192 protein-coding genes, 1 tRNA gene, 1 rRNA gene, 1 pseudogene and 5 riboswitches (1 of these 200 running past the window's edge) are annotated in these 191366 nt (G+C 72.5%); of the genes and pseudogenes, 126 read left to right on the top strand and 69 right to left on the bottom strand.

All coding sequences use genetic code 11. The features are described 5' to 3' along the window. Positions 1–224: 224 nt before the first annotated feature. The 28 genes from rrf (at position 225) to ABD671_RS18845 (ending at position 24699) form a co-directional block, all read left to right on the top strand. A 5S ribosomal RNA gene (gene rrf / locus ABD671_RS18980) occupies positions 225–341 on the top strand. A gap of 178 nt (positions 342–519) precedes the next feature. Next, positions 520–876, top strand: a complete 357-nt coding sequence (locus tag ABD671_RS18975) for a single-stranded DNA-binding protein (RefSeq protein WP_344735017.1) — start codon at positions 520–522, stop codon at positions 874–876. 9 nt (positions 877–885) lie between these two features. Next, positions 886–1896 (top strand): HAD-IIA family hydrolase, encoded by a 1011-nt coding sequence (locus tag ABD671_RS18970; protein WP_344735016.1) that lies wholly within the window; start codon positions 886–888, stop codon positions 1894–1896. 29 nt (positions 1897–1925) lie between these two features. Continuing rightward, positions 1926–2174 carry a hypothetical protein gene (locus ABD671_RS18965; protein WP_344735015.1) on the top strand — a complete coding sequence of 83 codons (249 nt, stop codon included), beginning with the start codon at positions 1926–1928 and terminating at the stop codon, positions 2172–2174. A 4-nt stretch (positions 2175–2178) separates the two neighbouring features. Next, on the top strand, positions 2179–3018 hold the full coding sequence (locus tag ABD671_RS18960) for a TlyA family RNA methyltransferase (RefSeq protein ID WP_344735014.1): 840 nt from the start codon (positions 2179–2181) through the stop codon (positions 3016–3018). Beyond that, complete coding sequence (locus tag ABD671_RS18955) at positions 3015–4001, top strand: NAD kinase (RefSeq protein ID WP_344735013.1); 987 nt, start codon at positions 3015–3017, stop codon at positions 3999–4001. The genes ABD671_RS18960 and ABD671_RS18955 overlap by 4 nt, the downstream gene beginning before the upstream one ends. After that, complete coding sequence (gene recN / locus ABD671_RS18950) at positions 4001–5761, top strand: DNA repair protein RecN (protein ID WP_344735012.1); 1761 nt, start codon at positions 4001–4003, stop codon at positions 5759–5761. Before ABD671_RS18955 ends, recN begins: the two co-directional genes overlap by 1 nt. Before the next feature lie 32 nt (positions 5762–5793). Then, positions 5794–7491 (top strand): CTP synthase, encoded by a 1698-nt coding sequence (gene pyrG, locus ABD671_RS18945; RefSeq protein ID WP_344735011.1) that lies wholly within the window; start codon positions 5794–5796, stop codon positions 7489–7491. Between the two features lie 3 nt (positions 7492–7494). Further along, on the top strand, positions 7495–8127 hold the full coding sequence (locus ABD671_RS18940) for an NUDIX domain-containing protein (RefSeq protein ID WP_344735010.1): 633 nt from the start codon (positions 7495–7497) through the stop codon (positions 8125–8127). 10 nt (positions 8128–8137) lie between these two features. Beyond that, complete coding sequence (locus ABD671_RS18935; RefSeq protein ID WP_344735009.1) at positions 8138–8320, top strand: DUF2256 domain-containing protein; 183 nt, start codon at positions 8138–8140, stop codon at positions 8318–8320. Positions 8321–8425: 105 nt separating this feature from the next. Next, complete coding sequence (ald, locus tag ABD671_RS18930; RefSeq protein ID WP_344735008.1) at positions 8426–9541, top strand: alanine dehydrogenase; 1116 nt, start codon at positions 8426–8428, stop codon at positions 9539–9541. 4 nt (positions 9542–9545) lie between these two features. After that, on the top strand, positions 9546–10514 hold the full coding sequence (gene xerD / locus ABD671_RS18925) for a site-specific tyrosine recombinase XerD (protein ID WP_344735007.1): 969 nt from the start codon (positions 9546–9548) through the stop codon (positions 10512–10514). Further along, positions 10514–13129 (top strand): DEAD/DEAH box helicase, encoded by a 2616-nt coding sequence (locus tag ABD671_RS18920; RefSeq protein ID WP_344735006.1) that lies wholly within the window; start codon positions 10514–10516, stop codon positions 13127–13129. Before xerD ends, ABD671_RS18920 begins: the two co-directional genes overlap by 1 nt. Next, positions 13126–13425 carry a GNAT family N-acetyltransferase gene (locus tag ABD671_RS18915; protein ID WP_344735005.1) on the top strand — a complete coding sequence of 100 codons (300 nt, stop codon included), beginning with the start codon at positions 13126–13128 and terminating at the stop codon, positions 13423–13425. The genes ABD671_RS18920 and ABD671_RS18915 overlap by 4 nt, the downstream gene beginning before the upstream one ends. A 341-nt stretch (positions 13426–13766) precedes the next feature. Next, the gene (locus ABD671_RS18910; RefSeq protein ID WP_425574935.1) at positions 13767–14660 is read left to right on the top strand and encodes a ParA family protein; all 894 of its coding nucleotides are present in this window, start codon (positions 13767–13769) and stop codon (positions 14658–14660) included. After that, positions 14642–15040, top strand: coding sequence for a hypothetical protein (locus ABD671_RS18905; protein WP_344735004.1), 399 nt, complete (start codon positions 14642–14644; stop codon positions 15038–15040). Before ABD671_RS18910 ends, ABD671_RS18905 begins: the two co-directional genes overlap by 19 nt. Then, entirely contained in the window at positions 15037–15939 is a 903-nt protein-coding gene (locus ABD671_RS18900) for a segregation and condensation protein A (RefSeq protein WP_344735003.1), read from the top strand. The genes ABD671_RS18905 and ABD671_RS18900 overlap by 4 nt, the downstream gene beginning before the upstream one ends. After that, positions 15932–16618 (top strand): SMC-Scp complex subunit ScpB, encoded by a 687-nt coding sequence (gene scpB, locus ABD671_RS18895; protein WP_344735002.1) that lies wholly within the window; start codon positions 15932–15934, stop codon positions 16616–16618. Before ABD671_RS18900 ends, scpB begins: the two co-directional genes overlap by 8 nt. Continuing rightward, on the top strand, positions 16615–17397 hold the full coding sequence (locus ABD671_RS18890; RefSeq protein ID WP_344735001.1) for a pseudouridine synthase: 783 nt from the start codon (positions 16615–16617) through the stop codon (positions 17395–17397). Before scpB ends, ABD671_RS18890 begins: the two co-directional genes overlap by 4 nt. Before the next feature lie 42 nt (positions 17398–17439). Then, the gene (locus ABD671_RS18885; protein WP_344735000.1) at positions 17440–17700 is read left to right on the top strand and encodes a hypothetical protein; all 261 of its coding nucleotides are present in this window, start codon (positions 17440–17442) and stop codon (positions 17698–17700) included. A gap of 85 nt (positions 17701–17785) precedes the next feature. Next, positions 17786–18175, top strand: coding sequence for a chorismate mutase (gene aroH / locus ABD671_RS18880; RefSeq protein ID WP_344734999.1), 390 nt, complete (start codon positions 17786–17788; stop codon positions 18173–18175). Then, positions 18168–19241 (top strand): prephenate dehydrogenase, encoded by a 1074-nt coding sequence (locus ABD671_RS18875; protein WP_344734998.1) that lies wholly within the window; start codon positions 18168–18170, stop codon positions 19239–19241. Before aroH ends, ABD671_RS18875 begins: the two co-directional genes overlap by 8 nt. A gap of 11 nt (positions 19242–19252) precedes the next feature. Continuing rightward, positions 19253–19993 (top strand): (d)CMP kinase, encoded by a 741-nt coding sequence (gene cmk / locus ABD671_RS18870; RefSeq protein ID WP_344734997.1) that lies wholly within the window; start codon positions 19253–19255, stop codon positions 19991–19993. 10 nt (positions 19994–20003) lie between these two features. Continuing rightward, complete coding sequence (locus ABD671_RS18865) at positions 20004–20765, top strand: lysophospholipid acyltransferase family protein (RefSeq protein WP_344734996.1); 762 nt, start codon at positions 20004–20006, stop codon at positions 20763–20765. After that, complete coding sequence (gene der, locus ABD671_RS18860) at positions 20762–22132, top strand: ribosome biogenesis GTPase Der (RefSeq protein ID WP_344734995.1); 1371 nt, start codon at positions 20762–20764, stop codon at positions 22130–22132. Before ABD671_RS18865 ends, der begins: the two co-directional genes overlap by 4 nt. 105 nt (positions 22133–22237) lie before the next feature. Then, the gene (locus ABD671_RS18855) at positions 22238–23236 is read left to right on the top strand and encodes a hypothetical protein (RefSeq protein WP_344734994.1); all 999 of its coding nucleotides are present in this window, start codon (positions 22238–22240) and stop codon (positions 23234–23236) included. 66 nt (positions 23237–23302) lie between these two features. Continuing rightward, the gene (locus ABD671_RS18850) at positions 23303–23854 is read left to right on the top strand and encodes a SigE family RNA polymerase sigma factor (RefSeq protein ID WP_344734993.1); all 552 of its coding nucleotides are present in this window, start codon (positions 23303–23305) and stop codon (positions 23852–23854) included. Next, complete coding sequence (locus tag ABD671_RS18845) at positions 23854–24699, top strand: hypothetical protein (protein WP_344734992.1); 846 nt, start codon at positions 23854–23856, stop codon at positions 24697–24699. The genes ABD671_RS18850 and ABD671_RS18845 overlap by 1 nt, the downstream gene beginning before the upstream one ends. Positions 24700–24719: 20 nt before the next feature. On the opposite strand, the gene ABD671_RS18840 is transcribed toward ABD671_RS18845, so the two are convergent. Then, positions 24720–26102, bottom strand: coding sequence for an FAD-dependent oxidoreductase (locus tag ABD671_RS18840; RefSeq protein WP_344734991.1), 1383 nt, complete (start codon positions 26100–26102; stop codon positions 24720–24722). A gap of 111 nt (positions 26103–26213) precedes the next feature. Between ABD671_RS18840 and ABD671_RS18835 the strand changes: the two genes are divergently transcribed. After that, entirely contained in the window at positions 26214–27068 is an 855-nt protein-coding gene (locus tag ABD671_RS18835) for a helix-turn-helix domain-containing GNAT family N-acetyltransferase (protein ID WP_344734990.1), read from the top strand. 153 nt (positions 27069–27221) lie between these two features. Next, complete coding sequence (locus ABD671_RS18830) at positions 27222–27689, top strand: hypothetical protein (protein ID WP_344734989.1); 468 nt, start codon at positions 27222–27224, stop codon at positions 27687–27689. A 112-nt stretch (positions 27690–27801) separates the two neighbouring features. Here ABD671_RS18830 and ABD671_RS18825 read toward each other — a convergent pair whose 3' ends face one another. Next, positions 27802–28923: an alpha/beta hydrolase gene (locus tag ABD671_RS18825; protein WP_344734988.1), complete on the bottom strand. Its 1122-nt coding sequence runs from the start codon at positions 28921–28923 to the stop codon at positions 27802–27804. A 173-nt stretch (positions 28924–29096) separates the two neighbouring features. Between ABD671_RS18825 and ABD671_RS18820 the strand changes: the two genes are divergently transcribed. Genes ABD671_RS18820 through ABD671_RS18810 form a run of 3 tightly spaced genes read left to right on the top strand, consistent with a single transcriptional unit; the run spans position 29097 to position 30977 of the window. Further along, complete coding sequence (locus ABD671_RS18820; RefSeq protein WP_344734987.1) at positions 29097–29903, top strand: hypothetical protein; 807 nt, start codon at positions 29097–29099, stop codon at positions 29901–29903. A 43-nt stretch (positions 29904–29946) separates the two neighbouring features. Then, positions 29947–30135 carry a hypothetical protein gene (locus tag ABD671_RS18815; RefSeq protein ID WP_344734986.1) on the top strand — a complete coding sequence of 63 codons (189 nt, stop codon included), beginning with the start codon at positions 29947–29949 and terminating at the stop codon, positions 30133–30135. Between the two features lie 11 nt (positions 30136–30146). After that, positions 30147–30977, top strand: coding sequence for an HAD family hydrolase (locus ABD671_RS18810; RefSeq protein WP_344734985.1), 831 nt, complete (start codon positions 30147–30149; stop codon positions 30975–30977). Positions 30978–30983: 6 nt separating this feature from the next. Here the strand turns inward: ABD671_RS18810 and ABD671_RS18805 are convergent, their stop codons facing one another. After that, a complete protein-coding gene (locus tag ABD671_RS18805; protein WP_344734984.1) occupies positions 30984–31757 on the bottom strand; it encodes a hypothetical protein in 774 nt (257 codons plus the stop codon). Between ABD671_RS18805 and ABD671_RS18800 the strand changes: the two genes are divergently transcribed. Next, on the top strand, positions 31750–32022 hold the full coding sequence (locus ABD671_RS18800) for a hypothetical protein (RefSeq protein ID WP_344734983.1): 273 nt from the start codon (positions 31750–31752) through the stop codon (positions 32020–32022). The two genes, ABD671_RS18805 and ABD671_RS18800, sit on opposite strands and share 8 nt — an antisense overlap. A gap of 146 nt (positions 32023–32168) precedes the next feature. Here ABD671_RS18800 and ABD671_RS18795 read toward each other — a convergent pair. Then, a tRNA-Pro gene (locus tag ABD671_RS18795) sits at positions 32169–32242 on the bottom strand. A gap of 82 nt (positions 32243–32324) precedes the next feature. Further along, complete coding sequence (locus ABD671_RS18790; protein ID WP_344734982.1) at positions 32325–32993, bottom strand: sulfotransferase family protein; 669 nt, start codon at positions 32991–32993, stop codon at positions 32325–32327. A gap of 48 nt (positions 32994–33041) precedes the next feature. On the opposite strand from ABD671_RS18790, the gene ABD671_RS18785 reads away from it, so the two are divergent. The 3 genes from ABD671_RS18785 to ABD671_RS18775 all read left to right on the top strand — a co-directional run bounded on the left by ABD671_RS18785 (position 33042) and on the right by ABD671_RS18775 (position 35952). Next, positions 33042–33791 (top strand): SDR family oxidoreductase, encoded by a 750-nt coding sequence (locus ABD671_RS18785; RefSeq protein WP_344734980.1) that lies wholly within the window; start codon positions 33042–33044, stop codon positions 33789–33791. A gap of 38 nt (positions 33792–33829) precedes the next feature. Next, complete coding sequence (locus ABD671_RS18780; protein WP_344734979.1) at positions 33830–34018, top strand: hypothetical protein; 189 nt, start codon at positions 33830–33832, stop codon at positions 34016–34018. A 620-nt stretch (positions 34019–34638) separates the two neighbouring features. Next, a complete protein-coding gene (locus ABD671_RS18775; RefSeq protein ID WP_344734978.1) occupies positions 34639–35952 on the top strand; it encodes an HNH endonuclease signature motif containing protein in 1314 nt (437 codons plus the stop codon). A 46-nt stretch (positions 35953–35998) separates the two neighbouring features. Here ABD671_RS18775 and ABD671_RS18770 read toward each other — a convergent pair whose 3' ends face one another. From ABD671_RS18770 to ABD671_RS18755, 4 genes are read right to left on the bottom strand one after another with little or no spacing between them, the layout of a single operon-like run. Continuing rightward, on the bottom strand, positions 35999–36589 hold the full coding sequence (locus ABD671_RS18770; protein WP_344734977.1) for a transglutaminase-like domain-containing protein: 591 nt from the start codon (positions 36587–36589) through the stop codon (positions 35999–36001). A gap of 28 nt (positions 36590–36617) precedes the next feature. After that, positions 36618–37490, bottom strand: a complete 873-nt coding sequence (locus ABD671_RS18765) for an alpha/beta fold hydrolase (RefSeq protein WP_344734976.1) — start codon at positions 37488–37490, stop codon at positions 36618–36620. Further along, positions 37487–37975: a DoxX family protein gene (locus ABD671_RS18760; RefSeq protein ID WP_344734975.1), complete on the bottom strand. Its 489-nt coding sequence runs from the start codon at positions 37973–37975 to the stop codon at positions 37487–37489. Before ABD671_RS18760 ends, ABD671_RS18765 begins: the two co-directional genes overlap by 4 nt. 9 nt (positions 37976–37984) lie before the next feature. Continuing rightward, positions 37985–38341 (bottom strand): SdpI family protein, encoded by a 357-nt coding sequence (locus ABD671_RS18755; RefSeq protein ID WP_344734974.1) that lies wholly within the window; start codon positions 38339–38341, stop codon positions 37985–37987. Between the two features lie 30 nt (positions 38342–38371). Here ABD671_RS18755 and ABD671_RS18750 point away from each other — a divergent pair, with 30 nt between their 5' ends. Both ABD671_RS18750 and ABD671_RS18745 read left to right on the top strand, forming a co-directional pair. Then, positions 38372–39610, top strand: a complete 1239-nt coding sequence (locus ABD671_RS18750) for an NADH:flavin oxidoreductase/NADH oxidase family protein (protein ID WP_344734973.1) — start codon at positions 38372–38374, stop codon at positions 39608–39610. Beyond that, the gene (locus ABD671_RS18745; protein ID WP_344734972.1) at positions 39607–40002 is read left to right on the top strand and encodes a RidA family protein; all 396 of its coding nucleotides are present in this window, start codon (positions 39607–39609) and stop codon (positions 40000–40002) included. Before ABD671_RS18750 ends, ABD671_RS18745 begins: the two co-directional genes overlap by 4 nt. 30 nt (positions 40003–40032) lie before the next feature. Here ABD671_RS18745 and ABD671_RS18740 read toward each other — a convergent pair whose 3' ends face one another. Continuing rightward, positions 40033–40440, bottom strand: a complete 408-nt coding sequence (locus ABD671_RS18740) for a DUF4440 domain-containing protein (protein WP_344734971.1) — start codon at positions 40438–40440, stop codon at positions 40033–40035. Positions 40441–40470: 30 nt separating this feature from the next. Further along, a riboswitch (cobalamin riboswitch) is annotated at positions 40471–40665 on the top strand. 54 nt (positions 40666–40719) lie between these two features. On the opposite strand from ABD671_RS18740, the pseudogene ABD671_RS18735 reads away from it, so the two are divergent. The 4 genes and pseudogenes from ABD671_RS18735 to ABD671_RS18720 all read left to right on the top strand — a co-directional run. Then, positions 40720–40926, top strand: a pseudogene (locus tag ABD671_RS18735) (hypothetical protein); the annotation flags it as partial. Positions 40927–41613: 687 nt separating this feature from the next. After that, complete coding sequence (locus ABD671_RS18730; protein WP_425574937.1) at positions 41614–42240, top strand: precorrin-8X methylmutase; 627 nt, start codon at positions 41614–41616, stop codon at positions 42238–42240. Further along, positions 42237–43748: a precorrin-2 C(20)-methyltransferase gene (locus ABD671_RS18725; protein WP_344734970.1), complete on the top strand. Its 1512-nt coding sequence runs from the start codon at positions 42237–42239 to the stop codon at positions 43746–43748. The genes ABD671_RS18730 and ABD671_RS18725 overlap by 4 nt, the downstream gene beginning before the upstream one ends. Then, entirely contained in the window at positions 43745–44521 is a 777-nt protein-coding gene (locus ABD671_RS18720) for a cobalt-precorrin-4/precorrin-4 C(11)-methyltransferase (RefSeq protein WP_344734969.1), read from the top strand. The genes ABD671_RS18725 and ABD671_RS18720 overlap by 4 nt, the downstream gene beginning before the upstream one ends. On the opposite strand, the gene cbiE is transcribed toward ABD671_RS18720, so the two are convergent. Next, entirely contained in the window at positions 44490–45689 is a 1200-nt protein-coding gene (cbiE, locus tag ABD671_RS18715; RefSeq protein WP_344734968.1) for a precorrin-6y C5,15-methyltransferase (decarboxylating) subunit CbiE, read from the bottom strand. The two genes, ABD671_RS18720 and cbiE, sit on opposite strands and share 32 nt — an antisense overlap. 52 nt (positions 45690–45741) lie before the next feature. Further along, positions 45742–45885: riboswitch (cobalamin riboswitch) on the top strand. Between the two features lie 25 nt (positions 45886–45910). Between cbiE and ABD671_RS18710 the strand changes: the two genes are divergently transcribed. The 11 genes from ABD671_RS18710 (at position 45911) to ABD671_RS18660 (ending at position 57164) form a co-directional block, all read left to right on the top strand. Then, positions 45911–47926, top strand: a complete 2016-nt coding sequence (locus ABD671_RS18710) for a VWA domain-containing protein (RefSeq protein ID WP_344734967.1) — start codon at positions 45911–45913, stop codon at positions 47924–47926. Between the two features lies 1 nt (position 47927). After that, complete coding sequence (cobO, locus tag ABD671_RS18705) at positions 47928–48542, top strand: cob(I)yrinic acid a,c-diamide adenosyltransferase (RefSeq protein ID WP_344734965.1); 615 nt, start codon at positions 47928–47930, stop codon at positions 48540–48542. Continuing rightward, positions 48536–50953, top strand: coding sequence for a bifunctional hydrogenobyrinic acid a,c-diamide synthase/histidinol phosphate aminotransferase CobBC (gene cobBC, locus ABD671_RS18700; RefSeq protein ID WP_344734964.1), 2418 nt, complete (start codon positions 48536–48538; stop codon positions 50951–50953). The genes cobO and cobBC overlap by 7 nt, the downstream gene beginning before the upstream one ends. Continuing rightward, positions 50953–52002 (top strand): nicotinate-nucleotide--dimethylbenzimidazole phosphoribosyltransferase, encoded by a 1050-nt coding sequence (gene cobT, locus ABD671_RS18695; protein WP_344734963.1) that lies wholly within the window; start codon positions 50953–50955, stop codon positions 52000–52002. The genes cobBC and cobT overlap by 1 nt, the downstream gene beginning before the upstream one ends. A 7-nt stretch (positions 52003–52009) precedes the next feature. After that, positions 52010–52810 (top strand): adenosylcobinamide-GDP ribazoletransferase, encoded by an 801-nt coding sequence (locus ABD671_RS18690; RefSeq protein ID WP_344734962.1) that lies wholly within the window; start codon positions 52010–52012, stop codon positions 52808–52810. A 10-nt stretch (positions 52811–52820) separates the two neighbouring features. Further along, positions 52821–53747 carry a cobalamin biosynthesis protein gene (locus tag ABD671_RS18685; RefSeq protein ID WP_344734961.1) on the top strand — a complete coding sequence of 309 codons (927 nt, stop codon included), beginning with the start codon at positions 52821–52823 and terminating at the stop codon, positions 53745–53747. Then, a riboswitch (cobalamin riboswitch) is annotated at positions 53725–53838 on the top strand. (Overlaps the previous gene by 23 nt.) A 28-nt stretch (positions 53839–53866) precedes the next feature. Further along, positions 53867–54598, top strand: a complete 732-nt coding sequence (locus tag ABD671_RS18680) for an energy-coupling factor ABC transporter permease (protein ID WP_344734960.1) — start codon at positions 53867–53869, stop codon at positions 54596–54598. After that, positions 54591–54896, top strand: coding sequence for an energy-coupling factor ABC transporter substrate-binding protein (locus ABD671_RS18675; RefSeq protein WP_344734959.1), 306 nt, complete (start codon positions 54591–54593; stop codon positions 54894–54896). The genes ABD671_RS18680 and ABD671_RS18675 overlap by 8 nt, the downstream gene beginning before the upstream one ends. A gap of 1 nt (position 54897) precedes the next feature. Beyond that, positions 54898–55677, top strand: a complete 780-nt coding sequence (locus ABD671_RS18670; RefSeq protein ID WP_344734958.1) for a CbiQ family ECF transporter T component — start codon at positions 54898–54900, stop codon at positions 55675–55677. Continuing rightward, positions 55674–56507, top strand: a complete 834-nt coding sequence (locus tag ABD671_RS18665; protein WP_344734957.1) for an energy-coupling factor ABC transporter ATP-binding protein — start codon at positions 55674–55676, stop codon at positions 56505–56507. The genes ABD671_RS18670 and ABD671_RS18665 overlap by 4 nt, the downstream gene beginning before the upstream one ends. A 360-nt stretch (positions 56508–56867) precedes the next feature. Beyond that, the gene (locus ABD671_RS18660; RefSeq protein WP_344734956.1) at positions 56868–57164 is read left to right on the top strand and encodes a hypothetical protein; all 297 of its coding nucleotides are present in this window, start codon (positions 56868–56870) and stop codon (positions 57162–57164) included. Positions 57165–57243: 79 nt separating this feature from the next. On the opposite strand, the gene ABD671_RS18655 is transcribed toward ABD671_RS18660, so the two are convergent. Further along, a complete protein-coding gene (locus ABD671_RS18655) occupies positions 57244–57402 on the bottom strand; it encodes a hypothetical protein (protein WP_344734955.1) in 159 nt (52 codons plus the stop codon). Positions 57403–57461: 59 nt separating this feature from the next. Here ABD671_RS18655 and ABD671_RS18650 point away from each other — a divergent pair, with 59 nt between their 5' ends. Then, entirely contained in the window at positions 57462–58862 is a 1401-nt protein-coding gene (locus tag ABD671_RS18650; RefSeq protein ID WP_344734954.1) for a recombinase family protein, read from the top strand. 315 nt (positions 58863–59177) lie between these two features. On the opposite strand, the gene ABD671_RS18645 is transcribed toward ABD671_RS18650, so the two are convergent. From ABD671_RS18645 to ABD671_RS18570, 16 genes are all read right to left on the bottom strand, one after another. After that, positions 59178–59393: a hypothetical protein gene (locus tag ABD671_RS18645; protein WP_344734953.1), complete on the bottom strand. Its 216-nt coding sequence runs from the start codon at positions 59391–59393 to the stop codon at positions 59178–59180. Positions 59394–59724: 331 nt separating this feature from the next. After that, a complete protein-coding gene (locus tag ABD671_RS18640) occupies positions 59725–60276 on the bottom strand; it encodes a rolling circle replication-associated protein (protein ID WP_344734952.1) in 552 nt (183 codons plus the stop codon). Between the two features lie 627 nt (positions 60277–60903). Further along, complete coding sequence (locus ABD671_RS18635) at positions 60904–61365, bottom strand: DUF4276 family protein (protein ID WP_425574934.1); 462 nt, start codon at positions 61363–61365, stop codon at positions 60904–60906. Between the two features lie 161 nt (positions 61366–61526). Beyond that, entirely contained in the window at positions 61527–62858 is a 1332-nt protein-coding gene (locus ABD671_RS18630; RefSeq protein ID WP_344734951.1) for an AAA family ATPase, read from the bottom strand. A 49-nt stretch (positions 62859–62907) separates the two neighbouring features. Continuing rightward, complete coding sequence (locus tag ABD671_RS18625) at positions 62908–64074, bottom strand: HNH endonuclease signature motif containing protein (RefSeq protein ID WP_344734950.1); 1167 nt, start codon at positions 64072–64074, stop codon at positions 62908–62910. Between the two features lie 519 nt (positions 64075–64593). Beyond that, positions 64594–65130 (bottom strand): bifunctional adenosylcobinamide kinase/adenosylcobinamide-phosphate guanylyltransferase, encoded by a 537-nt coding sequence (locus ABD671_RS18620; RefSeq protein WP_344734949.1) that lies wholly within the window; start codon positions 65128–65130, stop codon positions 64594–64596. Further along, positions 65127–65846, bottom strand: coding sequence for a cobalt-precorrin-6A reductase (locus ABD671_RS18615; protein WP_344734948.1), 720 nt, complete (start codon positions 65844–65846; stop codon positions 65127–65129). Before ABD671_RS18615 ends, ABD671_RS18620 begins: the two co-directional genes overlap by 4 nt. Next, entirely contained in the window at positions 65843–67339 is a 1497-nt protein-coding gene (locus ABD671_RS18610; RefSeq protein WP_344734947.1) for a cobyric acid synthase, read from the bottom strand. Before ABD671_RS18610 ends, ABD671_RS18615 begins: the two co-directional genes overlap by 4 nt. Further along, complete coding sequence (locus ABD671_RS18605; RefSeq protein ID WP_344734946.1) at positions 67336–67881, bottom strand: 2'-5' RNA ligase family protein; 546 nt, start codon at positions 67879–67881, stop codon at positions 67336–67338. The genes ABD671_RS18610 and ABD671_RS18605 overlap by 4 nt, the downstream gene beginning before the upstream one ends. Next, positions 67878–68606 carry an SAM-dependent methyltransferase gene (locus tag ABD671_RS18600; RefSeq protein ID WP_344734945.1) on the bottom strand — a complete coding sequence of 243 codons (729 nt, stop codon included), beginning with the start codon at positions 68604–68606 and terminating at the stop codon, positions 67878–67880. Before ABD671_RS18600 ends, ABD671_RS18605 begins: the two co-directional genes overlap by 4 nt. Continuing rightward, a complete protein-coding gene (cobN, locus tag ABD671_RS18595) occupies positions 68603–72265 on the bottom strand; it encodes a cobaltochelatase subunit CobN (RefSeq protein ID WP_344734944.1) in 3663 nt (1220 codons plus the stop codon). Before cobN ends, ABD671_RS18600 begins: the two co-directional genes overlap by 4 nt. 59 nt (positions 72266–72324) lie before the next feature. Beyond that, a riboswitch (cobalamin riboswitch) is annotated at positions 72325–72399 on the bottom strand. A gap of 61 nt (positions 72400–72460) precedes the next feature. Beyond that, positions 72461–73357 (bottom strand): amidohydrolase family protein, encoded by an 897-nt coding sequence (locus tag ABD671_RS18590; protein WP_344734943.1) that lies wholly within the window; start codon positions 73355–73357, stop codon positions 72461–72463. After that, entirely contained in the window at positions 73354–74994 is a 1641-nt protein-coding gene (locus ABD671_RS18585) for an acyl-CoA synthetase (RefSeq protein ID WP_344734942.1), read from the bottom strand. Before ABD671_RS18585 ends, ABD671_RS18590 begins: the two co-directional genes overlap by 4 nt. Next, positions 74991–75932 (bottom strand): 3-hydroxyacyl-CoA dehydrogenase family protein, encoded by a 942-nt coding sequence (locus ABD671_RS18580; protein ID WP_344734941.1) that lies wholly within the window; start codon positions 75930–75932, stop codon positions 74991–74993. The genes ABD671_RS18585 and ABD671_RS18580 overlap by 4 nt, the downstream gene beginning before the upstream one ends. Continuing rightward, positions 75929–78016 (bottom strand): acetoacetate--CoA ligase, encoded by a 2088-nt coding sequence (locus ABD671_RS18575; RefSeq protein WP_344734940.1) that lies wholly within the window; start codon positions 78014–78016, stop codon positions 75929–75931. The genes ABD671_RS18580 and ABD671_RS18575 overlap by 4 nt, the downstream gene beginning before the upstream one ends. Continuing rightward, complete coding sequence (locus tag ABD671_RS18570; RefSeq protein WP_344734939.1) at positions 78013–78786, bottom strand: crotonase/enoyl-CoA hydratase family protein; 774 nt, start codon at positions 78784–78786, stop codon at positions 78013–78015. Before ABD671_RS18570 ends, ABD671_RS18575 begins: the two co-directional genes overlap by 4 nt. A 77-nt stretch (positions 78787–78863) precedes the next feature. Here ABD671_RS18570 and ABD671_RS18565 point away from each other — a divergent pair, with 77 nt between their 5' ends. The 4 genes from ABD671_RS18565 (at position 78864) to ABD671_RS18550 (ending at position 83096) form a co-directional block, all read left to right on the top strand. After that, the gene (locus tag ABD671_RS18565; RefSeq protein WP_344734938.1) at positions 78864–79328 is read left to right on the top strand and encodes a MarR family winged helix-turn-helix transcriptional regulator; all 465 of its coding nucleotides are present in this window, start codon (positions 78864–78866) and stop codon (positions 79326–79328) included. A 126-nt stretch (positions 79329–79454) separates the two neighbouring features. Then, entirely contained in the window at positions 79455–81155 is a 1701-nt protein-coding gene (locus tag ABD671_RS18560) for an MFS transporter (RefSeq protein ID WP_344734937.1), read from the top strand. A gap of 11 nt (positions 81156–81166) precedes the next feature. Beyond that, complete coding sequence (locus tag ABD671_RS18555) at positions 81167–82120, top strand: MBL fold metallo-hydrolase (protein WP_344734936.1); 954 nt, start codon at positions 81167–81169, stop codon at positions 82118–82120. Position 82121: 1 nt separating this feature from the next. Next, the gene (locus tag ABD671_RS18550) at positions 82122–83096 is read left to right on the top strand and encodes a fumarylacetoacetate hydrolase family protein (protein ID WP_344734935.1); all 975 of its coding nucleotides are present in this window, start codon (positions 82122–82124) and stop codon (positions 83094–83096) included. Between the two features lie 31 nt (positions 83097–83127). On the opposite strand, the gene ABD671_RS18545 is transcribed toward ABD671_RS18550, so the two are convergent. Continuing rightward, the gene (locus tag ABD671_RS18545) at positions 83128–83367 is read right to left on the bottom strand and encodes a DUF6458 family protein (RefSeq protein WP_344734934.1); all 240 of its coding nucleotides are present in this window, start codon (positions 83365–83367) and stop codon (positions 83128–83130) included. A 177-nt stretch (positions 83368–83544) separates the two neighbouring features. On the opposite strand from ABD671_RS18545, the gene ABD671_RS18540 reads away from it, so the two are divergent. From ABD671_RS18540 to ABD671_RS18505, 8 genes are all read left to right on the top strand, one after another. Next, complete coding sequence (locus ABD671_RS18540; protein ID WP_344734933.1) at positions 83545–84921, top strand: substrate-binding domain-containing protein; 1377 nt, start codon at positions 83545–83547, stop codon at positions 84919–84921. Further along, positions 84918–86195 (top strand): PKD domain-containing protein, encoded by a 1278-nt coding sequence (locus ABD671_RS18535; RefSeq protein WP_344734932.1) that lies wholly within the window; start codon positions 84918–84920, stop codon positions 86193–86195. Before ABD671_RS18540 ends, ABD671_RS18535 begins: the two co-directional genes overlap by 4 nt. 3 nt (positions 86196–86198) lie before the next feature. Then, the gene (locus tag ABD671_RS18530) at positions 86199–86849 is read left to right on the top strand and encodes a MotA/TolQ/ExbB proton channel family protein (protein ID WP_344734931.1); all 651 of its coding nucleotides are present in this window, start codon (positions 86199–86201) and stop codon (positions 86847–86849) included. Beyond that, positions 86846–87169, top strand: a complete 324-nt coding sequence (locus ABD671_RS18525) for a DUF2149 domain-containing protein (RefSeq protein WP_344734930.1) — start codon at positions 86846–86848, stop codon at positions 87167–87169. Before ABD671_RS18530 ends, ABD671_RS18525 begins: the two co-directional genes overlap by 4 nt. Positions 87170–87188: 19 nt before the next feature. After that, a complete protein-coding gene (locus ABD671_RS18520; RefSeq protein ID WP_344734929.1) occupies positions 87189–87905 on the top strand; it encodes an ABC transporter permease in 717 nt (238 codons plus the stop codon). Next, positions 87902–88867, top strand: coding sequence for an ATP-binding cassette domain-containing protein (locus ABD671_RS18515; protein WP_344734928.1), 966 nt, complete (start codon positions 87902–87904; stop codon positions 88865–88867). Before ABD671_RS18520 ends, ABD671_RS18515 begins: the two co-directional genes overlap by 4 nt. After that, positions 88864–89247 (top strand): TOBE domain-containing protein, encoded by a 384-nt coding sequence (locus tag ABD671_RS18510; RefSeq protein WP_344734927.1) that lies wholly within the window; start codon positions 88864–88866, stop codon positions 89245–89247. Before ABD671_RS18515 ends, ABD671_RS18510 begins: the two co-directional genes overlap by 4 nt. 126 nt (positions 89248–89373) lie before the next feature. Continuing rightward, on the top strand, positions 89374–90828 hold the full coding sequence (locus tag ABD671_RS18505) for an aldehyde dehydrogenase family protein (protein WP_344734926.1): 1455 nt from the start codon (positions 89374–89376) through the stop codon (positions 90826–90828). A 42-nt stretch (positions 90829–90870) separates the two neighbouring features. Here ABD671_RS18505 and ABD671_RS18500 read toward each other — a convergent pair whose 3' ends face one another. From ABD671_RS18500 to ABD671_RS18485, 4 genes are all read right to left on the bottom strand, one after another. Further along, positions 90871–92622, bottom strand: coding sequence for a phospholipase C (locus ABD671_RS18500; protein ID WP_344734925.1), 1752 nt, complete (start codon positions 92620–92622; stop codon positions 90871–90873). A gap of 58 nt (positions 92623–92680) precedes the next feature. Beyond that, entirely contained in the window at positions 92681–93895 is a 1215-nt protein-coding gene (efeB, locus tag ABD671_RS18495) for an iron uptake transporter deferrochelatase/peroxidase subunit (RefSeq protein ID WP_344734924.1), read from the bottom strand. Between the two features lie 44 nt (positions 93896–93939). Then, positions 93940–95181 (bottom strand): EfeM/EfeO family lipoprotein, encoded by a 1242-nt coding sequence (locus tag ABD671_RS18490; RefSeq protein ID WP_344734923.1) that lies wholly within the window; start codon positions 95179–95181, stop codon positions 93940–93942. Positions 95182–95304: 123 nt separating this feature from the next. Beyond that, entirely contained in the window at positions 95305–96075 is a 771-nt protein-coding gene (locus ABD671_RS18485; RefSeq protein WP_344734922.1) for a nitroreductase family protein, read from the bottom strand. 135 nt (positions 96076–96210) lie between these two features. Between ABD671_RS18485 and ABD671_RS18480 the strand changes: the two genes are divergently transcribed. After that, the gene (locus tag ABD671_RS18480) at positions 96211–96918 is read left to right on the top strand and encodes a dienelactone hydrolase family protein (protein WP_344734921.1); all 708 of its coding nucleotides are present in this window, start codon (positions 96211–96213) and stop codon (positions 96916–96918) included. A 43-nt stretch (positions 96919–96961) separates the two neighbouring features. On the opposite strand, the gene ABD671_RS18475 is transcribed toward ABD671_RS18480, so the two are convergent. Next, positions 96962–98467, bottom strand: coding sequence for an alpha/beta hydrolase family protein (locus ABD671_RS18475; RefSeq protein ID WP_344734920.1), 1506 nt, complete (start codon positions 98465–98467; stop codon positions 96962–96964). A gap of 94 nt (positions 98468–98561) precedes the next feature. Here ABD671_RS18475 and ABD671_RS18470 point away from each other — a divergent pair, with 94 nt between their 5' ends. Continuing rightward, entirely contained in the window at positions 98562–98729 is a 168-nt protein-coding gene (locus tag ABD671_RS18470; protein WP_344734919.1) for a hypothetical protein, read from the top strand. Between the two features lie 241 nt (positions 98730–98970). Then, on the top strand, positions 98971–99174 hold the full coding sequence (locus ABD671_RS18465) for a cold-shock protein (RefSeq protein ID WP_344734918.1): 204 nt from the start codon (positions 98971–98973) through the stop codon (positions 99172–99174). A 99-nt stretch (positions 99175–99273) separates the two neighbouring features. Here the strand turns inward: ABD671_RS18465 and ABD671_RS18460 are convergent, their stop codons facing one another. Continuing rightward, on the bottom strand, positions 99274–99732 hold the full coding sequence (locus tag ABD671_RS18460) for a limonene-1,2-epoxide hydrolase family protein (protein ID WP_344734917.1): 459 nt from the start codon (positions 99730–99732) through the stop codon (positions 99274–99276). A 153-nt stretch (positions 99733–99885) separates the two neighbouring features. Between ABD671_RS18460 and ABD671_RS18455 the strand changes: the two genes are divergently transcribed. From ABD671_RS18455 to gcvP, 17 genes are all read left to right on the top strand, one after another. Next, positions 99886–100044 carry a hypothetical protein gene (locus ABD671_RS18455; RefSeq protein ID WP_344734916.1) on the top strand — a complete coding sequence of 53 codons (159 nt, stop codon included), beginning with the start codon at positions 99886–99888 and terminating at the stop codon, positions 100042–100044. A 115-nt stretch (positions 100045–100159) separates the two neighbouring features. Beyond that, positions 100160–100429 (top strand): hypothetical protein, encoded by a 270-nt coding sequence (locus ABD671_RS18450; protein WP_344734915.1) that lies wholly within the window; start codon positions 100160–100162, stop codon positions 100427–100429. Between the two features lie 73 nt (positions 100430–100502). Continuing rightward, positions 100503–101228 carry an enoyl-CoA hydratase gene (locus ABD671_RS18445; protein ID WP_344734914.1) on the top strand — a complete coding sequence of 242 codons (726 nt, stop codon included), beginning with the start codon at positions 100503–100505 and terminating at the stop codon, positions 101226–101228. A gap of 197 nt (positions 101229–101425) precedes the next feature. Then, on the top strand, positions 101426–102298 hold the full coding sequence (locus ABD671_RS18440) for a cutinase family protein (RefSeq protein ID WP_344734913.1): 873 nt from the start codon (positions 101426–101428) through the stop codon (positions 102296–102298). Positions 102299–102440: 142 nt separating this feature from the next. Next, the gene (locus ABD671_RS18435; RefSeq protein WP_344734912.1) at positions 102441–102911 is read left to right on the top strand and encodes a hypothetical protein; all 471 of its coding nucleotides are present in this window, start codon (positions 102441–102443) and stop codon (positions 102909–102911) included. A gap of 223 nt (positions 102912–103134) precedes the next feature. Further along, positions 103135–104487 (top strand): hemolysin family protein, encoded by a 1353-nt coding sequence (locus ABD671_RS18430; protein WP_344734911.1) that lies wholly within the window; start codon positions 103135–103137, stop codon positions 104485–104487. Beyond that, entirely contained in the window at positions 104484–105554 is a 1071-nt protein-coding gene (locus ABD671_RS18425) for a hemolysin family protein (RefSeq protein WP_344734910.1), read from the top strand. The genes ABD671_RS18430 and ABD671_RS18425 overlap by 4 nt, the downstream gene beginning before the upstream one ends. 145 nt (positions 105555–105699) lie before the next feature. After that, positions 105700–106281 carry a cardiolipin synthase ClsA gene (gene clsA, locus ABD671_RS18420; RefSeq protein WP_344735032.1) on the top strand — a complete coding sequence of 194 codons (582 nt, stop codon included), beginning with the start codon at positions 105700–105702 and terminating at the stop codon, positions 106279–106281. Continuing rightward, on the top strand, positions 106274–107152 hold the full coding sequence (locus ABD671_RS18415; RefSeq protein ID WP_344734909.1) for a DUF881 domain-containing protein: 879 nt from the start codon (positions 106274–106276) through the stop codon (positions 107150–107152). The genes clsA and ABD671_RS18415 overlap by 8 nt, the downstream gene beginning before the upstream one ends. Then, complete coding sequence (locus ABD671_RS18410) at positions 107149–107481, top strand: small basic family protein (protein ID WP_344734908.1); 333 nt, start codon at positions 107149–107151, stop codon at positions 107479–107481. Before ABD671_RS18415 ends, ABD671_RS18410 begins: the two co-directional genes overlap by 4 nt. Then, positions 107474–108313, top strand: a complete 840-nt coding sequence (locus ABD671_RS18405; RefSeq protein ID WP_344734907.1) for a DUF881 domain-containing protein — start codon at positions 107474–107476, stop codon at positions 108311–108313. Before ABD671_RS18410 ends, ABD671_RS18405 begins: the two co-directional genes overlap by 8 nt. 61 nt (positions 108314–108374) lie before the next feature. Beyond that, positions 108375–108761 carry a glycine cleavage system protein GcvH gene (gene gcvH / locus ABD671_RS18400; RefSeq protein WP_344734906.1) on the top strand — a complete coding sequence of 129 codons (387 nt, stop codon included), beginning with the start codon at positions 108375–108377 and terminating at the stop codon, positions 108759–108761. 136 nt (positions 108762–108897) lie between these two features. Beyond that, the gene (locus ABD671_RS18395; RefSeq protein ID WP_344734904.1) at positions 108898–109425 is read left to right on the top strand and encodes an FHA domain-containing protein; all 528 of its coding nucleotides are present in this window, start codon (positions 108898–108900) and stop codon (positions 109423–109425) included. After that, positions 109425–110174, top strand: coding sequence for a transcriptional regulator FtsR (ftsR, locus tag ABD671_RS18390; protein ID WP_344734903.1), 750 nt, complete (start codon positions 109425–109427; stop codon positions 110172–110174). The genes ABD671_RS18395 and ftsR overlap by 1 nt, the downstream gene beginning before the upstream one ends. Positions 110175–110254: 80 nt before the next feature. After that, positions 110255–110722 carry a bifunctional nuclease family protein gene (locus ABD671_RS18385; protein WP_344734902.1) on the top strand — a complete coding sequence of 156 codons (468 nt, stop codon included), beginning with the start codon at positions 110255–110257 and terminating at the stop codon, positions 110720–110722. 201 nt (positions 110723–110923) lie between these two features. Further along, on the top strand, positions 110924–111526 hold the full coding sequence (locus ABD671_RS18380; RefSeq protein ID WP_425574933.1) for a MerR family transcriptional regulator: 603 nt from the start codon (positions 110924–110926) through the stop codon (positions 111524–111526). 107 nt (positions 111527–111633) lie between these two features. Then, positions 111634–111723, top strand: a riboswitch (glycine riboswitch). Between the two features lie 76 nt (positions 111724–111799). Beyond that, positions 111800–114637, top strand: coding sequence for an aminomethyl-transferring glycine dehydrogenase (gcvP, locus tag ABD671_RS18375; RefSeq protein ID WP_344734901.1), 2838 nt, complete (start codon positions 111800–111802; stop codon positions 114635–114637). A 34-nt stretch (positions 114638–114671) separates the two neighbouring features. On the opposite strand, the gene ABD671_RS18370 is transcribed toward gcvP, so the two are convergent. From ABD671_RS18370 to ABD671_RS18360, 3 genes are read right to left on the bottom strand one after another with little or no spacing between them, the layout of a single operon-like run. Beyond that, entirely contained in the window at positions 114672–117122 is a 2451-nt protein-coding gene (locus tag ABD671_RS18370) for a GcvT family protein (protein ID WP_344734900.1), read from the bottom strand. Further along, complete coding sequence (locus ABD671_RS18365) at positions 117115–118026, bottom strand: LPS biosynthesis choline kinase (RefSeq protein WP_344734899.1); 912 nt, start codon at positions 118024–118026, stop codon at positions 117115–117117. The genes ABD671_RS18370 and ABD671_RS18365 overlap by 8 nt, the downstream gene beginning before the upstream one ends. A gap of 3 nt (positions 118027–118029) precedes the next feature. After that, positions 118030–119586, bottom strand: a complete 1557-nt coding sequence (locus ABD671_RS18360) for an amino acid permease (RefSeq protein WP_344734898.1) — start codon at positions 119584–119586, stop codon at positions 118030–118032. Positions 119587–119745: 159 nt separating this feature from the next. Here ABD671_RS18360 and ABD671_RS18355 point away from each other — a divergent pair, with 159 nt between their 5' ends. Genes ABD671_RS18355 through ABD671_RS18335 form a run of 5 tightly spaced genes read left to right on the top strand, consistent with a single transcriptional unit; the run spans position 119746 to position 124821 of the window. Then, positions 119746–120480 carry a FadR/GntR family transcriptional regulator gene (locus tag ABD671_RS18355; protein ID WP_344734897.1) on the top strand — a complete coding sequence of 245 codons (735 nt, stop codon included), beginning with the start codon at positions 119746–119748 and terminating at the stop codon, positions 120478–120480. Positions 120481–120535: 55 nt separating this feature from the next. Beyond that, the gene (locus tag ABD671_RS18350) at positions 120536–121900 is read left to right on the top strand and encodes a glutamine synthetase family protein (RefSeq protein ID WP_344734896.1); all 1365 of its coding nucleotides are present in this window, start codon (positions 120536–120538) and stop codon (positions 121898–121900) included. 16 nt (positions 121901–121916) lie between these two features. After that, positions 121917–123287 carry an aldehyde dehydrogenase family protein gene (locus ABD671_RS18345; protein WP_344734895.1) on the top strand — a complete coding sequence of 457 codons (1371 nt, stop codon included), beginning with the start codon at positions 121917–121919 and terminating at the stop codon, positions 123285–123287. 41 nt (positions 123288–123328) lie between these two features. After that, positions 123329–124096: a 3-oxoacyl-ACP reductase gene (locus tag ABD671_RS18340; protein ID WP_344734894.1), complete on the top strand. Its 768-nt coding sequence runs from the start codon at positions 123329–123331 to the stop codon at positions 124094–124096. After that, positions 124093–124821 (top strand): gamma-glutamyl-gamma-aminobutyrate hydrolase family protein, encoded by a 729-nt coding sequence (locus ABD671_RS18335; RefSeq protein WP_344734893.1) that lies wholly within the window; start codon positions 124093–124095, stop codon positions 124819–124821. The genes ABD671_RS18340 and ABD671_RS18335 overlap by 4 nt, the downstream gene beginning before the upstream one ends. Before the next feature lie 180 nt (positions 124822–125001). Here the strand turns inward: ABD671_RS18335 and ABD671_RS18330 are convergent, their stop codons facing one another. From ABD671_RS18330 to pepN, 6 genes are read right to left on the bottom strand one after another with little or no spacing between them, the layout of a single operon-like run. Next, a complete protein-coding gene (locus ABD671_RS18330) occupies positions 125002–126402 on the bottom strand; it encodes a metallopeptidase TldD-related protein (RefSeq protein WP_344734892.1) in 1401 nt (466 codons plus the stop codon). Next, positions 126399–127919: a TldD/PmbA family protein gene (locus tag ABD671_RS18325; protein WP_344734891.1), complete on the bottom strand. Its 1521-nt coding sequence runs from the start codon at positions 127917–127919 to the stop codon at positions 126399–126401. The genes ABD671_RS18330 and ABD671_RS18325 overlap by 4 nt, the downstream gene beginning before the upstream one ends. Positions 127920–127928: 9 nt before the next feature. Next, positions 127929–131030, bottom strand: coding sequence for an AAA family ATPase (locus ABD671_RS18320; protein ID WP_344734890.1), 3102 nt, complete (start codon positions 131028–131030; stop codon positions 127929–127931). Next, positions 131030–132211, bottom strand: coding sequence for an exonuclease SbcCD subunit D (locus tag ABD671_RS18315; RefSeq protein WP_344734889.1), 1182 nt, complete (start codon positions 132209–132211; stop codon positions 131030–131032). The genes ABD671_RS18320 and ABD671_RS18315 overlap by 1 nt, the downstream gene beginning before the upstream one ends. Before the next feature lie 57 nt (positions 132212–132268). After that, positions 132269–133144, bottom strand: coding sequence for a formate dehydrogenase accessory sulfurtransferase FdhD (locus ABD671_RS18310; protein WP_344734888.1), 876 nt, complete (start codon positions 133142–133144; stop codon positions 132269–132271). Beyond that, positions 133141–135597: an aminopeptidase N gene (pepN, locus tag ABD671_RS18305; protein WP_344734887.1), complete on the bottom strand. Its 2457-nt coding sequence runs from the start codon at positions 135595–135597 to the stop codon at positions 133141–133143. Before pepN ends, ABD671_RS18310 begins: the two co-directional genes overlap by 4 nt. 162 nt (positions 135598–135759) lie before the next feature. Here pepN and ABD671_RS18300 point away from each other — a divergent pair, with 162 nt between their 5' ends. From ABD671_RS18300 to ABD671_RS18290, 3 genes are all read left to right on the top strand, one after another. Next, complete coding sequence (locus tag ABD671_RS18300) at positions 135760–137547, top strand: SpoIVB peptidase S55 domain-containing protein (RefSeq protein WP_344734886.1); 1788 nt, start codon at positions 135760–135762, stop codon at positions 137545–137547. A gap of 95 nt (positions 137548–137642) precedes the next feature. Next, on the top strand, positions 137643–138074 hold the full coding sequence (locus ABD671_RS18295; RefSeq protein WP_344734885.1) for an OsmC family protein: 432 nt from the start codon (positions 137643–137645) through the stop codon (positions 138072–138074). Then, complete coding sequence (locus ABD671_RS18290) at positions 138011–138979, top strand: oxidoreductase (protein WP_344734884.1); 969 nt, start codon at positions 138011–138013, stop codon at positions 138977–138979. Before ABD671_RS18295 ends, ABD671_RS18290 begins: the two co-directional genes overlap by 64 nt. 108 nt (positions 138980–139087) lie before the next feature. On the opposite strand, the gene ABD671_RS18285 is transcribed toward ABD671_RS18290, so the two are convergent. Together ABD671_RS18285 and ABD671_RS18280 are read right to left on the bottom strand one after the other, a co-directional pair. Beyond that, positions 139088–139834, bottom strand: a complete 747-nt coding sequence (locus tag ABD671_RS18285) for a peptidylprolyl isomerase (protein WP_344734883.1) — start codon at positions 139832–139834, stop codon at positions 139088–139090. Between the two features lie 95 nt (positions 139835–139929). Then, the gene (locus ABD671_RS18280; protein ID WP_344734882.1) at positions 139930–141003 is read right to left on the bottom strand and encodes an alanine racemase; all 1074 of its coding nucleotides are present in this window, start codon (positions 141001–141003) and stop codon (positions 139930–139932) included. A 49-nt stretch (positions 141004–141052) separates the two neighbouring features. Here ABD671_RS18280 and ABD671_RS18275 point away from each other — a divergent pair, with 49 nt between their 5' ends. Beyond that, positions 141053–141610, top strand: coding sequence for a cysteine hydrolase family protein (locus ABD671_RS18275; protein WP_344734881.1), 558 nt, complete (start codon positions 141053–141055; stop codon positions 141608–141610). Here ABD671_RS18275 and ABD671_RS18270 read toward each other — a convergent pair. The 3 genes from ABD671_RS18270 to ABD671_RS18260 all read right to left on the bottom strand — a co-directional run bounded on the left by ABD671_RS18270 (position 141600) and on the right by ABD671_RS18260 (position 144521). Next, complete coding sequence (locus ABD671_RS18270) at positions 141600–142184, bottom strand: hypothetical protein (protein ID WP_344734880.1); 585 nt, start codon at positions 142182–142184, stop codon at positions 141600–141602. The genes ABD671_RS18275 and ABD671_RS18270 overlap by 11 nt on opposite strands. 67 nt (positions 142185–142251) lie before the next feature. Next, positions 142252–143769 (bottom strand): glycerol kinase GlpK, encoded by a 1518-nt coding sequence (glpK, locus tag ABD671_RS18265; RefSeq protein ID WP_344734879.1) that lies wholly within the window; start codon positions 143767–143769, stop codon positions 142252–142254. Further along, a complete protein-coding gene (locus tag ABD671_RS18260; protein WP_344734878.1) occupies positions 143766–144521 on the bottom strand; it encodes an IclR family transcriptional regulator in 756 nt (251 codons plus the stop codon). The genes glpK (ABD671_RS18265) and ABD671_RS18260 overlap by 4 nt, the downstream gene beginning before the upstream one ends. A gap of 123 nt (positions 144522–144644) precedes the next feature. On the opposite strand from ABD671_RS18260, the gene ABD671_RS18255 reads away from it, so the two are divergent. The 4 genes from ABD671_RS18255 to ABD671_RS18240 all read left to right on the top strand — a co-directional run bounded on the left by ABD671_RS18255 (position 144645) and on the right by ABD671_RS18240 (position 149731). Then, positions 144645–145517, top strand: coding sequence for an MIP/aquaporin family protein (locus ABD671_RS18255; protein WP_344734877.1), 873 nt, complete (start codon positions 144645–144647; stop codon positions 145515–145517). Between the two features lie 45 nt (positions 145518–145562). Then, a complete protein-coding gene (glpK, locus tag ABD671_RS18250; protein WP_344734876.1) occupies positions 145563–147074 on the top strand; it encodes a glycerol kinase GlpK in 1512 nt (503 codons plus the stop codon). 90 nt (positions 147075–147164) lie between these two features. Further along, complete coding sequence (locus tag ABD671_RS18245) at positions 147165–148904, top strand: glycerol-3-phosphate dehydrogenase/oxidase (RefSeq protein ID WP_344734875.1); 1740 nt, start codon at positions 147165–147167, stop codon at positions 148902–148904. Positions 148905–148912: 8 nt separating this feature from the next. Continuing rightward, complete coding sequence (locus ABD671_RS18240; protein ID WP_344734874.1) at positions 148913–149731, top strand: acyl-CoA thioester hydrolase/BAAT C-terminal domain-containing protein; 819 nt, start codon at positions 148913–148915, stop codon at positions 149729–149731. A gap of 161 nt (positions 149732–149892) precedes the next feature. On the opposite strand, the gene ABD671_RS18235 is transcribed toward ABD671_RS18240, so the two are convergent. The 3 genes from ABD671_RS18235 to ABD671_RS18225 all read right to left on the bottom strand — a co-directional run bounded on the left by ABD671_RS18235 (position 149893) and on the right by ABD671_RS18225 (position 151812). Further along, positions 149893–151023, bottom strand: coding sequence for a Glu/Leu/Phe/Val dehydrogenase dimerization domain-containing protein (locus tag ABD671_RS18235; protein ID WP_344734872.1), 1131 nt, complete (start codon positions 151021–151023; stop codon positions 149893–149895). 125 nt (positions 151024–151148) lie between these two features. Next, positions 151149–151508: a VOC family protein gene (locus tag ABD671_RS18230; protein WP_344734871.1), complete on the bottom strand. Its 360-nt coding sequence runs from the start codon at positions 151506–151508 to the stop codon at positions 151149–151151. Between the two features lie 13 nt (positions 151509–151521). Continuing rightward, the gene (locus tag ABD671_RS18225; RefSeq protein WP_344734870.1) at positions 151522–151812 is read right to left on the bottom strand and encodes a putative quinol monooxygenase; all 291 of its coding nucleotides are present in this window, start codon (positions 151810–151812) and stop codon (positions 151522–151524) included. A 39-nt stretch (positions 151813–151851) separates the two neighbouring features. Here ABD671_RS18225 and ABD671_RS18220 point away from each other — a divergent pair, with 39 nt between their 5' ends. Genes ABD671_RS18220 through ABD671_RS18210 form a run of 3 tightly spaced genes read left to right on the top strand, consistent with a single transcriptional unit; the run spans position 151852 to position 154239 of the window. After that, positions 151852–152358 (top strand): maltokinase N-terminal cap-like domain-containing protein, encoded by a 507-nt coding sequence (locus ABD671_RS18220; protein WP_344734869.1) that lies wholly within the window; start codon positions 151852–151854, stop codon positions 152356–152358. A 58-nt stretch (positions 152359–152416) separates the two neighbouring features. Beyond that, positions 152417–153598, top strand: a complete 1182-nt coding sequence (macS, locus tag ABD671_RS18215; RefSeq protein WP_344734867.1) for a MacS family sensor histidine kinase — start codon at positions 152417–152419, stop codon at positions 153596–153598. Then, positions 153598–154239 carry a response regulator gene (locus tag ABD671_RS18210; RefSeq protein ID WP_344734866.1) on the top strand — a complete coding sequence of 214 codons (642 nt, stop codon included), beginning with the start codon at positions 153598–153600 and terminating at the stop codon, positions 154237–154239. The genes macS and ABD671_RS18210 overlap by 1 nt, the downstream gene beginning before the upstream one ends. On the opposite strand, the gene ABD671_RS18205 is transcribed toward ABD671_RS18210, so the two are convergent. The 4 genes from ABD671_RS18205 to ABD671_RS18190 all read right to left on the bottom strand — a co-directional run bounded on the left by ABD671_RS18205 (position 154209) and on the right by ABD671_RS18190 (position 157017). Continuing rightward, positions 154209–155150, bottom strand: coding sequence for a hypothetical protein (locus tag ABD671_RS18205; RefSeq protein ID WP_344734865.1), 942 nt, complete (start codon positions 155148–155150; stop codon positions 154209–154211). The genes ABD671_RS18210 and ABD671_RS18205 overlap by 31 nt on opposite strands. Further along, the gene (locus ABD671_RS18200) at positions 155150–155452 is read right to left on the bottom strand and encodes a YiaA/YiaB family inner membrane protein (protein ID WP_344734864.1); all 303 of its coding nucleotides are present in this window, start codon (positions 155450–155452) and stop codon (positions 155150–155152) included. The genes ABD671_RS18205 and ABD671_RS18200 overlap by 1 nt, the downstream gene beginning before the upstream one ends. A gap of 123 nt (positions 155453–155575) precedes the next feature. Then, positions 155576–156481, bottom strand: a complete 906-nt coding sequence (locus ABD671_RS18195; protein WP_344734863.1) for a hypothetical protein — start codon at positions 156479–156481, stop codon at positions 155576–155578. After that, positions 156478–157017: a SigE family RNA polymerase sigma factor gene (locus ABD671_RS18190; protein WP_344734862.1), complete on the bottom strand. Its 540-nt coding sequence runs from the start codon at positions 157015–157017 to the stop codon at positions 156478–156480. Before ABD671_RS18190 ends, ABD671_RS18195 begins: the two co-directional genes overlap by 4 nt. 1300 nt (positions 157018–158317) lie before the next feature. Between ABD671_RS18190 and ABD671_RS18185 the strand changes: the two genes are divergently transcribed. Continuing rightward, complete coding sequence (locus ABD671_RS18185; RefSeq protein WP_344734861.1) at positions 158318–158644, top strand: hypothetical protein; 327 nt, start codon at positions 158318–158320, stop codon at positions 158642–158644. A gap of 25 nt (positions 158645–158669) precedes the next feature. On the opposite strand, the gene ABD671_RS18180 is transcribed toward ABD671_RS18185, so the two are convergent. The 4 genes from ABD671_RS18180 to ABD671_RS18165 are packed head-to-tail and all read right to left on the bottom strand — an operon-like array spanning position 158670 to position 162135. Next, entirely contained in the window at positions 158670–158843 is a 174-nt protein-coding gene (locus tag ABD671_RS18180; RefSeq protein WP_344734860.1) for a hypothetical protein, read from the bottom strand. A gap of 23 nt (positions 158844–158866) precedes the next feature. After that, on the bottom strand, positions 158867–159130 hold the full coding sequence (locus ABD671_RS18175; RefSeq protein ID WP_344734859.1) for a hypothetical protein: 264 nt from the start codon (positions 159128–159130) through the stop codon (positions 158867–158869). Positions 159131–159166: 36 nt separating this feature from the next. Then, positions 159167–159724, bottom strand: a complete 558-nt coding sequence (locus ABD671_RS18170) for a TOPRIM nucleotidyl transferase/hydrolase domain-containing protein (RefSeq protein ID WP_344734858.1) — start codon at positions 159722–159724, stop codon at positions 159167–159169. 38 nt (positions 159725–159762) lie between these two features. Continuing rightward, positions 159763–162135, bottom strand: coding sequence for an ATP-binding cassette domain-containing protein (locus ABD671_RS18165; RefSeq protein ID WP_344734857.1), 2373 nt, complete (start codon positions 162133–162135; stop codon positions 159763–159765). Positions 162136–162194: 59 nt separating this feature from the next. Between ABD671_RS18165 and ABD671_RS18160 the strand changes: the two genes are divergently transcribed. Then, a complete protein-coding gene (locus tag ABD671_RS18160; RefSeq protein WP_344734856.1) occupies positions 162195–162791 on the top strand; it encodes a DUF6198 family protein in 597 nt (198 codons plus the stop codon). Here ABD671_RS18160 and ABD671_RS18155 read toward each other — a convergent pair. After that, entirely contained in the window at positions 162760–163638 is an 879-nt protein-coding gene (locus tag ABD671_RS18155) for an aldo/keto reductase (RefSeq protein ID WP_344734855.1), read from the bottom strand. The two genes, ABD671_RS18160 and ABD671_RS18155, sit on opposite strands and share 32 nt — an antisense overlap. 56 nt (positions 163639–163694) lie before the next feature. After that, positions 163695–165119, bottom strand: coding sequence for a zinc metalloprotease (locus ABD671_RS18150; RefSeq protein ID WP_344734854.1), 1425 nt, complete (start codon positions 165117–165119; stop codon positions 163695–163697). A gap of 155 nt (positions 165120–165274) precedes the next feature. Here ABD671_RS18150 and ABD671_RS18145 point away from each other — a divergent pair, with 155 nt between their 5' ends. Continuing rightward, positions 165275–166066, top strand: coding sequence for an Fpg/Nei family DNA glycosylase (locus ABD671_RS18145; RefSeq protein WP_344734853.1), 792 nt, complete (start codon positions 165275–165277; stop codon positions 166064–166066). 187 nt (positions 166067–166253) lie between these two features. Here the strand turns inward: ABD671_RS18145 and ABD671_RS18140 are convergent, their stop codons facing one another. Continuing rightward, complete coding sequence (locus tag ABD671_RS18140; protein WP_344734852.1) at positions 166254–166862, bottom strand: GrpB family protein; 609 nt, start codon at positions 166860–166862, stop codon at positions 166254–166256. Positions 166863–167039: 177 nt separating this feature from the next. Between ABD671_RS18140 and ABD671_RS18135 the strand changes: the two genes are divergently transcribed. Next, positions 167040–167198 carry a hypothetical protein gene (locus tag ABD671_RS18135; RefSeq protein WP_344734851.1) on the top strand — a complete coding sequence of 53 codons (159 nt, stop codon included), beginning with the start codon at positions 167040–167042 and terminating at the stop codon, positions 167196–167198. Between the two features lie 47 nt (positions 167199–167245). Here the strand turns inward: ABD671_RS18135 and ABD671_RS18130 are convergent, their stop codons facing one another. Then, positions 167246–168262: a zinc-dependent alcohol dehydrogenase family protein gene (locus ABD671_RS18130; protein ID WP_344734850.1), complete on the bottom strand. Its 1017-nt coding sequence runs from the start codon at positions 168260–168262 to the stop codon at positions 167246–167248. A gap of 139 nt (positions 168263–168401) precedes the next feature. Here ABD671_RS18130 and ABD671_RS18125 point away from each other — a divergent pair, with 139 nt between their 5' ends. From ABD671_RS18125 to ABD671_RS18110, 4 genes are all read left to right on the top strand, one after another. After that, on the top strand, positions 168402–169928 hold the full coding sequence (locus ABD671_RS18125; protein WP_344735030.1) for a helix-turn-helix domain-containing protein: 1527 nt from the start codon (positions 168402–168404) through the stop codon (positions 169926–169928). A gap of 26 nt (positions 169929–169954) precedes the next feature. Then, positions 169955–170779 (top strand): glycerophosphodiester phosphodiesterase family protein, encoded by an 825-nt coding sequence (locus tag ABD671_RS18120; protein WP_344734849.1) that lies wholly within the window; start codon positions 169955–169957, stop codon positions 170777–170779. Next, positions 170776–172188 carry an MFS transporter gene (locus ABD671_RS18115; RefSeq protein WP_344734848.1) on the top strand — a complete coding sequence of 471 codons (1413 nt, stop codon included), beginning with the start codon at positions 170776–170778 and terminating at the stop codon, positions 172186–172188. The genes ABD671_RS18120 and ABD671_RS18115 overlap by 4 nt, the downstream gene beginning before the upstream one ends. A gap of 164 nt (positions 172189–172352) precedes the next feature. Further along, positions 172353–172736, top strand: a complete 384-nt coding sequence (locus tag ABD671_RS18110) for an RNA polymerase-binding protein RbpA (RefSeq protein ID WP_344734846.1) — start codon at positions 172353–172355, stop codon at positions 172734–172736. Between the two features lie 29 nt (positions 172737–172765). Here the strand turns inward: ABD671_RS18110 and ABD671_RS18105 are convergent, their stop codons facing one another. The 4 genes from ABD671_RS18105 to ABD671_RS18090 form a co-directional block, all read right to left on the bottom strand. Beyond that, positions 172766–173224 carry an FxsA family protein gene (locus tag ABD671_RS18105; protein ID WP_344734845.1) on the bottom strand — a complete coding sequence of 153 codons (459 nt, stop codon included), beginning with the start codon at positions 173222–173224 and terminating at the stop codon, positions 172766–172768. A 1-nt stretch (position 173225) separates the two neighbouring features. Continuing rightward, positions 173226–173978, bottom strand: a complete 753-nt coding sequence (locus tag ABD671_RS18100; protein WP_344735029.1) for a polyprenol monophosphomannose synthase — start codon at positions 173976–173978, stop codon at positions 173226–173228. Positions 173979–174004: 26 nt separating this feature from the next. After that, on the bottom strand, positions 174005–175525 hold the full coding sequence (lnt, locus tag ABD671_RS18095; protein WP_344734844.1) for an apolipoprotein N-acyltransferase: 1521 nt from the start codon (positions 175523–175525) through the stop codon (positions 174005–174007). Positions 175526–175953: 428 nt separating this feature from the next. Next, positions 175954–176571 carry a TetR/AcrR family transcriptional regulator gene (locus ABD671_RS18090; RefSeq protein ID WP_344734842.1) on the bottom strand — a complete coding sequence of 206 codons (618 nt, stop codon included), beginning with the start codon at positions 176569–176571 and terminating at the stop codon, positions 175954–175956. 70 nt (positions 176572–176641) lie between these two features. Here ABD671_RS18090 and ABD671_RS18085 point away from each other — a divergent pair, with 70 nt between their 5' ends. From ABD671_RS18085 to ABD671_RS18065, 5 genes are read left to right on the top strand one after another with little or no spacing between them, the layout of a single operon-like run. After that, positions 176642–177388, top strand: coding sequence for an enoyl-CoA hydratase/isomerase family protein (locus tag ABD671_RS18085; protein WP_344734841.1), 747 nt, complete (start codon positions 176642–176644; stop codon positions 177386–177388). Then, positions 177381–178823, top strand: coding sequence for an AMP-binding protein (locus tag ABD671_RS18080; protein WP_344734840.1), 1443 nt, complete (start codon positions 177381–177383; stop codon positions 178821–178823). Before ABD671_RS18085 ends, ABD671_RS18080 begins: the two co-directional genes overlap by 8 nt. Continuing rightward, positions 178820–180439 (top strand): amidohydrolase, encoded by a 1620-nt coding sequence (locus ABD671_RS18075; protein ID WP_344734839.1) that lies wholly within the window; start codon positions 178820–178822, stop codon positions 180437–180439. Before ABD671_RS18080 ends, ABD671_RS18075 begins: the two co-directional genes overlap by 4 nt. After that, a complete protein-coding gene (locus tag ABD671_RS18070; protein WP_344734838.1) occupies positions 180436–181053 on the top strand; it encodes a hypothetical protein in 618 nt (205 codons plus the stop codon). The genes ABD671_RS18075 and ABD671_RS18070 overlap by 4 nt, the downstream gene beginning before the upstream one ends. Positions 181054–181113: 60 nt before the next feature. After that, the gene (locus ABD671_RS18065; RefSeq protein WP_344734837.1) at positions 181114–182592 is read left to right on the top strand and encodes a KamA family radical SAM protein; all 1479 of its coding nucleotides are present in this window, start codon (positions 181114–181116) and stop codon (positions 182590–182592) included. 203 nt (positions 182593–182795) lie between these two features. On the opposite strand, the gene ABD671_RS18060 is transcribed toward ABD671_RS18065, so the two are convergent. Further along, the gene (locus ABD671_RS18060) at positions 182796–183248 is read right to left on the bottom strand and encodes an Lrp/AsnC family transcriptional regulator (RefSeq protein ID WP_425574932.1); all 453 of its coding nucleotides are present in this window, start codon (positions 183246–183248) and stop codon (positions 182796–182798) included. 85 nt (positions 183249–183333) lie between these two features. Here ABD671_RS18060 and ABD671_RS18055 point away from each other — a divergent pair, with 85 nt between their 5' ends. From ABD671_RS18055 to ABD671_RS18010, 10 genes are all read left to right on the top strand, one after another. Next, positions 183334–184272 (top strand): 5'-3' exonuclease, encoded by a 939-nt coding sequence (locus ABD671_RS18055; RefSeq protein ID WP_344734836.1) that lies wholly within the window; start codon positions 183334–183336, stop codon positions 184270–184272. A 34-nt stretch (positions 184273–184306) separates the two neighbouring features. After that, positions 184307–184966, top strand: coding sequence for an SDR family oxidoreductase (locus ABD671_RS18050; protein ID WP_344734835.1), 660 nt, complete (start codon positions 184307–184309; stop codon positions 184964–184966). Positions 184967–185104: 138 nt separating this feature from the next. Continuing rightward, on the top strand, positions 185105–186385 hold the full coding sequence (urtA, locus tag ABD671_RS18045) for an urea ABC transporter substrate-binding protein (protein ID WP_344734834.1): 1281 nt from the start codon (positions 185105–185107) through the stop codon (positions 186383–186385). A gap of 105 nt (positions 186386–186490) precedes the next feature. Next, entirely contained in the window at positions 186491–187372 is an 882-nt protein-coding gene (gene urtB, locus ABD671_RS18040; protein WP_344734833.1) for an urea ABC transporter permease subunit UrtB, read from the top strand. After that, on the top strand, positions 187369–188490 hold the full coding sequence (gene urtC / locus ABD671_RS18035) for an urea ABC transporter permease subunit UrtC (RefSeq protein WP_344734832.1): 1122 nt from the start codon (positions 187369–187371) through the stop codon (positions 188488–188490). The genes urtB and urtC overlap by 4 nt, the downstream gene beginning before the upstream one ends. Next, entirely contained in the window at positions 188487–189242 is a 756-nt protein-coding gene (gene urtD, locus ABD671_RS18030) for an urea ABC transporter ATP-binding protein UrtD (protein ID WP_344734831.1), read from the top strand. The genes urtC and urtD overlap by 4 nt, the downstream gene beginning before the upstream one ends. Next, a complete protein-coding gene (locus ABD671_RS18025) occupies positions 189235–189927 on the top strand; it encodes an ATP-binding cassette domain-containing protein (protein WP_344734830.1) in 693 nt (230 codons plus the stop codon). The genes urtD and ABD671_RS18025 overlap by 8 nt, the downstream gene beginning before the upstream one ends. Positions 189928–189939: 12 nt before the next feature. Further along, the gene (locus tag ABD671_RS18020) at positions 189940–190242 is read left to right on the top strand and encodes an urease subunit gamma (protein WP_344734829.1); all 303 of its coding nucleotides are present in this window, start codon (positions 189940–189942) and stop codon (positions 190240–190242) included. 18 nt (positions 190243–190260) lie between these two features. Beyond that, positions 190261–190575 (top strand): urease subunit beta, encoded by a 315-nt coding sequence (gene ureB / locus ABD671_RS18015; RefSeq protein WP_344734828.1) that lies wholly within the window; start codon positions 190261–190263, stop codon positions 190573–190575. Beyond that, positions 190576–191366: the 5' portion of an urease subunit alpha gene (locus ABD671_RS18010; RefSeq protein ID WP_344734827.1), read on the top strand. It continues 913 nt past the right edge of the window; the window shows 791 of its 1704 coding nt (coding positions 1–791); it begins with the start codon at positions 190576–190578; its stop codon lies off the right edge, out of view.

Genomic DNA, 191366 nt, shown 5'->3' with positions numbered 1-191366 from the left:
GCAGTGATGCCCAGCCGACCGGTACTAATAGGCCGAGGGCTTGTCACACAAACCCTCAACAAAACCCACAAGGGTGTTGCGTATACGAGAGTGTCTCGCGTCCACTAACTTCACATGCGACTCATATGTTGATGAGCATGATCGAGAAGTGAATATAGGGTCTCAACACCCCATCCCGTGCCCAGTAGTGGGTGTGTGTGGGTGGGATGAATGTTGAATAGAGTTACGGCGGCCATAGCGTTAGGGAAACACCCGGTCCCATCCCGAACCCGGAAGTTAAGCCTTTCAGCGCCGATGGTACTGCGATCGCGAGGTCGTGGGAGAGTAGGACGCCGCCGGACAAACATTGGCTCAGGGGCACCGCGCAAGCGGTGCCCCTGAGTGCATTTCGGGGTGTTTCGCGGTCCGCCGATCCTCCACAGGGTGCTCCCGCGCAGCCGTCCTCCCCAGATCCTCGCCGTCCCTCCTCGACAGCCGGTGTAGCGGGGAAGGCTGGTGCTCGAACCCGAGGAGGATGACATGGCATCGGAGACCGTCGACGACGTTGACACCGAGAACACCGTGCGGCTGGTGGGCCGCCTGAGCCGGCTCGAGGACGAGCGGGAGCTCCCATCAGGATCGGTGGTGGTGGGTTTCGCCGTCGTGGTGCCGCGGGCCTCGGCGTCGCCGTCAGGCCGGAACACCGTCGACTCCCTGGACTGCGCCGCCTGGAGCGCGGGCACGCGGCGGTCTGTGCGGTCTTGGCAGGTCGGAGACGTCGTCGAGGTGGAGGGCCATCTGCGGCGACGCTTCTACCGGGCCGGTGCCGGCGTCGCCTCGCGGTACGAGGTCGAGGCCGTGAGGGTCAAGCGTCGGCGTCGCGGCCCGGCCGCGTAGCCTCCTGCCGTGAGTGGACATCGCTGGTTGGTCGGGTCGGAGGGACCCCTGTCGGACGTGTACGACCTCGCGATGCTCGATCTCGACGGAGTCGTCTACGTCGGGCCTGACGTCGTGCCGGGTGCAGCCGAGGCGATCACCGCCTGGCGTTCCCGGTCGCGCGCGGTCGCGTTCGTGACCAACAACGCCTCGCGGACTCCCGATCGCGTGTCCGACCATCTGTGCGAGCTTGGGGTCGCGGCATCGGTCGACGACGTCGTGACCTCCGCCCAGGCGGTGGCATCGCTGATCCGTCAGCGCCACGGCGCGGGCGCCGCGGTGGCGGCGCTGGGTGGTGAGGGCCTGTACGCGGCACTCGCGGCGGAGGAGTTGACGGTCGTCGGGGTCGGCGAGGAGGCCGTCGCGGTCGTCACCGGCTACGGACCGCAGGTGGTGTGGTCCGACATCATGCAGGCCGCGGTGCGCATCCGCGACGGCCTGCCGTGGTTCGCCAGCAACACCGACATGACGATCCCGACCGCGTTCGGCACCGCGCCGGGGCACGGCGTCCTGGTCGAGACGATCACGCGGTTCTCCGGCGTCACACCGGAGGTCGCCGGCAAGCCCGAACCGCCGCTGCTGGAGCAGACGATGCGGCGACGGGGGAGCGATGCCGCGCTCATGGTGGGCGATCGACTCGACACCGACATCGCTGGTGGCGCCCGGGTCGGCGTCGACACGCTGCTCGTCCTCACCGGTGTCACCGGGCTGGCCGAACTGGTCGCAGCAGCGGCGGAGGAACGTCCGACCTATCTGTCCGCCGATCTCGGTGGCCTGCTCGTGGCACATCCCCCGGTGGTGACCGAGGGCGCCCGGTCGACGTGCGGCGGATGGTCGGCCACCGTCGTCGACGGCGCGCTGCGGGTCGAGGGTCACGGGGAGCGCGACGACTGGTGGCGGGCTGCCTCGGCAGCATCGTGGGACCACCTCGACCGGACCGGACACACGGCCTCGGTCACCGAGGTGGAGCCGCCCCGATGACGTCCGTCGCACCCGGTAGCCTCAGCCCCATGGACGAGGACGTGGCCGCACCGGGCGCACCCGAGCCCACCGACACGGTGGCGACCGGGGTGGCGTCGGTGGATGCCGTGATCGACGCCGTGGCTGCGGTCGACGACCAGCCGCTCGCCGAGCATGCGGCGGTCTTCACGGCCGCCCACGAGACGCTGCGCCGCGCCCTGGACGACCTCGACGGTCTCGATGATCCGGCCGGGTCCGCGGACGCTTCCTCGACCGACCCGTCGACCGACCCCGTCTGAGGCGATGGGCCCTCGTCGTCTCCGTCTCGACGCGGAGCTCGTCCGGCGCGGCCTGGCCCGCTCGCGTGAGCATGCGAGCGACCTCATCGCCGCCGGCCGGGTGACGGTCTCGGGGGTCCGGGCGACCAAGCCTGCGACCGGCGTGACCACCGACGTCGCGCTCGTCGTCGCCGAGGACCTCGACGATCCCGGGTACGTCTCGCGTGGTGCGCACAAGCTCGTCGGGGCGCTCGAGGCCTTCGGGCCGCACGGCCTGTCGGTCGAAGGCCGCCGCTGCCTGGACGCCGGAGCGTCGACCGGGGGCTTCACCGACGTCCTGCTGCGTCGGGGCGCGGCGCAGGTGGTGGCGGTCGACGTCGGCTACGGGCAGCTGGCTTGGCAGCTCCAGTCCGACGATCGCGTGCAGGTCCACGACCGCACCAACATCCGCGATCTCACCCTCGACCTCATCGGGGGCCCCGTCGACCTCGTCGTCGGAGACCTCTCCTTCATCTCCCTCACCCTGGTGCTCGACGCCCTGACCGGGGTGACCGCGCCCGACGGTGACCTCGCGCTCATGGTCAAGCCGCAGTTCGAGGTCGGCAAGGACCGCGTCGGCAAGGGCGGCGTCGTCCGCGACGTCGAGCTGCGGGCCGAGGCGGTACTCGGTGTCGCGGCCGCCGCTGCGGCGCGCGGGTGGCACGCCCGCATGGTCGCCACCAGCCCGCTGCCGGGTCCGTCGGGCAACGTCGAGTTCTTCTTGTGGTTGCGGCGCGACAGCGCGGGCCTGCCCGAGGCGGATATCCACGATGCGGTGGTGCACGCCGGTGTCTCGTCGGTGGCGGATGAGAGGGTGGGGCCATGACCGAGGCCCCGGGCACCAGCGCGACCGACGCACCGCGTCGGGTGCTCGTGCTCACCCACACCGGCCGGGACGACGCCCGCGAGGTGGCCCTCGCCGTCGTGCGCGCCCTGACCGGCCACGGCATCGTCGTGCGCCTGCTCGAACCGGAGACCGCCGACCTGGGCATCGACCCTGCCGGCTTCGAGGGCACGATCGAGGTGCACCCGCCGGTCGAGTCCGGCACCGACGCCAGTGCCGGCTGCGAGCTCGCGATCGTCATCGGCGGCGACGGCACCATCCTGCGTGCCGCCGAGATCACCCACACCAGCGGCACGCCGATCCTCGGGGTCAACCTCGGCCATGTCGGGTTCCTCGCGGAGGCCGAGTACGAGGACGTCGACACCGTCATCGACTCCGTGGTGCACCGTCGCTACACCTCCGAGGACCGCATGACCCTCGACGTCGTGGTCTACCGCGACGGCGAGATCGTCAACCGCACCTTCGCCGTCAACGAGGCCAGCGTCGAGAAGGCGGCCCGCGAGCGCATGCTCGAGGTGGTCGTCGAGGTCGACGGCCGTCCGCTCTCGCGGTGGGGCTGCGACGGCATCGTCTGTGCGACCCCGACCGGCTCGACCGCCTACAACTTCAGCGCCGGAGGCCCGGTCGTGTGGCCGCAGGTCGAGGCGCTGCTCATGGTCCCGATCAGCGCGCACGCGCTCTTCGCCCGTCCGCTCGTCGTCGCGCCGACCTCGGTGCTGGCCGTCGAGGTGCTCGCCCGCACCGAAGGGGCCGGCGTGCTGTGGTGCGACGGACGACGCGCCGTCGACCTGCCGCCCGGCGCACGGATCGAGGTCCGCCGCGGCCACACCCCGATGCGCATCGCGCGGCTGCACGAGGCCCCGTTCACCGACCGGCTCGTCGCCAAGTTCGGCCTCTCGGTCGAAGGTTGGCGCGGGTCGGCCGAACGCCGTCGCCGCACCGCACCCGACCCGAAGGAGGCGTGATGTTCGAGGAGATCCGGATCAGCTCCCTGGGGGTCATCGACTCCTCGACCCTCGAACTCGGCCCGGGCCTGACCGTGATCACCGGTGAGACCGGCGCCGGCAAGACGATGATCGTCACCGCGCTCGGTCTGCTGCTCGGCGGGCGGGCCGACTCCGGGTCGGTGCGCACCGGTTCCACCAGCGCCCGCGTCGAGGGCATCGTGGCCGCCGACGGACTGCCGGAGTTCGTGGCGGCTGTCGACGAGGCCGGCGGCAGCGTCGACGACGGCCGGGTCGTGCTGGCCCGCAACGTCTCGGCGGAGGGCCGCTCGCGCGCCTATGTCGGTGGTGCGAGCGTGCCGGTCGCGACCCTCGCCGAGGTGAGCGAGCCGCTGGTCGCCGTCCACGGTCAGTCCGACCAGCACCGCCTGCTCCAGCCGCGCGCCCAGCGGGCCGCGCTCGACCGCTTCGGCGGTGCCCGCGTCGCCGATCTCTCCCAGCGCTATCGCGAGCTCTTCGACGCGCTGCGCGAGACCGAGCGGGAGCTCGACGAGGTCGTCACCACCGCCCGCGACCGGGCCCGCGAGGCCGATCTGCTGCGCTTCGGGCTCGGTGAGATCGAGGCCGTCGACCCGCGTCCGGGGGAGGATGCCGAGCTGGCTGCCGAGGAGACCCGTCTGGGGTTCTCCGACACCCTGCGCACGGCCGCCGAGACCGCCCGGGAGGCGCTGTCGGCCGAGAACGGCGGCCCCGACGCCCTCGGTGCGGTCTCCGCCGCTCGTCGGGCGCTGGACTCCGTGCGCGAGCACGACCCCGAGGCGGCCGCCCTCGCCGACCGTCTGGCCGAGGTCTCCTACCTCCTGGCCGACCTCGCCGCCGACGTCGCCTCCTACGCCACCGCCATCGACACCGATCCCGCCCGGCTCGCGACCGTCTCCGAGCGGCGCGCCGCCCTGATCGGGCTGACCCGCAAGTACGGCGAGAGCGTCGAGGAGGTGCTCGCCTGGGCCGAGACCTCGGCGCGCCGGCTCCTCGAGCTCGACGGCACCGACGAGCGCATCGAGGAACTGCGCGGCGAACGCCGTCGCCTGCGGGCCGAGCTCGCCGCGGCGGCCGGCGAGCTGAGCGCGGCTCGCACCGAGGCGGCTGAGCGGCTCGCAGCGCTGGTCACCGAGGAGCTCCATCAGCTCGCGATGCCTCATGCCCGGCTCGAGATCGAGGTGCGTCAGCAGGAGGTCGCGGCCGGCGATCCCGAGCAGAGCGGCGCACCCCTCGAGGTCGGCGGACGATGGCTGCGGTACGCGCCGTCCGGCATCGACGAGGTCGAGCTGCTGCTCGCCGCCAACACCGGCTCGGCGCCGCGACCGCTCCACAAGGGCGCCTCGGGCGGTGAGCTCTCCCGCGTGATGCTCGGTCTCGAGGTCGCGCTGGCCGCATCGGGGGAGTCGAAGGTGCCGACCTTCGTCTTCGACGAGGTCGACGCCGGCGTCGGTGGCGCCGCAGCTGTCGAGATCGGACGCCGCCTGGCGATGCTCGCCCGCAGCGCCCAAGTGCTCGTCGTGACCCACCTGCCCCAGGTCGCCGCCTACGCCGACCGGCACGTGGTGGTCGCCAAGTCCAGCGACGGCACCGTGACCAGCTCCGGCCTGACCGTGCTCGACGACGCCGCCCGCGAACGGGAGCTCTCCCGCATGCTCGCCGGCCTCAGCGACTCCGACACCGCGCTGGCCCACGCGCGTGAACTGCTCGAGGTGGCGCAGAGCGCGCGCGCCGTGTCCTGAGCACCCCCTCCGATGCCATAGGATGGAGTTCCATGAGGATTCCGTCCCAGGCCAAGCATGTGTTCGTGACCGGGGGCGTCGCCTCCTCGCTCGGGAAGGGGCTCACGGCCTCGAGCCTGGGCCGTCTGCTCCGGTCGCGGGGCCTGCGGGTCACGATGCAGAAGCTCGACCCGTACCTCAACGTCGACCCCGGGACGATGAACCCGTTCCAGCACGGCGAGGTCTTCGTGACCAACGACGGCGCCGAGACCGACCTCGACATCGGCCACTACGAGCGCTTCCTCGACACCGACCTCTCGGCGATCGCGAACGTGACGACCGGTCAGGTGTACTCGCACGTCATCGCCAAGGAGCGCCGCGGCGACTACCTCGGCGACACCGTCCAGGTGATCCCGCACATCACCAACGAGATCAAGGACCGCATCCTCGCGATGGGGGCCGGCACCGGCGACGACGCGGTCGACGTCGTCATCACCGAGATCGGCGGCACGGTCGGCGACATCGAGTCGCTGCCCTTCCTCGAGGCTGCCCGTCAGGTGCGCCACGACATCGGCCGCGGCAACGTGTTCTTCCTCCACGTCTCCCTCGTGCCCTACATCGGCCCCTCCGGTGAGCTGAAGACCAAGCCCACCCAGCACTCGGTGGCCGCTCTGCGCCAGGTCGGCATCCAGCCCGACGCCGTGGTCTGCCGCGCCGACCGGGAACTGCCCGAGGGCATCAAGCGCAAGATCTCGCTCATGTGCGACGTCGACGTCGAGGCGGTCGTCACCGCGGCCGACGCGCCGTCCATCTACGACATCCCCAAGGTGCTGCACCGCGAGGGCCTCGACGCCTACGTCGTGCGCCGCCTCGACCTGCCCTTCCGCGACGTCGACTGGACGCTGTGGGACGACCTGCTGCGTCGGGTCCACCACCCCAAGGAGGAGGTGACGATCGCGCTCGTCGGCAAGTACATCGACCTGCCCGACGCCTACCTCTCCGTCGCCGAGGCCCTGCGCGCCGGCGGCTTCGCCCACGAGGCCAAGGTGCACCTGCGCTGGATCCCCTCCGACGAGTGCGCGACGCCGTCCGGTGCCGCCAAGCAGCTGCACGACGTCGACGGCATCTGCGTGCCCGGCGGATTCGGCGTCCGCGGCCTGGAGGGCAAGCTCGGGGCGCTGACCTACGCCCGCACCCACGGCATCCCGACCCTCGGCCTGTGCCTGGGGCTGCAGAGCATGGTCATCGAGTACGCCCGCAACGTGCTCGGGCTGGAGAAGGCCGACTCGACCGAGTTCGACCCCGAGACCCCCGAGCCGGTCATCGCCACCATGGCCGAGCAGAAGGCGTTCGTCGACGGCGCCGGCGACCTCGGCGGCACCATGCGCCTGGGCCTCTACCCGGCCGCCCTCAAGGAGGGCAGCATCGCCCGGCAGGTGTACGGCGCCGCGGAGATCCAGGAGCGCCACCGCCACCGCTACGAGGTCAACAACGCCTACCGCGACCAGCTCGAGGAGGCCGGCCTGGTGTTCTCCGGCACCTCCCCGGACAACAACCTCGTGGAGTTCGTCGAGCTGCCCCGCGAGGTGCACCCCTACTACATCTCCACCCAGGCGCACCCCGAGCTGCGCTCGCGGCCGACCCGCCCGCACCCGCTGTTCGCGGGCCTCGTCGGTGCGGCGATCGCGCGGCAGCGGGAGCTGCGGTTCCCGATCGACGAGTCGGGGCTGCACGCCGAGCCGCAGGACTGACGGGTGGTTGCGGGCACCGACGGCGGCACCGACGGCGGGGGAGTCCGGCCGCTGGCTGACGAGCCGGCGTCCTGGCCCGTCGTGGAGTCCACCGACCTGCACCGCGACGGGTGGGTGATGGCCTACCGCGCCGACCGGCTGCATCGGCCCGACGACCCCGAGGTCTTCCGCCGCTTCGTCCTCGAGCACCCCGGTGCGGTGGTGGTGCTGGCGATCGACGCCGACGACCGGGTGCTGGTGCTGCGGCAGTACCGCCACCCGGTGCGCCGTCGGTTGCTGGAGCTCCCGGCCGGTCTCCTCGACGGGGTCGACGAGGATCCGATCGACGTCGCCCGGCGCGAGCTGCGCGAGGAGGCCGGCTTCGAGGCCGACACCTGGAGCCCGCTGCTGCGCGCCTACTCCTCGCCCGGCATCAGCGAGGAGCTCATCCACTACTTCCTCGCTCGCGACCTGCGCGAGGTCGGGGTGGGCGACTTCGAGCAGCGCCACGAGGAGGCCGATCTCGTGCTCGAGCGGGTGCCCTTCGACGACCTGCTCGACGCCGTCCTCGACGGACGCACCGAGGACGGGCCGCTGGCGATCGCCGTCCTCGCCCATGCCGTGCAGCGCACACGTGCCGCTGGGGGAGCCCCGTAACCTCGACGGGGTGGGACGAGCACGCGGCGGTACGCCGGGCGGACGCGCAGGGACGCCTCCGGACAAGATCTGCCTGACCTGCGGTCGCCCCTTCAGCTGGCGCAAGAAGTGGGAGCGCGACTGGGACTCGGTGAAGTACTGCTCGCAGGCCTGCCGTGCAGGCCGTGGCAACCCGGACTTCCGACCCCGGTGATTCCCGACTGAGGGGGGGACCCCCGCCTCGGACGCCGGCGGGCGCGCCGGGCATAGACTCAGGCGCCGCCCGCGATCCGGGCCATCACACCCACAGGAGGGTCCCTTGAAGATCGGTGTCCCGAAGGAAGTCAAGAACCACGAGTACCGCGTCGCCATCACCCCGATCGGGGTTCATGAGCTGACGGCGAACGGGCACGAGGTCTACATCCAGGCCGGCGCGGGGCTCGGGTCCTCGATCACCGACGAGGAGTACGTCGAGGAGGGCGCCACGATCGTCGCCGACGCCGACGAGACGTGGGGCGTCGCCGACATGGTGCTCAAGGTCAAGGAGCCCATCGCCGAGGAGTACCACCGGCTGCGCGACGGGCTGACCCTCTTCACCTACCTCCACCTCGCGGCCGACAAGCCGCTCACCGAGGAGCTGCTGGCCCGCAAGGTCACCGGCATCGCCTACGAGACGGTGCAGCTGCCCTCCGGCGGCCTGCCGCTGCTCTACCCGATGTCGGAGGTCGCCGGCTGTCTGGCGCCCCAGGTCGGCGCGTACTCGATGATGAAGGCCCAGGGCGGCCGCGGCGTCCTCATGGGCGGCGTCGGCGGCGTCGCCAACGCCAAGGTCGTCATCCTCGGTGCCGGCGTCTCGGGTCAGAACGCGGCCAACATCGCGCTCGGCATGGGCGCCGATGTCACTCTGCTCGACACCGACCTCGACAAGCTGCGCATGTCGTTCTGGCGCTACAACAACCGGGTGCACGGCCTGGCGTCCTCGCGCCTGGCGATCGAGCAGCAGGTGCTCGAGGCCGACCTGGTCATCGGCGCCGTGCTGATCCCCGGTGCCGCAGCGCCCAAGCTGGTCACCAACGAACTGGTCGCGGCCATGAAGCCCGGCTCGGTGCTCGTCGACATCGCGGTCGACCAGGGCGGCTGCTTCGAGGACACCCGGGCCACCACGCACGCCGACCCGACCTACCAGGTGCACGAGTCGATCTTCTACTGCGTGGCGAACATGCCCGGTGCGGTGCCGAACACCTCCACCTACGCGCTCACCAACGCGACCCTGCCCTACGTGGTGGCGCTGGCGAACAAGGGCTGGCAGCAGGCGTTGCGCGACGACGCCAGCCTCGCGCTCGGCCTCAACACCCACGCCGGCCACCTGACCAACGCGCCCGTCGGCGAGGCCGTCGGCATCCCCGCCGTCGCCCTGGCCGACGCCCTTGCCTGACGTCATGGCCTCGGACCGCCCGACCGCCGCCCCCGGGCGTGCGGAGCGGGCGGTCCGGACCTACCTCGACCACCTCAGCGTCGAACGCGGGCTCGCGGCGAACACCCTCTCCAGCTACCGGCGCGACCTGCGCCGCTACCTCGAGCACCTCGGCACTCTCGGCATCGACGACCTCGACGCCGTGACCCCCGAGCACGTCGCCGGCTTCCTCGTCGCGCTGCGCGAGGGGGACGCCGACCACCCGCCGCTCTCGGCCACCTCCGCGGCCCGCACCGTGGTGGCCGTGCGCGGGTTCCACAAGTTCGCCCTGGCCGACGGCCTGGCCCAGCACGACCCGGCCGGCGGCGTCCGTCCACCCACTCCGGCGCGACGACTGCCCAAGGCGCTGCCCCTGGCCGACGTCGAGGCCATCCTCGACGCCGCCGGGGCACCGGGCACCGCGCTGGCCCTGCGCGACCGGGCGCTGCTCGAACTTCTCTATGGCACCGGTGCCCGCATCTCGGAGGCGGTCGGGCTCGACGTCGACGACATCGACCGCGGTGACGGCGTCCACCAGGCGCTGACCGCGACCGTGCTGCTGCGCGGCAAGGGTGGCAAGCAGCGCATCGTGCCGGTCGGCTCCTACGCCCGCGACGCGCTGGAGGCCTACCTGGTGCGCGGGCGCCCGGCACTCGTGGGTGAGCGCAGCGGGCCGGCCCTCTTCCTCAACGCCCGCGGTGGCCGGCTCTCCCGGCAGTCGGCGTGGACCGTGCTGGTGCGCGCCGCCGAGCGGGCCGGTGTCACCCGCGAGGTCTCGCCCCACACCCTGCGGCACTCCTTCGCCACCCACTTGCTCGAGGGCGGCGCCGACGTCCGCGTGGTGCAGGAGCTGCTCGGACACGCCTCGGTGACCACCACCCAGATCTACACGCTCGTGACGGTCGACAACCTGCGCGAGGTCTTCGCCGCCGCGCACCCGCGAGCCCGCGACTGATGCCGCCCGAGCCCACTGCCCTCGCGGGCTGGCCGCCGCGCGTCGGCGCGTCGCCCGACGCCGTCTACGAGGCCGTCTCCGCCTTCGCCGCCTCCCGCGGTCTGGAGCTCTACCCGCACCAGGACGAGGCGGTGATGGAGCTGGTCAGCGGCAGCAACGTCGTGCTGGCCACCCCGACCGGGTCGGGCAAGTCGCTCGTGGCCCTCGCCGCGCACGCTGCCGCCTTGGCCACCGACCGGGTCTCCTTCTACACCGCGCCGATCAAGGCGCTGGTGAGCGAGAAGTTCTTCGAGCTCTGCGCGGTCTTCGGCCCCGAGAACGTCGGCATGCTCACCGGCGACGCCTCGGTCAACGCCGACGCTCCGATCATCTGCTGCACCGCCGAGATCCTCGCCAACCTCGCCCTGCGCGAGGGCCGCACCGCCGACGTCGGCCTGGTCGTGATGGACGAGTTCCACTACTACGCCGAACCCGACCGCGGCTGGGCGTGGCAGGTGCCGTTGCTGGAGCTGCCCGACGTGCAGTTCCTGCTGATGTCGGCCACGTTGGGCGACACCGCCGATCTGCGCGAGGACCTCACCCGGCGTACCGGTCGCGAGACCACGCTGATCGACGACGCCGTCCGCCCGGTGCCGCTGGACTTCTCCTGGTCGCTGGACCCGATGGCCGAGAAGCTCGAGGAGATCCTCACCACCGGCCAGGCGCCGGTCTACGTCGTCCACTTCACCCAGGCGGCGGCGGTCGAGCACGCGACGTCCCTGCTGACCGCAGGTTGGCTGGCGCAGAGCCCGATGACGGCCGAGGCCCAGGCGGCGGTGCGCGAACGGCTCGAGGGGTTCCGGTTCGGTGCCGGCTTCGGCAAGACGCTGGCCAAGCTGCTCAAGCGCGGCATCGGCGTGCACCACGCCGGCATGCTGCCGCGCTACCGGCGGCTGGTCGAGCAGCTCGCCCAGTCGGGCGCGCTGCGCATCATCTGCGGCACCGACACCCTCGGCGTCGGCATCAACGTGCCGATCCGCACGGTGCTCTTCACCGGCCTGGTGAAGTTCGACGGCAACCGGCAGCGGGTGCTGCGGGTGCGCGAGTTCCGCCAGATCGCCGGCCGGGCGGGCCGGGCCGGGTTCGACACGGTGGGCTACGTCGTCGTCCAGGCACCCGAGCACGTGATCGAGAACGAGCGCGCGAAGGCCAAGGCCGACGCCAAGAACGCCGCGAACCCGAAGAAGAAGTCGAAGGCGCAGCTGCGCAAGCCGCCCGAGGGATCGGTCGTGTGGACCGAGCAGACCTTCACCAAGCTGGTCGAGGGCGACCCCGAACGGCTGGTCTCGCGGATGCGCATCGACAACGCGATGCTGCTCAGCGTGCTGGCGCGCGAGGAGGACGCCTTCCCGGTGCTGCGCCGGCTGCTGACCGACAACCACGAGGAGCGCCGCCAGCAGCTGCGGCTGGCCCGGCGGGCACTGCGGCTGACCCGCTCGCTGGTGCGCTCGGGGGTGGTGACCCGGCTCGACGAGCTCGACGCCTTCGGACGCCGCTACGTGCTCACCGTCGACCTGCCCCCGGACTTCGCGCTCAACCAGCCGCTCTCGCACTTCGCGCTGGCGGCCCTCGACCTCATCGACGCCGAGGCACCCGATGCGCTCGTCGAGACCGTCTCGACCATCGAGGCCGTCGTCGAGGCGCCGCGCCAGATCCTGCTCGCCCAGCAGTGGGCCGCACGGGGTGAGGCGATCGCGGCGATGAAGGCCGACGGCGTCGAGTACGAGGAACGCATGGAGCTGGTCGAGGAGGTCACCTGGCCGCGGCCGCTGGCCGAGCGGCTCGAGGCCGCCTACGAGCTCTACCGCACCGGACACCCGTGGCTGCCGACGGACGCCGCGGCGGCGTCCCTGGAGCCCAAGTCGATCGTGCGCGAGATGTACGAGCAGGGGATGGGGTTCACCGACGTCGTGGCCCGCTACCAGCTCGCGCGCTCGGAGGGGTTGGTGCTGCGCTACCTCACCGACGCCTACAAGGCGCTGCGCCAGACCGTGCCCGAGCGGCTGCGCAGCGAGGAGTTCGAGGCGCTGCTCGACTGGCTGGGCGAGACGGTGCGGCAGACCGACTCCTCGCTGCTCGACGAGTGGGAGGCCCTCACCGATCCGGCGCATGCGCCGCGGGATGTCACCGACCGGGTGCCGCCGTCCTCGCCGCGGCCGCTCTCGCGCCAGGAGCGCGCCTTCGGCGTCATGGTGCGCAACGCGATGTTCCGTCGGGTCGAACTCCTCGCGCGCGACGACGTCGACGGCCTGGCTGCCCTCGAGGTCGCGGCCGCCGAACGCACCGACCCGCCGGCCGAGGTCGTCATGACCGCCGAGGCCTGGGACGCCGCCCTGGAGGAGTACTACGCCGAGCACGACCGGGTCGAGCTCGGACCCGACGCCCGCGGACCACGGCTGCTGGTCACCGAGGAGACTCATCAGGACGGCGTGCGGCTGCTGCAGGTGCGCCAGACCGTGCTCGACCCCGAGGACCATCGTGACTGGATCCTCGAGGCCGTTGCCGACCTCGACGCCACCGACGAGCTCGGCGAGCTGGTGCTGCGCGCGACCGCGCTGCGTAGGCTCGGAGGATGAGCGAGACCACCGCCGCACCACAGGTCGTCCACGAGCCCGAGGCCCACCGGTACGCCGCCTACCTCGACGGGGCGTTGGCCGGCTTCACCGTGTACGAGCTGGCCGAGGACCCCGCCCGCATCGTCTTCGTGCACACCGAGGTCGACGACGCGTTCGAGGGCCGCGGTGTCGGCTCGGCGATCGCGCGGGCCGCCCTCGACGACGTCCGTGCGACGGGGGAGCGCCGGGTCGTGCCGCAGTGCCCCTTCATCCGCGGCTGGATCGAGAAGCACCCCGAGTACGCCGATCTGCTCTGATCCGGGCCGGCCCGGGCCGCTGAAGGACCGGCACGCCGTCCACAGATTGCTCCACATGGACAGGACGGCATGTGCATCCACGGTGCGTGTCGTGCACAACTCCTCAACAGATACCGGCACAGCATGGGGATGACCGATCCGCCGGTTGTGGGCCCCGGGGCGGCCTCCTAGGCTCCCGCGCAACACCCGACAAGTCGCATTGTCGACTTATCCCGACCCGGGGCGAGGAGCGCACGATGACCGATGGTGGAATGGTGCTCGGGACCGGGGGCTCGACAGCACCCACGCAGCCGCCGTCGGTCCACCGCCCACCCACGCACCCCGTCGGAGAAGAGTCGCCCGTGACCGAGCCGTTGCCCTTCGAGCGCCCCGCCGCACCGGACGCGAAGGCGACGCTCGGACCCACTGGCCGGCCGATGCCCGTGCTGCCCGAGCCGCAGCCGGTCAGCTCGCACGGGAACGCCCGCGTGGTGTCGATGTGCAACCAGAAGGGCGGCGTCGGCAAGACGACCACCACCATCAACCTCGGCGCCGCTCTCGCGGAGTACGGCCGCAAGGTGCTGCTCGTCGACTTCGACCCGCAGGGATCGCTCTCGGTCGGGCTGGGGCTCAACCCCCACGAGATGGATCTGACGATCTACAACCTGCTGATGGAGAAGGACGTCGAGCTCGACGAGGTCGTCGTGCCCACCGGCGTCCCCGGCATGGACCTCCTGCCCTCCAACATCGACCTGTCGGCCGCCGAGGTGCAGCTGGTGCACGAGGTCGCCCGCGAGCAGACCCTCCAGCGGGTGCTCGCCCCGGCGCTCGAGCGCTACGACGTCGTCCTCATCGACTGCCAGCCCTCGCTGGGCCTGCTCACCGTCAACGCCCTGACCGCCTCCGACGGCGTCATCGTGCCGCTGGAGTGCGAGTACTTCGCGCTGCGCGGCGTCGCGCTGCTCAAGACGACCATCGACAAGGTGCGCGAGCGGCTCAACCCGCGCCTGCAGATCGACGGCGTCCTCGGCACCATGTACGACGGCCGCACCCTGCACAGCCGCGAGGTCATGGAGCGCCTGGTGCAGGCATGGGGCGACACGGTGTTCCACACCGTCATCCGCCGCACCGTGAAGTTCTCCGACTCCACGGTCGCCGGCGAGCCGATCACCACCTACGCGTCCAGCTCCACGGGCGCCGACTCCTACCGCCAGCTCGCCAAGGAGGTGCTCGCCCGGTGGCCGCACGACGCGTGAGCCTCCCCGCTGCCGACGACCTCTTCCGCCCGACGGCGCCCGCCGAGTCCGACGACGCCGAGCCCGCGGCCGGGGCCGCGCAGCCGACCTCGCGCCCGCGCGCCGTCCCGGACGCCGCCGCCGAACCCGAGGCGCCGACGACCCGCCGCGGGCGGGCCGCCCAGCCCAGCGGTCGGGTGCGTCACGACGAGAAGATGACGGTCTACATCACCTCCGAGGAGCTGCTGGCCATCGAGCACGCCCGGCTGGCCCTGCGCGGCACCCACGGCCTGGCCGTCGACCGCGGTCGCCTGGTGCGCGAGGCCCTCGCCCTCGTGCTCGCCGAGTTCGAGGCCGAGGGCGAGGACAGCGCCCTCGTGCGGCGGCTGAGCGAGGGATGACCGTCCTCGACCCGACCCCCGAGGCCGAGGCCGCCGGCGGCTTCGCCGTCCGACTCGACAACTTCGAGGGCCCCTTCGACCTGCTGCTCGGCCTGATCTCCAAGCACAAGCTCGACATCACCGAGGTCGCGCTCAGCCAGGTCACCGACGAGTTCATCGCGCACGTGAAGGCCGGCGGACCGGTCTGGGACCTCGAGCAGACGACGTCCTTCCTGCTCGTCGCCGCCACCCTGCTCGACCTCAAGGCCGCCCGGCTCCTGCCCCAGGGCGACGTCGAGGACGAGGAGGACCTCGCCCTGCTGGAGGCGCGCGACCTGCTGTTCGCGCGGCTGCTGCAGTACAAGGCGTTCAAGCACATCGCGGCCGTGCTCGATCAGCGGCTGGCCGGCGAGGCGAAGCGCCACGCGCGCGCCGTCGGCCTGGAGGAGCGCTACGCCGGGCTGCTGCCCGAGGTGCTCATCGGCATCGGCCTGGAGCAGTTCGCGCGGCTCGCGGCCAAGGCGCTGACGCCCAAGCCCGAGCTCGAGCTGACCCTGCACCACATCCACGCCCCGGCCGTCAGCGTGCGCGAGCAGGCGGCGGTGGTCGCCGAGCGGCTGCGTCGCGGCGGCACGCTGACCTTCCGTGCGCTGTGCGGCGACTCGCCCGACACGCTCACCACCGTGGCGAGGTTCCTCTCGCTGCTCGAGCTCTACCGTGAGGGCGCGGTCGCCTTCGACCAGGTCTCGCCGCTCGGGGAGCTGACCGTGCGGTGGACCGGCGACGACGACGTCGACGTGGAATCGCTGGCCGCCCGCACCGACGAGTTCGACGGCACGCCGCTGCCGATCCCCGAGGACGACGCGCCGGCCGACCCGGACAGCCCCGCACCGACCAGTGAGGACCCCACCCGTGAGTGAGCAGCAGACCGCCGAGGACACCCGTCCCGACGAGGTCGAGGAGGAGACGCTCGCCGTCCCCCTCGCCGCCCTGCAGCCGTCGCTGGAGGCCGTGCTGATGGTCGCCGACCAGCCGCTGGACGCCGTCACCCTGGCCACGGCGGTCGGCTACCCGGTCGAGGAGGTCGTGGCGACGCTGCAGACCCTCGCCGAGGAGTACACCGAGCAGGGGCGCGGCTTCGAGCTGCGCCAGGTCGCCGGTGGCTGGCGCTACTACACCCGTGACGAGTACGCGGTCGTCGTCGAGAAGTTCGTGCTCGACGGCCAGCAGGCGCGGCTGACCCAGGCGGCGCTGGAGACCCTCGCGGTCGTGGCCTACAAGCAGCCGGTCTCGCGTGCGCGGGTCTCGGCGATCCGCGGCGTCAACGTCGACGGCGTCATGCGCACGCTGCTGACCCGCGGCCTCGTGGAGGAGGCCGGCCAGGACGCCGAGACGGGTGCGAACCTCTACCGCACGACGTCCTACTTCCTCGAGCGCATCGGCGTGGTCTCCCTCGACGAGCTGCCCGAGCTGGCGCCGTACCTGCCCGAGATGGAGGACATCGCCGAGGAGCTCGCCGAGGCGGCTGCGCCGGCGGTGGGCACCGAAGCCCCGGCGTCGGCGGCGGACGGGCAGACCGAGAGCGAGGACGCCCCGTGAGCGAGGAGGTCGCGCCGCCCGGCGGCCACCCGGACGCCGACGGGCTGGTGCGTCTGCAGAAGCTGCTCGCCCAGTCGGGCGTCGCCTCGCGTCGCCGGTGCGAGGAGCTCATGCTCGACGGTCTCGTGGAGGTCGACGGCGAGGTCGTCACGAGGCTGGGCACGAAGGTCGACCCGTCGACCGCCGTCATCCGGGTCGAGGGACGTCGCCTCCCGCCGATCTCGCCCCACGTCTATCTCGTGCTCAACAAGCCGCGCGGCGTGGTCTCGGCGATGTCGGACCCGCAGGGTCGGCGCACGCTGACCGACTTCGTCGCCGACCGGCCGGAACGGCTCTTCCACGTCGGCCGCCTCGACACCGACACCTCGGGCCTGATCCTGCTCACCAACGACGGCGACTTCGCCCACCGCATGGCGCATCCCTCCTACGAGGTCGACAAGACCTATGTCGCCGAGGTGACCGGTGCCGTCTATCCGCGCACGGTGAAGGAGATGCTCGACGGGGTGACCCTCGACGACGGGCCGGTGCAGGTCACCGCGGCCCGCATCCGGATGAGCCCGCGCTCGCCGCGCGACCCCGACCGCAGCATCGTCGAGCTGACGATCCACGAGGGCCGCAACCGCATCGTGCGCCGGCTGATGGACCACCTCGGGCATCCGGTCGAGCGCCTGACCCGTACCTCGATCGGCCCGGTCGAGCTCGGGTCGCTGCGCACCGGCGAGATCCGCGAGCTCACCAACGACGAACTGGGCGCCCTGCTCGACCTGGCGCAGCTGTGAATCCGGTGGCACCCCGGCGTCCACGTGCCTAGCGTCGCCCCCATGGACGACGAGCCGACCACCATGCATGCACCCGGCCGAACGGGTGGCGCCGGTGTCGAGATGCAGGTGGACGACGAGACCTTCCGCGTCGGCCCCGGCCAGTACGGCGGAACGCACTACGACTGGGTGTCCGGGCCCAACCCGGGCTACGGATTCTCCTCGAGCGGTGCCTTCGCCGACGCCGATGCGGCCGAGCATGAGGAGTCCATCCGCCTGTTCCTCTCCGCGATCGATCCGGAGACCGGCTACATCGGCGACTGAGTGCCCGCGTGGAGGATGCCGTCCACACGCACCCGCCGGTGAGATCGACGTCGGGGGACGGCGTCCGGCTCGTTAGGGTGGCGCCGTGGCAGTCAGGGCAGTGCGAGGAGCGACTCAGCTCGAGGTCGACACCCGGGAGCAGATGCTCGACCGGGTGACCGAGATGGTCACCGACGTGATGACCTCCAACGGGCTGGACGTCGAGGACTTCATCTCCGTCATCTTCACCGCGACCTCCGACCTCGTCGCCGAGTTCCCGGCCTATGCCGCCCGTCAGCTCGGTTTCGGCGAGGTGCCGTTGATCTGCGCGCGCGAGCTGGAGATCGAGGGCTCGATGCCGCGGGTGGTGCGGATGATGGCGCACGTCGAGACCGACCTGCCGCGATCGGAGATCACCCACGTCTACCTGCACGGCGCCGCCGCGCTGCGCAGCGACCTCACCCGGGTGCGGGCGGTCCCCGACGCCGGTGAGTGAGGTGCTGACCGGTCCGGTCGAGGTGGTCGGCACCGGCCTGCTGGGCACCTCCGTCGGGCTCGCCCTCGCCCGTGCGGGTGTCGAGGTGCTGCTCACCGACGTCTCCTCCGAGCACGTGCGGACGGCGTCCGGGCTCGGCGCGGGTCGTCCGCGCACCGCCGAGGACCGCCCGCAACTCGTCGTCGTCGCCGTCCCGCCCGACCTGCTCGGCGCGGTGATCAGCGACGCGCTCGAGGCCACCGCAGGCACCGATGCGGTCGTCACCGACGTCGGGTCGGTCAAGACCCGCCCGCTCGTCGAGCTCACCGGGCATCCCGAGGTCGACCGCTACGTCGGCGGGCACCCGATGGCCGGCTCGGAGCGCTCCGGGCCGCTCGCCGCCTCCGCGGCCCTCTTCGATGGCCGCCCCTGGGCGATCTCACCCCACACCGACGCACGCCCGGACGCCGTCGCGCTGGTCACGGCTCTGGCCGAGCGGTGCGGCGCCGTCCCGGTCGTGCTGGAGCCCGGGGAGCACGACCGCGCCGTCGCGCGCATCTCACACGTGCCGCACCTGATGGCCGCGCTGGTGGCCGGGCGCCTGGCCGACGCGCCGGGCGACCACCTGGCGCTGTCGGGGCAGGGCGTGCGCGACGTGACCCGGGTCGCCGGGGGAGACCCGACGCTCTACGGGCAGATCGTCAGCGCCAACGCCGGCGCCGTCCTCGACCTGCTGGCCGAGGTGCGGGCACGGCTGGAGGAGGTCATCGGCGCGTTGGCCGTCGGCGACCGCGAGGTGCTCGAGGCGCTGCTCGCCGAGGGCGTGGCCGGCACCCGGGCGATCCCCGGCAAGCACGGCGGACCGGTGCGCCCCACCCGCACGGTGTTCGTCTCGGTGCCCGACCATCCGGGCGAGCTGGCGAGGCTCTTCGCCGACGCCGGCGAGGCCGGGGTCAACATCGAGGACGTCCGCATCGACCACGATCCGGGCCGTCCGGTGGGTCTGGTCGAGTTGGTCGTGGCCGAGACCTCGGCCGACCACCTGCTCGGTTCGCTGGAATCCCGCGGGTGGGTGACTCACCGGTAGGCTGCGGGCCCGTGAGTACCGCCGCCCCCGTCCCGTCCGGCTCCGGCCACCCCGGCCACCACGGCCACTCCGGCCTCGTGATCGCCGTCGACGGCACCTCGGGCTCCGGCAAGTCCAGCACCTGCCGCGGTGCGGCGTCCCGCCTGGGTCTCGCCTACCTCGACACGGGCGCGATGTTCCGGGCGATGACCTGGTTCATGCTCGAGCACGGCGTCGACGTGCACGACGCGGACGCCGTCGCCGCCCGCGCCACCGAGCCCGCCATCGTCTCGGGCACCGACCCGCTCGCGCCCACCATCCACGTCGACGGCGTCGACGTCGGCGAGGCGATCCGCACCCAGCGGGTGACCGACGCGGTCTCCCCGGTCAGCACCGTGCCCGCCGTCCGCAGCCGGCTGCTGGAGCTGCAGCGGGCGATCATCGCCGAGGCCGTGCAGGGCCCGGGCATCGTCGTCGAGGGTCGCGACATCGGCTCGGTGGTGGCCCCCGAGGCACCGGTGAAGCTCTACCTGACCGCCGATCCCGCCGCCCGTGCCGCCCGTCGCGCCGCCGAGCAGGGCGAGCAGGACGCCGCAGCGGTCGCGGCCACCCAGGCCTCGCTGCTCGACCGCGACCGCATCGACTCCGGTCGCGCCACCGCGCCGCTGACGATGGCCGAGGGCGCGGTGCACATCGACACCACTCCGTACACGCTCGAGCAGGTCATCGACCGTGTCGTGGCGCTCGCGGAGGCGGTGGAGGCCACGGCATGACGGCGGGCGCATGAGCGCGGGCGCGGTCCACCGCGAGCCGCCTCGCAGCGACAACGTCCCTCACCCGTACCGCCACCTGCTGCACCCGCTGCGGCCGATCAGTCGCTGGCTGATCCGCCGTCGCTGGCACGTCGTCGTGCACGGCGCCGAGCACCTGCCGCGCACCGGCGGGGCGATCCTGGCCAGCAACCACATCGGTGTCATCGACGGCCCGCTGCTCGCGATCTTCGCCCCGCGGCCGGTGCATGCGCTCACCAAGGCCGAGATGTTCGAGGGCCGGGCCGGCCGCTTCCTCACCCACGCCGGACAGATCCGTCTCGACCGTTCGCAGACCGACCCGCGGGCGGTCAAGGAGTGCCTGCGGGTGCTGCGCGACGGCGGGGTCGTGGGCATCTTCCCCGAGGGCACCCGCGGGGACGGCGAGCTGCGGCGGTTCCACCGCGGGGCGGCGTACCTGGCCCTGGTGAGCGGCGCCCCCGTCGTCCCGGTGGCGATGTTCGGCACCCGCCTGCCGGGCGGGGCGAAGTCGTCGTTGCCACCGAAACGCGCTCGCCTCGATATCGTGCTCGGAGCACCGATCGCGGTGACGCCCCAGCCCTGGCCCCGCACCCGGGAACAGGTGGCCGTCACCACGGCGTTGCTGCGAGACCACCTACGGGGCCATCTCGACGCCTCGATCGCGGCTCTGGGCCGCGACCTGCCCGGCCCCCTGCCGCCGGGCGACACCGATCCAGACCCCACGCCCGGGGTCGCCGAGCAAGGAGCATCATGACCGACTTCCCCGAGTACGACCTCGACGCCGACGGCGAGGGGACGACGGGACCGGTGCCGGTGCTCGCGGTCGTCGGTCGCCCCAACGTCGGCAAGTCCACGCTGGTCAACCGCATCATCGGACGCCGTGAGGCGGTCGTGCAGGACATCCCCGGCGTCACCCGCGACCGCGTCTCCTACGACGCCACCTGGAACGGCCGCGCCTTCACCGTGGTCGACACCGGCGGCTGGGACCCCGACGCCCGCGGTCTCGCGCACGCGATCGCGGCCCAGGCCGAGGTGGCCGTCACCCTCGCCGACGCCGTCCTGTTCGTCGTCGACGCCACGGTCGGCATCACCGACGCCGACGAGGCCGTCGTCCGCATCCTGCGCAAGTCGGGCAAGCCCGTGGTGCTCGCGGCCAACAAGGTCGACGACGCCCGCACCGAGGCCGAGGCGTACGGCCTGTGGAACCTCGGTCTCGGCGAGCCGTGGCCGGTCTCGGCGCTGCACGGTCGCGGCTCGGGCGACATGCTCGACGCCATCCTCGCCGCGCTGCCCGAGCCGCCGCCGGAGCGGTTGGGCGAGGAGGTCGGCGGCCCGCGTCGCATCGCGATCGTCGGGCGCCCGAACGTCGGCAAGTCCTCGCTGCTCAACAAGCTGGCCGGCTCCGAGCGGGTCGTCGTCGACAACGTCGCCGGCACCACCGTCGACCCCGTCGACGAGCTCGTCGAGCTCGGCGGCAAGGTGTGGCGCTTCATCGACACCGCCGGCATCCGCAAGCGGGTCAAGGAGGCCTCGGGCCACGAGTACTACGCGTCGCTGCGCACGAGCACCGCGATCGACCGCGCCGAGGTGGCCGTGCTGGTCGTCGACGGCGGCCAGTCGATCAGCGAGCAGGACCAGCGCATCATCCAGATGGTGCGCGAGTCGGGCCGTGCGCTGGTGATCGCCTTCAACAAGTGGGACCTCGTCGACGAGGAGCGCCGCTACTACCTCGAGCGCGAGATCGAGCGCGACCTCGTGCAGGTGCAGTGGGCGCCGCGCATCAACATCACCGCGCGCACCGGGTGGCACATCGACCGTCTCGTGCCGGCCATCGAGCGGGCGCTGGAGGGCTGGGAGACCCGCATCTCCACCGGTGCCCTCAACGGCTTCCTCGGCCGCCTGGTCGCCGAGCACCCGCATCCCGTGCGGTCGGGCAAGCAGCCGAAGATCCTCTTCGGCACCCAGGCCTCCACCGCGCCGCCGGTGTTCATCCTCTTCACCTCCGGCAAGCTCGACGCCGGCTACGAGCGCTTCATCGAGCGGCGCCTGCGCGAGGAGTTCGGCTTCGTCGGCACCCCGATCGTGCTCCAGCAGCGGCCGCGGGAGAAGCGCAAGCGCTGAGGTCTCACCCCGGTCTCTCCCCGCCCCGAATCCCCGCCGGTCGGCGTCCGGTCGTGCTACACCGGTCGGACGGAGCGGAGGGAGCAGGGCATGAGGGTGCAGGGCATGAGGGCCCACGGTGTCGCGGCCGGCGTGGTGGCGGGCGTGGTGATGACGCTCGCCGCGTCGGCGGCGACCGGCGTGCCCCGGGCTTCTGACGGGAGCGTCGGAAGCGGGACGGCGTCGTCCCGTGCGCCGCTCGCCTCCTGTCCGGTGTTCCCGGCCGACGACTGGTGGCATGCCGATGTGAGCGGTCTGCCGGTGCATCCGCGCAGCGCCGACTGGCTCTCGCACATGTCGACCGACCGCGATCTGCACCCGGACTTCGGGTCGTCCTACGGCGACGGTCCGGACTACGGCATCCCGATCACCGTGGTCACCTCCTCCCATCCGCGGGTGCGGGTGCATTTCGACTACGCCGAGGAGAGCGACCGCGTGCGCTACCCGCTGGGTCGCGATACCCGGATCGAGGGCGGTCGCGCCTCCAACGGCGACCGGCACGCCATCGTCGTCGACCGGACGGCGTGCCGGCTCTACGAGACCTACGCGACCCGCAGGACCGGCGGAGGTTGGCGGGCCGGCTCGGGGGCGGTGTGGGATCTGCGCTCGAGCGACCTGCGACCGGACGGCTGGACCTCCGCGGACGCCGCCGGCCTGCCGATCCTGCCCGGGCTGCTGCGCTGGTCGGAGGTGCGCGACGACACCATCGACCACGCGATCCGCTTCACCACCGACGTCACGAGTCGCCGCCACCTCTGGCCTGCGCGCCATGACGCCGGCTCCCAGGACTCGCTGGCCTATCCGCCGATGGGGGCGCGGTTCCGGCTCCGCGCGTCCTTCGACGCCTCGGGGCTCGGGGTGGAGGCGCAGCGGGTCGTCGCGGCGATGCAGACCTACGGACTGGTGCTGGCCGACAACGGATCGCCGTGGTTCTTCCAGGGCGAGCGCAACGCCCACTGGCCCGAGCAGTTGATCGCCGACCTCAAGACGATCCCGGCGTCGGCCTTCGTCGCCGTCGACACCTCCTCGTTGCAGGTCGCACCCGACTCCGGCGCTGTGCGGTGACCTCGCCGACCCTCGCCGACCCTCGCGCGTGTGTCACGCGAGCGCCGGTGGGGGAGTCAGGAGGGTGTGAGCACCGATGACCGCACCAGCGCCATCTCGGGGACGACGGAGGAGTTCGTCGCGTTCGTGCATGCCACGGCGCCGCAGCTCCACCGGTCGGCACTGCTGCTGACCGGCGACCACCATCTCGCCGAGGACCTCACCCAGGCCACCTATGCCCGGGTCTTCGCCTCCTGGCGTCGGGTGCAGCGGGCCGGCAACCCGGTCGCCTACACCCGCACCATCCTCACCAACACCTTCCTCTCCCAGAAGCGGCTGCGCCGGTCGGGGGAGACGACCGGTCGGATCGCCGACATCGGCGAGACCCTCACCGAGCGTGCCGCCGGCCCGGGCACGGGGGCGCACGACGACCCCAGCGTGCGGATGACGCTGTTCGACGCGCTCGCGCAGCTCTCGCCGACCGATCGTGCCGTGCTCGTCGCCCGCTACTGGGAGGACCGCAGCACCGAACAGACCGCCCGCGATCTCGGGATCACCGAGACCGCCGTCCGTACCCGCGCCAAGCGGGCCCTCGAGCGGCTCCGACCGCTCGTCTCCGACCTCGAAGGGATCGTGTGATGAACGATCAGACGCAACTGCAGGAGCTCATGCGCCGCTCGGTCGGCGACGCCGGGCCCGACCTCGACCGTCTGGTGGGCGGTGCCCTGCGCGACGGCACCCGCATCCGCCGCCGCCGCCGGATGGCCGGCGCCGGAGCGGGCCTCGCGGTCGCCGCCGTCACCGCCGTGGCCGTGGGGGTGCTCGGCAGCGGCTCGGGCCCCCGGGCCGTCGACCCGGCGTCTGAGACGGCGTCCGACGCTGCGAGCACGTCGCCGACCCCGCAGCGACAGGGCTACTACGAGGGGCGCACCTACGACTTCGGCGGGGGCATCACCGGCACCGTCGTCCGCTGCGGCGAGGGGCCGATCGACCCCGATCTCGGGCGACCGACCTGCGCCCTGCCCAGCGAGTACGCGATCCAGCAGCGGAACACGCTCGAGGGTTCCGGCGAGGGATGGGCCGTCGTGCTCACCGGTCCGGCCGATGCGATCAACGACTTCTGGGGCGCTGGGTTCGACGATCCGCGGCTTCAGCGGGGTGGTCTCACCATCGCGATCCGCGCCGACTCCCCGCTGATCGCCCCGGTCAATCAGGGACAGCGTGTGAGCATCGACGTCCCCGGCTGGACGCTGTCGCCGGAGATCGTCGACGACAAGCAGGAGCTGAGCGGCCCCGACGGAGCCGTGGCCGACATCGTCTGGCGACGAGCGTCGGACTACGCCGGCTGGACCGCCGGCGACGACAAGGCCGACGGCGCGTTCGTCAGCGACGTCCACGACGGTGTCTTCGTCACCATCCAGGGCGGGCAGGGCACGACCCAGGCCGATCTGGACGCACTGGGCGCCTCGCTGCGCTGGGAGTAGTCGGTGCGGCTGCCGGGTCGTCAGGCGCCCGGCGCGGTGCCGATGTGAAGCAGCTCCGGCGCGGGGGCGGTGCCGCAGCAGCCGCCGGCGGCAGGGGCGCCGTCGAAGAGGCCGGAACCGCCGCACACGCCGGTGTCGGGGAGGGTGAGCTCGACGCGGGCCGCGGCCTCGTGGTCGCCGGCGATCTCCGCAACGATGCTGCGCACCTGCTCGAAGCCGGTGAGGGCGAGGAACGACGGCGCGCGGCCGTAGGACTTCATGCCGGCGAGGTAGAGCCCGCCCTCCGGCTGGCGCAGCAGGTCGGCCCCATGCGGGCTCACCGATCCGCAGGAGTGGTGGGCGGGGTGGATCTCCGGCGCGAGCGAGCGCGGCGCGTCGAGCTCTCCGTCGAGGTCGAGGTGGACCTGGCGCAACCAGCTGTGGTCGGGAGCGAACCCGGTGACGGCGACGATGCGGTCGACGCCGTCGATGACGCGGCCGGGGGCGTCCAACTGCTCGTGAGCTTCGGGGAAGGAGCGGAGCCGGAGCCGTCCGTGGCCGTCGTCCTCGATCGCTCGGGTGCGGAAGGAGGTCACGACCTCGGTCGTCCCGCCGGTGACCGCACGCTCGGCGCGGCGTCCGAGTGCACCCCGCTCGGCGAGTTCGTCGGCGTCGCCGCCACCGAAGGCGCCGTCGACGCTCGGACGCCGTACGAGCCAGGTGACGCGGGTGGCGGGTTCCTCGGCAGCTAGCCCGGCGAGGGCCACGAGCACGTTCTGGGCCGAGGCACCGCTGCCGGCGACGGCGACGTGACGGCCGGCGTAGCGGGCACGCACGGCCGGATCCCCGAGATCGGGGATGCCGTAGGCGATGCGGTCGGTGTGCGCGAGTTCGCCGAGCGCGGGGTAGCCGTCGCCTCCCAGCGGCTGCGGTGAGTCGTAGGTGCCCGAGGCGTCGATCACGGCGCCGGCGAGCAGTCGCTCCGCGCCCGTCGGCCCGTCGAGATGCACGACGAACGGCAGAGTCGCGCGGTCGAGCGCCACGAGCCGGTCGCGTCCGTGCCGGGCGAGGCCGACGACGCGGTGACCGAGGCGGAGGGTCACACCGGCGTCGGCGAGGGCCGCCGCGAGGGGCATGAGGTAGCGCTCCACCCACTCGCCCCCGGTCGGGTAGGTCGTCGGGTCGGGTGCCGTCCAGCGGTGCGACGCGAGGAGGCGCGCGGCGGCGGGATCGACGAGCTCGGACCAGGCCGAGAACAGGCGCACGTGGCCCCATGCGGCGACGGCCGCACCTGGGGTCGGGCCGGCTTCGACGACGACGGTCGGCACGCCGCGCTCGACGGCGTGGGCCGCGGCTGCGAGCCCGATAGGCCCTGCGCCGACGATCACGAGCGGGTGGTCCGAGGTGGGGCGGGTGGCGGTCACCAGGCAACTCCTGAGGATAGATCGATGGAAATCGATGAAGCGGTGGGGACTCTATCGATCCACGCCGATGAAATCAATCGATCGCTATCGATGGATTGCTAGAGTGATCGCATGACGTCCGTCCCGACCGCCGTCGCCCCCCTCGATCCGGAAGCGGCTGCCACCTACGCCGAGTGGTTCGCCACCCTCGCCGATGCCACCCGCGTCCGGCTGCTGCACGCGGTCTCCACGGCCCCCGCCGGCCACCTGCGGGTCGGCGATCTCGCCGAGAGCCTCGGCATCAGCCAATCGACGGCGTCCCATCACGTGCGCCGCCTGGCCGAGGTGGGCTTCGTCGAGGTCGACAAGGTCGGCACGTCCTCGGTCGTCAGCATCAACGCGGCATGCTGCACCGGCCTGCCGCACGCCGCCGACGTCGTCATGGGCACCTTGACGACCGCGCCGTGCTGTCCCTCCGACCTTCCCGCCGATGTGCGCACCCGCCCCATGGAGGCGGGCGACCTCGAACGGGTGCGGGAGATCTATGCCCAGGGCATCGCCACCCGCAACGCCACCTTCGAGACCGAGGTGCCCGATGCCGACAGGATCGCCGAGCGCTGGCTGCCCGACCACCGCTGGGTCGCCGAGACCGACGGTCCCGACGGCGTCCGCGTGCTCGGCTGGGCGGCGATCGCGCCGGTCTCGGCGCGGGCCTGTTACGCCGGGGTGGGGGAGACCAGCGTGTACGTCGCGGAGGAGGCGCGCGGTCGCGGAGTCGGGCGCGCGCTGCTGCACCGCCAGGTCACCGAGGCCGATCAGCGCGGGCTGTGGACGCTGCAGACCTCGATCTTCCCCGAGAACAGGGCCTCGCTCGCGCTGCACCACGCGGCGGGATTCCGCACGCTCGCGGTGCGCCCGCGGATCGCTCGCCTCGATGGAGTCTGGCGCGACACCGTGCTGCTCGAACGGCGTCGTGCCGAGGACTGATGCCGTTTCGGGCGCCTGACGGCCCGCTCGCGAAACGGCGGGTGAATCTTCGCTGAGGACTGGCTGAGGGCCCGTCGCCTCCCGTCACCGACCTCGTTGATCGCGCGGACGTCCATCCGACCAGTCATCGATCAACGGAATGTGGGTCACCTCATGCGTTCTCTCATCAAGCTCCTCGTGGCGGCCACCCTGGTCGCGCTCCTCGGCGCCGGCCTGGTCGGCGTCCCCTCCTCGGCGACGGCGTCCACCGCGTCGGCGTCCCCCGCCGCCTCGGCGAAGGCCGGCACCTGCTCGGCCGAGAAGCAGAAGTACCAGGACGCCAAGGCGAAGGTCGCGGCCGACAAGAAGCAGTTGAAGAAGGACAAGGCCGCTGCGAAGAAGGCCACCGGCTCGGCGAAGAAGTCGGCGAAGGCCAAGGTCGCCTCGGACAAGAAGAAGCTGAAGAAGGACAAGGCCGCTGCGAAGACGGCGAAGTCCGACCTGAAGACCTGCCAGGCCGACGCCGGTTCGGGCGACGGCTCGGGCAGCGGCGGCACGACCGACCCGGGCAGCTCGAGCGTGCTCCAGCCGCTGTGCGACGCCGGGGTGCCGCAGGCCGTCTGCGACGCCCTGCCGGCCTGACCGGGAGTACCGGTGCCACCGGATGCGGTGGACGGCGATGCCGTCGTCCACCGCATCCGCGCCCGGGTTCCCTGCGTCCGCCGGGCCGGGTCAGCCCCGGGTCAGCCCTGGGTCAGAAGGGGTACGGCGGGGTGGCTCCGGCCTTGGCGTAGAGCGCGTTGACCAGCTTCGGCAGGCCCCAGCGCAGTTGCGCGGCGAAGTAGTTCCAGTAGTGCGTGCCGCCCTGGCGGATGCGCGCCTCGTAGGAGACCCCGGCCTGCACCAGGGCCTGGAGGAAGGTGCGGTGGGAGGTCCACAGCAGCATCTCCTGGAACGGCGTGTGGATCGGGTCGCCGGTCGGCGTCTCGTTGCTGGCGTAGCCGGTGCCGCAGGCGATGAACAGGGCGACGTCCTTCAGCGCAGCAGCGTTCTTCGCGGGGTTGTGGGCGTCCCAGTTCGCGGCGTCGAGCACCCGGTTGCCCCAGACCCGGGTGAGGTCGGGCGGGCTGATGCCGATGAGCGGGGTGATCTGCTCAGGCAGCGCGTTGCTGGTGAGGATCGCGGTGTCGGCCACACCGGAGATCGAGAGCACGCCCTGGAGGAATCCGGGGTGCCGCGCCGCGTAGTTGAGCGCCCCCAGGCCACCGGCCGAGGCGCCGACGCCACCGGTCGCCCCGGGGAGCGAGCGGGTGTGGGCCGCGATCCACGGCGCGAGGTAGTCGACGTGGTAGGTCTCGTACTGCCAGGTGCCGTCGACCCAGTCGCTGAACATGCCGGCGTCCTTGCCGACACCGCCCTCGGGCATCACGAAGATCGCCGGGATCCGCCGGGTGATGCCGCGTAGGTCGAGGATGGTGCTCCACCGCGTGTACGGCGACCGAGCCCCCGGGTAGAGGTAGACGACCGGGTAGCGCTTGGTGCGGTTGGCGGGCTTGCGGTAGCCGGTGGGGTAGTAGATGCGCACCGTCGGGTTGCTGATGCGCACCGTCTCCGGCACCGGGATCACGACGTCCTTACAGCGGGACGCCGGGCAGGCCAGCTCGTCGGGGGTCTCCTCCATCGGCGGGCGGTAGCCGGTGTCGGTCGAGGGGATCGCCATGAGGCGTCGGTAGTCGCTCTGGCGCAGGCTGATCGGATCGCTGGCGGGGGAGTCGACGATGGTGAACGACTCACCGTCGAGGCCGCGGAAGTCCTGCCATTGAGCGGACGCCGGGGCGCCGCTCCAGGCGATCGTCCCGACCAGTCCGGCGGTCACCAGCCCCGTCATCCATCTGCGCATGCCGGGTCAACGAGCGGGAGTGGAGCCGGTCACATCGGCGTCCCGCATGCTGGGCGTGGTTCGGCGCGCATGCTAGACCGGTCGATCCCTCGGCGGCCTTCGGGTGCTTTCGGCCCCCTCGAAGCGGCGCTCTCCGGCACACTCCCGCCATGACGTGTCCCAGATGCGGCGGTGCGCGACGTCGTCCGATCGGTCCGAACTGGTTCGCCTGCGAATCCGACGTGGTGCAGGGCCTCGAACCGCTCGACCCGCGCTTCCCGAACGGGCCGGCACGCCCGGTCACCGGGCTCTGCGGACACCGCTACCAGGACGACGCCGCGGTGACCGGGCTGCCGCTGTGCGCCTGCCACATCTTCGCGGTCGGCGTGTGCTCGGAGTGCGCGAGCCCCCTCTGCGGCGACCATCTGCGTCGCGACGACGACGGCATCGCGATCTGCGAGGCGTGCGAGGCCGCCCGCGAGGCCCGGCGGCTGGAGGAGGAGCGTCAGGCCCGCCTGGCCGAGCTGGCCGAGGCCCCGCCGCTCACCTTCGACCTGCTCCAGCAGCTCGTGCACGGCCGCGCTGCGGCGACCCGCGTGGTGCTCCAGGAGCTCCGGGTCACCGGCGAGCAGGCCGTGGGCCTGTTCCGGTACCGGCAGACCCATGCGGTGCCGCTCGGCGGCAAGGAGCATGTGCGCGTGACGATGTGGCGTACCGAGACCCGCGAGGTGATCGCCGACGGATGGGTGCTCGCCGAGGACCCGCACGGGCCGACGTACCCGCGGCGCAACCTCTACCACCTGCTCACCGACGGCCGCATCGTCATCGAGAGCGACTGGGTGGCCTCCAGCAGCGGCTGGAGTTCGACCAAGCGCGTGCTGCCGCCGACCAGCGTCGTCCCGTGGGCCGTGCTGCACGCCGCGTTGGAGCGCGAGCTGAGCGCCGTCGAGTTCGTGCTGCCGCCCCGCCTCGTCTGAGCCTCGGGCGGGCGTTCGCGTCCTGCCCGTTAGGGTCGCGGTCATGACACGCGGATCGGTCCTGGGCTACGCCCTCGCGACCCTCATGGTCATCGTCGGCGCCTACGTCGCCCTGGCCGGCATGGGCCACGTCGGGGAGTCGGGCGACACCAGCCGGGGCTGGTCGTTCGTCGGGTCGTTGCTGGCCGGGTTCGGCGTCGCGCTCGGCCTGACCGTCGCCTCGCGGCGTTGAGTCCGTCGTCCATGACCCCCGATGCCGCGGCCGGCGGCGTCGTGCGGCTCATCGCGAGCGACCTGGACGGCACCCTGCTGGACGCCGACGGCGGCGTCCCGGCGGAGCTGGGCGAGCTCGCGGCCCGGTTGCACGCGGACGGCGTCCTGTTCGTGCCGGCGAGCGGTCGCTCCGCACCATCGGTGGCGCGGCTCTTCGACGGCGTCCTGCCGTGGCAGGAGGGCGGCCCGACGCTCATCGCCGACAACGGCGCGTGCGTGGTGCATCGTGGTGAGCAGATCCTGGTGGCACAGGTGCCGCAGGACGTGGTCGCCGACGTCGTCGACGGCGTGCGGCGGTACGCCGATCGTGACGCGCGGTCGACCGCGATCGTGCTGTGCACCCCCGAGATGGCCTACACCGACTGCCCCGACGGGCCGCTGCTCGACCAGGTGCAGCACTACTACTCGGCGCTCACCCGGGTCGAGGACCTGCGATCGGTCGACGACCGCGTCATCAAGGTGGCCGTCGCCGATCTCGGCGGGGTCGTGGCGCTGGCCGAGGAGGCGTTGGCCCCGGTGACCGGACGCGCGGACGTCGTCCGGTCGGGTGCCGTGTGGGTCGACGTCATGGCCACGGGCGTCAACAAGGGCGCAGCGCTGCGGCGGCTCCAGGACGTGCTCGGGGTCGCGCCGCGGCAGACGATGGCCTTCGGCGACCACCTCAACGACCTCGAGATGCTCCGGGTCGCCGACCTCTCCTACGCCGTCGAGGGTGCGCAGCCGGAGGTCGTCGCGGCGGCTCGGCTGCGCGCTGGCGGGCCGGGTGTCGGCGTCCTCGAGGTGCTGCGGGGGCTGGTGTAGCGCGCCTCACGGCGCCGTGTAGGCCCAGCCGAGATCGGCGTACCCCTGGATCTTCGATCGGGAGTAGCCGATCACCTGGAAGTGGCGCCGCTGGTCGTTCCCGCCGTCGGCGTAGAGCGGCGAGACGTCGAGGAAGCTGAACTGGTGGGGCGGGGCCTCGATGTAGACGCAGACCTTCCCGGCGGGCGCGGTCGGGCGCGCGGCCGATCCGGTGCAGGTGCGGTCGGCGTCGGAGCTGTCGGCCGCGGTCGTCGGCGCGAGGTTGACCATGGAGGAGGTCAGGGCCACCGGAGCGAGGCCGGGGAGGTCGAACCCCCACAGTTGGGTGGCGCCGTCCGGATCGTTGACAAAGTTGAGGATCGTGCCGCCGGTGACGGTCATCCCCGACGGGATGGTGTCCCACGTGCTCAGGCCCCGCGGACCGACGGGTCCGGCCGGACCTTCCGGGCCCTGCGCGCCCGCTGCTCCCTCGGGGCCGGCGGGTCCTTCGGGTCCGGCCGGACCGCTCACGACCACATCGGGGGAGAGATCGGCACTCGTGATCGAGCGGTCCTTGACGTCCTTGCCGGTCAGCGATCCGTCCTTGACGTCGGCACCGGTGAGGAGCCGGGAGGCTGCGGCCGCGACCGGATCGGCGCTCAGGACGGCGCACAGGCTGGCCGTGATCGCGGCGACGGTGATCGGGTGGGACAGCGCACGACGGCCTCGGCTGTCGGGGCGGCCCACCGGCCGGCTGGGGGAGTCGGGGAGCGGCTGGGTGGGGGGTTCGGGAGTGGGCACCGTCGAAGTCTGGAGGCGGCCGGGAGGGCCCGGCATCAGGGACGGCACTGAATCGTGGGGGTCCGGAGCCAGACCGCTCGATGAGGTCGTCGAGGTGTTGGCCGTAGTGCGGGCCGACGACCCGGCCGATCCTGCGGCTCACCCGTGGGCCGAACTCGCCGAGGCGGCGCGCCGACGAGGGATCGAGGTGGGTGCTGCCAGCTTGAGCGCGCTTCCGTACCGGGTGGTGTTCACCGCCGAAGCCGTCGCGGTGTTCGTGGGCTGACGCGCGGTGGTGGTCGTGGTGCCCCACGTCGACCCCATATCCGCCCCACGATCGGTGGTCGGTGGCGTGAAGCCAGGCTCGGAGCGAGGCACAGAAAACCGGGCCTGACCTGCGGTTATCCGCTGATCAGACCCGGTTCGGTTCGGTCGGGCTGACAGGATTTGAACCTGCGACCCCTTGACCCCCAGTCAAGTGCGCTACCAAGCTGCGCCACAGCCCGAAGCTGCCGGTGAGGGCAGCGCGTGAACACTACAACAGACGGGCCGAGGGGTCGGAATCGGGCTCGGTGCGTGACGTTCCGGTCAGGGCGGTGGGTCCGCCTCCGCCCGGCGCGCAGCGTCCCGGACCTCCCGATCCCGGTGTCGAGCTCGATGGTCGGCGGTGGAGTTGAGGTGCGGGAACGGGACGTCGGGCACCGGGAGGTCGAGGGCCCGGCACAGCGGCTCCCACCCGTCGGTCGGCTGCCAGACCAGAAGCCGGTCGCTGGGGGCCTCGGCCATGACGGTGTCGTTCCATCGTCGGTAGGCGGCGGCCGCCCTGGCGGGGTCGTCGAGATCGTCGAGGTCGGGGACCAGGCCGTGGAACATCCGCTCGAAGACGGGCGTCACCGGATCGTCCGGGCGCGCCAGCATCTCGCGCGTCCGCGGGAGGACGGTCGCGGCCATGCTGCGGTGCCAGGTCGCGGCGTCCTCGCGGTGTGAGAGGACGATGAGGGCATCGGGGTAGGCGGCGGCCAGCTCGCGCCAACACATGGCGGCGGGTACGTCGACGGCGCCGACGTAGCCGCCGAGGAGGGTCTCCCACGGCGGCGGCTCGCCGTCGAGGGCGCGGGCCCAGCCGCCGGCGAGCTCGGGGTGTGCGAACACCTCGCTCATGTGGTGGACCGGCCCACCGAGCAGGAGGGGGAGCCCCTCGCGCAGGGACGTCGTCCCGGTACGCGGCAGCCCGGCCCCGATCACGCGCAGCCTCATCGGGCCACCCTCGCACGGTCCGGGGCCGGGGCGACTAGCGTCGCGTGCATGACGCGCGATCTGGCCCTGGTCACCGGCGGCTCCCGCGGTGTCGGGGCCGCGACGGCCCGCCGACTCGCTCGCGAGGGGTGGGACGTCGTCCTCACCTACCGGGAGGACGCCGAGGCAGCGGCGGCGGTGGTCGCCGACTGCCGCGCCGCCGGCGCGCTGGCCGAGGCGCGGCAGCTCGATCTCGGCGACGACGACGCGATCGTCGACCTCTTCGCGACCCTGCCGTCGGGCGCAGGACCCCTGCGAGGGCTGGTCAACAACGCCGGCATCGTCGCGCCCACGGGTCCGGTGGTCGATCTGGAGACGGCCCGGATCCGTCGCGTGTTCGACGTCAACGTCGTGGGCTTGCTGGTGTGCTGTCGCGAGGCGGTGCGGCTCATGGCCACCGATCGCGGCGGCCCGGGCGGTTCGATCGTCAACGTGTCGTCGAAGGCCGCGGTGCTCGGATCGCCGGGGGAGTACGTCGACTACGCGGCGTCCAAGGCGGCCGTCGACACGATCACGACCGGTCTCGCGAAGGAGACCGCGCATCTCGGCGTGCGGGTCAACAGCGTGCGATTGGGGCTCATCGACACCGAGATCCACGACCGCAACGGGCAGGTCGGTCGGGTCGAGCGGATGGCGTCGGCGATCCCGATGCAGCGGGCCGCGCAGCCCGAGGAGGTGGCGGCCGCGATCGCCTGGCTGCTCGGGCCCGAGGCGTCCTACACGACCGGCGCGCACCTGGACGTGTCGGGCGGCCGGTGATCCGGCGCGGGGAGCCGCGCGATCACTAGGGTGCGGTCATGACCGAACTGCTGCTGCTCGTGGTCTCCTTCGCCGTGCTCTACCTGGTGATCCGCACCGGCGTCGCCCACGGCGTCGCGGACGCGGTCGAGGAGATGGATCTGCCGCGGCGCGCGGAACTGCTGCGGAGTCTCGCGGCGAAGGTGCAAGCGGACGACGCAGCGTCGAGCGAGGGTGAGACGGAGTAGTCGGGTCGCTCCGGTGAGGTGGGGGCGTCGGTGGGGGCGTCGTCGTTGCTCGGTGTCTGCTCCCGGCTGCCGCATTCGTTTCGTGTGAAAGGCGCTGGCTAGGGCGGTGCCGGGTTGCGCTCGGTGTTCGGGTCGCCGGCTGCGTTGGGTTGAGAGGCGCTGGCTATGCGGGCGGGTGGGCGCTGTCGCCTGTCGGGTCGCCGTCGGCGTCGCGTTGAGAGGCGCTGGCTACTCGGGTGGGTGGGCGCTGTCGCCTGTCGGGTCGCCGTTCGCTTCGGTGGAAAGGCGCTGGCTACGCGGGTGGGGGTTCCGGCTGCCTCTCGGGTGCGGGGGTCTCGCGGCTCGCATGCGCTCGCACCTCGACCACCGATCGCTTCCGGTGGTCGAGGTGCGAGGCGCCCTCCGGTGGTCGAGGTGCGAGGCGCCCCGGCGCCGAGCCGCGAGACCCCGCAAGACGACCGCCCACAGCAGGGACGATCTACGGCTCCCGTCCGGTGGCTGAGGTGCCCGAGCCCCTAGGCGAGGGCCTCGAAGCCCAGCAAGCCGGACAGCAGCCGAAACCCGCGACATTCAGTCGCTCAGGACCTTGCTTTCGAACACCAGTTCGAGTAGGCTGAGGCATGGCCTCCACCACCCCGCACCAGGAAGAACTGGACCCGCGTGACCCGCGGTCCCTCCTGGTGCACGCACGCGATGCGCGTGCCGCTGAGGAGGCCCACGGTCGCGAGGTCTTCATCGCCGCCGCACGCTGGGCACTCGCCCACCCCGCGGCTGATGAGTGGGACAGCGCCTGCGTTCCGGGCACCGAACGCGAGTTGGCGATCGCCGGCCAGGGTGCGCCCCTGGTGGCGGAGTTCTGCATCGATGAGTTCGCTGCCGCGATCGGGCTGTCCACCGATGCCGGGCATTACTACATCGGCGACGCATTGGAACTCGCTGCCCGTCTGCCGCGGTGCTGGAAGCGTGTCGAGGCCGGTGAGGTTCCGGTGTGGCGTGCCCGGAAGATCGCCCAAGCCACCCGGCTGCTCTCACCCGAGGCCGTCGAGCTGGTCGACCAGCGGTTGGCGTCGTTCGCGCACTCCATCGGCGGACGCGGCATCGAGCAGACCGTCAAAGCCGCTGAAGCAGAAGCCGACCCCGAGCTCCTCAAGGCCAGGCGGGAAGCGGCCGACGACAAGCGGCACATCACCATCTACTCCCGCCACGTCGACTTCCACGGACGTGTCGACATCGAAGGCGCCCTCGACCTCGCCGACGCGCTCGACCTCGAAGACGCCCTCGCCGCCGTCGCCGCCCAACTCAAAGACCTCGGCTGTACCGAATCCCTCGACGCACGCCGGGCCATGGCCCTCGGCGAACTCGCACGCCGCGAAGCCTCGTTGACCTTCGACGCGGCTGGCGAGGTGGAGCCGCCGGCGCGGTCCAAGCGGACCCTCCAGCTCTACGTCCACATCAGCCACGCACCCGGCCAGAACCCGTTCGGGTCGGTGGCTCGGGTCGAGAACACCCGCACCGCGATCGACCTCGACACCCTCCGGTCCTGGTGCACCGACCCCGACACCCAACTCGTCGTGCGACCGGTGCTCGACATGGCTGAGCACCGCAGCGGCGAGTCCTACGAGATCCCCACCCTGCTCCGGGAACAGGTGATCTTGCGAGACGTCACCTGCGTCTTCCCCCACTGCACCAGGCCCGCCCGCAGCGCCGACATCGACCACATCGTCCCGTGGGACGAAGGCGGAAGCACCAGCACAGACAACCTCGCCGCGCTCTGCAGGCATCACCACCGTGTGAAGACCCACCACGGCTGGACCTATACGAGTACGAGCGGACCGCCGGGCAGCTACCGGTGGACCAGCCCCCACGGCCAGCAGTACCTCCGCACCCCCACCGGCACCACCACCATCAGCAGACCCCTCACCACGACAGCCTGAATCCCACCCGGGGCTCAGGCCCGTCGTGCTGCCCGAAGCACAGGCATCACTCGAGGGAGTCCGGGAGCACGCAGCTCAGGATGTCGGTGCAGTGGGCGAGGGCGGAGACGATCTCTCTGGGCACGGTGGCATGGAGGTCGGGGTAGTCCGCCTCCCCGGCATCCGGATCGACCTCGAACGCGAGCACTTCCCGCTCGAGGCTGAAGGCTGCCGCGACGCCCGGCTTGTTGCCCCGCGGGTCCTGCCGATGCCACGCGCCGTCCAGATGCACGGCGACCAGCCCGTGGACGGCGTATCCCCCTGCGCCGTCGGCGAGACGTTGAAAGCACAAAGCCGTGGCGATGCCTTGGCCCCGCAGGATCGCAGCCAGCAGCACCGACTTGGCGTAGCAGAGTCCCACCCGTTCGCGAAGCACGTCGGTAGCGCGCAGCGTCACCCTCGGGTCCTGGACGTCGAGGGAATGTGCGACTTCGTCTCGGACCCAGGCGAAGGCAGCGGCCGCGAAGTCACGGTCATCGGAGTGCTCGCCTCGGAGTCGTGCGCCGACGGTCAGGATCTCGGGATGGTCGACCTCGATGAGGTCATCGCCCGTGAGGTAGGCCTCGAGTGGATGGGCCTGTCGCAGGTGGACCGCCATGAGCTCAGCGTAGATGCACGCAGGGGCCTCAGAGCCGCGCCCGGATCTCCGCAGCCACCCGCTCGGGTGCCTCGATCGGGGGCCAGTGGCCGACGCCGTCCAGTTCGACGATCTCGGTGGCGGGGCGCAGGTAGCGCAGGTGGCGCGGCATCGTGGGGACGGCGATCGGGTCGAGCAGTCCCCAGATGGCGGTGAGGGGTCCGGGGAAGTCGACGAGGCCGGCGGTGAAGCGCGGCTGGTGGGCGCGGCGCTCCAGGAGGTAGGTGAGCTGCTGGACGATGACGCGGGCGCCGCCGCCCAGTTGGATGAGTGCGACGAGGTCGTCGAGGGCGGCGGGGGAGACGGCGGTGCCGGGGGCGATCGACTCGCGCAGGCTGCGGCGCAGCATCGGGGTGGGCATCGGGAACGGCAGCACCCGGGGGCCGATCCGGAGCCCGAGGCGCTGGCCGCGGGAGAGCTGCGCAAGATCGATGAAGATCGAGCCGTTGGTGAGGAACACCTGCTCGACGACGAACCCGAGGCGTCCCTCCGACTGCCGGGCCAGCAGCTCGGAGGCGACCGTGGTGCCCATGTCGTGCGCGAGCAGGACGACGCGGTCGACACCCGTCTGCGCCACCACCTGCTCGACGAGGTCGGCCTGCTCGAACAGCGAGTACGAGGCGTCGAGCGGCTTGTCGGAGAACCCGTAGCCGAGGAGATCGGGCGCGAGCCAGGGGCGGCCCAGGTGCGGCAGCACGCCCGCGAGATCGAAGGAGGATCCCGGGTAGCCGTGCAGCGCGAGCACGGGCGTGCCGGTGCCGGCGTCGATGCTGGAGGCCACGAAGACTTCATGCGGGCCGACCTGCAGGCGGCGTCCGGCATCGCGCCAGGCGAGCGCGGCCGGGCTGGGTCGCGCGCTCATCGCCACAGCGGCGCCAGGAGGGCGGCACCCAGCAGCAGGACGACGACGCCGCCGACGACGGCGCGCGGATGCTTCTCCCACGGCCACCGAGGGACGCCGTCCGCGGGGCGCAGCGACTCCCCGCCCCAGAGCGCGAGCAGCACCAGCACCGGCTGGAAGAACAGCCGCTGGTAGCGGGCCGCGTCGGTGTCGAGACCGAAGGCGCTGACGCCCTCGACGTATTGGCCGATGTTGCCCGGGAAGATGACGACATAGAAGACGGCGAGCATCAGCCCGACCTCGCGTCGGCGGGCGTGCCACAGCGCGAACGCGGCGCCCAGCGCGATCTCGACGACGCCGGAGGCGACGACAGTGAACGTCTCCGGCAACGGGAACCAGGAGGGCACCTGGGCGTCGAAGTCCGAGCGCAGGAACGTCAGGTGCGCGACCCCCGCGAACACCATGGCCGAGCCGAGAAGGACGCGGACGATCGTGCGCGGTGACATGGCGTGCCCCTAGGGCACGCGTCGCGCAGCGCCCACCGCCTTCAGCGTGGCGACGAGGAGACCGCAGAGGCCCACGAGCGCGGCCGCCCCGACGAGCGCGACCCCGGGGCCGACCGGCCCGGCGACGCGGACGACGATGCCGAGCGCGGTGAGCACCAGAGCGGCGGCTCCGCTCTGACGCAACGTGGCTGCGGCCGCGCGGTGCCCCGCGAGCCAGGCGGCGTCCGAACGCAGGGTGTCTCGCGTGCGGATGCCGACGAGCCGGTTGCGAGGCAGCCGGTCAGCCTCGATCGCGCGGGCCAGGAGCACCGACACGGTGCCCAGCACCAGGGCGACGGACAACAGACCAGGGAGGGCGGCGTCCATGCGTTCCACCGTACGGCTAGGTTTCGCATCGTGGCCGAGCTGACCTCACCCCTCACCCTGCCCAGCGGGCTCGTGCTCCCGCACCGCATCGCCAAGGCGCCGATGACCGAGAACCTCGCCGACGCCGACAACCAGCCCACCGTGGCCCACGAGCGCCTCTACCGGCGCTGGGCCGCGGGCGCGTCGGGCGGCCTGCTGATCACCGGCAACCTTCTGCTCGACCGCCGCTACCTCGAGCGCAGCCGCAACATCGTCGCCGACCGCCACCTCGACATCGACGCCCTGCGCCGCATGCGCGACGCCGCCGCCGAGTGCGCCATGATCGCCCAGCTCAACCATGCGGGCCGCCAGACCAACCGCTTCGTCGCCTCCCGCCCGGTCGCCCCGAGCGCGGACGCCGGCGCCGTGCGGATGATGGGCCTCTTCGGCGCGCCCCGCGAGCTGCGCAGCGAGGAGATCGAGGACATCGTCGCCGGCTTCGGCCGCGCCGCCGCGCAGTGCGAGCAGGCCGGCCTGGACGGCGTCCAGGTGCACGCGGCGCACGGCTACCTGCTCGCCCAGTTCCTCTCCCCGCACGTGAACCGGCGCACCGACCGGTGGGGCGGCGACGTCCGCGGTCGCTCACGCGCGCTCATCGAGGCCGTGCGCGCCGCGCGTGCCGCCACCGGCCCGGGCTTCACCGTCGCGGTGAAGCTCAACTCCTCCGACTTCCGCCACGGCGGCTTCACCGAGGACGACGCCGAGCAGGTCGTCGGCTTCCTCGTCGAGGAGGGCGTCGACCTCATCGAGATCTCCGGCGGCACCTACGAGAACCCCGCGCTCTTCGGTGAGGTCGGCGAGCTGCGCGAGGGCGGCTCGGTCAAGGAGGCCTACTTCGCCGGCTTCGCGCGCCGCGTGCGGTCGCGGGCGGCGAACGTGCCGCTCATGCTGACCGGCGGCATCCGCAGCCGCGCGGCGATGGTCGACCTGTTGGCCGACGGCGGCGTCGACGTGATCGGCCTCGGCCGCCCGCTGGCCCTCGACCCCGACCTCACCCGTCGCCTGCTGGCCGGCGAGGACGGCATCACCCTGCCGCGCTACGCCCTGCCGACCGTGGCCGGCGTGGCGGGGGAGTCGGAGTGGTACGAGACCCAGATCGGCCGCATGGGTGCCGGGCGCGAGCCCAAGCCCGGGCTGCACCCGGTGACAGCGGCGTCCCGCTTCGTCGGCGGGGAGCTGGTGCGCGGCCTGGCCTCGCGTCGCCGCCGTGAGCGGATGGCGTCGGCATGAGCGCGGAGACCCGGCAGCACGCCTCCAGTGGCTCGCCCTACGAGCAGACCATCGGCTTCAGCCGCGCGGTGCGGCTCGGCCGCCACGTCGCGGTCAGCGGGACGGCGCCGGTCTGGCCCGACGGCGAGGTCGACCCCGACCCTGCCGCGCAGGCCCGCCGCTGCTGGGAGATCGCGCTCGTCGCGCTCGCCCACCTCGGCGGCACCCCGGACGACGTCGTCCGCACCCGCCAGTACATCGTCGATGCCGCCGAGGGCGAGGTCATCGGCGCGGTGCACGGGGAGTTCTTCGCCGACATCCGGCCCGCCTCGACCATGGTCGTCGTCGCCGGGCTGCTCGACCCGCGGTGGCGCGTGGAGATCGAGCTCGACGCGATCCTCCCCGAGGGCTGAACGGAGCCCCAGGAGCCCGAGCGGGTCAGCTCACCGCTCGTCGTCCCAGGCCACGGCGCTGATCCGCCACCCGGCGCCCGTGCGTACCGCCTGCACCGACTTCGCGCCGGTGCCGGCGTGCTCGATCTCGCCCTCCCGCCACGACTTCGCGTAGGCGACCCAGGCCTGGGCGACGTCTCCGAAGACCTCGACCGCAACCTCCGTGGGCCACTCCCGGAAGTCGCTGAGGCGTCCCGAGGAGAGGAGGTCGGCCCGCGGGGCCACGAAGGAGTCGACGTCGAGCACCTGCGGCTCCTCCCCGCAGGTGCGTACGACCACGGCCTGCGGCAGAAGCAGGTCGTGGAGGGTCGCGGCCCGCGCGACGGCGTCGGGGCCGCTGACGAAGGCGGCGAGGAAGTCCTCCACGAGGCGGGTGACGGCTGCGTGATCGGCACTCACGGGTCGATGATGCCCGCGTCGGTCAACCCGTTGTACGCTCACCGCGCCAGTCGCACTCCCTTGTGGAGTCAGGGAACCCGGTGCGAATCCGGGACTGACGCGCAGCGGTATGGGTGACGGGCGGGGCACGCCGCACGGCAGCCACTGGGGTCCTCGCGACCCTGGGAAGGCGCTCCGACCCGATGGATCCCGAGTCCGAAGACCTGCTGGTGCTGGCGGCGATCGCCGTCAGGTCAGCCAGGACCCCGCGCCCAGGGTCCTCGACCGCAAGGGACCCTCGTGCCGTCTCCCTCCGTCCGCACCCGCCGTGACCGCTGCCCGGGCGTCGATCGCCCCTGGCCCGCCGACGACGGCCTCCTCGTGCGCCTGCGAGTACCGGGCGGCGTCGTCCGCGCCGAGGCGCTGCGCGCCCTGCTGACCGTCGCCGAGCGTCACGGCGACGGACGCCTGCACCTCACCTCGCGCGCCAACCTCCAGGTGCGCGGCCTGCCGGACGACGGCGCCGGGCGGCTCGACCCGCAGGTGCGCGCCGATCTCGCCGCCACCGGGCTGCTGCCGGCCCCGCGCCACGAGCTCGTGCGCAACGTGCTGGCGTCCCCCGCCACCGGCCGCGCCGGTGGACGCCTCGATCTGCGACCCGTCGTCGAGGACCTCGATCGCCGGTTGTGCGAGGACGATCTGCTCGCCGCCCTCCCCGGCCGGTTCCTCTTCGTGCTGGACGACGGCCGCGGCGATCTGATCGACCGCGAGTGCGACCTCGGGCTGGTGGCGTTGGACGCCGCGACCGTGCAGCTGCGGGTCGGCACGCACTGGGGTGCGGTCGTGCCGGTGGCCGAGGCGGCGGTGCGGCTCGTCGTGCTGGCCCGCGCGTTCCTGGAGGCTCGCGGCACGGGCCCCGAGGCGCCGTGGCACATCGAGGAGCTGGGCTTCCCGCTCGTCGTCCCGTCGGCCCCCGACCCGCGTCTGCCGGCGCCGTCCGGGCCGCTGCCCTACGGCGCGGGCCCGGCCGGGCGACACCACGAGGTGCCGCAGGAGGGCTGGAGCCGGGCCGAACTCGACACGGCCGTCGGCAGCGCCGAGGAGGTGGTCGTGACGCCGTGGCGCGGGGTGCTCGTGCCGCGGCACCATGGCGAGGAGGGGCCGCCGCGGCGCCCGGCGCGCCGGTTCGCCTACATCGAGCAGGGGGCCGACATCTACCTCGACTCCTTCGCCACCATCCGCCGCGAGGCCGATCTGTCCGGCGTCCCGGACGACGCCGAGAAGCTGGCCGTGCGGATGATCCACGGCAGCGGCCAGGTCGACCTCGCCCGCGACCTCGTCGTCCACCCGCGACTGGTGAGCGCAGCGCGGGCGGCACTCGAGGCGGGCGCGCCGATCCTCTGCGACGCCACCATGGTCGCCACCGGCGTCACCCGCAGCCGCCTGCCCCGCGACAACGACGTGCGCTGCCTGCTCAACGACCCGCGCGTGCCCGAGCTGGCCCGCAGCTGGGGCACCACCCGCAGCGCGGCGGCGGTCTCCCTGTGGGAGCCGTGGTTGGAGGGCGCCGTCGTCGCCATCGGCAACGCCCCGACCGCCTTGTTCCACCTGCTCGAGATGCTCCTGGACGGCGCCCCGCGGCCGGCGGCCATCGTCGGCTGTCCGGTCGGCTTCATCGGGGCGGCGGAGTCGAAGGAGGAGCTGGAGCTCTTCGCCGAACGGCACGGCATTGACATCCCCTTCGTCACCGTGCGCGGGCGCCGCGGCGGCTCGGCGATGACCTCCTCGGCCCTCAACGCCCTCGCCCAGGAGCAGGAGTGACGGGCCGGTTCGCGGGCGTCGGGGTGGGCCCCGGCGACCCCGAGCTGATCACCCGCAAGGCCGCCCGGCTCATCGCCGAGGCCGACGTGATCGCCTACCACGCAGGCGTCGGCAAGGCCTCCAACGCCCGGCGCATCGCGGCCGACCTCATCCCGGCCGGGGTCGTGGAGGAGCAGCTCACCTACCCCGTCACCACCGGCACCAGCGACCATCCCGGCGGCTACACCGGCGCGATGGCGGCCTTCTACGAGGAGTCCGCCGCCCGGCTCGCCGCGCACCTGGACGCCGGCCGCGACGTCGTCCTGCTCGCCGAGGGCGACCCGCTGTTCTACGGCTCGTTCATGTACATGCACGACCGGTTGGCCGCCACCTACGAGACCGAGATCGTGCCCGGGGTGCCGGCGTTCCTGGCGGCCACCGCCACGACCGCGAGCCCGCTCGTGCGGCAGACCGACGTGCTCACCGTGCTGCCGGGCACGCTGCCCGAACCCGAGCTCGCGCGCCGGCTCGCCGACACCGACGGCGCGGTCATCATGAAGCTCGGGCGCACCTTCCCCGCCGTCCGCCGGGCCCTGGAGGCCGCCGGACGCCTCGACCACGCCCTCTACGTCGAGCGCGCCTCGATGCCCGAGGAGCACTGGGTGCGGGTCACCGAGGTCGACGCCGAGCGGGTGCCGTACTTCTCGCTCATCGTCGTCACCGGCGACTCCCTGCATGGACGCCGCAGCCGCGACGAGGTCGTGCCCGTGCTCGCCGCCGAACCCGAGCGCGCACCTGCCGAACTGCTGGTCGTGGGCGTCGGTCCCGGCCCCGAGGCCTGGACGACGCCCGAGGTCGCCGCCGCGCTCGCCGAGGTCGACCACGTCGTCGGCTACGGCCCCTACCTCGACCGGGTGCCGCAACGGCCCGGCCTGCGCCGGCACGCCTCCGGCAACACCGTCGAGGTCGATCGCGCCCGAGCCGCCCTCATGCTCGCCCTGCGGGGCGAACGGGTCGCGGTGGTCTCCGGCGGCGACGCCGGGGTGTTCGGGATGGCGGCCGCGGTCTTCGAGGCCGCGGAGGACCCGGTCTTCGCCGACGTCGCGATCCGGGTGCTGCCCGGCGTCAGCGCGATCCAGGCCGTCGCCGCCCGCGCCGGTGCGCCGATCGGCGCCGACTTCGCGGTCATGTCGCTCTCCGACCGGCTCAAGCCGTGGCCGGTGATCGAGCACCGGTTGCGCGCGGTCAGCGAGGCCGACCTCGTGCTCGGCCTCTACAACCCGGCGTCCCGCTCGCGCACCGAGCAGATCAGGCGGGCCGTCGACGTGCTGCGCGAGCACCGCAAGCCCGACACGGTCGTGGTCGTCGGTCGCGACATCGGCCGCGCTGAGGAGTCGCTCACCGTCACCACGCTCGCCGACCTCGACCCCGCCGGCATAGACATGAAGTGCCTGCTCATCATCGGCGCCTCCTCCACGCGGGTCGGTGCCGCCGGGGTCTGGACGCCGCGGTTCGTGGAGGGGCCATGACGATCCACTTCGTCGGAGCAGGCCCCGGTGCGGCCGATCTGCTGACCGTGCGCGCGACCCGGCTGCTCGCCGCGGCCGATCTCGTGCTCTACCCGGGCACCTATCTCGACCCCGAGGTGCTCGCCCACGTGGGGCCCGATGCCGAGCTCGTCGACACCCAGCATCTCGACCTCGACGCCATCACCGACCATCTCGTGCGCGCGCACGCCGCCGGCCGCGACGTCGTCCGGCTCGCCTCGGGCGACCTGTCGGTCTACTCCGCGCTCAGCGAGCAGACGCGTCGCCTCGACGCCGCCGGCGTGCCCTGGGACGTCGTCCCCGGGGTGCCGGCCTATGCCGCCGCCGCGGCCCGCATCGGCCGCGAGCTGACGGTGCCGCTGGTCGCCCAGTCGGTGGTGCTGACCCGCACCCGTGCGCGGTCGACAGCGATGCCGCAGACCGAGGAGCTGGAGGCCTTCGCGCGCACCGGCGCGACGCTCGTGCTGCACCTGGCGATCACCCGCACCCGGGCCCTCATGGAACGGCTGGCGCCGATCAGCGGGCCCGACTGCCCGGTCGTCGTGGTGCACCGCGCCAGCCAGCCCGAGGAGCTCGTGCTGCGCGGCACCGTGGCCGACATCGCGGACGCCGTCGAGGCGGCCGGTCTGCGCCAGGCCGCGGTGATCCTGGTCGGCCGCGCGGTGGGCGAGGACCCCCACGGTGCGGGGGAGTCGCACCTGTACTGCGCCGAGCGGGAGCGGGTCAGCCCTGCTTCCGCCACGCCCACTGCGTGACCGCGCGGGCCGGCGTCCACCCGGTGAAGGTGCCCACCGGGGCCGCGGTCTCGACCGCGAGGCGCGTCAGTTCGCCGCCGTGCTCGGCGTAGCTGCGCGCGAGCACCTGCTCGGTCTCCAGGGTGACCCCGTGGACGACGAGGCGGCCGCCGGGGCGCAGCGCCGCACGACAGGCGGCCAGGACGCCGGGCACGGTGGCGCCGCCGCCGACGAAGACGGCGTCGGGTGCCGTCAACCCGGTCAGGGCCTCGGGCGCGCGGCCCTCGACGACCCGCAGCCCGGGGACGCCGAGAGCAGCGGCGTTGCGGGCGATCCGCGCGGCCCGCTCGGGGTTCCCCTCGATCGCGATCGTGCGACAGGTGGGGTGCGCACGCATCCACTCGATGCCCACCGACCCCGCCCCGGCGCCGACGTCCCACAGCAGCCCGCCGGGGGACGGCGCCAGCCGCGCCAGCGCCGAGGCACGCACATCGCGCTTGGAGAGCTGCCCGTCGTGCTCGTAGAGGTCGTCGGGCAGACCGCTGCTCCAGCCGGCCAGCGGCGGCCCGACCAGGTCGAGGGCGAGCACGTGCAGACGCGGCGCCGGCCCCTGCCAGGCCTGGGCGGTCGTCGTGCGGTGCGACTGCTCGGGCGCCCCGAGATCGCCGAGCACGTGCAGAACGCTGGCGCCGTACCCGCGCTCGACGAGCAGCGCCGCGACGGCGTCGGGGGTGTGCTCGTCGGAGGACAGCACGAGCACCCGATGGCCCGGGGCGAGTTCGCGGGCGAGCAGGGCGACCTCGCGCCCCACGACGCTGACGACCGTGGTGGTCTCGGCCGGCCAGCCGAGCACGCCGCGTGCGAGGGCGACCGAGGAGACCGCCGGATGGATGCGCACCCGGTCGGGGCCCAGCAGGCCGAGCAGGGTGGTGCCGATGCCGGAGACCAACGGGTCGCCGGAGGCCAAGGCCACCACGCGGCGTCCGTGCAGGGTCTCGATCAGGCCGGGCAGCGCCTCGCGCAGGGGCCGCGGCCAGGGCAGGCGCTCCTGCGCGTCGATCGGCGGCACCAGGGCCAGATGCCGTTCCCCGCCTAGGAGGACGTCGGCGCCGGTCACCAGATCGCGCAGCCGCAGCGGGACGCCGTCCCACCCGTCGGCGCCGATTCCCACCACGTCGATCAGCTCCACGTGCGGGGACGCTATCGTGAGCGCCGCACGAGGTGCCCTCGAGGCCACGACGTCGGAAACGGCGGCGCTGGGTGAGAGGGAGAATCTGGGAAGCCGGTGAGATTCCGGCACAGGCCCGCTGCGGTGAACCGGGCCCCTGCGCATCTGCGAGGGGGACTCGGCAAGTCCGAAGACCGGCCTCGCGCCGTCCTGATGATCCGGCAACGCGAGCGGGAGCCTCCATGCCTGTGCACTATCCCTTTTCCGCTGTCCTCGGCTGCGACCCGACAGCCCCCGACGGCCTCGACGACATGGGCCTCGCGCTCGTGCTCACCGCCGTCAGCCCCGCGATCGGCGGCGTGCTGATCCGCGGCGAGAAGGGCACCGCGAAGTCCACCACCGTGCGCGCCCTGGCCGCGGTGCTGCCGCCGGTGGAGGTCGTCGTCGGCGACCGGTTCTCCGTCGACCCGGCCGTGCCCGCCGAGCTCGCCTCCTCACCCGACGCCCCCTTCGCCGATGACGCCGCGCGGGTGCACCGCCCGGCCCGCGTCGTCGAGCTGCCGATCGGCGCCAGCGAGGACCGCGTCGTCGGCGCGCTCGACCTGGAGGCGGCGCTGAGCCGCGGCGGGGTCGAGTTCGAGCCCGGTCTGCTGGCCCGCGCCCACCGCGGCGTCCTCTACGTCGACGAGGTCAACCTGCTGCACGACCACCTCGTCGACCTGCTGCTCGACGCGGCCGCCACCGGCCGGGTGAGCATCGAACGCGACGGCGTCTCGGTCGAGCACGCCGCCCGGTTCGTGCTCATCGGCACGATGAACCCCGAGGAGGGGGAGCTGCGCCCGCAGCTGCTCGACCGCTTCGGTCTCACCGTCGAGGTGGCCGCGCCCCGCGACCCGGCACTGCGGGCCGAGGTCGTGCGCCGCCGGATGGCCTTCGACGCCGACCCGTCGGGGTTCACCGCCCGCTTCGCCGACGCCGATGCCGACGTCGCCGCGCGGATCCTCGCGGCCCGCGCCGCCCTCGACCGGGTCGAGCTGTCGACGGCGGCGCTGCTGAAGATCGCCGAGATCTGCGCGGCCTTCGAGGTCGAGGGGCTGCGCGCCGACCTTGTGCTCGCCCGCACCGCGATCGCCCACGCCGCCTGGCACGAGCGCACGGCCGTCACCCGTGAGGACCTGCGCCGCGCCGCCCTGCTGGCGCTGCCGCACCGGCGACGCCGGCTGCCGTTCGAGGAGCCCGGGCTCGACGAGCAGCTGCTCGACGCGCTGCTGGGCGACGATGACCCGCCGCCGGACGAGCCGCCCCCGGGTGAGGGTGGCGAGCCGGAGGGTGCCGAGCCGGGCGAGCCGGGTGCCGAGCCGGCCGAGCCGGGCGAGCCGGGCCCGGCGGACGGCGACCCGGCCGAGGCCGAGGTGCCCGCCGGTGCACCGGTGCCCACGACGACCCAGCGCGCGCAGGCGCCCTACGCCTCGCGGCTGCTGCGGGTCGAGGGCCTCGGCACGGGCACGCCGGGACGCCGCAGCCGTGCGCGCGGCGAGCGCGGACGCCGTGTGGGCGCCCGGCCGGTCACCGGCACGGTCACGGCGCTCGACCTGCCCGCGACGATCCGGGCCGCGGCGAGCGCCCAGCCGGGCCGCGGCCGCGGCATCGGAGATCCGCTGCGCCTGGCCCGCCCTGATGTGCGCAGCGCCGTGCGGGAGGGCCGTGAGGCCAACCTCGTGCTGCTGTGCGTCGACGCCTCGGGTTCGATGGCGGCTCGGCGCCGCATGGAGCAGGTGAAGACGGCGGTGCTCTCGCTGCTGCTCGACGCCTACCGTCGCCGCGACCGCATCGGCCTGGTCACCTTCCGCGGCACCGGTGCCGAGGAGACCCTGCCGCCCACCGGCTCGGTCGACGTCGCCGCCGCCCGCCTCGACGACCTGCCCGCGGGCGGGCGCACCCCGCTCGCCGAGGGGCTGCACGAGGCGGCGCGTGTCGTCGTCCGCGAGCGTCGCCGCGACGCTGGGCAGCGGCCGCTGCTCGTCGTCGTCACCGACGGTCGGGCCACCGCCGGTGCCGACGCCGTCGCCCGCAGCCGGATGGCTGCCGATCACCTGCGGGCACTGGGCGTGGCGACCGTGGTCGTCGACAGCGAGAGCGGCCCGATGCGTCTGGGATTGGCTCGCGACCTCGCGGCCCGTCTCGGTGCCCAGCACCTGCCGCTCGCCGAGGTGTCGGCCGCCGCACTGGCCGGCGTCGTCCGGGCGCGGGTGGCCTGAGATGCCGCAGGGACGCACCGAGGTCGTGCCCGACGACGGCCTCACGACCGCCCAACGGCGACACCTGCCGCTGATCATGGTCAACACCGGTGACGGCAAGGGGAAGTCGACGGCCGCCTTCGGCATGGCGATGCGCGCCTGGAACCAGGGCTGGCGCGTGGGGGTGTTCCAGTTCGTGAAGTCGGCGAAGTGGCGCATCGGCGAGCAGACGGTCTTCGAGCAGCTCGCCGTGCTGCACGAGCGGGACGGCGTCGGCGGGCCGGTCGAGTGGCACAAGATGGGCGCCGGCTGGTCGTGGTCGCGGCGCCCCGGCACCGAGGACGACCATGCGCGGGACGCCGCCGAGGGATGGGCGGAGGTCAAGCGCCGCTTGGCGCAGGAGCGCCACGACCTCTACGTGCTCGACGAGTTCACCTATCCCATGGAGTGGGGGTGGGTCGACGTCGACGACGTGGTGACGACGCTGCGCGAGCGGCCCGGCCGTCAGTACGTGATGGTGACCGGACGCCGGGCGCACCCGGCGCTCGTCGAGGCCGCCGACCTCGTGACCGAGATGGTGAAGGTCAAGCACCAGATGGATCGCGGCCAGAAGGGGCAGCGGGGCATCGAATGGTGAGCCTGCCGCGGCTGCTGATCGCCGCCCCCTCGACCGGCCAAGGCAAGACGACGGTGGCCACCGGGCTCATGGCCGCCCTGCGCGCCACCGGCCTGACGGTCAGCGGCCACAAGGTCGGCCCCGACTACATCGACCCGGGCTACCACGCGCTCGCCACCGGGCGACCGGGACGCAACCTCGACCCGCACCTGGTCGGCGAGGACCTCGTCGTCCCGCTGTTGCTGCACGGGGCGAGCACCCCGGAACGCGGCGAACTGGCCGACCTGGCCGACATCGCCGTCATCGAGGGCGTCATGGGCCTGCACGACGGTCGGCTGGGCACCGACGGCTTCGCCTCGACCGCCCATCTCGCCCGGCTCACCGACACCCCGGTGGTGCTGGTGATCGACTGCGGGCGGCTCTCGCGCAGCGCGGCCGCGATCGCCGCCGGCATGGCCGTCTTCGACCCGCGGGTGCGCATCGCGGGCGTCGTCCTCAACCGCGCGGGCTCCGACCGCAACACCGAGGAGATCACCCGCGCGCTGGCGAGCTGGCGGCTGCCGGTGGTGGGGCGGTTGCCCTACGACGCCGAGCTCGCCTCGCCCTCGCGGCATCTCGGGTTGGTGCCGGTGGCCGAGCGCGGTGAGTCCGCGGCCCTCATCGAGCGGCTCGGCGCGCAGGTGGCAGCCCACCTCGATCTCCCAGCCCTGCTGGAGATCGCGGCCTCCGCGCCCGACCTCGACGCTGTGCCGTGGGACCCGTCCGCGGTGGTGCGGCCGGTCGCTTCCGGACGGCGTCCGGTCGTCGCCGTCGCCGGCGGGCGGGCCTTCACCTTCCGCTACCCCGAGACCGAGGAGCTGCTGCGGGCCGCCGGCTGCGACGTCGTGCCCTTCGATCCGCTGCACGACGAGGACCTGCCGGCCGGCGTGGCCGGGGTGCATCTCGGCGGCGGCTTCCCCGAGGTCTACGCCGGCGAGCTCGCCGGCAATGCGCGGCTGATGGCGCGGGTGCGCGAGGCGGTGGGCGACGGCGTCCCGACGGTCGCCGAGTGTGCGGGGCTGCTCTACCTGTGCCGCACGCTCGACGGTGTCCCGATGGCCGGGGCGGTGCCGCTGGCGGCGACGATGTCGCCGCGACTGACCCTGCGGTACCCGGTGGCCACCGCGGCCTCCGATTCGCTGCTGACGCGGCGCGGCGAGCGGGTGAGCGCGCACGAGTTCCATCGCACCGTCACCGATCCGGTCGCCACGGAGCCGGCGGCCTGGATCGTCGACGGCGCCCCCACGGGCGTTGCGGGGCCGCGGCTGCACGCCTCCTACCTGCACGTGCACTGGGCCGGGTACCCGCAGCTCGCGCAGCGCTTCGCCGAGGCCGTCGCCGTCGCCTCGGGCGCGGGCGCGGGCTCCGGAACCGCCGACGGCGTGGCCGATCCGCTGCGCCACCACGGCGACCGCGAGGTCGGGGGAGACCTCCTCGACCTGGCCGTCAACGTGCATCCCGGCCCGCGTCCGGAGTGGCTCGACCGCGCGCTGCACGCCTCGATCGGGGAGGCGGCCGCCTACCCCGACGTCGCACCGGCGGTGGGGGCGGTCGCCGCCCATGCTGGCCGGCCCGCGACGGAGGTGTTGGTGACGGCGGGGGCGGCCGAGGCGTTCACCCTGATCGCGCGGCTGCGGCCCTGGCGGCGGCCGGTGGTGGTGCATCCGCAGTTCACCGAACCCCATGCCGCGCTGGAGTCCGCGGGTCACCGGGTCACGCCCGTGCTGCTGCCCGCGGAGACGGGCTTCGCGCTCGACCCGGCCCTGCTGCCCGAGGACGCCGACCTTGTGGTCGTCGGCAACCCGACGAACCCCACCGGCGTGCTGCACCCGGCCGAGGCCGTGCTCGCGCTGCGGCGTCCCGGCCGTGTCGTGGTGGTCGACGAGGCGTTCATGGACGCCGTCCCCGACGAGGCCGCCTCGCTGGCACGGACGGCGCCGCCGGACGTCGTCGTGTTGCGCAGCCTCACCAAGCTGTGGGGGATACCCGGCGTCCGGGCGGGCTACGTGCTCGCCGGAGCCGAGATCGTCGCCGAACTGGCCCGCCTCCAGGTGCCGTGGGCGGTCTCCACGGCCGCGATCGCGGCCACCCGCGCCTGCCTGGCCCCGGAGGCCGCGCCGGAGGCACGGGCGCGCGCGGCCGACATCGCCGCGTGGCGGACCGAGCTCGTCGCGGCGCTCGCCGCGCGCGGTGTCGAGGTCGTGCCGTCGTCGACCTCCTTCGTGCTGGCCCGGCTCGGCGCCGGCACCCGTGAACGCTTGCGCGAGCACGGCATCGCCGTGCGCCGCTGCGACACCTTCCCCGGACTGGATGCGACCTGGTGCCGCATCGCCGTCCGTCCGCCCGCCACCACCGCGCGGCTGCTGGCCGCGCTCGAGGAATCGAGAGTCTGATGCCCTACGTGTCCCCGCCCTCCGATGTGACCCGCGAGCACGCGGCCAAGCGGCTGGCCGCGCTCGCCACCCCGCCCGGGGCGCTCGGCCGTCTCGGAGAGCTCGGCGTCTGGTTCGCCGCCTGCCAGGGCCGCGTGCCACCCGAGCAGCCCGACCGGCCCGGCGCGGTGCGGCTGGTGATCTTCGCAGGCGACCACGGCGTGGCCGCGCACGGCGTCTCGGCGTTCCCGCCCGCCATCACCGGCGCGATGGTGCGCACGTTCCTCGCCGGACGGGCCGGCGTGAGCGCGGTCGCGACCGCCCACGGGGTCGAGGTGCGGGTGCTCGACCTCGGCGTCGACGAGGACTTCGACGACCTGCCCGACGACGTCCGCGCAGCCCTCCAGGCCCACAAGGTGCGCCGCGGTTCGGGCGCGATCCACCTCGAGGACGCGCTGAGCGCCACCGAGGTGCGCGCCGCTCTGGACGCCGGCGCCGCCGTGGCCCGCGAGGAGATCGCCGCCGGAGCCCAGGTGCTGCTCAGCGGCGACATGGGCATCGGCAACACGACTCCCGCCGCCGCCCTCATCGCGGCCGGGCTCGGGCTGCCGGCCGCCGAGGTCGTCGGCCGGGGCACCGGTGTCGATGACGAGGGCCTGGCCCGCAAGGTCGCCGTCCTCGAGGCAGCCCTGACGCGGGCGGGGGAGCGGGTGGCCGACCCGATCGAGACCCTGGCCGCGCTGGGCAGCGCCGACCTCGCCGCCACCACCGGCTACCTGCTCGGGGCGGCCCAGGACGGCGTCCCGGTGCTGCTGGACGGCCTCATGAGCGTGGCATGTGCGCTCACCGCCGACCGCATCGAACCCGGTGCCGTGGCCTGGTACGCCGCCGGACACCGCTCCACCGAGCCGGCGCAGAGCCTCGCGCTCGCCAAGCTCGGCCTCGAGCCGCTGCTCGATCTCGGCCTGCGGCTGGGCGAGGGCTCCGGTGCGGTGGCCGCCGTCCCGGTGCTGCGCAGCGCGGTCGCGCTGCTGCGCGACGTGGCGCTGCTCAGCGAGCTCGGGGCCTGACCCGGCGATGGGCGCGGAGGCGGGCGTGCTGCGCGACGCCTGGCGGCTGGCCGTCGGCACCCTGACGGTGCTGCGGGTCGCCCCGCCTGTCGTGGTCGACCGGCGGCGCGCCGGGATCGCGATGGTGCTGGCGCCGCTCGCGGTCGCGCCGCTCGCCGTCCTCGTCGCTCTGGTGGCGTGGGGTGCTGTCGAACTCGACGTGGCGCCGCTCGTCACGGGGATGGTCGTGGTGGGGGTGCTGGCGCTCGGCACCCGGGCGCTGCACCTCGACGGGCTCGCCGACCTCGCCGACGGGCTCACCGCCTCCTACGACCGCGAGCGGTCGCTCGCGGTGATGAAGACCGGGACGGCCGGCCCCGCCGGTGTGGCCGCGCTGGTGATCGTGCTCGGACTCCAGGCCGCCGCTACGGGTTCCCTGCTCGCCTCGACCGGAGCGCGAGGGGCGGTGGTCGTGGGCGTCGCGACCTGCGTGTCCCGGGCTGCGTTGAGCCTGTGCTGCCTGCGCGGCGTTCCGGGGGCGCGTGCGGACGGACTCGGCAGTACCTACGTCGGCAGCGTCGCACCGGTGCTCACGGTCCTCGTCTGGATCCTCGCGGCGGCGGTGGCCGGTGTCGCCGTCAGCTGGGCCGGCGTCGGTTGGTGGCACGGCCCGCTCGCCGTCGCCCTCGCCCTCGCCGCCGTCTGCCTGGTGGTGCTGCGGGCGGTGCGACGGCTCGGCGGGGTGACCGGAGACGTGTTCGGCGCGTGTGTCGAGATCGCGTTCGCGGTGGTGTTGGTGGGGGTGCCGGTGGGGGCCGGCCTTGGCTGAGGCGGAGCGGGTGTCCTCCGCCCTCGGACTCGCCCTCGGCTTCGCGCTCGACCGGGCGTTCGGCGACCCGCGGCGCTTCCATCCGGTCGCCGGCTTCGGGCGGACGGCGTCCGCGCTGGAGGCCCGCTGGTACGCCGACGACCGCGCCCGCGGCGTCCTGCACACGGGCGTGCTCGTCGGCGGAGCGGTCGGCCTCGGCGTCCTGCTGGAGCGGCCGTCGTGGCGCGGGTGGCGGATCGGTGTGACGGCGGTGGCGACCTGGGCGGTGCTGGGCGGCCGCTCCCTGGAGCGCGAGGCGCTGGCGGTGCACGCCCACCTCGCCGACGGCGACCTGCCCGCGGCACGGCAGCGGCTCACGCACCTCGTCGGCCGCGACCCCTCCGCGCTGGGGCCGGGGGAGATCGCGCGGGCGGTGGTGGAATCGGTAGCCGAGAACACCTCCGACGCCGTCGTGGCGCCGCTGGTGTGGGGTGCGATCGCCGGTGTGCCCGGGCTGCTGGGCTATCGCGCGGCGAACACGCTCGATGCGATGGTCGGCCACCGCAGCGCCCGCTACGAGCGGTTCGGGTGGGCCTCGGCACGCGTCGACGATCTGCTGAACCTGCCCGGCGCCCGCCTCGCCGGGCTGCTGACCGCGGTGGCGGCCCCAGAGCGGGCCGGCGTCGTCCTGGCGACGTGGCGGCGCGATGCGGCCGGGCATCCGAGCCCGAACGCGGGGGTCGTCGAGGCCGCGTTCGCCGGCGCGCTCGGGGTGCACCTGGGCGGTACGAACGTCTACGGCGACCGTGTCGAGCACCGCGCGATCATGGGGTCCGGCCGCGCCGTCGAACCCGACGACGTCCCGCGGACGGCCGTCCTGGCCCGACGCGTCGGCATCGGCGCCGTGCTCGCATGCGCCGGCCTGCGAGCACTGCTAAGGTCGCCGAGCCAGTCCTAGGACGAGGAACCCGGTGAGAATCCGGGACGGTCGCGCCACTGTGAGCAGGACTTCTGCGAGTCAGGAACTCGGGGGCTGGTTCCGATCGGGACGCGTCATCCCGGGAAGGTGTGTGCGCTATGCATATCGCCGAGGGCTTCCTGCCCCCTCTGCATGCTGCGGCGTGGACGGCGGCGGCCGTCCCTTTCGTCGCCCACGGTGTCCGCGAGATCAAGCGGACGACCGCTACCCACCCCGAGTCGAAGCTGCTGCTCGGCGCCGTGGGGGCCTACTCGTTCGTGCTGTCGGCCATCAAGCTGCCCTCGGTCACGGGCAGCTCCTCGCACCCCACCGGCACCGGTGAGGGGGCGATCCTGTTCCGGCCGCCGGTGATGGCGGCACTCGGGTCGGTGGTGCTGCTCTTCCAGGCCCTGCTGCTCGCCCACGGCGGACTCACCACGCTGGGCGCCAACATCATGTCGATGGCGGTCGCGGGACCGTGGGCCGGCTACGGCGTCTACCGGCTGCTGCGTTTCGCACCGTGGAGCGTGGCGATCTTCTGCGCGGTCGCCGTGGCCGACCTGGCCACCTACGTGATGACCTCGACCCAGCTGGCGTTGGCGTTCCCCGACCCGCAGGGCGGTTTCCTCGCCTCGTGGGAGCGGTTCCTGGGGCTCTTCGCCCTCACCCAGATCCCGCTGGCGATCGTCGAGGGGCTCGTCGGCGTCCTGCTCATGAACGCCCTGCGCTCGTGGGCCGGGCCCGAGCTGCGCGGTCTCGGGTTCGGAGCCGATCGCGGTGAGGAGCCGGAGCTCGGCATCCCCGGCACCGAGGTCGACGGCGACGAGGTCGAGGAGGCCCGGCATGCGTAGGGCGATCATCAACCTCTCGTTGCTCGCGGCCGCGGTCGCGATCTTCGTGGTCGCGCTGCTCCTCGGCGGTCAGCGCGGCGACTTCGGCGGCACCGACTCCTCGGCCACCGGCTCGATCGAGGCGATCGACCCCGGCTACCGGCCGTGGTTCCAGCCGCTGTGGCAGCAGCCCGGCGGCGAGGTCGAGTCGGGTCTGTTCGCCCTCCAGGCGGCGCTCGGTGCCGGCGTCGTCGGGTTCGCGCTCGGCTCTTTCCGCGAGCGTCGTCGCGCGCGGGCCGCCGCCGACGCGGACGCCTGAGGTGGCCGGGCTCTCCCTCGACGACACCGCCTGGACGAACCGCTGGCGCCACCGTTCGGTGGCCGAGAAGTCCGTGCTGTCGTTGGGATTGCTGCTCGTCGCGGTGACGGCGCGGACGCCGGTCACCGGTCTGCTCGTGGTCGTCGTCGCCACTGCGGTGGCCTGCCTGGGTGCCCGCATCCCCGTCGGCACCTGGGTGCGGGTGCTGCTCGCACCGGCGAGCTTCGTGCTGCTCGGGGTCGTCGGCATCGCGGTCACCCTCACGCCGTCCTCGACCGCCGGGTCCTCCGCGGCCGAGGTGTGGTGGACCGGTGGCCCGTTCGCCGTCACCGCCGTCTCGGCAGCGCAGGCGGGGGAGACCGCCGTACGGGCGATCGCCGGTGCATCGGCGGTGATGCTGCTGGCCTGCACCACGCCGATGCCGTACCTGCTCGGTGCGCTCTCGCGCGTGCCGGGCTTCGCGACGCTCGCCGAGATCGGCGGCGTGGTCTACCGCATGCTCTTCGGCCTGCTGCATGCCCAGGCGCGGGTGCGGGAGAGCCAGGCTGCCCGGCTGGGCTTCCGGACGCCGTCGGTGGCACGCCGTTCCATCGGTCTGCTGGCCGCCACCACGCTCGTCCGCGCCTGGACCGGTGCCCGTCGCCTCGAGGAGGGGCTCGCCGGGCGCGCACCGGCCGGCGTCCCGTTCGGCGCCCCGGCCACCGATGCGCTGCGGTGGGCCTTCGTCGTCCCGGCCGCCGTCGTCGTGCTCGCGACCGGCGTCGTCGGGTGGTTCGCGTGAGGGCGCTGCTCGCCGCCGCCGGGGTCGTCGTCGACCATCCTGGGTCGCCGCGGGTGCTCGACGGTCTCGACCTCACCCTCATCGCCGGACGCCGACTCGCCCTCCTCGGCGCCAACGGCGCCGGCAAGTCGACGCTGCTGCGCTGTCTCTCCGGCGCGCTGCGGCCCTCCTCCGGTGCCGTGCTGGTGGACGGCGAGCCGTTGCGCCACGACCGCCGCGGGCTCGCCCGGCACCGGCAGACCGTGCAGCTGGTGCTCCAGGATCCCGACGACCAGATCGTCGCCTCCGAGGTGCGCCACGACGTCGCCTACGGGCCGACCAACCTCGGACTGGACGCCGCCGAGGTCGCGACCCGGGTCGATCACGCCCTCGACGCCCTCGGCATCGCCGACCTCGCCCGGCGGCCGGTGCATCACCTGTCGTTCGGGCAGCGCAAGCGGGTCGCCCTCGCCGGCGCCGTCGCCATGGCGCCCCGGGTGCTGCTGCTCGACGAGCCCACCGCCGGCCTCGACCCGGCCGGCACGGTCGCCCTCTTGGAGACGATCGAGGTGCTCGAGGCCCGCGGCGTCACGGTCGCCCTGTCGACCCACGACCTCGACCTCGCCTGGCGCTGGGCCGACGAGGTCGCCGTCCTCGTCGGCGGCCGTGCCGTCGTCGGGGACCCCGGCGTCCTGCTCGCCGACGACGACCTCCTCCGCCAGGCCGCGCTCGCGTCCCCGTGGCAGGCCCGGGTGCTCCGGGCCGCGGGCGCGGCCATCCCCACCCCGCGTCCCCGGGACGCCGAGGACGTCGTCGCGGCACTGGGCATCCGGGAGTCCGCGATCGGTTGAGGTGCCAGCTCAAGCGGGCGGCTCCGATGGTCGAGGTGCGAACGTGAGCGGGCCGTGGCGGTGGTCGAGGTGCGAGCGCATGCGAGCCGCGAGACCCCCGCACCCGCACGCTCTCTGGTACCGGCCGGCGGTCGTCTCGCCGGGTCTCGCGGCTCGGCGCCGGGGCGCCTCGCACCTCGACCACCGGAGGCTGACTCACGGCTCGGCCGCCGGAGGGGCTTCGGGGCCCTCGCCTGGGTCAGCGACCGGATGGGTGCCCCGACGAGTGTCTGGACGCTGTGGGGTCGCCGGGAGGATGCTGGTACCGGAGGAGCGGAGGCGCCGCAGGGCGAGCCCGAGGCGGTTTCGGGGAGGAGCGACGTGAAGACCTGGGGCATCGCGCAGACGATGTGGTTCACGATCGCCGTCCATCTGCTCGCGCTCGGGATCGCGGTCGTGATGGTGTTCGCGGTCCATCTCCCGCGGCTCGGCTGGCTACCGGTCGTGTCTCTCGCGGTCGGAGGCGTGGTCGGCTCAGCCGCTCTCGCTGGTTCGGACGTCCGCAGGTTCGGGGTCGGGTGCCTCCTCGGCACGACGGTCTCCGTGGTGGTGTTCGCCGCCCTGCTGGTGCTCTTCTTCGTGCAGTACTTCGTGATCGGCGGGCACGAGCTGTCCTGAGGCAGACCCGTTCGACGGCGTATCTCAACCACGAACGGCGCGTCCGGGCAGCACGACGGGCCCGAGCCCCGGGTGGGGTTCAGGCTGTCGTGGTCAGGCGCGTGGTGCCGGTGGTTGTGCGGAGGTAGTGCTGGCCGTGGGGGCTGGTCCAGAGATAGCTGGCGCCGCCGGTGCCGGGTGGTCCGCTGGTGTCGTTCGCATCGACGGGTGTGTAGGTCCAGCCGTGGTGGGTCTTCACACGGTGGTGGCGTCGGCAGAGCGCGGCGAGGTTCCTGTCAGGTTCTTAAGCTGACCGCCATGGGTGGGGTGGCTAGGGCGGGACTGTACGCGCGGATCTCTCAGGACACCGACGGGACGGGTTTGGGGGTCGCGCGGCAGTTGGAGGACTGTCACCGGTTGGCGGACTCGTTGGGGTGGCCGGTGGCTGGTGAGTACGTGGACAACGACATCTCGGCGTACTCGGGCAAGCGGCGTCCGGAGTACCAGCGGATGCTCAGCGACATCGCGGACGGGGTGATCGACGCGGTGATCGTCTACCACCTCGACCGGCTGACGAGGCGGCCGTTGGAGTTGGAACAGTTCCTCGCCGTGCTCGACCAGGCCGGGGTCCGCAACGTCCGGTTCGTCTCCGGGCCAGCGGACCTGAGCACCGGGGACGGGCTGTTGGTGGTGCGGATGCTGGCCGCGGTTGCTGCGAATGAGTCGGCGTCGAAGGCACGGCGGATCATGCGCAAGAACGACCAGTCCGCGGCCGCGGGTCAGCCGCATCGGGGCTCGACTCGACCGTTCGGGTACGAGGCCGACTTCGTGACCATCAACCCGACGGAGGCGCAGATCGTGCGCGAGGTCGCGGCCCGCTACATCGCTGGGGAATCGCTGCGCTCTGTCGCGACCGATCTGAACGCGCGTGGGATCCCGACGGTGCGGGGTTCGGAGTGGCGGACCAGCACGCTGCGCAACGTGCTGGTCAACCCGCGCTATGCCGGGCAGCGGGTCCACCGGGGGCAGATTGTGGGGCCGGGGATCTGGGAGCCGATCCTCTCGATGGAGGACCACCGCCGCATTCTCGCGGTATCGGCGGAGAAGCAGCGTGCCGGACGACGCACCCCTCAGCGGTACCTGCTGTCGGGGCTGTTGCGGTGCAGCCGTTGCGGGAAGCCCATGTACTCATCCGCACGGGTCAACCGGCGCCGCTACGTATGCATCGCAGGTCCCGACCACGGCGGGTGCGGGCGGATGACGATCTCAGCCGAGCCGGTCGAGGAGATCCTGGCCGAGGCGGTGCTCTACCGCCTCGACAGCCCCGACCTGATCGCGGCGATGACCGGACGCGACAGCACCGACGCCCAGACCCAAGCGGTGACCGCCGAGTACGACGCCGCGCAGGCAAGGATGGAAGAACTAGCCACCATGTACGGCGCCGGGGAGATCACCAAGACCGAATGGCTGACCGCGAAACGCCCCCTCCAGCAGCGCCTCGAACACGCCGCCCTGCGCCTGGCGAGGTTGACCAAGACCTCTGCGCTGACCGGGCTGGTCGGCAACGGCGACCAGCTCCGGGCCTCGTGGGCCGAGCTGAACCTGTCGCGTCAACACGCGATCGTGAAGGCAGTGCTCGACCACGCCATCATCAAGCCCGGCAGCCCCCGCGCCATGGTCGTCGAGCTCGACCGCATCGAACCTGTCTGGCGACTCTGACCCCGACAACAACCGCAGCCCGGAGACGTCAACGACTGTTGACTCGGTTGGACCGTCAACGGCGGTTGACGGCGACAGCCGACAGCCGACAGCCAGCGAACAGCAGGCCGCGGAACGCGATGCGCGGGTGATGTGTACCCGGGTCGGGGGTGTGGTCGGGCACGGGTCGGCGTTGCCGCTCCCCCACGCGGGGAAAGGCGCCCCGCGCGGGGCCCCTGCGGACCCGAGAGACGCCGCCCCGTCCCGCGCCCGACCACACGACCACACGGCATACGGCACACGGCACACGGGTAGTCGGGAGTTGGTGGCTGCGGGTCAGAAGCCTTCGAAGTGGGTCGGGCCGAACGCGCCGGTCGCACCGCACCGCACACACCGCCAGCAGTCCGCGTCCGCGCGTTCCTCGCGCGGCATCATCCCCAACAGCGACGCCGCCTCGCCCAGGCCGAGGACCCCGATCGCTTCCCGGCCGGTGAACCACGACAACACCCGACACCCGCAATCGGTGCACTCCGATCGGAACAACTGCGCCAACGCCAGATCCAGCCGGACCGGCTCACCGCCAATCCGCTCATCACCAGCACGCTCACTACCTGGCCGTTGCCCCGGTCCGGGCTGGTGCGGGCGGTAGTGACGTCGTGCTCGTCGGTTGCTCATGATGCGTGCCTGACTTCCCCGCGGTCCGGGGTCGGGGCCCCGTCCGCGCTGCGCTTGCCGTTCGGGTCCCCGACCCCGTTTCCGAGAAGGACCGCGACCTGGGCCACGACCCGCCGATCACCGATCCGCACCTCGACGCCCTGCGCCCGACACGACGCCTCGACCCACGCCGCGATCGCAGCACGGTCCGGGATGTCGCTTCGGCTGGTCATGCCCACTGCGCCCACACCGCCGGCGGTCCCTGCCACGCCGGCTCGAGGTCTGAATGCCACACCCGCAACGGAGAGACCTGCCCGAGCAGGTCACTGGCTTGCCCCAACACATCACGGGCGCTGATGCCCTCGACCCGGACCTTGACCGGGGTGAACCCCTGCGCCACGTCATAGCGATGACGGCCCTTGAGCCGGTGATCGTTGAACGACTTCGCCACGTACTTCGACAGATACCCCGCCGCCCGGCGTGCCTCGCCCCGCACCCCCTGACCCACTCCGACATCGGAGAGGAGCTTGATGTGGACGAACCCGTGCCCCCACGCAGCCTCGATGTCGCGGCGCCGCAGATACCGACCGGCTGCGAAGTGCAGATGCAGCCGCTGCCCATCGGCATGGAACTCCGGCACCCACGCGTACGGGAAGGGCTCACCCACGACCGCCCGCAACAGCCGAAAGAACACCCCCACATCCGCGCGCGCCTGCCCCGGATCGGTGCAGAACGGCGGAGCGTAGGTCAACGTCCCCAACCGGTTCAGCCCGTTCGCCACGCAGTAGCGACGAAGCCGACCCCGAGCACGACGGGCAGCCTCACGGCGTGACCGTTCCGGATCACCCACCCCCACCGACCGGGCGCCACCCACCGGCCGACGCGAGGGCACGAAACACCCGCCACCCTCAGCAGCCGCCGGGTACAGCGACAACAACCACCCAGCCCGACCCGCATCACGATCAACCACCACCGGCCGACCAGACGCCGCAGCCCCACCCGAACCGGGAGAACCGGACCCCGCACCAGGAGGACCGACCGGAGGCGAGTCAGACGACGGGACAGACGGTGGGACAGATGGTGGGTCAGTAGGCGTAGACGGGACAGACAACGAGACCTCGCACGAGCGCAGCGACAGGGAATCGCTGGTCCCGTGCAGTGCCCCTACGCCGATCGGTACCACCAGCCGCGCCGTGCACCACCAACAGCGCCACTGCCGATGCCCTGCCCGCGGACTCACCATGGGTAGCAGGGCCGAATCTCATCATCTACGCCCGGGCTCTCCCCGGCCTCTTCGAACCAAGCCCGACCATCATCACCCCAACCCGCCTAGACCACAACCACCAACACGGAACGACCCAACCCCACCACGGGAGCAGGCCGTTCCGAGTTGTGTTGCTGATTCAAGTCAAGGAGCTACGGCGCGCTTGCAACCAGCGGCGTACGCTGAGACCTCGAGAACATGCAAGAAGTGTCGCAGACTTCTGCTGTGCATTGCGGCGCGCCGAACATCAAGTTTCCGGCAGACTCTTTCGGCGTCCGCGACTTTGTCGTAGTCCTTACCGATCGCCATCTCCTTCATGAGCAGCAGGCCGTCGACCGCATCAGCCTTGTTTGGTTCAACCTTTCGCCTGCGTGCAGCTGTCACGGCGAATCGCTTTGGCTGAGCAGAAAGCGAATCCATGTCAGCGACTAGCCAATTCTCGAAAAGCCGATCCTTGTAGACAACACGAACCCGTGTTCCCGCGCCGCAGTGAGTCGCCAACGCAGTCTCAACATCGGCTGCAAGCTTTCCCGGGAGGTCGCTTTGCTGCTCACGATCCAAGAGCACGATGACTAGGTCCGCTCCTTGGGCCACAGCGATCGCCACGCGCGACTTGCAAGACCTCGCAATCGTGCCCGCAGGGGCATCGGGCTGGACGGGAACCTTCAACGGCTTCAACACCGTGTGCGGGCTAAGGGAATTGAGCTGATCTACAATTAACGGAAGAGCGCGAAACTCGGCGTCGCCTTCAGTGAGAACCACAACTTTCACTCGTCATCCCTGTCCTCGTGTCGAGAATCAGCGAATCCCCGCGGTACGGCCTCCTGGATTGCCCCGCTGTCATAGAGTTCAAAGAGCTCAAAATTGCCATTTGCGACCGCTTCCCGCAACTGAGGAGCGAACTCAAATAGAGGACGAATGACGCTTCTTCCGCTCTTTATGGTCATTAGCCGTACGACTGCAGGGTTGACGTAGTTTAGAAGTACAGGTGAGTGCGTGGTCGCTATAATCTGCTTCGGCGAACCGTTGCGCTGGCAGATGTCGATGATTCGACGAAGGATCCACGGGTGGACAGCATTCTCCGGTTCCTCAATCGCGAGAAGCGGATGCCTCGTATCAAATAGCGCAATGAACAGAGCCAGACTCTGCATGGTGCCGTCCGACACCTCATTGGTGTTCCATGGCCTCCCGACGCCTCTTTCACGGAACTGCAAAGCGAGACGACGATCCTCGGTGTATGCAACCTCGATCTCCTCTAGGCCCGGCATGATGTCGCGCATCGCCTGCTGAACTTGGGCCCACGAGGATCGGTCATTGCGAAGAAGGTGGTTCGCCGCGCCAGGAAGGTTCTCCCCGTGTCGTTCCAACACGGCATTAGGCGTCGGCACACCGGAGGTTCTGCACTGGTGGGGCGAGAGTTGGAAGACGCGGGTTCCTCCTACAGCGTGCCGAATCTCGGAGAATAGGCCACTATAGGCAAAGTTCGTGGTGATCAGCTGCGTCGACGTTCGAGGACGCTCGGAGATGAATTCCGAAAACCGAGTATCAAAGAACGGATCCAGCAATTCTCGAATGTAGGGATTGAGTTTCGCCCTGGTTCGGTGAATCGCAACTTTCCCGTCCCGCTCGCGCTCAACTCGGAGTAGGCGTCGGCCCCGGCTGTCATGGACTTCGAAATCGTCCGAGACGATCTCGAAGTCCGAGACCAATGCCTGGCTCGCCGTTCCCAAGGTAAACCGGTGGCGATATGTGAGGAACTCGCCAACGTCGAGAGGATTTTCACTATTCAATTTGTGGAGCCATGGATACTTTTTCGGAATGTCGTCTAGGTCAGCCCTCGAAACTTTCACTTCGATCTGCAGTGCAACAGGTCGCTTGGCGCGTCGGGTGCGTCGATGTGCGATGTTGTCATATCCGCCCGACCGGCCCACGGCGAACTCCAGCCCGTCTTCATAGACCTCTCCAATGAAGTTAAGGCCGTCGATGAAGTTGCTTTTTCCTGCCCCGTTTGGGCCCGTTATCACGGTGAATTTGTCGAGTTTGCACGAGACGTCGTACAGCGACTTGAAGGCTTCGAACCTCACGTTGGTGACGTGCATAGAACCGACCGTAGTCGTCTGGACCCCTGCTTCCGAGCAGCTTCTGGTCCTAGATGTGGGTGTACGTGCAACTTGCGAGGTTGTCTGTACTGGTGGTTCCGCCTTCGTCCCACGGGACGATGTGGTCGATGTCGGCGCTGCGTGCGGGCCTGGTGCAGTGGGGGAAGACGCAGGTGACGTCTCGCAGGATCACCTGCTCGCGGAGGAGTGTGGGGATCTCGTAGGACTCACTCGACCGCTGCTCTGCGAGGTCGAGGACGGGTCGGACGACGATCTGGGTGTCGGGGTCGGTGCACCAGGACCGGAGGGTGTCGAGGTCGAGGGCGGTGCGGGTGTTCTCGACGCGGGCGATTGTTCCGAAGGGGTTCTGGCCGGGTGCGTGGTTGATGTGGACGTAGAGCTGGAGGGTCCGCTTGGACCGCACCGGCTCAGCCGTTCCAACCGAGTCGAAGGTCAACGAGGCTTCGCGTCGGGCGAGTTCGCCGAGTGCCATGGCCCGGCGAGCGTCCAACGACTCCTCGCAACCCAGGTCCTTCAACTGGGCGGCGACCGCGGCGAGGGCGTCCTCGAGGTCCAACGCGTCGGCCAGATCGAGGGCGCCTTCGATGTCGACCCTGCCGTGGAAGTCGACGTGGCGGGAGTAGATGGTGACGTGTCGTTTGTCGTCAGCCGCTTCGCGCCTGGCCTTGAGGAGCTCGGGGTCGGCTTCGGCTTCAGCTGCTCTGACGGTCTGCTCGATGCCGCGTCCCCCGATGGAGTGCGCGAACGACGCCAACCGCTGGTCCACAAGGTCGACGGCTTCGGGTGAGAGCAGTCGGGTGGCTTGGGCGATCTTCCGCGCCCGCCACACCGGCACCTCACCGGCCTCCACACGTCGCCAGCACCGCGGCAGACGGGCAGCGAGTTCGAGGGCGTCGCCGATGTAGTAATGCCCGGCATCAGTGGACAGGCCGATCGCGGCGGCGAACTCATCGATGCAGAACTCCGCCACCAGAGGAGCGCCTTCACCAGCGATGGCCACCTCGCGTTCGGTGCCGGGCACACACGCGCTGTCCCACTCATCAGTCGCGGGGTGGGCGAGAGCCCACTGGGCGGCGGCAATGAACACGGATCGTTCGGCGTCGTCGGCCACCACCCGCGCGTCACGCGCGAGGACCAGGAGGGACCGCGGGTCACGCGGGTCCAGTTCTTCCTGGTGTGGAGTGGTGGAGGCCATGCCTCAGTCTACTCGAACAGGTGTTCGAACACAAGGTTCTGAGCGACTGAATGTCGCGAGTTTCGGCTGCCTTCCGGCTTGCTGGGCTTCGAGGCCCTCGCCCGGGGGCTCGGGCACCTCAGCCACCGGTCGGGGCCCGGAGATCGCTTCATGCAGGCGGTCGGGTCGCCGGGTCTCGCGGCTCGGCGCTGGGGCGCCTCGCACCTCGACCACCGGAACTGAGGCGGGGCCGCGACGCCGCACCCGAGAGACAGCGGCAACAACCCACCCGCGTAGCCAGCGCCTTTCACCCGGAGCAGACGGCGACCCGAACACCGAGCGCAACCCGGCACCTCCGTAGCCGGCGCCTTTCGACCGAAGCAAGGAGGGAGCCGGGGGCATATACGCAGTGACGACGGCGTCCCCGCCGAAGCAGCCCGCCTCACCGGGTCTCGCGGCTCGGCGCTGGGGCGCCTCGCACCTCGACCACCCGAAGCGGCTCGGCGCCGGCGCGCCTCGCACCTCGACCACCATGCCCACCTACAACCTGAGCACCCGCCCCGCCACCACCAGATGCACCTCGTCGCACACGCCGGCGACGGCCTGGTTCACCCGGCCCAGCTGGTCGCGGAAGATCCGGCCGGAACGGTGGGCGGGGATGACACCCCAGCCCACCTCGTTCGTCACCAGGACGACGTCCCGGTCGGCCGGCAGTGAGCCCAGGGCCGCACTGAGGACGCCGGTCGCGGCACCGACCACCGCGTCGATCTCGGACGACGGCGCGTCCCACAGGCCGTGGTCGTCGAGCAGCCGGGTGAGCCAGGTGCCGAGGCAGTCGACCAGCACGGCACCTGAGGTCGCGGTGAGCGCCGCGGCCACGTCGCCGGTCTCCAGCGTCGTCCAGGACGCCGGACGCGCGGCGCGGTGGGCGTCGATGCGAGCGGCCCAGTCGGGGTCGGCGACGGGATCGGGCACCGGCCCGGGAGCCACGTAGGTGACGGCGGCGGCGTCGGCGAGCAGGGTCTCCGCGTGGCGCGACTTGCCGCATCGCACGCCGCCGGTGACGAGCACCCTCATCGCAGGGATCCCAACCAGGCAAGGGCTTCGGGCACCGAGGCGACCAGCGGGACGCCGGCCGGCGGGGCCGGGCGACGCACCACCACGACCGGCAGGTCGAGGCGGGTCGCCGCGTCGAGCTTCGCCTGCGTCATCGCTCCTCCGGAGTCCTTGGTGACCAGCACGTCGACGCCATGCTCCCGCATGAGAGCGAGCTCCCCGTCGAGCGTGTACGGCCCGCGGTCGAGCAGCAGTCGCCAGGACGACGGCACCGCGACCTCGGGCGGGTCGACGACCCGCGCGACCACCGAGTGGGTGGCGAGGGGGCCCGCGAACGCACCGAGATCCTGACGCCCCACGGTGAGGAACGGACGCCGTCCGAGTTGCGCCGTGCGTCGCGCGGCTGATGGATGGTCGTGCACGATCCGCCAGCCCGGCCGCGGCTCCCAGCCCGGCCGCGCCAACCGCACCAGCGGGACGACGTCGCACGCGGCGGCCGCGTTCGTACTGATCCGCCGCGCGAACGGATGGGTGGCATCGACCACCGCATCGAAGGACGCAGCCACCTGCCGCAGCCCCTCGGCGCCGCCGAACCCGCCGATGCGCACCTCGCCGACCGGAAGCCGCGGCCGTGCGACCCGGCCGGCCAGCGAGCTCACCACGTGATCGCCCCGCGCGACCAGGGCGGCGGCGAGATCGCGCGCCTCCCCGGTGCCGCCGAGCACCAGCACCCTCATGCGTCCTCCCGCGTCGATCCGGGCGGCAGCACCGGCAACCCCGACGGCGCACCCGACTGCGCCAGGGCCAGCAGGCCCTCGACGTCGAGGTGCTCCTCGACGAGGTCGCCGAGCAGGTCCAACCGTGCTTCCCGCGCCGCCTCGAACGAGACGGGATCAGCAGGAGCGGGGCGATCGAGCATCGCCGCGAGCAGTGCCGTGCGCAGCGCGTCGCCCTCCAACGCCCCGTGCCACATCGTGCCGAACACCCGCCCGGCACGCGCACCGCCGAGGAACGGCTCACCGCCGTGGACGGTGATGCGCCCGTGGTGGATCTCGTAGCCCGACGCCGGCACACCCAGCGCCGAACCGGTCGGCAGCCGCAGGTTCTTCTCCACGGCGAAGTCGGTGCGCACCTCCAGCAGCCCCAGGCCGTCGACGACGGCACCGGCCGCGCCCTCGACGCCGTGCGGGTCGGCGATGACGCCCCCGAGCATCTGGAAGCCGCCGCAGATGCCGAGTACCGGCCGACCGCGCGCCGCATGGGCGGTGATCGCCGTATCGAGGCCGCGCGACCGCACCCAGGCCAGGTCGCTGATCGTCGCCCGCGTGCCCGGCAGCACCACCAGGTCGGCGTCCGCGACATCGCGCGGATCGGAGGCGAAGACGACGTCGAGGTCGGGCTCGAGCCCGAGGGCGTCGACGTCGGTGAAGTTGCTGATGCGCGGCAGGCGCACCACCGCCACCCGGTAGCGCGAGCCGGACGACGAGGCCCGCCGCGCGTCGAGCTTCAGCGCGTCCTCCGAGTCCAGCCACAGCGACGGATGCCACGGCAGGACGCCGTACCCGCGGCGTCCCAGGAGCCCCTCGATGTCGCGCAGACCCGGCTCCAGCAGCGACAGATCGCCCCGGAACTTGTTGACCACGAACCCCGCCACGAGCCGCTGATCGGCGGGGGAGAGCAGCGCGACCGTGCCGTGGAGGGCGGCGAAGAGCCCGCCGCGGTCGATGTCGCCGACCACCACGACCGGCAGGTCGGCATGCCGGGCCAGCCCCATGTTCACGAAGTCGCTGGAGCGGAGGTTGATCTCGGTGGGGCTGCCCGCACCTTCGGCGACCACCACCTCCACCCGGGCAGCGAGGTCGTCGTAGGCGGCGTGCGCGGCCACCGCGAGGTGACGGCGTCCCTCGACCCAGTCGCTCGACGACACCGCACCCGCAGGGCGTCCCATCAGCACGACATGGCTGCGCCGATCGGAGCCCGGCTTGAGCAGCACCGGGTTCATCGCGGGCTCGGGTTCGATGCGCGCGGCCCGGGCCTGGATCCACTGCGCCCGGCCGATCTCGGCCGTCGTGCCGTCGGGCGCCGCGCACACCATCGAGTTGTTCGACATGTTCTGCGCCTTGTACGGCGCCACCCGCACCCCGCGGCGCGCGAACGCCCGGCACAGTCCGGTGGTCACGATGCTCTTGCCGGCATCCGAGGTCGTGCCGGCGATCAGCAGCCCGCTCACGCCGCCCCCAGCGGGAAGGACGCGAGCACCCGGCAGTCGTCGTTCGCCCACCACTGCAGGTCGATCCGCTCGACCGCGAGGTCCACCGGCAGCAGGTCGGCGATCGCCGCGTGCACGGTCTCGGGTGTCACCTCGGGCCCGCGCCGATCGAGCGTCACGTGCGGCACGACGTCGTCGTACGCCCCGCCGTAGGGCGGATAGGCCGGGAACGCCTCGACGAGCCGCGCCGTCAACGCCCGCAGGCCGTCGTCCGGCTCCGGCACCAGATGCAGGACGCCGTCGGGGAACTCGCCGATGCGCGCCAGCCGCACCGAGAAGGACGCCGTCTCGCGGGCGATCCGCTCGACGACGCCGAGGTCGGACGCCGTCGGCTCGGCGATCCACGGCGCCAGCACCGTGAGGTGCGCGTGCACGAAGGTCGGGTCGGCGGAGACGAAGGAGGGGTCGTAGAAGGCGGTGCGCTCCCGCACGAACGGCTCCAGCGCGGGCACCGGGATCGCCAGCACGGTATGACCGTCGGTGCGGCTGCCGTCGGCGCTCATGCCGGCGGCCGCAGCAGCGCGAGGTCCATCACCCAGCCGGCCGCGGCCCGGGCCCGAGCGCGCGCGGCACCCATCGCCGGCAGCAGATCGCCGACCCGCCCGTGCAGCAGCTCCTCCGTCGGCGCGCCGAGGTTCGCGCCCCACCACGCCGTCCAGTCCTCGGCGCCGGCGTAGTCGGGCTCGCCGGTCAGCATGACGACGACGTTGGGATGGCGCGCGGCCACGGCCTCCGGCAGCCGGCGCGCGGTCGTGACGACGACCGGTTCGCCGACCCCGTGCAGCACCACGCCGTGCCGGGCGGCCAACGCCTGCGGAGCGCTGATGCCGGGCAGCACCTCGACCTCCAGGGGCAGCACGACGGCGATGCGCTCCAGCAGACGCAGCGTGGAGTCGTAGAGCGACGGGTCACCCCACACCAGCAGCCCGGCCACGCCGCCGCGCGCGGCCAGCACCTCGCCGAGAGCGGCCGCCCGCGCGTCATGCCAGGCCGCCACCGCGTCGCCGTAGGCGGCGTCGTCGGCCACGGTGCGGTCGCGCGGGGGATCGGCCACCACCACCGTCGGCACCCCGGCGGCGTCGGCGATCGTGCGGCGCACCGCGAGCAGCGGGTCGTCGTCCCGCTTCTCCAGGGCGGCCACGTAGTCGCAGCCCGCCAGTGCGGCGGCCACCTCGGGGGTGACGTGCTGGGGACCCATGCCGATGCCCAGCACCCGCACGACCGTCACGGGCGCTCCTCGGGCCCGCCCTCGAGCTCGCCCTCGACCTCGAGGTAGACCGCCTGCATCGCGGCGAGCACGTCGGGGTCGGGCTCGGCCCACAGCCCGCGGTCGGCCGCCTCGTGCAGCCGCTCGACGATGCCGCGCAACGCCCACGGGTTCGAGCGGCGCAGGAACTCCTGGGTCTCGGCGTCGAGCACGTACTCGTGCGCCAACTTGTCGTACATCCAGTCCTGGACGACGCCCGCGGTGGCGTCGTAGCCGAAGAGGTAGTCGACCGTGGCGGCCAGCTCGAAGGCGCCCTTGTAGCCGTGGCGGCGCATCGCGCCGATCCAGCGCGGGTTCACCACCCGGGCCCGGAACACGCGCGCGGTCTCGGCCGCCAGCGTGCGGGTGCGCACGGCGTCCGGCGTCGTCGAGTCGCCCACGTAGGCGGCCGGTTCGACGCCGGTGAGCGCTCGCACCGTGGCGATCATCCCGCCGTGGTACTGGAAGTAGTCGTCGGAGTCGGCGATGTCGTGCTCGGCGGAGTCCATGTTCTTCGCCGCCACCTGGATGCGCTTGAACGCGGTGCGCATGTCGTCGGCGGCGGGTCGGCCGTCGAGGTCGCGGCCGTAGGCGAAGCCGCCCCAGGTCGTGTAGACCTCGGCGAGGTCGGCGTCGTCGCGCCACGAACCCGACTCCACCACCTGGAGGATGCCGGCGCCGTAGGAGCCCGGCTTGGAGCCGAAGATGCGCGTGGTCGCCCGGCGCTCGTCGCCGTGCTCGGCCAGATCGGCCTGGGCGTGGGCCCGCACGTAGTTCAGCTCGTCCGGCTCGTCGAGGCCCGCCACGAGCCGGACGGCGTCGTCCAGCATCGCCACGACGTGCGGGAAGGCGTCGCGGAAGAAGCCGGAGATGCGCACGGTCACGTCGATGCGCGGTCGGCCGAGCTCCTCGAGGTCGACGACCTCCAGTTCGCGCACCCGACGCGACGCCTCGTCCCACTGCGGACGCACACCCAGCAGCGCCAGCACCTCGGCGACGTCGTCGCCGCTGGTGCGCATCGCCGAGGTGCCCCACACGCTCAAGCCGACCGAGGTCGGGAACGCGCCGGTCTGCTCGACGTGGGTGCGCAGCAGCGACTCCGCCAGCGCCTGCCCGGTCTGCCAGGCCAGCCGCGAGGGCACCGCACGGGGGTCGACGGTGTAGAAGTTGCGGCCGGTGGGCAGCACGTTCACCAGGCCGCGCAGCGGCGATCCCGACGGTCCGGCCGGCACGAACCCGCCGTCGAGCGCATGCAGGACGCCGTCCAGCTCCTCGGTGGTGCGCCGCAGTCGCGGCACCACCTGGCGGGCCGCGAAGTCGAGCACCTGCTGCACCGACGGGTCGTCGTGCAGGGTCGGGACGACGGCCGGGTCCCATCCGGCGGACTGGAGCGCGAGCACCAGCTCGCGGGCCCGGGCCTCGGTCTCGTCGACGGCCGCGAGCTCCGCGCCCTCCTTGAGTCCCAACGCCGCCCGCAGACCGGGCACCGCGTTGCCGACCCCGCCCCACACCTGCGCGGCGCGCAGGATCGAGAGCACGAGGTTCGCCTCGCCTGCGTCGTCCGGCGCCTGGCCGAGCACGTGCAGCCCGTCGCGGATCTGGGCGTCCTTGATCTCGCACAGCCAGCCGTCGACGTGCAGCAGGAAGTCGTCGAACTCCTCGTCGTCGGGGCGCTCCTCCAGGCCGAGGTCGCGGTGCATCTCGGCGCTGCGCATGAGCTGCCAGATCTCCCCGCGCACCGCCGGCAGCTTCGCGGGGTCCATGGCGGCGATGTTGGCGTGCTCGTCGAGCAGCTGCTCCAGGCGCGCGATGTCGCCGTAGCTCTCCGCACGCGCCATCGGCGGCACGAGGTGGTCGACGATGGTGGCGTGCGCCCGGCGCTTGGCCTGCGCGCCCTCGCCGGGGTCGTTGACGAGGAAGGGGTAGATCAGCGGCAGGTCGCCGAGCGCCGCGTCGGTGGCGCAGGACGCCGACAGCGCGGCGTTCTTGCCCGGCAGCCACTCCAGCGACCCGTGCTTGCCCAGGTGCACGATCGCGTCGGCCCCGAAACCGCGCTCGATCCACCGGTAGGCGCCGAGGTAGTGGTGGCTCGGCGGGAGGTCGGGGTCGTGGTAGATCGCCACCGGGTTCTCCCCGAAGCCGCGCGGGGGCTGGATGAGGATGACGATGTTGCCGGCCCGCAGGGTCGCGAGCACCAGGTCGCCGGCGTCGTCGACGAAGAGACGTCCGGGTGCGGGGCCCCACGCCCGCTCCATCGCCTCGCGCAGGTCGGCGGGCAGGTGCGCCGTCCACTCGCGGTACTCGGCAGGGGAGATGCGGGCGTGCGCGGCTCCGAGCTGCGCGGTGGTCAGCCACTCCTCGTCCTGGCCGCCGGCGGCGATGAGGGCGTGGATCAACGCGTCGCCGGCCTCGGCATCGTCGGCGTGCCCGTCGAGGTCGAGGAGGCGGTGGACGTCGAACTCCCCGCCGCGCGGGCCGAGGTCGTAGCCGGCGTCGCGGAGGCGGCGCAGCAGCCGGATCGCGGAGACCGGGGTGTCGAGGCCGACCGCGTTGCCGATGCGGGCGTGCTTGGTCGGGTAGGCCGAGAGCACGAGCGCCAGGCGCTTCTCGGCGTTCGGCAGACGCCGCAGCCGCGCATGGCGCACCGCGATGCCCGCCACGCGAGCGCACCGCTCGGGGTCGGCGACGTAGCGCGGCAGCCCGTCGGCGTCGAACTCCTTGAAGGAGAAGGGGGCGGTGATCAGGCGCCCGTCGAACTCGGGGATCGCGATCTGGGTGGCGGCGTCCATGGGGGAGACGCCGTCGTCGGAGGCCTCCCACTCCTCCCGGCTGGAGGTGAGGCAGAGCGCCTGGAGCACCGGGATGTCGAGGGCGGCGAGCCGCTCGACGTCCCACGACTCGTCGTCGCCGCCGGCGCTGGCGGCCGCCGGCACGCTGCCGCCCGCGGCCAGCACGGTCACCACGAGCGCGTCGAGGGTGCCCAGGGTGGCGATCAGCTCGTCTGGCGCGGCGCGCAGGGATCCGGCGAAGACCGGCACGCCGACGGCCTGCCCGGTCGCGTCGATCGCATCGGCCAGCGCGTGCACGAACGCGGTGTTCCCGCTCGCCTCGTGCGCCCGGTAGTACAGGACGCCGACGCGCGGCAGGTCCGTGCCGTCCACGGTCGCGGACGACGACCGCGCAGCCACCCCCCACTCCGGGACGACGGCGGGCGGGTCGAAGCCGCGCCCGGTGAGCAGCACGGTGTCGGTGAGAAACGCGTGCAGCTGCGCCAGGTTCGCCGGCCCGCCCTCGGCGAGGTACCGGTGGGCCTCGGCGGCGACGCCGACGGGCACGGTCGAGAGCTCCATGAGCGCGGCGTCGGGGGTGCGCTCACCGCCGAGCACCACGATCGGCACCCCGGAGTCGCGGGCCGCGGCGAACCCGCGGCACAGGTCGTGCGGCGAGCCGAGGATGCGGGCGACCACGAGGTCGCAGGAGCCGAACACCTCACCCATCTCCTGGTGCCCGGGGCGGGCCGGGTTGGCCGGCACCCAGGCGGCGCCGCTGGCGCGGGCCGAGAGCAGGTCGGTGTCGGAGGTGGAGACCAGCGCTATGCGCAGGTCCTCCGAGAGCGTGCGGTCGGGCAGGGATGCAGGCATGCGCCGGTGATCCTCCTTCGGGGTTCTCGCCCCGTCGAACGGTGGGAATCACTCGTGCGCAGTATCTGGCTGGTCGTGGCCGGAGCCTCGACATCACAGTGGCGGAACCGCCCCGGAATCGCACCGGGTTCCTGTCCGCACGAGCGTGGTCCGCACCCTACGGGATGCGGACCCTGCGTGGTGCTTCGCTGCTCCTCAGCCCAGGCCGAGCAGGCGCAGCGCGTTGGTGCGCAGCACCGGTTCGTGCACCTCCGGGGGTAGGTCGAGGGCGGTGAACGCGGCGATCCAGCGCTCGGGGGCGATGAGCGGGTAGTCGCTGCCGAAGACCACCCGGTCGCGCAGGTAGGGGATGGCCGCCACCAGTTCGGCCGGGAACCGCTTCGGTGACCAGCCCGACAGCTCGAGCACCACGTTCGCCTTGTGGGTGGCCATCGAGATCGCCTCGGCCTGCCACGGCACCGATGGGTGGGCCAGGATCACGGTCAGTCCGGGGAAGTCGGCCGCGACGTCGTCGAGCAGCAGCGGATTGGAGTACTTCAGCTTCAGGCCGCGCCCACCGGGCAGGCCCGCGCCGATGCCGTTCTGGCCGGTGTGGAACAGCGCCGGGACGCCGAGCTCCTCCAGCGCCGACCACAGCGGCCGGAAGGCGGCGTCGTCGGGGGAGAAGGCCTGCAGGCTCGGGTGGAACTTGAACCCGCGGACTCCGTGGTCGACCACCAGGCGTCGTGCCTGGGCCACGGCCTCGGCCCCGCGATGCGGATCGACCGAGCCGAACGGGATGAGCACGTCGGCATGCTCGGCGCACTCCTCGGCGATGCGTTCGGAGGAGAGCGGCCGATGCCCGGTGGCGGTGCCGGCGTCGACGGTGAACACGACCGCCGCCATCTGCTGGGCGCGGTAGCGCTCGGCCAGGTCGGCGACGGTGGGCGTGCGGTTGTCGCTGGAGCGGAAGTAGGCGGCCGAGGCGTCCATGAGCTCGTCGTCGAGCGAGAGGTGCCGGTGGCCGCAGGCGTCGACCTCGGCCTCGACGTGCACGTGGAGGTCGATCGCGGTGAGGGCCGCGGTGTCGAGGCGCGGTTCGTAGCGGGTCATCGCGCCGCCACCAGTCGACGCACCTGCTCCTTGGCGAGCTTGCCCGAGGCCGTCAGCGGCAGTGCGTCGACGACCTCGAGCAGCCGCGGCATCTTGTAGCGCGCGAGCCGACCCTCCAGGTGCGCGCGCAGACCTGTGAGGTCGAGGTGCGCCTCCGGGCGCAGCACGAGGACGGCGCAGCCGACCTCGCCCCACTGCGGGTCGGGCACCCCGATGACGGCGCATGCGAGCACGTCGGGGTGCGTGAGGCAGGCGGCCTCGACCTCGGCGGGGTACACGTTCTCGCCCCCGGAGATGAACATGTCCTTCAGACGCCCGGTGATGCGCAGGTGCCCGTCGGGCTCGCGCACCGCGACATCGCCGGTGCGCAGCCAGCCGTCGACGAAGGCCGCCGAGGTGGCTGCGGGGTCGCGCCAGTAGCCGGGGCTCACGTGCGGGCCCCGCACCCAGACCTCGCCCGGCTCGCCCTCGAGGTCGCGGCCGGCGGCGTCGACGACGCGCACGTCGGTCAGCAGGCAGGGCGTGCCGGCCGAGCCGAGCCGTTCGACGGCGTCCGCCGCGCGCAGCATCGTGACGCCCGGCGAGGCCTCGGTCAGTCCGTAGCCCTGGAGCACGGGCAGGCCCCGGTCGGCCCAGGTGCGCAGCAGCACCTCCGGCAGCGGGCTGCCGCCGGACAGGGCGCTGCGCAGGCTGGAGAGGTCGGCGCTGTCCCATGCGGGTTCGGCGGCCAGCGCCTGGTACATCGAGGTCACCCCGAAGAGCATCGTGACCCGCTCGGACTCGATGAGCGCGAGCACCCGGGCGGGGTCGAAACGCGGCTCGATGATCGCGGTGCCGCCCTTGAGCAGCACCGGCAGCAGCACCTGGTCGAGCGCGGCGGTGTGGAACAGCGGCGCGGTCACCAGCGCGATCTCGCGGCTGATGACGTCGACGTCGAGGAGCAGGTTGACGCAGTTCCACAGCACGTTGCCGTGCGTCAGGCACACGCCCTTGGGCTGGCCGCTGGTTCCGGAGGTGAACTGGATCATCAGCAGGTCGTCGGGATGGCTGCGGTGCACGGGCGCGGGCGGGAGCGCGTCGTCCCACAGCACCGCCAACCCGGCACCGCCCCGGCCCTCGTCGACCTCGAGGGCCTCGATGGCCTCAAGGGCCTGGGCGCCCCGGGACGGCGCGACCGGTGCGGGCCCGACGTGCAGCAGCAGCGCCGGCTCGCAGCGCTCGAGCACGGCCGCCGTCTCGGCCTCGGCGAGGCGGGTGTTCAGGGGCACGCTGATCGCGCCGACCCGGGCGATCGCCAGCAACGCCACCACCATCTCGATGCTGTTGGCGCCCCACCAGGCCACCCGGTCGCCCGGGTGCACGCCGCGAGCCAGCAGACCGGACGCCGTGCGCTCGACGAGGGCGTGCAGATCGGCGTAGGTCACGTCGTGCCAGCCGGTGCCGCTCTGCTGGCGCAGCGCGACCGCCCTGGGCGTCATCACGGCCCGGCGCGCGGCCCAGGACCCCACGCCGTCCGGCGGTGTGGGCAGCGACAGCGGCAGCGGCTGGTACAGGGGAGAGGTCGTCATCGTCGTCGCCTCGGTCTCGGTGCGGGTCTCGGTGCGGTTCGGGGTGCGGGTGGTCGTGCGGATCGTCATCGGGTGGCGAGCCCCAGCTCGCTCTTGAGGGTCAGCAGGCCGAGCAGCGCCCGATCGCGCCGGGCGCGGGCCGCGGCCTCGCCGCCCTCGATGCCCTCGATCTCCTCGGCGACCCCGGCGACGAGGGTCGCCACGAGGTCGTCGGTGAACTCGGGGGTACCGAGGTCGTGCCACCACTCGACCATGGGTGGGCCCAGGTGGTCGAGCACGTGCTGGAGGCCGCCCGGTCCGCCGGAGAGGTGCTGGGTGAGCAGCGGGCCGAGCAGCGCCCAGCGCAGACCGGGTCCCTCGGCCACGGCGACGTCGAGGTCGGCGGCGCTCACCACGCCGGTGGCGACCAGGTGGTAGGCCTCGCGCCACAGGGCGGCCTGGAGACGGTTCGCGACATGGCCGGGCACCTCGCGATGCAGCCGGATGGGACGCCGTCCCCAGCTGCGCAGCAACCCGTCGAGGTGCTCGACGGCCGCCTCGGAGGTGGCGCGGCCCGGCACGATCTCGACGAGCGGCACCAGGTGCGGCGGGTTGAACGGATGCGCGACGAGCACCCGCTCGGGATGCCGGGCCGCGCTCTGGAACGCACTGGGCAGCAGGCCCGAGGAGCTGCTGGCGATGACGACCTCGGGTGGGCAGGCGGCGTCGAGGGCGGCGATCAGCTCGCGCTTGAGCTCCAGCCGTTCGGGCCCGGCCTCGAGGACGACGCGGGCGTGGGACCCGCCCTCGGCCACGCTCACGCCGGTGACGATCCGCTCGAGGGCCTCGGGCGAACCGAGGTCGGCGAGGAACGTGCTCGCCTGCGAGCGGAGCCGGTCGTGGGCGGCGGGGTCGGGGTCGGTGACGAGCACCTGCCAGCCGTGGTGGGCCAGCAGCGCGCTCCAGCTGGCGCCGATCGCCCCGGCGCCGACGACCAGCGCGGTGCGGTCGTCGGTGGGGGCGCTCATCGGCCGGCCCCGATCGGCGTGGCGGTGCGGCTCGGGCGTTGCGCCGCGAGAGCGACGTAGGGAGCGAGGCTGTCGGGGTCGGCGAGGGCGTCGCGGCTGGCGACGGCGTCGGGCTCGGCGCCCTGGAGGATGCGCTTGACCGGCAGCTCGAGCCGCTTGCCGGTGAGGTTGCGCGGCACCACCGGCACCTCCAGGACGGCGTCCGGCACATGCCGCGGGGAGAGCTCGCTGCGCAACCGGGCCGCGATCTCCTGGCGCAGGGCGTCGTCGACAGTGAGCCCCGGGCCGGGCTGCACGAAGAGCAGCAGCTCGCCGTTGCCGCCCTCGGGGTCCTCGAGGTGCACCACGAGGCTGTCGGCGATCTGCGGCACGGTCTCCAGGACGCCGTACAGCTCGGCCGTGCCGAGCCGGACGCCGCCGCGGTTGAGGGTGGCATCGGAGCGGCCGGCGACGTGGCAGCTGCCGCGCTCCTCGAACCGGATCCAGTCGCCGTGGCGCCAGATGCCCGGCCAACGGTCGAAGTAGGTGGCTCGCAGGCGGGCGCCGTCGGGGTCGCCCCACAGGCCCAGCGGCATGGAGGGCATCGGGGCGGTGACGACGAGCTCGCCGAGCGCGCCGACGACCGGGCGGCCCTCGTCGTCCCACGCGGCGGCGGCCACGCCGAGAGCGGCGCCGGAGATCTCCCCGGGCCACACCGGCAGCAGCGGATCGCCCTGCACCAGACCCGAGCAGACGTCGGTGCCGCCGGAGCCGACGGCGAGCTGGACGCCGGGCAGCTCCTCGGCGACCCAGGTGTAGCCCTCGGGGGCGAGCGGGGCGCCCGCAGACCCGAGCACGCGCAGCGCGTCGAGATCGCCGCCGACCGCACGGGCCTCCTCGACCGGGTGCACGCCGGCACGGCGGCACGCGGTGAGGAAGCCGGGGCTGGCGCCCATGAGCGTGGTGCGGGTGCGGGCGGCGAGCCGCCACTGGTGGCCGAGGTCGGGATGCCCCGGGTCGCCGTCGAGGAGGACGATCGAGCCGCCGACCAGCAGGGTGGCGACCAACGCGTTCCACATCATCCAGGCGGTGGTGGAGTACCAGAGCATGCGGTCGTCGGGGCCCAGGTCCCACAGCAGGCCGTGGCTCTTGGCCTGCTCGAGCAGCAGGCCGCCGTGGCCGTGCACGATCGCCTTCGGCAGGCCGGTCGTGCCGGAGGAGAAGAGCACGACGAGCGGATGGTCGGCCGGCACCTGCTCGGCGACCAACGGCGCGGCGTCCCCATCGAGGAGGTCGCGCCACCCGAGGGAGTCGGGGACGGCGCCGCCGTAGCCGACGTCGATCACGCTGCGCACCGTGGGCAGTTCGGCGCGGATCGCGGCCACGTGATCACGGCGGTCGTGGTGGCGGCCGCCGTAGCGGTATCCGCCGGCGACGAGCAGCACGGTCGGCTCGATCTGGGCGAACCGGTCGATGACCGCGCGGGGTCCGAACTCCAGGGCGCAGGAGGCCCAGACCGCGCCGAGGCTGGCGGTGGCGAGGAAGGCCACGACGGTCTCGGGGATGTTCGGCAGGTAGGCGGCGACCCGGTCGCCGCGGCGCACACCGAGGGCGCGCAGCGCCTGGGCGGCGCGGGCGACCTCGGTGCGCAGGTCGGCGAGGGTGAGGTCGAGGTCGTCGCGGGTCTGGCTGCGGCCGAGCAGCACGACGCGGTCGGGGCGCTCGGCACGGTGCTCGGGGTCGTCGACCGCGCGCGGCGGGTGGAGCAGCTGGTCGGCGTAGTTGAGGGTCGCTCCCGGCAGCCAGCGCGCCCCCGGCATGCCGGTGGGGCCCGGGCCCGGCTCGAGGATGCTGCCGGGCGTCGTGGAGGCCGGGTCGATGCGCAGGCCCTGGAAGCTCGCGACGGCGCGCCAGAAGGCCTCCAGGTCGGTCGTCGACCAGGCCTGGAGGTCGGCCCGCACGGCGGCGACGTCGCCCGGGCGACGCAGCACGAGACCGTGGTGGGCGGCCGCGTAGGTCGCGAAGCGCCCGATCCGGCTGGCCGTCAGCACGTCGGCCGGCGGCGTCCAGACCGGCCTCGCCGTGGCGGGGCTCCCGGCGCTCACCGCTCGACCTTGGCGGCGCGACCATCGAGGAAGGCGCGCATGCGCTGCTTGGCGTCGTCGGTGCCCTGGGCGACCGCGGCGGTGAGGGCCTCGAGCAGGTAGGCCTCGTACTCGCCGGCCTGGGCGATGCGGGGGAGCACCTGGAGGACCGCGAAGACGGTCTGCGGCGGCACCTCGGCGACGCGGGCGGCGAGGTCGAGGGCGGTCTTGAGGCCGGCGCCGTCGGGGACGAGGTACTGGGCCAGTCCGACGGCGTGGGCCTCGGCGGCGTCGTAGCGGCGGCCGGTGAGCATGAGGTCGGTCATCCGGGCCACACCGATGAGCCGGGGCACGCGCACCGAGGCGCCGCCGCCGACGAAGAGGCCGCGCAGCCCCTCGGGCAGGGCGACGAAGGTCGACTCCTCGGCGACGCGCAGATGGGTGGCGGCGGCGAGTTCGAGACCGCCGCCGACGACCGCGCCCTTGAGCACCGAGATCACCGGCACGGGTCCGTGCTCGATCAGACCGAACGCGCGGTGCCACATGCGGGAGTGCTCGATGCCGGCGAAGGTGTCGCGCTCGCCGAGCTCGCCGAGGTCGAGGCCGGCGCAGAAGTGGTCGCCCTCGGCGTCGAGGACGACGACGCGGACCCCGGCGGGCAGGTCGGCGAAGAACGCCTCCAGACCACGCACGGTGGCGTCGTCCAGGGCGTTGCGTTTGGCGGCGCGGGTGAGGGTCAGGACGGCGATCGGGCCGTCCACGGTCACCGTCAGGCTCCCGGGAAGCGTCATCGGAACTCCTCATATGATCAGGAATCCTGAACATAAGCCACGCGGGCCGCCGGGGCAAGGGCCCTACGATGCGGTGCGTGCCGACCTCGCCGGAGCCGCCCACCCTGCTCTACCTGATGAAGCAGCTCGAGCTCGCCGTGCGGGCGCGACTGGACGATCTCGTGCGCGGGGACGGCCTGACCGCCCTCCAGTACACGGCGCTCACCGTGCTCGAGCGGCATCCCGACCTCACCTCCGCCCAGCTGGCGCGCCGCTCGTTCGTGACCGCGCAGACGATGGCCGAGATGGTCACCGCGATGGCCGAGCGCGAGCTCATCGACCGCCACCGCGACCCGCGCGACCGGCGGCGCCTGGTGCTCAGCCTGACCGACCATGGCCGACGGTTGCTGGCACGTCATCGCGACGACGTCGCGGCCCTGGAGGCCGAGATGCTCGCCGACCTCAGCGCCGAGGAGGCGCGGGAGCTGCGGCGCTCCACATTGCGCTGCCTCGCGGCGCTCGGCATCCCGACCGGCGGCGCGGCCGCCGAGGGGGAGGCCTGACGTGCTGGCGTGAGCCGCCCGTGAGCCGTGCGAGCCGTGCGGCCGAGGGGGCGGACTGGTCCGGATCGGAGAAATTCATCAGGAACCCTGTACATCAGGGTCCCTGATGTGATTCCGTTCACAGTCATGACCTCCACCTCGCAGGCGCCGGCGGATCCCCGCACCGCCGGCCGCGCCCTCACGGCGGGAACCCTCCTGGCCGCGGCCCTCGCGGTCGCCGTCGCCCAGATAGGCGTCTCGATGCCGGCCGTGCTCAACGGCGTCATCCAGCGCGATCTCGGCACCACCTCGACCGAGCTCACCTGGGTCTCCGACGCCTTCCTCGTGCCGATCACGCTGCTCGAGCTGACCTTCGGCGTGCTGGGCGACCTCTTCGGTCGCAAGCGGCTGCTCATCATCGGCGCCGCGCTGATGACGGCGGGCGGCGTCCTGACCGCCCTGACGCCCGGACCCGACGCCGCCCACGGCCAGCGGGTCGCGATCATGCTCGGCGGCCAGGTCGTCGCCGGCATCGGCGCCGCTGCGATCTTCCCGACCTCGGTGGCCCTGCTGGCCGCCGCGACGACGACCGTCAAGGAGCGCTCCCACGCGCTCTCGGTCTGGGCCGCGGCCCTGACCGGCGCCGGCGTGGTCGCGCCGGTGGCCTCCGGCCTGCTCGTCCGCCTCGACCACGACGGCGGCCCGTTCGCCTCGTGGCGCTGGCCCTTCCTCGCCCTCGCCGGGCTGGCCGCCGTCTCTGCCGTCGTCACGCTGCTGCTCAGCCAGGACTCCCGGGCTCGCGAAGGACGCCGACTCGACCCGATCGGCCAGATCCTCGTGTCGGCCGGCTTCTTCGCCCTGCTCTACGGCGTCATCGACACCGAGGAGCACGGGCTGCGCGACGCCGGCGTCCTGCTCTGGCTGGCCGCGGGTGCCGTGCTGCTGACGGCGTTCGTGCTCTACGAGCGCGGCCGCGAGCACCCGCTGCTCGACATCAGCCTGTTCCGCAACCGGGTCTTCGCCACCACGGCCGCCGTCACGGTGATCGGCATGTTCGCCTACCTCGGCACGGCCTACGCCACCAGCATCCGGGTCTCGGCGATCCAGGGGTACTCCCCGCTCAAGACCGCGGTCGCCTTCGTGTGCCTCAACATCATGGGTGTCGTGCTCTTCCCGGTCAGCAGCCGGCTCATCGAGCGCCACAGTCCCGGCTGGATCCTCGCCGGCGGCATGGCGCTGATCAGCGCCGGCGACGTTGCGATGGCGCTCATCCCCGCCACCCACGTCTCGATCGCCGCGGTCGCCGTCCCGCTGCTGGCGATCGGCGCGGGCTTCAAGCTCGCGGTCACCGCGGTGACCGTCGTCGCGGTCAACAGCGTGCCGGTCGGCAAGGCCGGCATGGCCAGCGGTGCCACCAGCATGCTGCGCGACCTCGGCCTCACGCTCGGTCCGGCGATCATCGGCGCCGTCAGCCTCTCGCGGGCCGGCGACGCCATCGCGGCACGGCTCGCCTCCGACCCGCAGCTGGCCTCGGCGTACCAGTCGTTCCTGGCCTCGCCCGCCAGCGCGCCGCCGGAGGCCAAGGGCGAACTGGCGGCCGCCGTGGGCGCCGTCCAGTCCGGGCCGCTCGGCGCGAACGCCGTCCCGGCCGCGATCAACCCGCTCAAGGACGTCGCGTTCCACGCCCTCAGCGACGCCTACGCGACCGGCTACCTCATCTGCGCCGTCGCGGCGGCCGTGGCCGCGATCATCGCCGCGGTGATGATCGGCGGTCGTGGTCCGGTCACCACCTTCACCGAGGAACTCCCCGGCGAACTCCCCGACGCCGACCGGACGGCCGCCGGGTGAACCGAGGAACCGTGCAGCACGTCGCGGGCGGCACCCATGCGTGGGTGCCGCCCCGCGGCGGCTGGGGGCACAGCAACACCGGGCTGATCGTGGGCGAGGGCGCCTCGCTGCTCGTCGACACCCTCTTCGACCGGCCCCGCACCGAGGCGATGCTCGGCCAGATGGCACCGCACCACGAGGGCGCGCCGATCACGGTCGCCGTCAACACCCACGGCAACGGCGACCACTGGTTCGGCAACGGCGTCCTGCACGCGGACGTCGAGATCGTGGCGTCGGCGGCCTCTGTGCTCGACATGGAGGCGGTCGGCCCGGCGACGGTCGCGTCCCTGCCCGGCATCCCGGGCCCCATCGGCGCGTTCACGGCGTCGTGCTTCGGCGACTTCGCGATCGCCGAGCTCGTCGAGGACCCGCCCCGGCTGCCGGGCACCACCTTCACCGGCAGCCGCGAGCTGTCGGTCGGCGGCGTCGAGGTGCTGCTGCTCGACCTCGGCCCGGCCCACACCCGCGGCGACACCGTCGTGGTCTGCCCGCGCGACGGCGTCGTCCTGGCCGGCGACCTCGTCTTCGCCGAGGGCACGCCGATCATGTGGGAGGGCCCGGTCGAGCGCTGGATCGAGGCGTGCACGCGGTTGCGGGCCCTCGGTGCCGACCACGGCATCACGCAGGTCGTGCCCGGCCACGGGCCGGTGCTGCCGCTGGCGCGCGTGGGGGAGATGGCCGACTATCTGTCCTTCGTCGCCGAGGAGGCGGGGGAGCGGCACGCACGGGGCCTGACGGTCGAGGAGGCTGCGCGCGACATCGACCTCGGCCCCTTCGCCCACCTGCCCGAGAGCGAGCGGCTCGCGGCCAACGTGCTGGCGATCTACCGGCAGCTCGAGGGCGGCCCGGCCCCGACCGGTCCGGAGATGTTCGGATGCATGGCGCAGTGGGCGCGGGCCACGGCCGGCGCCGAGGAGGGGGAGTGACATGCGGATCGTCCGCTTCCGCACGCAGGACACGTCGGCGCCGCGGGTCGGCGTCCTCGACGAGGCCGATGTGGTGCATGCGCTCGCCGACGGCGTCCGCGTGCTCGACCTCGTGGCGTCCGGGGAACTCCTCGCGGCGGCGACCGAGGCCCTGGGGACGGCGCCGGTCGGTGCCGTCGGGGAGGTCGAGCTGCTCGCGCCCATCGAGACGCCGCCCTCGGTGCGCGACTTCATGGCCTTCGAGCAGCACGTGCTCGGGATGGGGATGCTCATCGAGGGCCGCGAGACCGCGCCCGACGTCTGGTACGAGCAGCCGCTGCACTACTTCTCCAACCCGGCGACGCTGACCGGTCCGGTCGGCGAGGTGCCGATCCCGCCCGGCTGCCGGGCCTTCGACTTCGAGCTCGAGGTGGGTGCGGTGGTCGGCCCGCTGACCGGCATGCCCGATCTGAGCGACCTCACGATCGAGGAGGCCGCCGCCAGCATCGCGGGCTACGTGCTGCTCAACGACTGGTCGGCCCGCGACCTCCAGGCCCGCGAGATGGAGGGGCCGCTCGGCCCGGTCAAGGGCAAGGATTCCGCGCTGAGCCTGGGGCCCTGGCTGCTGACGGCCGACGAACTGCCCGGTCTCGCCACGGGTGAGGGCAGCGGGGTGCAGCTGCGTGCGCGCCTCGACGGCGTCCTCTTCGGCAGTGCGCCACTGGACTCCATGGCCTGGTCGTTCGCCGAGATGATCGCCTACGCCTCACGGGGCAGCCGGCTCAGTCCCGGCGACCTCATCGGTTCGGGCACCTGCGGCGACGGCTGCCTGGCCGAGCGTTGGGGGCGCCAGGGCCGCGATGCCGTGCCGCCGCTGGCCCCGGGCGCCCTCGTCGAACTCGACGCCGGTCCGCTCGGCGCGACCGCCCATCGGGTCGGCGCGCCGCGACCGGTGCGGCAACCGCTGGCCCCGCGGCGCCGCGCGGACGCCGATTGATCGGCGCCGCGCGGCGGTCGGCCCGTCGGGCTCAGACCTCGCTGCGGGTCTCGCGCACCGTCTGGGTGCCGTCCGCGTGGGTCGTGGTCGCGACGGACCGCGCACGACGTCCGCTGGTCATCGTGATCGCGGTCAGCAGCAGCAGGACCGCTCCGACGGCGGTCAGAATCCAGCCGACCGTGACGAGGTCGACGCCCTGCACCGTGTCGTCGACCGCCAGGGCCAGCACCAGTCCGACGGCGACGAGAAATCCTCCGGCTCCGTATCCCATCTCGGGTCCTCCTCGGGGTGGCGGACCGGGTGTCCGCGATGGGTCCGGTCTTCCCGCTCGGCATCGACCGGCACACGTGCCCTCCACCGCCGGGTGAGTCGACCCTCGCCCATCCGGATCGCGGACGGCTCCGAATCGTGCCTAGGTATTGCCTAGGAAACACGATAGGAAGAGCGCATGCTCCGACCGACCCCCCGCCGCGCGTCCCGCGCCGCCGTCCTCGCCGCCGCCGCGGCGGCCGCAGGTCTTTCGCTGGCCGCGCTCGCCGCCGTGCCGACCGCCTCGGCCGCCGACCCCGAACCGTTCGTCGTCGTCGGCACCAGCGACGTCTTCGACTCGTACCTCGCCCAGAAAGTGCTCGAACCGGGCTTCGAGGCCGCCTACCCGCAGTACGACTTCCAGTACGTCAGCAAGGGCACCGGCGCCGCGATCGCCTACGCCCAGGCCGGCACGGCCGACGCGATGATCGTGCACGCCGCCTCTCTGGAGAACCAGTTCGTCGACCAGGGCTACTCCCTCGAGCAGTACGGTCGCGCGATCTTCTGGGGCGACTACGTGCTGCTCGGGCCGGCGTCCGACCCCGCCGGCGTGCTGACCGGAGCGCCCCACGACATCGCGACCGCCTTCGAGAAGGTCGCCGCGGCCGGCGCCGCGGGCACCGCGAACTTCGTCTCCCGCGGCGGCACCCCCGGCACCACGGTCCAGGAGCACGCGATCTGGGCGCTGACCTCCGGCGTCACCACCTGCGACGTCAGCGCCGCGAACGGCGGCGGCACCAGCCCCAGCACGACGACCGGTGCCTGCCCCAGCAGCATCAGCTACCCGTCGTGGTACCACGCGACCGGGCTCACCCAGGGCCCCAACATCCTCAACGCCTCCACCTGCAACTACCCCGGCGGCAACTGCTACGTCCTCACCGACCGCGGCACCTTCAACTACCTCCAGTCGACGGGGCAGGCCACCAACCTCCAGATCGTCACGCGCGACAACGACGACACCGCCCGGGGCGGTCAGGCCGTGCTGGTGAACTCCTTCCACGCCTACGGCATCAACCCCGCGAAGTTCAGCGACAGCCCCAATGTCGACATCAACACCGCGGCCGCCACGGCGTTCCTCAACTGGGTCACCAGCCCCGATGTGCAGAAGGAGATCGGCTCCTACCTCGCCGACCAGGGCGCGCCGTTCCTCCCGTCGGCGGCACCGACCATCACCGGTGAGCCGAGCGCCACGAAGGTCGCGACGGGCAAGAAGGTCAAGCTCAGCGGCTCGCTGACCAACGTCGTCCCCGGCACGCCGGCACTGGCCGGGGTCACGGTGCGGATCTTCCGTGTGCTGCCCGGCACCGGGCTCCCGGCGCCGAAGCTCGTCGGCAAGGCCGTCACGGGCGCGAAGGGCCGCTTCAGCCTCACGCTGAAGCCCACGAAGACGGCCTACTACATCGCCAGCACCCAGGCGATCAGCCAGATCGAGGACGCCAGCCTCGATCCGGTCTTCGGCGACCTGCTCGCCCCCGCCTCGGCCCGCATCGGCAAGGTGAAGGTCACCCGGAGATGACCCGAGGCCGACTCACGACGGCGCTGTCGCTCGTCCTCCTCGCGGGGACGACGGCAGCGCCGTCGGCGTCGGCTCGTGAGGGCGGACCGCAGGTCGTCGTCCGCATCGTCGACCATGGCCGCCAGGTCGCCCAGCAGGCCTTCTCGCTCGCCGAGGTGGGGTCGTGCAGCGGCGAGGGATGCGTGGCCGCGACCTACACCCTGCGCACCGACGACGGCCGCGAACCGGCCGCCGGCCAGTGCCCGAACGGCGTCTCCCTCGCCGCGCTCATCGAGCGCACCGACCCCGACGCCACCGCCGACGCCGTCACCTACACCCAGGTGCTCGACGCCACCGGCGTCTCCCACCCGCTCGACCAGGGCCAGCTCGGTCCGACCGGCGCCGACGGCCTGCCGCCCGCCGTGTGCTCCGACGGCTCCTCGATCACCTACATCCGGCCGCTGCGCGACGGCTCCGACGCGAACGTCTCCGCCGACCCCGACCGCAACGGCTTCTTCCAGACCTCACCCGGCCAGGGGCAGACCCTCGAGGTGATCGCCCACCTGACCGGACGCCTGCTGCGCCCGACCATCACGGCGACCCCGCGGGGCACCCGCTCCTACGACTTCACCGCCACCGTCCCCGACGCCCCGCCCGGGGTGAGCGCCACCTGGGACTTCGGCGACGGCACGCAGGGAAGCGGCCCGACGACGTCGCACCGCTTCGCACCGACGCGGGAGCAGAGCTCGTTCACGGTGACCCTGACGGTCTACGCCGACGACGGCTCGTCGGGCCGAGCGCAGCGGGCCGTCTCCTTCACCGTCGCTCCCGATCAGGACGGCGGCGGTGGCGGTGGGGGCGACGGCGGCGACGGCCCGCCGACCGGAGGGGCGAGCGACGACACCGGCACGACCGGCGGCTCCCGCGGCACCCCCGGACAACCCACGGCGTCCCCGTCCTCGGGTGGCACCGCTGCGGCCCCCGGCTCAGGAGCGGAGGCCGGCGGTGCCGGGGCGACCGCTCCGCCGCCGCCGGAGTCGACCCCACGCACCGATCCGTCACGCCCGGACGGCGTCCGGGTGCGGGGCCGGGTGCTCACCCTGGCCGCTGCTCCGGCGCCCGCCACCGGGATCACCCCCGACCCGGCGCCCGCGACGTCCGGCAGCGCCGACGACACCGTCCTGCGGCTGCCGCGCTGGCTCCTGCTGACCCTCGTGGGCGTGGCGCTGTACGCCGCCGGCGCCGCCATGGAGATGATGGGCCCGCGCCGGCGCCGTCCGGCACGGAAGGGCTGATTCATGGAGCGCATCTACGACGTGGTCTTCGCGGCTGCCGACGCGCTGGAGGGCCCGGTGGTGATCCTCGCGATCCTCGCGCTGGTCGCCGTCGTCGTCGAGGCCGGCATCTTCTCCGTCGAGTACGCCCGCCGCGCCCGTTCGCGCCGTCGCCTCGCCGACCTGGACGCCGCGGCCGCCGCCGCGCGTGCCGCGCTCGCCGACGGCGACCCGTCCGCGGCGGGCACGGCGCTGGCGGCGGTCACCCGCAGCGTGGCGATGCACGACACCGCCGCAGCCCTGGTCGAGGCCTCGAGCCGCGAGAACCCCGAGGCCGCCGTCGCGAAACGGCTCGCCGACTTCGACTTCGACTGCGAGCGGCGTCTGGCACGTACCCGACTGCTGGTGCGCTTCGGCCCGGCGCTCGGCCTGATGGGCACCCTCATCCCGCTCTCGCCGGCGTTGGAGGGGCTGGCGGGCGGCGACGTGCAGACCCTCGCCGACAACCTCCGCGTCGCGTTCTCGATCACCGTGCTCGGTCTGCTCGTCGGCGCGCTCGCCTTCGCCCTCAGCCTCGTGCGCGAACGCCTCTACGGGCAGGACTTCTCCGATCTGGAGTACCTCGCCGCGCTGCTCACCGACGAGGCGGCGTCGCGCCCCGGGAGCATCCGATGACGTCGGTCAGCCGCCGGGCGCACCGGCGTCACGACCGCGCCGGCGACCCGCTCGACGGGCTGGTCAACCTCTTCGACCTCGGCATCGTGCTGGCGGTGGGCTTCCTGCTCGCGGCCCTGTCCTCCCTCGATCTCACCGACGCGCTCTCCCGCGGCCAGGACCCGGCCCCCTCCGACCGCATCACGGCTCCCTCGGACGCCACGGTCGACGACGTGCCGGCCGACGGGCGGCAGGTCGTCGGCAACGGCGAGCGGGTCGGCGAGGTGTACCGACTCGATGACGGGCGCCTCGTCTACGTCGTCCCGAAGGACGCGCGGTGACGGGTCGGGTGAGCCGGCGATGAGGTTCTTCCTCGACGGTCTCGCCGAGGCGTGGCGCATCGTCATCGGAGGCGAGCCGTGGCTGTGGCAGCTGGTGACGGTCACCCTCAAGGTCTCGCTCATCAGCACCGGCGCGGCGATCGTCCTGGGGCTGCCGTTGGCGCTGCTCCTGGGCCTGGGCCGGTTCCGGGGTCGCGGCGCCCTCATGGTCGTCGCGAACGCCGGCCTCGGGCTGCCGCCCGTGCTCGTCGGGCTGGTCTTCGCGCTGCTGATGTTCCCCGAGGCTCCGCTGGGCCGTTTCCACCTGCTCTTCACCCTCAACGGCGTGATCATCGCCCAGACGGCACTGGCCTTCCCGGTCATCGTGGCGCTCGGCGCCGCCGCGCTGCGAGAGGTGCCCGCCGGGCTGCTCGACCAGGCGCGCGCGTTCCACGCCTCGCGGTTCCGCGTGGCGGCGCTGGCGGTGCGCGAGGCCCGCACCGGCCTGCTGGCCGCGATCATCGCCGCGGTCGGGTCGGGTCTCTCCGAGGTCGGGGCGGTGGTGCTCGTCGGCGGCAACATCGAGGGCCTCGACCAGACGCTGGCCAGCGCCGCCCTCCAGCGCGTCGAGGCGGCCCGGTTCGCCGACGGTCTCGCGATCGGCATCGTGCTGCTCGGCCTCATCCTCATCATCACCGCGCTGCTCACGATCGTGCAGGCCGGGCGCGGCATGCGTCGGGTCGGGTGGTCGTCGTGACCGCCGCCGATCTGGCCGGCTGGCCCGGCCCGGTGGCGCATCTCGCCGACGTCGAGGTCCGCCGCGGACGCCGCACGGTGCTGCACGGGATCGATCTCGAGATCGCCGCGGGGGAGACGGTGGTCGTGCTGGGCCCCAACGGAGCCGGCAAGAGCACGCTCCTCCAGACCCTCGGCGGCATCCTGCCACCGGCCTCCGGCAGGATGGGCATGGTCGGTCGCAGCGCGACGGTGCTCCAGGACGCCGGCCTCGCCCGCCGCTCGGTGCGCGCCAACGTCGAACTCGCCCTCGCCTGGTGGGGAGTGCCCCGACGCGAGCGCCGCGCTCGGGCCGACGCCGCGCTCGAGCTGCTCCGGGCCGGTCACCTGGCCCGTCGTCCTGCCGGTGCGCTGTCGGGAGGCGAGCGACGCCGTGTCCACCTCGCTCGCGGGCTCGCGGTCCGCCCCGAGCTGCTGCTCCTCGACGAGCCGTTCGCCGGCCTCGACCCCGACGCCCACGACCGGCTCACCCTCGACCTCGCCACCGCGCTGCGCGAGGCCGGCACCGCGGTGGTCGTCGTCGTCCACGAACGCCGCGACGCCTGGGCGCTGGCCGACCGCATCGGCGTGCTGCTCGACGGGCGGCTCGCGGCCCTGGCCACGCCCGACGAGTTGGAGGTCGCCCCGCCCACCGAGGAGGTCGCGCGGTTCCTCGGCTTCACCGGCGAGGTCAGGCTCCCCGACGGCCTGCTGCTGGCACGCGAGATCGACCTCGCGCTCGTCCCGCCCGCCGACCGGCGTCCCGACGACCTCGACGCCCGCGTCGAGCAGGTGCTGCGTCGCGAGCACGGACGCCGCGTGCGCGTGGCCGGCGAGTCCTGCTCGGCCTGGGTGGAGACGACCGCGGACGTCGCGGCGGGCGAGCAGGTCGTCGTCCGGATCGTCGGCGGCGCCCGCTTCCCGACGCCTACGATCCGCACATGAGCGCCTACCTGCGGATCGGCGAGGTCGCCTCGGCCCTCGGCGTCAGCGTCGACACCCTGCGCCGGTGGGAGACCGACGGCCGCGTCTCCTTCGAGCGCCGCGGCAACCAGCGGGTGCTGCCCGCCGAGGACCTCGCAGCCCTCAAGGCCTCGATCATCCGCGGCGACAAGCTCTCCAGTGCCCGCAACCGGCTCACCGGAATCGTCACCTCGGTCGAGAAGGACCGCATCATGGCCAAGGTCGAGATCGCCTGCGGCGACTACCGCATCGTCTCGCTCATGAGCACCGAGGCCGCCGAGGAGCTCGGCCTCGAGCCCGGCAAGCCGGCCACCGCGGTGGTGAAGTCGACCAACGTCGTCGTCGAGGTCGACCGGGGCTGACGGGCTGAGCGACCGGGCTGCGTGTCCGGGCTGGGTGTCCGGCTTGGCGTCCGGGGGCACTGTGGAGGTACTCCCCGGATGCGAGGCGGCGCCGCGCGTCCTGCCCGACCGAGAGGAAGCCCCGCCATGACCGACCTCGCGACCGATCCCCGCAGCCCCCGATGGCACGAGGCGGTCTTCACCACGGGCGGCTTCGTGCCCGCCGGCAGCAGTCTCGCCGTCCGCGCGCCGGCCACCGGCGACGTGGTCGCCGAGGTCGGCCGGGCCGACGCCGCGCTCCTCGACGCCGCGGTCAGCGCGGCCGCGCGGGCGCAGGTCGCCTGGGCCGGCGCGCCCTACCCCGAACGCGCGGCCGTGTTCACCCGCGCGGCCGCCCTCCTCCAGGCCGACCCCGATCGGCTGCTGCGCTGGCTGGTGCCCGAGTCCGGCTCCGCCCAGGGCAAGGCCGCCTTCGAGGTCGGCCTCGTGGTCAGCGAGCTGTCCGGTGCGGCCGCGCTGTGCGCGGAGCCCTACGGGTCGCTGCTGCGCTCGGAGAAGCCGCGCCTCTCCCTCCAGCGGCGGGTGCCGATCGGTGTCGTCGGCGTCATCAGCCCGTTCAACTTCCCCGCCGTCCTGGCCATGCGGTCGGTCGCCCCGGCACTGGCGGCCGGCAACGGCGTCGTCCTCAAGCCCGACCCCCGCACGCCGGTGTCGGGCGACCTGTTCGCCGAGGCCGGACTGCCCGATGGTCTCCTGCACGTGCTGCCCGGCGACGGGGAGCTGGGGGCGGCGCTGGTCGAGCACCCCGGCGTCGGCTGCCTCTCCTTCACCGGCTCCACGGCGGCCGGACGCCGTATCGGCGAGACCGCCGGCCGGCTGCTCAAGCGCGTGCATCTCGAACTGGGGGGCAACAACGCCCTGCTGATCCTCCCCGATGCCGACCTCGACGCCGCGGTCTCGGCCGGCGCCTGGGGGTCTTTCCTGCACCAGGGGCAGATCTGCATGACCACCGGCCGCCACCTGGTTCCGCGGTCCCTGCTGGCGGACTACTCCCGGGCACTCGCCGCCCACGCCGACGCGCTGCCGGTGGGCGACCCGACCGACCCGGCCTCGGCGCTGGGGCCGCTCATCTCGAGCAGCGAGGCCGACCGGGTGCAGGCCCTGGTCGACGAGGCTGTGGCGGCCGGCGCCACCCTGCTGGCGGGCGGCACCCACGAGGGACCGTTCTACCGCCCGACGGTGCTGCGCGACGTCCCGACCGACACCCGCGTCTTCGCCGAGGAGGTGTTCGGCCCGGTCGCCCCGATCGTCGCCTACGACACGGTCGAGGAGGCGATCGAGCTCATCAACGCCAGCGAGTACGGACTCTCGGTCGGCATCCTCACCGGCGACGCGTTCGGTGCCCTCGCGGTCGCCGAGCGCATCCGCTCGGGCATGGTGCACATCAACGACCAGACCGTCGACGACGAGACCGCCGCCCCCTTCGGCGGCGTCGGGGCCTCCGGGGTCGGTGGCCGGTTCGGGTCCTCGACGAACCTCGACGCCTTCAGCGAACTCCAGTGGGTGACGATGCAGGGCGCCGCCGAGAGGTATCCGTTCTGATCCTCCCGACGGCGCCCGCGTCGCGCTGCCATGCTTAGGGCGTCATCGACCGGCCCTCGCCTTCGCGCCCGTGGCCTTGACCGTGCCGTTCGAGCGCAGCAGCACCGGGGCGAGGTGGCGGTGGGAGAAGTCGAACAGCGGGGTGATGGTGCCCGCAGTGTCGGCGAAGGAGCCGCCGCCGATCGTGCCGAGCGACCAGTTGTCCTCGATGAAGCGCACCACCGAGCTCTGGGTGATGAGCGAGGAGCCGACGTAGTTCTGCTTGGCGTAGGGCGAGATCACGAGGAACGGGATCCGCTGGCCGGGGCCGCAGCGGTCCTGCAGACCGTTCAGCATGGGCACCCCGGCTGCGGCCGGCGCGGTGCAGGTCGAGGTGTCGTCGGCGGTGGTGGAGGAGTTGGTGATCGTCGGTGCGACGTGGTCGTACCAGCCGTCGGAGTCGTCGTAGGTGACGACGATCGCGGTGTCCTTCCAGTAGGACGACTTCATGACGGCGTTGATCGTGCGGGTGAGGAAGTGCTGCTCGTCGATCGGGTCGGAGTAGGCCGCGTGCCCGTCCTCGACGTTCTTCGCCTTGAGGTAGGAGACGGCCGGGAGCGAGGCGCCGTCCTTGTTCGCCAGGGCGTCGTAGAAGAGCGAGAGGTCGTACTGATGGTTGGCCTGACCGTCGTGGCCGATCTCGGCCGGGCTGGCCGGCGCGAGGTGGTGGGGGTTGGCGGTGCTCTTGTAGTACTGGAACGGCTCGTGGTGCGGGTTGTAGTCGACGTCCGGGGTGCCGTCGATGTTGGTCGAGGTGTGCGTGCACTGGGCGTAGGTGCCGGCGCCCGCGTAGGGGACGTCGGGTGCGAAGCCGCCCTGGAACCAGCCCCAGCTGACGGACTTCGCGTCGAGGAGGTCGCCGATGTTGCGGTCCTCGGGCACCATGCCGGCGAGCGCGCTGGTCTTGGTGTGGTTCGCGTCGGCGCAGTCGTCGTAGACCGGGTCGGGGTCGCCGATCACCGTGCCGACGCCCGAGGCGTCGGGCGCGTGCACCGCGTAGGAGTCCGGCGTCGAGGTGGGCGTCGGGTTCTCGGTGCCCGACGTCGGGTCGTAGCTGCGCACACCGTGGGTCTGACCCGAGACGACCTCGAGGGCGCCCGGCGTCGAGGGTCCGAAGGTGTCGCTCCACGCGTTGTCGCTCATCGCGAAGTGCTGGGCGTAGTTCCACAGACCGGTCACGGTGTTGCCGTCGAAGTAGCCCATCGTCTGCCCGACCCGGTTGAGCAGGCCGCAGGTGTCGCCGGAGACGCTCTCGACGAACTTGTCCATCGCGCCGCCGTCGATCGCCTTCTCCTCGGGGGTGTAGCTGTGCCCCTGGTCGCAGGTGACGGCCTCGTCGGGGGAGAACCGGAAGGGCGGCATGGCGTTGGGGTTGCCGTCGGGGTGGCGCGCCGACTTCGCCTTCAGCAGCTCCGGGTGGGCGAGGTAGTCGTCGACCGCCGGCGTGTGCTTGGCGGCGGTGAACCGGACGCCGTCGGTGTTGGCGGCCTTCGGGTAGGTGCCGAAGTAGTGGTCGAAGGAGACGTTCTCGTCGAAGAGGACGACGAGGTGCTTGATCGGCGTGCTGGTGGTGGAGGTGGCCGGGCTGGCCGGGCTGGCCGGGCTGGCCGGGCTGGCGGGGCCGGCTGCGGAGTCGCCGGTGCGTGCGGGGGAGTCCGCGGCGACGGCGGCGCTGGCGGCGAGGCCGGCGCCGAGGAGGCCGGTGACGGCCATCGCGGCGACGGCGCCGCGACGCCGGGGGAGTGTCGTCCTCATCTGGAGGAGGTCCTTTCGACGGTGGTGACGGGTGTGCTGCAGGGCGGCGGAGGGTGCGTCAGGTCCCGAGCACGGCGCGTGCCCATCCGCCTTCGCCGCTGCCGAGGCCCGGCAGGGCGAAGTAGAAGCCGCCTCCGAAGGGGGAGACGTAGTCGCTGAGGGCCTCGCCCTCCAGGCGCCGCTGGATCGCCGTGAACTGGCGCTCGAGGTCGGCGTTGAAGCACGTGAAGATCAGGCCCATGTCGAGATTGCCGGCGGCGTCGAGGCCGGCGTCGTAGTTGAAGCCCCGGCGCAGGATCCGCTGGTCGGGCGCCGTCCCGCTGCGCGAGGCGCGCCGGATGTGGGCGTCGAGGCGGATCGCGCCGCCGCCGCTCTGGCCGGTGTAGTCCGGCGGGTCGAACTCGTCGGTGCCGGTCAAGGGTGCGCCGCTCGACTTGTCGCGGCCGAAGATCGCGTTCTGCTCGCGCACCGAGACCCGGTCCCAGAACTCCACGAACATCCGGATCAGGCGGACGACGTGATAGCTGCCGCCCTCCACCCAGTCCGGCTCGCCGCCCCCACCGTGCGTCCAGACCAGCCGGTCCATGAGCGCGTCGTCGGAGACGTCGGGGTTGGCGGTGCCGTCCTTGAACCCCAGCAGATTGCGCGGTGTGCCGCTGGGGCGGGGCGGGGAGGTGAAGCCGTCGCGGCGCCACCGCACCTGCAGGTCGCCGCGGGTGGCGCGGAGCAGGTCGCGCACCGCGTGGACGACGACGTCGGGTTCGTCGGCGCAGACCTGCACCAGCAGGTCGCCCCCGCACCAGGCCGGGTCGAGGGCGTCGTCGGCGAACGCGGGCATCGGGACCAGCCGGGCCGGCCGTCGTGGCGCCAACCCGAAGCGGCGGTCGAACAGGCTCGCGCCGACGCTCACGGTGATGGTGAGGCCGGCGGTCGGCAGGTCGTCGCCGAGGATGCCGTTGTCGGCGGCGGTGCGCACCAGGCCGTCGTCGCCGACCGGCCCGCCGGCGGTCAGCGCGCGGATGCGTGCGGTGAGCGTGTCCAGGAGTCGCCGGAGCCCCTCGCGGTCGGTGGTCACGTCGCCGGCCAGGTAGCAGGCATGGCGCTGCACCGGGGTGAGGATCCCGGCCTGGTGCGGACCGTCGGCGGAGTAGCGCAGGTCGCCCTCGTCCGGTGTGGTCGTGTCGTCGCGCGCCATCGCGAGGCCCGCGCCGGCCGCGAGGGCGGCACCTCCGGCGGCGCCGGCCGCGCCGCCGAGCAGCCCGCGTCGGGTCACCCGTCCGGTGCCTGGTCCGGTGCCTCCTCCGGGCGCATGTCGGGTCACGGCGCGACCTCCGGCATCGGCTGCACCGGGTCGGTGATCACGGCGACGTCGGCGAGCAGTTCGAGGGCGCCGTCGAGGCGGGCCTCGAGGGTCTCCCGGGCGGCGCGGGGCAACGAGGCGAGCCGGACGCCGGCCGGGTGTGCGCGGCGCAGCTGCCGGAGCGTGGCGCCGAGGCGCGCCAGCGCGCGCGTCAGCCGGCCGAGGCGGGGGTCACGATCGCGCAGCAACGGCAGCAGCGGGGCGAGAGCGGCGCGGGTGCCGGCGAGATCGGCTGTCAGGAGCGCCGGGCCGAGGCGGGACGGCGTGTCGAGCGCGCCCGAGGCCAGGTCGCGGTCGGCGTCCTCGAGGATCTCGTGCGTGCGCAGGCCCAGGTCGATCGGGGCGAGGGCGAGATCGGTGCCGAAGTGCTCGCGCAGGCCGCGGACGGCGGCGGCGAGTCGATCGACGGCGGGGAGGATGCTGCGCGGGGGACGCCCGGAGACGAGCAGCTCCTCGATGAGCGGGAGGCCGGTGGTGCGGGTGCCGGGCGGCGGGATCCCGCTGAAGGGCCGCCCGTCGATGGCGGCATCGAAGCGTCCGAAGGCGCCGTACGCGCCGCCGACGCGGCGGTACAGCAGGGTGGCCGTCCACCAGGCCGTCACGGCGGCTGCGTGGTCGCCGTGGGCGAGCGCGCGCCGCAGGGTGCGCACGCGCCGCTGGAGCCGGTGGAGGTGCCCCGCGACCCAGTGCTGGTAGCGGCCGACCGGCCCCACCAGGTCGGCGGAGGTGATCGGCAGGACGCCGGCGGTCGCGTGCTGACCCGCAGGCAGGGCGCCGCTGACGGTCGCGGTCGGTCCGCCGACGCTGCCGGCCTCGGTGCTGGCGCACACGAAGCGGTACGTGCCGGCCGCCAGCGTCACGCTGGTCGTCCGCGAGGCCTGCGAGCCGAGGGACTCGACGTCGAGCACGATGCGTCCGGTCGACGGCTCCTGAAGGTAGACGTCGACGGCGGTGGGGCCGTCGTTCCAGACCGTCAGGTCGCGGCGTCCGGCGGCGCTGTCCGACCAGCCGGTTCCGCAGTCGGCGGGGCCGACGTGCACGCCGGTCGCCGTCGTGCCGGTCGGCGTCGATGCCCCGTGCGCCGGCAGCACGGCCGGGACGGCGGCGACGAGCCCGAGGCCGAGGAGCAGGACGCCGGCCACGAGGCCGGCGAGGGAGGGGACGCCGACGGCGAGCACGCGCCACTTCCCCTGCCGCATCCGACCCTCCCGAACGGTTCCCGACCGCTGGGAAGGTTGATCCGGTCAAGCAACATCGCGCCGTCGCTCGTCCTGCGACGCCGTGACCGTTCGGTGAACGGGAGGGTCAGTCCCCCCACATGGTCAGACCTCGTGCACGAACTGATCGCGGTCGAAGCGCAGCTGCGGCCAGAAGACGCCGTCCGCCGCCCGCTCCCCGGCGCCGACGACCATGATCGGCAGGGCGGCATCGGGGAGGTCGAGGAGCTTGCGCACGCGCGCCTCGTCGAAGCCCTCCATCATGCAGGTGTCGAAGCCGTGGGCACGGAAGGCGAGCACGAGGTTCTCGCAGGCGAGCGCCGTCGACTTCGCCGCCCACAGGTCGAGGTCGGCGGAGCTGAAGGGGCCGCGCGGCATCGGGCGCACCAGGCCGACCGCGCTGTAGACCACCCGCTTGACCCGGGCGGCCACGTCGAACGGGCCGGGGGAGTAGTGCCACGGGATGAGCTGGTAGTAGCGACGCACGAGCGGGTTCATCGTCGGCATCGGCCACTCCCGCAGCGTCTGCTGGGCGTGCTCGCGGATCCGGTCGGTTCGCGAGACGCACACGATCAGCTCCGCGGCGGTGCGGGCCGCCAGCTGGCTCATGCACGCCTTCACCAGCGCGGCCTTCTTCTCCGGCGAGCGGACGACATAGAACTCCCACATCTGCAGGCCCGAGGAGTTGGGCGCCAGCATCGCGAGGTCGAGGCAGTCGTCGAGCACGTCGGGCGGGATCGGCCGGTCGGTGAACTTGCGCACCGAGCGCCGCGAGCGCACCACCGCGCGGAACGCTTCGACGTCGGTGGCCTCGGCGGGCTCGACGTAGCGCTGCTTGCCGTCGATCTCGACGGTGGGGAGGTCGTGCTGGCTCATGGGTCCTCGCCTTCGGCGGTCCGGTCGGACTGTTATGGCGATGATGCCGCATGGGCGGCGAGCGGACGCCGGGCGGTCGGCGTCCGGGACGGTGGCGGGGGGACGCCGCTTGGCGGCCGACCTAGCCTGGCACCCATGTCAGAAGAGACCGCGGAGAACCCGCGTCAGAACGTCACCTTCGCCAGCAACGGTCACCAGGCGCACGGCTACCTCGCCGTGCCCGAGTCCGGGTCGGGTCCGGGCGTCGTCGTGATCCAGGAGTGGTGGGGTCTCGACGACCACATCGCCGACATCTGCGACCGCCTCGCCCGCGAGGGCTTCGTCGCGCTCGCCCCCGACCTCTACGGCGGTCGGGTCGCCCACGACTCCGACGAGGCCGGCTCGATCATGATGTCGCTGCCGGTCGAGCAGGCCGCCAAGGACCTCAGCGGCGCCGTCGACTACCTGCTCGCCCACGACGCCGTGACCTCCTCGACCGTCGGGACCGTCGGCTTCTGCATGGGCGGCGGCTTCGTGCTGCTGCTCGCCGTCGAGGCCGGCGAGAAGGTCTCGGCCGCCGTCCCGTTCTACGGCGTCGGCCCGGCCGTCCCGGACGCCTACCGGGGCCTGACCGCCGCCGTCCAGGGGCACTACGCCGAGGAGGACGGCTTCTACCCCGTCGACCAGGCGCGGGCCCAGGAGGCGCAGATCCGCGAGGAGTCCGGTGCGGAGGTGGAGTTCTTCTACTACCCGGCCGGTCACGCCTTCCACAACGACCTCGACCGCATGGGCACCTACGACTCGGCCTCCGCCCAGCAGGCCTGGAGCCGCACCCTGGAGTTCCTGCGCGCCCGGGTCGTCTGACCACCTGCGACCGGCGATCGCCGGGGTGGCTGCGGCACCGTACTCAGCAGCCCACCCCGGCGATGTCGAGGTCGCGTCGCCCGGCCACGTCGTAGGCCGAGCAGTAGTAGAAGCTCAGCAGGTCGTCGCGGCGCAGCGTGACCGGTGCCCACACCCCGCCGCCCTGCGGCTCGAGGTAGCGGAACCGGCCGCCGAGCAGGACCGGCAGGTCGTCGGCATGCTTGAGGTAGCGATCGAGCCAGGCCTGCACGTAGACGCTGGTGAGGTCCTGCCCGTAGCGGCTCGCCGGCAGCACCAGCGGGATGTCGGTGTACTCCAGGTGGGTGGAGGCCCGCGGCACCACGAGCATCGTGTCGAGACCGGCCTTGCGCCAGGCCTCGAAACCGGTGCGTCGCTCGCGCATCGGGTCGGGTCCCGACGGCGAGGGCGCCGGGGTGATCCCGCCGCCGCCCAGCCACCAGGGCTGCACGGTGAAGCCGTACTCCGACTGCACCGCGAGCGCCGGGACGCTCGGCCGGACGCCGCCGTCCCCGCGGAGCTTGTCGAGGGCCACGACCGCCGCGACCCGCTCGTCGCGTCCCTGGACGAGCGAGACCGCCTGGGCGCCCAGCGAGTGGCCGATGATCGCGATGCGCGTCGTCCGGCCGGGCGTGGCCGGACGCGGGTCGGGGCTGCGGTCGAAGAGCCGCCAGAACGGGTTGTACGGCGTGGTGGCCCCCTCGCCGCCGGGCGCGACCTTCGCCGGCGCCGACGGGGTGGAGACGAAGAAGTCCAGGGCGTCGCGGGTGCCGACGGTGAAGTTCGACAGCTGCTGGAACGGCACGCCCGGGCACCCGGTCGTCTCGTCGGCGACCGGGGCGGCGAAGACGTCGCAGAACGGCGTGGCCTGGCCGCTCGTGTGGGGAAGCGTCTCGCTGCGGCCCTGGCCCTGCACGTCGTAGGTCAGCACGACGTAGCCGCGTTCGGCGAGGTCCTGGGCCAACCACTCGTACATGCCCTCCGAGCCGCCGACCGATCCCTCGGTGATCACCACGCCGGGGTAGGGGCCGCGCAGCCGTTCGCCGGTGTAGGGGTCGCGGGCGTCGGCGGCCGGCGCCCAGACGGTGCCGTGCAGGAGGGCGCCGTACCGGTTGGTGAAGGCGACCTCCTCAGCGCGACCCCGCGTGCCGACCCAGCCGGCCCGCAACGGGTTGCCGACGTTCCAGCCGGGCACCAGCTGGCCGGGCGTGATCGCGAGCCGCAGCGGGTTGGCGGCCTGGGCGAGCATCTGGGCCACCGCGCGGCGTCCGATCTCGGCGGTGAGCGCGGGCAGGTAGGCCGGATTGCCGAGTTGCCCTGAGGTCACGCGCCCGTATGCGGCGGCGATGTTCTGCAGGTCGCGCACCTGGTAGGCCGGATCGGACGGTCCGGCGGGTCCGGCACCCGAGGCGCGCGCGTCGAGGGCGACCGGGAGCAGCAGGGCGGCGGCAGCCGTGGCGGCGGCCGCCCGGGCGACACGCGAGGGACCGGGACGGCGCGGACGGCGCGCGCGGCGGGGGAGGGAGCGCATGTCGAGGCAACGAGCCGGGGGTGCGGAAAGTGACGGCGGTCACGCGAGAGCGGGAAGCGGCGTACCCTGGAGCTGATCGTCCGAGGAGGACCGCATGACCGCATCCGAGCGCCGCCGCCGCGACGGGTCCGTCGACTACACGCACCTGCCCGCGGCCGTCGATCCGGACGACGTGATCGCCACCCACGACCCCGACCCGGTACCGGACGCCGGTCCGCGCCGCGACCCCGACCTCGAGGCCTTCATCCGCTACGGATTCTGAGGCCGCGAGCCGGTAGCCCCCTTGCGGCGACGGCACGCCCACGACGGTCTCGTCGCGGCACCGTTCTCCTGCTAGCGTTGTCCCCAGTTGAAGGGGCTCCGGCCTCCCGGGCGTCGGCAGATGGACGCCCGGCTCATCTGTTGCTTCGCTCCTCGGTTTCGCTGGACAAGCTTCACCTGGATGTCTTCAGCGAACGACTCGGGCACGGTGCCCGAGGCAACACACCGAAGGAAACACGAGCATGGCTCAGGGAACCGTCAAGTGGTTCAACGCCGAGAAGGGCTTCGGCTTCATCTCGCAGGATGGCGGCGGCGACGACGTCTTCGTCCACTTCTCCGCGATCCAGACCAACGGCTACAAGTCGCTGGACGAGAACCAGAAGGTCGAGTTCGAGGTCACGCAGGGCCCCAAGGGTCCGCAGGCCTCCAACGTCGTTCCGCTCTGATCGTCTGACGCGATCTCGCGAGGGGTCCGCTGCTTCGGCAGCGGGCCCCTCGTCGCGTTCCGAGGGACGTCCGGGGGAGCCGGCTCCCGGACGCGGCGCTCAGACGAGCCCCGTCGCGTCGAACATCCAGCTCATGTCGGCGGCCGCCAGCCCCTCGAGCCACCCCGGCGGCGCGGCGTTCACGACGGTGCCGAAGTCCCAGTAGTCCTTCCACAGGGTGATCCGACCCTCCCGCACGCGGTGCACCGAGACGAACGGCAGCTCGACGACCTCGCCGGTGGCGAAGGTCCACGTCTCGGCATGCTCGTACATGACGACCTCCCCGTCGGCGACCAGCAGGCCCTCGTGGTTGCGGTAGTCGGCCAGCGGCTCCAGCCCGATGCGCAACCTCTTCACGACGTCGACCGGGCCTCGCGCGGCCGCGGTCGGACCGACCGGCACGTCGATGTAGAGGCCGTCGTCGGCGATGTGGTCGGCCACGGCGTCCCACTCCCGCCGTGCGAGGGCGGCCCACAGGCTGCGGACGACGGCGGCAGGGCCGGTCTCGGGTGCGGGCATCGTCGTCTCCTCGGCTGGTTCGGTCGGGGCGCGGGTGTGGGCGGGGTGCGGGCGAGCCTCGGGTGCGGGCCGAGACCTGTCAAGAGGTGCCCGGTCCCGGGCTAGGGTGATCGTGGTCGCCCGCCACCCGACCGATCCAGCGGAGGACTCGCGATGACCCGCCCCGACGACCTCGCCCCCGGCGACCTGCAGCACGCGCTCGACGAGATCGCGGCCACCGTGGCCGCCGATCCCGAGTTGGCCGCGTCGCTGCGCGGCGTGCTGCGCCACCTCGGCTCCCAGCCCTTCGACGTGGCCTGCTACCCGGAGTAGGGCTGACCCAGGGCCCGGCCGACCGGGCCCACCGGCCCGCGGCGAGGGCGACGTCGTCCCCTGACCGCGCCGGGCAGCGCACCGCGAGGGTGGTCGTGACCGAGAGGAGCGACCCATGTCCGCCACGCCTGTCACCACGCCCGTCATCACGCCCGTCACCCACGCCCTCGCCCACCTGGGCTCCACCTACACCCCGCTCCACCACGGCGGCGACGCGCACAGCGCCCTGTGGTGGATCTCCTTCCTCGCCGTCGTCGTCACGGGGCTGGTGGCCGCGATGGTCGTCTGCATCGTCCTCGCCGTCCGCGCCGCCCAGGTGACGGCCGCCGACGTCGAGGCGCGCGCAGCCCGCCGCAGCGCGGGGCGGCGTTGGGCGGGGGCGTGACCCGCCGTCCACGGTGCGGACCCCGGCCGGACGGCGTCCGGGGGAGCGGTCGCGATTGGCTAGATTGCGCGCCATGCTCGGCACCACACGCGACGGCTCCGTCTCCCTGATCGAACTGCGGCGCCCCGAGCGCCGCAACGCCCTCGACCTGGCGCAGTGCCGCGATCTGCACGAGGCGGCGGCCGCCGAGGTCGAGGCCGGCGCGCGGGTCATCGTGATCACGGGCGAGGGCACGTCCTTCTGCTCCGGCGCCGACCTCACCGGCGTGTACGGCGATGAGTTCCTGCACGCCCTCTACGGGATGCTGCACAGCTTCACCCGCCTCCCGGTGCCCCTCATCGCGGCCGTCAACGGCCCCGCCATCGGCGCCGGCACCCAGCTCGCGCTGGCCTGCGACCTCCGGGTCGCGGACGCGACGGCGAAGTTCGCCGTCCCCACCGCCCGCAACGGCATGGCCGTCGACGCCTGGACGATGCGCGCCCTCGCGGCCGTGGCCGGCGGAGGGATGGCGCGGCGCCTGATGCTGGCCGCCGAGACCATCGACCGCGAGGAGGCGCTGCGCTGCGGTCTGGCCGACCGGGCCGGCGACCTCGACGCCGCGCTGGCCTGGGCCCAGGAGATCGCGACCCTGGCGCCGCTGACGCTGGCCCACAACAAGCTGGTGCTCAACCGCCTGGTGGCCACCGACCAGGACCCCGACATCGAGGCCAGTTTCGCGGCCTGCTGGGCCAGCGACGACGTCCGCGAGGCCGCCCTGGCCCGCACCGAGAAGCGCACCCCGGTCTTCCGCGGGCGCTGACCCGGCCCGTCCGGGGTCGGCCCGGGTCACGGGTCGGGTCACGGGTCGGGCACGGGCGCGTCACGGCGGGGTCGCGATCGCGGCGAACCTGAGTTTCCCCTCTCCGGGGCGTCACCTGCGGACCACCCGGGTCGTTGCGCAGTCGTCCGCGGGAGGGCGGACGTGTTCGACGACCCGACGAAAGGCTCCCCGTCCCCGTGCTGCGCTCCCGGACCACCCGTATCCAGGCCTCCACCTCGACCTCCGCCCGTGCCCAGGACCGCACCCCGGTCCGCCGCAGCCGGGTCCTCGCCGTCCTCCTCGCCACCGGCGCGTCGGCCGCCGTCCTCACGGCCGCGCCGTTGGCCGGCAGCGCGAACGCGGGCACGACCAAGGCCCCTGTCGCCGCGCCGTCCTGCGTCGACCTCCTCCTGCTCGGCGCCCGCGGTTCGGGCCAGTGGGCGGCCGGGCACGACGACGACCGCGGCTACGGTCCGCAGGTGCGGATCGCGGTCGACCGGCTCGTCGCCGACCTGCGCGCCGACGGCGTCACGACGCTCGACGAGCCCGTCGACTACCCGGCCGAGGGCATGCAGACCTTCGCGGTGAACCCGAAGAAGTACTGGGCCGGCGTCGAGAAGGGCGTCACCTGGGTGCAGCAGCGCGTGTCGAGCTTCCGCGCCTCGTGCCCGACCAGCTCGGTCGCGCTGCTCGGCTACTCGCAGGGCAGCATCGTGATGCACCGCGTGCTCCAGCGCGGGGTCGACGGCACCTCCAACCGGTCGTGGCTCGGCGCCGCCGTCCTGATCGCGGACGCCGACCGGGTCGCCTTCGACAACACCACCAACCACGGCTCCGCGGGCGCCGGCACCACCGGCATGGCGCAGAAGGCCGGATCGGTGTCGGGCTCGTCGTCGACGAAGCTGGCGTCGTGGTCGAGCGATCTCGTGCACTCGGTGTGCAACGAGGGCGACACCTTCTGCAGCAACACCGCCAACAACAGCACGCACTACGGCTACAAGGGCACGCCGGAGGTGCTGGAGGCCCTCGCCGAGGCCGAGGAGTCGCTGGTCGCACGCGCCGGGCAGTGAGCCGTCGACCCTCCGGGACGGCGTCCCGTCGGGTCGCCGGGTGGACCCCGAGGGTGACGAACGCCGCCCGCTGAGACATGCTCTTCCCGGCGTGGCCTCACACGCCGACCGGATCTGTGCCGGACAACGGAAGGACATCATCGTGAAGCGCACCCTGGCCATCGCAGCCGTCAGCGCCGTGCTCTCGACCGGCCTCGTGGCCTGCGGCGGGGACGACAGCAGCAGCGCCTCAGGCGACTACTGCGACCAGCTCAAGAACGCCGACTCCGCGTTCTCCGCCCTCGACGGACAGGACGTCAGCAAGCTGGAGGACGCCGTCGACGCGGTCAAGGAGTTCGCCGACAGCGCGCCCGACAGCGTGCGTGACGACTGGAAGGTCCTCGCCGACACCTTCGCCCAGCTGGAGAAGGCCCTGGCCGACGCCGGCATCAAGCTCTCCGACCTCGCCGACATCCAGGCCGGCAACATGCCCCAGGGCGCCGACATGGACAAGCTGATGGCCCTGGGCGAGCAGATGCAGGACCTCGGCGGCGAGGAGGCCCAGAAGGCCGCCGACGCCATCGAGGCGAACGCCAAGAGCGAGTGCGACATCGACCTCGGCGCGAGCTCCTGATCCAGCAGCGCTCCGCCGCCTGAGGGCGGCGGGCACCGCACGGGCGGGGAGCCTCCGGGGCGCACCCGGTAGGCTCCTCGCCCATCAGGTCCCGACCAGCGGACCCCACCAGTGAAGGAACCAGCACCGCCCCCATGGACGGTCCCCGAAGGCCCCTGCTCCCTCGACATCGGCGTCGACCCGCGCTCCCCGGCGCGATAGCCGTCCGCCGGAGGGAGCGCCCGTGACCGCGGCTCTGCTGCTGCTCATCGCCATCCTGCTCGTGCTCGCGTGCGGACTCTTCGTCGCCGCGGAGTTCTCCTTCGTCACCGTCGACCGCACGAAGGTCGACCAGGCCGCCGCCGCGGGGGACAGCGGCGCGGCCGGCCTCCAGCAGGCCCTGCGCTCGCTGTCCACCCAGCTCTCCGGCGCCCAGGTCGGCATCACCGTCACCAATCTGGCGATCGGCTTCCTCGCCGAGCCCGCCATCGCCGATCTGATCCGGCCGCCCCTGGACGCCGCCGGCCTCCCGGACGGCGCGGTCGACCCCATCGCGCTGACCATCGGCCTGGTCGCCAGCACGGTCGCGACGATGCTCTTCGGCGAGCTCGTGCCGAAGAACCTCGCCATCGCGCGTCCGATCGAGGTCGCGCGGGCGACCCAGCGTCCGATGCGGGTCTTCACCGCCCTCATGCGCCTGCCGATCAGGCTGCTCAACGGCAGCGCCAACGCCCTCGTGCGCCGGTTGGGCATCGAGCCGCAGGAGGAGCTGCGCTCGGCGCGCAGCTCGACCGAGCTGGCCTCCCTCATCGCGCGCTCCGCCGACGAGGGCACCCTCGACGCCGACACCGCCGAGCTGATGGAGCGGTCGGTGGAGTTCGGCACCCGCACCGCCGGCGAGATCATGACGCCGCGCGTGCGCACGCTCTCGCTGGAGGAGACCGACCGGGCCTCCGCCGTCATCGAGCTCGCCCGTCAGACCGGCCACTCCCGCTTCCCGGTGCTCGACGCCGAGGACGCCGTCGTCGGCACCGTGCACGTCAAGAACGCGGTGGCGCTCCCCGTGCACGAACGGTCGACGACGCGGGTCAAGCACCTCATGGCCAAGCCGATCGTCGTGCCCGACTCCCTGCGCCTCGACCCGCTGCTCGCCCTCCTGCGTCAGGACGGCTTCCAGATGGCGATCGTGCTCGACGAGTACGGCGGCCACGCCGGCATCGTCACCCTCGAGGACGTCATCGAGGAGATCGTCGGCGACATCGCCGACGAGCACGACCGGCTCAACTCCCGCGGCCGTCAGCGCCGCGACGGCAGCTGGAGCCTGTCCGGTCTGCTGCGCCCCGACGAGGTCGAGGACCTCACCGGCATCGCGCTGCCCGAGGGCGAGGACTACGACACCGTCGCCGGTCTCATGCTGCGCATGCTGGGCCGCATCCCCGTCGTGGGCGAGCGGTGCGAGGTGCCGGTGCCCGACCTCAGCGACCCCGAGGAGCCCCGCGAGCAGCTCGCCGTGCTCACCGTCGACCACATGGACGGCCTGCGCATCGACCGGCTCACGCTGCGCCTGCTCGACGGGCTGAGCGAGGAGGAACGATGAGCGACACCGCCGCGATCGTCCTGACCGTCGTCCTGCTCGGTTTCAACGCCTTCTTCGTCGGCGCCGAGTTCGCCCTCATCTCCGCGCGGCGCAGCCAGATCGAGCCCCGGGCGCTGGCCGGCTCGCGCATGGCGCGCACGACGTTGCGCGCCATGGAGCACGTCTCGCTGATGATGGCCGGTGCCCAGCTCGGCATCACGATCTGCTCCCTCGGCCTCGGTGCCGTCGGCGAACCCGCCGTCGCGCACCTGCTGGAGCCGGTGTTCGAGGAGCTCGCCGTGCCGCACGGGCTGGTGCATCCGATCGCGTTCACGATCGCGCTGTGCCTGGTCGTCTTCGCCCACGTCGTCTTCGGCGAGATGGTGCCGAAGAACATCGCCATCGCCGGCCCCGACCGCGCGGCCATCCTGCTCGGCCCGCCGATGCTGGCGATCGTCACCCTGCTGCGCCCGGTGATCGTCGTCCTCAACGCCTCGGCCAACCTCATCCTGCGCGCCCTGCGCGTCGAGCCGAAGGACGAGATCACCTCCGCCTTCACCCGCGAGGAGGTCGCGGCCCTGGTCGAGGAGTCGCGCGGCGAGGGCCTGCTCGAGGACGACGAGTACGACCGGCTCGCCGGGGCGCTCGGCTTCACCGAGAAGACCGTCGACGCGGTCCTGCTGCCGCCCGCGAGCCTCGCGACCGTTCGTCGCGGATCCACCGCGGCCGACGTCGAGGCGCTGTGCGCCAGCACCGGCTTCAGCCGTTTCCCGGTCTGCGACGACGACGGGGAACTCGTCGGCTACCTCCACATCAAGGACGTCCTGGAGACCGACGAGGAGCGCCGCGCGCGCCCCATCGAGGACAAGTGGGTGCGCCCCTTCGCGCCCGTGCGCCCGCAGGACCTGCTGCACGACGTCCTCGAGCAGTTGCAGCGGCGCGGCGCCCACATGGCCCGGGTCGTCGACGGCGAGGGCCGCACCCTGGGGGTCGCGACCCTCGAGGACGTCATCGAGGAGCTGATCGGCATCATCCGCGATGCCGCCCACCACGAATCACCGGTCGAGGACCTCGACGCGGCGCGTTGAGCGTCGCGGGCGAGTGCCGCGGACGGCGGCGGATAGGGTGCACGACGTGGGTGACGGATCGACGCGGCCAGGGGCTCGGGGCGCTGGCGTCCCGCTCGCGGGCGCGCCCGGCGGGACCGAGCCGCAGACCGCACCCGCGGTCGACATCCACAGCGACCGGGTGTTGACGCTGCCCAACGCGCTCAGCGCGCTGCGGCTGCTCGGCGTCCCGCTGTTCCTCTGGCTGGTGCTCGGCCCCGAGGCCGACGGCTGGGCGCTGCTGGTGCTCGTGCTCTCCGGCGCCACCGACTTCCTGGACGGCTGGTTGGCGCGACGCTGGAACCAGACCACCCGGGTCGGCCAACTGCTCGACCCGGTCGCCGACCGCCTCTACATCCTCGCGGTCGTCGTCGGGCTCGGTCTGCGCGAGGTCATCCCGTGGTGGCTCGCGCTCTCCATCCCGCTCCGCGACGCCCTCATGTGGGGTCTGGTGCCGCTGCTGCGCACCCGCGGCCTCTCCTCGCTGCCCGTGCACTTCCTGGGCAAGTCGGCGACCTTCAACCTCCTCTACGCCTTCCCGCTGCTCCTGCTGGGCGACGGCGAGGGCACGGCCGCCGAGCTGGCGCGCACCTTCGGCTGGGCCTTCGCCATCTGGGGCGTCGGCCTCTACTGGTGGGCGGGGGTCCTCTACACCTGGCAGGTGCGCCGCCTGCTGGCCACGACCGAGCGGGTCCGCACGCGTGGCTGACCCGGCCGGCCCCGACCTCCGCGATCCTGCGCCGCTCCCGTCGCGGGTGACGACGCCGCTGCTCACCCTCATCACCCAGCAGTCGCTCGACGAGGACTACCTCCACGTCGCCGAGCGCCGCGCCGCGGGGCACGGCCGTGCCCCGACCGCACGCCCGCAGGTGCGCGCGGCGATCGTGCTCGCGCTCTTCGGGCTGATCGTCATGACGGCCGTCATCCAGACCAGCCGCAACTCCAGCACCGACCAGGCCGGCCGGGCCAGCCTGATCGAGCGGATCAATGCCGAGCGCGCCGTCGGGCGGTCGCTCCAGACCCGCATCGGCCGGGTCACCGCGTCCAACACCGCCGCCGAGGAGACCCTCTCGGCGGTCACCGCAGCCGCGGTCGCGGCCCAGACCCGGCTGCGCCGCGTCCAGATCCGCACCGGCTACCTCGCCGTCACCGGCCCCGGCGTCCGGGTCACCGTCACCGACCCGGAGAGCGGCGAGGAGGCCGTGCGCGACACCGATCTGCGCCGCCTGGTCAACGGGTTGTGGCAGGCCGGTGCGGAGGCGATCGCGATCAACGGTCAGCGCCTGACCGTGCTCACCGCCATCCGCAACAGCGGCCCGGTCGTGAACGTGAACTACCAGCCGCTGCGGCCGCCCTACGTCGTGACGGCGATCGGCGATCCGCGCACCCTCCAGGCCGATCTGCTCGACTCCGAGGGCGGCGCGGAGTTCATCGGCCTGGCTCGTCAGTACGGCTTCGGCGTCGACGTGCAGAATGTGGACGACGACGGTCTGACCCTGCCGGCCGCGACCCAGCGTGGTCTGCGGTCGGCCCAGATCGCCGCTCCGTCCCGCCCCGATATGGAGGACCTCGCCCCGTGATCGCCCTGCTCGGACTGCTCGTGGGCGTCGTCGTCGGTCTGGTCGCGCAGCCCGACGTCCCCCTCTCCCTCCAGCCCTACCTGCCGATCGCGGTGGTGGCCGCCCTCGACGCCGTCTTCGGCGGCTTCCGCGCCTTCCTCGACGGCATCTTCGACGACAAGGTCTTCGTCGTCTCCTTCCTCAGCAACGTCGTCATCGCGGCGGCCATCGTCTGGGTCGGCGACAAGCTCGGGGTCGGCGGCCAGCTCTCGACCGGCGTCATCGTCGTGCTCGGCATCCGGATCTTCTCCAACGTCGCCGCGATCCGTCGGCACCTCTTCCATGCCTGAGTCGCAGGAGCCGCAGGAGCCGCTGGAGCCGGGCGAGCGGCCGGGGGAGGGGTCCCCGGTCGCCCCCGATGACACGGCCGACCCGGCTGCGTCGGCTCCCGACCAGCCCGCACCCACCGGCCGCGACCGGCTGCTCCAGGCGTTGCGGCGTCCCGCGCGCAGCCAGCTGATCGTCGCCGTCCTGCTCGCGGCCATGGGCTTCGCGGCGGTCACCCAGGTGCGCAGCAACGAGGACGACACCACCTACGCCGGCTACCGCGAGCAGGACCTCATCGACGTGCTCAGCGGTCTGGCCGGCACCTCCCAGCGGGCCCGGGCCGAGCTGAACCGGCTCGAGGCGGCGCGTCGCCAGCTCGAGTCCGACACCAGTGCCCAGCAGGCGGCGCTCGAGCAGGCCCGCAAGGAGTCCGACACCCTCAACGTGCTCGCCGGGCTGGTGCCGGTCACGGGTCCGGGCATCCGCGTCACGATCACCGAGGTCACCGGGTCGGTGAACGCCGACGCGTTCGTCGACATGGTCCAGGAGCTGCGCAACGCGGGAGCCGAGGCGCTCCAGATCAACGGCACCGTGCGGGTGGTCGCGCAGAGCTCGTTCACCGACGTCACCGGGGGCATCCGGGTCGACGGGCAGACCCTCAACGCGCCCTACGTCGTCGACGTCATCGGCGATCCCAGTGCACTCTCCGGGGCGATGTCGATCCTCGAGGGTCCTCGCGTCGACCTGCAGAACCAGGGCGCGCAGGTGCAGATCGACGAGCTGACCTCCCTCGACATCGAGGCCGTGCGCGAGCCGACCCAGCCGGAGTACGCCCAACCGGCCGACGCGCAGTAGCCTCGGCACGTTCGCGGCGGCCAGCGCGCCGTCCCCACCATCCGGAACCGCGAGGAGACCCGTGTACCCCGACGACCTGAAGTACACCAGCGAGCACGAGTGGGTCCGGGTTCCGGGCGAGCACGAGGGCGCGGTCCGCGTCGGCATCACCCAGTACGCGCAGGACGCGCTCGGCGACATCGTCTACGTCTCGCTCCCGGCTGTCGGCGACGCGCTGGAGGCGGGCTCGACCTGCGGCGAGCTGGAGTCGACGAAGTCGGTCAGCGACGTCTACGCACCGCTCACCGGCGAGGTCGTCGCCGTCAACGACGCGCTCGACGCCACCCCCGAGCTGGTCAACAACGACCCGTACGGGGCCGGGTGGCTCTTCGAGGTCGTGCCGGCCGACGCCGGCGCCGTCGACGGACTCCTCGACGCCGCCACCTACGAGGCCGGGCTCGAGGGCTGACCCCAAGCCCTGCCGCCGGTGCGTCGGACAGGCAGGGGCAGGGCTGGTAGGTTCGACCCAACCGTCACCCTCTACGTCGCGTTGAGGGTTTCGCCGCTGAGGGAGCGGGACGGGACCGACGCCGGAGGAGAGATCGATGCCGTTCTGCACCGCGTGTGGCAGGCAGAACCCCGACGACGCCCGCTTCTGCGCCCAGTGCGGCACCCGCCTGGTGCAGCCGACCGACCTACCGCCCGCACCGGTCTCGGGTGAGCCCGTCGTGGAGTCCACCGCGACCATCCAGCTCGGACTCGACGTCCGCGACACCTCCGACCGGGCGCTCAACCCGGTGGAGGCCGCCGCCGTCGACGCCCTGCCGGCCGGACACGCGCTGCTCATCGTGCAGCGTGGCCCGGGTTCGGGCAGCCGGTTCCTGCTCGACGCTCCCGAGATCTCGGCCGGACGGCACCCCGACAGCGACATCTTCCTCGACGACGTCACCGTCTCGCGTCGCCACGCGACCTTCGAGCTGACCGGCGACACCTTCACCGTCTCCGACGCGGGCAGCCTCAACGGCACCTACGTCAACCGCGATCGCATCGACACCGTCGTGCTCAGCGACGGCGACGAGGTGCAGATCGGCAAGTTCCGGCTGGTCTTCTTCTCCGGGCACTCCGCACGCTGATGGCCGCCGACGCTGCTCCGGGTGGCAGCCCGGGCGCCGCCTCGGCCGCGGCGCGGATGAACATCGGCGAGGTCCTCGACCTGCTGCGCCCCGACTTCCCCGGCATCACGATCCCCAAGATCCGCTTCCTGGAGGACAAGGGCCTCATCAAGCCCGAGCGGACGCCGTCGGGCTACCGCAAGTTCTCCGTCGCCGACGTCGAGCGGCTGCGCTACGTGCTGACCATGCAGCGCGACCACTACCTGCCGCTGCGGGTGATCGGCGAGCACCTCGACGCCATCGACCGTGGCCTCGAGCCGCCGCCCATCGAGTCGGTGGTGCCGACGGTGCCGAAGGTCGCGCTCGCCGCCGACGGGCTGCCGAGCCCCGAGAGCTTCCGGCGCCGCGACGGGTTGAGGCTCTCGCGCAAGGAGCTGCTGAAGGTGGCCGAGGTCGACGACGACCTCCTCACCGAGCTCGAGCGCTTCGGCCTCATCACGGCCCGCTCCTCGGGCCACTACGACACCGACGACCTCGTCGTCGCCCAGACCGCCCGCGAGCTCGCGGAGTTCGGCATCGAGCCGCGCCACCTGCGCGCCTTCAAGGCCGCCGCCGACCGCGAGGTCGGGCTGGTGCAGCAGGTCACGGCGCCGCTCGCCAAGGGTCGCGACGCCGCGGCCGCCGCCCGGGCCGAGGACGCCGCCTCCCAGATCGCCGCGCTGTCGGTGCGGCTGCACGCCACGCTGGTCAAGGCCGGCCTCGGTCACTGATCCCACCCCGCGGATCCCACCCGACGGATCCCACCCGGTGAGGCCCGTGGTGCCTGCGGGACGCGGAGTAGGGTGAGGACATGCGCGAAGTCGATGTCATGGGTGTGCGCGTCGAGATGCCGTCGAACCAGCCGATCGTGCTGCTGCGCGAGGTGAGCGGCGACCGCTACCTGCCGATCTGGATCGGGGCCGTCGAGGCCACCGCCATCGCCTTCGCCCAGCAGGGCGTCGTCCCGCCCCGGCCGCTGACCCACGACCTGCTCAAGGACGTCATCGAGGCCACCGGCAACGAGCTGACCGAGGTGCGCATCACCGACGTCAAGGACGGCATCTTCTTCGCCACCCTGGTGCTGGCCTCGGGCACCGAGGTGAGCGCGCGTCCCTCGGACTCCATCGCCCTGGCCCTGCGCACCGGCTCGCGCATCGTCTGCGCCGAGAGCGTGCTCGCCGAGGCCGGCCTCGCCGTCCCGGCCGAGCAGGAGGACGAGGTCGAGAAGTTCCGCGAGTTCCTCGACCACGTCACCCCCGAGGACTTCGAGTCGCTCTGATCCCTCCCCGTCGGCTCAGCTCACCCTCAACCTGAGATTGAGGGTTGCGACACGCCGGGCGCGTCTTTGACCGGGCCCGACGACGGGCCTACCTTGAACTGTCTTCGCTGTAACTCCACCGCTGTCGTTGGTCCTCGGAAACAACCCGGCTTCTTCCCCTTCGGAGTTACGCTCGTGCGAAGTAAAGATGCGGAGGACCGTGTGAACGAGCACGACCAGCAGTCCCAGGACGCCGAGGAGATCGCGCGCGCCGAGGAGATCGCCGAGGAGCAGGGCCTGCTCTTCACCGACGACGTCTCGCCGCTGCCCAGCGACCTCGGCTACCGCGGCCCGACCGCCTGCAACGCCGCGGGCATCACCTACCGCCAGCTCGACTACTGGGCGCGCACCGGCCTGGTCGAGCCGACCGTGCGCGGCGCGTCCGGCTCGGGGTCGCAGCGGCTCTACTCCTTCCGCGACATCCTCATCCTCAAGGTCATCAAGCGGCTGCTCGACGCCGGCATCTCGCTCCAGCAGATCCGCACCGCGGTCGAGTTCCTGCGCGAGCGCGGCACCGACGACCTCACCCGCGTCACCCTGATGTCCGACGGCGCCTCGGTCTACGAGTGCACGAGCAACGACGAGGTCATCGACCTGCTCCAGGGCGGCCAGGGCGTCTTCGGCATCGCGATCGGCGGCGTCTGGCGCGAGATCGAGGGCACGCTCGCCGAGCTGCCGAGCGAGCGCGCCGACACCGAGGCCGGCGCTGCTGCGGTGGCCGGCGACGAGCTCGCCGCCCGGCGCGCGGCCCGCAACGCCGTCTGAGCTCGAGCTCAGCGCCCTCCACGAACCCCGCATCACGACGACCCGCCCGGCCACGCCGGGCGGGTCGTCGTTTTCGGTGCACCAGCCGGTAGGCTTGCCCGCGCTGACCATCCCGCGTGGGAGAGCTCCGGCCCGACCGGAGCGCCGAAGGGGCAATTCCTCCCGGAACTCTCAGGCGCCAGGACCACGCGGGGGAGGCGACTCTGAAGCGGCGACGACGCCGCGACTGAGGGGGAGGGACGTCCTGTCCTCCACACCCAGGAGCGCCTCGCGATGACCTTCGTCGACCGGCACATCGGCCCGCGTGACCACGACGTCCAGCAGATGCTGGTCGCCGTCGGCTATGACTCCCTCGAGGCGCTGATGGACGCCGCCGTCCCCGACAGCATCCGCCTGCACGACCCGCTCGACCTGCCCCAGGCGGCCTCGGAGTCCGAGGTGGCCGCCGCCCTGCGTGCACTGGCCGCCGGCAACCGGCCGGGGGAGTCGATGATCGGCCTGGGCTACCACGCCACGGTCACGCCGCCGGTGATCCGGCGCAACCTGCTCGAGGATCCCTCCTGGTACACCACCTACACGCCCTACCAGCCCGAGATCTCCCAGGGCCGGCTCGAGGCGCTGCTCAACTTCCAGACCGTCATCGGCGACCTCACCGGCCTGCCGACGGCCAACGCCTCGCTGCTCGACGAGGGCACCGCGGCCGCCGAGGCGATGACGCTGGTGCGCCGCGCCCAGCGCAAGGCCGAGGGCCCGTTCGTCGTCGATGCCGACGCCCTCCCGCAGACCATCGACGTCGTGCGCACGCGGGCCGAGGCGATGGGCATCGAGGTGCTGGTCGCCGACCTCACCGGCGATCTGCCCGCGGGCCCGTGGTCGGGTGTGCTCGTGCAGTACCCCGGCGCGTCGGGCGCCGTCCGCGACCCGCGACCAGTCATCGAGGCCGCCCACGAGCGCGGGGGATTGGCTGTGGTGGCGGCCGATCTGCTCGCGCTCACGGTCCTCGAGGCGCCGGGCGCCCTCGGCGCGGACGTCGTCGTCGGCTCCTCCCAGCGCTTCGGCGTCCCGCTCTTCTACGGCGGTCCGCACGCCGGGTTCATGGCGGTCTCCGCGGGCCTCGAACGGCACCTGCCCGGTCGCCTCGTGGGCGTCTCGATCGACGCCGAGGGCCGCCCCGCCTACCGCCTCGCGCTCCAGACCCGCGAGCAGCACATCCGCCGCGACAAGGCGACCTCCAACATCTGCACCGCCCAGGTTCTGCTGGCCAACGTGGCCTCGATGTACGCGGTCTACCACGGGCCGGAGGGGTTGAAGGCGATCGCCGAGCGGATCGCCGACCACGCCTCGACGATCGGTGCGCTGCTCGAGCAGGCGGGCGTCGAACTCGTCCATCGCGCCTACTTCGACACGCTCGTCGCCCACGTGCCGGGTCGCGCCGAGAGAGTGGTCGAGAACGCGCGGGGGCGCGGCATCCACCTCCGCCTCGTGGACGCCGACCACGTCGCTGTCAGCGTCGGCGAGACCTGCGATGGGCGCATCGTCGCCGAGGTGCTCCGTTCCTTCGACGCCTACCCCGAGGGCCAGTCGGTGGCCTACGGAGGTCCGCCGGGACTGCTCCAGGCGCAACCCACCCGTACCACGTCGTACCTCACCCACCCGGTCTTCCACGAGCACCGCTCGGAGACCCAGATGCTGCGCTACCTGCGCAAGCTGTCGGGGCGCGACTACGCGCTCGACCGCGGCATGATCCCGCTCGGCTCGTGCACGATGAAGCTCAACGCGACCACCGAGATGGAGCCGGTCTCGCTGCCCGGCTTCGCCGACCTGCACCCCTTCGTACCGGCGCAGGACGCCGAGGGCTACCGCACGATGGTCGACCAGCTCGAGGGCTGGCTGGCCGAGGTCACCGGCTACGACAAGGTCTCCATCCAGCCCAACGCCGGCTCCCAGGGCGAGCTGGCGGGCCTGCTGGCGATCCGCGGCTACCACCGCTCGCGCGGCGACCTCGGCCGCGACGTCTGCCTGATCCCGAGCTCGGCACACGGCACCAACGCGGCGTCCGCCGTGATGGCCGGCATGCGGGTCGTCGTGGTGAAGTCGGCCGCCGACGGCACCGTCGACCTCTCCGATCTGCACCAGCAGTGCGAGAAGCACGCCGACGACCTCGCCGCCGTCATGGTCACCTACCCCTCGACCCACGGCGTGTACGAGGGGTCGATCACCGAACTGTGCGACATCGTGCACCGCTACGGCGGCCAGGTGTACGTCGATGGCGCCAACTTCAACGCGCTGCTCGGCTACGCCAAGCCCGGGAAGTTCGGCGGCGACGTCTCCCACCTCAATCTGCACAAGACCTTCTGCATCCCGCACGGCGGCGGTGGCCCCGGCGTCGGCCCGGTGGCGGTGCGCGCGCACCTCGCGCCGTTCCTGCCCAGCCACGCTGACCACCCCGAGCTCGCCAAGCGGGAAGGGATCGGGCCGATCTCGGCCGCCCCGTACGGCTCGGCGGGCATCCTGCCGATCTCGTGGGCCTACGTGCGCATGATGGGCGCCGAGGGGCTCACCCGCGCCACCGCGGTCGCCGTCCTGGCCGCGAACTACGTCGCCGCCCGGCTCGACGGGTACTTCCCGGTGCTGCACCGCGGTGAGAACGGGCTGGTCGCCCACGAGTGCATCCTCGACGTCCGTGGCATCACCAAGGACACCGGCGTGAGCGTCGACGACGTCGCCAAGCGGCTCATCGACTACGGCTTCCACGCCCCGACGATGTCGTTCCCGGTGGCGGGCACCCTGATGGTCGAGCCGACCGAGTCCGAGGACCTCGCCGAGATCGACCGGTTCTGCGAGGCGATGATCGCCATCAAGGGCGAGATCGACCGGGTGGCCGCCGGCGAATGGACGCCGGAGGACTCGCCGCTGCGGCACGCCCCGCACACCTCGCGCGTGCTCGTCGGCGAGTGGGAGCGGCCTTACAGCCGCGAGCTCGCGGTCTTCCCGCGCGGTGTCGACCCCGACAAGTACTGGCCGCCGGTCGGGCGCATCGACCAGGCGTACGGCGACCGCAACCTCCAGTGCAGCTGCCCCTCGCCGGAGGTCTTCGCCGAGGCGGAGTGAGCCTGGGTTCCTCGATTCAGCGTGAGTCCGGAGCTCAGCGGATGCGGGTGTCGTCGGGGTCGTAGGGCGATCGCGTCGACACCCGCACCGGGGTGAGGACGCCGGCCACGTCGATCTCGTAGCGCCCCTCGCGCGCCCAGGCCGGCGTGGCGGTCACACCCGCCGGTGCCGCGAGGTAGCCGAGGCCGACACTCGCGCCCAGCGTCGCGCCGAAGGCGGCGGAGGTGACCTGGCCGACCGGCACGCCGTCGCGGCGGATCAGCTCGCCGCCCCACAGCGTCACGGCCGGGTCCTCGGCCACGAAGGAGACCAGTCGGCGCCGCGCACCCTCGGCACGGGCCCGTTCGACGGCGTCCCGACCGAGGAAGTCGATGCCGGTGCCGAGCTTGCAGGTGAACAGCAGGCCCGCCTCGACCGGGCTGCGGTCGGGGGTGAGCTCGCGCCCCCACGCGCGGTAGCCCTTCTCCAGGCGCAGCGCCTCGATGGCGTAGTACCCGGCCGGGCCGACACCGAGGTCGCGTCCGGCCTCGCGCAGCAGTTCGTAGACCCCCGCGGCGAACTCGACCGGCACGTAGAGCTCCCAGCCGAGCTCGCCGACGTAGGTGATGCGGGTGGCGCGGACGACGGCGTGGCCGAGGTCGATCTCGCGGCTGGTCGCGAAGGGGAAGGCAGCATCCGCCAGGTCGGCGCCGGTCAGGGCGCCGAGCAGGTCGCGGCTGCGCGGGCCCATCACCCCGAGGACGGCGTACTGCGTCGTCACGTCGGTGAGGTGGACGTCGAGCCCGGCCGGGACGTGGCGTCGGATGTGGTGCTGGTCGCGGATCGTCGAGGCAGCGCTGCTGACGATGAGGAACTCGGTCTCCCCGGTACGGGTGACGGTGACGTCGGCCTCGTAGGTGCCGCGACGGTTGAGCATGCCGGTGTAGACGACCCGTCCGATCTCGACGTCGACGTCGGCGGTGCACAGCCACTGGAGGGCCGCGACGGCGTCCGGCCCGCTGAGGCGGTACTTCGAGAACGAGCTCTGGTCGAACAGCGAGACGCCGGTACGCGTGCGGGTCTGCTCGGCGGCGACCCACGGCGTCCAGTTCTGGGCGCCCCAGCCGTACTCGATCACCGGCGGCTCACCCGGCGGCGCGAAGAAGTTGGCGCGTTCCCAGCCCATGCGGGAGCCGAAGTTCGCGTTCTCAGCCTCCAACAGGTGGTGCACCGCCGAACGCCGGAACGGTCGCGCGGTCGTGAACTCGCGGTTGGGCCACGGGACGGCGTAGTGCAGGCCGAGCACCTCGGCTACCCGGTCGCGCAGCCAGCGCACGTTGCCGTTGAACGGCGCGAAGCGGCGGATGTCGACCGCCGTGAGATCGCTGGTCGGCTCGCCCTCGACGATCCACTCGGCCAGGGCCCGTCCCGCGCCGCCGGCCGAGGCGATGCCGACGGAGTTGAAGCCGGCGCCGACGAAGAAGCCGTCGACCTCGGGGGCCTCGCCGAGCACGAACTGGTTGTCGGGGGTGAAGCTCTCCGGGCCGTTGTAGAACTTGCGGATGCCGACGTCCCGCACCGCCGGCAGCCGATGCAGCGCCGACTCCATGAGGACGCCGAAGTGGTCCCAGTCCTCCTCCAGCAGCTGGAACTCGAAGGGGTGGGGCAGCTCGTGCGGGGAGACCCAGGGCTTGGCCTCGGGCTCGAAGCCGCCGATCACCAGTCCGCCGACCTCCTCCTTGATGTAGGTGTAGCCGTCGGGATCGCGCAGCACCGGCAGGTCGGGGCGCACGCCCTCGAACGGCTCGGTGACCACGTAGAAGTGCTCCGCGGAGTGCAGCGGCACGGTCACACCCGCCATCGCGCCGACCGCCTTGGCCCATTGGCCCGCGCAGTTGACGACGATCGCAGCGTCGATCGGGCCGGCGTCGGTCTCGACGCCGGCGACCTGCCCGTGCTCGACGCGCACGCCGGTCACCCGCACGCCCTCGAGGATGCGGGCCCCGCCCTGCCGGGCGCCCCGGGCCAGGGACGCCGTCAGGTCGGTCGGGTTCGCCTTGCCGTCGCCGGGCAACCAGATGGCTCCGAGCAGATCGGCGGTCTCGAGCAGCGGGTACCGTTCCCCCGCCTCGGCGGGGGAGAGGAGGTGGCACTCCATGCCGTAGGCGTCGGCCGCCGCGACCGTGCGCTTGAGCTGGACCAGCCGCTCGGGGGTGCGAGCGACCGTGAGGCCCCCGCACTGCTGGTAGCCGGTCGCGAGACCCGTGCGGCGTTCGAGGTCGGCATACAGCTCGACCGAGTACTGCACCAGCCGCGTGCCGCTCTCGGAGGCCCGCAGCTGGCCGACCAGGCCGGCGGCATGCCACGTCGTCCCGCAGGAGAGGCGGCCCTGCTCGAGCAGGACGACGTCCGTGCGGCCCAGCTGGGTGAGGTGGTAGGCCACCGAGGTGCCGATCACGCCCCCGCCGATGATGACGATCTCGGCGCGGTCGGGCAGGTCAGGCATGCGCGACATCCTCCAGGAGCCGGGTGAACGAGGGGTGCCCGAAGGCGGCGGCCGCGAGCTCGTAGCGCTCGAGCCCCCAGGCGTGGAAGTCGAAGTCGAGCGGGCTGGTCGCGGCCTGGATGAAGCCCCACAGTGACCAGCCGTAGCGGCTGCAGATCATCTGCAGCCGCGTGCGGGCCACCTCGGCCCGCGTGGGTGCACCGGTGTAGGCGGCCACCCAGGCCTCGACCAGGTCGTCGTCGAACCGGCACTCCGCTGCGGTGTTGCCGAGTTCGAAGAACGGATCGTTCATGCCGCTGTACTCGTAGTCGATGAGCCATACCCGCTCGCCGTCGTCGAGGAAGTTGGCGGCCAGCAGGTCGTTGTTGCACGGCACCCGCTCCGGCGGCTCGAGCGCCAACGCCTTGCGGACGGCGTCCCAGGCCGCCGCGTGGTCGTCGTAGTCCGCGGGAAGCGCGAAGCCCCGCTCGGCGATGCAGGCCCGGTAGGAGGCCTGGCGGGCGAACATGTCGAAGACCCCCGCGAAGCTCGGGCCTGCATGCAGGCGCCGGACGGCGTCCGCGGCACGGGCCAGCACCGCCGGATCGGTGAAGTCGCCGTCGTCGAGGGCCCGAGCAGGCAGGTAGCCGATGACGAGCATCCCGAGGTCGGGCCGGTACTCCACCACCGGGGCGCCGACCCCCGCCACCGCCGCCGCACCGGTGTTGATGTGCTCGGCGTCGCGATCGATGCCCAGCAGTCCGGCGTCGCTGGAGGTGCACCGCACGACGAGGTCGAGCGGCTCGCCGTCGTCGGTGCTGACGACCCGGACGTTGTGGTTCGTCAGCCCGCCCGGGAGTTCGGTGACCGACCAGGACCGCCCCACCAGCACGGCGAGGCGGCCCAGGTCGGCGAGGTCGCCCATCGATCAGTCGTCGAACGCTGCCACGACCGCAGGGTCGATCGTGTGCTTCGGGCCGGTGAACCACTTCTTGGCCGAGAGGTTCCACCAGATGGCGAGCACGATGAGGGTGCCGATCGTGAGGATCGGCGCGTAGTTCACGCTCGCCCACGCGAAGTCGTCACTGAACGGCACGCCGGCAGGCGTGAAGGGGAGGATGAAGTAGACGCTGATGATCGCGATCTCCAGGCAGGCGATCGGGTTCATCCACTTGTACTTCGCGCCGTTGGTCCATTCGCCGGCCTCGAAGGCGTCCCCGATCCGCCAGCGCAGGAAGATGGGGATCAGGAAGGCCAGGTAGAGGCCGATGACCGCTACCGAGACGACGGCGTAGAAGGCGATCGGGACGCCGCCGATGCTCTTGAGCGCCGGCAGGGTGATCAGGACGCCGATGATCGCGACGAACACGACCGCGTTGGCGGGAACCTTGCTCGAGGCCCTGACCGTGCTCAACCAGGCCGAGCCGGGGATGGCTCCGTCGCGGCTGAACGCGAAGGTCATGCGCGAGGCGCTGGTGAGGCAGGCCGTCGCGCAGAAGAGCTGACCGACGGTCGAGATCAGCAGCACCGTGAAGTGCGCCTTCTCGCCGAGAGCCTGACCGAAGATCACGTCGACCCCGCCGAAACCCGCCGAGACACCCTCGGGGTCCTGGACCGCGAAGAGGAAGGCCAGCAGCAGGACGTACCCGCCGATCGCCGAGTAGAAGATCGACTGCCAGATCCCCTTGGCCGCACCGGTCGCCGCACCCTGGGTCTCCTCCGAGAGGTGGGCGGAGGCGTCGAACCCGGTGATCGTGTACTGCGTGAGAAGCAGGCCCAGAGGCAGCACGAGGAACCAGTAGAAGCCGCTGTCGAACCCGGAGTTGTTGATCCGCTCGGTGAAGACGAAGCTCGGACTCTGGTGCGTGTCGGGAACGATGATCAGGATCGCGATGACGACCGCCGCGCCGGCGACGTGCCACCACACGGAGATGTTGTTGATGAGTGCCAACAGGTGGCTGGAGAAGATGTTCGCGACCGAGGCCAGCGCCATGATGATGATGAAGATGACGAAGGTCCGGTTGAGCGAGTAGTCCTCCGCCCATCCGGTGCTGATCGTCGACAGCGTCAGGTCGAAGAAGGTCGCAGCGCCGTACGCCACTGAGGCGGTCACCGCCAGCAGGCCGATGAGGTTCAGCCAGCCGGTGAAGAAGCCGGCGGCGGGTCCTCCCATCTTCGCCGCCCACCAGTAGATGCCTCCGGAGGTGGGGTAGGCGCTGACGAGCTCGCTCAGGGTGAAGCCGATGATGAGGATGAAGATCGAGACGATCGGCCAACCCCAGGAGATCGCGACGGGTCCGCCGTTGTTCCAGGCCTGACCGAAGGTCGTGAAGCAGCCGGCGAGGATCGAGATGATCGAGAACGAGATCGCGAAGTTGGAGAAGCTCGACCAGGTACGGGCGAGCTCCTGGCGGTACCCGAGACGAGCGAGGTGGGCCTCGTCGGAGCTCAGATGCTCCGCGATCGGCTCATGTGCTTCGGGCATGCGAGACACCTTTCGGACGGCACGTGGCTGTGGTGTCTCGGGACGCTAGACCTGCCATGTGACGTTGTAAATCACCTCGTGTTAAATGGTCTGAACTCAGACCTTTACCTTTCCTCAGGCGGTTGACAGCGACGTGACGGGCATCCCATCGTGAGCGGCATGGCGGCTCGTCCGGACGCGCATCTCCCCGAAGCGGTGATCCGGCCCGTGCGCGGGCTGCATGCGTTCGAGACCTGTGTCGAGCAGCTCGCCACCGCCATCCGGCTCGGCGTCTATCCGCGCGGCTCCACGCTCCCGCCCGAGCGCGATCTCGCCGAGATGATGGGCGTCTCCCGGGCGACGCTGCGGGAGGCGATGGCCGCGCTGCGCCAGGCCGGCCTCGTCGAGACCACCCGTGGACGCGGCGGCGGCACCGTCGTCACCCTCAAGCCGCGGACGCCGTCCGCCCGGGCCGCTGCGCGGATCAGCGAGAAGAAGCGGCGCGACTGGCTCGACGCGCTGGAGTACCGGCGCATCGTCGAGCCGGGCGCGGCCGCACTGGCCGCCTCCCGCGAGCTGGACGACGTCCGGCTCGCGCAGCTCCAGCAGGCCCACGACGACCTGGTCGCAGCGGCCGGAACGCCCGAGCACCGACAGGCCGACTCGCGTTTCCACCTCACCATCGCCGCGCTCACCGACTCCCCGCGCACCATCGAGGCCGTGACCTCGGTGCAGGCGGTGCTGCACGAGATGCTGCTGGCGATCCCGGTCATGCCTGCGAACATCAGCCACTCCGCGCGTCAGCACGCCGCCCTGTATCGCGCGATCCGTGCCGGCAAGCCGACCGCCGCACGGCGCGCCATGGAGTCGCACTGCGACGACACCGCCGCCCTCCTGCGAGGTCTCCTCGGCTGACCTGACCGACCCTGCCCGCCCTGATCGACCGTTCCGCCACGACCCAGGAGATCCGATGACCCGCAACGACCGGCATCTGAGCCTCGACGCCCTGCGTGCCCTCATCGAGGCCGGCACGATCGACACCGTCATCGTCGCCTTCACCGACATGCAGGGTCGTCTTCAGGGCAAGCGCCTGCACGGCCGCTACTTCCTCGACGTCGTGCTCGACCACGGCACCGAGGGCTGCAACTACCTGCTCGGCGTCGACATCGAGATGAACACCGTCGACGGCTACGCGATCACCTCCTGGGAGCGCGGCTACGGCGACATGGAGTTCGTGCCCGATCCCGACACGGTGCGGGTGCTGCCGCACCTGCCGGCCACCGCGATGATCCAGTGCGACCTCATGTGGCCCGACCACACGCCGGTGCGTCCCTCACCGCGGTCGGTGCTCAAGGCCCAGCTCGACCGCGCCGCCGCGATGGGGTTCACCGCACTGGCCGGCACGGAGCTGGAGTTCATCCTCTTCGACGACACCTACGAGGACGCCGCGAACCGGAACTACCGCGGGCTCACGGCGTCCAACCAGTACAACGTCGACTACTCGATCCTCGGCGGCACCCGCGTCGAGTCGGTCATCCGCGACATCCGCAACGCCATGTACGGCGCGGGCATGAACGTCGAGGGGTCGAAGGGCGAGTGCAACTTCGGCCAGCACGAGATCGGCTTCCTCTACGACGAGGCGCTGGTCACCGCCGACAACCACGCGGTCTACAAGACCGCCGCGAAGGAGATCGCCGCCCAGCACGGCAAGGCGCTGACCTTCATGGCCAAGTACGACCAGCGCGAGGGCAACTCCTGCCACGTGCACCTCTCGCTGCGCGGGCAGGACGGCTCGATCGTCTTCTGGGACGCCGAGTCCGGTCGCCGCACCCCGCTCTACGACAGCTTCGTCGCCGGACTGCTGGCCACCATGACCGAGCTGACCCTGCTCTACGCCCCGAACATCAACTCCTACAAGCGGTTCGCCGACGGTTCCTTCGCCCCCACGACGATCGCCTGGGGCGAGGACAACCGCACCTGCGCCGTCCGGCTCGTCGGTCGAGGCGCCGGTGCCCGGTTGGAGAACCGGGTGCCCGGTGGCGATGTGAACCCCTACCTCGCGCTCGCCGCGATGCTCGCCGGGGGCCTGCACGGCATCGAGGCCGGCCTCACCCTCGAGCCGCCGCTGGAGGGCAACGCCTACACCTCGGGTCGACCGAAGGTGCCGGGCACGCTGCGCGAGGCGCGAGAGGCCTTCAACGCCTCGGCGATCGCGCGCGCCGCCTTCGGCGACGACGTCGTCGACCACTACACCAACATGGCCGACGTCGAGATCGCCGCCTTCGACGCCGCCGTGACCGACTGGGAGCTCCGCCGGAGCTTCGAACGTATGTGAGGGAGCAGCAGCAGCGATGACCAGCTTCACCGTCCTCAACCCCGCCACCGGCGGCGTCGTCTCCGAGGTACCGCTCGCTTCGGTCGAGGAGACCGACGAGCTGATCGCCCGGGCCCAGGCGGCCTTCCCGGCGTGGCGCGACGTGGCACCGGCCGACCGCGGCCGCCTGTTGCGGGCCTTCGCCCGGGTCGTCGACGAGCACCTCGAGGAGCTCGCCGAGCTCGAGGTGCGCAACGCCGGCCACACGATCGGCAACGCCCGCTGGGAGGCCGGCAACGTCCGTGACGTCCTCACCTACTACGCGGCCGCGCCCGAACGGCTCTTCGGCCGGCAGATCCCCGTGCCCGGCGGTCTCGACGTCACCTTCCGCGAGCCGCTCGGCGTGGTGGGCATCATCGTGCCCTGGAACTTCCCGATGCCGATCGCCGGCTGGGGCTTCGCGCCCGCGCTCGCGGCCGGCAACTGCGTCGTCCTCAAGCCGGCCGAGCTGACGCCGCTCACGGCGATCCGGCTCGCCGAGCTCGCGCTGGAGGCCGGCATCCCCGAGGGCGTCTTCACCGTCATCCCCGGCGCCGGCCCGGTCGTCGGCGAACGGTTCGTCACCCACCCCGGTGTGCGCAAGGTCTGCTTCACCGGCTCGACCGCCGTCGGCAAGCGGATCATGGCCGGCTGCGCCGACCAGGTGAAGCGGGTGACCCTCGAGCTCGGCGGGAAGAGCGCCAACATCGTCTTCGCCGACGCCGACATCGCCAAGGCCGCCGCCACCGCGCCGTATGCGGTCTTCGACAACGCCGGCCAGGACTGCTGCGCGCGCTCGCGGATCCTGGTCGAGCGCTCGGTGCACGACGAGTTCCTCAGCGCTCTCGAGACCGCCGTCCAGGGGGTTAAGGTCATCGACCCCACCTCGCCCGAGGCGGAGATGGGTCCGCTCATCTCGGCCGGGCAGCGCGACCGGGTGCTCGGCTACCTCGACGGCGCCGAGGTGCTGATCCGCGGTGCGGTGCCCGACGATGCCGCCTTCGCCGGCGGCTTCTGGGTACCGCCCACGGTCGTCGCCGCCTCGGACGTGACCGCTCCGGTCTGGCGCGAGGAGGTGTTCGGACCGGTCGTCGCCGTCATGCCCTTCGACACCGAGGACGACGCCGTCCGGCTCGCCAACGACACCGACTACGGCCTCTCCGGCTCGATCTTCACCCGCGACATCGGCCGCGCGCTGCGGGTCGCCCGCGGCGTCGAGGCCGGCAACCTCAGCGTCAACTCGCACTCCTCGGTGCGCTACTGGACGCCGTTCGGCGGCTTCAAGCAGTCCGGCCTCGGCCGCGAACTCGGCCCCGACGCCCCGCACGCGTTCACCGAGGAGAAGAACGTCTTCATCGCCCACGACTGACGCGATCGCGTCGTCGTCCCCGAACCAGGAAAGGAACCACCATGGCAGGACGTCTCGAGGGCTTGGTCGCCGTGATCACCGGAGGCTGCTCCGGTATCGGGCTGGCGACCGTGCGCCGCTTCCTCGAGGAGGGCGCGAAGGTCGTCGTCGGCGACCTCGACGACGCCCGCGGCGCCGAGCTCGAGACCGAGCTCGGCCTCACCTACGTGCACACCGACGTGACCTCGAAGGAACAGGTCGACGCGCTGTTCGCGACCGCGAAGGACACCTACGGGTCGGTCGACATCGCCTTCAACAACGCCGGCATCAGCCCGCCGGAGGACGACTCGATCCTCGACACCGACCTCGACGCGTGGCGCAAGGTGCAGGAGGTCAACCTCACCAGCGTCTACCTGTGCTGCAAGGCCGCGCTGCCCTACATGATCGAGCAGGGCAAGGGCTCGATCATCAACACCGCCTCGTTCGTGGCGGTGATGGGTGCGGCGACCTCGCAGATCTCCTACTCCGCCTCCAAGGGCGGAGTGCTGTCGATGACCCGCGAGCTCGGCGTGCAGTTCGCCCGGCAGGGCATCCGCGTCAACGCGCTGTGCCCCGGACCGGTCAACACCCCGCTGCTCCAGGAGCTCTTCGCCAAGGACGCCGAGCGCGCCGCCCGTCGCCTCGTGCACGTGCCCATGGGCCGGTTCGGCGAGCCCGAGGAGATGGCCAACGCCGTCCTGTTCCTGGCCTCCGACGAGTCGTCGTTCATGACCGCCTCGACCTTCCTGGTCGACGGCGGCATCTCGGGCGCCTACGTCACGCCGCTGTGAGCCGACCGGTCATCGGGCTGAGCGTCTACCGCGAGGACGCCCGGTGGGGGGTGTGGTCCGAACAGGCCGACCTCCTGCCGGCGTCCTACGCGCGGGCGGTCGAGGCAGCGGGCGGCGTCCCGGTGCTGCTGCCGCCGGTCGAGCCGTACGGCGACGCCGCGGTCGGCGTCCTGGAGCGGCTCGACGGGCTGATCATCAGTGGGGGAGCCGACGTCGACCCCGCGCGGTACGGCGCCGACCCGCATGTCACCACCGGAGCGCCGCGGGTCGACCGCGACGCCTGGGAGCTCGCCCTGCTCGACGCCGCCGGCGCCATCGGCATGCCGGTGCTGGGGATCTGTCGCGGGATGCAGGTGATGGCCGTGCATGCCGGAGGCGCGCTGGAGCAGCACGTGCCCGACGTCGTCGCCCATGAGGACCACAGCCCGGGCGGCGATGCCTACGGACGCACCCCTGTGCGGCTCGCTGCCGGCAGCCGGCTCGCCACCCTCGTGAAGGCGCCGCCGACGGTCGCCTGCCACCACCACCAGTCGGTGCGGTCGCACCCGGGGTTCGAGGCCGTCGGCTGGGCCGCTGACGGGCTGCTGGAGGCCATCGAGGACCCCGGACATCTCTTCCGGCTCGCCGTCCAGTGGCACCCCGAGGTGGACGCCGACCGGGGGCTGTTCGCGGGACTGGTCGCCGCGGCAGGGGAGTGGCGGGACGCGGGCCGCTGGGCTCGATGAGGCGCCGGCTACCGCCGGTGGTCGAGGTGCGAGGAGCGCCAGCGACGAGCCTCGAGACCCGGTGAGCAGACAGGTGGCCGGTACCGGTGAGGTGTTCGGGTGCGGGGGTTTCGAGGCTCGCTTCGCTCGCACCTCAACCACCGGCAGGGCTCGCTGTGCTCGCACCTCGACCATCGGTCGTCAGAGGGCCTGCGACACGCTCGACATGTTGAAGTCGGGGATGCGCAGGGCCGGGGTGGCGGTGCGGCTGAAGTAGTCGTCGCCCCACTCGCGGCTGAAGCTCGGCACGGTGGCCGAGGCGTGGCTGAAGCGCTGGAGCAGGTCGATCGGGCTCTCGTTGAACCTGAAGTTGTTGACCATGCCGGTGATCTCGCCGTCCTCGACGAGGTACACGCCGTCGCGGGTGAGGCCGGTCAGCAGCAGGCTCTGCGCATCGACGACGCGGATGTACCAGAGACAGGTGACCAGCAGGCCGCGCTCGACACCGCGCACCAGGTCGTCGAGATCGCCGTCGGCGCCCTCGACCTCGAGCACGAGGTTGTCGACGTAGGGAGTGGTGGGCTGACCGGTGAGGCCGGCGGAGTGGCGGGTCTGGACGAGACCGGTCAGCACGCCGTCGTCGATCCAGGTCGTACGGTCCAGGGGGAGACCGTTGTCGAAGACCGAGGTCGTGTTCGACGACGCCGCGGTGGCGGTGAACGGCGCGCACGCCAGGCCCGGATGGGCGGGGTCGGAGAGCAGCCGGGTGCCCGGCCGCGCGATGCGCTCGCCGATGCGGGTGCCGCCGCCCGGTCGGCTGAACGCCGACTGCCCGTCGTGGGCGTCGAGGGCCCCGGCGTACCAGTAGGCGTCGATGAGCAGGTCGGCAACGGAGCCGGGCGGCAGGATCGTGTCGTAACGCCCGGCCGGGAGGTCGACGCGCCGGCGGCCCCAGTCGAGCCGCCGTCCGAGTTCGGCGTCGAGGGCCAGCGCGTCGACGCCGGCGAAGTCGCGGGTGGCCCCGCCGACCCAGGCCGACTGGGAGAGGTCGTCGGGCTTGCCGGTGCAGGCGTAGTGCCCCGTGGGCTGTTCGTGCCGCAGCCGCAGACCCGTGCTGGAGGCCAGGTAGGTGGTGGTGACCTCATGGTTCACGAAGCCGTAGAGCACCCGACGGCCCGCCGTGGCCCGGGAGAAGGCCTCGCCCAGCGCGGGGGCGAAGGCGTCGTAGACGTGGATGTCGGTGGCGCCGGGGGCGGCGTCCCAGTCGGGGGAGACGCGGTCGGCGGTCAGCTCGGCCGCGTCGGGAGCGGGCGAGGCCGCCCGCGCGGCCGCGTCGGCCTCGGCCACCAGCCTGCGGACGCCGTCGGCCTCGGCGGTGCTCGCACTCACCGAGCCGACCCGCACGCCGTCGGCACCGCGCACGAACGAGACCACCGAGACGCCGACGCGGTGGGCGACGCCGTTGGTGGTCAAGGTGTTGTTCGCCCACCGCAGGTTCGCGGTGGTCGTGTCGCGCACGATGACCACGCAGTCGTCGGCGGCGCTCGCGGCCAGGGCCAGCTCGGCGAGCTGCTGCGGGGTGGGGGTGCCGGCCGCGGTCATCGACCCGCCTCCTGCGTCGTGTTGAGGATCCGGACGTCGCGGAAGCGGGCGCTCGGACATCCATGACTGACGGCTGCGACCTGGCCGGGCTGGGCCTTGCCGCAGTTGAAGGCGCCGCCCAGCACCCACGTCTCCGGGCCGCCGACGGCGTCCATGGAGCCCCAGAAGTCGGTGGTGGTGGCCTGGTAGGCGACGTCACGCACCTGGCCGACGATCTCGCCGTCGCGGATGCGCAGGAAGCGCTGGCCGGTGAACTGGAAGTTGAAGCGCTGCATGTCGATCGACCACGAGCGGTCGCCGACGATGTAGATGCCGTCGTCGACGCCGCGGATCAGGTCGGCCGTCGAGCCGCCGGCGGGGTCGGGCTGGAGGCTGACGTTGGCCATCCGCTGGATCGGGATGTGGGAGGGCGAGTCGGCGTAGGCGCACCCGTTCGAGCGGCCACCGGAGATCTCCGGCATCAGGGCCGCCATCGGACGGTCGAGCTGGTAGCCGACGAGGACGCCGTCGCGCACGATGTCCCAGGAGGTCGTCGCCACGCCCTCGTGGTCGTACCCGATCGTGGCCAGGCCGTGCTCGACCGTGCGGTCGCCGGTGACGTGCATGAGCGGCGTGCCGTACTGGAGCGAGCCGAGCTTGTCGGGGGTCGCGAAGGAGGTGCCCGCGTAGTTCGCCTCGTATCCCAGCGCCCGGTCGAGCTCGGTGGCGTGGCCGATCGACTCGTGGATGGTGAGCCACAGGTTCGAGGGATCGATCACCAGGTCGTAGCGGCCGGCCTCGACACTCGGTGCGCGCAGCTTCTCGGCGAGCAGGTCGGGCACCTCGGCGAGCTCGGCGTCCCAGTCCCAGGCGCCCGGCCCGCCGGCCACGTACTCCCACCCGCGGCCCACCGGAGGGGCGATCGAGGCCATCGAGTCGAACAGGTCGCCGTGGCTGCCCATCGCCTCGAACGCCGGCTGGAGCCGGATGCGCTGTTGCGTGGTCGTGGTGCCGGCGAGGTCGGCGTAGAAGGTGCACTCGTGCACCTGCTGGAGCGAGGCGGTGGCGTGCTCGACGGCGTCGGAGGCGAGCAGGCGCGTCGTCCAGTCGAGCAGGACGCCGGTCTTCTCGGCCACCGGCACCGACCACGGGTCGATCTCGTACGCGGAGACCCAGGTGGCGTCGGCGTGCACCGGCTCGTCGGCCAGGACGACGGGCCGGGCGGTCATCGCGGCCGCGACCTGCGCCACGGCGACGGCCTGCTCGGCCAGCGCAGCGGCACTCTCGGGGGTCAACGCCATGCCGGCGGCGAATCCCCACGACCCGCGGTGCACGACCCGGACGGCGAGGCCGAGGTCCTCGGAGTCGGAGACGCCCTGCACGTGGGTGTCACGTACCCGGATGTTCTGGTAGCGGATGCGCTCGACGCGGAGGTCGGCGTGACTCGCGCCGAGCTCGCGGGCCCGGATGAGGGCGGCATCGGCGAGGAGGCGCAGGGGCAGCTGGACGAAGGCCGGATCCGGTTCGCGGGCGGGCATGGGTCGAACCTATGCCATCGCGGCGAAGGTCTTGCCGACCCTCACCTCCGCGGTGGATCCGGACCGCGCCTTGGTGACGACGATCTGGGTCGGGATGCGCGAGCGCATCTCCGCGACGTGGCTCACCACCCCGACCACGCGACCGCCGTCGCGCAGGGCATCGAGGGTGTCCATGACGTCGTCGAGGGTGTCGGCGTCGAGCGAGCCGAACCCCTCGTCGACGAAGAGCGTGTCGATGGCGGCACCGCCGACCTCGTGCGCGATGACGTCGGCGAGACCGAGCGCCAGGGCCAGGGAGACGACGAACGTCTCGCCGCCCGAGAGCGTGGCGGGGTCGCGGGCCTCACCCGACCAGTCGTCGCGGACCAGCAGACCCAGGCCGCCTCGGGACTCCCGGTTGCCGCGCTCGGCGGTGTGCTCGAGCCGGTAGCGGTGATCGGTCATCGCGTGCAGCCGCTCGTTGGCGGCGTCGACGACCTGGGCCAGCCGGTAGGCCAGCACGTAGGCCGAGAGCCGCATCTGCAGACGGTTGTCGGCCGACTTGCCCTCGACGAAAGCCGAGAGGCGGGTCGTGCGGTCGTGGTCGTGGTGCAGCGGGACCCACGAGGCCAGCTCCTCGTCGAAGCGGGCGACCAGCTCGACCAGCCGGCCGCACCGTGCGGTGGCTCGACCGGCCTCCTCACGGGCGCGTCCGAGCGCGTCGAGAGCGGCCGTGTGCGCCGCGGTGCTCTCGGCGAGCGCGGTCTCGGCCTCGGCCAGGGCGACCTGCGCCGCGTCGGGATCGCTCGCCGCGGCGAGGTCGGGATGCTCCTGCCCCAGCCGCTCGACGATCTCGTGGACCCGGTCGGTCTCGCGCTGGTGCGCGATCTGCTCGGCCTCCCAGGCGATCAGGACGTCGCCGGGTGCGGCGACCTCGCGCACCGCCGCCTCGTCGCAGAACCCGGTCTCGGCCAACAGGCGCTCGACGTGCGCGGCGCTCGCCGCGGCCTCGGCGGCACGGTCGCGGGCCGTGCGGAGGGCTGCGACGGCTGCCTCGTGCCGCTCCACCGCGGACGCCAATCGCCGCTCCGCGGCGGGCAGCGTGTCGTCGGGGAGATCGGCCAGCAGGCCGGCGACCTCGGCGTCGAGGCGTGCGGCCTCCTCGGCGCGGGCCCCACGCGAGGCGGTGAGGGCGGCGATCTCGGTGCGCAGCACCGAGAGATGGCCGGCGAGGGCGTCGCGGTCGGCCCGGAGGGCGGCGAGCGCGTCCTCGGCGGCGGGCAGGGTGTCGGCCAGCGTGCGTGCCTTCGGCAGGGCGGCGGCGAGTTCGGCGCACTCGGCGCGGGCGGCGGTCACGTCGCGGTCGCCGACCGTGGCCTCGAGGCTGGCGACCCGCTGCTGGAGTTCGCTGAGCCGCAGATGCCGCAGGTGCTCGTCGTTCTTCGCGTCGTCGACCCGGCGTTGCGCCGCCCGCTCGGCGGAGGCGTCGGAGGCGTCGGGCGCGGGCGTGGCCTTCGCCGGGTGCTCGTGCGAGCCGCAGACCGGGCAGGAGTGCCCGACGACCAGCGCGCCGGCGAGCTCGGCGGCCATCCCGGCGATGCGCGCCTCCCGGAGCGCCAGCAGGGTCTCGTGGGCGGTGGCGGCGGCCTCCCGCGCCGCCAGCCACGCGTCGGTGGCCTCCTGCACCTGGGGCCGGAGGAGTGCCAGCTCGGCACCGGCGGCGACGACGGCCGCGAGCTCGTCGTGGCGGACCTGCAGGACGGCGACCTGCGCCCCGGCCTCGCGCGCGGTCGCGACCTGCGCCTCGGCGTCGGCCAGGAGCGCGGGCATCGCCTCCTCGCGGTGCCGCTGGATCTGCTCGGTGTGCACCGCGGCCGCGATGCGCTCCTCGAGCGATCGCAGGTCGTCGGCGAGCGTGCGCCGCGCCTCGTGGCGGGGGAGGGCGGCGCGGACGCCGGCCAGCCGGTCGGCCAGCGCCCGCCGACGGTCGTCGATCTCCACCAGGAGGGGCTCGGAGACGCCGTCGGCGAGCTCGTGCTCGAGACCGGTCGGCTCGGCGCCGTCGGGAGCGTCGGCGAGCAGGCGCACCTGCGATCGCGCCTCCCGCAGGGCGTGGTCGGCCGTGCGGCGATCGGCCTCGGCTCGCTGGAGCATCGGCACCACGGGTGCGGCGCGGCGCGCCGCGCGGATGCGCTCGACCAGGTCGGCGATGTGCTCGGCGCGGGCGACCAGGGTGGCCTCCGCACAACGCGCCGCGACGACCTCGCGGGCCGCCTCGACCCGCTGCCGCACCCGGTCGGTCCGCTCGCGGGAGCTCGCCTCGGCCGCGGCCGTTCCTGCCACCAGATCGGTGACGGCGTGCAGCCCGGCGGCCGCCGCCGCCCGCCGCTCGTGGACCCAGTCGCGCAGGCTGCCGTCGAGGAGCACCTCGGTGAGGTCGTCGTCGACGGTCGGCGGAAGCGGCTCGTCGGCGGCCTCGCTGATGCGGCCCACCAGCACGGAGATCTCCTGCATGGCCTCGGCGCTGCGGCGCCCGAGGGTGAGGCGTCGTTCGCGCAGCCACTTCTCGACGTCCTCGAACCGCCCGGTGCGGAAGAGGCGTTGCAGCAGGGCGTGGCGCTCGTCGGCCCGCGCGCGCAGGAACGCCTGGAAACGGCCCTGCGGAAGGAGGGCCACCTGGGTGAACTGGCCGAGGTTCATGCCCAGCAGGCCGGCGATGAGGTCGCCGGCCTCGTCGAGCCGGGTCGTCAACGGCGACCAGTCGCCGGCGAGGTGTTCGCTGACACTCACCGACGCCTGCTCGGTGGTCATGCCGGTGCCGCGCTTCTTCGGCCGTTCCCACGACGGCGTCCGCACGATCCGGAAGCGGCGCCCGCCCAGGGTGCAGTCGAGCTCGACCCGCGGCCGCACGGACGGCGCGGCCTGGTCGCACCGCAGTCGCTTCGCGGTGGCGCGATCGCCGGGGACGTCGCCGTAGAGCGCGAAGCAGATCGCGTCGAGGATGCTCGTCTTGCCGGCCCCGGTGGCTCCGGAGAGCAGGAAGAGCCCGGCGCCCGACACGTGGTCGAGATCGAGGTCGACGGTGTCGGCGAACGGACCGAAGGCCGTGATGCTCAGGTGGTGGAGGCGCATCAGGCGAGCTCCTCCAGCGAGAAGAGTGTGTCGACCTCGGGGTCGTCGCAGCAGGCGTCGACCGCCAGGCGCAGCAGCGAGGCCTCGTCGGCGGGCGGCTCGGCACCGCGCAGGGTGCGCAGGAAGTCGAGGGCGATGTCGTGGTCGGTGCGCCCCTGGGAGCGCGTGGCCGGCAGGACGCCGACCGTGGGCGCCTGGTGCTCGAAGGTGAGCACCAGCGTGTGCGGGAAGCGTCGACGCAACCGCTCCATCGCCTGTCGCGGACGGGTGTCGTCGGTGAGGGTGACCTGCACCCAGCTGGCCTCGTGGGCCGCGAGCGCGGGGTCGGCCAACAGCTCCTCGAGGCCGCCGCGCAGCCGGGCGAGCGGGCGGGGGACCGGTGCCTCGATGAACTCGGCCGCGGCGACCCCGCTCGGGCCGAGGTCGACGAGCCACGCCCCCTTGCGGTGGTCGGCCTCGGAGAAGGAGTAGGCCAGCGGGGAGCCGCTGTACCGGATCGATTCCCCCAGCACGTGGCGCCCGTGCAGGTGGCCGAGCGCGGTGTAGTCGATGCCTTCGAAGAGCGCCGACGACACCAGGCTGACACCGCCGACGCTGATGTCGCGCTCGGAGTCCGAGGGGGTCGGGTCGAGGGCGCCGCCGCCGACGAACGCATGGGCGAGCACGATGGACCGCGCTCCGGGCCGGCCGGCGAGATCGTCGCGCACCCGGCCCATCGCCGCGCCGAGCGCCGCCTGGTGGGACCGCGCCGGCAGCTGCCACGGACCCGCCACCGACTCCGGGTCGAGGTAGGGGATGCCGTAGACGGCGACCGGCCCGTGCTCGTCGTCGAGGAGAACCGGCGTGCCGACCGCGGCGACGTCGGTGCGCAGGTGGACGCCGGCCTCGTCGATGAGCCGCGAGCTGAACCCGAGCCGCTGGGCGGAGTCGTGGTTGCCGCTGGTGAGGACGACGCGGGCCCGCGAGCGGGCCAGGCGCACGAGGGTCTCGTCGGCCAGCCGGACGGCGTCGACCGGCGGCAGGGCGCGGTCGTAGATGTCGCCGGCGACGACGACGAGGTCGACCCGTTCGCTCTCGACGACCTCGAGCAGGTGGTCGATGTAGGCGGCCTGGTGGCCGAGCATCCCCTCACGGTGGAACGACCGGCCCAGGTGCCAGTCGGAGGTGTGGAGGAGGCGCATGGGACGAACCTAGGCGGGAGCACCGACAAAGCCGGCGAGCCCACGCCGGGAGGCTCCTCAGCAGTAGCGCACGACCCGGTCGGCGCGGGCGAATCCGTAGAGGCCGAGCCCGGATTCGCGCGCCAGGCGCACCGACAGGCTCGTCGGCGCCCCGACCGCGACCAGGGCCCGGGTGCCCGCGGCGATCGCCTTCTGCACCAGCTCGAAGCCGGCCCGTCCGCTCACCACCAACACGGTGCCGGCTGTGGGCTCGGCGGCCAGCACGCGGGCACCGGTGACCTTGTCGACGGCGTTGTGACGCCCGACGTCCTCGCGCACGACGAGGACCTCGCCGTCGAGGGTGACGAGCGCCGCGGCATGGACCCCGCCGGTGCGGTCGAAGAGCGGCTGGTGCGGCCGCAGCAGGTCGGGCAGGCTCCGGACGAACGCCCCGTCGAGCTCGCCGCCGCGATCGGAGGCGGATGTGGATCCTTCAGCCCCCGGATGGCGTCCGAGCACCGCCTCGATGCTGTCCGCACCGCACACCCCGCAGGCCGAGGAGCCCGCGGAGGCGGCGTCGTGCCGCGCGCCGGGCGGGTGCACCGGCACCGCGTCGAGGGTCACCGTGACGACGTTGAACTCCTGCTCGGGCGTGAGCGTCGCGTCGGTGCAGTAGGCGACACCGGAGATCGCCGCCGTGCCGGAGGGGGAGAGGTGGCCCGGGCCGGCGACCCCCTCGTGCACCATCCAGCCCGCGGCGAGCTCGAAGTCGTGACCGGGGGTGCGCATCGTGACCCACACGCGATGGGCGGGAGCCCCCGGCCAGGCGAGGCGGATCTCCAGGGGCTCCTCGGTGATCACCCGATCCTCGTGGCGGGAGACCCGTTCGGGGAGGTGCTCCTCGACCCGCACCCGCACGGTTGGGCCGGGACGCCGGTCGGCGCCCGGGCTCACCGCGGGTACCGCTGGAGGATCATCAGCCGGCGTGCGAGGTCGTCGACCGCATCGGAGACCCGCCGCCGCAGCGGGCCGGGCAGCTCCGGGTCGTCGCGCAGCCGCTCGGCCAGGGCGAGCGTCGCCGGGGTGACCGAGGACGCCGGGAAGAACTGCTCGGCGGCGAGCGCGAGCACCCATCCGCTGCGCACCGCGGCGGTCGCGGGCAGCTCGGCGAAGTACCGCTCGACATAGGGATCGGTGACGGACTCCTGGCCGCCGCGCCACATGCCGAGACCGGCGGCCTCGAGCTCGTAGTTCGGCACCTCGACGGCGCCGGTGAACCGGGCCCACGCGTACTCCTTGGCCTCCGCCGTCGGCAGCGAGGCGCGAGCCCGCGTGTGCTCGACGACGGCCGCGTCGGTGCGCTCGGCCTCCAGAGCGGCATCGAGCTCGGCGACCTCGACGGCGCCGAGCGTGGCCAGCCGCACCAGCAGCTTCCAGCGCTGCTCGGTGTCGATCGCGATGCCCGCCGGCGCTGCGGTCAGCCAGCCGCGCAGGTCGGCAGCGTCGGTCGCTGTCGCGACCGCCGCCCGGAAGGCCGACAGCTGACGCTCCGACCCGGGCTCGGCGGCGTCCAGGATCGTGCGGACGGCGCGGTGCAGGCGCTCCCGAGATCCTGCGGGCGCCAGCGGCAGCAACCACTCCAGCACCCATGCCAGCGTGCGCCGACCGGTGGCGCCGGTGTCCTCGACGGGGAAGCTCGCCTCGGCGAGGTCGACGGCCAGGGCCGGGTCGAGGCGTCCCTGGTGCACCGAGCTGCGCACGTTGTTCCACACCGCCGCCCGCAGCAGCTCGTCCTCCACGCCGGGCAGGAGGTCGACCAGGCCGCGCACGGAGGTGTCGTCGATCAGGGTCGAGGCCCACGTGTCGAAGCGCGGGTCGAGCACCACGACGTCGTCGGCGCCGATCTCCAGCGGCGCTTGCGGGCTGTCGAGGACGACGTCCTCGAATCGCCAGCCGGCGCCCGTGGCGCGGGCGATCGTGAAGCGGTGCGGGCGGTCGGCCTGCGGATCGTGCGCAGGCGGGGTGCGGCGCAGCACGCCCGCGCCCCGGTCGAGCTCGAGGACGTCGGGACCGCTCGTGCGCAGCCACTGCTGCACCGTCGCACCGAGGTCGCGGCCGGAGGCCTGCTCCCAGGCCGCGACGACGTCGGCGAGCTCGATCGTGCCGAAGCGGCGCTGCTCGAAGAGGGTGCGCACGCCGCCGAAGAACGCCTCGTCGCCCAGGGTCGCGTCGAGCTGGGCGAGGATCGAGGAGCCCTTCGCGTACGAGATGCCGTCGAAGTCCTGGAGGGCGGACGGCGCGTCGACGGCGCCGTTGCCGGCGACCGGGTGGGTGCTGGTGCGCAGGTCGGCGGTGAGGCCCCACTGCCGGCGTCCGTAGGCCACCTCGACCCAGGCGTCGGAGAACTCGGTGGCCTCGGCCGCGACCCGGTTGCCGAGGTACTCGGCGAACGACTCGTTGAGCCACAGGTCGTCCCACCAGCGCGGGGTGACCAGGTCGCCGAACCACTGGTGGGCCATCTCGTGGGCGATGAGGGCGGCCCGCCACACGAGCTCGGCGCGCGAGGGGCGTCCGGAGAAGACGAGGGTGTCGCGGATCGTCACGCAGCCCGGGTTCTCCATCGCGCCGGCGTTGAACTCCGGCACGAACGCCTGGTGGTAGTCGCCGAAGGCGTAGCGGACGCCGAAGAGCCGGTGCAGTTCGTCGAAGCTCTGCCCGGTGACGCGCAGGATGTCCTCGGCCTGCTCCTCCAGCCGGCCGGTGAGGCTCTGCTTGGCCGACAGGCTCAGCGCGATGCCGTCGTGCTCGGTGCCGACGAGGTGGTAGGGCCCGGCGACCACGGTGACGAAGTAGGTCGCGAGCGGGGGCGTCGTGGCCAGCTGCCACACGCCAGGCTCGACCTCCTCGGCGCGACCGTTGCCGCGCACGATCCAGTCCTGGGGCGCGTGCACCCGCACCGTGTACGGCGCCTTCAGGTCGGGCTGGTCGAAGCAGGCGAAGACGCTCGGGGCGGCGTCCATGAAGCTCATGCCGTACACGTAGTGCCGTCCGTCGGCCGGGTCGACGGAGCGGTGCAGGCCCTCGCCGTCGTTGCGGTAGCGCATCACCGACCGGACGACGAGTTCGTGCTCGCCCTCGGTGACGTCGAGCGGGAGACGCCCGCGGTCGAGGAGGTCGACGTCGACCTCGCTGCCGTCGAGGGTGATGGAGGCGACCGAGACCGGCTTGAGATCGACGAAGGTGCGACCGGCGGCCTTGCCCCGGAACCGCAGCACGGTGCGCGACAGGAAGGTCTCCGCGCCCGTGGTGAGGTCCAGGTCCAGGTCGTAGCCCAGGACGTCGAGGAGCGCGGCACGGGCGATGGCCTCGTCGTGGCGCAGGGGCAGGTCGGGTGCCGACGGGTTCACGGGCTCGAACCTACGCGGTGCCGCGCACGCCGCCGACAGCCCCCGGGGTGGGTGGTCCACACCGGGACACGCCGCCGGGCAACCCGATGGCCCTCCAGCGCGTCTGCCTGGTGGAATGCACTACGGAGAGGGGCACCCCGCCCCTGGGAGGAAGTCATGTCGATGACGCACACATCTCGGGTCCGCCGCACGGCGGCCATCACCAGCGGGGCCATCGGCCTCGCGCTCGCCTCGGCCGCCGTCACCGGGTTGCCCGCCCGCGGAGCCGGACCCACCGGCGACTGCACGCCGGCCTACGACGTCAGCACCCTGCAGCGCGACGACGCCGTCACCGGGCTCACCGTCAGCAAGGGCACCACCCCCGAGCCGTTCAGCGGCACGGTGATCGGCACCTTGAAGGACGGCATCGCGCCCGGCATCGACATGATCATGATCAAGTTCGACTCCGCGGCCCTCCAGGACGCCGGCGGCATCTGGCAGGGCATGTCCGGCTCCCCGGTCTACAAGGACGGCAAGCTCATCGGCGCCGTCGCCTACGGCCTGGCCTACGGTCCGTCCCCGATCGCGGGCGTCACCCCGTTCTCCGACATGGACGACTACCTGACCGGCACGCCGGCGGCGAAGGTGACGGTCGACCGCACCCAGGCGGCCCGCATCGCCGCCGCGAGCGACGTCTCCCGCGACCAGGCCGCGCAGGGCTTCACCCAGCTGCCGATCCCGATGAGCGTCACCGGTCTGAGCAGCAACCGCGCCCGCCAGTTGGCCGGTGTCGACGAGCCGTGGAACCGCGGCGTCAGCTACGCCACCGGACGCGCCGGCACCGCGGCGGTCGACGCCTCCAGCATCGTCGCCGGCGGCAACGTCGCGGCGTCCGCGGCCTACGGCGACGTCAGCTTCGCCGGCGTCGGCACGGTCACCTCGGTGTGCAACGGCCGCATCGTCGCCTTCGGCCACCCGTTCAACAACCTCGGCGAGACCACGCTCGGCCTGCACCCGGCCGACGCCCTCTACGTGCAGGCCGATTCGCTCGGCTCGCCCTTCAAGGTCGCCAACATCGGTGCCCCGGCCGGCGTCATCGACCAGGACCGACGCACCGGCATCAGCGGGGCGCTCGGCACGGCACCGGACGCCGCGGTGGTCTCCTCGAGCGTGACCGCGGGCGGCAAGTCGCGCACCGGCACCACCGACGTCTACGTGCCCGACGCGCTGGCCGCCGCGACCTTCAACGAGTTCCTGGCCAACCACGACCGCGTCTTCGACACCATCGGTGCCGGCCGGGAGAACCAGACGTGGGAGATCACCGGCACCGAGAACGGCACGCCGTTCACGCTCCAGTGGGCCGACACCTACGTCGACAACTCCGACATCACCTTCGCCTCGGTCTTCGAGCTCGCCGACTTCGTCTACGCGGTCTCGAGCCTGCCGGGCGTGACGGTCGACGAGGTCGCGATCACCTCCGACATCACCCGCGAGCACACCACGCTGAAGCTCACCGGTGTGGAGCGGAAGACGGCGTCGGGGTGGGTCGCGGTCACGCGCAAGGCCCCCGTGGTCGCGAAGCCGGGTCGCACCGTGGCGCTGCGGGCCGTGCTCAAGGCCCCCGACGGCACGCTGTCCTACCAGGAGTTCGGCCTCGCCATCCCCACGGGCAAGCTCCGGGGCGGCTCGGTGTCGATCGTCGGTGGTCTCAACGACTACCTCGACTCCTACTCGCTCACCTCGATCGCCGATGCGCAGACCGAGCTCGAGCGGGCGCTGCGCAACGACCAGATCGGCGTCCGGGCCCGGTTCAACGGCAAGGAGCTCTCGATCAAGAAGTCCCAGAGCAAGCTCGACCCGCTGACCACGGTCGTCGTCGGCGAGAAGGACATCGAGATCGTCGGTCCGAACGGTCGGCCCGGCTCCCTCCACAGCACCGGCGGCGGCGTCGTGTCGGTCCCGCGCCACTGATCGCGACCACCTAGCACCGGTCGGGCCGGTCCGGGAGTTCCCGGGCCGGCCCGTCGGCGTCCCGCCACCCGAGCCTGCGTCACTAGGCTCGCGTCATGTCCACCGAGGAGACCCTGCGCACCGTCGACCTGACCAAGATCGGCCCCGAGCGGTACAAGGCCACCAACGCCCGCGGCGGCGTCCTGCCGATCGGCGGCGGCGACGACCCCGACTTCACCCCGGTCGAGCTGCTGCTGGCGGCCCTGGCGGGTTGCGGGGCGATCGACCTGGAGCTGATCGCCGGCAAGCGGGCGCCCTTCACCCGGCTCGACGCCCGGGTCACCGGCCACAAGATCCGCGACGAGCAGGGCTCCCACCTCGTCGACCTGACCGTCACCTTCGACGTCGCGTTCCCCGAGGGGGAGGCCGGCGACGCGGCTCGCGCGGTCGTGCCACGCACGCTCGAGCAGATCGAGTCCCGTCTGTGCACCGTCGGACGCACGGTCACCCTCGGCGAGCCGGTGCGGTACCGGGGGACGGCGTCCTGAGCGGGCTGCGGCGCCCGCGCAGCGGGCCGTGGGTCGACGTCCCCCGCCAGGACGGGCGCGTCGTCGTCGTCACCGGCGCCAGTGCCGGGGTCGGGGCGGCGACGACCGAGATCCTCGCCCACCGCGGAGCGCACGTGGTGCTCGCCGTCCGCGACGTGGAGAAGGGACGCCGGGTCGCCGATGCCATGCGCGCACCCCGGCACCTGCTCGACGTCCGCCGCCTCGATGTCGCCGACCCCGATTCGATCGCGGCCTTCGCCGACGGGCTCGACCTCGATCGCGTCGACGTGCTGGTCGACAACGCCGGCGTGATGGCGACGGCATACCGGGTGAGCGCCTGGGGCACCGACGACCAGTTCGCGACCAACCACCTCGGCCACGTGCTGCTCACCGCGCTGCTGCTGCCCCGGATCACCGACCGCGTGGTCGTCGTGAGCTCCCAGTCGCATCGCGGTGCCGACCTCGACCTCGACGACCTGGACTGGTCGCGGCGCGGCTACCGCCCCTACGGCGCGTACGGGGCCTCGAAGCTGGCGAACCTGCACTTCCTCGCCGAGTTGCAGCGGCGCCTCACGGCCGCGGGTTCGCGGGTGCGGGCGGTCGGCGCGCACCCCGGCTCGACCCGCTCGGCCATCACGCAGGGGGCCGGCAACGGGCTGATGCGCCGCATCGGCGCCTTCGGCCACCCGCTGGTGAGCATGCCGCCCTGGCAGGGAGCCCTTCCGCTGGTCTACGCCGCCACGATGGACGTGCCGGGCAACACCTACATCGGGCCCGACGGCCCCGGCGAGCTGCGAGGCTGGCCGACCGCGGTGGGTCGCTCCCGTGCCGCGACCGATCCGGACTTCGCCCGACGCACCTGGGAGGTGTCGGTCCAGCTCACCGGTGCGCGGTTCGGGCTCTGAGGCTGCTACCGGTGGTCGAGGTGCGAGGAGCGCTGGCGACGAGCCGCGAGACCCGGTGAGCCGGACGGTCTGCGGTACCGGTGGTTGGTCGGGTGCGGGTCGGCTCGCTCAGCCGACGGTGACCGAGGTGATGTCGACGCCCTTGACGGGCTTGCCGTCGCCGGGGCCGTTGCTGTTGTCGGCGCCCGCCTCGGCGTCCTTGGTCACCGCGGCGAGCGACGCCTTGTCGAGGGTGCCGAAGACCGTGTACTGCGGCGGCAGCGGGGAGTCCTGGTAGACGATGAAGAACTGCGAGCCGCCGGAGTTCGGGGCGCCGGTGTTCGCCATCGCGAGCACGCCCGGTCCGTAGGTCTCCTCGCCGGTGAACTCGTCGGGGATGGTGTAGCCGGGGCCGCCGTAGCCGGTGCCGAGCGGGTCGCCGCACTGGAGCACGTAGATGCCGGACGGCGCGGTGGTCAGCCGGTGGCAGGTGGTCTTGTCGAAGTAGCCCTGCTTGGCCAGGGAGACGAAGGAGTTGACCGTGCACGGGGTGGCGTCGGCGTCCAGGGTGACCTCGAGATCGCCGATGTTGGTCGCGATGGTCGCCGGCACCTGGCCGCTGACGTCGGGCGTGCTCGGCGGGAGGTCGACCTTGCGGGCGGCGTCGCCGCCGGCGACGTAGTCGCAGGTGGTGCCGGACGCCGCGGCGCCGGTGTCGCTCGCGCTCGGGGAGGTGGCGGAGGCAGAGGGCGTCGTGTCGTCCGTCGCGCTGGTGTCGCCGTCGTCGCCGCAGGCGGTGAGGCTCAACGCGCAGAGGGACAGCAGGACGGCGCCGCCGGCCGCGGTGCGGCGCAGGGGACGGATGGGGGTCGACATGGCCCCGATCGTAGGCGAGGCGCCTGCGGGACGAACGGGCGCCCGGTGCTTCTCAGAGCCTTCTCAGGGCTGGCGGACGGCGGAGCGCTGCGCGGTCAGTGGTTCGCGCCGCGTGCGGAGACGGGCCACGGGCGCAGTCCACCGGCCTCCTCCACCCACAGGTCGTCGGCCAGGTTGACCGCGGTGCACACGTGGTTGGGCACGACGTCGACCTGGCTGCCGAGGGGCGGCAGCGTCGCGTCGGTCTCCACCACGGCGTGATGCTCGGCGAGCATGACGATCCGCGCGTCCGGGTCGGTGAGGAGTCGCCCGAACCCGCTGGCGTAGGGCGCCCGGTCGGCGCCGAGCACCTTGCTGCCGGCGTCGAGCACCATCCGCCCGCCGGCATGGCTGACGACCGTCGAGCGGCAGGTCAGCGCGATGTCGCCGGGCTCGACGACGCCGAGCTCCCACTGCTGGGCATCGCCGAAGACATAGACCCCGGGCCGCATCTCGCGGGTGATGCCGCTGGCGGCGACGGCGCTGGTGCCGAGGGCGGCTACCAGGCTCGGGGTCGAGCCGCCCGAGAGCACCTCGACGGCGAGCCCGGCCGCCGTGATCGACGCGGCCGCGGCCTCGAGGGCGTCGCGCTCGGCGGTCGCGGCGGACGAGCCGGCGCCGGGGGAGTAGCTGTGGCCGGGGAAGGTGAAGGCGCCCCGCGGATGCAGTCCGGCGCGCCGGGCGGCGAGCGCGACCCGACCGGCGTCCGCCGGGAGGACGCCGGTGCGGTGGTGCCCCGAGTCGACTTCGACGACGACCTCGACGCTGCTGCCCCCCAGCAGGCGGCCGGCGGTCGCGGCGCCCTCGACGGAGTCGACGCCGATCGCGACGCGCGCGACCTCGGCCAGATCGCGCACCCGGGCCGCGCGGGCGGCGTCCAGCCAGAGGGGGTAGGCGATGAAGACGTCCTCGCAGCCGCCCCGCACGAAGACCTCGGCCTCGGCGACGGTCGCCACCGTGATGCCGGCGGCGCCGGAGGCGAGCTGGAGGCGGGCGATGTCGACCGACTTGTGCGTCTTCACGTGCGGCCGGAGCACGATGCCCGCCAGCGCGGCGTGCTCGGCGACGACGCGGACGTTGCGCCGCAGCCGCTCGAGATCGACGCGCAGGTAGGGGGTGGCGACCGGCATGGGAGCAGCGTAGGGCGGGACTGTCGGCGGTTCGTCCTACCGTGGACCCATGAGCCTCTTCGACGACCGCACCGCCACCGCCCTCCTCGTCGTCGACGTCCAGCGCGACGTCATGGCGAGCTCGGTCGACAGCCCGGCCGTGATCGCCCGCATCGCCGACCTCGTCGAGCGGGCCCGCGCGGCCGGCACGCCGGTCGTGTGGGTGCAGCACTCCGATCCCGGGGGGCTGCCCTACGGCAGCGACGGGTGGGAGTACGTGCCCGAGCTCCGGCGTCTGGAGTCCGAACCGCTGGTGCACAAGCGCTACGGCGACTCCTTCGAGGACACCGATCTCGCCGCCGTGCTCTCGGTGCTCGGCGTCGGCTCGTTGATCGTCGCCGGCGCTCAGACCGACTTCTGCATCCGCTCGACCCTGCACGGTGCACTCGCGCGCGGCTACGACGCCGTCCTGGTCTCCGATGCGCACACCACCGAGGACCTCTCCGAGTACGGCGCTCCCGCACCGGCGGAGGTCGTCGCCCACACCAACCTGTACTGGGCCGGCCAGCGTGCGCCCGGCCGCCGTGCGGGCGTGCTCACGGCCGCCGAGGTCGACTTCAGCTCGTGACGGTGGCGCAGACCGCGCGTCCGATCATGATGTCCGCGGCGTGGTTGCCGGGTGCGTATCCGCGGACGAAGGTGCCGTTGGAGTCGATCGTGAACTGGACGGCCTCGTTGCCGGTGCCCCAGTAGACGGCTCCTCCGAGCACCTTCGTACCCGCAGGGCAGGTCAGGGTCAGCTGGGCGCCTGAGGCGTTGGCCGCCAGAGCGACCTGCTGGCTCAGCACCTGGTAGTTGGAGATCCCGGATGGTCCGGCAGGACCGGTCGCGCCCACCGCACCTGCGGGACCCTGCGCGCCGGCCGGTCCCGCGGGACCCGCGGGCCCGGTCGCGCCCGCGGGTCCCGCAGGGCCGGCGGGACCGGCGAGGGAGCTCTTGGCGCCCGCGGAGAGGTCGGCGGCGGCGAGGGAGGAGTCCTTGATGTCCTTGCCGGTCAGGGAGCCGTCCTTGACGTCCTTGCCGGTGATGAGGGAGCCGGCGACGGCGCCGCCGGTGCCAGCGACGAACGCGACCGTGGAGAGGAGGGCGAGGCCGGGCAGCAGCGTGCGGAGGCGACGGGTCGGGGTGCTGGTGGAGTTCATGGCCCGGACGTTAGGAGGCCGGTGTTGAGCGATCCTTTCGGTTTCCTTTCGCGGCCACGATCGAGGATCAGCGCGTGTCCCAGCCCAGCGCCCGCTGGACGGCGTCCGCCCAATGCTCGGCTTCCCGGGCACGGCGTTCCGCCGGCATCGTCGGCTCCCATCGCGCCGCGCGGTGCCAGTTGCGACGCAGCCCCTCCAGGTCGGCCCAGTAGCCGACGGCGAGGCCGGCCACGTAGGCGGCGCCCAGCGAGACCGTCTCGGAGACCAGGGGGCGTTCGACGGGCACGTCGAGCACATCGGCGACGAACTGCATGAGCAGGTGGTTGGCGGTCATGCCGCCGTCGACCTTGAGCCCGGTGAGCGCGATCCCGGAGTCGGCGACCATCGCCTCGACGACGTCGCGGGTCTGCCAGGCGGTGGCCTCCAGGACGGCGCGGGCCAGGTGGCCGCGGCCGACGTAGGAGGTGAGGCCGACGATCACCCCGCGGGCGTCGGTGCGCCAGTGCGGGGCGTAGAGACCGGAGAACGCCGGCACGATGTAGCAGCCGCCGTTGTCCTCCACGGTGCGCGCGAGGGTCTCGATCTGCGGGGCGGTGGGGATCATCCCGAGGCCGTCGCGCAGCCACTGCACCAGGGAGCCGGTGACGGCGATCGAGCCCTCCAGGGCGTAGACCGCCGACTGACCGGCCAGGTGGTAGCCGACCGTCGGGATGAGGCCGTGGCTCGACTCCACCACCCGCTCGCCCGTGGTGGCCAGCAGGAACGCGCCGGTCCCGTAGGTGCACTTCACCTCGCCCGGGGCGAAGCAGGTCTGCCCCACGAGCGCCGCCTGCTGATCGCCGATCGCGCCGGCGACGGTGACGCCCGGCAGCACCTCGGCGCACGTGCCGAACGGCCCGGTGTTCGCGACGATCCGCGGCAGCATCTCCTCGGGGACGTCGAGGAGGCGCAGCATCGCAGGGTCCCAGGCGTGGGTGCGCAGATCCATCAGCATGGTGCGGCTGGCGTTGGTGACGTCGGTGAGATGGCGGCCGCCGTCCGGGCCGCCGGTGAGGTTCCAGATCAGCCAGGTCTCCATCGTGCCGGCGAGCACCTCGCCCGCCCGGGCGCGTGCCCGCAGCCCCGGAGTGTGGTCGAGGATCCACGCCAGGCGCGGGCCGGCGAAGTAGCTGGCCAGCGGCAGTCCGGTGCGCCGCCGGATCTCCTCGGCATGGCCGGCGGCGGCCAACTGCGCGACGGCGTCCTCGGTGCGGGTGTCCTGCCAGGTGATGGCCGGCGCGACCGGCCGGCCGGTGGCGCGATCCCAGACCACCGTGGTCTCACGCTGGTTGGCGATCCCGATCGCGGCCACGTCGCCGGGCTCGAGACCGGCGTCGCGGACGGCGGCCGGCACGATCCGTTGGACGATGCGCCAGATCTCCAGCGGGTCGTGCTCGGCCCAACCGGGCCGCGGGAAGTGCTGGCGGTGTTCGCGCTGGGTCAGCGAGACCATCTGACCGTCGTGGTCGAAGAGCAGGCAGCGCGTCGAGGTGGTGCCCTGGTCGATGGCGGCGACGACGGTGCGGGCACCCGGACGGCGGCTCACCGGGGCGCCACCACGGCGCGCCCGATGGCCAGCGCGGTGGCGCTGACGGCGGCGGCCACGTCGACCCGCGGTCGTCCGTCGGCCGCGAAGAGCCGATCGACCGGCCCGGTGCAGGCCACCGACCCGACCACGAGCCCGCCGGCTCCGCGGATCGGCGCGGCGACGTCGCCGACCTCGGCGCGGTGCTCGCCGACCCCGGTGGCCCACCCGCGGCGGCGCACGTCGTCGAGCACCGCCGCCAGGGCCGTGGCCGAGCTGATCGTGCGCGAGGTGAAGCGGTCCAAGCCCAGACCGGCGCGGTGGGCGCCCGGGACGGCGGCCAGGAGCGCCTTGCCCAGTCCCGTGGCGTGGAGCGGGAGCCGTTCGCCGACGCGCAGCCGCTGCGGACTGCCGTCGGGCCGGAAGACGTGGTGGACGACGGCCACGGCGTCGCCGTCGGACATACCGACCAGCACCTCCGCCCGGGTGCGGGCGGCCAGCGAGTCGCACCAGCTCGTGGCGTGGGAGCGCAGATCGTGGGGATCGAGGGCGGCGGCGCCCAGGGTGGTGACGGCCGAGCCGAGCGAGTAGCGGCGGGTGGCGGCGTCCTGGTGCACGAAGCCGACGTGCACGAGGGTCGCCAGCAGGCCGTGCACGGTCGGGCGCGGCAGATCGAGGGAGTCGGCGAGCTCGGCGAGGCTCAGCTCGTCGGCGGCACCGAGCAGGCTGAGCAGCGCCGCACCGCGTTCGAGGGACTGGATGCGACCGGGCACGACCCCAGCCTAGGTGCGGATTCGACAATGTCGAACACCTGTCGTTGACCCTCGTCACACGGCTGCCTACGGTCGCAGCGGCCGCCGCACACCGGGGTGCGGCGCGGATCTCGGGAGGAATCCATGACCGCATCGACCACCGTGAAACGATCACCGCTCCTGGGCGAGCTCTGCGCCGAGTTCGCCGGCACCTGCATCCTCATCCTCTTCGGCTGCGGCGTGGTCGCCTCCGTCGTCGCGGCCGGCCGCGGCGACGTCGACTCCATCAGCTGGGCGTGGGGCTTCGGCGTGGTGCTCGGCATCTACACCGCCGGTCGCATCACCGGCGCCCACCTCAACCCCGCCGTGACGATCGCGTTGGCGACCTTCCGCGGCTTCGCCTGGAGCAAGGTCGGGCCCTACGCGCTGGCCCAGCTGCTCGGCGCCTTCGTCGGCGCCCTCGTCGTCCGCTTCACCTACGGCGACTTCATCCGCGCCTTCGACCCCGAGCTGGGCAAGGCGTCCATGGGCATCTTCTTCACCTCGCCCGGGGTCGACGCCACGGGTGCGCCGGTCTCGGTCACCACCGCCTTCGGCGACCAGGTCGTCGGCACGGCGATCCTGGTGTTCCTCGTCTTCGCCCTCACCACCGCCCGCAACAACCCGCCGCTGGCCAACCTCACCCCGTGGTTCGTCGGCATCGTCGTGGTGGCCATCGGGATGGCCTGGGGCGCCAACGCCGGCTACGCCATCAACCCCGCCCGCGACCTCGGCCCGCGTCTGGCCGCCTTCGTCTCCGGCTACGGCAACGACGTCTGGCACTCGGCCAGCAGCGGCAGCCTCTACTTCTGGGTGCCGCTCGTCGCGCCGGTCGTCGGCGCCCTCATCGGCGGCGCGCTGTTCGTGCTGCTCATCGAGCGCTTCCTGCCCGATGACGACGACGCCGACGCGCCCGCTCCGGTCGCCGAGAAGGGCGTCCAGACCGACCCCGCCCACCCCGTCCCGGCCGGCCGCTGACCGGCGTCCCGACCCCCACGACCCCTTCGGACCACAGGAGAGACCATGGCTGACTTCGTCGGCGCCATCGACCAGGGCACCACCAGCACCCGCTTCATGATCTTCGACCACGGCGGCAACGAGATCGCCAAGCACCAGCTCGAGCACGAGCAGGTGCTGCCGCGCGCCGGTTGGGTCGAGCACAACCCCGTCGAGATCTGGGAGCGCACCTCGGCGGTCATCCAGACGACGCTGAACCGCGCGAACCTCCAGCACACCGACCTCGCCGCCATCGGCATCACCAACCAGCGCGAGACCACCGTCGTGTGGGACCGGCGCACCGGCCGTCCGTACTACAACGCGATCGTGTGGCAGGACACCCGCACCGACCGCATCGCCTCCGCGCTCGAGCGCGACGGCCACGGCGACCTGATCCGCAAGCGCGCCGGCCTGCCGCCGGCCACCTACTTCGCCGGCGGCAAGATCCAGTGGATCCTGGAGAACGTCGACGGCGTCCGCGCGGCCGCCGAGCGCGGCGACGCCCTCTTCGGCACCACCGACACCTGGGTCACCTGGAACCTCACCGGCGGCACCGAGGGCGGCGTCCACGTCACCGACGTGACCAATGCCAGCCGCACGATGCTCATGGACCTCGAGACCCTCCAGTGGGACGACGAGCTGCTCGCGCTCTTCGGCATCCCGCGCTCCATGCTCCCCGAGATCAAGTCCTCCTCCGAGCACTACGGCACGACGCGGGCCCACGGCCCGGCCGGGGGAGAGGTGCCGATCACCGGCATCCTCGGCGACCAGCAGGCCGCCACCGTCGGCCAGGTCTGCTTCGAGCCGGGCGAGGCCAAGAACACCTACGGCACCGGCAACTTCATGCTGCTCAACACCGGCACCGAGATCGTCCGCTCCCAGGCGGGCCTGCTCACCACGCCGGCGTACAAGTTCGGCGATGCCCCCTGCGTCTACGCCCTCGAGGGGTCGATCGCCGTCACCGGCTCGGCCGTCCAGTGGCTGCGCGACCAGCTCGGCATCATCTCCGGCGCCTCGCAGTCGGAGTCGCTGGCCCGCCAGGTCGAGGACAACGGCGGCGTCTACTTCGTGCCGGCCTTCTCCGGGCTCTTCGCGCCCTACTGGCGCAGCGACGCGCGCGGCGCCATCGTCGGGCTCTCGCGGTTCAACACCAACGCCCACGTCGCCCGCGCCACGCTCGAGGCGATCTGCTACCAGAGCCGCGACGTCGCCGAGGCGATGGCGCAGGACTCCGGCGTCACCCTCGAGGTGCTCAAGGTCGACGGCGGGGTCACGGCCAACGAGCTGTGCATGCAGATCCAGGCCGACGTGCTCGGCGTCCCGGTGAGCCGTCCCGTCGTGGCCGAGACGACCGCCCTCGGTGCGGCCTACGCCGCTGGGCTCGCCGTGGGATTCTGGAAGAACACCGACGAGCTGCGTTCGAACTGGAACGAGGCCAAGCGCTGGGAGCCGCAGTGGAGCGAGGAGCAGCGCACCAAGGGCTTCGCCCAGTGGAAGAAGGCCGTCCAGCGCACCCTCGACTGGGTCGACGTCGACTGATCCCACCCCGACCGGTCGCCTGACACCCGACGGCGACCGGCACCGCCCGCCGACCATCCCACCCGATCACGACCGGAGGAGAACCCTCAGATGATCCCCGCCCCGCTCTCGCCCGAGACCCGAGCCCGCGCCCTGGAGCGGCTCGAACAGGACCGTCTCGACATCCTCGTGGTGGGGGGTGGGGTGGTCGGCACCGGTGCCGCGCTCGACGCCGCCACCCGCGGACTCTCCGTCGGCCTCGTCGAGGCCCGCGACTTCGCCTCGGGCACCTCGAGCCGCTCCTCGAAGCTCGTCCACGGCGGCCTGCGCTACCTCGAGATGCTCGACTTCCGGCTCGTCGCCGAGGCCCTCAAGGAGCGCGGCCTGCTGATGCAGCGCCTCGCCCCGCACCTCGTGCGGCCGGTGCCGTTCATCTACCCGCTCCAGCACCGCGCCTGGGAGCGCTTCTACGCAGGCTCCGGCGTCGCGCTGTACGACGCCCTGTCGAAGGCGAGCGGCTACGGCGGCTCGATGCCGCTGCACAAGCACCTCACCCGTCGCGGCGCGCGACGCATCATGCCCTCGCTGCGCAAGGACGCCCTCGTCGGCGCACTCCAGTACTACGACGCCCAGGTCGACGACGCCCGGCACACCATGTTCCTGGCGCGCACCGCGGCGTCCTACGGCGCGCACGTCGCCTCCCGCACCCGCGTCGTCGGCCTGGTCAAGGAGGGGGAGCGGGTCGTCGGTGCCGAGGTCGTCGACCTCGAGACCGGCCGTACCTTCACCATCCGCGCCGCGCAGGTCATCAACGCCACGGGCGTGTGGACCGACGAGACCCAGTCGATGGTGCACGAGCGCGGCCAGTTCAAGGTGCGGGCCAGCAAGGGCATCCACCTCGTCGTCCCGCGCGACCGCATCCGCGGCGACTCCGGCCTGATCCTGCGCACCGAGAAGTCGGTGCTCTTCGTCATCCCGTGGAAGCGGCACTGGATCATCGGCACCACCGACACCGACTGGTCGCTCTCGAAGGACCACCCGGCCGCCAGCGCCTCCGACATCGACTACCTGCTCGACCACGTCAACGCCGTCCTCGAGCAGCCCCTCACCCACGCCGACGTCGAGGGCGTCTACGCGGGCCTGCGACCGCTGCTGGCCGGGGAGAGCGAGGCCACCTCGAAGCTCTCGCGCGAGCACGCCGTCGCCCACACCGTGCCGGGCCTGGTCGTCGTCGCCGGCGGCAAGTACACGACCTACCGCGTCATGGCCAAGGACGCCGTCGACGAGGCCGTGCACGGGTTGGAGGGCACGCTCGGACGCCGCGTCGAGCCGTGCGTCACCGAGAACGTGCCGCTGCTCGGCGCCGATGGCTACCAGGCGATGTGGAACCAGCGCCGCACCGTCGGCACCCGCGCCGGCCTGCACGTCGGCCGGGTCGAGCACCTCCTCGAGCGCTACGGCACGCTGATCACCGAGGTCCTCGAACTCATCGAGGCCGAGCCCGCCCTGGGGGAGCCGCTGCCGGGTGCCGAGGACTACCTCAAGGCCGAGATCCGCTACGCGGTCACCCATGAGGGCGCGCGGCACCTGGACGACGTCCTCACCCGCCGTACCCGGATCAGCATCGAGACCTTCGACCGCGGCGTCGCCGCCGCGCCCCACGTGGCGGAGCTCGTCGCCGAGGCCCTCGGGTGGGACGACGCCCAGCGCCAGAAGGAGATCGACCACTACGTGAAGCGGGTCGAGGCGGAGCGTCAGAGCCAGCAGATGCCCGACGACGAGACCGCCGACGCGGCGCGCATGGGTGCGCCGGACGTCGTCCCGGTGACGACGGCGACGACCACCCCCTGAGTTCCGTGGTGATCGGCACGCCGGCCGCGTCCGACCTCGGGTGGGCGCGGCCGGGTGCCGGCGCCGCCACCGGCACCGGCGTCCTCGTGCTCAGCGGTTCCAGCGGCCGGCTCGATCTCGCGCGGGCCGAGCGCCTCGCCGCGCTCGGTGCCACCGCCCTGGCGTTCCGCTGGTTCGGCGGCGCCGGGCCGGCCGTGCCGCGCGAGGTGCCCCTGGAGTCCTTCGCCGGGTGCCTCGACCTGCTCGAGCGCGAGTGCGATCGCCTGGTCGTGCTGGGGCTCTCCTACGGGGCCGAGGCCGCGCTCAGCCTCGCGTGCCGCGACCCGCGCCCGGCGGCGGTGATCGCCCTCGCGCCGACCCATGTCGGGTGGGAGGGCCATCGCGACGACGGCGCCCGCGCCCGCAGCAAGTGGACCTGGGACGGCGTCCCGTTGCCGTTCGTGCCGCTCGCCGAGGGCTGGGTGCCCGACACGGATCCACCGCAGTTCGTCGACCTCTATCGGCGTTCCCTCGATCAGGCGCCGGCCGAGCTCCTGACTGCGGCGCGGATCCCGATCGAGCGGTACGCCGGCGATCTGCTGCTCGTGGCGGGCGGCGACGACCGGGTGTGGCCGGCCGTCGCCTCGGCCCGCGCGATCGAGCAGGCCCGAGCGGCCGCCGGCCGTGCGACGACCGTCGTGATCGACCCTGCCGCCGGTCATCCCGTCACCTTCCCCGGCGAGGTCCCGCCCGATCCCCGCCGCCCGTACGCGGTCGGCGGGGACCCGGGCGCCCCCGAGCGACTCGGCGCAGCGGCGTGGCCGGAGGTGCTGCGGCTGCTGGGGTGAGGGGAGGCGTGCCGGAACGAGCGGTCGAGGTGCGAGCGGAGCGAGCCGCGAGACCCCCGCACCCGAACGCCCAGCGGTACCGGACGCCGTCCGGCTCGCCGGGTCTCGCGGCTCCTCGCTGGCGCTCCTCGCACCTCGTCGCACCTCGACCACCGGGCGGCTCAGGCGAGCCAGAGACCCCGCAGGCGTCCGACCTCGCGGATGCGGCGCTCGGCGAGCCGGTCGGCGGCCACCGCGGGGGAGACGCCGTCCTGGGCCGCAGCCTCCAGGACGGCGTAGGTCGTGGCCTCGATGCCGGTGGCGCGCTGCTCGGCCCGCTCGAAGCGGAATCCGGAGGGATCGAGCTCGTCGGCGACCTGGATCAGCCCGCCGGCGTTCACGCAGTAGTCCGGCGCGTAGACGACGTCGCGCGCGAGCAGGGTCTCGGCCACGCCGGGGGCGGCGAGCTGGTTGTTGGCCGCACCGCACACGATGCGCGCGGAGAGGGTGGCGGCCACTTCGGGCGTGATCGCGTGGCCGAGGGCGCACGGGGCGTACACGTCGAGCGCGGAGGCGAGCAGGGCCTCGGTCGACCCCACGACGGTGACCTCGGGGTGCTCGTCGCGGACGCGGTCGAGCGCGGCGGCAGCCACGTCGGTGACGACGACGTCGGCGCCGTCCTTCAGCAGGAGCTCGACCAGGTGCCGGCCGACCTTCCCGACGCCGGAGACGCCGACACGGCGTCCGGCGAGGTCGGGCGATCCCCAGGCGAAGCGGGCGGCGGCCCGCATGCCGCGGTGCACGCCGAAGGCGGTGAGCACGGAGCTGTCGCCAGCGCCTCCGTGGGCGACGGTGCGGCCGGTGACGTGGGCGCACTCGCGCGCCACGAGGTCCATGTCCTCGGAGAACGTGCCCACGTCGCACGCCGTCACGTAGCGCCCGCCGAGCGAGGCGATGAAGCGCCCGTAGGCACGGAACAGTGCCTCCTGGCCGCCGCGCGCCCGCATCTCGGCGGGGTCGCCGACGATGACGGCCTTGCCGCCGCCGAGGTCGAGGCCGGCCAGGGCCGCCTTGTAGGTCATGCCGCGCGAGAGGTCGAGGACGTCGGCGACGGCGTCGGCGGTCGAGGCGTAGGGGAAGAACCGGGTGCCGCCGAGGGCGGGACCGAGGGCGGTGGAGTGGATCGCGATGACGGCGCGCAGCCCGGACTCCGGGTCCTGGGCGAAGACGACCTGCTCGTGCTGGGGCGCGGCGTCGAAGACGTCGACGGCGCCGGCGATTCCGGGCGTGCTCGAGGGGGCGGTGAGGGTCATGGGTGAACCCGCTCTCTGTGCGGGCCGCGGGTGTGGTGCGGCCGGAGTGGAGTGATCCGCGGGTGTGGTGCGGATCACCACCGAGCCTACGACCGCATCGGCGCCCACCGATGCCGGGGTGGGTGTCAGGCCTGCTGGAACTCCAGGCGGTTGCCGAACGGGTCGGTCGTGTGGAACCGCCGCACGCCCTCGATCTCCCCGTCGGAGGGCACGCAGGTGCGGCCATCCGTCTCCAATCGCTCGCGCAGCCCGTCGAGGTCGGCGACCAGGAAGGCGGGGTGGGCCTTGCGGGCCGGCGCGAACGGGTCCTCGACCCCGAGATGGAGGACGGCGCTGCCCGAGGTGAACCAGCAGCCACCGCGGACGGCGAGCGCCGGCGGCTTGGGCACCTCGGTCATGGCGAGGAGTCCGCCGTAGAAGGCGCGCGCGTCGTCCTCGCCCCCGGAGGGGATGGCGACCTGGACGTGGTCGAGCCCGAGAATCACGTCGCGACCCCGCTCAGTCGACCGCGACGAGCGGGTGGATGCCCACCTCGCCCGCAAGGGCGCCGCCGAGCACCGCGAAGGCCTCGCCGATGTGCGGGGACTTCATGTGGGCGTCGAGGGCGGCCTGGTCGGTCCACTCCTCGACCGTCACGAAGACGCCGGCAGCAGCTCCGGATTCGAAGAGGTCGTACTGCAGGCAGCCCTCCTCCTGGCGGGTGGCCGCGACGAGGGTGCGCAACGCGGCGCGGGCGTCCTCGACACGGTCGGCGGAGATCGGGATGGTGGCGATGACGCGCAGGCTCATGAGGGGGATCCTAGACACGCCGGTGGCACGATCGGGGCCATGGCGATCCTGCATCGGGCGACGATCCGACCGACCAAGCCGGAGGTGCTGAGCACGCTGCTCGGCGCGCCGGTCGACATCCTCGCGGCCTACCGCCTCGACGACCCGGCCGGGGAGGTCGGCATCGAGGGCTTCCTGCTCCAGGTGGACGACGACGTGCGCCACGTGGTGCTGACCTACCGCGGTGCGCCGCTCGAGGGCGTCGAGCCGCTCGCCACGATGGAGCACAGCGTGCTCGGCACCCGCTGGATCCACCGCGGGGACGACGACCCGGTCGCGCTGGCCTGCGTCGCGGCGCTCCTCGCGGGCGAGCAGCAGCAGGCTGCCGAAGAGATCTGGGACGGCGACGTGCTGGTGCAGACCCGCGAGCCGGTGGTGCGGCTGGAGGTCGTGGACGGCGCCCCCGCGGGCGAGCCGCGCATCCTCGATCGCCTCGCGCCCGATGCGGAGGGGCGGCACGTGCGGGCGACCTGGGCCGATGGGGCCGGGGTCGTCGCCATCGGCTGAGGCCAGCCCGCCCGGTACGGCGTCCCCGTTCGTCGGCGTCGGCGTCCACAATGGCGCCATGGCACTGCCCGATCCGGATCCCGGCTCCCGCCCGGAGGCGATCCAGACCGAGCTCTTCCGCGCCCTCGCGGTGCTGCGGGCGCTGCTGGCCGTCTACGTCGTCTACCTCAACCTCGATCGGCGCCACGACTTCGCGCATCCCGGGTTGGCGGCCCTCGGCACGGCCGTTGTCGTCCTCTGGACGGGTCTGGCCGCGCTGGCCTACGAGTCGCCGTGGCGGCACCGGGCGGCGCTGCACGTGGTCGATCTCGGGCTCGTCGTCGGGCTGATGCTCGCCACGCTCCTCACCCACAGCGAGGTGATGCAGGAGCGCAACGCACCGACCCTCGTCTCGTTCTGGGCCTGCGTGCCGGTGCTCACGATCGCGGCCTCGCGCGGCGCGCTGCCCGCCGTGGGCGCGGCCCTCATCGTCTCGGCGGCCGATCTCGCGACCCGCGACGAACCGTCGGCGGGCGTGCTGCGCACGCTCATGCTGCTGCTCATCGCCGCGGCGATCGTCGGCTACGGCGCCCGGCTGGTCGAGCGCACCGCCGACGCCGAGCTGCGGGCCCAGCGCGAGCGTGCCGCATTCGCCGAACGCACCCGCGTCTACCGCGAGATCCACGACGGCGTCCTGCAGGTGCTCGCGCTGACCGGTCGCGTCGCACGAGACCGTCAGGACGACGCCGAGCTCGCCGCGTTGGCGCGCGAGGCGGCCGAGCAGGAGGCGACCTTGCGGCGGGTCATCCAGGACACCGCCCGCATCGGACCCGTCGGTTCGACCGGATCCATCGGGTCGGTCGACCTGGTGAGCGCGCTCGGCGCGCTCGCCGCGCAGAGCCCCGGCTGCCAGGTCGCGACGCCGGCGCACGAGTGCCCAGCCCCGGCGCCGCTCGCCGAGGAGGTGCTCGCCGCGACGCGGGAGGCCCTGATCAACATCGGCAAGCACTGTCCGCCGGGCACCGGTGCGTGGTTGCTGCTCGAGGCCGAGGACGACGTCTACCGTCTCACGGTGCGCGACGACGGCCCCGGCATCCCCGACGGACGCCTCGAGGTCGCTGCTGCGACGGGACACCACGGCGTCACCGGATCGATCCGCGGACGCATCGCCGACGCCGGCGGCACCGCCGAGCTGACCACCGGCACCTTCGGCACCGAATGGGAGTTCACCCTCCCGCGACCCACGGCTGAGGGGGAGTGATGGGCGAGGAGACGGCACCGCTGCGGGTGATGGTGGTCGACGACCACCCGATGTGGCGCGACGCGGTGGCGCGCGACCTGGAGGCCGCCGGCCTGGAGATCGTGGCCACGGCGGGCGACGGCGCCTCGGCGGTGGCCCGGGCGCGGGCGGTGCGCCCCGACGTCCTGCTGCTCGACCTGCACCTGCCCGATGTCGACGGGGTCGCGGTGACCGCGGCGGTGGGGGAGCACTGCCCCGAGACACGGGTGCTGATCCTCTCGGCCTCGGGGGAGCAGCAGCACGTGCTCGACGCCGTCAAGGCCGGGGCCATCGGGTACCTGGTGAAGTCCGCGTCGTCCCAGGAACTGCTCGACGCCGTCCGCCAGACGGCGGACGGCGTCAGCGTCTTCACCCCCGGTCTGGCCGGGTTGGTGCTGGGGGAGTACCGCCGCCAAGACGACGACGGCCCGCGGCTGACCCAGCGCGAGACCGAGATCCTGCGGCTCGTGGCGAAGGGCCTGGGCTACAAGCAGATCGCGGAGCGCCTGGTGCTCTCGCACCGCACGGTGCAGAACCACGTGCAGAACACCTTGCGGAAGCTGCAGATGCACAACCGGGCGCAGTTGGTGCGCTACGCGATCGAGTCGGGCCTGGCCGACTGACGCCACCGGGTCGCCGACGCAACGATCCTCGGGACGCAACACACGCCCACTGCGGCCAGCAGCACGAGGGGGGCACCGCTGCTGTACGTGCCGATCCTCGGTGCCATGAGCACCCCCATGACCGCTGTACCGAGCAGGGCGACCCCGAGCGTCCATTGCGCGCAGAAGCGCTCCAGGCGTCGGCGGCGGTCGGCATCGCGGACGACGGTGGCGCCCACCGCCACCGCGACGGCCGGTAGGAACCACACGGGCGAGAGGACGAAGAGGTACAGCAGGCTCAGTCCGTCGAAGGAGGTGTCGGCGCCCGGACGGGCGGCGATCTCCCAGGTGTAGGCCTTGCCGTACAGGCAGGCGCCGATGAACAGGCACGCGACCGCGGTCCACGCGATCCACGGCAACGATCGGACCATCTGACCGAGGAGGCGTGCCGCGGGTAGCGCGAGCTCCCGGTACGAGCTGGGGCGGATGCTGCTCGCCGGCGGGCGGCGTGTGCCTCGGCGCGAGAGCAGCCCAGCGATGAGGGGGAGTCCGGCCACCACGGTGCTGGCCACGAGTTCGAGGCGGGCCTGCTCGGAGTAGGTGCCGATCACCGGCCGGATCCCCTTCACCGCCGCGTAGAGGCCGACGAGGCCGACGGCGAAGGAGAACGCGGACGTCGTCCAGGCCATCCGCGCCTCATCACCGGGGTCGTCGGTGCCGACCACGAGCAGGGCGAGCACCAGCGACGGGATGAGCCAGATCAGGCTCGCGAGGGCGAAGAGACTGACGCCGAGGCTGTCGAAGGAGCCGTCGTGACCGGGCTGGTGCGTCAGTTCCAGGTGAAGGGCGTGGAAGTACAGGGGAGAAGCCGCGAGCAGCGCGAGGAACGACGCCCAGGCGAAGCCGAGCGCCCGCGAGCCGGACTCCCTCATCACAGGGCCCGGGTGGCCGTCGGGCTCGCGAGCAGGTCGTGCTCGGTGAGCAGCTTGTCGACGCGGGCCTGGTCGAGACGCGAGGCGATGTACTTGTCGTCCTGCATGTCGCGGATGACCTTGGCGAGGGTGAAGGAGGAGGAGACCAGGAACAGGCCGGTCATCGCGAGGAAGGCGCGGATCCACGGGTCGACCGGCACGTAGCAGATCGCCCAGACCAGGCCGAGCAGGGAGACGCCGAAGGAGAGGCCGGCCTGGAGGGCGAAGGCCGGGGTGTTCTTGGAGGGGGCCGGAGCGGTCATGATGATCACCTTTCGTGGGGGCCGCCGCTGGTCGGCGACCTCGTGACTCCAGGCTCGCTTCCGGCCACCCCCACGCGCATGAGTGCGCGTACTCAACTGCCGGACGGATGACGCTGCGTGGTCTCAGCGGATCCAGACCGGATCGCGCACGATCGCGGCGGCGTCGGCGGGCGTGATCGCCGGGGTGTCCGCGGGATCCACCGGTGTGTCGGGGCGATCGGACGGAGTGCCGGTCGAGACGTACAACTGCACGTAGCCGCCACCCGGGACGGCGAAGGTCGCCCGGACGACCGTCGCTCGCGGGTCGGAGCCCGTGCCTTGGACGCTCCGGGTGGCGACGCCGACGAGGTCGCCGTCCTCGCTCCGGATCTCCTCGCAGGACGCGGGTTCCGCCGACGCCTCGCACGGTGCGATCCGCTGCGCGGGTTCGTTGGGCTCCGCAGGACAGCCGTCGGGGTCGGCGAGGTCGTCGAGGACGACCTGGAGGCTCTGCAGCGGGGCGGGCGTGCCCGGCGGTGGGAGCAACTCGATCTGGAGGAAGTCGGCATCGGTCGTGCCGTTCGTCAGCACGTCGCCGGACCAGAGCCCCGCCACGCCGGCTGAGCGACGTTCCTCGGTGCCGAGCCGCACGCCGTCCGGAAGGAGCGCTGCCAGCCGGTCGGCGACCTCGCGGTGGGACGCGCTCCACCACCCGCGCTCGGGGCCACTCGGACACTGGTCGGGGGCGGTGCTCGAAGCCGCGCCGACCGCGGGTCCTGCCGACCGCGATGCGTCGGTCGGGGCCGCAGGATCGGCGGCCACCGACGGCGTGGCTGGTGAGCGACCATCGGCGAACGCGTGGGCGGAGATCGCCAGCACCGAGGCGGCCGCGATGCCGCCGACACCCTGGACGACCCGCCGCTGTGCGCGGCGACGACGACCGACCGCCAGAACCTGGGGGAGGACGTCGGGCGTCCGGAGGCCGGCGACCGCGCGGTCGAGCCGGTCGGCGATGTCGGAGTGATCGGAGTGATCGGTGTGGTCGTTCATCGGGTGCTCCTCGGGATCGGGTGGTCGTCCGCGAGCAGATCGCGCAAGCGACTCAGCGCTCGGGACGTGCGGTTCTTGACGGCGGCCTCGGTGAGGTCGAGCTCGGCGGCGGTCACCGCCACGCTGTGGTCGTGCCAGAAGCGCAGGACCACGACGGCACGGTCGAGTGCCGAGAGCTGACGCAGCGCTTCTGCCAGTGCCAGTCGTTCGGCGACCTCCTCGGACAGACCGGAGCCGGACACGGCGTCCGCGGGGCCGATCTCCGGCAGGTCGGCAACAGCCAGCTCTCCGCTGCGGCGCAGCCGGCGCTCGGACAGGAAGGTGTTGAGCAGGATCCGGTGCGCGTAGGCGACCGGATCGTCGGTGGCGCGCACGCGTCGCCAACCGCTGAAGGCCTTCACGAGGGTCGTCTGGAGCAGGTCCTCCGCGGCTGCATGCGAGGTCGTCAGCAGGTAGGCGCTGCGATAGAGCCGGTCGGACGCCTGGGTCGCGAAGACCGTGAAGTCCTCGTCGCCGTCAGCTCGGCTGCGCCGCACGGGTGCTCCTCTCGATCGGGGATGCGTACGACGAGAAGACGCTCCGAGATCCCGATCAGGTCTCACACGATGCCATCACTCCTTCTCACCATTCCGGGCCGACCTCTAGCCCATCGAACACCAGTTCGATATCATGGCGACATGACGCACCCCGCAGCCATCGACGCCGCACCCTCCGGTGCGCGGTTGGTGGAGACCGCAGGGGAGTGGGCTCGGCATCCCTGGGAGGAGGCGACTCCCGGAGCGGCCTTAGCCGCGGTCGAGGCGTTGACCGAAGCTCGGCGACTCCTCGACGCGGCTCTCCTGGCGGCTGTCGATCGCGTCGAGACGACCGGGGCGGTCGCGGATTCGGGGTGGGCGAGCACCAAGGAGCTGCTGACCGATCGCCTGGGCGGCCACCGAGGCGCCGGAGCCTCCTGGGTGCGCACGGCCCGCGAAGTGCGGGAGATCCCGCAGGTGCGCGACGGCCTGGCCGACGGACGACTCTCCGTGCCGCAAGCATCAGCGGTCGGGCGGGCCGTCGCTCGCCTTCCGTACGACGCCGACCTCCGCTCGGCGGTCGCCGAGAAGTTGCTCGAGCTCGCTGCCAGCGGCGCCGGCGCCGCCCACCGCGTCGTCCACTGGGCCGACGGCGGCCCGACGTCCCTCGACAACATGGTCATGCTGTGTCGCCATCACCGTCGATTGACGCATCACCCTCGCCCGGATCGTCGTCCCGGGCTCCGACGGAAGCGGCGTGACGTGGATGGGAGGACCCATCCGTGCGAATTGACATAATGTAGCTTATCGGCGGTACATTGGGGGTCGCCCGGTTGGGCTGGGTACTCCATCTTTGGGCTGTGTACCTCAGGAACCTTCTTCACACCTTGTCGCATGTCGTGCTCAACCTGACCCGTGGTTGGGGGCCGATCGTCCTTCCACTTGTGTCGTTCCTCCAGGTGATCGCTGGCGAACAAAGCGCACTGAGTTCGGACGAGTTCTGGTCGGACGTCGCGGTTGGCGTTGCCGCATGGCTCACGGCCGAAGTCGTTCATTCGACGTGCGCCAATCGGGATCCTGAGTCGCAGCAACTCAACTGTCTGGAACAGCCCCAATGGACTTGGGAGGCGTGGCGCGACGTTTAGGTCCAATGCGCGAAAGCTTCGTCTTACGGTCAACACTGAAAGATGTCTAGCAAGTTCGGTGGGGACGTTTGAGGCGACGCCGAGTTCGAGATGTGGGCGATGATGACGGACGAGCGTCCGCACGAGGGCTCACGCGGCTTGCCCGCTTTGTCCTGTCACCGACCTAGGCTCGCAGCATGGACCTGCTCGATCTCCTCGACCTCGACGAGCCCGAGCCGGAGCCGGCGGGCGCGTACTACCTGGCCGGAATCGAGCCGCGGCGGCGTGGCCGGGTGCGCACGATGGTCTATGCGGGTCTCGACCTGTGGTGCGCGATGTCGGGCGGCGCGATGGAGCTGACGCGTGGCATCGACGTCGTCGTCCGCCGGCGCGAGGACGGCGACCTGGTGGCCAGGATGCGGGTCGCCGATGCGGCTGCAGCCGCCTTCGCCGTCGATCAGCTCCGCCGGCAGCTCGACGACCTCACCGCCGAGGAGTTCCGCGATCTGTGGGGCCTCGACTGACGCACAGGCCGATGCCGGGCCCGGCTCAGTCCGTCGATCCCCGGTAGCCGCTGGAGGACGGCGGGTCCTCGTGGTCCTCGGCTCGGCGCACGTCCTGCGGCGGGCGGTGCAGGGCCTCGAGGTTGCGGCGGGCGCGCGCGTTGCCGACGACGATCGCCGCGATGACGACCAGCACGACCATGAGGATCACGAAGACCACGGCATCAGCCTAGGGCTCGACCCTCAGAACATCAGCGAGGTGCGGGAGGTCCCGTCGCCGAACGTGCACTGGAAACCCCACGGCTGCCAGGACCAGCCGAGGCTGACGGAGCTCTGAACCGCAGCCCCCGATGGCTCCGCCAGGCATGCGTTCTCCATGCGCCACCATCCGACCCGGATGTAGAGGAGCACTCCGCTGACCACGATCACGAGTGCGATCACGACGGCGAGCGCTCGTCGGCGTGCGCGCCGTCCAGCGCCCGGATGGGCGATCGTCGCAGCCGTCATGGGCACGACGGTAGGCGATGCCGGTCGGGCGCCGCGTCACATCCGTGTCATCAGCTCCGCCAGCGGCCGCGGGACGGCGTCCAACGGCATCGCGTGCACCAGGGCCGCGGCATAGCGCGCTTTGTTGCCCGATCGGGCGCTCAGGAAGAGGTGCAGCTGGCGGTGCTGGCTCCAGGTGCGCTGCACCGGCTGGTGCTGCAACCGGCGGAACGACGCGAGGTCGCCGTTGTCGTCAATGACCTCGAGCATGCGTCGCTCGCCCACCGCACGGATGAGCTCGTCCTCCAGGTCGGCCTCGCACGCGAAGAAGCCGAGCTGTTCCACCCGTCCCCTGTCGGTGACGGGGCCGAGCCCGACATCGGTGAGAGCGCGCCTAACATAACGTTCCTCGGCGACGTCGTAGAGCCCGGTGACGCCGAGTCCCGGACGACGCGCCAGGGCCTCGCGCAGATACCGGCGGATGTTGGTCGCCCCACCCATCTCGACGACGTCGACGCCCTCGGCATCGAGGTCGCGTCCCAGCCGCAGCGCCAGCGTCGTCAGCGCGATCCGGTCGCTGGCACCCTCGACGAGGACCAGGCGCGGCGCGGACATGGAGCCAGTCTCCCCCGCCACCCCACCGCGCCGCGTTGTCAGTCGTCCCGGCCGATGTAGGCGGCCAGGTGGCGGGCGGTGAGCGTCGTCCCGTCGGCCACCAGAGCGGACGGCGTGCCCTCGAAGACGATCCGTCCGCCGTCATGGCCGGCACCCGGCCCGAGATCGATGATCCAATCGGCGTGCGCCATGACGGCCTGGTGGTGCTCGATGACGATCACCGAGCGCCCGCCATCGACCAGGTCGTCGAGCAGCGCCAGCAGGTGGTCGACGTCGGCGAGGTGCAGGCCGGTGGTGGGCTCGTCGAGCACCACGACTCCCCCTGGCTCGGCCATCCGTACCGCGAGCTTGAGGCGCTGCCGCTCGCCGCCCGACAACGACGACAGCGGCTGACCCAGGCGGATGTACCCGAGTCCGACGGCGTCGAGGCGCTGGAGGATCGCCGCCGCCTGCGGCACCTTCGACTCCGCGGCCGAGAAGAACCGGAGGGCATCGGCAACGGTGAGGTCGAAGACGTCGGCGATGGAGAGCCCCGCCAGCGTCAGCTCGAGGACGGCGGGCTGGAAGCGGCGTCCCTGGCACTCCTCGCACAGCGTCGCGACGGTCTCCATGAAGCTGAGCTCGGTGTAGACCATCCCGTTGCCGTTGCAGGTCGAGCAGGCCCCCTCGGAGTTCGCGCTGAAGAGGGCCGGCTTGACGCCGTTGGCCTTCGCGAACGCCTTGCGCACCGGCTCCAGGACGCCGGTGTAGGTGGCCGGGTTGCTGCGACGGGATCCGCGGATGGTCGACTGATCGACCACCACGACGTCCTCGCGGCCGACCACCGAGCCGTGGACGAGCGAGCTCTTTCCGGAGCCGGCGACGCCGGTGACGACACAGAGGACGCCGAGCGGGATGTCGACATCGACGTCCTGGAGGTTGTGCCGGTCGGCACCGCGAACCTCGATCCGACCGGACGGCGTGCGCACCTGCTGCTTGAGACCGACGCGATGCGCGAGGTGGCGCCCGGTCAGCGTGCCGGAGGTGCGGAGCGCCTCGACCGTGCCCTCGAAGCAGACCTCCCCTCCCCCGCTGCCCGCGCCCGGGCCGAGGTCGACGACGTGGTCGGCGATGGTGATGGTCTCCGGCTTGTGCTCGACGACCAGCACCGTGTTGCCCTTGTCGCGCAGCTGGAGCAGGAGGCGGTTCATCCGGTCGATGTCGTGGGGATGCAGGCCGACGGTCGGCTCGTCGAAGACGTAGGTGATGTCGGTGAGAGCCGAGCCGAGATGCCGGATCATCCGGGTGCGCTGGGCCTCTCCGCCCGAGAGGCTGCCGGAGGGACGGTCGAGGGAGAGGTACCCCAGCCCGATCTCGTCGAAGGCGTCGAGCAGCTCGACGAGAGCCGTCCGCAGAGGCGCGACGCTGGCGTCGTCCAGCGACCGGATCCACTGCGCGGCGTCGCTGATCTGCATCGCGCACACCTCAGGCAGGGTGCGTCCGTGCACCCGGGCGGTGCGAGCGGCCTCGTTGAGGCGGGAGCCGCCGCACTCGGGGCAGACCCCGAAGGTCGCGGCCCGCTCGACGAACGCGCGCACGTGCGGCTGGAGCGAGTCGGGGTCCTTGCTGAACATCGACTTGCGGATCTTGGGCAGCAGGCCCTCGAAGGTCACGTTGACGTTCTCGACCTTCACCTTGCGCGGTTCGGCGTGGAGCAGGTCGTCGCGCTGCTTCGGCGTGAGGTCGCGCACCGGCACATCGGGTGGCACGACGGCCTTGAACGCGGCGACCATCCAGCCGTCGGCGGTGTAGCCCGGCACCAGGATGGCGCCGTCCTGGAGCGATCGGCTCTCGTCGAGGATGACCGACAGGTCGAGGTCGGAGACAGAACCGCGTCCCTCGCACTGAGCGCACATGCCACCGAGGTAGACGACATCGCGGACGACGTCGCGCACGACGCGCCCGTCGGCCTTCTCCGTCGTGCGGACGCCGCTGGCCCGCCGGGTGGGCACGTTGAAGGAGAACGCCGTCGGCGGGCCGACGTAGGGCTCGCTGAGGCGGCTGTAGAGCGAGCGCAGCATCGTGTGCGCGTCGGTGACGGTGCCGACCGTCGATCGGGCGTTCGCCACCATCGGCTCCTGCCCCACGACGATCGCCGCCGTGAGGCCCTCGAGCCGATCGACGTCGGGCCGGTCGAGGGAGGGCATGAAGCCCTGGACGAACGCGCTGTAGGTCTCGTTGATCATCCGCTGCGACTCCGCGGCGATCGTGCCGAACACGAGCGAGCTCTTGCCCGAACCCGACACCCCCGTGAACACGGTCAGGCGCCGCTTCGGCAGGGTCAGATCGATGCCCTGCAGGTTGTTCTCCCGCGCGCCCTCGACGCGGATGACGTCGTGCTGGTCGGCGGGGTGGAGCGGTTCCAGGGTCACGGCGCGACCCTAGTGGCGCCGCAGCTTCGCCGCCTCGCCCGGCATGACAGGCTCCCGGGGTGCGTGCACTCCTCCAACTGACCCTCAGCTGCGTCGTGCTGGGCGCGGGCGTGGCGCTGCTGCTGACGGCAGAGCTCGGTTCGGACGGGTACTCGACCCTGGTCAGCGGGCTCGCGCTCGCCTCCGGTCTGCCGTTCTGGTCGGTCAACGTCTGCCTGGGCGTCGTGCTCATCGCCCTGGCCTGGACGCGCGGGGTGCGTCCGGGACCGGGCACCGTCGTCCAGCCGGTCGTGGTCGGCCTGACCGTCTCGGCGCTGCTGGCCGCCGCGGCGACGCCGGAGGACGCCGTCGTCCGAGCCGTGCTGGCGGCGCTGGCGCTGCCGGTGCTCGCGCTCGGGGTGGCGGGCTACCTCGCCGTCGAAGCCGGGGCCGGCCCTGCCGAGGCGGCGGGTCAGGCCTTCGACCCACCGGTGCCGTTCGGCTGGAGCTACACCGTGCTGCAGGTCGGCGGCGCGCTGGTCGGATGGGCGTGCGGGGCAGCGGTCGGTCCGGGGACGGTGCTCGTCGCCCTGACGATCGGACCGATCGTCGACCTCCTGCGACCCCGACTCCCCCAGCCTCGTCTCAGGCCAGCCGCGCCAGCTCCTCGCCGGTGAGCACCAACTCGGCGGCCGCTGCCGAGTCGCGGATCGAGGAGGGCCGCTTCGCCCCCGGGATCGGGACGACGCAGGGCGACTGCGCGATCTCCCAGGCGAGGGCCACCTGCTGCGGGGAGACGCCGCGCTCGGCGGCGACCTCCGCGAAGGCAGGGTGCTGCTCCCCCAGGCCCTTGGCGTCGCCCAGCCCACCCAACGGGCTCCACGGCAGGAAGATCAGACCGAGCTCGGCGCACACCTCGATCTCGGGAGCGCTCGAGCGGAAGGCCGGCGAGAACTGGTTCTGCACGCTCACCAGCGCATCGCCGAGGATCGAGTGGGCGAGCCGGATCTGCTCGGGGTTCGCGTTGGACAGGCCGACCATCCGCACCGCCCCCGAGTCGTGCACCTCCTTCAGAGCGCCGATCGTCTCCTCGTAGGGGACGGCCGGGTCGGGGCGGTGGTGCTGCCACAGGTCGATGGTCTCGACCCGGAGCCGTTCGCGGCTCGCGTGAACGGCCGCCTTCAGGTGCTCGGGACGGCCGTCGAGCGCCCAGCCGCCGCCGTCGGTGCGCACGTGGCCGGCCTTGGTGGCCAGGAAGACCTGGTCGCGCACGGCCAGCTCATCGAGCAGGGAGGCGATGAGCCGCTCGTTCTCGCCCATCGCCTCGGCACCCTTCTCCTCCCCCGGCCCGTAGGCGTCGGCGGTGTCGAAGAACGTCACGCCCGCATCGAGCGCGGTCGTCACGGTGTCGAGGAGCTGCTGGCGCGGCTGGGCACCGGTCTGGTCGAAGGTCATCAGGCCGAGACCGACGACGCCGACCTCCACCGTGCCGACCGTGCCGTTGCCGAGGATGCGGGTGTCCATGCCCTCGTTCTAGCGGTCGCGCAGCCGTCCTTCCAGGCCAACGGGGTGAGCGCGGCTCACAGTCCGGTGCGGACCACCTGGAGCCGGTAGCTGCCGATCGAGCCGTAGGCCGCCTCACCTCCGAGCGCAGGACGGCCCTCACCGGTGCCGCGCACCCGGAGCACGTACACGCCGGCCCGCAGGCTCAGCCGCAGGGAAGCATCGGTCCCCTCGGCGCGCACGTTGTCGAGTCGTCTCGTTCGGGGCGCCGCTGCGGTGAGCACCCTGCCCGCGGCATCGAGGACGCCGAGTCCCACGTCGAGTGCACTGCCCTGACCGAGCGGCGTCACCGAGAGGTCGTACGTGCCTGACTGGCGCACGCGCAGGACGACGAGGTCGACGTCGCGACGGTTGCTGACGCCGATGAGCCCGTCGAGACGAGCGCTGCGCTGCAGCAGGCCGGTCGAGAGGTCGGCGACCGGGAGGCCGTCCGACCCGATGGGCAGGTCCCCGATCCGGTCGACGTGGTCGTCGGGGACCGGCGGAGCCCAGCGGCTGATCATCGCGCGGTCGTCCTCCCGCTCGGTCGCACCGCGGTACCGACCGTCCGACCACTGGTGCAGCGGCTGGGCGAACGGCGAGCCCATGATCGGCGACCACGGCGCGGAGCCGTCGTAGTACTCCTGCCGGAACCCGTTCTTCTCCACCCCGTCGTGGGACAGGCCGAAGTTGTGGCCGACCTCGTGCGCGGCGAGCGCGGCGATGATGTCGGGCACGTTCCAGCCGTAGTCGGAGAACACCCAGGCGACCGAGAGGTAGCGGTTGTCGACGCCGGTGCTCGACCAGAGGTCCATCTCGGCGCGCCCGGAGGCGCACCTGCACGACGGGTCGAGCACGTCGCGCGGGGTGATGACGACGTGGGTGCCGTAGCGGGTGTCGGCGGCCGAGGAACGTGCGAGGTCCGAGGCCGGCGGGGTCGCCGTCGTGACGTCGACGTCCCACGGGGCGTAGGCGGCTGCGACACCGGCCCAGATCCGCTGGATCTGGGCGCGCTCGAGATCGCTGAAGGACGACGCGCGGTCGCTCGGGTCGGCGTACGCCCGGGCGCGGATCGTCCGGCCGCCGCGGTACTTGTCGTTCCAGTAGGTGCCCGTCACCGTCGCGCCGTCGAAGTCGAGATAGATCGTCACCGGGGCATCCGGCCGCGAGGACAGCTGGAAGGTGCGCGAGAGCGGGAACAGCGGGTCGACGATCGCGGCTGCCCGCGACACGCCGACCCGCTGCCGGGGCACGGCCTCCTCGGCCACCTCCACCGGGTCCACTCGATGCTGGAGCACGGCCGCCGGCCAGGGCCGGAGCGGGGTCGACGTCGACGGCGACGACGGAGGGAGCAGTGCCGTGACAGGCCCCTGCTCGACCGAGGTCGAGACGGACGGGGAGGGCAGGGCGGTCGCGCCGATCGTCGCGGCGAACACTGCCGCGGCCAGGAGTCGTCGATCCATGACAGACCTCGTGGAAGTGGGGTGGGAGCTGGGACGATCCGTGTCCCACCTCCTCCATCGGCCACCCCGCGGCGTTCCTTACCCGGTCTGGTCGTCCATCGATGCCCACGCTCACGCGCACCTCGGGGTTGGGGCGACCGGTCACCATCGGGGGCGTGCCCGAAGGACATACGATCCACCGCCTCGCCCGGCGCCACCGCCGCCTCCTCCACGGTCAGGTCGTCGAGGTCAGCAGTCCCCAGGGGCGTTTCGCCGAGGGCGCGGCCCAGCTCGACGGTCGCCGTCTCGAGGGCACCGACGCGTGGGGCAAGCACCTCTTCCACCGCTACGACGACTGGTGGCTGCACATCCACCTGGGGCTGTTCGGGAAGTTCCGTGACGGCGCACTGCCGGCCCCCGAACCCCGCGGCGCACTGCGCCTGCGCCTGGTCGGCGAACGGTCCTGGGTGGAGCTGCGCGGCCCGACCGCGTGCGAGCTGATGGTCGACGCCGAGCGTGACGCGCTGCTGTCCCGGCTCGGGCCGGATCCGCTGCGCAAGGACGCTGACGTCGAGGCGTTCCTCGCCCGGGTGGCGCGCAGCCGCGCGCCGATCGCCACCCTGCTGATGGACCAGAAGGTGATCGCCGGCGTGGGCAACGTCTACCGCGCCGAGGTGCTCTTCCGGCACGGCGTCGCGCCCCTCGCGGCCGGCCGCGACCTGCCCGGCGAGGTGACGGCCGCGATGTGGGACGACCTGGTCGGCCTGCTCGAGGACGGCGTCCGGGCCGGACGCATCGTCACCACCGAACCGGAGGACCGGGAGCGACCCCACGGCCGTCCGCGCCGGGTCGACGCCCACTACGTCTACGGCCGGGCGGGCCTCCCCTGCCGTCGGTGCGGCACCGAGATCCTCGATGCCGACCACGTGGGCCGACGGCTCTTCTGGTGCCCGGTCTGCGAGGCATGATGGCGGCTGGGCGGCTGAATCCGGTGGTCGAGGTGCGACGAGCGCCAGCGGGGAGCCGCGAGACCCGGTGGGACAACCCTCCTGCGGTACGGGAAGGCTCACGGGTGCGGGGGTCTCGCGGCTCGCTGCGCTCGCACCTCGACCACCGAAGCGGCTCGCTGCGCTCGCACCTCGACCACCGGGCCCGCTAGTCGGTGAGCCCCGTCGCAGCGAAGAGCCGCGCGTAGATCTCGCGGACGACGTCCTGCTTGCGCGCGTTGTACTCCATGGCGTGCTCCCCCAGCGCCGCCGAGGCCGCGCTCGCCTCGTTCTTCGCAGCCGCGTAGCGGTCGCGATCGTCGGGGTGCTGGCGCAGCCAGTCGCGGAAGAGCCGGTGCCGCACCGCCTCGGGACTGGTGAAGTCGAACACGTGGAGGTGGACGAGCGGGTCGTCGAGGCGCAGCATCCGGTGGCCCCACCACCAGGGTTCGCGGATGCGATGCACGAAGCCTGCGGCCACGAGCGGCGGGATGTAGGCGTCCTCGGCGTCGGGGTCGGCCACGATCAGGTCGATGTCGATAACAGGTTTGGCTGCCAACCCCGGCACCGAGGTGGAACCGACATGGTGGATCTCGAGCACACGGGCGCCGAGCACGGCACGGATCCGCGCCTCGAGGTCGGCGTACACCGCCGGCCAGGCCGGGTCGTAGGCGACGACCTCAGGGGGCGGTTCGGGATGCTGGCCCGGAACCCACGGGTCGGCACCCGCCGGCGGGTCGTCGTCGGTGAAGGTCGTCAACTGCTTCCGAGTCGGCATGCCCGCAGCCTAGGCACCCGGCCCGGGTCGGGAGGCGCCACCCCGATGGGTCGGAGCGCGCGCCACGCATAGCCCGAGCGGACTACGCCCCCCGGGTCGTCCCGGCAGTCCTGTGGAGTTCTGCTCAGGCCGGCGCCGCAACGTCCGTACGGTCGAGGGACCCGAGAGGAGACTCCCATGTGGGACACCGTCGAACGACCCGACGAGCGACATGAGCACCTGTCGCACGACCGGCCCTGCCAGAAGTGCGGGCACGCGATCCACATCTACCTCGCCTGCGGCGACGGCTGCGACTGCCCGCCGGTCGCCGGCGCCGGCTCCGCCCGCGTCGCCTGAACCACCCCTCGCGCGCCCGCGCGTCGATCAGCGGGCCGTGACCGGCCTCAGGGCTGCAGCAGCACCTTGATGGCGCGCCGCTCGTCCATCGCCCGGTAGCCCTCGGCGACCTCCTCGAGCGGCAGCGTGAGGTCGAAGACCGGGCCGGGGTCGATCCGTCCGGCCAGCACCAGCTCGAGCAGCTCCGGCAGGTAGCGCCGCACCGGCGCCATGCCGCCCGCCAGGCCCACATTGCGCCCGAACATGGTGCGCACCGGCAGCTCGACGCCGTGCGGCACCCCGACGAACCCGACCATCGATCCGGGTCGGGCGACGTCGAAGGCGGTCTTCATCGACTGGTCGGTGCCCACGCACTCCAAGACGGCGTCCGCGCCGATGCCGTCGGTGATCTCCATGACCGCGGCCAGCGCCTCGGCGCCGCGCTCGGCGACGATGTGGGTCGCCCCGAAGCGCCGCGCGATCTCCTGACGCGGCTCGTGGCGCGACATCGCGATGATGCGCTCGGCGCCGATGGTCGCGGCGGCCAGGACGCCGCACAGCCCGACCGCACCGTCGCCGATCACGACCGCGGTCGAGCCCGGGCGCACCCCGGCCGACACGGCGGCGTGCCAGCCGGTGGGCATGACGTCGGAGAGCGTGAGCAGCGCCGGCAGCAGCGCGGGGTCGTGGTCGACCGGGAGCGCGACGAGGCTGCCGTCAGCCTGGTTGACCCGCGTGTACTCGGCCTGACCGCTCTGGGTGAAGCCGAGGTTCATGCACCCGGCCTGCATCCCGGCCCGGCAGTGGGCGCAGGTGTTGTCGCAGTGGTCGAAGGGCACCACGACGAGGTCGCCGGCCCGGAACCCGCTGACCTCGGAGCCCACCTCCTCGATCACCCCGAGGCATTCGTGACCGATGGTCTGACCGGGCGTGATCGGGTTCTCCCCGCGGTAGGGCCACAGGTCCGAGCCGCAGATGCAGGCCGCCGTCACCTTGACGATGGCGTCGGTGGGCTTCTCGATGCGGGGGTCGTCGACCTCGGTGAACCGGATGTCCTGGGCGGCGTGGAGGGTGGTGGCGCGCATGCGCCGATGCTCCCACGGGCCGCCCGCCGGGCCGCACGGGGCGGTCCGCCGAGCGGACCCTCACTCCCCCGGGTGGGACGCCGACGCGCCCGGCCGACGATGTCTTGCCGTATCTCATATATGAGTTACCGTGATCGACATGACGGAGGGCTACAAGGGGCGCATCGGCCATCTCATCCGCGACGCCCGCAAGCATCGCGGACTCACCCAGCACCAGCTGGCCGAGCGGCTCGGCACCAGCCAGAGCGCGATCAACCGCATCGAGAAGGGGCAGCAGAACCTGTCCCTGGAGATGCTGGCGCGCATCGGCGCCGCGCTCGACTCCGAGATCGTCGCCCTCGGCGCCGGCCCGACCCACTTGCGCATCACCGGCCCGACCACCCTGTCCGGCACGATCGAGGTCAAGACCTCCAAGAACGCCGGCGTCGCCCTGCTCTGCGCCTCCCTGCTCAACCGGGGCCGCACCACCCTGCGCAAGGTCGCGCGCATCGAGGAGGTCAACCGGCTGCTCGAGGTGCTGGGGAGTCTCGGCGTGACCACCCGCTGGCTCAACGCCGAGAACGACCTGGAGATCATCCCGCCGAAGGAGCTGCGCCTCGACGCCATCGACGAGGACGCCGCCCGGCGCACCCGCTCGGTGATCATGTTCCTCGGTCCGCTGCTGCACCGCGCCGAGACCTTCGAGCTGCCCTATGCGGGCGGCTGCAACCTCGGCACCCGCACGGTCGAGCCGCACATGTCCGCTCTGCGGCCCTTCGGTCTGGAGGTCAAGGCCACCGAGGGCAGCTACCACGCCCAGGTGAACCGCGCGATCGAGCCGACCCGCCCGATCGTGCTCACCGAGCGCGGCGACACGGTCACCGAGAACGCGCTCATGGCCGCGGCCCTGCATCCGGGCACCACGATCATCCGCAACGCCTCGTCGAACTACATGGTCCAGGACCTCTGCTTCTACCTCCAGAAGCTCGGTGTGAGCGTCGAGGGCATCGGCACCACCACCCTCACGGTCACCGGCTGCGCCGAGATCGACGTCGACGTCGACTACGCGCCCGCCGAGGACCCCATCGAGGCGATGTCGCTGCTGGCCGCCGCGATCGTCACCCGTTCGGAGATCACCATCACCCGAGCGCCCATCGAGTTCCTCGAGATCGAGCTGGCCACGCTGGCCGAGATGGGTTTCCGCTACACCCAGTCCGAGGAGTACCTCGCGCGCAACGGGCACACGCGGCTGGTCGACATCACGACCCATCCCAGCGACCTGGTGGCCCCGCACGACAAGATCCACCCGATGCCGTTCCCCGGCCTCAACATCGACAACCTGCCGTTCTTCGCCGTCATCGCCGCCGTCGCCACCGGGCAGACGCTGCTGCACGACTGGGTCTATGAGAACCGGGCCATCTACCTCACCGAGCTCACCAAGCTCGGCGCCGCGGTCAAGCTGCTCGACCCGCACCGCGTGATGATCGAGGGGCCGACCCACTTCTCGGGCACCGAGATCGTGTGTCCGCCGGCCCTGCGTCCGGCAGTGGTCATCCTGCTGGCGATGCTGGCCTCGAAGGGCACCAGCGTGCTGCGCTCCACCTACGTCATCCACCGCGGCTACGAAGACCTCGCCGAGCGCCTCAACACCCTCGGCGCGTCGATCGAGACCTTCCGCGACATCTGAGGTCGCCGCGGTCGATACTCGGTCAGGTGACGACCTCGCCGGTCACCGGCCATCGCTACCTCGACCGGGTGCACGAACAGCCCGGATCCGTGCTCGCGTTCGCACACCGCGGCGGGGCCGAGCACCCCGAGATCCGGGGCCTGGAGAACACGCTGCACGCGTTCCGGCACGCCTACGGACTGGGCTACCGCTGGTTCGAGACCGACGTGCACCTCAGCGCGGACGGCGAGCTCGTCGCGTTCCACGACACGCGGCTCGATCGCGTGACCGACGGTTCGGGCGCCCTGGCCGACCTTCCGCTGGCCGCGATCCGTGCGGCCCGCGTCGGCGGCCGGGAGCCGGTGCCCACACTCGCCGAGCTGGTCGAGGCCTTCCCCGACGTGCAGTTCAACATCGACATCAAGGCCGAGGGGGCGACCGGTCCGCTGGCGCGGTTCCTCCTCGATCGCGAGCTGGGCGAGCGGGTCATGGTCGGCGCGTTCTCCCCCCGGCGTCTCGGACGCTTCCGTCAGCTGACGCGGGGCGCGATCCCCACCTCCGCCCATCCCGGTGAGGTGGCCGCCTTCGTCACGGCGCCGACCCTGCGGGTGGGCCGCTCGCTCCTGCGCGGTCGCGTCGCCGCGCTCCAGGTGCCGCACCACCACCTGTTCCACGGACGCCGGGTCGAGGTCGTCACCGACCGCCTCGTGCGCCGGGCCCACGACGCGGGCCTGCACGTGCACGTGTGGACCATCGACGATCCCGCCGAGATGCACCAACTGCTCGATCTGGGCGTCGACGGCATCATGACCGACCGCACCGACCTGCTCCGCGACGTCCTGATCGAGCGCGGCCGCTGGTGGTCGGCATGACCGCGGACGCCGCCGCGCCGGCTCGGCGCGACACCGCCGTCCAACGCTCCTGGTATTGGTACGACTGGGCGAACTCGGCGTTCTACACGACCGTGCTGACGGTGCTCTTCGCGCCGTACATGATCACGGTGGCGGGTCGTGCGGCCGGCTGCGTCGATGCCGACGACACCTGTTCGCGCACCGTCTCGCTGTTCGGCCTGCACCTGGCGGCGGGGTCGCTGCCCAGCTACCTGACCAGCTTCGCGACCATCGCCAGCGCGGTGGTGCTCCCGGTGGTGGGCGTGCTCGTCGACCGCTCCCCCCACAAGCGACGCCACATGGCCGGCTTCGCGTGGGCCGGCGCCGCGTGCGGGTCGCTGCTCTTCTGGCTGCGCGACGACCAATGGCAGATCGGCGCGTTCGCGATCGTCCTCAGCAGCATCCTCGCGGGTTGCTCGCTGGTGAGCTACTACGCGATCCTCGTCGACATCGCCGACCCCGACGACCGCGACCGGGTCTCCTCGCGCGGCTGGGCCTGGGGCTACCTCGGCGGCGGACTGCTCCTGCTCGTCAACCTCGTCGTGGTGCTCGGCCACGACACCTTCGGGCTCTCGAAGGAGATGGCGGTCCGGGTCTCGCTGCTCTCGGCCGTCGTGTGGTGGGCGGCCTTCACCGTGATCCCCTACCGGGGCCTGCGGAGCCTGGACGCCGCGCGAACGACTGCTCCCGCCCGCGCCCCGGCGGACGCCGGCCTCTGGCGCGCCAGCTTCGGCCAGCTCGCCCGGACCCTGCGCGAGCTGCCGCGCTATCCGATGACCCTGACGTTCCTGGTGGCCTACCTCTTCTACAACGACGGCATCCAGACCGTCGTCGCGAGCGCGTCGACCTACGGGTCCAAGCAGCTCGGCTTCAGCGACTCGGTGCTCATCGCGACCATCCTGCTCATCCAGTTCGTCGCCTTCGGCGGTGCGCTGCTGTTCGGCCGGCTGGCGGCACGCCACGGGGCCTACCGCAGTCTGCTGTGGGGCACGGTCGCCTGGATGGCGATCGTGCTCGCCGCCCTCGTGCTCCCCGAGCGCAGCGTCGTCCCCTTCCTGCTGGTCGGCACCGCGATCGGGGTGGTGATGGGCGGCACGCAGGCGCTCTCCCGCTCGTTCTTCAGCCAGCTCATCCCGACCGGCCGCGAGGGCGAGTACTTCGCCCTCTACAACGCCTGCGAGCGGGGTACCTCGTGGTTCGGGACGCTCCTGTTCGGCGTCGTCTTCCAGCTCACCGGCTCCTACCGGCCCTCGATCCTGGCCCTCATCGTCTTCTTCGTCCTCGGCGGCCTGGTGCTGACCCGCCTCGACGTCGAACGGGGCATCGCCGAGGCCGCAGGTACACCCGTCGTTCCGGGGTCCGATCCCGGCTCCGCTCCCCCGTCAGCCTGAGAGACGGCTGTGAAACGGGCCAGGGAGACCACCCGTTCGTCGTTTGTCGGAATCTTCGCCCCCTCAGTACCGTTGATCACTTCGACGGCGTGGAACCCCGAGGGCAATCCCCATCCGGGCCCGTGCCGAATCAGTGGGGGAAAGCAGAGACTGGAGGTGCCCCAATGGCGGAGCGCACGTTGCGTGGAGCGCGACTCGGCGGCCAGAGCTTCGAGGACGAACGCGGCATCGAGTTCGCGGCGCGTCAGCAGGTCGGTTACAAGTGCCCGCAGGGCCACGAGTTCGAGATCACGATGTCGGTCGAGGCCGAGATCCCGGCCATCTGGGAATGCCCCCGGTGTGGCGTCGAGGCTCTGAGCACCTCCGGCATCGAGCCGGAGCAGAAGGTCGAGAAGCCCGCTCGCACCCACTGGGACATGCTCCTCGAGCGCCGCTCGGAGAAGGAGCTGGAGGACATCCTCAAGGAGCGCCTCGAGCTGCTGCGCGGCGGCGAGATCGGCCCGGCCCACCTCCACCGCGCCAACGCGAAGAAGCGCGTCGCGGGCTGATCAGCCCCGATGCCCGACCGGCTCGCCGGTCACTCGTCGACGACCTCGCCCCGGACCACCGCATCGTTGGGACCGGGGCGAGTCGCATGTCCGGGTCCCACGACGACCAGGCGGGCGGCCACGAACCGGGCGAGCAGCCCGCGGAACAGCGGCCGGGTCAGCGGCAGGATCATCAGCGCAGCCGCGATGTCGGTGACGAACCCCGGGGTGAGCATGAGGGTGCCGCCGATGAGGATCAGCGCCCCGTCGGCCAGCTCGGTGGCCGGCATGCGGCCCGAGTCGAGGGCGGTGCGCAGCGCACGCCAGGCCCGTCGTCCCTCCCGGCGGACCAGCCAGGAGCCCGCGAGGCTGTCGGCCACGAGCAGGACCACGGTCCACCACGCCCCGATGACCTGGCCGACCTGGATGATCACGTAGATCTCCACGACCGGCACCACGATGAAGGCCAGGACCAGGATCGAGGCGAACCGGCGCCCGCGGGAGGCCATCTCAGCGCACCCCGGTGCCGATCGGGGGCAGCGTCTCGGCGCCCCGGCGGCGGCGCCAGGCGGCCCGGCGCTCGGCCAGGCCCCAGCGGGTGACCAGACGCAGCGACTCCGTGGCCACGGCGCCGCTCATCTTGGAGTCGCCGCGCTCGCGCTCGATGAACTCGATCGGCACCTCGCGCACGGTCAGGCCGGCCCGCAACGTGCGCGTGACGAGATCGGTCTGGAAGACGTAGCCGGCCGAGATGACGGTCGAGAGATCGATCTTCTCCAGCGTGCTGCGCCGGAAGAGCCGGTAGCCGGCGGTGGCGTCGCGCACGTCGATGCCCAGGAGCAGCCGGACGTAGAGGTTGCCCCCGCGGGAGAGCAGGCGACGGTTCAGCGGCCAGTTCACGACCGAACCTCCCGGCACGTACCGGGAGCCGATGACCAGGTCGGCCTCGGCGAGCGCGGTGATGAGGCGGTGGAGCTGCTCGGGCTGGTGCGAGCCGTCGGCGTCCATCTCGCCGATCACGTCGTAGCCGGCGTCGAGCGCGTGGCGGAAGCCGTGCAGGTAGGCGGCGCCGAGGCCGGCCTTCTCGGAGCGGTGGAGGACCGCGACGGCGGGATCGGCGGCGGCCAGCTCGTCGGCCAGCACACCGGTGCCGTCCGGTGACCCGTCGTCGACGATGAGGACGTCGACCTCGGGCACCGCGGTGCGCAGGCGCCCCACGATCCAGGCGAGGTTCTCGGCCTCGTTGTAGGTCGGGATCACCATCACGGCCCGGCCCAGTCCGTCGATACTCACGTCGTTCCCTCTTCTGTCGCAGGTGCGTGACTGCGCACCCTGCGGGCACGACGATACGTGAGGGTGACGAGCACGAGACCCCACAGCGTCGCGCCGATGCACGTTCGTCCGATCGTGCGGCCCCAGCGCACCCCCGGAGTCACGCCGTCGGTCAGCGCCACCCGGTCGAGCAGGACGTCGGTCGTGCGCTTGGCCGCCCGGTCGACCACCGTGCCGTCGGGCGCGATGATCCCGCTGATGCCGTTCGTGGAGGCGACCACGGTCCACTTGCCCGTCTCGATGGCGCGCAGGCGGGTCATCGCGAACTGCTGGTCGGTCTGGTGGGTGAAGATGAAGGTGGCGTTGCTCGTCTGCACCGTGAGCAGCTGGGCGCCGCCGAGCATCTGGTCGCGGATGCCGTCGTCGTAGGCGATGTCGAAGCAGATCGCGTCGGCGACCGGCACGCCGGCGACCCGCAACGGCGTCGAGCGGGTGCCCGCGCGCATGTCGCGGGTGATCTGGGCGAGCTGACCGAAGTTCAGGTCGAGGTACTGACGGAAGGGGATGTACTCCCCGTACGGCACCGGGTGGCGCTTCGTGTACCGGTCGCCCGGCCCGGTGCTCGGGTTCCACACGATGCCCTGGTTGAGCGCGTAGTCGGGACCGTCGTCGACGATCGCGCCGACCATCACCGGGACGCCGATGGCGGCCACCGCGCGCTCGATCCCGCTGCGGGTCTCCTCGTCGGCGAACGGGTCGACGGCCGTGGAGTTCTCCGGCCACACGACCAGGTCGGGCGCCGGAGCCTGCCCCGCCGCCACGCGATCGGCGAGCTCGACGGTGGCGTCGACGTGGTTGCGGGTCACCTGGCGGTAGTCGTAGAGGATGTCGTTACCCGGGCCGGGCACGTCGCCCTGCACCGCGGCGACGGTGACCTGGCCGATCGTGGGCAGCCGCTCGCGATGCAGCGTCGGGGCCAGCAGTGCCGCGGTCACGAGCACCAGCGCCGCCGCGCCGTGCCAGCGCGCACCGCGGGTGCGCACCAGCCAGGCGAGCAGCGCCGCGATCAGCGCCAGCAGGAACGACACCCCGACCATCCCCACGTACGGCAGCGCCCATTGCGCCGGGGTGTCGACCACCGCGAAGGACAGGCGTCCCCACGGCATGCCGCTGAAAGGCCACTGGCTGCGCCAGACCTCCATCGTCACCCAGGAGGCAGCGACCCACAGCGGCCACAGGCGGCGTCCGAGGAAGGCCGCCGCCGCCGTGGCGAACAGCGCGTAGAACAGCGCCTCCACGCCGGCCAGCGCCACCCACGGCGCGATCCCGAGCGACTGCTTCATCCAGTAGATGTGGGTGAAGTAGAAGCCGACGCCGAAGGCGAGCCCGGGGATCCAGGCCCGACGCACCGGGACGCCGTCCAGGCACACCAGGAACGCCGCCACCGCGACCGGCAGCACCCAGGGCAGCGCGATCGGCTCGTAGGCCGTCGAGAGGGCCAGGCCGGCGCTGCATGCCCAGGCGGCCCGTCGCACCACGCCCTCAACCTACCGGGAGGGGGTCGGCGGCCGAGGATCGACCGCGACGTGCCGGGCGGAGGCAGAGCGTCGGAAGGACCCCGAAACCCTTCGGTCCAGGCCTCGATCCGACCGGCTGCCGGGGTCGGCCTGTTGTCTAGGGGGACCGGGGTCCTTCCGCGGCCGCCCTCGCGGTGCGAACCGACCTCCGCGAACAGTGTCGGACAGGTGCCTGGCACCACACCCTCCGACACGGCCACTCGGACGTCGGTTCGCCGGCCACGATCTGCATGGGCGGACGGCACACCTTGTCCGCTCACCCAGGAGGGTGTCAACTCCGCTCTGACCTGCGGAAACGCAAGAAATCGCAGGTCAGAGGGCCCCTGCTGTTCATCGGAGATTCTCAGGCGATTTCACGGCGCGTCGGCGTGTCGCCCGCGCCGTGCCGATCAGTGGGACGGATGGGACGGATGGGGCACGCCCACCAGGCGCAGACCGAGGACGGCGTACCGGTCGGCGACGTCCTCGAGGGGGGAGCGGCCGTCCGGTCGATACCACCGGGCGACGCCGGAGCACATCTCGAGCAGGGCCCGCCGGGCGAGCCGGGCGTCCTCCCCCGCCGGCGCCCCGATCGCGGTGAGCACATCCTCGACCACCGACTGCCAGATGCTCTCGTAGCGGTCGCGCAGCGTGATGACCTCGGCTCGGGCGGCCGCACCCAGCACCTCGACCTCGCCATCGACGACGCGGGTCTCGCGGGGACGCTCGGCGTGGGCGCGCACGTGCATCCGGATGAGCTCGGCCAGCCGCTCCTCGGGATCGGCTCTCGCGGTCACCACCGCCTCGGCGTCGGCGATGAGCCGCTCGAGGCAGGTGCGCATGATGGCGACGAGGAGGTCCTCCTTGGTGCCCATGTAGTGGTAGAGCGAGGCGGAGCTCAGCCCGGCGTGCTCGGCGAGCTGGCGGATGCCCGTGCCGTGGTAACCCCGTGCGGCGAAGAGGTCGAGCGCGGCCTCGCGCACGCGCTCCTCGGCGGGGGCCGTGCTGGCTGTCGGGGGCACCGGCACCGTCGTCCTCCTGCTACCGTCGTCTATCGATCGATCGATCGACACCCATCAGAGTAGCCGAGGAGCACCCGTGAGCGTCGACTACGCCTACGACGGGACCGTCGCGAGCATCCACCTCGCGCGCCCCCACCGCCTCAACGCCGTCGACACCGAGCTGACCCGCGGTCTCGTCACGGCCCTGCAGCGTTCCCTCGACGACGGCGCCCGTGCCGTCGTCCTCGCCGGCCGCGGCCGGGCCTTCTGCGCCGGGCACGACCTCAAGGAGCCGCCGGCCGTCGAGACGGTGCTGGAGACCCGCGCCCGCCTGGAGGAGATCCAGGAGGTGACCCGGCTGATCCGCCGCTCCCCCGCACCGGTGATCGCGGCCGTCCACGGCTACGCCCTCGGCGCCGGCTGCGAGTTCGCGCTCGCCTGCGACGTCGTCGTGGCCGACCCCGGCGCCACCTTCGGCTTCCCCGAGGTCAGTGTCGGGCTCTCGGTCACCGGCGGCATCAGCCGCTTCCTGCCCGCCCTCGTCGGCTGGGCGAAGGCCAAGGAGCTCCTGCTGCTCGGCGAGTACGTCGGCGCCGAGCAGGCCCACGCGCTCGGGATGATCGCCCGGGTGGCGCCCGCCGAGGGGCACGAGGAACTCGCCCACGAACTCGCCCGCACGATCGCCGCACGCCCCCCGCTCGCGGTCTCCCTCGCCAAGCAGGTGCTCGACCAGGGCCTCGACGCCAGCGTCGAGGAGGCCATGGGACGCGAGGTCGACCACGCCGTCCTCACCTCGCTGTCCGGTGAGGGCGCGGCCGCACTGGAGGCGTTCACCCGTGCCTGAGCCCACGCTCGTCGGCCTGCTCGACCGCGCCGCCCGCCTCTGGACCGAGCAGACCGCCTGGACCTTCGACCGGGGTGCCGAGGGCACCACCCACCTGACCTTCGGCGAGATCGAGGCCGAGACCCGGCGCCTCGCCTCGGCGCTGGCCGCCCGCGGTGTCGGCCCCGGCGACCGGGTCGGGGTGATGCTCGGCAACCACGTCGAGTTCCCGCTCGTCTGGTTCGCGCTCATGCGGCTCGGCGCGGCCATGGTGCCGCTCAACGTCCGCTATCGCGCGACCGACGCCGGGCACGTGCTCGAGGACGCCGGCTGCCGCCTCGCGGTGGCATGGCCCGAGCACGCCGAGGTGCTGGCGGCCGTCGAGGTCATCACGCCCGCCGACCTCGCCGAGCACCGCCACCTCGAGCACCCGGCCGTCGCGGTCGGGCCCGATGCGGTGGTCAACCTCCAGTACACCTCCGGCACGACCGGGCGCCCCAAGGGCTGCGTGCTCACCCACACCTACTGGACGACGTTGGCCGGCTCGCTGGTCGAGGAGTTCCCGCGCATCCGCCCCGACGACGTCCTGCTGACCGCGCAGCCCTTCCACTACATCGACCCGCAGTGGAACCTGGTCACGGCGCTGCTCGCCGGCGCCCGCGTCGTCGTCCTCGACGGGTTCCACCCCTCGACCTTCTGGGACGCCGTGCGCCGCCACGAGGTCACGTACTTCTACTGCCTGGCCTCGATGCCGGCCCTGCTGTACGCGATGCCGCCCTCCGAGCGCGACCTCGACCACCGGGTCCGGGCGATCCAGTGCTCGGCGATCCCGCCGGCGCTCCACGCCGATCTGGAGCGGCGCTGGGGTGTGCCGTGGTTCGAGGCGTTCGGGATGACCGAGACCGGCGCCGACATCCGCGTCGGCGAGGAGGAGCACGACGAGCTCGTCGGTTCGGGCTGCCTGGGCCGCCCGGCCGCCCACCGCCGCATCCGGCTCGACGACGCCGGGCAGCTGTGGCTGCGCGGCCCCGGGATGATGGAGGGCTACCTCGGCCTGCCCTCCCCCTTCGACACCGACGGGTGGTTCCCCACCGGCGACCTCGCGCGCATCGACGACCACGGCCGGGTCTACCTCGTCGGCCGCCTCAAGGACATGATCCGCCGCTCCGGGGAGAACATCGCCGCGCAGGAGGTCGAGGAGGTGCTCCTCGCCCATCCCGCGGTCCGGCTCGCCGCCGTCATCGGCGTTCCCGACGAGCTGCGCGGCGAGGAGGTGATGGCGGTCGTCGTGGCACCCGAGGCCGACGAGGCCGACCTGCGGGCGTGGTGCGCCGACCGGCTGGCGCCGTTCAAGGTGCCGAGCCGCTGGCAGTTCCGCGACGACCTGCCGCTCACGGCGTCCCAGCGCGTGGAGAAGGCGACCGTGCGCGCCGAGGTGCTGGGCGGCCGGGCGTGAAGGCCGACCTGCTGCTCACCGGCGCCACCTTCCGCACGCTCGAAGGCCCCGGCCGCGCCGGGACGGCGTCGTCCCTGGCGATCTGGCGCGACCGCATCGTCGCCGTCGACGACGACGTCGCCGCGCATCGGACCGTCGACCTCGGTGGATCGGTGGTGGTGCCGGGCTTCCACGACGCCCACAACCACATGGCGTGGTTCGGGCTGACCCTCGGCGAGGTCGACCTGCGGGCCGGCAGCCTCGCCGAGCTGTACGAGGCGGTGGCGCGCCGTGCGAGGGAGACCGCCGACGAACCCGACGCCTGGATCGTCGGCGCCGGATACGACGAGAACAAGACCGGTGGCCATCCGAGCCGCGACGAGCTCGACCGGATCGCCCCCGGGCGCCGGATCTGGCTCAAGCACACCTCCGGGCACATGTGCGTGGTCAGCAGCCGGGTGCTGGCGGAGCTCGGCCTGGCCGACGCGGCCCGCGAGGTGCCCGGCGGCCTGGTCGTGGTCGACGACGCCGGCCGACCCACCGGGCTGCTGCAGGAGCAGGCGCAGCAGCTGCTCTCCCCCCTCGTGCTCCCCTATCCGGTCACCGAGCTGGCCGACGCGATCGGCCGTGCCGACGCCGTCTACCGCTCCCAGGGCATCACCTCGATGGTGGAGGCGGGCATCGGTGGCGGGTGGATCGGCAAGAGCCCGGTCGAGCTCGTCGCCTACCAGGAGGCGCGCGCCCGCGGGGCGCTGCGCGTGCGGGCCGAGCTGATGGTGGCCGCCGACGCGCTGCACGCCGTCCCGGCGCATCCCGACGACGACCTGCCGCTCGGTCTCGACCTGGGCCTGCGCACCGGGTGGGGCGACGACCGGCTGCGCATCGGCGCGGTCAAGATCTTCTCCGACGGATCGCTCATCGGGCACACCTGCGCGATGACCGAGGACTTCGCCGACACCCCCGGTGTGCGCGGCTACCTCCAGGACGACGCCGACGCGCTGCGGCAGCGGATCCTCGACGCGCACCGCGCTGGTTGGCAGGTCGCCACCCACGCCATCGGGGACGCCGCGATCGACCTCGTGCTCGACGCCTACGAGGAGGCCCAACGGCGCTGGCCCCGACGTGACCCACGGCACCGCATCGAGCACTTCGGCGTCGCCCGCCCCGACCAGGTGGCGCGCTGCGCCGCCCTCGGCGTCACGCCGGTGCCCCAGGGTCGGTTCGTCAGCGAGATCGGCGACGGGATGGTGCGCGCGCTCGGTCCGCACCGCTCGGCATGGGCCTACCGGGGCCGCTCGCTGCTCGACGCCGGCATCGTCGTCCCCGGCAGCTCCGACCGACCGGTCGTCGACGGGGCTCCGCTGCTGGGCATCCACGACCTGGTGAACCGGCGGACGGCGTCCGGGGAACCGCTCGGGCCGGCGGAGGCGATGACCGGCCTGGAGGCGCTCGTGGCCTACACCTTCGGGTCCGCCCACGCCTCCCACCAGGAGGCCGACCGTGGCAGCCTGGCGCCCGGCAAGCTGGCCGATCTGGTCGTCCTCGACGCCGACCCGGCGACCGTCGACCCCGAGGCCATCGGCGCGATCGGCGTCCGCTCGACGTGGATCGGGGGCGAGGAGGTGTGGAGCGCGTGAGCGATCGGTACGTGCCCTACGCGGCGCTCACCGCGACCCAGGAGGCGCGGATGCGGGAGATCTACGCCGCGAGCTTCCCCGAGGCGCTCTCGGCACCCTTCGACGATCTGCTGGTCGACCGGATGCTCGGCTTCGTCTCCGGCGCGCACGACGCTCCCCTCCTCGGGCTCGCTCTGGTGCGGGACTTCGGGGACGCCGGCCTCGGCTCGGGGTGGACCTTCCTGCGGTACTTCGCCGCCGGCACGCGCGGCGACGGCGTCGGTTCGCGGATGTTCACCTGGCTGTGCGACCTCCTGCGCAGCGAGGGTCGCAGCGTGCTCGCGTGGGACGTCGAGGATCCCGACGAGCCGGGCATCGCCGCGGCCGAGGCCGACCTCGACCGACGCCGCATCGGCTTCTACGAGCGCAACGGCGGCGTCCTGCTGCCGGTGCACCACTACCGCCCGCCGCACGAGGACGGTCACGCGCCGCACCTGCGACTGATGGCCAGCGACCTGACGGGCGCCGGACTCCCGCCGACCCGCGAGGTCGTGCTCGGCGTCCTGGAACAGCGGTACGGCTGCGGCGCCGACCACCCCGCCGTCCGCGAGGCCCTGGCCTCCATTCCGATCTGAACGCAAGGATTTCCCGCGCAAGAGTCAATATTCCGTAAGTTCTTCGGCTATGGTCCTGCCATGAGCATCGAGACGTCCATCGCCCGCCTGGTCGAAGACGCGACCGGTCAGCCCTACCCGTACCGTCGCCACGAGCTCGTCGAGCCCGACTGGACCCGCTTCCCCGGCTGGCGCGATGTCACCGCCGCCGAGTGGGAGTCGGCCCAGTGGCAGCGCTCGCACTGCGTGAAGAACGTGCGTCAGCTCCGCGAGGTCCTCGGCGACCAGGTCGACGACCGGTTCTTCGCCGATCTCGAGCGCGACCAGAACGAGCGGGCGACGATGTCGATGCTCGTGCCGCCGCAGATGCTCAACACGATGGTCCCCTACGTCGTCCCCGGTGCAGCGGGTGCCTGGACCGACGCCTTCTACGCCGACCCGATCCGCGTCTACATGCTCCCGGTGCTCTCCGACCGGCGCACCGACTGGGCCTCGCACCCGTTCGCCGCGCGCGACTCGCTGCACGAGCACGAGATGTGGGCGACCGAGGGCCTCACCCACCGCTACCCCACCAAGGTGCTCGCGGAGCTCCTGCCGACGTGTCCCCAGTACTGCGGGCACTGCACCCGCATGGACCTCGTCGGCACCTCGACGCCGACGATCGAGAAGCTGAAGTTCGTCGCCAAGCCGAACGACCGACTCGCCGACATGCTCGACTACCTGCGCCGTTCACCGCAGGTGCGCGACGTCGTGGTCTCCGGCGGCGACGTCGCCAACATGCCGTGGCCGCGGCTGGAGGCGTTCCTCACCGAGCTGCTGGCGATCGAGAACATCCGGGACATCCGCCTGGCCACCAAGGCGCTCATCGGGCTGCCGCAGCACTGGCTGCAGGGCGAGGTCGTCGACGGCGTGGGCCGCGTCGCCCAGCTCGCCCGCTCGCGCGGGGTCTCCCTGGCGGTGCACACCCACGCCAACCACGCCCAGTCGGTGACGCCGCTGGTGGCGAAGGCGGCCGGCGGCCTGCTCGACGCCGGCGTGCGCGACGTCCGCAACCAGGGTGTGCTGCTCAACGGCGTCAACGCCGACCCGCACGCGCTGCTCGACCTGTGCTTCCGGCTCCTCGACGAGGCCCGGATCATGCCGTACTACTTCTACCTCTGCGACATGATCCCCTTCGCCGAGCACTGGCGGATCTCCGTCGCCGACGCCCAGCGGCTCCAGCACCACATCATGGGCTACCTGCCGGGCTTCGCGACGCCGCGCATCGTCTGCGACGTCCCGTTCGTCGGCAAGCGCTGGGTGCAGCAGCTCGCCGACTACGACCACGAGCGCGGCATCTCCTACTGGACCAAGAACTACCGCACCTCGATCGAGTCCGGCGACGCCGACGCGCTCTCGCGCACCTACGCCTACTACGACCCGATCCACACCCTCCCCGAGGCGGGACGCGCGTGGTGGGCCGACGAGCACGGTGCCCTGCCGGGCCGCCTCGACCTCAACCTCGACGCCGCAGCCGCGGCCGAGGCCTCGCGTCGCACGGCGGCCCTCCAGGCGTACTGATCCAGTCCGGTGGTTGAGGTGCCCGAGCCGTCGGTGGTTGAGGTGCCCGAGCCCCTGGGCGAGGGCCTCGAAACCCCCGCACTCGGACGCCGACCGCTACCGGCTGCCCCTCGGGTGCAGTCACTTCGAGGCTCGCTCCGCTCGCACCTCAGTGACCGGGGTGGGCTCGCTTCGCTCGCACCTCAGTGACCGGGACGGCTCGCTCAGGGTCCGGTGACGGCCCGGTTCTCGTAGTAGGTGGAGAGCACGATGATGGTGCGGGTCGAGACGTTCGCCGCGGCGCGGATGCGTGCGAGCAGGCGCTCGAGGTCCTGCGGCGTCGTCGAGCGCACCTTCAGCAGGTAGGACTCGTCGCCTGCGACCGACCAGCACGACTCGATCTCGGTGATGTGCTCGAGCCGCTCGGGGCAGTCGTCGGGCTGGGAGGGATCGATGGGCCGGATCGCGATGAAGGCGGTCAGCGGCAGCCCGATCTCCGCGTGGTTGATCGTCGCGCCGTAGCCGAGGATCAGTCCGCGCTGCTCCAACCGCTTCACCCGCTGGTGCACCGCCGAGGTCGAGAGCCCGGTGGCCTTGCCCAGATCGGTGTAGGACATGCGACCGTCGGCGGCCAGCAGCTCCAGGATCCGTCGATCGGTGCTCTCCACGTCGCTCACGCTCGTCAGGCTAGCGGGCGGCGCGCCCGGGAGGCGTCCGGTTCCGCGGACGGCGGCGTCGGGTCGGTCTGGTTGACTGCGGCCCATGACCGGCCGTGACCAGCGCCTGATGCTCCTCGACACCGCCTCGCTGTACTTCCGTGCGTTCTTCGGCGTGCCCAGCATCGAGGCTCCCGACGGGACCCCGGTCAACGCCGTGCGCGGCCTGCTGGACTTCATCGCCCGGCTCGCCGCCGACTACCGCCCGACCCATCTCGTCTGCTGCTGGGACGACGACTGGCGTCCGCAGTGGCGCGTCGACCTCGTGCCGAGCTACAAGGCCCACCGGGTGATCGAGGAGGTCGCCGGCGCGGCCGACGTCGAGGAGGTGCCCGACCCGCTCGGCGTCCAGGTGCCCCTGATCCGCGAGGTGCTAGACGCCGTCGGCATCGCGATCGTGGGCGCACCCGAGGCCGAGGCGGACGACGTCATCGGCACCCTGGCCACCGACGCCGCCATGCCGGTCGACATCGTCACCGGCGACCGCGACCTCTTCCAGCTGGTCGACGACGAGCTGGGCGTCCGGGTGCTCTACACGGCCCGCGGCGTGGGACGCCACGAACGGGTCGACGATGCCTGGGTGCGCGAGAAGTACGGAGTCGGCGCCGCCCAGTACGCCGACTTCGCCACCTTGCGCGGCGACACCTCCGACGGCCTCCCGGGCGTCCCGGGGGTCGGCGAGAAGACCGCGGCCACCCTGCTGCAGCGCTTCGGCGACATCCCCACCCTCATCGAGGCCGCCCATGATCCCGCCTCCGATCTCGCACCGGGTCCGCGCGGCAAGATCAAGGCCTCCCTCGACTACCTCGCGGTCGCCCCGCAGGTCGTCGCGGTGCGCCGCGACCTCGCCGTGCCCCGCGATGTCGGCCTGCTCCCGGCCGCTCCGGTGGCACCCGACCGGGTGGGCGAGCTCGCCGAGCGCCTCAACCTGGCCTCGCCGGTCGATCGACTCACCGAGGTGCTGGCGTCCCTGGCGAAGGGGTGACGCATCGACGCCGTCCGCCCGTAGCGTCGAGGGCATGGCACGTATCGCGATCGTCGGGGGCCACGGTCAGGTGGCCCGTCGTCTGCACCCCCTCCTCGTCCAGGCCGGGCACGTCCCGGTGGCATTGGTGCGCAATCCCGCCTACGCCGAGGAGCTGAGCGCGGTCGGCGCAGAGGTCCGCCTGCTCGATCTCGAGCAGGACGACGTCGACGCCTACGCGCGGGCGTTCGAGGGCTGCGACGCCGTCGTCTTCGCCGCGGGGGGCGGTCCCGACGGCAACATCGAGCGCAAGCGCACCGTCGACCTCGGCGCCTCGGTGCGGTCGCAGGAGGCGGCGGCGCAGGCCGGCATCGGCCGCTTCGTGCAGATCTCGGCGATCAACGTCGACGCCCCGCTCCCCGACGACACCGACGAGGTGTGGCGGGCCTACGTCGAGGCGAAGCGGGACGCCGACGCCGCGCTGCGCGCCTCTGACTTGGCCTGGACCATCGTCCGCCCCGGGCGGCTGACCGACGATCCCGGCACCGGCCGGGTCCGGGCCGCCGAGCGGGTGGAGCGCGCCGACATCACCCGCGACGACGTGGCGGCGGTCGTCGCCGCCGTTCTCGACGACGATCGCACCGTCGGCGTGCAGTTCGAGGTCGTCGGCGGGGAGGACGCCGTCCCGGCGGCGATCGCGGGGATCGCGTCGTAACACCGATTTAATTCCATTTGGTAGTAAATGGAAATCGGCACTTCCTAGGTTCCTCGGCACCGGGGACGCGACGGAGCGTCCCTCAAGGCCGAGCCTGCGACCCACGCCCGCAGGCCACCGAACCGAGAGGTTGTCCCAGTGCTCCGAACCCGATCCCGCCTCGCCGCGGGAACCGCCCTCGCGCTCGCCGCCACGCTGAGCCTCGCCGCCTGCGGCGGCTCCAAGTCCGGTGACTCCGACAGCACGGCGAGCGCCGCCGAGAGCTGCGTCGACACCTCGGGCGACACCGTCAAGCTCGGACTCATCAACTCGCTGACCGGCGCCATGGCCATCTCGGAGAAGACCGTGTCGGCGGTGCTGCACATGGCCGCCGACGAGATCAACGCCGCCGGCGGCATCATGGGCAAGCAGATCGAGCTCGTGCAGGAGGACGGCGCCACCGACTGGCCGACCTTCGCGGAGAAGACCGAGAAGCTCATCACCTCCGACTGCGTCGCGGCCGTCTTCGGCGGCTGGACGTCGTCCTCCCGCAAGGCCATGAAGCCGGTCGTCGAGAAGTACAACAGCCTGCTCTTCTACCCCGTCCAGTACGAGGGCCTGGAGGCGTCGAAGAACATCTACTACACCGGCGCGACCACGAACCAGCAGATCCTGCCCGCGATGGAGTTCTTGAAGTCCCAGGGCGTCAAGACGCTCTTCCTCGCCGGGTCGGACTACGTCTTCCCGCGCACCGCCAACGCGATCATCAAGCTCTACGCCGCGGAGCTCGGCATCGAGATCGTCGGCGAGGAGTACGTGCCGCTCGACAAGGACGACTGGACGACGCAGGTCGCCAAGATCGTCGACGCGAAGCCGGACTTCATCTTCAACACCATCAACGGCTCCTCCAACGTCGGCTTCATCAAGGCCTACACCGACGCGGGCCTGACCGCCGAGACCACGCCGATCATCTCGGTCTCCATCGCCGAGGAGGAGGCGCCCAACATGGGTGCCGACGTCACCGGCCAGTACGCCGCCTGGAACTACTTCGAGTCGGTGCAGAGCCCGGCGAACGAGAAGTTCATCCAGGACTGGGTCGCCTACGACGGCCCCAGCGACGTCACCTCCGACCCGATGGAGGCCGCCTACACCTCGATGTACCTCTACAAGGCGATGGTCGAGAAGGCGCAGTCCTTCGACGTCGACGACATCAACGCCGCCGCGGACGGCGTCTCGTTCGACGCTCCCGAGGGCACCGTCGTCATCGACGGCGAGAACCACCACATCAGCAAGACGGGTCTCATCGGCCAGATCAACAGCGACAACCAGTTCGACATCGTCTGGTCCTCCGACGCCCCGATCGAGCCCGACCCGTTCCTCGAGGGCTACTCCTGGTTCCCCGAGGAGACCCGCAAGGCGCTCGTCGCCGCCGCCGGCTGACCCGCGCACCGCAACCGGCCCCCGCACCGGGAGGTCCCGCGTCCAGCGACGCGGGGCCTCCCGGCCGCCCGCACCTCCGCTCCACCGCCCCGTCGGAAGGCAGGCATGGAATCCCTCATCGCACCACTCCTCAACGGCACGGCCGACGGCGCGCTGCTGCTCATCGCCGCCCTCGGCCTCGCGCTGACCTTCGGACAGATGGGCGTCATCAACATGGCGCACGGTGAGTTCCTGCTCGCCGGCGCCGTCTGCGCTTACTGGACCCAGCAGGTCGTGACGAACACCGACCTCTCGATCCTCCTCGCCCTGCCGGTCGCCTTCGTCTTCGCCGGGCTGCTCGGCCTGCTGCTCGAGGTCACGATCATCCAGTGGATGTACGACCGACCGCTCGACACCCTGCTCGCCACGGTCGGGGTGAGCCTCGGTCTCCAGCAGGTCTTCCTCCAGCTCTACCCGAGCGGCGTCCCGGTCGAGAAGCCCGGCCTGCTCGACGGCCAGCTCGACGTGCTGGGCTACGCCTGGCCGTTGCGCCAGATCTTCACCATCGTGCTGGCCGGCATCTGCCTGGCCGGCCTCGGCGCCCTGCTGCGCTACACCACCTTCGGACGCCGCATCCGCGCCACGGTGCAGAACCGCGCGCTGGCCGAGACCCTCGGCATCGCCACCCGCTCGGTCGACCGGCTGACCTTCTTCATCGGCTCCGGACTCGCCGGCCTCGGCGGCGTCGCCGCCTCCCTCATCGGCGGCACCAACAGCCAACTCGGCACCCGCTACATCATCCTGGCCTTCCTCGTGGTCGTCGCCGGCGGACTCGGCCAGCTGCGCGGTACGGTCATCGCCGCCTGGGCGGTCGGCGTCGTCACCGCCTACTTCGCCGACTGGACCACCGGCAGCCTGGCCTCGGTGATGACCTTCGTGCTGGTCGTCGTCTTCCTCCAGGTCAAGCCGCAAGGCCTGTTCACCGTGCGGACGCGGGGTCTGGCATGAGCGCCGCCCACGCCGACCGCACCGGGACGACGTCCTCGCTCCCCGCTCTCGTGCGTCGCCGCCTCGGACCCGCGCAGCCCTGGGGATCGCTGGTCGGGATCGGCGTCCTCGCGCTGTTGCTGCTCGTGGTCGCCCCCGGCGTCCTCGACGACTTCCGGCTCAACAACCTCGGCAAGTACTGCTGCTGGGCGATCGTGGCCGTCGGCATCGGTCTGGCCTGGGGGCGCGGCGGCATGCTGCTGATGGGCCAGGGCGTCTACTTCGCCCTGGGCGCCTACGCGATGGCGATGCACCTGACCCTGGAGTCCGCGGGCCCGGACGGCGTCCCGGTGTTCATGATCCTCTACGACCCGCTCGCTCCCCTGCCCGGCTTCTGGGAGCCGTTCCGCAGCGGTGCGTTCACGCTGATCGCGATCGTGGTCGCGCCCCTGCTGGTGGCCGGCGTGCTCGGCGCTGCGATCTTCAAGCGCCGGGTCAAGGGCGCCTACTTCGCGATCCTCTCCCAGGCCCTGGCGGTCGCCCTGGCCTACCTCATCGGCGGCACCATCAAGCTCACTGGCGGCGACACCGGGCTCAGCGACTTCAAGTCGTTCTTCGGCTACGACCTCGCCGACCCGGTCAACCGCCGCATGATCTACACCATCGCGGCGGGTGTGCTCATCGGCTGCCTGCTGCTGGTCTGGCAGCTCTACCGCAGCCGGTTCGGCGAACTGCTGGTGGCCACCCGGGACGCCGAGGAGCGCGTGCGGTTCCTGGGCTACGACCCCGCCAACATCAAGCTCGTCGCCTACGTGATCGCGGCCGTGATGGCGAGCATCGCCGGCGCGCTGTTCGTGCCGATCGCCGGCATCATCTCGCCCAAGGAGATCGGCGCCGCGGCGTCCATCCTCCTGATCGCGGGCGTGGCGCTCGGAGGCCGGGCATCGCTGTTCGGTCCCGCTCTGGGTGCCCTGCTGCTCGGGTACGGCCGATCGACGCTCTCCGAGCGCTACGAGAACGGCTGGATCTACGTGCTCGCGCTCATGTTCATCGTCGTCACGCTGCTGCTCCCCGAGGGACTCACCTCGCTCCCCCGGCGCGCGGCCCGTCTCGTCACGTCCCGAAGGAGCGCGGCATGAGCGGCCAGGACTACGTCGAGGTGCAGGGGCTGACCGTCGACTTCGACGGCTTCAAGGCCAACTCCGAGGTCGACGTCACCTTCCTCCAGGGGCGCATCCACTTCCTCATCGGCCCCAACGGAGCCGGGAAGACGACCCTGGTCGACGCCCTGACCGGCCTCGTCCAGGGCACCGGGTACGCCCGCTACGGCAACAAGGATCTGCTGTCCTTGAAGTCCCACCAGATCTCCCGGGCGGGCGTCGGGCGCACCTTCCAGACCGCCACGGTCTTCGAGGAGCTGACCGTTCTCCAGAACCTCGACATCGCCGGCGGCGTCCACCGCCGCGCCTGGGGCATGGTCAGGGCCCGCAAGGGCATCCCCGCCTACGTGCAGGAGGCGATGGAGACCGTCGGTCTCGCCGATCTGCGCGATCGGCCGGCGGGCATCCTCGCCCACGGTCAGAAGCAGTGGTTGGAGATCGGCATGCTGCTCGTGCAGGACGCCAAGGTGATGTTCCTCGACGAGACGGTGGCCGGCATGAGCCACGAGGAGCGCGAGGAGACTGGCGAGCTGCTGCGGCGGATCGCACCCGATCGCACCATCGTCGTCATCGAGCACGACATGGAGTTCGTGCGGAAGTACGCCGACGTCGTGACGGTGCTGCACGCCGGGAAGGTGCTCGCCGAGGGCACCGTCGCCGAGATCCAGGCCAACCCGCAGGTCCAGGAGGTCTACCTGGGCCGCAGCACCGAAGGGGCGACCCATGAGTGAACCCAAGCTCCAGTTCGTCGACGTCACCGCCGGCTACGGGCGCAGCATGGTGATCAACAACGTCGACCTCACCGTGCCTGCCGGCGAGGGGGTGGCGCTGATGGGCCACAACGGCGCCGGCAAGACCACCCTGCTGCGGGTCGCGGTGGGGCTCCTGCCCGTGCGCAGCGGCGCCGTCCTGCTCGACGGCGAGGACGTCACCAAGCTGCGCCCGCACGCCCGTGTGCGCCGCGGGCTCGGGTACGTGCCCCAGGGGCAGCTGAGCTTCCCGCAGATGACGACCCTGGAGAACCTCCAGCTCGTCACCACCGACCGCTCGCGCATCGACGGGGTGCTCGACACCTTCCCCGCGCTGCGCGAGCTGCTGGGACGCCGGGCGGGGCTGCTCTCGGGCGGCCAGCGCCAGCAGCTGGCGATCGCCCGCACGCTGCTGACCGAGCCGAAGCTGCTGATCCTCGACGAGCCCACCGAGGGCATCCAGCCCAACGTCGTGGCCGAGATCGAGAGCGTCATCGCCGCGCTCAGCGGACGCGGCGACCTCTCCGTCCTGCTCGTCGAGCAGCACGTGGGGTTCGCGTTGCGCAGCACCGACTCCTACTACGTGCTCGAGTCCGGCCGGATCACCTCCAGCGGCGTCGGCGGTCCCGACGCCCTGGACGCCGTCCGCGCCGCCATGGCCGTCTGAGGGGGCCGCCGGATGCATCTGACTCCCGCCGACACCGAGAAGCTGCTGCTGGCGGTCGCGGGGATGGTCGCGCGCGACCGCCTCGAGCGCGGTGTGCTGCTCAACCACCCCGAGACCGTGGCCCTGTTGAGCACCTGGGTGATCGAACGCGCCCGCGAGGGCCGCAGCGTGCCCGACCTCATGACGGCCGGCCGCGAGGTGCTGCGTCGCGACCAGGTGATGCCCGGGGTGGCCGAGATGCTCACCGACATCCAGGTCGAGGCCACCTTCCCCGACGGACGCAAGCTCGTCACCCTCCACCAGCCGATCGCCTGACCGACCGAGGAGACCTCGATGTCCGCCCCCTCCGAGACCGGGCCCGGCGCCTTGCGCGTCGCCCCCGGCGAGATCGACCTCAACGTCGGCAAGCCCGTGCAGCGCCTGGTGTTCGTCAACACCGGCGACCGCCCGATCCAGATCGGGTCGCACATCCATCTGCCCGACGTGAACCCGAGTCTGGAGTTCGACCGCGCCGCCGCCCTCGGGTGCCATCTCGACATCCCGAGCGGCACCTCGCAGCGCTTCGAGCCCGGCGCCTCCCGCGCGCTCGACGTCGTCCCCTTCGGCGGTCGCCGCCATGTTCCCGGCATCTCGATCAAGGAGCGGTGAGTGCGCATCTCCCGAGCCCGCTACGCGGCGCTGTTCGGCCCGACCACCGGCGACCAGGTGCGCCTGGGCGACACCGATCTGTGGATCGAGGTCGAGGACGACCTGACCGTCGGTGGCGACGAGGCCGTGTTCGGCGGCGGCAAGTCCATCCGCGAGTCCATGGCCCAGGGGACGGCGACGCGCGCCGAGGGTGCGCTCGACACCGTGATCACCAATGCGATCGTCCTCGACCACTGGGGCGTCGTCCGTGCCGACGTCGGCATCCGCGAGGGCCGGATCGTGGCGCTCGGCCGGGCCGGCAACCCCGACATCTCCGACGGCGTCCACCCGGAGCTGCTCATCGGACCCTCGACCGACGTCGTCTCCGGCGAGGGTCGCATCCTGACCGCGGGCGCCATCGACGTGCACGTGCACTTCCTCTCCCGCTCGCAGATCGTGGAGGCCCTCTCGACGGGGATCACCACCGTCGGAGGTGGCGGCACCGGTCCGTCGGAGGGGTCGAAGGCGACGACCGTGACACCCGGCGCCTGGCACCTCCAGACGGTGCACCGCGCGCTGGACACCCTGCCGGTCAACGTGCTGCTGATGGGCAAGGGCAACACCGTCTCCGCGCCCGCGTTGGCCGAGCAGGCGTTCGCGGGTGCCGCCGCCTACAAGGTGCACGAGGACTGGGGATCGACGCCGGCCGCGATCGATGCCGCCCTCGCGGCGGCCGAGGAGCACGGCCTCCAGGTCGCGCTGCACTCGGACTCCCTCAACGAGGCGGGCTACCTGGAGTCGACCCTCGCGGC

The sequence above is a fragment of the Nocardioides fonticola genome, from assembly GCF_039536805.1.
GTDB classification, from domain to species: Bacteria; Actinomycetota; Actinomycetes; order Propionibacteriales; family Nocardioidaceae; genus Nocardioides; species Nocardioides fonticola.
The sequence above is the reverse complement of the archived record's forward strand: the minus strand, read 5'-3'. Positions and strand labels throughout refer to the sequence as shown.

What these genes read in the sequence shown, in the direction of transcription:
- ABD671_RS18150 (WP_344734854.1), bottom strand. Translation starts at nt 165,119, where the DNA reads ATGGATCGACGACTCCTGGCCGCGGCAGTGTTCGCCGCGACGATCGGC.
- ABD671_RS18195 (WP_344734863.1), bottom strand. Translation starts at nt 156,481, where the DNA reads ATGAACGACCACACCGATCACTCCGATCACTCCGACATCGCCGACCGG.
- ABD671_RS18105 (WP_344734845.1), bottom strand. Translation starts at nt 173,224, where the DNA reads ATGGCCTCCCGCGGGCGCCGGTTCGCCTCGATCCTGGTCCTGGCCTTC.
- ABD671_RS18395 (WP_344734904.1), top strand. Translation starts at nt 108,898, where the DNA reads ATGCCGTTCTGCACCGCGTGTGGCAGGCAGAACCCCGACGACGCCCGC.
- ABD671_RS18690 (WP_344734962.1), top strand. Translation starts at nt 52,010, where the DNA reads ATGGGCGCGGAGGCGGGCGTGCTGCGCGACGCCTGGCGGCTGGCCGTC.
- ABD671_RS18605 (WP_344734946.1), bottom strand. Translation starts at nt 67,881, where the DNA reads ATGAGCGCCGACGGCAGCCGCACCGACGGTCATACCGTGCTGGCGATC.
- ABD671_RS18245 (WP_344734875.1), top strand. Translation starts at nt 147,165, where the DNA reads ATGATCCCCGCCCCGCTCTCGCCCGAGACCCGAGCCCGCGCCCTGGAG.
- ABD671_RS18460 (WP_344734917.1), bottom strand. Translation starts at nt 99,732, where the DNA reads ATGCCCGCACCCGAGACCGGCCCTGCCGCCGTCGTCCGCAGCCTGTGG.
- ABD671_RS18465 (WP_344734918.1), top strand. Translation starts at nt 98,971, where the DNA reads ATGGCTCAGGGAACCGTCAAGTGGTTCAACGCCGAGAAGGGCTTCGGC.
- ABD671_RS18300 (WP_344734886.1), top strand. Translation starts at nt 135,760, where the DNA reads ATGACGCACACATCTCGGGTCCGCCGCACGGCGGCCATCACCAGCGGG.
- ABD671_RS18525 (WP_344734930.1), top strand. Translation starts at nt 86,846, where the DNA reads ATGACGTCGGTCAGCCGCCGGGCGCACCGGCGTCACGACCGCGCCGGC.
- ABD671_RS18050 (WP_344734835.1), top strand. Translation starts at nt 184,307, where the DNA reads ATGGCACGTATCGCGATCGTCGGGGGCCACGGTCAGGTGGCCCGTCGT.
- ABD671_RS18365 (WP_344734899.1), bottom strand. Translation starts at nt 118,026, where the DNA reads ATGGGCGACCTCGCCGACCTGGGCCGCCTCGCCGTGCTGGTGGGGCGG.
- ABD671_RS18065 (WP_344734837.1), top strand. Translation starts at nt 181,114, where the DNA reads ATGAGCATCGAGACGTCCATCGCCCGCCTGGTCGAAGACGCGACCGGT.
- ABD671_RS18345 (WP_344734895.1), top strand. Translation starts at nt 121,917, where the DNA reads ATGACCAGCTTCACCGTCCTCAACCCCGCCACCGGCGGCGTCGTCTCC.
- ABD671_RS18350 (WP_344734896.1), top strand. Translation starts at nt 120,536, where the DNA reads ATGACCCGCAACGACCGGCATCTGAGCCTCGACGCCCTGCGTGCCCTC.
- ABD671_RS18340 (WP_344734894.1), top strand. Translation starts at nt 123,329, where the DNA reads ATGGCAGGACGTCTCGAGGGCTTGGTCGCCGTGATCACCGGAGGCTGC.
- glpK (WP_344734876.1), top strand. Translation starts at nt 145,563, where the DNA reads ATGGCTGACTTCGTCGGCGCCATCGACCAGGGCACCACCAGCACCCGC.
- ABD671_RS18960 (WP_344735014.1), top strand. Translation starts at nt 2,179, where the DNA reads ATGGGCCCTCGTCGTCTCCGTCTCGACGCGGAGCTCGTCCGGCGCGGC.
- ABD671_RS18455 (WP_344734916.1), top strand. Translation starts at nt 99,886, where the DNA reads ATGACCCGCCCCGACGACCTCGCCCCCGGCGACCTGCAGCACGCGCTC.
- ABD671_RS18710 (WP_344734967.1), top strand. Translation starts at nt 45,911, where the DNA reads ATGCCTGTGCACTATCCCTTTTCCGCTGTCCTCGGCTGCGACCCGACA.
- urtD (WP_344734831.1), top strand. Translation starts at nt 188,487, where the DNA reads ATGAGCGGCCAGGACTACGTCGAGGTGCAGGGGCTGACCGTCGACTTC.
- cobT (WP_344734963.1), top strand. Translation starts at nt 50,953, where the DNA reads ATGCCCTACGTGTCCCCGCCCTCCGATGTGACCCGCGAGCACGCGGCC.
- ABD671_RS18760 (WP_344734975.1), bottom strand. Translation starts at nt 37,975, where the DNA reads ATGTCACCGCGCACGATCGTCCGCGTCCTTCTCGGCTCGGCCATGGTG.
- ABD671_RS18630 (WP_344734951.1), bottom strand. Translation starts at nt 62,858, where the DNA reads ATGCACGTCACCAACGTGAGGTTCGAAGCCTTCAAGTCGCTGTACGAC.
- ABD671_RS18225 (WP_344734870.1), bottom strand. Translation starts at nt 151,812, where the DNA reads ATGAGCCTGCGCGTCATCGCCACCATCCCGATCTCCGCCGACCGTGTC.
- ABD671_RS18965 (WP_344735015.1), top strand. Translation starts at nt 1,926, where the DNA reads ATGGACGAGGACGTGGCCGCACCGGGCGCACCCGAGCCCACCGACACG.
- ABD671_RS18745 (WP_344734972.1), top strand. Translation starts at nt 39,607, where the DNA reads ATGAGCGCGGAGACCCGGCAGCACGCCTCCAGTGGCTCGCCCTACGAG.
- ABD671_RS18485 (WP_344734922.1), bottom strand. Translation starts at nt 96,075, where the DNA reads ATGAGCCAGCACGACCTCCCCACCGTCGAGATCGACGGCAAGCAGCGC.
- ABD671_RS18480 (WP_344734921.1), top strand. Translation starts at nt 96,211, where the DNA reads ATGTCAGAAGAGACCGCGGAGAACCCGCGTCAGAACGTCACCTTCGCC.
- ABD671_RS18505 (WP_344734926.1), top strand. Translation starts at nt 89,374, where the DNA reads ATGACCGACCTCGCGACCGATCCCCGCAGCCCCCGATGGCACGAGGCG.
- ABD671_RS18185 (WP_344734861.1), top strand. Translation starts at nt 158,318, where the DNA reads ATGGACCTGCTCGATCTCCTCGACCTCGACGAGCCCGAGCCGGAGCCG.
- macS (WP_344734867.1), top strand. Translation starts at nt 152,417, where the DNA reads ATGGCACTGCCCGATCCGGATCCCGGCTCCCGCCCGGAGGCGATCCAG.
- ABD671_RS18545 (WP_344734934.1), bottom strand. Translation starts at nt 83,367, where the DNA reads ATGGGATACGGAGCCGGAGGATTTCTCGTCGCCGTCGGACTGGTGCTG.
- ABD671_RS18770 (WP_344734977.1), bottom strand. Translation starts at nt 36,589, where the DNA reads ATGGCGGTCCACCTGCGACAGGCCCATCCACTCGAGGCCTACCTCACG.
- ABD671_RS18200 (WP_344734864.1), bottom strand. Translation starts at nt 155,452, where the DNA reads ATGACCGCTCCGGCCCCCTCCAAGAACACCCCGGCCTTCGCCCTCCAG.
- ABD671_RS18765 (WP_344734976.1), bottom strand. Translation starts at nt 37,490, where the DNA reads ATGAGCGCGCGACCCAGCCCGGCCGCGCTCGCCTGGCGCGATGCCGGA.
- ABD671_RS18570 (WP_344734939.1), bottom strand. Translation starts at nt 78,786, where the DNA reads ATGACGCTTCCCGGGAGCCTGACGGTGACCGTGGACGGCCCGATCGCC.
- ABD671_RS18560 (WP_344734937.1), top strand. Translation starts at nt 79,455, where the DNA reads ATGACCTCCACCTCGCAGGCGCCGGCGGATCCCCGCACCGCCGGCCGC.
- ABD671_RS18315 (WP_344734889.1), bottom strand. Translation starts at nt 132,211, where the DNA reads ATGCGCCTCCTCCACACCTCCGACTGGCACCTGGGCCGGTCGTTCCAC.
- ABD671_RS18130 (WP_344734850.1), bottom strand. Translation starts at nt 168,262, where the DNA reads ATGCGCGCCACCACCCTCCACGCCGCCCAGGACATCCGGTTCACCGAG.
- ABD671_RS18055 (WP_344734836.1), top strand. Translation starts at nt 183,334, where the DNA reads ATGACCGGCCGTGACCAGCGCCTGATGCTCCTCGACACCGCCTCGCTG.
- ABD671_RS18650 (WP_344734954.1), top strand. Translation starts at nt 57,462, where the DNA reads ATGGGTGGGGTGGCTAGGGCGGGACTGTACGCGCGGATCTCTCAGGAC.
- ABD671_RS18220 (WP_344734869.1), top strand. Translation starts at nt 151,852, where the DNA reads ATGGCGATCCTGCATCGGGCGACGATCCGACCGACCAAGCCGGAGGTG.
- ABD671_RS18720 (WP_344734969.1), top strand. Translation starts at nt 43,745, where the DNA reads ATGACGATCCACTTCGTCGGAGCAGGCCCCGGTGCGGCCGATCTGCTG.
- ABD671_RS18115 (WP_344734848.1), top strand. Translation starts at nt 170,776, where the DNA reads ATGACCGCGGACGCCGCCGCGCCGGCTCGGCGCGACACCGCCGTCCAA.
- der (WP_344734995.1), top strand. Translation starts at nt 20,762, where the DNA reads ATGACCGACTTCCCCGAGTACGACCTCGACGCCGACGGCGAGGGGACG.
- ABD671_RS18360 (WP_344734898.1), bottom strand. Translation starts at nt 119,586, where the DNA reads ATGCCCGAAGCACATGAGCCGATCGCGGAGCATCTGAGCTCCGACGAG.
- ABD671_RS18615 (WP_344734948.1), bottom strand. Translation starts at nt 65,846, where the DNA reads ATGAGGGTGCTGGTGCTCGGCGGCACCGGGGAGGCGCGCGATCTCGCC.
- ABD671_RS18175 (WP_344734859.1), bottom strand. Translation starts at nt 159,130, where the DNA reads ATGACGGCTGCGACGATCGCCCATCCGGGCGCTGGACGGCGCGCACGC.
- ABD671_RS18820 (WP_344734987.1), top strand. Translation starts at nt 29,097, where the DNA reads ATGACGTGTCCCAGATGCGGCGGTGCGCGACGTCGTCCGATCGGTCCG.
- ABD671_RS18135 (WP_344734851.1), top strand. Translation starts at nt 167,040, where the DNA reads ATGTGGGACACCGTCGAACGACCCGACGAGCGACATGAGCACCTGTCG.
- ABD671_RS18270 (WP_344734880.1), bottom strand. Translation starts at nt 142,184, where the DNA reads ATGAACTCCACCAGCACCCCGACCCGTCGCCTCCGCACGCTGCTGCCC.
- ABD671_RS18885 (WP_344735000.1), top strand. Translation starts at nt 17,440, where the DNA reads ATGGACGACGAGCCGACCACCATGCATGCACCCGGCCGAACGGGTGGC.
- ABD671_RS18170 (WP_344734858.1), bottom strand. Translation starts at nt 159,724, where the DNA reads ATGTCCGCGCCGCGCCTGGTCCTCGTCGAGGGTGCCAGCGACCGGATC.
- ABD671_RS18955 (WP_344735013.1), top strand. Translation starts at nt 3,015, where the DNA reads ATGACCGAGGCCCCGGGCACCAGCGCGACCGACGCACCGCGTCGGGTG.
- ABD671_RS18620 (WP_344734949.1), bottom strand. Translation starts at nt 65,130, where the DNA reads ATGAGGGTGCTCGTCACCGGCGGCGTGCGATGCGGCAAGTCGCGCCAC.
- cobN (WP_344734944.1), bottom strand. Translation starts at nt 72,265, where the DNA reads ATGCCTGCATCCCTGCCCGACCGCACGCTCTCGGAGGACCTGCGCATA.
- ABD671_RS18675 (WP_344734959.1), top strand. Translation starts at nt 54,591, where the DNA reads ATGCGTAGGGCGATCATCAACCTCTCGTTGCTCGCGGCCGCGGTCGCG.
- ABD671_RS18320 (WP_344734890.1), bottom strand. Translation starts at nt 131,030, where the DNA reads ATGCGCCTCCACCACCTGAGCATCACGGCCTTCGGTCCGTTCGCCGAC.
- ABD671_RS18295 (WP_344734885.1), top strand. Translation starts at nt 137,643, where the DNA reads ATGTCCACCGAGGAGACCCTGCGCACCGTCGACCTGACCAAGATCGGC.
- ABD671_RS18110 (WP_344734846.1), top strand. Translation starts at nt 172,353, where the DNA reads ATGGCGGAGCGCACGTTGCGTGGAGCGCGACTCGGCGGCCAGAGCTTC.
- ABD671_RS18385 (WP_344734902.1), top strand. Translation starts at nt 110,255, where the DNA reads ATGCGCGAAGTCGATGTCATGGGTGTGCGCGTCGAGATGCCGTCGAAC.
- ABD671_RS18025 (WP_344734830.1), top strand. Translation starts at nt 189,235, where the DNA reads ATGAGTGAACCCAAGCTCCAGTTCGTCGACGTCACCGCCGGCTACGGG.
- ABD671_RS18680 (WP_344734960.1), top strand. Translation starts at nt 53,867, where the DNA reads ATGCATATCGCCGAGGGCTTCCTGCCCCCTCTGCATGCTGCGGCGTGG.
- ABD671_RS18500 (WP_344734925.1), bottom strand. Translation starts at nt 92,622, where the DNA reads ATGAGGACGACACTCCCCCGGCGTCGCGGCGCCGTCGCCGCGATGGCC.
- ABD671_RS18865 (WP_344734996.1), top strand. Translation starts at nt 20,004, where the DNA reads ATGAGCGCGGGCGCGGTCCACCGCGAGCCGCCTCGCAGCGACAACGTC.
- ftsR (WP_344734903.1), top strand. Translation starts at nt 109,425, where the DNA reads ATGGCCGCCGACGCTGCTCCGGGTGGCAGCCCGGGCGCCGCCTCGGCC.
- ABD671_RS18625 (WP_344734950.1), bottom strand. Translation starts at nt 64,074, where the DNA reads ATGGCCTCCACCACTCCACACCAGGAAGAACTGGACCCGCGTGACCCG.
- ABD671_RS18550 (WP_344734935.1), top strand. Translation starts at nt 82,122, where the DNA reads ATGCGGATCGTCCGCTTCCGCACGCAGGACACGTCGGCGCCGCGGGTC.
- ABD671_RS18125 (WP_344735030.1), top strand. Translation starts at nt 168,402, where the DNA reads ATGACGGAGGGCTACAAGGGGCGCATCGGCCATCTCATCCGCGACGCC.
- ABD671_RS18915 (WP_344735005.1), top strand. Translation starts at nt 13,126, where the DNA reads ATGAGCGAGACCACCGCCGCACCACAGGTCGTCCACGAGCCCGAGGCC.
- ABD671_RS18255 (WP_344734877.1), top strand. Translation starts at nt 144,645, where the DNA reads ATGACCGCATCGACCACCGTGAAACGATCACCGCTCCTGGGCGAGCTC.
- urtB (WP_344734833.1), top strand. Translation starts at nt 186,491, where the DNA reads ATGGAATCCCTCATCGCACCACTCCTCAACGGCACGGCCGACGGCGCG.
- ureB (WP_344734828.1), top strand. Translation starts at nt 190,261, where the DNA reads ATGTCCGCCCCCTCCGAGACCGGGCCCGGCGCCTTGCGCGTCGCCCCC.
- ABD671_RS18835 (WP_344734990.1), top strand. Translation starts at nt 26,214, where the DNA reads ATGACGTCCGTCCCGACCGCCGTCGCCCCCCTCGATCCGGAAGCGGCT.
- ABD671_RS18830 (WP_344734989.1), top strand. Translation starts at nt 27,222, where the DNA reads ATGCGTTCTCTCATCAAGCTCCTCGTGGCGGCCACCCTGGTCGCGCTC.
- recN (WP_344735012.1), top strand. Translation starts at nt 4,001, where the DNA reads ATGTTCGAGGAGATCCGGATCAGCTCCCTGGGGGTCATCGACTCCTCG.
- ABD671_RS18780 (WP_344734979.1), top strand. Translation starts at nt 33,830, where the DNA reads ATGACCGAACTGCTGCTGCTCGTGGTCTCCTTCGCCGTGCTCTACCTG.
- pyrG (WP_344735011.1), top strand. Translation starts at nt 5,794, where the DNA reads ATGAGGATTCCGTCCCAGGCCAAGCATGTGTTCGTGACCGGGGGCGTC.
- ABD671_RS18520 (WP_344734929.1), top strand. Translation starts at nt 87,189, where the DNA reads ATGAGGTTCTTCCTCGACGGTCTCGCCGAGGCGTGGCGCATCGTCATC.
- ABD671_RS18235 (WP_344734872.1), bottom strand. Translation starts at nt 151,023, where the DNA reads ATGACCCTCACCGCCCCCTCGAGCACGCCCGGAATCGCCGGCGCCGTC.
- ABD671_RS18325 (WP_344734891.1), bottom strand. Translation starts at nt 127,919, where the DNA reads ATGCCCGCCCGCGAACCGGATCCGGCCTTCGTCCAGCTGCCCCTGCGC.
- ABD671_RS18530 (WP_344734931.1), top strand. Translation starts at nt 86,199, where the DNA reads ATGGAGCGCATCTACGACGTGGTCTTCGCGGCTGCCGACGCGCTGGAG.
- ABD671_RS18370 (WP_344734900.1), bottom strand. Translation starts at nt 117,122, where the DNA reads ATGCCTGACCTGCCCGACCGCGCCGAGATCGTCATCATCGGCGGGGGC.
- cobBC (WP_344734964.1), top strand. Translation starts at nt 48,536, where the DNA reads ATGGTGAGCCTGCCGCGGCTGCTGATCGCCGCCCCCTCGACCGGCCAA.
- ABD671_RS18425 (WP_344734910.1), top strand. Translation starts at nt 104,484, where the DNA reads ATGAGCGACACCGCCGCGATCGTCCTGACCGTCGTCCTGCTCGGTTTC.
- ABD671_RS18755 (WP_344734974.1), bottom strand. Translation starts at nt 38,341, where the DNA reads ATGGACGCCGCCCTCCCTGGTCTGTTGTCCGTCGCCCTGGTGCTGGGC.
- ABD671_RS18510 (WP_344734927.1), top strand. Translation starts at nt 88,864, where the DNA reads ATGAGCGCCTACCTGCGGATCGGCGAGGTCGCCTCGGCCCTCGGCGTC.
- gcvP (WP_344734901.1), top strand. Translation starts at nt 111,800, where the DNA reads ATGACCTTCGTCGACCGGCACATCGGCCCGCGTGACCACGACGTCCAG.
- ABD671_RS18140 (WP_344734852.1), bottom strand. Translation starts at nt 166,862, where the DNA reads ATGCCGACTCGGAAGCAGTTGACGACCTTCACCGACGACGACCCGCCG.
- ABD671_RS18900 (WP_344735003.1), top strand. Translation starts at nt 15,037, where the DNA reads ATGACCGTCCTCGACCCGACCCCCGAGGCCGAGGCCGCCGGCGGCTTC.
- ABD671_RS18580 (WP_344734941.1), bottom strand. Translation starts at nt 75,932, where the DNA reads ATGAGCGCCCCCACCGACGACCGCACCGCGCTGGTCGTCGGCGCCGGG.
- cobO (WP_344734965.1), top strand. Translation starts at nt 47,928, where the DNA reads ATGCCGCAGGGACGCACCGAGGTCGTGCCCGACGACGGCCTCACGACC.
- ABD671_RS18355 (WP_344734897.1), top strand. Translation starts at nt 119,746, where the DNA reads ATGGCGGCTCGTCCGGACGCGCATCTCCCCGAAGCGGTGATCCGGCCC.
- urtC (WP_344734832.1), top strand. Translation starts at nt 187,369, where the DNA reads ATGAGCGCCGCCCACGCCGACCGCACCGGGACGACGTCCTCGCTCCCC.
- xerD (WP_344735007.1), top strand. Translation starts at nt 9,546, where the DNA reads ATGGCCTCGGACCGCCCGACCGCCGCCCCCGGGCGTGCGGAGCGGGCG.
- ABD671_RS18155 (WP_344734855.1), bottom strand. Translation starts at nt 163,638, where the DNA reads ATGGACACCCGCATCCTCGGCAACGGCACGGTCGGCACGGTGGAGGTC.
- ABD671_RS18585 (WP_344734942.1), bottom strand. Translation starts at nt 74,994, where the DNA reads ATGACGATCCGCACGACCACCCGCACCCCGAACCGCACCGAGACCCGC.
- ABD671_RS18280 (WP_344734882.1), bottom strand. Translation starts at nt 141,003, where the DNA reads ATGCCGGTCGCCACCCCCTACCTGCGCGTCGATCTCGAGCGGCTGCGG.
- ABD671_RS18205 (WP_344734865.1), bottom strand. Translation starts at nt 155,150, where the DNA reads ATGAGGGAGTCCGGCTCGCGGGCGCTCGGCTTCGCCTGGGCGTCGTTC.
- ABD671_RS18210 (WP_344734866.1), top strand. Translation starts at nt 153,598, where the DNA reads ATGGGCGAGGAGACGGCACCGCTGCGGGTGATGGTGGTCGACGACCAC.
- ABD671_RS18405 (WP_344734907.1), top strand. Translation starts at nt 107,474, where the DNA reads ATGCCTGAGTCGCAGGAGCCGCAGGAGCCGCTGGAGCCGGGCGAGCGG.
- ABD671_RS18470 (WP_344734919.1), top strand. Translation starts at nt 98,562, where the DNA reads ATGACCGCATCCGAGCGCCGCCGCCGCGACGGGTCCGTCGACTACACG.
- ABD671_RS18975 (WP_344735017.1), top strand. Translation starts at nt 520, where the DNA reads ATGGCATCGGAGACCGTCGACGACGTTGACACCGAGAACACCGTGCGG.
- ABD671_RS18535 (WP_344734932.1), top strand. Translation starts at nt 84,918, where the DNA reads ATGACCCGAGGCCGACTCACGACGGCGCTGTCGCTCGTCCTCCTCGCG.
- ABD671_RS18815 (WP_344734986.1), top strand. Translation starts at nt 29,947, where the DNA reads ATGACACGCGGATCGGTCCTGGGCTACGCCCTCGCGACCCTCATGGTC.
- ABD671_RS18100 (WP_344735029.1), bottom strand. Translation starts at nt 173,978, where the DNA reads ATGGTGATCCCGACCTACAACGAGGCCGAGAACCTCGCCTGGATCGTG.
- ABD671_RS18590 (WP_344734943.1), bottom strand. Translation starts at nt 73,357, where the DNA reads ATGACCCGCTACGAACCGCGCCTCGACACCGCGGCCCTCACCGCGATC.
- ABD671_RS18445 (WP_344734914.1), top strand. Translation starts at nt 100,503, where the DNA reads ATGCTCGGCACCACACGCGACGGCTCCGTCTCCCTGATCGAACTGCGG.
- ABD671_RS18450 (WP_344734915.1), top strand. Translation starts at nt 100,160, where the DNA reads ATGTCCGCCACGCCTGTCACCACGCCCGTCATCACGCCCGTCACCCAC.
- ABD671_RS18330 (WP_344734892.1), bottom strand. Translation starts at nt 126,402, where the DNA reads ATGACCGCGGCCGGCACCCCCACCCCGCAGCAGCTCGCCGAGCTGGCC.
- ABD671_RS18490 (WP_344734923.1), bottom strand. Translation starts at nt 95,181, where the DNA reads ATGCGGCAGGGGAAGTGGCGCGTGCTCGCCGTCGGCGTCCCCTCCCTC.
- ABD671_RS18845 (WP_344734992.1), top strand. Translation starts at nt 23,854, where the DNA reads ATGAACGATCAGACGCAACTGCAGGAGCTCATGCGCCGCTCGGTCGGC.
- ABD671_RS18790 (WP_344734982.1), bottom strand. Translation starts at nt 32,993, where the DNA reads ATGAGGCTGCGCGTGATCGGGGCCGGGCTGCCGCGTACCGGGACGACG.
- ABD671_RS18540 (WP_344734933.1), top strand. Translation starts at nt 83,545, where the DNA reads ATGCTCCGACCGACCCCCCGCCGCGCGTCCCGCGCCGCCGTCCTCGCC.
- ABD671_RS18810 (WP_344734985.1), top strand. Translation starts at nt 30,147, where the DNA reads ATGACCCCCGATGCCGCGGCCGGCGGCGTCGTGCGGCTCATCGCGAGC.
- ABD671_RS18785 (WP_344734980.1), top strand. Translation starts at nt 33,042, where the DNA reads ATGACGCGCGATCTGGCCCTGGTCACCGGCGGCTCCCGCGGTGTCGGG.
- ABD671_RS18775 (WP_344734978.1), top strand. Translation starts at nt 34,639, where the DNA reads ATGGCCTCCACCACCCCGCACCAGGAAGAACTGGACCCGCGTGACCCG.
- ABD671_RS18275 (WP_344734881.1), top strand. Translation starts at nt 141,053, where the DNA reads ATGAGCCTCTTCGACGACCGCACCGCCACCGCCCTCCTCGTCGTCGAC.
- ABD671_RS18020 (WP_344734829.1), top strand. Translation starts at nt 189,940, where the DNA reads ATGCATCTGACTCCCGCCGACACCGAGAAGCTGCTGCTGGCGGTCGCG.
- ABD671_RS18855 (WP_344734994.1), top strand. Translation starts at nt 22,238, where the DNA reads ATGAGGGCCCACGGTGTCGCGGCCGGCGTGGTGGCGGGCGTGGTGATG.
- ABD671_RS18475 (WP_344734920.1), bottom strand. Translation starts at nt 98,467, where the DNA reads ATGCGCTCCCTCCCCCGCCGCGCGCGCCGTCCGCGCCGTCCCGGTCCC.
- ABD671_RS18285 (WP_344734883.1), bottom strand. Translation starts at nt 139,834, where the DNA reads ATGTCGACCCCCATCCGTCCCCTGCGCCGCACCGCGGCCGGCGGCGCC.
- ABD671_RS18920 (WP_344735006.1), top strand. Translation starts at nt 10,514, where the DNA reads ATGCCGCCCGAGCCCACTGCCCTCGCGGGCTGGCCGCCGCGCGTCGGC.